General features: G+C 65.2%; 229 protein-coding genes, 1 tRNA gene and 1 pseudogene (2 of these 231 cut by a window edge). 108 read left to right on the top strand and 123 right to left on the bottom strand.

Going from position 1 to position 220,115, the window contains the following annotated elements; translation table 11 throughout:
- Together CB0101_RS04735 and CB0101_RS04730 are read right to left on the bottom strand one after the other, a co-directional pair.
- Positions 1–1,452, bottom strand: the 5' portion of a protein-coding gene (locus CB0101_RS04735; protein ID WP_010306816.1) for a proton-conducting transporter membrane subunit. Its footprint begins 9 nt before the window's first position; 1,452 of the gene's 1,461 nt are visible here — the first part of the coding sequence; it begins with the start codon at positions 1,450–1,452; its stop codon lies beyond the left edge, outside the window.
- On the bottom strand, positions 1,449–1,808 hold the full coding sequence (locus tag CB0101_RS04730) for a cation:proton antiporter subunit C (RefSeq protein ID WP_010306819.1): 360 nt from the start codon (positions 1,806–1,808) through the stop codon (positions 1,449–1,451). The genes CB0101_RS04735 and CB0101_RS04730 overlap by 4 nt, the downstream gene beginning before the upstream one ends.
- Before the next feature lie 141 nt (positions 1,809–1,949).
- Between CB0101_RS04730 and CB0101_RS04725 the strand changes: the two genes are divergently transcribed.
- Genes CB0101_RS04725 through CB0101_RS04710 form a run of 4 tightly spaced genes read left to right on the top strand, consistent with a single transcriptional unit; the run spans position 1,950 to position 6,447 of the window.
- Positions 1,950–3,296, top strand: coding sequence for a cation:proton antiporter (locus tag CB0101_RS04725; protein ID WP_029552869.1), 1,347 nt, complete (start codon positions 1,950–1,952; stop codon positions 3,294–3,296).
- An 18-nt stretch (positions 3,297–3,314) separates the two neighbouring features.
- Entirely contained in the window at positions 3,315–4,163 is an 849-nt protein-coding gene (locus CB0101_RS04720) for a DUF6671 family protein (protein WP_043717297.1), read from the top strand.
- A 48-nt stretch (positions 4,164–4,211) separates the two neighbouring features.
- The gene (locus CB0101_RS04715; RefSeq protein WP_010306829.1) at positions 4,212–5,342 is read left to right on the top strand and encodes a DUF389 domain-containing protein; all 1,131 of its coding nucleotides are present in this window, start codon (positions 4,212–4,214) and stop codon (positions 5,340–5,342) included.
- A 19-nt stretch (positions 5,343–5,361) separates the two neighbouring features.
- Positions 5,362–6,447, top strand: a complete 1,086-nt coding sequence (locus CB0101_RS04710; RefSeq protein ID WP_010306833.1) for a calcium/sodium antiporter — start codon at positions 5,362–5,364, stop codon at positions 6,445–6,447.
- Here the strand turns inward: CB0101_RS04710 and CB0101_RS04705 are convergent.
- On the bottom strand, positions 6,434–6,658 hold the full coding sequence (locus CB0101_RS04705) for a hypothetical protein (RefSeq protein WP_010306835.1): 225 nt from the start codon (positions 6,656–6,658) through the stop codon (positions 6,434–6,436). The two genes, CB0101_RS04710 and CB0101_RS04705, sit on opposite strands and share 14 nt — an antisense overlap.
- An 86-nt stretch (positions 6,659–6,744) precedes the next feature.
- Entirely contained in the window at positions 6,745–6,960 is a 216-nt protein-coding gene (locus tag CB0101_RS04700; RefSeq protein ID WP_010306839.1) for a DUF4278 domain-containing protein, read from the bottom strand.
- A gap of 367 nt (positions 6,961–7,327) precedes the next feature.
- Here CB0101_RS04700 and CB0101_RS04695 point away from each other — a divergent pair, with 367 nt between their 5' ends.
- Both CB0101_RS04695 and CB0101_RS04690 read left to right on the top strand, forming a co-directional pair.
- Positions 7,328–8,791: an ammonium transporter gene (locus CB0101_RS04695; protein ID WP_029552870.1), complete on the top strand. Its 1,464-nt coding sequence runs from the start codon at positions 7,328–7,330 to the stop codon at positions 8,789–8,791.
- A gap of 87 nt (positions 8,792–8,878) precedes the next feature.
- Complete coding sequence (locus tag CB0101_RS04690) at positions 8,879–9,202, top strand: hypothetical protein (protein ID WP_029552871.1); 324 nt, start codon at positions 8,879–8,881, stop codon at positions 9,200–9,202.
- Here the strand turns inward: CB0101_RS04690 and CB0101_RS04685 are convergent.
- Together CB0101_RS04685 and CB0101_RS04680 are read right to left on the bottom strand one after the other, a co-directional pair.
- A complete protein-coding gene (locus CB0101_RS04685; RefSeq protein WP_010306846.1) occupies positions 9,163–11,925 on the bottom strand; it encodes a cation-translocating P-type ATPase in 2,763 nt (920 codons plus the stop codon). The two genes, CB0101_RS04690 and CB0101_RS04685, sit on opposite strands and share 40 nt — an antisense overlap.
- Positions 11,926–12,042: 117 nt before the next feature.
- Complete coding sequence (locus CB0101_RS04680; RefSeq protein WP_010306847.1) at positions 12,043–12,471, bottom strand: Rrf2 family transcriptional regulator; 429 nt, start codon at positions 12,469–12,471, stop codon at positions 12,043–12,045.
- Between the two features lie 187 nt (positions 12,472–12,658).
- On the opposite strand from CB0101_RS04680, the gene CB0101_RS04675 reads away from it, so the two are divergent.
- Together CB0101_RS04675 and CB0101_RS04670 are read left to right on the top strand one after the other, a co-directional pair.
- Positions 12,659–14,464: an SLC13 family permease gene (locus CB0101_RS04675; protein ID WP_029552872.1), complete on the top strand. Its 1,806-nt coding sequence runs from the start codon at positions 12,659–12,661 to the stop codon at positions 14,462–14,464.
- Positions 14,465–14,508: 44 nt separating this feature from the next.
- Entirely contained in the window at positions 14,509–15,024 is a 516-nt protein-coding gene (locus CB0101_RS04670) for a DUF2062 domain-containing protein (RefSeq protein WP_371413617.1), read from the top strand.
- Here CB0101_RS04670 and CB0101_RS04665 read toward each other — a convergent pair.
- Positions 15,015–16,028 carry a CNNM domain-containing protein gene (locus CB0101_RS04665; protein ID WP_010306857.1) on the bottom strand — a complete coding sequence of 338 codons (1,014 nt, stop codon included), beginning with the start codon at positions 16,026–16,028 and terminating at the stop codon, positions 15,015–15,017. The genes CB0101_RS04670 and CB0101_RS04665 overlap by 10 nt on opposite strands.
- A gap of 50 nt (positions 16,029–16,078) precedes the next feature.
- On the opposite strand from CB0101_RS04665, the gene CB0101_RS04660 reads away from it, so the two are divergent.
- From CB0101_RS04660 to bchL, 6 genes are all read left to right on the top strand, one after another.
- Positions 16,079–17,485: a potassium transporter TrkG gene (locus CB0101_RS04660; protein WP_010306861.1), complete on the top strand. Its 1,407-nt coding sequence runs from the start codon at positions 16,079–16,081 to the stop codon at positions 17,483–17,485.
- 25 nt (positions 17,486–17,510) lie between these two features.
- Positions 17,511–18,215 carry a TrkA family potassium uptake protein gene (locus CB0101_RS04655; protein WP_010306866.1) on the top strand — a complete coding sequence of 235 codons (705 nt, stop codon included), beginning with the start codon at positions 17,511–17,513 and terminating at the stop codon, positions 18,213–18,215.
- A 114-nt stretch (positions 18,216–18,329) separates the two neighbouring features.
- Positions 18,330–19,607: a ferredoxin:protochlorophyllide reductase (ATP-dependent) subunit N gene (locus tag CB0101_RS04650; protein WP_010306871.1), complete on the top strand. Its 1,278-nt coding sequence runs from the start codon at positions 18,330–18,332 to the stop codon at positions 19,605–19,607.
- Positions 19,608–19,610: 3 nt separating this feature from the next.
- On the top strand, positions 19,611–21,209 hold the full coding sequence (locus CB0101_RS04645; RefSeq protein WP_010306875.1) for a ferredoxin:protochlorophyllide reductase (ATP-dependent) subunit B: 1,599 nt from the start codon (positions 19,611–19,613) through the stop codon (positions 21,207–21,209).
- A gap of 344 nt (positions 21,210–21,553) precedes the next feature.
- Entirely contained in the window at positions 21,554–23,161 is a 1,608-nt protein-coding gene (locus CB0101_RS04640) for an amidohydrolase (protein WP_168187938.1), read from the top strand.
- Positions 23,162–23,346: 185 nt separating this feature from the next.
- Positions 23,347–24,231: a ferredoxin:protochlorophyllide reductase (ATP-dependent) iron-sulfur ATP-binding protein gene (gene bchL, locus CB0101_RS04635; protein WP_010306883.1), complete on the top strand. Its 885-nt coding sequence runs from the start codon at positions 23,347–23,349 to the stop codon at positions 24,229–24,231.
- Here the strand turns inward: bchL and CB0101_RS04630 are convergent.
- Genes CB0101_RS04630 through psaM form a run of 4 tightly spaced genes read right to left on the bottom strand, consistent with a single transcriptional unit; the run spans position 24,228 to position 26,194 of the window.
- A complete protein-coding gene (locus tag CB0101_RS04630; protein ID WP_246833822.1) occupies positions 24,228–24,491 on the bottom strand; it encodes a hypothetical protein in 264 nt (87 codons plus the stop codon). The genes bchL and CB0101_RS04630 overlap by 4 nt on opposite strands.
- Before the next feature lie 14 nt (positions 24,492–24,505).
- Complete coding sequence (locus CB0101_RS04625) at positions 24,506–25,501, bottom strand: protochlorophyllide reductase (RefSeq protein ID WP_010306890.1); 996 nt, start codon at positions 25,499–25,501, stop codon at positions 24,506–24,508.
- A 27-nt stretch (positions 25,502–25,528) separates the two neighbouring features.
- Complete coding sequence (locus tag CB0101_RS04620) at positions 25,529–26,032, bottom strand: hypothetical protein (RefSeq protein WP_010306892.1); 504 nt, start codon at positions 26,030–26,032, stop codon at positions 25,529–25,531.
- A gap of 60 nt (positions 26,033–26,092) precedes the next feature.
- Complete coding sequence (gene psaM / locus CB0101_RS04615) at positions 26,093–26,194, bottom strand: photosystem I reaction center subunit XII (protein ID WP_043717315.1); 102 nt, start codon at positions 26,192–26,194, stop codon at positions 26,093–26,095.
- Positions 26,195–26,334: 140 nt separating this feature from the next.
- Here psaM and CB0101_RS04610 point away from each other — a divergent pair, with 140 nt between their 5' ends.
- Positions 26,335–26,811: a CRR6 family NdhI maturation factor gene (locus CB0101_RS04610; RefSeq protein WP_246833821.1), complete on the top strand. Its 477-nt coding sequence runs from the start codon at positions 26,335–26,337 to the stop codon at positions 26,809–26,811.
- Here the strand turns inward: CB0101_RS04610 and CB0101_RS04605 are convergent.
- Positions 26,804–27,562, bottom strand: a complete 759-nt coding sequence (locus CB0101_RS04605; protein WP_010306902.1) for a sulfite exporter TauE/SafE family protein — start codon at positions 27,560–27,562, stop codon at positions 26,804–26,806. The genes CB0101_RS04610 and CB0101_RS04605 overlap by 8 nt on opposite strands.
- A gap of 42 nt (positions 27,563–27,604) precedes the next feature.
- Between CB0101_RS04605 and CB0101_RS04600 the strand changes: the two genes are divergently transcribed.
- Positions 27,605–28,327: a lipoate--protein ligase family protein gene (locus tag CB0101_RS04600; RefSeq protein WP_010306906.1), complete on the top strand. Its 723-nt coding sequence runs from the start codon at positions 27,605–27,607 to the stop codon at positions 28,325–28,327.
- A 19-nt stretch (positions 28,328–28,346) separates the two neighbouring features.
- Here CB0101_RS04600 and CB0101_RS04595 read toward each other — a convergent pair whose 3' ends face one another.
- Positions 28,347–29,573 carry a site-2 protease family protein gene (locus CB0101_RS04595; RefSeq protein WP_010306909.1) on the bottom strand — a complete coding sequence of 409 codons (1,227 nt, stop codon included), beginning with the start codon at positions 29,571–29,573 and terminating at the stop codon, positions 28,347–28,349.
- A 56-nt stretch (positions 29,574–29,629) separates the two neighbouring features.
- On the opposite strand from CB0101_RS04595, the gene CB0101_RS04590 reads away from it, so the two are divergent.
- Complete coding sequence (locus CB0101_RS04590; RefSeq protein ID WP_010306912.1) at positions 29,630–30,322, top strand: phosphoribosylanthranilate isomerase; 693 nt, start codon at positions 29,630–29,632, stop codon at positions 30,320–30,322.
- A gap of 9 nt (positions 30,323–30,331) precedes the next feature.
- Positions 30,332–30,853, top strand: a complete 522-nt coding sequence (locus CB0101_RS04585; RefSeq protein ID WP_010306916.1) for a hypothetical protein — start codon at positions 30,332–30,334, stop codon at positions 30,851–30,853.
- Between the two features lie 79 nt (positions 30,854–30,932).
- Here CB0101_RS04585 and folE read toward each other — a convergent pair whose 3' ends face one another.
- The 6 genes from folE to CB0101_RS04555 all read right to left on the bottom strand — a co-directional run bounded on the left by folE (position 30,933) and on the right by CB0101_RS04555 (position 36,291).
- Positions 30,933–31,655: a GTP cyclohydrolase I gene (gene folE / locus CB0101_RS04580; protein WP_029552880.1), complete on the bottom strand. Its 723-nt coding sequence runs from the start codon at positions 31,653–31,655 to the stop codon at positions 30,933–30,935.
- Positions 31,656–31,676: 21 nt separating this feature from the next.
- On the bottom strand, positions 31,677–32,414 hold the full coding sequence (locus tag CB0101_RS04575) for an SDR family oxidoreductase (RefSeq protein ID WP_010306922.1): 738 nt from the start codon (positions 32,412–32,414) through the stop codon (positions 31,677–31,679).
- Positions 32,415–32,459: 45 nt separating this feature from the next.
- Positions 32,460–33,449 carry an acetyl-CoA carboxylase carboxyltransferase subunit alpha gene (locus CB0101_RS04570; RefSeq protein ID WP_010306925.1) on the bottom strand — a complete coding sequence of 330 codons (990 nt, stop codon included), beginning with the start codon at positions 33,447–33,449 and terminating at the stop codon, positions 32,460–32,462.
- A gap of 56 nt (positions 33,450–33,505) precedes the next feature.
- A complete protein-coding gene (locus CB0101_RS04565; protein WP_010306929.1) occupies positions 33,506–34,573 on the bottom strand; it encodes a long-chain acyl-[acyl-carrier-protein] reductase in 1,068 nt (355 codons plus the stop codon).
- A gap of 79 nt (positions 34,574–34,652) precedes the next feature.
- Positions 34,653–35,366 carry an aldehyde oxygenase (deformylating) gene (locus CB0101_RS04560; RefSeq protein WP_010306931.1) on the bottom strand — a complete coding sequence of 238 codons (714 nt, stop codon included), beginning with the start codon at positions 35,364–35,366 and terminating at the stop codon, positions 34,653–34,655.
- Positions 35,367–35,463: 97 nt separating this feature from the next.
- Positions 35,464–36,291 carry a creatininase family protein gene (locus CB0101_RS04555; RefSeq protein WP_010306933.1) on the bottom strand — a complete coding sequence of 276 codons (828 nt, stop codon included), beginning with the start codon at positions 36,289–36,291 and terminating at the stop codon, positions 35,464–35,466.
- 63 nt (positions 36,292–36,354) lie between these two features.
- On the opposite strand from CB0101_RS04555, the gene CB0101_RS04550 reads away from it, so the two are divergent.
- The 3 genes from CB0101_RS04550 to pgeF are packed head-to-tail and all read left to right on the top strand — an operon-like array spanning position 36,355 to position 39,484.
- On the top strand, positions 36,355–37,740 hold the full coding sequence (locus CB0101_RS04550; protein WP_029552883.1) for a S1 RNA-binding domain-containing protein: 1,386 nt from the start codon (positions 36,355–36,357) through the stop codon (positions 37,738–37,740).
- Entirely contained in the window at positions 37,737–38,654 is a 918-nt protein-coding gene (locus CB0101_RS04545) for a Tab2/Atab2 family RNA-binding protein (protein WP_010306939.1), read from the top strand. Before CB0101_RS04550 ends, CB0101_RS04545 begins: the two co-directional genes overlap by 4 nt.
- An 11-nt stretch (positions 38,655–38,665) precedes the next feature.
- Positions 38,666–39,484 carry a peptidoglycan editing factor PgeF gene (gene pgeF, locus CB0101_RS04540; RefSeq protein ID WP_010306945.1) on the top strand — a complete coding sequence of 273 codons (819 nt, stop codon included), beginning with the start codon at positions 38,666–38,668 and terminating at the stop codon, positions 39,482–39,484.
- 134 nt (positions 39,485–39,618) lie between these two features.
- Here pgeF and CB0101_RS04535 read toward each other — a convergent pair whose 3' ends face one another.
- Positions 39,619–41,361 (bottom strand): FAD-binding domain-containing protein, encoded by a 1,743-nt coding sequence (locus CB0101_RS04535; RefSeq protein WP_136643971.1) that lies wholly within the window; start codon positions 41,359–41,361, stop codon positions 39,619–39,621.
- Between the two features lie 110 nt (positions 41,362–41,471).
- On the opposite strand from CB0101_RS04535, the gene CB0101_RS04530 reads away from it, so the two are divergent.
- Positions 41,472–41,837 (top strand): AbrB family transcriptional regulator, encoded by a 366-nt coding sequence (locus CB0101_RS04530; protein ID WP_010306994.1) that lies wholly within the window; start codon positions 41,472–41,474, stop codon positions 41,835–41,837.
- On the opposite strand, the gene CB0101_RS04525 is transcribed toward CB0101_RS04530, so the two are convergent.
- The gene (locus CB0101_RS04525; RefSeq protein WP_010306997.1) at positions 41,776–43,458 is read right to left on the bottom strand and encodes an NAD(P)/FAD-dependent oxidoreductase; all 1,683 of its coding nucleotides are present in this window, start codon (positions 43,456–43,458) and stop codon (positions 41,776–41,778) included. The genes CB0101_RS04530 and CB0101_RS04525 overlap by 62 nt on opposite strands.
- Positions 43,459–43,539: 81 nt before the next feature.
- On the opposite strand from CB0101_RS04525, the gene CB0101_RS04520 reads away from it, so the two are divergent.
- The 3 genes from CB0101_RS04520 to chrA all read left to right on the top strand — a co-directional run bounded on the left by CB0101_RS04520 (position 43,540) and on the right by chrA (position 46,622).
- Positions 43,540–44,274, top strand: a complete 735-nt coding sequence (locus tag CB0101_RS04520) for an MBL fold metallo-hydrolase (RefSeq protein WP_010307000.1) — start codon at positions 43,540–43,542, stop codon at positions 44,272–44,274.
- An 84-nt stretch (positions 44,275–44,358) separates the two neighbouring features.
- Positions 44,359–45,270, top strand: coding sequence for a fatty acid desaturase (locus CB0101_RS04515; RefSeq protein ID WP_071778120.1), 912 nt, complete (start codon positions 44,359–44,361; stop codon positions 45,268–45,270).
- 35 nt (positions 45,271–45,305) lie between these two features.
- Positions 45,306–46,622, top strand: coding sequence for a chromate efflux transporter (gene chrA / locus CB0101_RS04510; RefSeq protein ID WP_010307005.1), 1,317 nt, complete (start codon positions 45,306–45,308; stop codon positions 46,620–46,622).
- Positions 46,623–47,273: 651 nt separating this feature from the next.
- Here chrA and psbA (CB0101_RS04505) read toward each other — a convergent pair.
- A complete protein-coding gene (gene psbA, locus CB0101_RS04505) occupies positions 47,274–48,329 on the bottom strand; it encodes a photosystem II q(b) protein (RefSeq protein WP_010307011.1) in 1,056 nt (351 codons plus the stop codon).
- A 240-nt stretch (positions 48,330–48,569) separates the two neighbouring features.
- On the opposite strand from psbA (CB0101_RS04505), the gene CB0101_RS04500 reads away from it, so the two are divergent.
- A complete protein-coding gene (locus tag CB0101_RS04500; RefSeq protein ID WP_010307022.1) occupies positions 48,570–49,016 on the top strand; it encodes a TspO/MBR family protein in 447 nt (148 codons plus the stop codon).
- A 202-nt stretch (positions 49,017–49,218) separates the two neighbouring features.
- On the opposite strand, the gene CB0101_RS04490 is transcribed toward CB0101_RS04500, so the two are convergent.
- Together CB0101_RS04490 and CB0101_RS04485 are read right to left on the bottom strand one after the other, a co-directional pair.
- Entirely contained in the window at positions 49,219–49,920 is a 702-nt protein-coding gene (locus CB0101_RS04490) for a phosphoribosyltransferase (RefSeq protein WP_010307029.1), read from the bottom strand.
- The gene (locus CB0101_RS04485; protein WP_010307033.1) at positions 49,895–52,585 is read right to left on the bottom strand and encodes a cation-transporting P-type ATPase; all 2,691 of its coding nucleotides are present in this window, start codon (positions 52,583–52,585) and stop codon (positions 49,895–49,897) included. Before CB0101_RS04485 ends, CB0101_RS04490 begins: the two co-directional genes overlap by 26 nt.
- Before the next feature lie 161 nt (positions 52,586–52,746).
- Here CB0101_RS04485 and cfa point away from each other — a divergent pair, with 161 nt between their 5' ends.
- Positions 52,747–53,946, top strand: coding sequence for a cyclopropane fatty acyl phospholipid synthase (gene cfa / locus CB0101_RS04480; RefSeq protein WP_010307037.1), 1,200 nt, complete (start codon positions 52,747–52,749; stop codon positions 53,944–53,946).
- A 52-nt stretch (positions 53,947–53,998) separates the two neighbouring features.
- Positions 53,999–54,838 carry an RNA polymerase sigma factor RpoD/SigA gene (locus CB0101_RS04475; protein ID WP_010307041.1) on the top strand — a complete coding sequence of 280 codons (840 nt, stop codon included), beginning with the start codon at positions 53,999–54,001 and terminating at the stop codon, positions 54,836–54,838.
- A 65-nt stretch (positions 54,839–54,903) separates the two neighbouring features.
- On the opposite strand, the gene CB0101_RS04470 is transcribed toward CB0101_RS04475, so the two are convergent.
- The 3 genes from CB0101_RS04470 to CB0101_RS04460 form a co-directional block, all read right to left on the bottom strand.
- Positions 54,904–55,167 (bottom strand): hypothetical protein, encoded by a 264-nt coding sequence (locus tag CB0101_RS04470; RefSeq protein WP_010307043.1) that lies wholly within the window; start codon positions 55,165–55,167, stop codon positions 54,904–54,906.
- 154 nt (positions 55,168–55,321) lie between these two features.
- Positions 55,322–55,996: a dienelactone hydrolase family protein gene (locus CB0101_RS04465; RefSeq protein ID WP_010307046.1), complete on the bottom strand. Its 675-nt coding sequence runs from the start codon at positions 55,994–55,996 to the stop codon at positions 55,322–55,324.
- Between the two features lie 114 nt (positions 55,997–56,110).
- On the bottom strand, positions 56,111–56,314 hold the full coding sequence (locus tag CB0101_RS04460; protein WP_136643970.1) for a hypothetical protein: 204 nt from the start codon (positions 56,312–56,314) through the stop codon (positions 56,111–56,113).
- Between the two features lie 119 nt (positions 56,315–56,433).
- Here CB0101_RS04460 and CB0101_RS04455 point away from each other — a divergent pair, with 119 nt between their 5' ends.
- On the top strand, positions 56,434–56,826 hold the full coding sequence (locus CB0101_RS04455) for an AbrB family transcriptional regulator (protein WP_010307052.1): 393 nt from the start codon (positions 56,434–56,436) through the stop codon (positions 56,824–56,826).
- Positions 56,810–57,853 (top strand): sensor domain-containing diguanylate cyclase, encoded by a 1,044-nt coding sequence (locus CB0101_RS04450; protein WP_246833820.1) that lies wholly within the window; start codon positions 56,810–56,812, stop codon positions 57,851–57,853. Before CB0101_RS04455 ends, CB0101_RS04450 begins: the two co-directional genes overlap by 17 nt.
- A 66-nt stretch (positions 57,854–57,919) precedes the next feature.
- Here CB0101_RS04450 and CB0101_RS04445 read toward each other — a convergent pair whose 3' ends face one another.
- The 4 genes from CB0101_RS04445 to CB0101_RS04430 all read right to left on the bottom strand — a co-directional run bounded on the left by CB0101_RS04445 (position 57,920) and on the right by CB0101_RS04430 (position 60,728).
- On the bottom strand, positions 57,920–58,354 hold the full coding sequence (locus CB0101_RS04445) for an Hsp20/alpha crystallin family protein (RefSeq protein WP_010307058.1): 435 nt from the start codon (positions 58,352–58,354) through the stop codon (positions 57,920–57,922).
- 81 nt (positions 58,355–58,435) lie between these two features.
- Positions 58,436–58,744, bottom strand: coding sequence for a hypothetical protein (locus CB0101_RS04440; protein ID WP_010307061.1), 309 nt, complete (start codon positions 58,742–58,744; stop codon positions 58,436–58,438).
- 61 nt (positions 58,745–58,805) lie between these two features.
- Positions 58,806–59,531 (bottom strand): STAS/SEC14 domain-containing protein, encoded by a 726-nt coding sequence (locus tag CB0101_RS04435; RefSeq protein WP_010307064.1) that lies wholly within the window; start codon positions 59,529–59,531, stop codon positions 58,806–58,808.
- 27 nt (positions 59,532–59,558) lie between these two features.
- Positions 59,559–60,728: a CapA family protein gene (locus CB0101_RS04430; RefSeq protein WP_010307068.1), complete on the bottom strand. Its 1,170-nt coding sequence runs from the start codon at positions 60,726–60,728 to the stop codon at positions 59,559–59,561.
- 147 nt (positions 60,729–60,875) lie between these two features.
- Between CB0101_RS04430 and CB0101_RS04425 the strand changes: the two genes are divergently transcribed.
- From CB0101_RS04425 to CB0101_RS04395, 7 genes are all read left to right on the top strand, one after another.
- Positions 60,876–61,478: a YbhB/YbcL family Raf kinase inhibitor-like protein gene (locus tag CB0101_RS04425; protein WP_010307075.1), complete on the top strand. Its 603-nt coding sequence runs from the start codon at positions 60,876–60,878 to the stop codon at positions 61,476–61,478.
- A gap of 141 nt (positions 61,479–61,619) precedes the next feature.
- Positions 61,620–61,820, top strand: a complete 201-nt coding sequence (locus CB0101_RS04420) for a hypothetical protein (protein WP_010307078.1) — start codon at positions 61,620–61,622, stop codon at positions 61,818–61,820.
- A 38-nt stretch (positions 61,821–61,858) separates the two neighbouring features.
- Positions 61,859–62,044 (top strand): hypothetical protein, encoded by a 186-nt coding sequence (locus CB0101_RS04415; RefSeq protein ID WP_010307082.1) that lies wholly within the window; start codon positions 61,859–61,861, stop codon positions 62,042–62,044.
- A 62-nt stretch (positions 62,045–62,106) separates the two neighbouring features.
- Positions 62,107–62,259 carry a chlorophyll a/b-binding protein gene (locus tag CB0101_RS04410; protein WP_029552886.1) on the top strand — a complete coding sequence of 51 codons (153 nt, stop codon included), beginning with the start codon at positions 62,107–62,109 and terminating at the stop codon, positions 62,257–62,259.
- Positions 62,260–62,347: 88 nt separating this feature from the next.
- Complete coding sequence (locus tag CB0101_RS04405) at positions 62,348–62,578, top strand: hypothetical protein (protein ID WP_010307087.1); 231 nt, start codon at positions 62,348–62,350, stop codon at positions 62,576–62,578.
- Positions 62,578–62,766, top strand: a complete 189-nt coding sequence (locus CB0101_RS04400) for a hypothetical protein (protein WP_010307090.1) — start codon at positions 62,578–62,580, stop codon at positions 62,764–62,766. Before CB0101_RS04405 ends, CB0101_RS04400 begins: the two co-directional genes overlap by 1 nt.
- A gap of 26 nt (positions 62,767–62,792) precedes the next feature.
- Positions 62,793–65,393, top strand: a complete 2,601-nt coding sequence (locus CB0101_RS04395) for an HAD-IC family P-type ATPase (protein ID WP_010307094.1) — start codon at positions 62,793–62,795, stop codon at positions 65,391–65,393.
- Here the strand turns inward: CB0101_RS04395 and CB0101_RS04390 are convergent.
- A complete protein-coding gene (locus CB0101_RS04390) occupies positions 65,302–65,517 on the bottom strand; it encodes a hypothetical protein (RefSeq protein WP_071778119.1) in 216 nt (71 codons plus the stop codon). The two genes, CB0101_RS04395 and CB0101_RS04390, sit on opposite strands and share 92 nt — an antisense overlap.
- 311 nt (positions 65,518–65,828) lie before the next feature.
- On the opposite strand from CB0101_RS04390, the gene CB0101_RS04385 reads away from it, so the two are divergent.
- Positions 65,829–66,428 carry a LuxR C-terminal-related transcriptional regulator gene (locus CB0101_RS04385; protein ID WP_010307102.1) on the top strand — a complete coding sequence of 200 codons (600 nt, stop codon included), beginning with the start codon at positions 65,829–65,831 and terminating at the stop codon, positions 66,426–66,428.
- Between the two features lie 320 nt (positions 66,429–66,748).
- Positions 66,749–67,525, top strand: a complete 777-nt coding sequence (locus CB0101_RS04380; protein WP_010307106.1) for a LysR substrate-binding domain-containing protein — start codon at positions 66,749–66,751, stop codon at positions 67,523–67,525.
- An 11-nt stretch (positions 67,526–67,536) separates the two neighbouring features.
- On the opposite strand, the gene CB0101_RS04375 is transcribed toward CB0101_RS04380, so the two are convergent.
- Positions 67,537–67,827, bottom strand: coding sequence for a hypothetical protein (locus CB0101_RS04375; RefSeq protein WP_010307110.1), 291 nt, complete (start codon positions 67,825–67,827; stop codon positions 67,537–67,539).
- A gap of 209 nt (positions 67,828–68,036) precedes the next feature.
- Between CB0101_RS04375 and CB0101_RS04370 the strand changes: the two genes are divergently transcribed.
- On the top strand, positions 68,037–68,474 hold the full coding sequence (locus CB0101_RS04370) for a hypothetical protein (protein ID WP_010307113.1): 438 nt from the start codon (positions 68,037–68,039) through the stop codon (positions 68,472–68,474).
- A 35-nt stretch (positions 68,475–68,509) separates the two neighbouring features.
- Positions 68,510–69,223, top strand: coding sequence for a ZIP family metal transporter (locus CB0101_RS04365; RefSeq protein WP_210409964.1), 714 nt, complete (start codon positions 68,510–68,512; stop codon positions 69,221–69,223).
- Between the two features lie 76 nt (positions 69,224–69,299).
- On the opposite strand, the gene CB0101_RS04360 is transcribed toward CB0101_RS04365, so the two are convergent.
- The 23 genes from CB0101_RS04360 to CB0101_RS04250 all read right to left on the bottom strand — a co-directional run bounded on the left by CB0101_RS04360 (position 69,300) and on the right by CB0101_RS04250 (position 95,093).
- Positions 69,300–70,130, bottom strand: a complete 831-nt coding sequence (locus tag CB0101_RS04360; protein ID WP_136643969.1) for a hypothetical protein — start codon at positions 70,128–70,130, stop codon at positions 69,300–69,302.
- Complete coding sequence (locus tag CB0101_RS04355) at positions 70,087–71,172, bottom strand: HlyD family secretion protein (RefSeq protein WP_168187937.1); 1,086 nt, start codon at positions 71,170–71,172, stop codon at positions 70,087–70,089. Before CB0101_RS04355 ends, CB0101_RS04360 begins: the two co-directional genes overlap by 44 nt.
- A gap of 140 nt (positions 71,173–71,312) precedes the next feature.
- Positions 71,313–73,538, bottom strand: a complete 2,226-nt coding sequence (locus CB0101_RS04350; RefSeq protein ID WP_010307121.1) for a peptidase domain-containing ABC transporter — start codon at positions 73,536–73,538, stop codon at positions 71,313–71,315.
- 100 nt (positions 73,539–73,638) lie between these two features.
- Positions 73,639–73,881, bottom strand: a complete 243-nt coding sequence (locus CB0101_RS04345) for a hypothetical protein (RefSeq protein WP_168187936.1) — start codon at positions 73,879–73,881, stop codon at positions 73,639–73,641.
- A 40-nt stretch (positions 73,882–73,921) separates the two neighbouring features.
- Complete coding sequence (locus tag CB0101_RS04340; protein ID WP_168187935.1) at positions 73,922–74,287, bottom strand: hypothetical protein; 366 nt, start codon at positions 74,285–74,287, stop codon at positions 73,922–73,924.
- Between the two features lie 572 nt (positions 74,288–74,859).
- On the bottom strand, positions 74,860–75,090 hold the full coding sequence (locus CB0101_RS04335; protein WP_010307130.1) for a hypothetical protein: 231 nt from the start codon (positions 75,088–75,090) through the stop codon (positions 74,860–74,862).
- A gap of 134 nt (positions 75,091–75,224) precedes the next feature.
- Entirely contained in the window at positions 75,225–75,962 is a 738-nt protein-coding gene (locus CB0101_RS04330; RefSeq protein ID WP_136643967.1) for a hypothetical protein, read from the bottom strand.
- Positions 75,963–76,034: 72 nt separating this feature from the next.
- Positions 76,035–77,054, bottom strand: coding sequence for a hydrogenase expression/formation protein HypE (hypE, locus tag CB0101_RS04325; protein ID WP_010307138.1), 1,020 nt, complete (start codon positions 77,052–77,054; stop codon positions 76,035–76,037).
- A 3-nt stretch (positions 77,055–77,057) separates the two neighbouring features.
- Complete coding sequence (gene hypD / locus CB0101_RS04320; RefSeq protein WP_010307141.1) at positions 77,058–78,128, bottom strand: hydrogenase formation protein HypD; 1,071 nt, start codon at positions 78,126–78,128, stop codon at positions 77,058–77,060.
- Positions 78,125–79,123, bottom strand: a complete 999-nt coding sequence (locus CB0101_RS04315) for a dihydroorotate dehydrogenase-like protein (protein WP_010307144.1) — start codon at positions 79,121–79,123, stop codon at positions 78,125–78,127. The genes hypD and CB0101_RS04315 overlap by 4 nt, the downstream gene beginning before the upstream one ends.
- Entirely contained in the window at positions 79,120–82,662 is a 3,543-nt protein-coding gene (nifJ, locus tag CB0101_RS04310) for a pyruvate:ferredoxin (flavodoxin) oxidoreductase (RefSeq protein ID WP_010307148.1), read from the bottom strand. Before nifJ ends, CB0101_RS04315 begins: the two co-directional genes overlap by 4 nt.
- Entirely contained in the window at positions 82,659–82,850 is a 192-nt protein-coding gene (locus tag CB0101_RS04305; RefSeq protein WP_010307152.1) for a HypC/HybG/HupF family hydrogenase formation chaperone, read from the bottom strand. Before CB0101_RS04305 ends, nifJ begins: the two co-directional genes overlap by 4 nt.
- Positions 82,828–85,182 carry a carbamoyltransferase HypF gene (gene hypF / locus CB0101_RS04300; protein ID WP_010307156.1) on the bottom strand — a complete coding sequence of 785 codons (2,355 nt, stop codon included), beginning with the start codon at positions 85,180–85,182 and terminating at the stop codon, positions 82,828–82,830. The genes CB0101_RS04305 and hypF overlap by 23 nt, the downstream gene beginning before the upstream one ends.
- Positions 85,166–85,861 (bottom strand): hydrogenase nickel incorporation protein HypB, encoded by a 696-nt coding sequence (gene hypB, locus CB0101_RS04295; protein ID WP_010307159.1) that lies wholly within the window; start codon positions 85,859–85,861, stop codon positions 85,166–85,168. Before hypB ends, hypF begins: the two co-directional genes overlap by 17 nt.
- Complete coding sequence (gene hypA, locus CB0101_RS04290; protein ID WP_010307162.1) at positions 85,862–86,203, bottom strand: hydrogenase maturation nickel metallochaperone HypA; 342 nt, start codon at positions 86,201–86,203, stop codon at positions 85,862–85,864.
- Positions 86,196–86,675, bottom strand: coding sequence for a hydrogenase maturation protease (locus tag CB0101_RS04285; protein WP_010307166.1), 480 nt, complete (start codon positions 86,673–86,675; stop codon positions 86,196–86,198). The genes hypA and CB0101_RS04285 overlap by 8 nt, the downstream gene beginning before the upstream one ends.
- Before the next feature lie 2 nt (positions 86,676–86,677).
- Positions 86,678–88,153 carry a Ni/Fe hydrogenase subunit alpha gene (locus CB0101_RS04280; RefSeq protein WP_010307169.1) on the bottom strand — a complete coding sequence of 492 codons (1,476 nt, stop codon included), beginning with the start codon at positions 88,151–88,153 and terminating at the stop codon, positions 86,678–86,680.
- A gap of 19 nt (positions 88,154–88,172) precedes the next feature.
- On the bottom strand, positions 88,173–88,736 hold the full coding sequence (locus CB0101_RS04275) for an oxidoreductase (RefSeq protein WP_029552893.1): 564 nt from the start codon (positions 88,734–88,736) through the stop codon (positions 88,173–88,175).
- Positions 88,733–89,449 carry a bidirectional hydrogenase complex protein HoxU gene (gene hoxU, locus CB0101_RS04270; RefSeq protein WP_010307173.1) on the bottom strand — a complete coding sequence of 239 codons (717 nt, stop codon included), beginning with the start codon at positions 89,447–89,449 and terminating at the stop codon, positions 88,733–88,735. Before hoxU ends, CB0101_RS04275 begins: the two co-directional genes overlap by 4 nt.
- Positions 89,446–91,011, bottom strand: coding sequence for a NuoF family protein (locus CB0101_RS04265; RefSeq protein ID WP_010307175.1), 1,566 nt, complete (start codon positions 91,009–91,011; stop codon positions 89,446–89,448). Before CB0101_RS04265 ends, hoxU begins: the two co-directional genes overlap by 4 nt.
- Positions 91,008–91,478 (bottom strand): NAD(P)H-dependent oxidoreductase subunit E, encoded by a 471-nt coding sequence (locus CB0101_RS04260; RefSeq protein ID WP_043717330.1) that lies wholly within the window; start codon positions 91,476–91,478, stop codon positions 91,008–91,010. The genes CB0101_RS04265 and CB0101_RS04260 overlap by 4 nt, the downstream gene beginning before the upstream one ends.
- Before the next feature lie 26 nt (positions 91,479–91,504).
- Positions 91,505–93,907 (bottom strand): phosphoenolpyruvate synthase, encoded by a 2,403-nt coding sequence (ppsA, locus tag CB0101_RS04255; RefSeq protein WP_010307179.1) that lies wholly within the window; start codon positions 93,905–93,907, stop codon positions 91,505–91,507.
- The gene (locus CB0101_RS04250) at positions 93,900–95,093 is read right to left on the bottom strand and encodes an ABC transporter substrate-binding protein (protein ID WP_010307181.1); all 1,194 of its coding nucleotides are present in this window, start codon (positions 95,091–95,093) and stop codon (positions 93,900–93,902) included. Before CB0101_RS04250 ends, ppsA begins: the two co-directional genes overlap by 8 nt.
- Positions 95,094–95,166: 73 nt before the next feature.
- On the opposite strand from CB0101_RS04250, the gene CB0101_RS04245 reads away from it, so the two are divergent.
- Positions 95,167–95,922, top strand: a complete 756-nt coding sequence (locus CB0101_RS04245; RefSeq protein ID WP_010307183.1) for a Tic22 family protein — start codon at positions 95,167–95,169, stop codon at positions 95,920–95,922.
- An 18-nt stretch (positions 95,923–95,940) separates the two neighbouring features.
- Here the strand turns inward: CB0101_RS04245 and CB0101_RS04240 are convergent, their stop codons facing one another.
- The 5 genes and pseudogenes from CB0101_RS04240 to hemH all read right to left on the bottom strand — a co-directional run bounded on the left by CB0101_RS04240 (position 95,941) and on the right by hemH (position 100,130).
- Positions 95,941–96,156 (bottom strand): GIVxVP protein, encoded by a 216-nt coding sequence (locus CB0101_RS04240; protein ID WP_010307185.1) that lies wholly within the window; start codon positions 96,154–96,156, stop codon positions 95,941–95,943.
- Positions 96,157–96,161: 5 nt separating this feature from the next.
- Positions 96,162–96,497, bottom strand: a complete 336-nt coding sequence (locus CB0101_RS04235; RefSeq protein ID WP_136643966.1) for a nuclease — start codon at positions 96,495–96,497, stop codon at positions 96,162–96,164.
- Positions 96,498–96,508: 11 nt separating this feature from the next.
- Positions 96,509–98,303: pseudogene (gene ilvB, locus CB0101_RS04230) on the bottom strand (biosynthetic-type acetolactate synthase large subunit).
- A gap of 140 nt (positions 98,304–98,443) precedes the next feature.
- Positions 98,444–98,986 (bottom strand): M23 family metallopeptidase, encoded by a 543-nt coding sequence (locus tag CB0101_RS04225; protein ID WP_136643965.1) that lies wholly within the window; start codon positions 98,984–98,986, stop codon positions 98,444–98,446.
- Positions 98,955–100,130 (bottom strand): ferrochelatase, encoded by a 1,176-nt coding sequence (gene hemH, locus CB0101_RS04220; protein WP_010307234.1) that lies wholly within the window; start codon positions 100,128–100,130, stop codon positions 98,955–98,957. Before hemH ends, CB0101_RS04225 begins: the two co-directional genes overlap by 32 nt.
- A gap of 111 nt (positions 100,131–100,241) precedes the next feature.
- Between hemH and CB0101_RS04215 the strand changes: the two genes are divergently transcribed.
- Together CB0101_RS04215 and cobO are read left to right on the top strand one after the other, a co-directional pair.
- Positions 100,242–101,456, top strand: coding sequence for a site-specific integrase (locus tag CB0101_RS04215; RefSeq protein WP_010307236.1), 1,215 nt, complete (start codon positions 100,242–100,244; stop codon positions 101,454–101,456).
- A 110-nt stretch (positions 101,457–101,566) separates the two neighbouring features.
- Complete coding sequence (gene cobO / locus CB0101_RS04210; protein ID WP_050778760.1) at positions 101,567–102,190, top strand: cob(I)yrinic acid a,c-diamide adenosyltransferase; 624 nt, start codon at positions 101,567–101,569, stop codon at positions 102,188–102,190.
- Positions 102,191–102,202: 12 nt separating this feature from the next.
- Here the strand turns inward: cobO and CB0101_RS04205 are convergent, their stop codons facing one another.
- A complete protein-coding gene (locus tag CB0101_RS04205) occupies positions 102,203–102,403 on the bottom strand; it encodes a hypothetical protein (RefSeq protein ID WP_010307246.1) in 201 nt (66 codons plus the stop codon).
- Positions 102,404–102,503: 100 nt separating this feature from the next.
- On the opposite strand from CB0101_RS04205, the gene pyrH reads away from it, so the two are divergent.
- The 3 genes from pyrH to CB0101_RS04190 are packed head-to-tail and all read left to right on the top strand — an operon-like array spanning position 102,504 to position 104,942.
- Positions 102,504–103,217, top strand: coding sequence for a UMP kinase (gene pyrH / locus CB0101_RS04200; RefSeq protein WP_010307251.1), 714 nt, complete (start codon positions 102,504–102,506; stop codon positions 103,215–103,217).
- A 37-nt stretch (positions 103,218–103,254) separates the two neighbouring features.
- Positions 103,255–103,794, top strand: a complete 540-nt coding sequence (frr, locus tag CB0101_RS04195) for a ribosome recycling factor (protein ID WP_010307254.1) — start codon at positions 103,255–103,257, stop codon at positions 103,792–103,794.
- Positions 103,791–104,942, top strand: coding sequence for an NAD(P)/FAD-dependent oxidoreductase (locus tag CB0101_RS04190; protein WP_010307259.1), 1,152 nt, complete (start codon positions 103,791–103,793; stop codon positions 104,940–104,942). The genes frr and CB0101_RS04190 overlap by 4 nt, the downstream gene beginning before the upstream one ends.
- Here CB0101_RS04190 and CB0101_RS04185 read toward each other — a convergent pair.
- From CB0101_RS04185 to CB0101_RS04165, 5 genes are all read right to left on the bottom strand, one after another.
- Positions 104,939–105,319 carry a Crp/Fnr family transcriptional regulator gene (locus CB0101_RS04185; protein WP_029552898.1) on the bottom strand — a complete coding sequence of 127 codons (381 nt, stop codon included), beginning with the start codon at positions 105,317–105,319 and terminating at the stop codon, positions 104,939–104,941. The genes CB0101_RS04190 and CB0101_RS04185 overlap by 4 nt on opposite strands.
- 41 nt (positions 105,320–105,360) lie before the next feature.
- Positions 105,361–106,533 carry a transaldolase gene (locus CB0101_RS04180; protein ID WP_010307265.1) on the bottom strand — a complete coding sequence of 391 codons (1,173 nt, stop codon included), beginning with the start codon at positions 106,531–106,533 and terminating at the stop codon, positions 105,361–105,363.
- 89 nt (positions 106,534–106,622) lie between these two features.
- Positions 106,623–108,425 carry a penicillin-binding protein 2 gene (locus CB0101_RS04175; RefSeq protein ID WP_010307270.1) on the bottom strand — a complete coding sequence of 601 codons (1,803 nt, stop codon included), beginning with the start codon at positions 108,423–108,425 and terminating at the stop codon, positions 106,623–106,625.
- Positions 108,425–108,871, bottom strand: coding sequence for a hypothetical protein (locus CB0101_RS04170; protein WP_043717376.1), 447 nt, complete (start codon positions 108,869–108,871; stop codon positions 108,425–108,427). Before CB0101_RS04170 ends, CB0101_RS04175 begins: the two co-directional genes overlap by 1 nt.
- A gap of 100 nt (positions 108,872–108,971) precedes the next feature.
- Positions 108,972–110,375, bottom strand: coding sequence for a CPBP family intramembrane glutamic endopeptidase (locus CB0101_RS04165; RefSeq protein ID WP_136643964.1), 1,404 nt, complete (start codon positions 110,373–110,375; stop codon positions 108,972–108,974).
- A gap of 100 nt (positions 110,376–110,475) precedes the next feature.
- Between CB0101_RS04165 and CB0101_RS04160 the strand changes: the two genes are divergently transcribed.
- Together CB0101_RS04160 and CB0101_RS04155 are read left to right on the top strand one after the other, a co-directional pair.
- Entirely contained in the window at positions 110,476–111,828 is a 1,353-nt protein-coding gene (locus CB0101_RS04160) for a 2-carboxy-D-arabinitol-1-phosphatase (protein ID WP_010307282.1), read from the top strand.
- Positions 111,825–113,123, top strand: coding sequence for a dihydroorotase (locus tag CB0101_RS04155; protein ID WP_010307286.1), 1,299 nt, complete (start codon positions 111,825–111,827; stop codon positions 113,121–113,123). Before CB0101_RS04160 ends, CB0101_RS04155 begins: the two co-directional genes overlap by 4 nt.
- Here the strand turns inward: CB0101_RS04155 and lepB (CB0101_RS04150) are convergent.
- Positions 113,083–113,832, bottom strand: coding sequence for a signal peptidase I (lepB, locus tag CB0101_RS04150; RefSeq protein WP_010307290.1), 750 nt, complete (start codon positions 113,830–113,832; stop codon positions 113,083–113,085). The two genes, CB0101_RS04155 and lepB (CB0101_RS04150), sit on opposite strands and share 41 nt — an antisense overlap.
- Before the next feature lie 62 nt (positions 113,833–113,894).
- On the opposite strand from lepB (CB0101_RS04150), the gene CB0101_RS04145 reads away from it, so the two are divergent.
- A complete protein-coding gene (locus tag CB0101_RS04145) occupies positions 113,895–115,361 on the top strand; it encodes a hypothetical protein (protein WP_029552899.1) in 1,467 nt (488 codons plus the stop codon).
- On the opposite strand, the gene CB0101_RS04140 is transcribed toward CB0101_RS04145, so the two are convergent.
- The gene (locus CB0101_RS04140; protein ID WP_010307296.1) at positions 115,327–115,698 is read right to left on the bottom strand and encodes a Spx/MgsR family RNA polymerase-binding regulatory protein; all 372 of its coding nucleotides are present in this window, start codon (positions 115,696–115,698) and stop codon (positions 115,327–115,329) included. The genes CB0101_RS04145 and CB0101_RS04140 overlap by 35 nt on opposite strands.
- The gene (locus CB0101_RS04135; RefSeq protein WP_010307298.1) at positions 115,695–116,054 is read right to left on the bottom strand and encodes a 2Fe-2S iron-sulfur cluster-binding protein; all 360 of its coding nucleotides are present in this window, start codon (positions 116,052–116,054) and stop codon (positions 115,695–115,697) included. The genes CB0101_RS04140 and CB0101_RS04135 overlap by 4 nt, the downstream gene beginning before the upstream one ends.
- Before the next feature lie 130 nt (positions 116,055–116,184).
- On the opposite strand from CB0101_RS04135, the gene CB0101_RS04130 reads away from it, so the two are divergent.
- Entirely contained in the window at positions 116,185–116,841 is a 657-nt protein-coding gene (locus tag CB0101_RS04130; RefSeq protein WP_136643963.1) for a class I SAM-dependent methyltransferase, read from the top strand.
- On the opposite strand, the gene CB0101_RS04125 is transcribed toward CB0101_RS04130, so the two are convergent.
- The gene (locus CB0101_RS04125; RefSeq protein WP_010307330.1) at positions 116,834–117,349 is read right to left on the bottom strand and encodes an inorganic diphosphatase; all 516 of its coding nucleotides are present in this window, start codon (positions 117,347–117,349) and stop codon (positions 116,834–116,836) included. The two genes, CB0101_RS04130 and CB0101_RS04125, sit on opposite strands and share 8 nt — an antisense overlap.
- Positions 117,350–117,680: 331 nt before the next feature.
- The gene (locus CB0101_RS04120; protein ID WP_010307333.1) at positions 117,681–118,124 is read right to left on the bottom strand and encodes a hypothetical protein; all 444 of its coding nucleotides are present in this window, start codon (positions 118,122–118,124) and stop codon (positions 117,681–117,683) included.
- A gap of 190 nt (positions 118,125–118,314) precedes the next feature.
- On the opposite strand from CB0101_RS04120, the gene CB0101_RS04115 reads away from it, so the two are divergent.
- The 4 genes from CB0101_RS04115 (at position 118,315) to CB0101_RS04100 (ending at position 123,070) form a co-directional block, all read left to right on the top strand.
- Positions 118,315–120,144 (top strand): proline--tRNA ligase, encoded by a 1,830-nt coding sequence (locus CB0101_RS04115; RefSeq protein WP_010307336.1) that lies wholly within the window; start codon positions 118,315–118,317, stop codon positions 120,142–120,144.
- A 35-nt stretch (positions 120,145–120,179) separates the two neighbouring features.
- Positions 120,180–120,587: a photosystem II protein Psb27 gene (gene psb27 / locus CB0101_RS04110; protein ID WP_010307339.1), complete on the top strand. Its 408-nt coding sequence runs from the start codon at positions 120,180–120,182 to the stop codon at positions 120,585–120,587.
- 147 nt (positions 120,588–120,734) lie between these two features.
- Positions 120,735–122,054, top strand: coding sequence for an adenylosuccinate synthase (locus tag CB0101_RS04105; protein ID WP_210409963.1), 1,320 nt, complete (start codon positions 120,735–120,737; stop codon positions 122,052–122,054).
- 8 nt (positions 122,055–122,062) lie between these two features.
- Entirely contained in the window at positions 122,063–123,070 is a 1,008-nt protein-coding gene (locus tag CB0101_RS04100; RefSeq protein WP_010307344.1) for an adenosine kinase, read from the top strand.
- Here the strand turns inward: CB0101_RS04100 and cutA are convergent.
- Together cutA and CB0101_RS04090 are read right to left on the bottom strand one after the other, a co-directional pair.
- Positions 123,031–123,351 (bottom strand): divalent-cation tolerance protein CutA, encoded by a 321-nt coding sequence (cutA, locus tag CB0101_RS04095; protein WP_010307347.1) that lies wholly within the window; start codon positions 123,349–123,351, stop codon positions 123,031–123,033. The genes CB0101_RS04100 and cutA overlap by 40 nt on opposite strands.
- Positions 123,352–123,358: 7 nt before the next feature.
- Positions 123,359–124,156 carry a precorrin-6A/cobalt-precorrin-6A reductase gene (locus CB0101_RS04090; RefSeq protein ID WP_010307350.1) on the bottom strand — a complete coding sequence of 266 codons (798 nt, stop codon included), beginning with the start codon at positions 124,154–124,156 and terminating at the stop codon, positions 123,359–123,361.
- Positions 124,157–124,188: 32 nt separating this feature from the next.
- Between CB0101_RS04090 and CB0101_RS04085 the strand changes: the two genes are divergently transcribed.
- Positions 124,189–124,686 (top strand): single-stranded DNA-binding protein, encoded by a 498-nt coding sequence (locus tag CB0101_RS04085; RefSeq protein WP_136644231.1) that lies wholly within the window; start codon positions 124,189–124,191, stop codon positions 124,684–124,686.
- Between the two features lie 4 nt (positions 124,687–124,690).
- Here CB0101_RS04085 and CB0101_RS04080 read toward each other — a convergent pair whose 3' ends face one another.
- The gene (locus CB0101_RS04080) at positions 124,691–124,927 is read right to left on the bottom strand and encodes a hypothetical protein (protein WP_010307368.1); all 237 of its coding nucleotides are present in this window, start codon (positions 124,925–124,927) and stop codon (positions 124,691–124,693) included.
- Between CB0101_RS04080 and CB0101_RS04075 the strand changes: the two genes are divergently transcribed.
- From CB0101_RS04075 to CB0101_RS04065, 3 genes are read left to right on the top strand one after another with little or no spacing between them, the layout of a single operon-like run.
- Entirely contained in the window at positions 124,917–125,462 is a 546-nt protein-coding gene (locus tag CB0101_RS04075) for a DUF2854 domain-containing protein (protein WP_010307370.1), read from the top strand. The two genes, CB0101_RS04080 and CB0101_RS04075, sit on opposite strands and share 11 nt — an antisense overlap.
- Positions 125,463–125,471: 9 nt before the next feature.
- Positions 125,472–126,362 (top strand): acetylglutamate kinase, encoded by an 891-nt coding sequence (gene argB / locus CB0101_RS04070; RefSeq protein WP_010307373.1) that lies wholly within the window; start codon positions 125,472–125,474, stop codon positions 126,360–126,362.
- 7 nt (positions 126,363–126,369) lie between these two features.
- On the top strand, positions 126,370–127,497 hold the full coding sequence (locus tag CB0101_RS04065) for a DUF3153 domain-containing protein (RefSeq protein ID WP_010307376.1): 1,128 nt from the start codon (positions 126,370–126,372) through the stop codon (positions 127,495–127,497).
- A gap of 1 nt (position 127,498) precedes the next feature.
- Here CB0101_RS04065 and priA read toward each other — a convergent pair whose 3' ends face one another.
- Positions 127,499–129,757 carry a primosomal protein N' gene (gene priA, locus CB0101_RS04060; protein ID WP_050778764.1) on the bottom strand — a complete coding sequence of 753 codons (2,259 nt, stop codon included), beginning with the start codon at positions 129,755–129,757 and terminating at the stop codon, positions 127,499–127,501.
- Positions 129,758–130,303: 546 nt separating this feature from the next.
- Here priA and rpoD point away from each other — a divergent pair.
- From rpoD to CB0101_RS04025, 7 genes are all read left to right on the top strand, one after another.
- Positions 130,304–131,698: an RNA polymerase sigma factor RpoD gene (gene rpoD, locus CB0101_RS04055; RefSeq protein WP_010307382.1), complete on the top strand. Its 1,395-nt coding sequence runs from the start codon at positions 130,304–130,306 to the stop codon at positions 131,696–131,698.
- A 76-nt stretch (positions 131,699–131,774) separates the two neighbouring features.
- Complete coding sequence (locus tag CB0101_RS04050; RefSeq protein ID WP_010307386.1) at positions 131,775–132,869, top strand: glycosyltransferase family 2 protein; 1,095 nt, start codon at positions 131,775–131,777, stop codon at positions 132,867–132,869.
- A 9-nt stretch (positions 132,870–132,878) separates the two neighbouring features.
- Positions 132,879–134,633, top strand: a complete 1,755-nt coding sequence (locus CB0101_RS04045) for a glycosyltransferase family 39 protein (protein WP_010307389.1) — start codon at positions 132,879–132,881, stop codon at positions 134,631–134,633.
- Positions 134,633–135,319, top strand: coding sequence for a phosphatase PAP2 family protein (locus tag CB0101_RS04040; protein ID WP_010307391.1), 687 nt, complete (start codon positions 134,633–134,635; stop codon positions 135,317–135,319). Before CB0101_RS04045 ends, CB0101_RS04040 begins: the two co-directional genes overlap by 1 nt.
- Entirely contained in the window at positions 135,312–135,719 is a 408-nt protein-coding gene (locus CB0101_RS04035; protein ID WP_010307393.1) for a DUF1824 family protein, read from the top strand. Before CB0101_RS04040 ends, CB0101_RS04035 begins: the two co-directional genes overlap by 8 nt.
- A gap of 108 nt (positions 135,720–135,827) precedes the next feature.
- The gene (hemC, locus tag CB0101_RS04030; RefSeq protein ID WP_010307395.1) at positions 135,828–136,781 is read left to right on the top strand and encodes a hydroxymethylbilane synthase; all 954 of its coding nucleotides are present in this window, start codon (positions 135,828–135,830) and stop codon (positions 136,779–136,781) included.
- A 67-nt stretch (positions 136,782–136,848) separates the two neighbouring features.
- Positions 136,849–138,756, top strand: coding sequence for a chloride channel protein (locus CB0101_RS04025; RefSeq protein WP_010307397.1), 1,908 nt, complete (start codon positions 136,849–136,851; stop codon positions 138,754–138,756).
- On the opposite strand, the gene CB0101_RS04020 is transcribed toward CB0101_RS04025, so the two are convergent.
- Genes CB0101_RS04020 through CB0101_RS04010 form a run of 3 tightly spaced genes read right to left on the bottom strand, consistent with a single transcriptional unit; the run spans position 138,720 to position 141,285 of the window.
- Positions 138,720–139,307: an inorganic diphosphatase gene (locus CB0101_RS04020; RefSeq protein ID WP_010307400.1), complete on the bottom strand. Its 588-nt coding sequence runs from the start codon at positions 139,305–139,307 to the stop codon at positions 138,720–138,722. The two genes, CB0101_RS04025 and CB0101_RS04020, sit on opposite strands and share 37 nt — an antisense overlap.
- Before the next feature lie 44 nt (positions 139,308–139,351).
- The gene (locus CB0101_RS04015; protein ID WP_010307403.1) at positions 139,352–140,884 is read right to left on the bottom strand and encodes a carboxypeptidase M32; all 1,533 of its coding nucleotides are present in this window, start codon (positions 140,882–140,884) and stop codon (positions 139,352–139,354) included.
- Positions 140,884–141,285, bottom strand: a complete 402-nt coding sequence (locus CB0101_RS04010) for an OsmC family protein (RefSeq protein ID WP_010307406.1) — start codon at positions 141,283–141,285, stop codon at positions 140,884–140,886. Before CB0101_RS04010 ends, CB0101_RS04015 begins: the two co-directional genes overlap by 1 nt.
- Before the next feature lie 76 nt (positions 141,286–141,361).
- On the opposite strand from CB0101_RS04010, the gene CB0101_RS04005 reads away from it, so the two are divergent.
- Positions 141,362–141,799: a DUF2721 domain-containing protein gene (locus tag CB0101_RS04005; RefSeq protein WP_010307410.1), complete on the top strand. Its 438-nt coding sequence runs from the start codon at positions 141,362–141,364 to the stop codon at positions 141,797–141,799.
- On the opposite strand, the gene CB0101_RS04000 is transcribed toward CB0101_RS04005, so the two are convergent.
- The 4 genes from CB0101_RS04000 to CB0101_RS03985 all read right to left on the bottom strand — a co-directional run bounded on the left by CB0101_RS04000 (position 141,773) and on the right by CB0101_RS03985 (position 143,406).
- Positions 141,773–142,207, bottom strand: a complete 435-nt coding sequence (locus CB0101_RS04000; protein WP_010307413.1) for a thiol-disulfide oxidoreductase DCC family protein — start codon at positions 142,205–142,207, stop codon at positions 141,773–141,775. The genes CB0101_RS04005 and CB0101_RS04000 overlap by 27 nt on opposite strands.
- Complete coding sequence (locus tag CB0101_RS03995) at positions 142,204–142,455, bottom strand: hypothetical protein (RefSeq protein WP_050778765.1); 252 nt, start codon at positions 142,453–142,455, stop codon at positions 142,204–142,206. The genes CB0101_RS04000 and CB0101_RS03995 overlap by 4 nt, the downstream gene beginning before the upstream one ends.
- Positions 142,456–142,593: 138 nt before the next feature.
- The gene (locus CB0101_RS03990; protein ID WP_010307419.1) at positions 142,594–142,833 is read right to left on the bottom strand and encodes a hypothetical protein; all 240 of its coding nucleotides are present in this window, start codon (positions 142,831–142,833) and stop codon (positions 142,594–142,596) included.
- Positions 142,834–142,863: 30 nt separating this feature from the next.
- Positions 142,864–143,406, bottom strand: coding sequence for a hypothetical protein (locus CB0101_RS03985; RefSeq protein WP_136643961.1), 543 nt, complete (start codon positions 143,404–143,406; stop codon positions 142,864–142,866).
- A gap of 83 nt (positions 143,407–143,489) precedes the next feature.
- Between CB0101_RS03985 and CB0101_RS03980 the strand changes: the two genes are divergently transcribed.
- The 4 genes from CB0101_RS03980 to CB0101_RS03965 are packed head-to-tail and all read left to right on the top strand — an operon-like array spanning position 143,490 to position 145,220.
- Positions 143,490–143,939 carry a secondary thiamine-phosphate synthase enzyme YjbQ gene (locus CB0101_RS03980; protein ID WP_010307426.1) on the top strand — a complete coding sequence of 150 codons (450 nt, stop codon included), beginning with the start codon at positions 143,490–143,492 and terminating at the stop codon, positions 143,937–143,939.
- Positions 143,940–143,947: 8 nt separating this feature from the next.
- Positions 143,948–144,226, top strand: coding sequence for a cupin domain-containing protein (locus tag CB0101_RS03975; protein WP_029552906.1), 279 nt, complete (start codon positions 143,948–143,950; stop codon positions 144,224–144,226).
- Positions 144,227–144,256: 30 nt separating this feature from the next.
- The gene (locus tag CB0101_RS03970; RefSeq protein ID WP_010307431.1) at positions 144,257–144,556 is read left to right on the top strand and encodes a 4a-hydroxytetrahydrobiopterin dehydratase; all 300 of its coding nucleotides are present in this window, start codon (positions 144,257–144,259) and stop codon (positions 144,554–144,556) included.
- A gap of 4 nt (positions 144,557–144,560) precedes the next feature.
- Positions 144,561–145,220, top strand: a complete 660-nt coding sequence (locus CB0101_RS03965) for a GAP family protein (RefSeq protein ID WP_029552907.1) — start codon at positions 144,561–144,563, stop codon at positions 145,218–145,220.
- Here the strand turns inward: CB0101_RS03965 and CB0101_RS03960 are convergent.
- From CB0101_RS03960 to CB0101_RS03950, 3 genes are all read right to left on the bottom strand, one after another.
- The gene (locus CB0101_RS03960) at positions 145,188–146,798 is read right to left on the bottom strand and encodes a mechanosensitive ion channel family protein (protein ID WP_136643960.1); all 1,611 of its coding nucleotides are present in this window, start codon (positions 146,796–146,798) and stop codon (positions 145,188–145,190) included. The two genes, CB0101_RS03965 and CB0101_RS03960, sit on opposite strands and share 33 nt — an antisense overlap.
- A gap of 83 nt (positions 146,799–146,881) precedes the next feature.
- Complete coding sequence (gene clpB / locus CB0101_RS03955; RefSeq protein WP_010307435.1) at positions 146,882–149,500, bottom strand: ATP-dependent chaperone ClpB; 2,619 nt, start codon at positions 149,498–149,500, stop codon at positions 146,882–146,884.
- Positions 149,501–149,635: 135 nt separating this feature from the next.
- Positions 149,636–149,998, bottom strand: coding sequence for a hypothetical protein (locus CB0101_RS03950; protein ID WP_029552908.1), 363 nt, complete (start codon positions 149,996–149,998; stop codon positions 149,636–149,638).
- 181 nt (positions 149,999–150,179) lie between these two features.
- Here CB0101_RS03950 and CB0101_RS03945 point away from each other — a divergent pair, with 181 nt between their 5' ends.
- Positions 150,180–150,992, top strand: coding sequence for a hypothetical protein (locus tag CB0101_RS03945; protein ID WP_136643959.1), 813 nt, complete (start codon positions 150,180–150,182; stop codon positions 150,990–150,992).
- A gap of 121 nt (positions 150,993–151,113) precedes the next feature.
- On the top strand, positions 151,114–151,842 hold the full coding sequence (locus CB0101_RS03940; RefSeq protein WP_136643958.1) for a hypothetical protein: 729 nt from the start codon (positions 151,114–151,116) through the stop codon (positions 151,840–151,842).
- Here CB0101_RS03940 and CB0101_RS03935 read toward each other — a convergent pair.
- Complete coding sequence (locus CB0101_RS03935; RefSeq protein WP_010307446.1) at positions 151,824–152,210, bottom strand: hypothetical protein; 387 nt, start codon at positions 152,208–152,210, stop codon at positions 151,824–151,826. The genes CB0101_RS03940 and CB0101_RS03935 overlap by 19 nt on opposite strands.
- A gap of 32 nt (positions 152,211–152,242) precedes the next feature.
- Between CB0101_RS03935 and CB0101_RS03930 the strand changes: the two genes are divergently transcribed.
- Complete coding sequence (locus tag CB0101_RS03930; protein ID WP_010307447.1) at positions 152,243–152,455, top strand: hypothetical protein; 213 nt, start codon at positions 152,243–152,245, stop codon at positions 152,453–152,455.
- 239 nt (positions 152,456–152,694) lie between these two features.
- On the opposite strand, the gene CB0101_RS03925 is transcribed toward CB0101_RS03930, so the two are convergent.
- The 9 genes from CB0101_RS03925 to CB0101_RS03885 all read right to left on the bottom strand — a co-directional run bounded on the left by CB0101_RS03925 (position 152,695) and on the right by CB0101_RS03885 (position 161,248).
- Complete coding sequence (locus CB0101_RS03925; RefSeq protein ID WP_010307448.1) at positions 152,695–153,036, bottom strand: c-type cytochrome; 342 nt, start codon at positions 153,034–153,036, stop codon at positions 152,695–152,697.
- Between the two features lie 115 nt (positions 153,037–153,151).
- Complete coding sequence (locus CB0101_RS03920) at positions 153,152–154,156, bottom strand: NAD(P)-dependent oxidoreductase (protein WP_010307449.1); 1,005 nt, start codon at positions 154,154–154,156, stop codon at positions 153,152–153,154.
- Positions 154,153–155,211, bottom strand: coding sequence for a uroporphyrinogen decarboxylase (hemE, locus tag CB0101_RS03915; protein ID WP_010307450.1), 1,059 nt, complete (start codon positions 155,209–155,211; stop codon positions 154,153–154,155). The genes CB0101_RS03920 and hemE overlap by 4 nt, the downstream gene beginning before the upstream one ends.
- A 26-nt stretch (positions 155,212–155,237) precedes the next feature.
- Complete coding sequence (gene glgB, locus CB0101_RS03910) at positions 155,238–157,559, bottom strand: 1,4-alpha-glucan branching protein GlgB (RefSeq protein WP_050778766.1); 2,322 nt, start codon at positions 157,557–157,559, stop codon at positions 155,238–155,240.
- A 75-nt stretch (positions 157,560–157,634) separates the two neighbouring features.
- Complete coding sequence (locus CB0101_RS03905) at positions 157,635–158,387, bottom strand: DUF3887 domain-containing protein (RefSeq protein WP_010307462.1); 753 nt, start codon at positions 158,385–158,387, stop codon at positions 157,635–157,637.
- A gap of 21 nt (positions 158,388–158,408) precedes the next feature.
- Entirely contained in the window at positions 158,409–160,025 is a 1,617-nt protein-coding gene (locus CB0101_RS03900; protein ID WP_029552909.1) for a CocE/NonD family hydrolase, read from the bottom strand.
- A 1-nt stretch (position 160,026) separates the two neighbouring features.
- Entirely contained in the window at positions 160,027–160,302 is a 276-nt protein-coding gene (locus CB0101_RS03895; RefSeq protein ID WP_010307467.1) for a hypothetical protein, read from the bottom strand.
- 72 nt (positions 160,303–160,374) lie between these two features.
- Positions 160,375–160,779: a DUF4332 domain-containing protein gene (locus CB0101_RS03890; RefSeq protein WP_043717396.1), complete on the bottom strand. Its 405-nt coding sequence runs from the start codon at positions 160,777–160,779 to the stop codon at positions 160,375–160,377.
- A 7-nt stretch (positions 160,780–160,786) separates the two neighbouring features.
- Positions 160,787–161,248: a DUF2518 family protein gene (locus CB0101_RS03885; RefSeq protein WP_010307472.1), complete on the bottom strand. Its 462-nt coding sequence runs from the start codon at positions 161,246–161,248 to the stop codon at positions 160,787–160,789.
- Between the two features lie 162 nt (positions 161,249–161,410).
- On the opposite strand from CB0101_RS03885, the gene CB0101_RS03880 reads away from it, so the two are divergent.
- The 8 genes from CB0101_RS03880 to CB0101_RS03845 are packed head-to-tail and all read left to right on the top strand — an operon-like array spanning position 161,411 to position 171,409.
- Complete coding sequence (locus tag CB0101_RS03880) at positions 161,411–165,757, top strand: translocation/assembly module TamB (protein WP_168187933.1); 4,347 nt, start codon at positions 161,411–161,413, stop codon at positions 165,755–165,757.
- Between the two features lie 9 nt (positions 165,758–165,766).
- Entirely contained in the window at positions 165,767–166,657 is an 891-nt protein-coding gene (locus tag CB0101_RS03875) for an ROK family protein (protein ID WP_010307475.1), read from the top strand.
- Between the two features lie 24 nt (positions 166,658–166,681).
- Positions 166,682–168,013, top strand: coding sequence for a glutamate-5-semialdehyde dehydrogenase (locus CB0101_RS03870; RefSeq protein WP_010307477.1), 1,332 nt, complete (start codon positions 166,682–166,684; stop codon positions 168,011–168,013).
- Positions 168,010–168,384, top strand: a complete 375-nt coding sequence (gene folB / locus CB0101_RS03865) for a dihydroneopterin aldolase (RefSeq protein WP_010307487.1) — start codon at positions 168,010–168,012, stop codon at positions 168,382–168,384. Before CB0101_RS03870 ends, folB begins: the two co-directional genes overlap by 4 nt.
- Positions 168,381–169,001: a triacylglycerol lipase gene (locus CB0101_RS03860; protein WP_010307490.1), complete on the top strand. Its 621-nt coding sequence runs from the start codon at positions 168,381–168,383 to the stop codon at positions 168,999–169,001. The genes folB and CB0101_RS03860 overlap by 4 nt, the downstream gene beginning before the upstream one ends.
- 53 nt (positions 169,002–169,054) lie before the next feature.
- Complete coding sequence (locus tag CB0101_RS03855; protein ID WP_010307496.1) at positions 169,055–169,753, top strand: DUF6629 family protein; 699 nt, start codon at positions 169,055–169,057, stop codon at positions 169,751–169,753.
- Entirely contained in the window at positions 169,743–170,297 is a 555-nt protein-coding gene (locus CB0101_RS03850) for a hypothetical protein (RefSeq protein ID WP_010307498.1), read from the top strand. The genes CB0101_RS03855 and CB0101_RS03850 overlap by 11 nt, the downstream gene beginning before the upstream one ends.
- Entirely contained in the window at positions 170,294–171,409 is a 1,116-nt protein-coding gene (locus CB0101_RS03845) for a hypothetical protein (RefSeq protein WP_010307500.1), read from the top strand. Before CB0101_RS03850 ends, CB0101_RS03845 begins: the two co-directional genes overlap by 4 nt.
- On the opposite strand, the gene CB0101_RS03840 is transcribed toward CB0101_RS03845, so the two are convergent.
- The 6 genes from CB0101_RS03840 to thrS form a co-directional block, all read right to left on the bottom strand.
- Positions 171,348–172,760, bottom strand: a complete 1,413-nt coding sequence (locus CB0101_RS03840) for a hypothetical protein (protein ID WP_043717400.1) — start codon at positions 172,758–172,760, stop codon at positions 171,348–171,350. The two genes, CB0101_RS03845 and CB0101_RS03840, sit on opposite strands and share 62 nt — an antisense overlap.
- Positions 172,761–172,798: 38 nt before the next feature.
- Complete coding sequence (locus tag CB0101_RS03835; protein ID WP_010307717.1) at positions 172,799–174,913, bottom strand: M3 family metallopeptidase; 2,115 nt, start codon at positions 174,911–174,913, stop codon at positions 172,799–172,801.
- Positions 174,914–174,965: 52 nt separating this feature from the next.
- On the bottom strand, positions 174,966–176,588 hold the full coding sequence (locus CB0101_RS03830; RefSeq protein ID WP_010307720.1) for an NAD(P)H-quinone oxidoreductase subunit 4: 1,623 nt from the start codon (positions 176,586–176,588) through the stop codon (positions 174,966–174,968).
- Positions 176,589–176,714: 126 nt separating this feature from the next.
- The gene (gene thrB / locus CB0101_RS03825) at positions 176,715–177,677 is read right to left on the bottom strand and encodes a homoserine kinase (protein ID WP_010307723.1); all 963 of its coding nucleotides are present in this window, start codon (positions 177,675–177,677) and stop codon (positions 176,715–176,717) included.
- A 31-nt stretch (positions 177,678–177,708) separates the two neighbouring features.
- On the bottom strand, positions 177,709–178,707 hold the full coding sequence (gene glk, locus CB0101_RS03820) for a glucokinase (RefSeq protein ID WP_010307726.1): 999 nt from the start codon (positions 178,705–178,707) through the stop codon (positions 177,709–177,711).
- Positions 178,707–180,419: a threonine--tRNA ligase gene (thrS, locus tag CB0101_RS03815; RefSeq protein ID WP_010307728.1), complete on the bottom strand. Its 1,713-nt coding sequence runs from the start codon at positions 180,417–180,419 to the stop codon at positions 178,707–178,709. The genes glk and thrS overlap by 1 nt, the downstream gene beginning before the upstream one ends.
- A 196-nt stretch (positions 180,420–180,615) precedes the next feature.
- Here thrS and CB0101_RS03810 point away from each other — a divergent pair, with 196 nt between their 5' ends.
- On the top strand, positions 180,616–181,011 hold the full coding sequence (locus CB0101_RS03810; RefSeq protein WP_010307734.1) for a DUF2605 family protein: 396 nt from the start codon (positions 180,616–180,618) through the stop codon (positions 181,009–181,011).
- On the opposite strand, the gene CB0101_RS03805 is transcribed toward CB0101_RS03810, so the two are convergent.
- From CB0101_RS03805 to CB0101_RS03785, 5 genes are all read right to left on the bottom strand, one after another.
- Positions 181,002–181,631 carry a glycoside hydrolase family 104 protein gene (locus CB0101_RS03805; protein ID WP_136644228.1) on the bottom strand — a complete coding sequence of 210 codons (630 nt, stop codon included), beginning with the start codon at positions 181,629–181,631 and terminating at the stop codon, positions 181,002–181,004. The two genes, CB0101_RS03810 and CB0101_RS03805, sit on opposite strands and share 10 nt — an antisense overlap.
- A 232-nt stretch (positions 181,632–181,863) precedes the next feature.
- Positions 181,864–182,892 carry a tryptophan--tRNA ligase gene (gene trpS, locus CB0101_RS03800; protein WP_010307743.1) on the bottom strand — a complete coding sequence of 343 codons (1,029 nt, stop codon included), beginning with the start codon at positions 182,890–182,892 and terminating at the stop codon, positions 181,864–181,866.
- Between the two features lie 66 nt (positions 182,893–182,958).
- Positions 182,959–183,462 carry a hypothetical protein gene (locus CB0101_RS03795; protein WP_010307746.1) on the bottom strand — a complete coding sequence of 168 codons (504 nt, stop codon included), beginning with the start codon at positions 183,460–183,462 and terminating at the stop codon, positions 182,959–182,961.
- A gap of 48 nt (positions 183,463–183,510) precedes the next feature.
- Positions 183,511–183,981: a hypothetical protein gene (locus CB0101_RS03790; protein WP_246833819.1), complete on the bottom strand. Its 471-nt coding sequence runs from the start codon at positions 183,979–183,981 to the stop codon at positions 183,511–183,513.
- 4 nt (positions 183,982–183,985) lie between these two features.
- Positions 183,986–184,936 carry a cation diffusion facilitator family transporter gene (locus CB0101_RS03785; protein ID WP_050778763.1) on the bottom strand — a complete coding sequence of 317 codons (951 nt, stop codon included), beginning with the start codon at positions 184,934–184,936 and terminating at the stop codon, positions 183,986–183,988.
- 101 nt (positions 184,937–185,037) lie between these two features.
- On the opposite strand from CB0101_RS03785, the gene CB0101_RS03780 reads away from it, so the two are divergent.
- The 3 genes from CB0101_RS03780 to CB0101_RS03770 all read left to right on the top strand — a co-directional run bounded on the left by CB0101_RS03780 (position 185,038) and on the right by CB0101_RS03770 (position 188,378).
- On the top strand, positions 185,038–186,417 hold the full coding sequence (locus tag CB0101_RS03780; RefSeq protein WP_246833818.1) for a YcjF family protein: 1,380 nt from the start codon (positions 185,038–185,040) through the stop codon (positions 186,415–186,417).
- 144 nt (positions 186,418–186,561) lie between these two features.
- Entirely contained in the window at positions 186,562–187,638 is a 1,077-nt protein-coding gene (gene psbA / locus CB0101_RS03775) for a photosystem II q(b) protein (protein WP_010307766.1), read from the top strand.
- A gap of 68 nt (positions 187,639–187,706) precedes the next feature.
- Positions 187,707–188,378 carry an alpha/beta family hydrolase gene (locus CB0101_RS03770; protein ID WP_010307769.1) on the top strand — a complete coding sequence of 224 codons (672 nt, stop codon included), beginning with the start codon at positions 187,707–187,709 and terminating at the stop codon, positions 188,376–188,378.
- Between the two features lie 106 nt (positions 188,379–188,484).
- Here the strand turns inward: CB0101_RS03770 and CB0101_RS03765 are convergent, their stop codons facing one another.
- Positions 188,485–189,165 (bottom strand): SDR family oxidoreductase, encoded by a 681-nt coding sequence (locus tag CB0101_RS03765; RefSeq protein WP_010307774.1) that lies wholly within the window; start codon positions 189,163–189,165, stop codon positions 188,485–188,487.
- Between the two features lie 45 nt (positions 189,166–189,210).
- On the opposite strand from CB0101_RS03765, the gene CB0101_RS03760 reads away from it, so the two are divergent.
- Together CB0101_RS03760 and CB0101_RS03755 are read left to right on the top strand one after the other, a co-directional pair.
- Entirely contained in the window at positions 189,211–189,432 is a 222-nt protein-coding gene (locus CB0101_RS03760; protein WP_010307779.1) for a hypothetical protein, read from the top strand.
- On the top strand, positions 189,429–190,646 hold the full coding sequence (locus CB0101_RS03755) for a glycosyltransferase family 2 protein (protein WP_010307782.1): 1,218 nt from the start codon (positions 189,429–189,431) through the stop codon (positions 190,644–190,646). The genes CB0101_RS03760 and CB0101_RS03755 overlap by 4 nt, the downstream gene beginning before the upstream one ends.
- A 4-nt stretch (positions 190,647–190,650) precedes the next feature.
- Here CB0101_RS03755 and CB0101_RS15260 read toward each other — a convergent pair whose 3' ends face one another.
- Positions 190,651–190,827 carry a hypothetical protein gene (locus CB0101_RS15260; RefSeq protein WP_010307786.1) on the bottom strand — a complete coding sequence of 59 codons (177 nt, stop codon included), beginning with the start codon at positions 190,825–190,827 and terminating at the stop codon, positions 190,651–190,653.
- A 179-nt stretch (positions 190,828–191,006) separates the two neighbouring features.
- On the opposite strand from CB0101_RS15260, the gene CB0101_RS15255 reads away from it, so the two are divergent.
- From CB0101_RS15255 to CB0101_RS03725, 6 genes are all read left to right on the top strand, one after another.
- Positions 191,007–191,171 carry a hypothetical protein gene (locus CB0101_RS15255; protein ID WP_010307791.1) on the top strand — a complete coding sequence of 55 codons (165 nt, stop codon included), beginning with the start codon at positions 191,007–191,009 and terminating at the stop codon, positions 191,169–191,171.
- Between the two features lie 447 nt (positions 191,172–191,618).
- Entirely contained in the window at positions 191,619–191,804 is a 186-nt protein-coding gene (locus CB0101_RS03745; protein WP_010307797.1) for a hypothetical protein, read from the top strand.
- A 179-nt stretch (positions 191,805–191,983) separates the two neighbouring features.
- A complete protein-coding gene (locus CB0101_RS03740; protein WP_246833817.1) occupies positions 191,984–192,880 on the top strand; it encodes a metal ABC transporter substrate-binding protein in 897 nt (298 codons plus the stop codon).
- Positions 192,877–193,629: a metal ABC transporter ATP-binding protein gene (locus CB0101_RS03735; RefSeq protein WP_010307805.1), complete on the top strand. Its 753-nt coding sequence runs from the start codon at positions 192,877–192,879 to the stop codon at positions 193,627–193,629. The genes CB0101_RS03740 and CB0101_RS03735 overlap by 4 nt, the downstream gene beginning before the upstream one ends.
- Positions 193,626–194,465, top strand: coding sequence for a metal ABC transporter permease (locus CB0101_RS03730; protein WP_010307808.1), 840 nt, complete (start codon positions 193,626–193,628; stop codon positions 194,463–194,465). The genes CB0101_RS03735 and CB0101_RS03730 overlap by 4 nt, the downstream gene beginning before the upstream one ends.
- Positions 194,466–194,467: 2 nt before the next feature.
- Positions 194,468–195,622, top strand: coding sequence for a DUF4336 domain-containing protein (locus tag CB0101_RS03725; RefSeq protein ID WP_010307812.1), 1,155 nt, complete (start codon positions 194,468–194,470; stop codon positions 195,620–195,622).
- Between the two features lie 19 nt (positions 195,623–195,641).
- Here the strand turns inward: CB0101_RS03725 and CB0101_RS03720 are convergent, their stop codons facing one another.
- Together CB0101_RS03720 and lepB (CB0101_RS03715) are read right to left on the bottom strand one after the other, a co-directional pair.
- Entirely contained in the window at positions 195,642–195,983 is a 342-nt protein-coding gene (locus CB0101_RS03720) for a DUF760 domain-containing protein (protein WP_010307815.1), read from the bottom strand.
- A gap of 29 nt (positions 195,984–196,012) precedes the next feature.
- The gene (lepB, locus tag CB0101_RS03715; protein ID WP_050778767.1) at positions 196,013–196,621 is read right to left on the bottom strand and encodes a signal peptidase I; all 609 of its coding nucleotides are present in this window, start codon (positions 196,619–196,621) and stop codon (positions 196,013–196,015) included.
- Positions 196,622–196,670: 49 nt separating this feature from the next.
- Here lepB (CB0101_RS03715) and menD point away from each other — a divergent pair, with 49 nt between their 5' ends.
- The 6 genes from menD (at position 196,671) to murF (ending at position 203,725) form a co-directional block, all read left to right on the top strand.
- The gene (gene menD / locus CB0101_RS03710) at positions 196,671–198,485 is read left to right on the top strand and encodes a 2-succinyl-5-enolpyruvyl-6-hydroxy-3-cyclohexene-1-carboxylic-acid synthase (protein WP_010307820.1); all 1,815 of its coding nucleotides are present in this window, start codon (positions 196,671–196,673) and stop codon (positions 198,483–198,485) included.
- Positions 198,463–199,323 (top strand): 1,4-dihydroxy-2-naphthoyl-CoA synthase, encoded by an 861-nt coding sequence (menB, locus tag CB0101_RS03705; RefSeq protein ID WP_010307824.1) that lies wholly within the window; start codon positions 198,463–198,465, stop codon positions 199,321–199,323. The genes menD and menB overlap by 23 nt, the downstream gene beginning before the upstream one ends.
- A gap of 70 nt (positions 199,324–199,393) precedes the next feature.
- A complete protein-coding gene (locus CB0101_RS03700; protein ID WP_010307828.1) occupies positions 199,394–199,972 on the top strand; it encodes a L,D-transpeptidase in 579 nt (192 codons plus the stop codon).
- A gap of 41 nt (positions 199,973–200,013) precedes the next feature.
- On the top strand, positions 200,014–201,555 hold the full coding sequence (gene glgA, locus CB0101_RS03695) for a glycogen synthase GlgA (protein WP_010307832.1): 1,542 nt from the start codon (positions 200,014–200,016) through the stop codon (positions 201,553–201,555).
- Between the two features lie 9 nt (positions 201,556–201,564).
- Positions 201,565–202,350, top strand: coding sequence for a hypothetical protein (locus CB0101_RS03690; RefSeq protein WP_010307835.1), 786 nt, complete (start codon positions 201,565–201,567; stop codon positions 202,348–202,350).
- A 4-nt stretch (positions 202,351–202,354) separates the two neighbouring features.
- Positions 202,355–203,725, top strand: coding sequence for a UDP-N-acetylmuramoyl-tripeptide--D-alanyl-D-alanine ligase (gene murF / locus CB0101_RS03685; RefSeq protein WP_010307837.1), 1,371 nt, complete (start codon positions 202,355–202,357; stop codon positions 203,723–203,725).
- On the opposite strand, the gene glmU is transcribed toward murF, so the two are convergent.
- Genes glmU through CB0101_RS03660 form a run of 5 tightly spaced genes read right to left on the bottom strand, consistent with a single transcriptional unit; the run spans position 203,718 to position 209,309 of the window.
- Positions 203,718–205,067 (bottom strand): bifunctional UDP-N-acetylglucosamine diphosphorylase/glucosamine-1-phosphate N-acetyltransferase GlmU, encoded by a 1,350-nt coding sequence (gene glmU / locus CB0101_RS03680; protein WP_010307838.1) that lies wholly within the window; start codon positions 205,065–205,067, stop codon positions 203,718–203,720. The two genes, murF and glmU, sit on opposite strands and share 8 nt — an antisense overlap.
- Positions 205,068–205,095: 28 nt before the next feature.
- Positions 205,096–205,995, bottom strand: a complete 900-nt coding sequence (locus CB0101_RS03675) for a tRNA (5-methylaminomethyl-2-thiouridine)(34)-methyltransferase MnmD (RefSeq protein ID WP_010307840.1) — start codon at positions 205,993–205,995, stop codon at positions 205,096–205,098.
- Entirely contained in the window at positions 205,976–207,283 is a 1,308-nt protein-coding gene (gene aroA, locus CB0101_RS03670) for a 3-phosphoshikimate 1-carboxyvinyltransferase (RefSeq protein WP_010307842.1), read from the bottom strand. The genes CB0101_RS03675 and aroA overlap by 20 nt, the downstream gene beginning before the upstream one ends.
- Before the next feature lie 38 nt (positions 207,284–207,321).
- On the bottom strand, positions 207,322–207,768 hold the full coding sequence (locus CB0101_RS03665) for an Rrf2 family transcriptional regulator (RefSeq protein WP_010307845.1): 447 nt from the start codon (positions 207,766–207,768) through the stop codon (positions 207,322–207,324).
- A complete protein-coding gene (locus tag CB0101_RS03660; protein WP_136643954.1) occupies positions 207,765–209,309 on the bottom strand; it encodes a UbiD family decarboxylase in 1,545 nt (514 codons plus the stop codon). The genes CB0101_RS03665 and CB0101_RS03660 overlap by 4 nt, the downstream gene beginning before the upstream one ends.
- A gap of 61 nt (positions 209,310–209,370) precedes the next feature.
- Between CB0101_RS03660 and CB0101_RS03655 the strand changes: the two genes are divergently transcribed.
- From CB0101_RS03655 to sds, 5 genes are read left to right on the top strand one after another with little or no spacing between them, the layout of a single operon-like run.
- Positions 209,371–210,126 (top strand): 2-phosphosulfolactate phosphatase family protein, encoded by a 756-nt coding sequence (locus tag CB0101_RS03655; protein ID WP_010307872.1) that lies wholly within the window; start codon positions 209,371–209,373, stop codon positions 210,124–210,126.
- A gap of 48 nt (positions 210,127–210,174) precedes the next feature.
- The gene (locus CB0101_RS03650) at positions 210,175–210,993 is read left to right on the top strand and encodes a carbon-nitrogen hydrolase family protein (RefSeq protein ID WP_010307873.1); all 819 of its coding nucleotides are present in this window, start codon (positions 210,175–210,177) and stop codon (positions 210,991–210,993) included.
- A 39-nt stretch (positions 210,994–211,032) separates the two neighbouring features.
- Positions 211,033–212,109, top strand: a complete 1,077-nt coding sequence (locus CB0101_RS03645) for an N-acetylmuramoyl-L-alanine amidase (RefSeq protein WP_010307874.1) — start codon at positions 211,033–211,035, stop codon at positions 212,107–212,109.
- On the top strand, positions 212,106–212,924 hold the full coding sequence (gene murI, locus CB0101_RS03640; protein WP_010307877.1) for a glutamate racemase: 819 nt from the start codon (positions 212,106–212,108) through the stop codon (positions 212,922–212,924). Before CB0101_RS03645 ends, murI begins: the two co-directional genes overlap by 4 nt.
- Before the next feature lie 51 nt (positions 212,925–212,975).
- Positions 212,976–213,947: a solanesyl diphosphate synthase gene (sds, locus tag CB0101_RS03635; RefSeq protein WP_010307880.1), complete on the top strand. Its 972-nt coding sequence runs from the start codon at positions 212,976–212,978 to the stop codon at positions 213,945–213,947.
- Here sds and CB0101_RS03630 read toward each other — a convergent pair.
- Complete coding sequence (locus tag CB0101_RS03630) at positions 213,941–214,615, bottom strand: HAD family phosphatase (protein WP_043717449.1); 675 nt, start codon at positions 214,613–214,615, stop codon at positions 213,941–213,943. The two genes, sds and CB0101_RS03630, sit on opposite strands and share 7 nt — an antisense overlap.
- A 110-nt stretch (positions 214,616–214,725) precedes the next feature.
- Here CB0101_RS03630 and acs point away from each other — a divergent pair, with 110 nt between their 5' ends.
- Positions 214,726–216,720 carry an acetate--CoA ligase gene (acs, locus tag CB0101_RS03625; protein WP_010307889.1) on the top strand — a complete coding sequence of 665 codons (1,995 nt, stop codon included), beginning with the start codon at positions 214,726–214,728 and terminating at the stop codon, positions 216,718–216,720.
- On the opposite strand, the gene CB0101_RS03620 is transcribed toward acs, so the two are convergent.
- The gene (locus CB0101_RS03620; protein WP_010307893.1) at positions 216,721–217,380 is read right to left on the bottom strand and encodes a DUF1350 family protein; all 660 of its coding nucleotides are present in this window, start codon (positions 217,378–217,380) and stop codon (positions 216,721–216,723) included.
- A gap of 63 nt (positions 217,381–217,443) precedes the next feature.
- Entirely contained in the window at positions 217,444–217,908 is a 465-nt protein-coding gene (locus CB0101_RS03615) for a peroxiredoxin (protein ID WP_010307898.1), read from the bottom strand.
- 78 nt (positions 217,909–217,986) lie between these two features.
- Here CB0101_RS03615 and CB0101_RS03610 point away from each other — a divergent pair, with 78 nt between their 5' ends.
- Both CB0101_RS03610 and CB0101_RS03605 read left to right on the top strand, forming a co-directional pair.
- On the top strand, positions 217,987–218,901 hold the full coding sequence (locus CB0101_RS03610) for a 3'-5' exonuclease (RefSeq protein WP_010307903.1): 915 nt from the start codon (positions 217,987–217,989) through the stop codon (positions 218,899–218,901).
- A gap of 104 nt (positions 218,902–219,005) precedes the next feature.
- Complete coding sequence (locus tag CB0101_RS03605) at positions 219,006–219,257, top strand: hypothetical protein (protein ID WP_010307907.1); 252 nt, start codon at positions 219,006–219,008, stop codon at positions 219,255–219,257.
- A gap of 55 nt (positions 219,258–219,312) precedes the next feature.
- Here CB0101_RS03605 and CB0101_RS03600 read toward each other — a convergent pair.
- From CB0101_RS03600 to CB0101_RS03585, 4 genes are all read right to left on the bottom strand, one after another.
- A tRNA-Pro gene (locus CB0101_RS03600) sits at positions 219,313–219,386 on the bottom strand.
- A 15-nt stretch (positions 219,387–219,401) separates the two neighbouring features.
- On the bottom strand, positions 219,402–219,761 hold the full coding sequence (locus CB0101_RS03595; RefSeq protein ID WP_043717431.1) for a Rho termination factor N-terminal domain-containing protein: 360 nt from the start codon (positions 219,759–219,761) through the stop codon (positions 219,402–219,404).
- Between the two features lie 47 nt (positions 219,762–219,808).
- Positions 219,809–220,015 carry a hypothetical protein gene (locus CB0101_RS03590; protein ID WP_010307914.1) on the bottom strand — a complete coding sequence of 69 codons (207 nt, stop codon included), beginning with the start codon at positions 220,013–220,015 and terminating at the stop codon, positions 219,809–219,811.
- Between the two features lie 7 nt (positions 220,016–220,022).
- Positions 220,023–220,115: the final stretch of a hypothetical protein gene (locus CB0101_RS03585; protein ID WP_010307917.1), read on the bottom strand. The gene runs 198 nt beyond the window's last position; the window shows 93 of its 291 coding nt (coding positions 199–291); its start codon lies beyond the right edge, outside the window; the stop codon is at positions 220,023–220,025.

Raw genomic sequence — 220,115 nt, 5'->3', positions numbered from 1 at the left:
CTCCCTTCCGATCGACAGCAGCAGGCCAGCGCCCACCAGGCCCAGACCCCCCACCAGATCAGGCAAGCGATCGAGGGAGGGCAGCGCCCGCGCGGCCGGCTGCCGCAGCGGCTCGAGTAGTTGATCGAGTGCCAGGCCCAATCCCAGCAACAGCAAGCTCACAAGCCAGCCGCTGTTGAGGGAGCGGAGCTGCAGGGCACCGCCCACCAGCAGCGGAAGCAACAGCATCCAGGAGCCCCAGAGCCCGCTGGTGCTTGAACCCTGCGAGAGCAGCGGTGCCCGGCAGAGACGGCAGTACACCGCCACGCTGCCCACGGATAGAACCGTGATCGCGGCCGCAAGCGTTGGCGAGACGGCTCCCTCCAGTTGTTTTTTGGCGGCGTAACCCAAGAGGGGGGCTAGCCCAGCGATGGAGAACGCGCCAGCCCCCAGGGTGAGCAGCAGAGGCCACGGCAGCGGTTGCTGTCGCCAGCTCTGCAGCGAACGTGTGGGCCACTGCCTTGCGGTGAGGAACAGGCTGCTTTTGGCCAGGCCGTGGCTGAAGGCCAGCAAACCACCGGCGGCCGGCGAGAGCAGCACCAGGCCCATCTGGCCCAAGGTGCTCCAGGCCAGGAGGCGTTTGGCATCTCCCACTCCCAGTGCATAGATCAGGCCGAGCGCAGCACTGGCCAGGCCAATGGGCATCAGCAACTCAGCGATGGCGCTGTTGAGCTGCTCGAGCCGTAGCAATGGAAGGGCGCCGCCACCCACCACCACTCCGGAGAGCAGCGCCGACACCTCCGCCGGCGCCTCGGCGTGGGTACGGGGCAGCCATAGGCCATTGAGAAATACCCCGGCTTTGGTGAGCAGGCCCACCAGCACCAACACCAATGGAGCTCCGGGGAGGAGTTTGGCCAGGGCATCGAACGCAAAACTGCCCGATTGGGCGTACACCAGTCCGGCGCCCATCAGGTAAAGGCCCATCGCGGTGTTGCCCACCAGCAGATAGCGCAGGGCGATCCAGCCAGCATTGGCGCTCTTGCCTTGCAAGATCAGCAGAAACGCGGCGATTCCCACCACCTCAAGGCTCACGTAGAGGCTGATCAGATCGGTGGTGAGAAAGCTCGTGTTGAGGGAGCCCAGCAGCACCAGCAGCAACATCCAGCCCGTTCGATCCCATCCCTGCCGCCGCGCTTCGTTCCACACCGCCAGGCACACCAGGCCATTGAGCAGCACAAACCAACCCGCCAGCGGCTCCAGGCTCAGCTGCACGCCGAACTCGCCAATCAGTTGCAGGGGCCTGGCGGATTCCGTGAGCAGGGCTTCGGCTCCCACCAGGGCTGTGGCACTGCAGCACAGCAGCACCAAGCCATGGCTGAGCGAGGGCAGGAGCACCGCCAGAAAGGCAGCCAGGTAGGGGACCAGCAACCAGGTGGTCAGCAGCGCATCAGGGCTGCTCCAGCTCAGCGTCATGGCTGATCGGTGGGTTCAAAGCTGGCGGCATCCAGGCTCGGATCCATCCGAGCCATCTGGGTGATCACCACCAGCAACAGTGCCTGAATCGAGAGCCCGATCACGATGGCCGTGAGGATGACGGCCTGGGGGATGGGATCGGCGTAGTCGCGTGCGAGGAGCTCGCCGGAGCGGGGCAGTATTGGGCTGCGCAGGCCTGATCGAGCCGCCAGCAGCACAAACAGGGCCACAACAGCGCTGCCCATCACATCCATGGCGAGCACCTTGAGAAACAGGTTGCGGCGCAGCAGCAAGCCTGCAAATCCGGCCAGGGCCGCCAGCAGGATCAAGAGCTCCAGCAGTCGGATCGGTGCCATTCAGGCGTTCCAGTGGCGGGAACTTAGGCACCCCACTCCCCAGCCTGGGTGGGTTGGGCCTGAAGCAACGCAGATTCTTCGACACGTCACCCAGAACCCCCTGAAGCACCCCTATAACCAGCTGCCCGTTTCAGGCCGTTCATGCTTCCCCCTTTGGCGCTGATCGCTGAGATCAGCCCCCATCAGCTGGAAGTGGCGGAAACCCTCCTTCAGGTGGGTCGCTTCCTGGTGATCTTTCTTGCGGCCCGTGCCATCGCCGAGGTGATGGTGCGGCTCCAGCTGCCCACGATCCTGGGGGAGTTGGTGGCCGGTGTCTTGATCGGGGTGTCGGGGTTGCATCTGATCGTGCCGCCCGACACGCAGGCGCAGATCAGCGATGCCCTCCTATCGCTGCTGGGCTCCCTGGCTGAGATCCGCCCCGAGGAGGTGGCTGAGATCTACAACGAAACCTTCCCGAGCCTGCAGGCTGTTTCTCAGATCGGTCTGTTCGCCCTGCTCTTCCTCACGGGCCTGGAAAGCGAACTGGATGAACTGGTGGCCGTTGGCGTTCAGGCCACCACCGTGGCGGTGGCGGGAGTGGTGCTGCCCTTCGCTCTCGGCACTGCGGGCCTCTACTACCTCTTCCACGTGCCGTTGATTCCGGCGGTGTTTGCCGGTGCGGCGATGACAGCCACCTCCATCGGCATCACGGCCAGCGTGTTTGGCGAGCTCAAGTGGCTCAAGCGCAAGGAGGGCCAGATCGTGATCGGCGCTGCCGTGCTCGACGACATCCTCGGCATCGTGATCCTGGCTGTGGTGGTGGCGATCGTGGGCGGCGGCAGCTTCAGCATCGGCCCGGTGATCAAGCTGGGCCTGGCTGCCGTGGCGTTTGTGGCGGTGGCGCTGGTGCTGAGCCGCAAGGCAGCTCCGGCATTCGATTGGGTGGTGGATCAGCTCAAGGCCCCTGGCGATGTAGCCGTGGCCAGCTTTGTGGTGCTCACCCTCTGTTGTTTCTCGGCCCAGGCCATCGGATTGGAAGCGGCCCTGGGTGCTTTCGCTGGCGGCTTGATCCTCAGCGCCTCCAAGCACACCCACGACATCGAAGCGGCGGTGAAGCCTCTGGTGGCGCTCTTCGCCACAGTGTTCTTCGTGTTGATCGGCACGGGGATGGATCTCTCGGTGCTCAACCCCCTCGATCCCGCCAACCGCGAAGGCCTGATCGTGGCGGCGTTCCTGTTGGCCGTGGCCATCGCCGGAAAAGTTGCAGCCGGCTGGAGCTATCTCAGCCCTGAACCCACCAATCGTCTGGTGGTAGGGCTGGGCATGATGCCCCGCGGTGAGGTGGGTCTGATCTTCCTGGGTCTGGGCAGCCAGGCCGGCATCCTCACCCCGGCGCTCGAAGCTGCCATTTTGCTGATGGTGATCGGCACCACCTTCCTGGCTCCGATCTTGCTGCGGGTGGTGATTCCCTCAGAACCCGAGCCGCTGGCTCAGCAGATGCCGTCCTGAGGCTCTGCTCTGGTGTTGATGCCCTCTCCGTATGCCACCGCGCGGATCGCTTTGGCGACCCGCCACGGCAAGGAGCGGGCTCTAGCCCTGCCGTTTCGCTGGGGCCTGGGCGCCGAGCTTGCGCTGTGCCCCGCCGATACCGATCAGCTGGGCACCTTCAGTGGTGAGATTCCACGCCTCGCGGATGCGTTCTCCACTTGCAAGGCCAAGGCGCGCTTGGGGATTGAGGCCAGTGGGCTGCAATTGGGCCTGGCCAGTGAGGCGAGCTTCGGCCCCCATCCCGCCATGCCGATGCTTGCGGTGGGCCAGGAGTTGCTGCTGTTTCTCGATCAGGAACGGGATTTGTGTGTGGTGGAGCAGCGCCTCGAGTGGCGCACCAACTACAGCCAAACCGTGCTGGAGCCGGATCAGTCGGTTGAGGCCTGGCTGGCGCAGGTGCGCTTCCCTTCCCATGCGGTGATTGCCCGCCCGGCCATGGCGCAGGCTGGCGAGTTGTTCAAGGGGTTGCACACGGCGGCGGCGCTGACCGAGGCCATCAGCCGTTGCCGAGCGGCAGACCCCGACGGGCGGGTGTGGCTCGAAACCGATATGCGGGCCCATTGCAACCCCACCCGCATGCGTTCGATTCGCCAGTTGGGACTGGCCCTGGTTCGGCGCTTGCGCTGCCCATGTCCGGAGTGCGGAACTCCTGGTTGGGGGCTGCTGGACACGCTGCCGGGTTTGCCCTGCTCCGACTGCGGCACGGCCACGGAACTCAGCTTGGCCGAGATCTGGGGCTGCCAGCAGTGCGGCGCTCGCCGCGAGCAACCCCGGCGGGATGGGCTGCAGCGGGCCGATCCTGGTCAGTGTCCGTGGTGCAACCCCTAGCCCGATGGGGCGGATCCGTCATCCTGGGCTGAGCCGAGCCCATCGCTGATGGCCGAACCCACCAGCCTTGCCTCCCTGGAGGCCGGCTTTGAGCGGGAGGCCCGCCTCGATGAGCCGTTTGTGGTGCTCACCGTGGCGGCGGGCCTGATCGCCACCCTGGGCCTGCTGGCCGACAGCGCTGCCGTGGTGATTGGGGCGATGTTGATTGCCCCCTGGATCCTGCCGCTGCGTAGCGCCTCCTTCGCGATCATCGATGGGCGCCTCAACCTGGCGGGCCGGGCTCTGCTCACCCTGGCGGTGGGGGTCACGATCACCATCGCCCTCTCCGCCGGCTTGGGTTGGCTGGCGCGGTTGCCGGTGCTGGGCGATGAGGTGCTGCGCCGCACCACGCCCAACCTGCTCGATCTCGGGATTGCGTTGGTGGCTGGCTCGATCGCCACCTACGGGCGCCTGCGCCAGGAGGCGGTGTCGTCGATCGCTGGCACCGCCATTGCCGTGGCCCTGGTGCCGCCGGTGTGTGTGCTGGGCCTGCTGCTCTCGCTCCAGCAGTGGGGGCCGGCGCGCGGGGCGGCGCTGCTGTTTGCCGCCAACCTGCTGGGCATCCTCTCCGGGGGCCTACTCACCCTGGTGGTGAGTCAGGCCAGCCTGCGTCAGCAGCTCTGGCGCAGCCGCATCGGTTTGGTGAGCCTGCTGCTCACGGGTCTGCTGCTGATACCACTCACCACCAGCTTCCTCAGCCTGGTGGCTCAGGCGCAGCGCCGCGTCGCCTTGCAGGAGGTGGAGCGCGCCATCACCGAAAGCCTGCGTCAACGCACGATCACCCTCGGCAAGGATTCCGAGCTCACCAGCGTTTCGATTGATTGGAATCAGAACCCGCCGTTGATCAAGGCGGCGGTGAGTGTGAGCCGGCCGAATTTGCCCACACCGAAGCAGGTGGCGGCCGTGCAGGACTTCATTAATAAGCAGCAGAAGTTCAACTACCGCCTGTTGGTGCAGCGGGTGTCGATCGATGTGATCGGTCCGGAGGCCGCCCCCAACCCCGAGCCGGCCAGCAGCGAGGAAACGGTGGGCAAACCCCTGCCGATCCCCGCGTCGCCTCCACCACCGCTGCCGCCACTGCCCCCTTTGCCGGCCGATCAGCCCCCTGCAGACAACAAGCCGCCGCTGCCCGACAATTGATGCATGTGTTGACCGCTACATGCCCTACGCCCTGAGTGCGTTTCAGATCGTCGCCGGCATCCTCTTGCTGTTCGGCGGCGGTGAGCTGTTCGTGGCCGGATCGGTTGCTCTGGCCTTGCTGCTGGGGATTCCCCAGATCGTGATTGGCCTCACGGTGGTGTCGCTGGGGACCAGCGCCCCAGAGCTGTTTGTGAGCTTGCTCTCCACCCTGCAGGGCGGCCCCGGTGGAGATGCGATTGCTGTCACCAATGTGGTGGGCTCCAACATCTTCAACGTGCTGGTGGTGTTGGGAGCCAGCGCGGTGGTGATGCCGCTGCGGGTGAAAAGCCGTTTAGTGCGGCGGGATGTGCCGTTGCTGCTGGGGGTCTCGATGGCCACCTGGGGTATGGCCTCCGGCGGGCGGGTCACCTGGATTGCGGGCTTGGCTTTGCTCACCGCCCTGGTGATCAATCTGGTTTGGGAGACACGCACCGCGTCCGAAGAGCCTGAGTCAGCGAGCGAAGAGCTTGATGACGATGCCCGATCCTCGACTCCAGTGGCGGTGGCCAAGTTGGCAGCTGGCCTGGGCCTGCTCGTGCTCGGCTCACAGGTGTTGGTGAAAGGAGCGATCACAGCGGCCCAGGGCCTTGGTGTGAGCGAAGCCGTGATCGGCCTCACGATCGTGTCGGCGGGTACGTCGATGCCGGAGTTGGTGACCTCCCTGGTGGCGGCTTACCGAGGCAAAGCGGATCTCGCCATCGGCAATGTGGTGGGCAGCAACCTGCTCAACCAGGTGGCGATTCTTGGGGTGTGTGGTCTGGTTTCGGGTTCGGATGGCCTGTTGGTGGATCCTCTGCTGATCTCCCGCGACTTTCCGATCATGGTGGCGAGCACCCTGGCCTGTTTACCGATCTTCTGGAGCGGTGGAGTGATCAGCCGGCAGGAAGGGTGGGTGCTGCTGGGGCTCTACGTGCTCTATCTCACGGAACAGGTGCTTCACAGCACCGCCTCAACAGGATTGGATCAGTTCCGTTTTGTGGTGCTGGCGGCGGTGGTGCCGCTGGTGCTGGTGTTCGTGGCCTGGAACACCTTGGAGTGGCGACAACGCCGACTCAAATCAAACTGAGCCTTGCCACATTGAGGCCCGCTTCGATGGCATCACTGCAAAGGTGATCGCAGCTGTCAGCTTTGAGGCGCACGGCTCCGGTGCAGATCAGATCCCAGCTGCTGGTTTCGAAGTGGGTCTGAAGCCACAGCATGCCCATCACCGAACGAGGCAGAAGCTGGTAGCTGTCGCCCTTGGCCGTAAGGCTGAGGTCGGTGCCGTGGCGATCCATGACCAACAAAAAACCTCCCCCTATTGGAGGGGGAGGTGGAGCGGGCTGTCGTAACAACAGCCACTGAATGGGGCTTTGGCTTGACGTCAGCCCTGATTGACTTGCTGGGAGGCTTCGGCCTGGCGGTGGTGGTAGGTGTGACCGCGGTACTGCAGTTCCACATCGGTGTCCACCGGAGCTGCTTCGTGGCGCAGGGGGGCGTCGTAGTGCTGGCCGCGGTAGGCGTGATCCACGGGTTGAGCGCTGGGCTGTTCGTGGGCGGCGTTGTCGTAGCTGACGCCGCGGTATTGGAGTTTGGTCATGGTCGTGGGCCTCGAAGGGTTAAAGGAGGGTCTGGGAATCAGACGGGTCCGCTTCGTGGGAAGGAGCGTTGCTTCGCCTCGCGGTGGGCTACTTCCGGTGAACCAGGGCCCAGGGGCGGCTCACCCAACGTTTTGTCCTTCTGAAGTGATTATGCCGAATCAAGACTGTTCATGGTGAACAAAACGGCAATTTCTTTACAGAACGATGATTGTGAATGTGCTTGCGTGAGCATTGATTGCGCGCATCCATTGCCGTGCCGAGGGAAGTTATGCGGCGTTTTGTAGCGGCGGTAACAATCTGGGGAGCCGCGATCGCGAATGATCTCTACCAATGGCGGATAACCGCCATCACCAACCAGCGATTCTTATGACTGTTGCCTCGCCCGCTTCTCGGCGCCGGCCGAGAAGTTTGCAGGAAGCGAGTCTGTTGGAGGCTCCCGAGCTGCTGCTGCGCAAAGTTCGTGGCCTCTCCTCCAACCGCACGCTCACCTGGCTGGCCTGTGTACCCATCGCACTGATGGGTCTGGGCTTGTTCAACCTGGCCGCCCATGCTGCTGAGCTTCCTGAGCTCAACGCTGGCTTCCTGGCCAACAACATGTTCCTGTTCGTGTGCGCCGTTCTGGTGATCTTCATGAACGCAGGCTTCGCCATGGTGGAAGCCGGCATGTGTCGCCAGAAGAACGCCGTCAACATCCTTGCCAAGAACCTGATCGTCTTCGCCCTGGCGGTGACGGCTTACTGGTTCATCGGCTACAAGATCATGTACAACGCCGACTGGGTGATCCCCGGTTGGTTCAAGTTCGGCGGTCTGTTCTTTGACCCCACCGTGACCCCTGAAATGGTCACGGATGGTTCGCTGGTTCCCAGCATCGACTTCCTGTTCCAGGCTGCCTTCGCAGGCACCGCCGCCACCATCGTTTCCGGTCTGGTGGCTGAGCGGATCAAGTTCGGCGAGTTCGTGATCTTCTCGCTGGTGCTCGTCGGCATCCTCTACCCGATCTCGGGTTCCTGGCAGTGGAACTTCCCCGATGACGCTGGTCTGGGCGGTGGTTGGCTGTCCACCCTCGGTTTCATTGACTTCGCCGGCTCCACCGTGGTGCACTCCTTCGGTGCCTGGGCTGGTTTGGTGGGCGCCATGCTGCTTGGCCCTCGCATCGGCAAGTTCGTGGATGGCAAAACCCAGGCCATGCCTGGTCACAACCTGGCTATTGCCACCCTGGGTTGCCTGATCCTCTGGATCGGCTGGTACGGCTTCAACCCCGGCTCCTGGCTGGCCATGGGTCCTGAAGTGCCCTACATCGCTGTCACCACCACCCTCGGCGCTGCCGGCGGCGGTATCGCTGCCACCCTGCTGAGCCAGTTCACTGGTGGCAAGCCCGACCTCACCATGACCATCAACGGCATCCTTGCCGGCCTGGTGGGCGTGACTGCAGGTTGCGACGGCTTCTCCATGCCCGCTGCCTGGGTGGTTGGCTTCATCTCCGGCATCCTCGTGGTGTTCTCGGTGGCCTGGATTGACGGCCTCAAGATCGACGATCCTGTGGGCGCCTTCTCCGTCCACGGCACCTGCGGCATCTGGGCCACCCTGGCCGTGGGTCTGTTCAACGTCGACAAGGGTCTGTTCACCGGCCACGGCTTCAGCCAGCTCGGCATTCAGATCGTGGGTGTGCTGGCTTACGCGATCTTCGCGGTGGTGAGCAGCTTCATCGTCTGGTCGATCATTGGTGCCATCTTTGGTGGCATCCGCGTCTCCGAGAAGGAAGAGGTCGAAGGCCTCGACATCGGTGAGCACGGCATGGAGGCCTACCCCGACTTCGCTTCCGCCAAGTGATTGTCGGCTCCTGCTGATTCCCCCAGCCCGCCGTAAGGCGGGCTTTTTGCTGGTCTGGCATCCTGAGGCCGTGTTGCCGGCTTCAGCGTGGCCTGCCCCAGCTGTGGTGCTCGCCTGGCGGCCGTGTCAACGGAACCGCCGATTCGTTTGATCTGCGCTGGCTGCGGACGTCCACTGCCGGTGAAGCCCGGCTTGCCGGCGTACCGCTGGCTTCAGCTCAATCTGCGCCGCTGGATCCTGCTGTTGATCCTGGTGGTGTTGCCGCTCTTGATCATCACCGTTTCACCCTGGAGTGAAACCTCCACGAGCCGCGAGGGACGGCCCCGCCTTGGTCGCGTGACCACGGGGCGGGTGCTGCAGAAGCGCTCAGCTCAGCAATCGGCTCCGGAACGACGGCGCCAAAGGCCATAGAGCTTGTCGAGTTCGAGATACAAGAACAGCAGCAGGCTGAAGCCCACGCAGATCAGCAAATCGTGGGCACTCAGGGCTGTGGTGCCGAAGAAGCGTGCCAATGGCGGCACGTAGAGCAGCAACAACTGCAAGCCACTGGTGCAGCTCACCGCCACCAAGAGCCAGGGATTGCTGAAGGCGGGCACCTGGAGCAGTGGTTTGTCGCTGCGGGCGGAGAGGGCGTGCCCCATCTGCGCCAGGCAGAGGGTGGTGAACACCATCGTGGGCCAGGGGGCACCCGCCCGGTTGGCCAGCAGCATCATCAGAATCACCAGGGAGGCAAACACCACGCCGATGCGCAGGATGTAAGCCCCCAGGCCGCGCGCAAAGATCGATTCCCCCGGTTGTGCCGGCGCGCGTTGCATCAATGAATCGTCGCCAGGCTCCAAGGCCAGGGCCAATGCCGGCAAGCCGTCGGTGACCAGATTCATCCAAAGAATCTGCAGGGGGGTGAGCGGCACTCCCACCAGGCCCAATAGAGGTGCTGATCCGATGGTGATCAGTTCGCCCACATTGCTGCCCAAGATGTATTTCACGAAGCGGCGGATGTTGGTGTAGACCAACCGCCCTTCTGCAACGGCCTTCACGATCGTGGCGAAGTTGTCGTCGAGCAACACCACATCGGCGGCTTCCTTGCTCACATCCGTGCCCGTGATGCCCATGGCCACGCCGATGTGGGCCTGCTTGAGCGCGGGGGCGTCATTGACGCCATCGCCGGTCATCGCCACCACCTCCCCATTGGCCTGCAGCGCTTTCACGATGCGCAACTTCTGCTCCGGGGCCACCCGGGCAAACAGGTTGCAGCGGCTCACCACCTGCTGCAGCTGAGCTGCATCGAGCGCTTCGAGCTCGCGGCCAATGAGCACCTCGCTGTCGGCATCGGCCATCCCGATCGCCATCCCGATGGCCCGAGCGGTGAGGGGGTGGTCTCCAGTGATCATCAGCGGCCGGATGCCGGCTTGCCGGCAGGTGGCCACGGCGGCGGCCACTTCAGGTCGCGCCGGGTCGAGCTGGGCCATCAGGCCCAGCAGCATCTGTCCTTGGAGACCTTGGCCTGGGCTTGGGTGATGGGGAGCGCAAGCAAAGGCCAACACCCGGAGCCCGGCGGCGGCCAGCTCCAGAGCCTGCTCCAGCCACCACTGCCGCTGCTCAGGGCTCATCGCCACCACGCCAGCGCCATCCACCCAGTGATCGCACAGGCTCAGGATCACTTCCGGAGCCCCTTTGCTGATCAGCAAGCGCGTTGAGCCGGCGGCGCTGCTGCCCAGAGGTGCCTGGAGTGTGCCGCGGGGATCGTCGATCCAAACCGCCATCAACTGCTCTTCAGCGCTGAAGGGGATCTCGGCGCTGCGGCGGTAATGGCTGCGCAGCTCGAAATCATCAATCCCGGCCTTCAGGGCCACCACCGAGAGCGCTCCCTCCGTGGGATCCCCCAGCACCTCCCAGCCGCCATCGGCCTGCTGGCGATGTTCCGCATCGCTGCAGAGCACCCCGGCTTGCAGCAGCAGGGTTTGCACAGCTGCCGAGCAACCCGGTTGCGCTCCGGGCGGCGGCGGCAGCGCATGGGAGCGGAACTGGCCCTCGGGCTCATAACCCTGGCCTGAGACCTCCACCCCATGGGTGCCCACCCGCAGCTGCTGCACCACCTGGCGGTTCTGGGTGAGCGTGCCGGTTTTGTCGGAACAGATCACCGTGACCGAACCGAGACCCTCCACCGCCGGCAGCCGCCGGATCAGGGCAGCGCGGCGCACCATGCGCTGGGTGCCGATGGCGAGGGTTACCGTGATCACCGCCGGTAGGCCCTCCGGCACGATCGCCACTGCCATGGAGAGCGACACCTCCAGCAGGTTGAGCAGGGGCTGACCCAGGAGCCAGCCCAGCAACACCACCACGGCCACGAGCCCCAGGGCTCCGCCCACAAGGGCCTTGGCCAAGCCATCGAGCCGCTCCTGCAGGGGTGTGCTTTCCCCGCCGGCCGTGTTGAGCATGGCGGCGATCTGGCCCAGCTCGGTGTGCATGCCGGTGGCGCTCACCACGGCTACGCCTCGGCCGCGCACCACTTCCGTGCCCTGAAACACGCAATTGAGCCGCTCCAACACTGGTGTGCCGGGCTCCAGCGCCAGTTCGGCCTGCTTGAACACCGCTGCCGCTTCTCCGGTGAGCGCCGATTCCTGCACGCCGAGATCGGCCACCTCCAGGAGGCGAGCATCGGCAGCGATCCGGTCACCGGCTTCGATGCGGATGAGATCACCCGGCACAAGCTGCTCGCTGGCCAGCCGCTGCCAGAGCCCATCCCGGCGCACCTGCACCAGGGGCTGCGCCAGGTTGCGCAGCGCCAGCAGGGCCTGTTGCGCCTTGCTTTCCTGCAAATAACCCAGCAGGGCGTTGAGCAACACGATCACCAGGATTGCGATCGCATCCTTTGGAAAGGCCTGCTGATGCAGAGCTGTGGCGCCTGAAACCGCGGCCACGGCCAGCAGCATCAGCAACATCACGTTGCTGAACTGATCGACCAGGATCATCCAGCTACTGCGACCCGCCGAGAGCTGCAACCGATTGGGCCCATGGCGCCCCTGCCGCTCTCGGGCCTCATCGGCTGTCAGTCCAGCCTGGTTGCTGTCGAGGGCCGTGAGCGCTGCCTCAGTGGCGAGGCTGTGGCAGCACGTCGGCTCAGCTGCTGCCATGGCTGGATCAGGTCGCGGTGGATCGCATGATCTCGTGAATGCGCCTCAGGCAGCCGTGTTTCAACGCTAGGGAGGCTGTTGCCAAACGGCTCAACGCCGCCTGCCGCGATGACGCCTTCAGATGAAATACATGGCCTGGGCCTGCAACCTTGCATCGCGGTCGTGTTGGAGGTCGGCCAGGGTGGTGGCGGCAAGGCGGGTGGTGCGCTGGCGGCGCAGCTCATCGGCCAGGGCGTTGATCACCTGTCGTTCGGGGCTGCCGCTGCTCGGATCGACGGTATTGGGTTCGCCTTCGAGGCAGAGGATCACCTCGGAGAGCAGGATCTGATCCGCCGCTTTGGCCAGTTGATAACCGCCTCGGGCCCCGCGGATGCTGCGCAGGATGCCGCTGCGGCGCAGGCTCGTCATCATCTGCTCGAGGTAGCGCTCGGGGATGGCTTGGCGGGCCGCGATCTCGCTCACTTGCAGCCGTTCGCCGCTGCCAGCCACATCCGCCAGCTCCATCAGGGCCAGCAAGCCATATGTGGTTTTGGCGCTGAATCCCAAGCGGGCTCTGCCGTGCTGCGTTCAGTTTGGCATTCAAACCACGGTAAGCGGGTCGGAAATAGGTGTTGGCCGGTCGGATGGCGCTGGACGCCTCTGCGGTCGCTCCTGGGCCAGGGCTTGCTCCTGGTCTAAACCCGTAAATCCGACCTGAACACCGTTGTATGTTGGTGGTCTGCGTGCTCCTGCCGTGGCTGATCTCCTCAACGCGGTGCTCCAGCCAGGAGCTCTGATCACCCTGCTGGTGTTGCTGGGGTCGATCGTGCTCTTTGTGGGCGGCTGGTTGGCGCCCGAGCTCACGGGGTTGCTCGCCGCGGCGTTGTTGATCGTCACCGGCGTACTCAAGCCCTCGGAGGCGATGGAGGGTTTCGGCAGCCCGGCCCTGATCACCTTGATGGGCCTGTTTGCCCTCTCCTCAGGTCTGTTCCGCAGTGGCGGCCTCGATCGCCTGCGGGCCCTGATCGGCTCCGATGCCGTGCGCAGCCCCAAGCGGATGATTGCGGTGATGGTGGCGGCGGTGGGGCCGGTGTCGGCCTTTGTGCCCAATACCCCGATCGTCGCCAGCCTGCTGCCGGTGATTGAAGGCTGGTGCCAGCGGCGCGGGATTTCCCCCTCGAAGGTGTTGCTGCCGCTGTCGTTTGCCACAGTGCTGGGCGGCACCCTCACCCTGTTGGGCAGCTCGGTGAACCTGCTCGCCAGTGAAGTGAGCAGCAAGCTGGGCTATGGCTCCTTCGGCCTATTCAGCTTCACCCCCATTGGCATCGGCATCTGGCTGGTGGGCGGGGTGGTGATGGTGCTGCTGGCGGATCGCTTCCTGCCGGATCGCGGCATCGATGACGACGACCTGATCGCGTCGCTGGCCAGCGGCGGTTACCTCACGGAGGTGGAAATCCCAGCGGGCTCGGAGTTGATCGGTCAGTCGTTGCATGCCAGCCGGTTGCAGCGCCGTTTCGATGTGGATGTGTTGGAGCTGCATCGCGGCCCGGAACGCTTCCTGCCGCCCCTGGCGGATCGCACGCTGGTGTTGGGGGATCGCCTGCTGCTGCGCTGCAGCCGTGAGGATTTGCTGCGTCTGCAGCAGGATCACACCGTGGTGCTGGCCCCCACAGCTGAGGAGCCCAGCCGCCCTGATCAACAAAACAACCAGCGGATGCTGGAGGTGCTGCTGCCCGCCGGCTCCACCCTGGCGGGGGATTGCCTGCGGGATCTGCGCTTCCGCCAGCGATACAACGTGACGGTGCTGGCCCTGCGCCGCGGCAACGCCGTGCTGCGGGAGCGCCTGGGCCAGGTGCAGCTGCGTGAGGGGGATGTGCTGCTGCTGCAGGGGCCACAAGATGCCATCCGCGGCCTCCAGGCCAGCAACGATCTGGTGGTGCTCGAGCAGCTGGAGAAGGATTTACCAACGGTGAGCCGCAAGCGCATCGCCCTGCTGATCGGTGCGCTGGTGATCCTGCTGCCGGCGTTGGAGCTGATGCCGCTGGTGGCTTCGGTGCTGCTGGGCACGGTGGCCATGGTGGCCACCGGCTGCCTGCGGGCCGGTGAGCTGCAGCGGGCGATTCGCCTCGATGTGATCCTGCTGCTGGGATCCCTGGCCAGCTTCAGCGTGGCCCTGGAGAAAACCGGCCTGGCGGAGGCCCTGGCCCAAGCCCTGCTGCTCGGCCTGAGCCACTGGCCCGTGTATGCGGCGCTGCTGGTGGTGTTTCTGTTCACCACCCTGCTCACCGAGGTGATGAGCAATGCCGCCACGGTGGCGATGTTGATTCCGATTGCGGGCCAGCTGGCTCAGGGGTTGGGTCAGCCGCCCATGGCCTTCATTTATGCGGTGCTGTTCGGTGCCAGCCAGAGCTTTCTCAGCCCCGTGGGGTACCAAACCAACCTGATGGTGTTTGGTCCTGGTCGCTATCGCTTTCTCGATGTACCCCGCTACGGCTTCCCGCTCACCATCACCATGACCATCACGGTGCCGTTCCTGATTTGCCGCTGGTTCGGTCTCTGAGCCCCTCAAGCCGCGCTGTGATCGATCAGGATGGTGCCCTCTCGTTGACAGTTGAGCCCGTGCGGCCCAGCGCCAGTTCTTCGGATCGCCGCCCCTCACGTCATAAGAGCCTGTTGCGTTTGCTGCGGCAACGGCTGCTCTGGCTCTGGCACCACGAGGGCAGCCATGGCCAAAGGGCACGGGGCTTGGCGGTGGGCATTTTCATGGGCTGCTTCCCGTTTTTCGGGTTGCAGATCGTGCTGAGCGTGGCCCTCGCCAGCGTGGTGCGTGGCAACCACATCCTGGCGGCCGCCGGCACCTGGATCAGCAATCCGCTCACCTATCTGCCTCTCTATTGGTTCAACTACCAGTTGGGCTGCCTGGTGTTGGGCCCAGGGCCGGCTTTTCCCTCGCTGCAGGAGCTGCAGCAGGCGCCGCTCTGGGATCTGGGCTTGGCGATGAGTGGCCGGCTTCTGCTGGGTTCCCTCTTGGTGGGATTCATCGGTGCCGTACTGCTGGGGGGCGGCTATTGGCTGCTGCTGGAACACAAGCAGCGTCGCCGCGTCAACGTTCAGTCCTGAGCGGCAGTGGCGTTGTCAGGCAGGCGCTTCCAGCCCGCCAGCACGCCGAGGATGTCGGCGGCGCTCACCAGGCCCACGAAGGCCCCGAATTCATCCACCACCACCCGCACCGAGCTGCGATCTCCGCGGCGGAAGGTGGTGAGCAGCCGGTCGGCTCGGATCATCTCGGGAACGTATTGAGGTGGGTCGCACAGCTCGCAAACCAACCGCTGGCCGCCGCCCTGCAGGAGTTCACCCAGGGCTTCTTCGCGGCTCTGCACCCCCAACACCTCATCCACCTCTTCACCCAGCACCACCCACCAGGCGTCTTCCGGTGCCTGGAGGATCTCTTGGCGCACGGATTCAAGGCTGGCGGTACCCGGAAGCGAGGGCGTTGCCACCCGCGACACCATCAGATCGCGGGCGGTGAGGTCGTTGAGAGCGAACACCTTGCCGATCATTGCCGCCTCATCTGCTTCGATCTGCCCCTGTTGGGAGCCCAGCCGCGCCATCAGATGGATCTCCCGTTCATTGGTGGTGAGATCGGCCTCGGCGGTGATGGCCGGCATCAGCTTCTCCAGCAGCAACAGCAGCGGCAGGGTGAGGCGCTCCAGCAGCAGCAGCACCCGCGACGCCGCCAGGGAGATCGGCATGGCGAAGCTGTTGCCGATCGCCTTGGGCAGGATCTCCGCCAGCAGGATCACCGCCACGGTGAAGCCCACGTTGAAGAGCACCAGGGCGGCCGCTCCCCCAGCCTCATGTTTGAAGGTGTGATCGGCCTGGCTGCCCAGCAGCATCGAGCCGGAAATATTGAAGAGGTTGTTGATCACCACCAGCAGCGCCAGGGCTCGCCCCGGGCGCGCTTTGATCCGTTCGAGAGCCCGTGATCCCGGCACCCGTTGCTGCACCAGGGTGTGCACCTGGATCGGATTCACCGTGAGCATTGCCGCCTCGGTGCTGGAGGCCAGCGCCGAGCCCACCAGGATCAGCGCTGCCATGGCCAGCAGCACAACGATCGGATTCATCGCGGGGGTGGGGATGCGAGTTGGACCGGACCTTACCTACGGTTTGCGGGATGAACTCGTCTCCGAGCAATCCGGTTCAGGCGCTGCAGCGCTGGCGCCATCAGCTCACCGTGCCCCAGTTCACGGTGGTGACGGGTCTGCTGGTGATTGTGGTGGGCACCTTTTTGCTCGCCTCACCCCTGTGCTCCACCAGTGCGGTGGGCCTGTGGCAGGCGCTGTTCACCGTGACCTCCGCCATCACCGTGACGGGGCTTTCGGTGATTTCGGTGGGCAGTGATCTCACCACGGTGGGCCAGGTGGTGCTGGCCGGGTTGATCCTCACGGGCGGTTTGGGCCTGATGGCGATCACCACCTTCCTGCAGGGGTTTGTGCAGGGGCGCTCGGGTCTGCGCCATCGTCTGGATAAGGGTCGTGCCCTTGATGAATTCGGGGTGGGCGGCATCGGCCCCACCTTCAACAGCATCCTGATCACGGCCGTCTGCGTGATGGGCCTCGGTGCCGTTGTGCTCTACGCCTTTGGCTTCACGAACATCGAGCAGCCAAGCCAACGGCTCTGGGCCTCGGTGTTTCACGTAATCAGCGCCTACAACAACGCCGGCTTTGGCCTGTGGGACAACAGCCTGGTCGACTACCGCGACAACGCCGTGGTGAACGGTGTGATCGCTTCGATGATCGTGATCGGCGGCATCGGTTGGCGGGTGATCAACGACCTCTGGGCCAATCGTCTGCGCCTGCGGCGTCTTCGCCGCCTCAACTTGCATACGCGCCTGGTGGTGCGCAGCACGGTGCTGTTGATCGTGGTTGGGGCGATCGGCCTGCTGATCACCGAGCATTTCGGCTACCGGGCCAGTGCCATGGGTGATCTGGGCCTGTGGCAGAAGCTGCAGATCACCCTGTTTCAATCGATCACCACCCGCACGGCGGGCTTCAACACGATTCCGCTGTCGGCTGCATCCATCACCGACGCCGGCTTGTTGTTGATGATCCTGTTGATGTTCATCGGCGCCAGCCCCGGCGGCACCGGCGGCGGCATCAAAACCACAACCTTCGCGATCCTGATGGGGGCGACCCGCTCCACCCTCGAGGGGCGCAGCGATGTGCTGATGCATCGCCGTCAAATCCCCGACGGCACTGTGCTGCGGGCCGTGGGGGTGACCCTCGCCTCGGTGCTGTTTGTGGTGTTGATGGCACTGTTGCTGGGGATCGGCCCCTCAGCCGCCGGGGCGAGCGGTCATCAAACCTTCAGCTTTCTCGAGAAGCTGTTCACCTGTGTGTCGGCCTTCGCCACCGTGGGCCTCGATCTGGGGGTGACGGCCAACCTCAACCGCTGGGGGCAGCTGGTGCTGATGGTGGGCATGTTTGTGGGCCGGATCGGCATTCTGCTGTTGCTCTCCGCTCTCTACGGCAACCGCCCCCAGCTACGGGTGGGGTACCCCAGGGAAGACCTCTACGTCTAGAAAAGGTGGGCTTGCAGGTGCAGCTGTGAATCAGTGGTGGCAGTGGGGCGCTGATGGTGAGGGCGGTCGCGGCGGCTTCGCGGTGATCGGTGTCGGTCGTTTTGGCTCCTCGGTGTGCGCCGAGCTGGTGCGTGCTGGAGCGGATGTATTGGCGATTGATTCCAGCCAACGCGCGATTGATGAACTGCGCCAGCTGGATCCATCGATCGAGTGCCGCGTGGTGGATTGCACCGATGAAGAGGCCTTGCGCGCCGCCGGTGTGCTGGATCTGGAAACCGTGGTGGTGGCGATGAGCGATCCGATCGAGGCCAGCATCACCGCCACCTTGATCTGCAAAGACGCCAAAGGCACCCGGGTGAAAACGGTGATCGCTCGTGCCACGAGCGATCTGCACATGAAGATGTTGCAGCGCGTTGGCGCTGATCGGGTGGTGTTCCCCTCAAAAATGATGGGGCAGCGCCTCGGTCTTGAACTGGTGCGCCCCAATCTCCTGGAGCAGTTGCGCCTCGATGACCGCAGCTGCATCGAGGAGATCAAGGTGCCGGGCTCGTTTGTGGGCCATTCGCTCCGGGATCTCAACCTGCGCAAGCACTACAACGTGAACGTGCTCGCCGCTGGTCCGGTGGGCCATCTCGATGTGAACCCGCCCGCCTCGCATGTGCTCGCCCAGGGGGAATTGCTGGTGGTGATGGGCTCAGAGGAGGCCCTGCGCTCGTTGCCGGGTAGCTGAGAACCCAGGCGGCCTGTGGTTGTTTCCACACCGCTGGTTTAAGGGTTGTGCACAGAGGGTTTGCTGCAAGCTCCGGCTGGCGCTAGCGAGGGTGGGCACGGCAGGAGGCCGGCCATGGCATCGAGCATCGCCACACGCGCATCGGCGGAGACGGATCTGCCCCCACCTCTCAAGGAAAGCGGCCAGCGGGAGGTGTTCTGCGGGCTGACCTCGATCGTGTGGCTGCACCGGCGGATGCCGGATGCCTTCTTCCTGGTGGTGGGCTCGCGCACCTGCGCCCACCTGATCCAGAGCGCCGCCGGCGTGATGATCTTTGCCGAGCCGCGCTTCGGCACCGCGATCCTCGGCGAACGGGATCTGGCTGGTCTGGCCGATGCCAACGAAGAGCTCGATCGATTGGTGGCGCAGCTGCTGGAGCGCCGCCCTGAGATCCGCACCCTGTTCCTGGTGGGCAGCTGCCCCAGCGAGGTGATCAAGCTCGATCTGGCGAAAGCGGCCGAGCGGCTCAACCAGCAGCATGCTGGCCGCGTGATGGTACTCAACTACAGCGGCAGTGGCATCGAAACCACCTTCACCCAGGGGGAAGACGGCGCCCTGCAAGCGCTGATTCCGCTGATGCCCAGCAGCGATCAGGTGCAGCTCTTGATCGCCGGCACCCTGGCCGATGCGGTGGAAGACCGCCTGATCGGCCTGTTCCACAAGCTCGGGATCGAGCGGGTGGCGAGCCTGCCGCCGCGCCGCTCCACGGAGCTCCCCGCGGTGGGCCCGGGCACCAAGTTGCTGCTGGCGCAACCCTTCCTGAGCGGCACCGCCCGGGCCCTGATCGACCGCGGTGCAGAACTCATTCGCGCTCCCTATCCCTTTGGCGTGGAGGGGAGCCGGGATTGGATGGCCGCGGCGGCCAGCGCCTTTGGCGTGGCGCCGGCCCGGGTAGCCGAGGTGTTGGATCCCCTGGTGGAGCGTGGGCAGCGGGCTTTGGCTCCGATGCGGGAGACATTGGCGGGGAAACGGCTCTTCCTGCTGCCTGATTCCCAGCTGGAAATCCCGCTGGCACGCTTCCTCAGCCGCGAGTGCGGGATGGAGCTTGTGGAGGTGGGCACGCCCTACCTCGATCGCCAGCTGATGGCGGAGGAGCTCGCCTTGCTGCCCTCCGGCACCCAGCTGAGTGAAGGGCAGCACGTGGAGAACCAGCTGCAGCGGGTGCGGCAGCAACGCCCGGATCTGGTGGTGTGCGGCCTGGGGCTGGCGAACCCGCTCGAGGCGGAAGGCATGGCCACCAAGTGGTCGATCGAGCTGGTGTTCAGTCCCATCCATGGCATCGATCAGGCCGCTGATCTGGCCGAACTCTTCGCCCGCCCTTTGCGCCGTCGCCACGCCCTCTCGTTTGCCTGACCGATGGAACTCACCCTCTGGACTTACGAAGGCCCCCCCCATGTGGGCGCCATGCGCATCGCCGCTTCGATGGAGGGGGTGCACTACGTGCTGCATGCCCCCCAGGGCGACACCTACGCCGATCTGCTGTTCACGATGATCGAGCGGCGGGATCGGCGCCCGCCCGTCACCTACACCACCTTCCAGGCCCGTGATCTCGGCGGCGACACCGCCGAGCTGGTGAAGCGCTCGATCGCCGATGCCGTGGAGCGCTTCCAGCCTGAGGCGCTGCTGGTGGGCGAGAGCTGCACCGCTGAGTTGATTCAGGACCAACCCGGTGCCCTGGCGGCGGGCATGGGCTTCGGTGATCTGCCGATCGTGAATCTGGAGCTGCCCGCCTACTCCAAAAAGGAGAACTGGGGCGCGGCGGAAACCTTCTACCAACTGGTGCGCAACCTGCTGAAGCCGCAACTGCCGGCGCCGGGTTCACCCAAGCCCGATCCAGCCCGCTGGCGCTCCGAAGGCCGCCGGCCGCGGGTGAATCTGCTGGGGCCGTCGCTGCTGGGCTTCCGCTGCCGCGACGACGTGCGCGAGATCACGCAACTGCTGGCGAGCTACGGCATGGATGTGGCGGTGGTGGCTCCTCTGGGAGCGCGGCCTTCCGACCTGATGCGGATCCCCACGGCTGACGCCAATGTCTGCCTCTATCCAGAGGTGGCGGGCACGCTCTGCAGTTGGCTGGAGCGTCAGTTCGGGATGGTCTGCGCCCGCACGGTGCCGATCGGGATCGGGGCGACGGTGGCGTTCTTGCGGGAACTCCACGGGCTCCTCGAACTGGAGCTGCCGGCGGAGCTGCAGCCGGGCGCTGATGGGGTGTGTGAGGCCGAGCGCCGCTCCCGTTTGCCCTGGTATTCCCGCTCGGTGGATTCCACGTATCTCACCGGGAAGCGTGTGTTTGTGTTCGGTGACGCCACCCATGCCATCGCCGCCGCCCGCATTGCCAGCCGCGAGCTGGGCTTTGAGGTGGTGGGCTTGGGCACCTACAGCCGCGAGTTGGCCCGGGAGGTGCGCGCTGCAGCCCAGGAGCTGGGGCTGGAGGCCCTGATCAGCGACGACTACCTCACCGTTGAGGCAGCGATCGCCGAGGCGGCACCAGAGTTGGTGCTGGGCACCCAGATGGAGCGCCATAGCGCCAAGCGCTTGGGGATTCCCTGCGCCGTGATCAGCACGCCCCTGCATGTGCAGGATGTGCCGGCCCGCTACGCCCCGCAGATGGGCTGGGAGGGGGCCAATGTGATCTTTGACTCCTGGGTCCACCCGCTGATGATGGGCCTGGAAGAACACCTGATCGGGATGTTCCGCCACGACTTCGAATTCGTGGATGGCCACCGCAGTCACCTGGGCGATGGAGCACCGGCTGCTCCAGCTCCAGCAATTTCCGCGGACACGCCCGTGGCGCTCGGGTTGCAGTGGAGTGCTGAGGGCGAAGCAGAACTGGCCAAGATCCCCTTCTTTGTGCGCGGCAAGGTGCGCAAGAACACGGAGGCTTTCGCTCGTGAGCGCGGCCTGGCGGTGATTGATAGCGAGGCGTTGTACGAGGCCAAGGCGCATTTCAGTCGCTGAGCTCAGCGGCATGCCTGGCCCTGCCAGATCACAAACGCCAACAACGGAAACCAGCCCGCGGATTCGGCTGCACCCTGTAACCAGATGGTGTGGCCCGGATGTGCATCGGATGTGAGCTCAGCCAACAGCTGAGCAGCTGCTTTAGCCAGGCCGTTCTCGCCCGGGCAGGCACCACCAGTCGCCGCCGGGTGCTGCAGGCCGGTGCGCTGATGGCCGCCTCCGCCGTCGCCCCCAGCCTTCTCAAGGGTGATGCTCAGGCCGCACCAGCGAACGGCAAGGCCGACTGGCTGTTTGAAGGCGGAACGATTCTCACCATGGAATCCGATCGGCCCCGGGCAGAAGCGGTGGCCGTGCGCGGGCGCGAGATTGTGTATGTGGGTGACCGCCGGGGCGCTCAGGCCTGGGTGGGGCCTGCCACCCAGCGCGTGGATCTCAAGGGCGGCATGTTGTTGCCAGGGCTGATTGACAGCCATGTGCACCCGATGGTGGGCGCCCTGTTGCGCAGTGGCGTTGGGCTCAAGATTGAGTGGCAGGAACGTGAAGTGCTCGATGCGATCGCCACCTATGTGAAAGCCAATCCCGGCACAGGTGTGTTTTTTGGTCAGGGCTGGAATTCAAATCTGTTTCGTGCTCAGGGAGGCCCGCATCGGCGTGATCTAGATGCCATCAGTGCTGATCGCCCCATCTTTTTCTTCTCCTCCGATGGCCATTCGGGCTGGGCGAATAGCAAAGCGCTAGAGCTTGCCGGGATCACGGCCAAGACCCCTGATCCTCCTGTTGGTGGTTATGTGCGAGATCAGGATGGTCAGCCGACCGGTTACATCCGCGAAGTGCCGGCGATGCTGCCGGTGATCAATGCACTCAATCTTCTGGATCCAGGCACCTATGGGCCAACGCTGCTGAAGCTTCTGCGTCAGTTCTCGGCGATGGGGTTTACCAGTGTGTTTGATGCTGCTATGCCCTTTGGCCAGATCCCTGTTTTTACGGCTGTTCAGCAGTTGGATCAGAAGGGTGATCTGCCCGTGCGCTTGCACACCACGCAAGTGGTGACGAGTGAAGACGACGTTCAGAACGCAGTTCAATCCCTCACAGAGCTTCGAAGCAAGTTCGGCTCAGAGCACTTTCAGATTTCCACGGTCAAGGTTGTCGGCGATGGAGTGATCGAGAATCGTCAGGCTGCCTTGCTTGAACCCTATCTCGAGCCTGCCGGAACCTATGGGCGCCTTGCGATTTCTACCGATTCGCTGGTCAAGTTGCTCCGCCAATGTCATCAGGCCGGCTTTGACCTGCACTATCACACCATTGGAGATGCGTCCCTCAGGCAGGCCCTCGATGCCTTGGCGACCTGCCGTCAAGCGGGTCAGGATCCGAAGCTCACCTTGGCCCATGTGCAGATCGTTGACGATGCGGATCAGGCTCGTCTCGCCAGGTTGAAGCCCCTGATTAGTAGTACGGGTATTTGGTGCATTCGCTTCCAGGAGGTAGAGAAGGCGATCGGCACAGAGCGTTACAGCAAAATGTTCCGTTTCGGGCGTCTGCAGCGTGATCACGGGTTGAACGTGGCGCTGGGCAGCGACTGGCCGGCGACCTATGCGAGCGGCACCCTTGGGATTGAGCCGATGTTGAATGTTCAGGCGGCCATCCTGAGGCAACCACCGCCGCCGCTGTTAGAGGCGATGAAGGGTTCGCTTGGGCCCAATGCCAGTGAACCCCTGCCGCCGATGCAGGATGCTTTCACCCTCAATGGCGCCTTGGAGGCTTACACCATTGCTGGTGCCAGGCAGTTGGGCATTGATAGCATCACCGGATCGATCAAGGTTGGGAAGCGTGCTGATTTGTGCGTGTTGGATCAGGATCTGACACGGCTTCCTACTGAACAGATCTACAGCACGCGCTGCATGCTGACGTTGATGGATGGAGTGTCGCGGCATGATGCACGCCAGGCGAGTTGAGCGGCTTGTATGAGAGCAGCCCGCGCTGACAGATTGTTCCCTTTGCCTTGAGTATTTATGCCTATCTTTAGGTCTATGTGTGTGCAGATGCGCACCCTTCGGGGATTGATGTTTCGCTTTGCCCTGAATGCTGTTGCGTGGTCGCCATGCGGGGGTTGGATGAAGATACAGAAGCCCTGGCTTGTATGACCACCACGCTCACCCGGCCCGATGGCGAAGGCAGCGTTCAGGTGCACCAGGAGGCTGGCCTCCAGATCGAAGAGGGCGCGCTGGTGATTGCCGTTTACGGCAAAGGCGGCATCGGCAAGAGCACCACCAGCTCCAACCTCTCAGCAGCCTTCTCCAAGCTGGGCAAACGGGTGCTGCAGATCGGGTGTGATCCCAAGCACGACAGCACCTTCACGCTCACCAAGCAGATGGTGCCCACGGTGATCGACATCCTCGAAACCGTGGACTTCCACACTGAAGAGCTCCGCCCGGAAGACTTCGTGTTTGAAGGTTTCAACGGCGTGCAGTGCGTGGAATCCGGTGGTCCGCCGGCGGGCACGGGCTGCGGCGGTTACGTGACCGGGCAAACCGTGAAGTTGCTCAAGGAGCACCATCTGCTCGAAGACACCGATGTGGTGATCTTTGATGTGCTCGGCGATGTGGTGTGTGGCGGCTTTGCGGCGCCGCTGCAGCATGCCGACTACTGCCTGATCGTGACCGCCAACGATTTCGATTCGATCTTTGCGATGAACCGGATCATTGCGGCGATCCAGGCCAAGGCCAAGAACTACAAGGTGCGCCTCGGTGGCGTGGTGGCCAACCGCTCCAAGGACACCGACCAGATCGATCGCTTCAACGATCGCGTGGGCATGAAGACGATGGCCCACTTCCCCGACCTCGACGCGATCCGCCGCTCGCGCTTGAAGAAGTGCACGATCTTCGAGATGGAAGCCACTCCCGAAGTGGAGGCGGTGCAGAACGAATATCTGCGGCTGGCCCAATCGATGCTCGACAGCGTGCAGCCCCTCGAGGCCGAATCGCTCAAAGATCGCGAGATCTTCGATTTGTTGGGCTTCGACTAGATCCTCAGGCGTGTCACCTCTGCCTGGATGGCGCCGCGGCGGGTACTCACGGCGATGGATTCACGCGTAAAAATTTCAACGCGAATTCCTGCCCGGCTGATCAACGCCAAGGTGCCCAACAGCCCGGCACCACTCACCAGCACGACAGATGGCCAAATCAAGTGCACGGGCATGGCTCCCATCAGGAGGGGGGTGAGCACACCCGCGCCGAAGCCCATCAGGACGAGTGGGCTTCGGCGAAGCAGGTCAGCTGGGCCCATGCACTTGCCTCAGATCACGCCAGCCCCACAAGTTTCATCGATTCCTCCCACACACCCTGGGCGGTTTCGGGATTGCTGGCTTTGTCGGAGAGCTCCTGGCTGAACTGCTTGCCTTCCTTCTTCTGGCGGTTGCCCCAGCTCCAGTGCACGCCGGAGGCGGCAAAGGCCGGATCAGCCACCACCTGGGCAACGCGCTCGCCCGCCAGGGCTTGGCTCACATAGCCGCCGGTGATGTTCTTCTGGAACCAGGGGAAGATCGTTTGGAACGCCTTCGGGGTGTTGCGGAACAGCGGTGTGTCGGCCACGCAACCTGGGTAGAGCGAGCTGAACACGATGCCGGTGGAGGAATGCAGGCGGCGGTGCAGCTCCTGGGTGGTGATCATGTTGCAGAGCTTGCTGTCCTTGTAGGCCTTGCCGGGCTTGAAGGGCTTGCCGTTGGCCATGGCAATGGGTGTCTTGAAGCCGGCCTTGAAGCCGCTCAGATCGCCCAGGTCGGCAGGGGCGGGGATGGGGATCTTGCCGCCGAGTTCCTTTGAGTTGGCGGTCACCGTGCCCAGGATCACCACCCGGCGGGAGGGGTGCTGCGAGGCCTGCAGCTCAGGCAGCAGAAGCTGGATCAGAAGGAAGTGGCCCAGGTGGTTGGTGGCCATCGAGAGCTCATAGCCCTGGGGAGAGCGCTCGGGCTCCTTCAGGCGCGGCTTGTACACCGCCGCATTGATCACCAGCGCATCGAGACCGAAGCCCAGAGAACTCACGAGGGTTTCCACACCCACGCGCACGCTCTCGAGATCGCCCAGGTCGATGCGCAGGTGATGCAGGCGTTCGCTGGGGATGCCGAGGGCATCGGCGGCCGCTGCCGCCCGCACGGGATCGCGGTTGGCGGTCACCACGGTCCAGCCGCGCTCCACCATCGCTTTGGTGGCATTGAGGCCCACCCCGGAGGTGGTGCCTGTGATCAAAACAGCGCCGGGGCTGCTGCTGGAGCTGGATGCGCTGCTGCTGGCCACCATGAAGCCCGGGATACGGCGGGCCTCAAGTTATCGACTGGCCTGCGGCTTCTCGGTGCTTGGCTGCTGCTGCTCAACAGTTGGAAATGGGGCGGCTGCAGGGGAGGGGCTGCCTTGACCCGGGGTGGTCCACACCACGCGCATCCGGTTTGGGGCGATCCACTGGTCTTGCTCCTGGATCAGGCGCTGCTCACCACCGGTGGTGAACAGGTCGTCGAAGCGTTGCTGGGCCTTGTTCAGCTTCGCCTGCTGAATGTTGAGCACGGCGGTGATCTCGCCGTAGCGATCGAGCCGTTCGCGGTAGGCACCGCCTAGGCGCACCAGGCTCACCACGGCCACCAAGCCCAGTCCCACCTTCAGGGTGAGGCCGATGCCACTGCAAAGCAGCTCCTGGGCCGGCGTGGAGGGCCGCAGAGAGGCGGGCGGGGTTGGCGGTGCCTGTGGCGCGGATCGGGGCGCGCGACCCTTGGCGCTGTGCTGACACCGTGGCGCGGATCGCCGCTGCGATGGCTGGGCGGTGCGGGGCAGGCTCAAAGCTTGCGATGGAGCAGTTGTGGCCCGCTTTTAGCAGGCCACAACCGCGCTGCCAAGGGATCAGGCGCGGTAGAGGCTGGCGGCCAGACGCACGGCAAGCACACCCGCGTGGGCAGCCACCACCAGGGCAATCAGCACTTCGGCCTGGGTGAGGGACGTCATGGCCTGATTCAAAGCAGAAATCCAGCCCATTCTCCCGCAGCTGCGCGGGCTTGCCAGGCCTGTGGCGCTGGCCTGTCACAGCTCGACACCCCCTCGTTCCAGCTGCTGGCTACGGTCGGCTTCCATTGCCGGCCGCTGCCTTGTCCCCTGCAGGACCCGTGTTGATCGCCCAGCAACAGGTGCTGGAGCGCAGCCTGGCCCCGCTGGAGCCCTGGTTCTCCCTGGAGCCGGAGGCGTTGCTGCAGCAGAGCGGCAGCCTCGAGCTGAATTTCGAGTGGCCTCGCGCCAGCGACGATCCCCGCGAGCTCTCTGAAATTCCGGAGCTGCGGGTGTGGAGCCTGAGGGCCGATGCCCTCTGCCCCTGGCTGCCGCTGTTGTTGGAGCGCAGCAGCGGTCAGCTCACCCGCCATGTGGCGATGCTGTTGCCCCACAGCTTCAGCCGCAGCGAGGGCATCCGCTTTGCCCCCGACAGCCTTGAGCTGTGGATGACCCACCGGCTTTTCCTGCTCGATCACTGGTCGCGGGGCCAAGGTCTCAATTGCCGCGGCAACCTTGAACAGATGGCAGCGGTGCTCGGCTTTGAGCTTGATGGCAGCTTCTGGCAGGGGCTCAGCTGAGCGCCAGCTGGACAGCCCGGCGGCTGGCATCAAGGGCCAGCAACACACACAGCAGCCGCAGCAGCCACACCAACTTCGCCTCGCTCACCGATTGCAGCCGCGACGCTGACCACTGGGCAGCAATCGCGGCGGCGCCCCCGAGCAGCAGACCCATGCCGAGGTTGCCTCGGCCATCGCTGGTGAAGGTCACCGCAGCGGTTGCCGCTGAGGCGCAGACCGCGATCGTGCTCAGGCGGATCGCCTGATACACGCGAATCCCCAGGCCCTGCACCATCAGCGGCACCATCACCAGGCCGCCGCCCACCCCCAGCAACCCGCTCGACCATCCCGCCACCAGACCCACCCCGCTCAGGCCCGCCAAGGGCAGGTGGTCGGGGGCCTCGGCTTGGTCGCTGCGGCGCGGGGCGATCACAAGGGCCAACACGCCGTACATCAGCGCCTGCAGCCCCAACAGGTGCCAGTCTTCAAGGTCGTCACCCGCCTGGCTGAACACCAGCGCCCCCGCGATGGCACCGCCGGCAATGGCCAGCACGGCCCGCGCCGGAACCTGGCCGCTGCGCAGGTGCGCCCAGCTGCCCGCCAGGGTGGTGGGCAGGATCGCCAGGGTGCTGGTGGCCAGCGCCTGATGGGGCGTCAGCCCAACGGCAAGCAGCAGCGGCGAAAAGATCAGCCCGCCGCCGATGCCCAGCAGGCCCGAGAGCAGGCCCGCCAGCAGTCCCAGGGGCAGGAGCGGCAGCAGGTCCCAGGGCATGGCTCGGCCGCGGCAAGGTGGGTCCAGCATCCCTGAAGGCGGTTGAGCGAGGCTGGGCCCTGGCACTGGATTCCGCCGATCACGGCAGGGGCGGCCACGCAGATGGCGATCGATCGCTGGATGCTGCAGCAGCTGCTGGCGGGAGGGCCGCCGCTCCTGCGGCTCTATCGCTGGAGCGCACCTTCTCTCTCCCTTGGTCGCCATCAGCAGCGCTGGCCAGCGCACTGGCGCGGGGCCGCTGTGGAGCTGGTGCGGCGCCCCAGTGGTGGCCGGGCGGTGCTCCACGCTGGCGAACTCACCTATGCGCTGGTGCTTCGGCCCGAGCAACGTGACCGCGCAGCGGTGTACCGCCATTGCTGCCACTGGTTGCAGGAGGCGCTGGCCCTGGCCGGGGAGCCGCTCCAGTTCGGGGAGGCCAGCCCTGCAGCAGCGGCCCAGCGCAGCAGCTGTTTTGCCACCGCCACCGCCGCGGATCTGGTGAGTGCCAGCGGCACCAAGCGCATCGGCAGCGCCCAGCTCTGGCATCGCGGCGCCCTGCTCCAACACGGCAGCCTGTTGCTGGATCCGCCGGTGCCCCTCTGGCAGGAGCTCTTTGAAGCGGATCCGCCGCCGCTGGCACCCCTGGCCTGGAGTGCCGACCAGCTGGAGCAGCAGTTGCGCCAGGCCGCGGAGCAGCACCTCTGCGGCGGCGCCTTGATCGCTCAGCCTCTCAGCCCGGCGGAGTGGGAGGCCGTGCGGGCTCTCGAACCCCTGGGGCAGGTGTAATCCGGAGAGCTGGTGGGCTTCAGCCTTCGCCGCTGGCTTCGATGCTGCGGGCTACGGGTGCCAGACCCATGCCGAGCGGGTACACACCCTGGCGGCGGGCTGCATCCAGGATTGGCTGGGGCAGGCGCACACCCAGCTTCTCCAGCACCCGCTCCGCCAGCTCGGGGCGCTCCAGGGTGCCGCTGGGGAGCCCGGCGGGGCCCAGCACCAACAGGCGCGGCGTATCGGGTTGATCGAGGCGCAGCACTGCTTGCCACAGCGGCGCCTCGGCGCTGATCTGCGGCAGCTGATCGAGAGGTTGCAGGTGATCGCCCACCTGCTCCTGCTCCCAGCGCTGCACCGGCAATTGCTGCAGAGGGGCATCGCTGATGAAGCCCTGCCAGCGGCCTTGGCGGGTTACCAGCAGCCAATCGGCCAGCCCAGGGCCGTCGCCCTGGCGCAGGCGGCTGAGCTGTTTCAGGGTGCTGTCGGCTTCGAGCACGCGGAAGCGGCGTTGGGCCGCATCTTTCACCTTCAGCTGCCGCAGCACCCCTTGCAGGGCCAGCAGCTGGCTCTGGTTGCGGGCGGCACCGAGGCCGAACCAGCCCAGCAACATCAGCCAGAGGCCACCCACGCTGGCGCCCCGCAGCAGCAACACCACGCCCAGGCCGATCGCCAGCAGCGAGAGGAAGCGGCCCGTGGCGGTGGCCGCCTGGGTGCCTTTGCGCTGGCTACCGCTGAACTGCCACACCAGCGCCTTGAGGATCAGGCCGCCATCGAGGGGCAGGCCTGGCAGCAGATTGAACAGGGCGAGCACCAGGTTGAGGCCGCCCAGTTCGTTCACCATTGCCCCCAGCAGCGGTGAAGCATGGGCAACGCTGTGGCCGCTGGCCAGCAGCACCGCCGCCAGCACCAGGCTCACCAGCGGTCCGGCGGCGGCCACCAGCAGGGAGCCGATCGCGGTGGGGCATTCCCGCTCCACGCTGGCCACGCCCCCGAGCAAAAACAGGGTGATGCTGCGCACCTGCACGCCCTGCTGCAGCGCCACCAACGAATGGCCCAGCTCGTGCAGTAGCACCGACACAAACAGCAGCACGGCCGTGAGGAGCCCCAGCCCCCAGAGCGCGAGGCTGCTGCCGCTTCCGCTCAGCTGCTGGCTGTATTGCTGTTGGAAGGCCACAGTGGCCAACCCCAGGATCACAAACCAGCTGGGATGGATGCGCAGGGGAATGCCGCGGATCTTCAGCAGCTGCCAGCCCTCGCCCACACGGTGCTTCCCAATGGCTCGATCCTAGAAAGGCCAGGCTGCTGCGGCCGTTTGTGATGTTGACCCCCTCTGCCGCGCAGCCCTGGCTGAAGGTGTGCGGTCTGCGCAGCCCGGAGCAGGCCGCAGCGGTGGCCGCCCTTGGTGCCGATGCCATCGGTGTGATCGCGGTGTCCCAATCGCCGCGCTGGCTGGCGCCGGAGCAGCGCCCCGCCCTCTTTCACGCCGTGAGTGCGGCCCGGCCCGGTTGCCTGGGGGTGCTGGTGGTGGCGGATCCTGTTGAGACGGATCTGCCTCACCTGGGGCCTGATGCGGGTCATCAGGTGCTGCAGCTGCATGGCGGCGAATCACCCGAGCGCTGCGCCGAGTTGCGGCAGCGTTTGGGGCCGGAGCTCATGGTCTGGAAAGCGTTGCGGATTCGCAGCCAGCAGGATCTGGAGCGGGCGGAGGCCTATGCCCCTGTCGTGGATGCCCTGTTGCTCGATGCCTGGGTGCCCGATCAGCTCGGCGGCACCGGCCACCGCATTCCGATCGAATGGCTGGCGGGGTTCCAGCCCTCGCTGCCCTGGTGGTTGGCGGGTGGGATCACCCCCGAAACCCTCCCCAGCGCTCTGCAGGCGCTGGGGACCCATCCGCCGGTGGGGGTGGATGCCTCCAGCGGTGTGGAGCGTGCGCCCGGCGACAAAAATCTGGATCGGGTGGCCCAGCTTGTGACGGCCGTGGCCGCCTTCCGCCAGGATCGCCGCAGCTGAATCCGCCCCATGGCCCTGATGCGCTCCACGGCCCGCCGCCTGCTGCCGCTGGCCCTACCGGTGGCTGCACTGGCAGCCGCGCTGGCGTCGCCGCTGCAGGCCCAGGATCTGGTGGGCTGCCGCCTGGTGGGCGCCACGCTGCAGTGCGTGCCCGGCGTGGATGAAAGCCCCCAGCTGCAGATCCAGCAGATGCAGCAGCAGATCTCCACCGACATCCAGCTCGAGGGGGTGGTGCAACAGCGCATCAATGGCCTGAAGCAGCTGGTGCTGCAGGGCGATGCTGCTGTGGGGGCGGTTCTGACCGCCACCGCCGTGGCGGATGCTCAAGCAGCGCTACCCACCGCCAACTACCACTGGTATCGCATCAAGCCTGGGCAGCGCAGCTGGGTGTTGATTGAAGGGGCCAATGGCACCACCTATGTGCCTGCCCCGGTGGACATCGGCCAAAACGTGATGGTGGTGGCTGTTGTGAATGAGAACGGCACCGTGAAGCGGGTTGCCTCCCAACCTCTGGGGCCCATTCAGCCCTGAGGGCTTCGCAGCAAAAAGGGTTGTCTCGGTGGTGATGTGCACCACCAAGGCAACCCCTCTAGATCAACGTGCGTGCGACTCAGTGCAGCAGCAGCGATTCCTGTTGCTTCACCAACTCAAAGAACTCAGCCTTGAGGCTCGGATCGTGGCGGAAGTCACCGCGCACCACCGAGTTCACCATGCTGGTTTGGGGCTCTTTCACGCCACGCCACTTCATGCAGTAGTGCTGCGCTTTCACCAGAATCGCTAGACCCTGGGGTTCACATAGGCGCTCAATTTCATCCGCCAGGATCATCACCGCTTCTTCCTGGATGTGGGGACGGGAGAACACCCAGTCCGCCACGCGGGAAAACTTGGAGAGGCCGATCACGCGATCGCCAGGCTTGATGCCGATCCAGCAGTTGCCCAAAATGGGCACCAGGTGATGGGAGCAGGCTGAACGCACCGTGATTGGCCCCACGGTGTAAATCTCATCCAGCTTCTTCACATTGGGGAAGCTGGCGATCTTGGGTTGCTGGTGATAGCGACCCTTGAACACTTCGTGGAGGTACATGCGAGCCACGCGCTCGGCAGTTTCCTCGGTGTTGTGATCGTTATCGATATCGATCACCAAGCTGCGCAGCAGCTCGCGAACCTTTCCGGCTACTTCGATCTCGAGCTGGTTGAGTTCACCCTCTTGAAGATGCTCAGCAATGTTGTCGTTGGCGAGATACGGCACGCCAGCGGCTTCAAGACGATCGCGAATGCGGCGGCTCACGGGAGCCAGCTGGCCGGAAACGCTTGAAGGAAGAGTAGAAGTCATGGATAGGTCCCGCGCAGCGAATCAGAGAACGCCAGCGGCGGGCATGAGGGTGATGTCCTCCGCGACTTGGGAGGAAGGTTGCTGGGCCAGAGACAACAGCGCCTCGGCCACGCGTTCTGGGGCAAGCATGGCACGGCGGTCAAAGGAACTGTGGACCGTTTCGCTGTCCCAAAGGGGCGTATTAACCGCACCGAGCGTGAGCGTGGAAACGCGGATGCCGTGCTGGCGCTCCTCTTCGGCCAGGCAGCGGCTGAACGACGCCAACGCCGCTTTGCTGGTGCAATACGCCCCCCATTCGGGAAAGGCGTTGCGGGCTGCGTGGCTGCTCACATTGATGATCAGACCCTGCTGCTGACGCAGGGCCGGCACGACCGCCTGGCACACCTGAAACACGCTGGTCACATTGAGCTGCAGCAGCCATTGCCAGCGCTCGAGCGTCATCTCCGTCAGGTTGCCCGTGTAGGCCGCGCCGGCGTTGTTGATCAGCACGTTGGGTGTCAGACCGCGGCTGAGCAGTTCTGCGAGGCCGGGGGCAATGGCCTGGGCATCGGCCAGATCGAGGGCCAGGGTTTCCACCTGCTGGCCATGGCTGCGCAGCTCGCGGGCCAGCGCTTCGAGGGCATCACTGGAGCGTGCCACCAGCAGCAGCTGATAGCCCGCCTGGGCAAAGGCCCGCGCCGCCGCTGCACCGATGCCGCGGGAGGCACCAGTGATCAAGGCGGTGGGGGGTGACGTTGTGGCGGCGGTGGTGGCGGTCACACGGGCTGGACCACCGAGCGGCCGTCCACGAAACGAAAGGAAACCTTAAGAGCTCAGGCTGGCGTCTTGCTGCCCGGCCTCAAGGAAGCGCCCCATGGCCCGGAACTTGGCGTAGCGCTGGTTGGTGAGCTCGGTTTCGCTCAGGGTCTGGAGCTCGCCCAGGTGACGCAGCAGCGCAGCCTTGAGGGTTTCCGCGGCCTGGCGCGGTGCCCAGTGGTTGCCACCGGATGGCTCGGCAATGATGTCGTCGATCAGCCCCAGCTTGAGCAGATCCGGCGCCGTGATCTTCAGGGCCTCGGCGGCCACGGGGGCCTTGCCGGCGTCGCGCCAGAGGATCGAAGCACAGGCCTCGGGGCTGGCCACTGTGTAAACGCTGTGCTGGAACATCAGCAGGCGATCAGCCACGCCGATGCCCAGGGCGCCGCCGGAGCCGCCCTCGCCGATCACGGTGGCCACGATCGGCACCCGCAGTCGGAACATCTCGCGCAGGTTCACGGCAATGGCTTCGCCCTGGCCCTGCTCTTCAGCGGTGAGTCCGGCGTAGGCGCCGGGGGTGTCGATGAAGGAGAAGATCGGCAGGCGGAACCGATCGGCGTGCTCCATCAGGCGCATCGCCTTGCGGTAGCCGCCGGGGGAGGCCATGCCGAAGTTGCGCGCCACGTTCTCCTTGGTGTCGCGTCCCTTCTGGTGGCCCAGCAGCACCACGCCTTGATCGCCGATGCGGCCCACACCGCCCACCAGGGCCTGGTCATCGTTGCCGCGGCGGTCGCCGTGCAGCTCGATGAATTCATCGGTGACCACCTGGATGTAGTCGAGGGTGCTGGGGCGCTGGGGGTGGCGCGCCACCTGGATCTTCTGGGCCGGGCTGAGGTTGGTGAAGATCTCCTCGCGCCGGCGGGCGGCCAGGGTTTCCAGCTGCAGCAGCTGCTGGCTCACATCCACCTCGGAATCCTTGGCCAGCTGGCGGATCTGCTCGATCTGCTCCTCCAGCTCCACCAGAGGTTTCTCGAAATCAAGCAGCGGACGGCGGGCCATGGCAGCAGGAGAAGGGCTGGGCTGGGCTGGACGTGTGGGGAGGCGGATCGGGTGGCTCAGGCAGCCGCCAGCTCCACTCCGCCCTGGGCTGCCCGGCTCAGTTGGGCAGCGTTGAGTCCGATGGCCTGGAATCCATGACGCAGCGAGGCATCGCCGATCAATTCCATGTTGGCCAGCGAGATGTTGTTGCGCCCCCAGCTGAAGTTGGTGTGGATTCCCTCAAATTCCAGCAGCATTGCCTCGGCAAAGCAAGCGAACAGCTGGCGCTTCGGGTTGTCCATTTCGGCCACCTCCATCATCTGCCAGCCGATGTCCTGCCAGAACTCCACAATGCCGCCCTTCAGCACGTGCACCCCATCGCCGGCCACCTTGGCGTCGAGATTCTTCGGGTAGCCGCCGTCGATCATCAAGCAGGGCTTGCGCAGGCTGGCGTGATCGATCGTGAGGGTCTGGGGCAGGCTGGCCACCCAAACCACCACATCAGCTTGGGGTAGGGCTTCCTCGAGGCTGAGGATCGTGCCGCCGCCGAGCGAGGTTTGAAGGTCTTGCAGGCGCTGCTGCTGGCGCGCCACGAGCAGCAACTCACCCACACCCGTTTTCTGGCTGAGCCAGCGGCACACGGCGCTGCCGATGTCGCCGGTGGCGCCCACCACAGCCACCTTGGCCTTGCTCAGATCAATGCCCAGCAGCGGTGCATTGCGTTCCACCTGTTGGCAGATCACCCAGGCGGTGTGGGTATTGCCGGTGGTGAAGCGCTGCCACTCGAGGGTGGTGTTGCGGATCTGCTGGAACTTCGAGAGGTCGTAGTTCTCAAAAATGATCGAGGTGAAGCCGCCGAGGGCCGTCACGTTGATGCCCTGCTTCTGGGCCATCTCCATGGCGTTCTGCACCTTGCGGGTGGCCGTTTTGAAACGGCTCAGCATCTCTGGCACAAAGCAGGAGTCGATGTAGGTGCCTTCGATCGTTTTGCCGGTGCGGCTGGTCACCTCAAAGGTTTCCAGCAGCTGAGGCGGGGCGGAGCACCAGGCGAGCATGTCGGCTTCGGCCATCTCCTCGAGTCCCAGTTCGCGGGCCTTTTCCTGGGCCTGGGCGAAGCTGCTGGAGTGACCGATCAGACCAAACATGCGTGCAGATGCTCCTGGTGACACACCGGCCTTGAAGTGACCCGATTAAAGGGCAACGCCGGTTGGGGGCTGGTTGAGCTCAGCCCACCAGGGCGGCGGCGGCCATGCGAGCGATCTCGCGGGTGCTGAAGCCGATCTCGGTGAGGGCTTCCTGGTAAGCGATCAAAAAGTCTTCGATCAGGTCTTCTTTATCCATGTGCAGCACGGCGGCATCGGCGGCCACTTGATCGAGCATGCGGCGGATCAGGGGCAGGTTGTCGCGGTTAGCCTGCTCCAGCTCTTCGCGGCAGCTCTCGAGATTGGCCTTCAGCCACTCTTGGCCGTAGTTGAGGTGGGTGTACTCATCCTTCACCACGCCCTCGGTGATCTTGCGGGCGAAGGGGTCGGCGACAGGGATATAGATGTGATACGCCGAGATGGCGAAGGCCTCAATCAGCAGCGCCTGGATCAGCAGGCAAGTGGGCACCTTGCCTGCCTCGAGGGCGGTGGTGAAGTTGTTGTGCAGCGGCGCAAAGAACTCCTTGGCAAAGGCCATGTCGGCGGTCACACCAAGGTTGTTGGCACATGCGGTGAAGCCCTTCATGTGCTTGAGCTCCATGCGCGCCAGCTTGGTGAGCTCTTCGGCCTGATCAGGCAGCAGCGTGCCGATGGCGATGTAGTTGTCGTGGGCTTCCTGCTCGCCCTCGATCACGATCGCGTTGATGCGGCTGTAAGCGTCCTTGTAGGTCTCGGTGGTGAAGTCGGGCAGGTTGCAGGTTTCGGTGCCGAGTTCCGGGGCTTCAAGGGTCGCCATGGCTACCTGATCCACATCGCAATGGAGTCGACTGTAACCATCTCCTGCGGGTGTAGTTGGGCTTATGAAAGCTTTTGAGCACCGGGGATCCGCCCCATCAAGGCTGCGTTCCAGCCCCGTGGGCTGATCCCGGGGGCCAGGAGCTGCCCAGCAGGGCCTCCAGCAGCCCTCGCCAGCCGGCCACCAGTCGCTCCTCCAGGGCCGCCCCTAGCTCGGCTGAGGCGCCGCGGCTGTCGCCCACCACGCCGGTGCGGGAGAGATCCGTGGTGAGCCAGGCCTCAGGCACCGCTCCCTCCAAGCTCCAGCCCGGCGGCGGCGCTTCGCTCAGCAACCCATCCACAGGGCGTTCAGGTCCCACTAGCTCCGGCGCGAGCTGCAGCATCAGGCTGGTTTCGGCCAGGCCGGCGTGCAGCCCCTGGCTGCGTTCCGGCTCCTCCAGCAGCTCGCCGATGCCATCGGGACCACTCCAGAGAAAGCAGGGCAGCACAGCCAGCTCCGGCCGCTGGGCCCGCAGCTGGCGGGCTCCCACCTGCAGTAGGGCGATCTGGCCGCCGTGGCCGTTGAACAGCACCAGTCGCTGGAACCCGGCATCGGCCAGCTGCGCCCCAATCACCTCGATCTGACGGATCAACAACTCCGCCGGCAAGCTCAGGGTGCCCTGGAACCCCAGGTGTTCTGGGGAGAAGCCGAGGTTTTGCACCGGTAGCCGCCAGATCGGCAGGGCTTCGGGCAGCCCCTCGAGCACCCGATCCAGCAGCCGATCCGCAAACAGGGCATCGGTGCCCAGAGGCAGCTGGGGGCCGTGTTGCTCGAAGGCGCCGAAGGGCCACACCACGGTGCTGCCGGGCTGGGATGCCGCCTGCACGAGTTGCGGCCAGGCCAGTTGCTCCAGCCGTCGGGTGCCGGATCGGCAGGTGCGCTCCATGGGCTGGCAATTGGGCTGAAGGGGCCTCACTACAGTGTGGCGCTGTGCATCTGTGCTTGTTTCATGGCCGGTCCTGGCAACCAGCAGCCCTCCCAGCCTTCGGCCAAGCAAGTTCAGTCGCCGCGACCCGTGCCTCCTGCCTCCCCGCGACCCCCGGCGGGTGGGGCAGCCCCGGTGCGCAAGCCGCCTCAAGTGCTGCAAATCAATAAAAAGGAAGAGCAGCTGAAGCTCGAGCGCGAGGCCGCTGAAGCCCGTGCCGCCGCTGAAGCTGCTGCCCAGCGCGCCGCCGAACTGGAAAACGCCGTGCGCGCCTCCCGCGGTGAAGCTCCCGTAGCCCCGCAGCGCCCCAGCGCACCCGCCGCCCCGAGCCGCAGCTCCGATGGCGACGACGAGTTGTTCGACATGAGTGGCTTCGAGGGCCTCACCATGGCGGATCTGCTCGGCCCCGACGACAAGCGTGCCGGCCGTGGCGGTCGTGGTGGCTCCGGTGGTTCCGGCAGCGCCCGCATGGCCCCGCCTCAGCCCGAACGCGCCGCTGCGGTGCCGGCCCGCACTGTGGACGATTTCGATTTCGATGCGGATGCCTTCCTGGCGGCCCTCGATGAGCAGGAGTTCGTGGGCACCACCGGTGAAGTGGCGGTGGGCACCGTGGTGGGCCTCGAGAGCGATGGCGTGTATGTGGATATCGGTGGCAAGGCCCCCGGTTTCATGCCCAAGAAGGAATGTGGCCTCGGGGTGATCACCAACCTCAAGGAGCGTTTCCCCCGTGGTACTGAGGTGGAAGTGCTGGTCACCCGCGAGCAGAACGCCGACGGCATGGTGACCGTGAGCGCCCGCGCCCTGGCCCTGCGCCAAAGCTGGGAGAAGGTGCGCGCCCTGGAGAAGGAGGGCAAGGTGCTGCAGGTGAAGGTGAATGGCTTCAACCGCGGCGGTGTGACCGCCGATGTGGAAGGGCTGCGGGGCTTCATTCCCCGCTCCCAGCTGCAGGAGGGTGAGAACCATGAAGCCCTGGTGGGCAAAACCCTCGGTGTGGCCTTCCTGGAGGTCAACCCCGAGACCCGCAAGCTGGTGCTCTCCGAGAAGAAAGCGGCCACCGCCGCCATCTTCCAGAACCTGGAGGTGGGCCAGCTGGTGGAAGGCCAGGTGGTGTCGGTGAAGCCCTATGGCTTGTTTGTGGATCTGGGCGGCATCAGCGGCCTGCTGCACCAATCCGTGATCACCGGCGGTCAGATGCGCGATCTGCGCGAGGTGTTCGGCCAGGGTGATCGGGTGAAGGCGTTGATCACTGAGCTCGATCCCGGCCGTGGTCGCATCGCCCTCAACACCGCCCTGCTCGAGGGCCAGCCCGGTGAATTGCTCATCGATCGCGACAAGGTGATGGCCGAAGCCGCCGATCGGGCCAACCGTGCTCGTAGCGTGCTGCGCCAACAGGAACAGAGCGCCGGATGAGTCAGGCCACCGATCAGGTTGCTGATCCCACCCGTCGCACTGCAGCCCCGCTGCAGCTCGATTGGGAGCTCGACTACTACTCCCGGCCGATCCTCGAGCCCGACGGCAAGAAACGCTGGGAGCTCCTGATCTGCAGCACCCCGGCCCCCGGTGCGTCGGGCCCCGGATTCCGCTTTGTGCAGAACTGCTCCGCCTCCAGCGTGAATTCGCAGTGGCTGAAGCAGGCCCTCGAGCAGGCTATGGAGCAGGCGGCTGCGGAGGGCTATGCCGCCCCCCGCAAGCTGCGTTGCTGGCGGGCTTCGATGCGCACGATGGTGTCGCGCGCGGCGGAGCAACTCAGCCTGGAGCTGATCCCCAGCCGCCGCTGCTACGCCCTGGTGGAGTGGCTGCAGGAGCGCCAAGCCACGGTGTATCCCGCGGAGGAGGGCTACATGGCCGGGCCTCTGGCGCCAGCGCCCCTGCCGATTCAGCCGGTGGCGGTGCCCTTGCCGGAGGCCGCCCGCGGCGATAGCTGGAGCTGGGCCTCGCTTCCCCTCGGCGCCCTGCGGGAAGCCGCCGAGTGGGATGTGAGCTTTGCAGGCCTGGTGCCCCTCGATGGCACCGGCGACGACGACGTGATGGTGAGTGGTCTGCGCCTGTTCAGCGCCACCCGCTCGCTGGCCATTGCCGGTTGGATTGCGGGGCTTGAGCCGGTGCGCCTGGAGGTGAGCGGCAATCAACTGGTGCTCGAGGCCGGCCTGGAGGATCGCTGGTTGCTGGGGAACCTTGAGGCCGAAGAAGCGGAAGCGGCGGCCCAGGCCTTCCGCGCCGCACGCCAGCAGGCCGGCGGCGTGCAATTCCTGGCGGTGCAAAGCAGCGACGCCCAGAACGGCTTCGATGGCTTCTGGGTGCTGCGCGATCTCCCCGATGCCTGAGGAGGCGGACCATGGCGGAAGCCGTTGATCCCCCGTTTGATCGCCCCGATGCCCGCTTCAATCTGCTGGAGGGGTGGACCTGGATCGGCTGCTACGGCGGCTATTACCTCCAGGCTGATTTGCTCTCAGGCTTTGAGCACGGCTTCTTCACCCGCCAGTGGGCAGGCCGCGGGCCCGAGGTGTTGGCGGGCTATGTGAGCGGCGGCGTGACGGTGCACCGCCCCAAGCAGGTGCACAGCGCCTTGGTGCTTCCCGCCAGTGCCGCCAGCACCGAGCCTTGGCCAGAGGCCGATGGCTTGGTGAGTGATGCGGGCGGTCAGAGCCTGTGGGTGTGCGGCGCCGATTGCACGCCGGTGCTGCTGGCTGATCCTCGCAGCGGCCGTGTGGCTGCCTGCCATGCCGGCTGGCGCGGTGTGGCCGGCGGCATCCTGCTGGAGGCCATCGCTCAGCTGGAGCAGGCCGGCTGCCGCCGCGGCGATCTGCTGGTGGCCCTCGGCCCGGCGGTGAGTGGTGCGCGCTACCAGGTGGAGCTGGCTGTGGCTGAGCAGGTGGCGGCATCGTTGCCGTCTGAGGCTGGTGGGGCCTTCGATGCCATGGCTGAGCTGGAGCGCTGCGGTGCGCTTCAGGGCGACCCTGAACCCGGCCGCGCTCGCCTCGATATCCGCGCGGCCACCCGCCGTCAGCTGGAGTTGGCCGGTGTGCCGGCCCAGCAGATCAGCGTGTGCCCGCTTTGCACCGTGGGCGAGGCGTTGTTGTTCCATTCCTGGCGCCGCGATCAGGTGAAGGCGGTGCAGTGGAGCGGCATCGTGTCGCAGCAATTGCCCGACTGACGCCTGACTGATGGAGGCGGGTGTTGTGCCGAGCGACTGTCCAGGCTCGGATATCCATGGATATCCGGACCAGGAGACTGTCTGGATAGGGATGGCTTGGCCCCATGCGCGCGGTACCGCCGGGCCCGAGCGCCTTAGGGCTCGAGGGAAATTCCGAGATCGAGGCTGAGTTGCCCCGGGCTGGTTTGGGCGCGGCGGCTGCGGCTTCCGCTCCGGCCCGAGCTGCGGCTGCCGCTGGTGTTGCTGCGGCTTCGACTGGTGCCATTGGTGCGGCTGCTGCCGCTGAACCAGCTCATCAGGGCTCTCCAGCCGGCTGGCTCGAGCCGATCGAGATCCACGGCGCTGGGTTGCAGGGCTGATGGGGGCTGGGCTGCCCACAGATCTGCCCAGCCCACTTCGCAGCCGGCGATGCGCTGGTAGCCGAAGGGATGGAGATGGCTCGGAAGGCGAGCCATTGCGGATTGAACGGCTCCAATTTGGAGACGTTGCTGCTCCAACGCCTCCAGCCGCAGTCTGCGGGATGTTTCGTAATCGAGCACCGGAGCGGGGTAGTCGGCCATGGCGGGCGGGGTACCCAGTTGGTCGTTGGTGAGGCCCCGCAGTTCCGGCAGCCAGCGCCGGATGAACAGCCCATGGGGATCGCAGCGATCCACCGCCACCTGGCCCGGGTGGTAGATGCGGGTCCAGGCTTTGGTGCCGTGGTACGTCACCCCCGCCTGCATCGCCCATTGGTAGTGATCGATGGGGCAATCGCCATCAATCAGATGACGCATGTAATGCAAGGCCCCGAAGCGCCAATCGATGCCACAGAGGTTGGAGAGAAAGCTGGCGTAGATCGCCCGGCTGCGGAAGTTGAGTTCGAGCCAGCCCCCTTCGGCCTGCAGGCAGCGGGCGGCGGCATCCACGATCGGAAAGCCCGTGCGGCCCTCGCGCCAGGCGGCGTAGAGCTCCTCCTGTTGGGCGCTGAGCTCGCAGTGGGTGTCGAGGGGGCTCCACAACGCGATCAATTCCAGCTGGGGCAGGTAGCGAAAGCGTTGGTGGATGGCGCAGCCCCAGCGCAGGCGGCTGGCGAGTTGCACGGCGCTGCGGCTGCGGGGATCGCGGCGGCCGCCCTCGCCGCCGCGGGGCAGGAGCCAGGCCAAACGCTGCAGGCACTGGCGCGGTGAAATCACCCCGAATTTCAGGTAGGGGCTCAGCCCGGTGGTGACCTTCGCCGAGGGGTAGCTGAGCTCCCAGTAGTAGCTGCGTGACGCCGAGCCTTCGCAAAACTGCTCGAGCCGCTTGAGGGCTGCGGCAGTGCCGCCCGGGGGGATGGGCTTGGCATCCGGCCTCAGGCCCAACGCTTCCAGGCTGGGCACCGGTGTGTCCGGCAGGGCGCTGGAGGGGGGCGGCACCACCACACGCTCCGGTGCTGGCAGGGCCGGGCTGGCCATGGCCTGGTGCCACTGGCGGCTCCAGCCGCTGTAGGCCATCAGCTCGCCGCAGGCGCCGGCCGGTTCCACCCAGCGCAGTGGAATGCGGTGGGCGGCCAGGGTGCGGCTGACGCGGGCATCGCGCACGCGGCCCACCAAGCGTTCGCTGTCGGTGTGGGCGATCACGCCATCGGCGCCGCTGAGCTGCACCACCTGCAGCAGTTGTTCAGCCGGATCGCCACAACGGATCAGCAGGCGACCGCCCCGCTGCCGCAGATCTGCATCAAGTGCCTGCAGATTGTTGAGCATGAAGGCCACGCGGGCCACGGCTGTTTCCGGGTGAAACAACAGATCGCGATCCAGCACGAAAACCGGCAGGACCGCTCCCTGGTTGCAAGCTTCACTGAGGGCTGCGTGGTCGCTGAGGCGCAGGTCACGCCGAAACCACACCACCGTGCACGCCATGGCGTTTCACTGGGCGGGCGAGGAAGGATTGCAGTCTGGTTGCGGGGCTTCTTTGTTGCGAGGCTTCCACCGCGATGCGATAATGCAAATGTTGCATAACTAACAAACAGATGCTCACAGGAGCAGATCTTCTCGCCAAGGTCAAAGAGCTTGGCGATGTGAGCAAGTCCGACATCGTGCGGGCTTGCGGCTACGTGTCCACGAAGAAGGACGGCTCCGAGCGTCTCAACTTCACCGCCTTCTACGAAGCGCTGCTCAACGCCAAGGGCGTGGATTTTGGTGGTGGCTCCGCCAAGGTGGGCAAAGGCGGCCGCAAGCTCAGCTTCACCACCAAGGTGCAGTTCAACGGCAACCTGATGGTGGGCAAGGCCTATACCGCCCTGCTCGATCTCAAGCCCGGCGACGAATTTGAGATCAAGCTCGGCCGCAAACAGATTCGCCTGGCACCCCTGGGTGCTCCTGACGAAGAAGAGTGAGGCCAACGGCTTCCGCCACGCGGATGCCATCGATCGCGGCTGAGAGGATTCCGCCGGCGAAGCCGGCCCCCTCTCCCGCCGGGTACAGCCCCGGGGTGTTGATGCTCTGCATCCGCTCATCCCGCGGCACCCGAATCGGTGAGGAGGTTCGGGTCTCCACGCCCGTGAGCATGGCGTCGTCCATGGCGTAGCCCTCGATCTTGCTGTTGAACGCCGGTAGGGCTTCCCGCAGCGCTTCGATCGCATAGTCCGGCAGGGCACTGCTCAAATCGGTGAGCGTCACGCCCGGTGCATAGGAGGGCTGCACGCTGCCGGTGCTGTTGCTGCTGCGGCCTGACAGAAAATCGCCCAGGCGTTGGCCCGGTGCCGCGAAGGTTTCGCCCCCCAGGGCATAGGCCCGCGATTCCCAGTGCCGTTGGAAGGCCACCCCCGCGAGTGGGTCGTTTGGGCCGCTGCCGTAGGGCTCCACATCGGCGGGCTCAATGTTCACCACGATGCCGCTGTTGGCATTGCGCTCGTTGCGCGAGTGCTGGCTCATGCCGTTGGTTACTACCCGCCCTGCTTCAGAGGTAGCGCCCACCACCAACCCGCCGGGGCACATGCAGAAGCTGTACACGCAGCGGCCGTTGCTGGCGTGGTGCACGAGCTTGTATTCGGCTGCGCCCAACTGAGGGTGGCCGGCACAGCTGCCCCAGCGGGCTGCATCGATCAGGGGCTGGGGATGCTCGATGCGGAAGCCCACCGAGAAGGGTTTGCGTTCCATCGTCACGCCCTGGGCGTGGAGCATGGCGAAGCTGTCGCGGGCGCTGTGCCCCACCGCCATCACCACCTGCCGGGCGGGGATGAAGCTGCCATCGGCGAGGGTGACGCCCCGCACGGCGTGATCGTTCGGGTTGAGCTCGAGCCGATCCACCCGGCTTTCGAAGCGGATCTCACCGCCCAATGCTCGGATCTGGGCCCTGAGGCCCCGCACCACCGTGGCCAGCTTGAAGGTGCCGATGTGGGGGCGGTGCAGCACCAGGATTTCCGGGTTGGCGCCGGCGGCCACCAGCTCCTCGAGCACCTTGCGGCCCAGATGGCGCGGGTCGCGCACCTGGCTGTAGAGCTTGCCGTCGGAGAAGGTGCCGGCTCCCCCTTCCCCGAACTGGGCATTGGATTCGGGGTTGAAGGGGCGTTTGCCCTGCCAGAAACCGAAGGTGTCGGCGCTGCGTTCCTTCACCGGTTTGCCCCGTTCCAGCAGCAGCGGCTTTAAGCCCATCTGGGCCAGCAGCAGGGCGCAGAAATAACCGCAGGGGCCTGCCCCCACCACCACCGGCCGCGGCAGATCCGCATCTGCCGGCGCCTGGGCCACCAGCTGATAGGTGGTGTCGGGAGCGGGCTGCAGGTGCGGGTCGCGCGAGAAGCGCTTGAGCAGCCGCTGCTCCAGGGCGGGATCCAGCTCAAACTCAAGGCTGTAGGCCAGCTGGATCTGGCTTTTCCGGCGGGCATCCACGCTGCGTTTCACCACCACGGGTTCGCTGCGGAGCGCTTCGGGTGTGAGCTTCAGCCGGCGGCAGAGGGCGGCGCCGATCGCCTCGGGCTCGTGGTCGAGCGGCAGCTTCAGTTCGTTGAGCCGCAGCATCGGCAGTGATCAACCCCTTTCCTGCATTCCAGCACCCGCGCTGCGGTGCTGTTTAGGGTCGCGATTCCTGCGGCAGCCTTCATGTACGCCACCTATTTCGGTGCCAACGGTTGGTTGCTGGAGCTGGGTGGCCTGCGGGTGCTGGTGGATCCCTGGCTGACCGGCGCGCTGCGCTTTCCGCCCGGGGCCTGGTTTTTTGAAGGGCAGCTGCCTGAGAGCCAGCCGGTGCCGGCGGAGCTGGACCTGCTGCTGCTCACCCAGGGGCTCGACGACCACGCCCATCCCGACACCCTGCAGCTCCTGCCGCGCTCCCTGCCGGTGGTGGGCTCAGTGTCGGCGGCGGCGAAGGTGCGCGGTCTCGGCTTTGAAACGGTCACAGCCTTGCGCCCTGGTGAACAGTGTCGCCATGGCGAGCTGCAGATCACAGCCACGGCCGGCGCGCCGGTGCCTCAGGTGGAGAACGGCTACCTGCTGGAGCATCCCCGGGGATCGCTTTATCTCGAGCCCCACGGCTACCTCCCCGCCGATCTGCCGGCCCGGCCTCTCGATGCGGTGATCACCCCGGTGGTGGACCTAGGGCTGCCGGTGGCGGGGGCCTTTGTGCGCGGCCAGGCGGTGCTGCCTGAGCTGCTGGAGCGGTTCCAGCCCCGCACGGTGCTGGCCAGCACGGCAGGCGGCGATGTGGCCTTCAGCGGTTTGCTCACCCGGCTGTTGTGGATGAAGGGCAGCCCGGCTGAGGCCGCGGCGGCGATGCCGGCTGGCAGCCAGTTGATCGATCCGCAGGTGGGTGAGCGCTACGCGCTGGCAGCGGCCTGATCGTCGCCTTTGCTGCAGCGTTGCCGCACTGGGCCCGCCGGCTGGGCTGACCTCCATACGGTGGCCGCATCGCCACTGCCGTTGATGCCTGATCCGGTTGCGTTGCGCCCGCTGATCCGCGATCTGCATGCTGCCGTTGCCGACCTGCAGGCTCCGGCGTTGCAGCCGGCCTGGGGGCGACTGCTGCTGCTGCTGGCCCTTCTCGCCGCCGGCGGCGTGGCCTACTGGCAGCTGCAGGCCTGGCCCCAGCGCCTCGCCGCGGCGCTGCTGGTGGCTCTGGCGGAAACGTTGCTGTTGATCGCCACCCATGAGGCCTGCCATGGCACCTTGCTGGGCCAGCGCCGGCTCGAGTTGGTGCTGGCGGCGCTGATTAGCTGGCCTATGGCCTGGCCGCTCTGCACCTATCGGCTGTTGCATCGCCTGCATCACCGCTGGAACAATCGCGACCCGCGCGATCCCGAGCGGATCCACCAGCAGGAGCCCGGTCGTTGGCGCTGGCTGGTGCTGGCCGGTGGAGCCGGCCTGATCCTGCGCACCCTGCAGGAGGCGCTGCGGCTGCAGGCGCAGCAGCCGGCGTTGCGCCGGGCTCTCCTGCTCGATGGGCTCGGCATCGTGCTGGTGCAGGCCTTGATCCTGGTGGTGGTGATCCAGCACCGGCAACTGCTGGCCTACGGCGTGGGTTGGCTGGTGGTGGAGCGGGTGGCGGGTGCGCTGCTGCAGTTGCGCGGTGCGATCGAGCACTGGCAGCTCTGGCAACCGCAACCCCATCCGTTGCTGAGCCAGCTCTATGGCTCCCGCACGGTTGTCGTTCCCGCTTGGCTCAACGGCTGGCTCGGGGGCTTGCCCCACCACAGCACCCACCACGCCTTCCCGGCGATCCCGACCCGCCGCTTGCCGCAGGCCACGGCGCGCCTGCAACAGGTGTTGAGCACCCATGGCTACCCGCCCTTGCCGTGTTGCCAGGGCTACAGGGAGGCCCTCAGGCAGTTGGGCTGAACCCGCCAAACTGAGCGGGCCTCTGGCGCCCAGGTGTGAATCGCAGCGTGAGCTTGCTGGAGGCAAGCCGCTTCTGGTGGCGCCTTGGCTGGGTGAGTTTTGGCGGCCCGGCAGGCCAAATCGCCCTGCTGCATCGGGAGCTGGTGGAGCAGCGGCGCTGGCTGAGCGAGCAGCGCTATCTGCACGCCCTCAATTTCTGCATGCTGCTGCCTGGTCCTGAGGCCACGCAGCTCGCCACCTATCTGGGCTGGTTGATGCACGGCTGGACCGGCGGCCTGATCGCGGGTGTGCTGTTTCTCTTGCCCTCCGCCCTGCTGCTCAGTGGGCTGGGCTGGTTGTATGTGGTGTGGGGAACGCTGCCGCTGGTGATGGCGGTGTTTGCGGCGCTGAAGCCGGTGGTGCTGGCCATCGTTGTTGTTGCGGCCTGGCGTCTGGCGCGGCGCACCCTGCGCACACCACTCCATGGCCTGTTGGCGGCCCTGGCCCTGCTGCTGCTCACCAGTTCGGCTCTGCCCTATCCGGCCCTGGTGCTCGGGGCCGCGCTGGTGGGTTGGCTGGCGGGCCGTTGGCGGCCGCGCTGGATCCTGCCGGTCCGTGAGGAGTTGGCGGTGCGAGCAGCTGCGGCTGATCCAGGGCCTGGTCTCGAGGCGATCCATGGCGACACCACCCCCACCCCGGACCATGCCCGCTTCAGTGGGCGAGGTCTGTTGATCACGCTTTTGGCCTGGGGTGTGGCGCTGCTGTTGCCCTTGATGGCTGTGGTGCGCTTGGGGGGCTGGGATGGACCGCTGGCCGCGATGGCGCGCTTTTTCAGCCAGGTGGCCCTGGTGAGCTTCGGGGGCGCCTATGCCGTGTTGCCCTATGTGGCCCAGGGGGCGGTGGAGCAGCACGGCTGGTTGAGCGCCACGCAGATGCTGGACGGCCTGGCCCTGGGGGAAACCACGCCGGGGCCGCTGATCATGGTGCTGGCCTTTGTTGGCTTCCTGGGGGGCTGGAGCAGCGGCGTTGGCGGCTGGGCGGCGGCGGCGGTCACCGTGTGGTTCACCTTTCTGCCCTCGTTTGGTTTCATCCTGGCGGGGGCACCGCTGGTGGAGGCGAGCCGAGGCGATCAGCGCTTCACCGCGCCGCTCACGGCGATCACGGCCGCCTTGGTGGGGGTGATCGCCAGCTTGGCGGTGTTCTTTGCCGTGCCGGTGCTGCTGCCGGGAGGGCGTCTCGATCCCGTGGCGGCGGGGCTGACGCTGGTGGCGCTGCTCCTACTGCTGCGCCAGCGCTGGGGGGTGTTGCCTCTGATCGGCTCAGCGGCTCTGCTGGGTGTGTTGCGCTACGGCTTGGCTGAGCTTGTCCAGTAGTGGAGCCATCCAGGGTTGCCAGATCCCCCGGGCCAGCGTGTGCTGGCAGGGCTCGTAGATCTGGCGGGCTCGGATGGTATTGCGCAACAGATTGAGCTCCTGAACTGTGAGCTCAAGCGTGATCGTGGCTGCCAACAGCTTGCCTCAGATCGGGTCCTCCAGCTGTAGGTGCAGAGGGCTGATTCAGGCCGCTGATGCAGCAGCAAAGCGGCGGAAGGTGTGCAGCCTGCGGCGGTACGGGAAGACGATCATTGCCAACCGTTCGGCAGCACGTGGAACTCTTATTTTGAGGTTGAGGGGAGGAGCGGGAGCCAGCCCGACCTCCACCTCCAAGAGAGTCCGGCCAGGGATCACCCGAGCCGGTGTGCACAGAGGAGGTGCGATTGAAAACAACTGTGCGAGGTCCAGTTCAGTTGTCCTCGATGGCGCTGCGCGTGTGTCATCCCGTAGAGATCAGCCAGATGCCACGGATTGTTCCTTGAAACCCTCAACCTGGGCTGCATAACCCAGCTGGAGTGAACAGCTCGATCCCTTGAACCACAGACACCCGACCGGAGGTCATCCCATCTGCCAAGGTGACCTTCCGCAACCGGTGATAAGGCGCCCGACACGGGGCGCCTTTGTTTGGCTCAGCCTTCGTTCAGCCTGGGTTCAGCCGTTTGTTGCAACAGGCCGAGCCGCCAGATCAAGGGGAAACTGATGGGCGTTGCGCTCGTGCATGGCTTCAATACCGAGATTGCCGCGGTTGAGAACATCGGCCCAGGTTGGGATCACGCGGCCCTGATGATCAAGAACTGAGTGGTTGAAGTTGAAGCCGTTGAGGTTGAAGGCAAAGCTGGCCACCGCCAGGGCCGAACACCAGATGCCGATCACGGGCCAGGCGGCGAGCAACAGATGCACGCTGCGGCTGTTATCGCTGGTGGCATAGGGCATGATTAGCCGGCCCAGATAGGCGTGAGCGGCCACGATGTTGTAGGTGGGTTCCTTCTGGCCAAATAAGTAGCCGCGATTAATCGATTCCTGTTCGGTGGTTTCGCGAATCAAGCTGCTGCTCACCAGCGATCCATGCAATGCCGCCAAGAAGGCTCCGCCGAAGCTGCCGGCGACGGCGAGCATGTGCAGCGGGTGCATCAACACGTTGTGTTCCGCCTGCAGCACCAGCATGAAATTGAAGGTTCCGGAGATGCCGAGGGGCATCCCATCGGCGAAGGATCCTTGCCCCAGCGGATACACCAGCAGCACAGCCATGGCGCCGGCCCAGGGGGCCGAGAAGGCCACGGCAATCCAGGGGCGCATGCCCAGCCGGTAGCTCAGTTCCCATTGGCGGCCCATCCAAGCGGTGATGCCGATCAGGAAGTGGAACACGATCAGCTGATAAGGCCCGCCGTTGTAGAGCCATTCCTCCACGCTGGACGCCTCCCAGAGGGGATAGAAGTGCAGCCCGATCGCATTGGAGCTGGGCACCACGGCTGCGCTGATCAGGTTGTTGCCGCCCAGCAGTGAACCGCTGAGCGGTTCGCGGATGCCATCCACATCCACTGGAGGAGCGGCCACAAAGGCCATGGCGAACACGATCGTGGCGGTGAGCAGGCAGGGAATCATCAGCACGCCAAACCAACCGATGTAGATCCGGTTGTTGGTGTTGGTGATCCATGCCCGGAAGGGCCGCCAGCCAGAACGCCCGGCGGCGGAAGAAAGGGTGGTCATGGTGAAGTCCTTGAGGGCCCGCCCTGGCGAAGGCTCAGTTCGCTCTCGGGGCGGGGGTGAGTGGAGTGCGGCAGAACGAGGCGCTAACCCATGGCTCGTTCGGCCCCGCTCAGGCTGGCGCGCTAACGCTGCCGCTGGACGCGCGGCTGCAGCAATGCGGCGAGAGTGCGGCCGATCCGTTGGGCTGACTGCGGCAGTACGGCCTGGTTGTGATCAGGCTGGAGCAGATGCTTCGCCTCGATGACCGCCGCGATCGTGATCCTGCTGGTGATCGGCACCCTGGTGGTGGTGATCATGCCCAGCCAGGAGGAGTTCGCCTGGTTTCTGCGCCTGCGCCGGCCGAGTTGGCTCAGCTTTGAGGGCTTGATCCCGCTGATCTGGGTGCTCATCTACGGCTGCTTCTATGCATCGGCTCTCCTGGCCTGGAATCGCACCGCCAGTTGGGGGTTGATGGCTGGCTATCTGCTGCTGATGGTGTTGGTGCAGAGCTACACCTGGCTCATCTGCCGCACGCGTCGCCTGGCCAACGGCACGGTGGTGGGTCTGGCCGGCTGGCTCTGGGGCGTGGCGCTCACGGTGGTGGTGGCGGCCCCATCACAACCTGCGGCGTTGTTGTTGATTCCCTACCTGCTCTGGAGCCCGGTGGGCACGCTCGTCACCTGGCAGATGCAGCGCTTGAACCGTTGATGCCGTGAATCTGCGCCGGCCGATCCTGCAGTGCCTGAATAAACCGGATGCAGCAAGACCGCTGGCTCGATGTTTCTGAAAACCCGGCAGGACGGCTCCTTGATGGAGGTCTTGACCTTGTCGCCGTTGTTTGATCCCTTCTCCACGCACCTGCAGGGCCGTCTGCATGCCGGTGAAGAGTTGCAGGAGCCTGAGCTCTTTCTCAAATCGGATCTGATCTTTCCTTCCGGGGAGCCGTTGCCGCGCTGCTGGCTCGATCCCCATTACCCGCAGCCATGAGCCGTAACACCTCCCGGTCGCTCACGGGCTCAAAGCGCTGATACCAGGCCCCCACGGCCCAGAGGTCATCCACCTCCGCCAAGGCCACCAACCCATCGAGCTGTGGCCTGATGGCCGCGGCGACGCGCCGATCGATCACCGGCACCGCCAACACCAGGGCATTCGGCTCCGCCTGGCGTAGGGATTGCAGGGCGGCGCGCACTGTGAGCCCGGTGGCCACCCCGTCGTCGACGACCAGCAAGGGGCGATGGCGCAGGGCGGCGAGCGGTGGATCGCCATAGAGCTGCTGCCGGCGCTCCAGCTCTTGCCGTTGCTCCAGCTCAAGGCGCTGGCGCTGTGGGCTATCGAGGCCGTAAGAGCGGGCGTTGTCCTCATCCCAGATCAGCACCCCTCCTGGCGCCATGGCCCCTAGGGCCAATTCCGGAGCGTGGGGATGGGCGAGTTTGCGCACCGCCCAGCTGGCCAGAGGCAGCCGCAGTTGGCGTGCCACCTCGGCAGCCACCACGATGCCGCCGCGGGGTAGGCCCACCACCAGGGCTTGGGGGCGGCCGCACCAGTTGCTGAGTTGTTGGGCCAGGGCCCGGCCGGCGTGGCGGCGGTCAGGCCAGAGCGCGGTTTGAACCATGGGGATCAGCCCTCCAGAGGCTGCGGAGTTGAACCGCCAGCAGTGGCGCCGGGATGCACAGCAACAGCCACCACCACAACTGTGATGGGATCGGCGCCATCTGGAAGGTGCGGGCCAGGGGCGGCCAGCCCTGCAGCACCACAAAGGCGATCACCTCCGTGGCAATGCCCAGCCACAGCAGCCTGTTGGCCCGGAAACGCCGCCCACCCCGGCAGACGAGCACCGTGCCGACCTGGGCGAACACGATCGACCCCAGGGCTACCGCGGAGGCCTCGTGCTGAATCAGCAGCAGCTCAGCGCTGCCCTGGTGATGCAACAGGGTTGGTGCCAGGCGGCGCAATGGCCAGAGCCCAACGCCATGGCTCCACCAGGTGAGGCCATAGCCCAGCATCGCTAAGCTTCCCTCCAGCAGTCCGAGAAACAGGTAGGCCTGGCGCAGCAAGGGGCGATCCAGGAGGGGTTGATCGCGATGGCGCGGCGGCTGCTGCATCACATCGGCCTGGGGGAGGTCGGCGCCAAGGCCCAGGGCGGGCAGCAGATCCGTGCCCAGGTCCACCGCCAGGATCTGCAGCACCGTGAGGGCGGCAGGGATGCGCAGCAGCAGCATCGTGAGAAACGGTGCTACCTCCGCCACATTCGAAGCGAGGATGTAGAGGATGAAGCGGCGAATGTTGTCGTACACGCCTCGGCCGTGACGCACCGCCGAGACGATGGTGGCGAAGTTGTCGTCCACCAGCACGATGTCGGCGGCTTCTCGGGCGACATCGGTGCCGCTGCGGCCCATGGCGATGCCCACATCAGCGGCCCGCAGGGCTGGGGCGTCGTTGACGCCATCGCCGGTGACCGCCACCACGTCTCCAAGTGCTCGGTAGGCCTGCACCAGGCGCAACTTCTGCTCCGGCGCCATGCGGGCAAACACCAGCCGCGACCGGAACTTCAGCAGCTGCCGTAGCTGCGCATCGCTGAGGCGATGGAGATCGCTGCCATTCACCACCCGTATCGGATCGGGGCCGGCATGGGCGGGCGCATCCAGCAACCCGATCTGGCGGGCGATGGCTTCGGCGGTGAGGCCGTAGTCGCCGGTCACCATCGTCACCTTGATGCCGGCGTGGTGGCAGGCGGCGATGGCCTGACTCACGCCAGGCCGCGGCGGGTCGTAAAGGCCCACCAACCCCACCAGCACCAGCTCCTCTTCCTCGAGGTGCGGCTGATCGCAGGGCTTGCAGGCGATGGCGAGCACCCGATGGCCCTGGCGGGCCATCACGTCGTTGGCCGATCGTACAACCTGCCGTTCGGCCGGGCCGAGGGCCGTGATCGTGCCGCCCCGGAGCCAATGGCTGCAGTGCTGCAGCAGCTCAAGGGGGGCGCCTTTGCTGCACACCATCCAGCTGCTGGGTTCGGGCCAGCGCGGATCGGCCTGCCAATGCACCAGCACGCTCATCATTCGCCGTTCGGAATCGAAGGGCAGCTCCCGCTGGCGCGGCAGTCGCTGTTGCTCGTCTGCCAGATCGAGGCCCGCCTGCTGCGCGCCCTGCAACAGCGCCGTTTCCGTGGGATCACCAACCGCTTCGGAGGCGTTGCAACACAATCCCGAGAGCAGCAGCAGCAAGGGCTCATCGCTGCTCCAGGTGTTTTGTAACGCCATGGCGTTAGCGGTGAGGGTGCCGGTTTTGTCGGTGCAGATCACGCTCACGCAGCCGAGTGTTTCCACCGCGGATAGGCGCCGCACCAGGGCCCGCTCCCGTGCCATGCGCTGCGTCGCCAGGGCTAGGGCCAGGGTCACGGTGGGCAGCAACCCCTCCGGCACGTTGGCCACGATGATCCCGATGGCGAACACCAGGCTCTCCAGCGGACCCACGCCCACCAGCACCACACCGGCGATGAAGGCCAGGGCGCCCATGCCCACGGCGATGCTGGTGACGGTGCGCACAATCCGGCCCACCTGAATCTCCAGCGTGCTTGGGGCGCGTTCGGTGCCGGCACTCAGATGCGCCACCTGGCCGAATTCCGTGTCGGCGCCGGTGGCGTACACCACAGCTTGTGCCCGGCCTGCGGCCACGGTGGTGCCTGCCGGTAGCAGGTTGGTGGCTTCTGAGGTGCGCAGCCGCTGGTTCTGCGCTTGCGCGGTGCGGGCCACCGGCAGGGATTCACCCGTGAGCACCGCTGCATTGAGATACAGCGCTGCTGCTTCGATCACCCGGCAGTCGGCCGGCACCTGATCGCCGGCTTCGAGTTCGATCAGATCGCCCGGCACGAGGTCGTCGGCAGGCAGCACCTGCAGGTCACCATCGCGCCATAGCCGCACCTGGTGGGGCAGCACCTGGGTGAGCGCCGCCAGGGTTCGCTCGGCTTGAAAGTCTTGCCAGAAGCTGAAGAGAGCATTGATCAGCACCACGCTCCAGATCGCCCAGCCCAGCTCCGGCGTGCGTGCCAGAAAGGCCATGCCCCCTGCTGCCCACAGCAACAGGGCCATGAAGTGGGTGAACTGATCCGTCAGGCGCAGAATCAGCGGCCGTTGCCTCTGCGGCGGTAGGCGATTGGGGCCGCAGCGCTGCAGGCGCTGGAAGGCTTCGGAGCTGCTCAGGCCTTGGGCGCTGCTCTGCAAAGCCGCCAGGGCCTTTTCGGCGCTGAGGCTGCTGATCGGTTCAGCTGCGCTGAGCTGCATCTCGGCTCAACGGCCATGGCGTCAGCCTGATCGGCGATCCGAGGGGGTAGCCCGCCTGCGGCAGGACTACCGCAGGGCAGCGGTGATGGCACCGCAGATCTACCTCCAGCGGCGATGGCTCGCGCGGGTGCGGATTGGGTGGAGGGCGTTCTGCTGATGCCATGCCTGTTCCCGCCAGTCTTGCGGCCGTTGTGGAGGGTGCCGATGTGCGTTTCAACGGCGATCGGCCCTGGGATCTGCAGGTGCACAATCCGCAGCTCTATGGAGCGTTGCTGCGGCATGGCTCCCTGGCGCTGGGGAATGGTTATGTGCGGGGCGACTGGGATTGTGAGCAGCTCGATGAGCTGATCTGCCGTTTGCTGCGCGCGAATGCCAATCGGCCCCTAACGCTGCGCTCCCAGGTGGTGGAGCTGGCCCGGATCCTGCGGGATCAGCTCAGCAATCCCCAGGCCTTGCGCCGCTCCTATGTGGTGGGCCGCCGCCATTACGACATTGATCCGCGGGTCTACGCGGCGATGCTGGATCCGCAGAGGGTGTACAGCTGCGGCTACTGGCGGCACGCAGAGACGCTGGCTGAGGCGCAGGATCACAAGCTGCGGCTGATCTGCGAAAAGCTGGAGCTGCGGCCGGGGATGCGGCTGCTGGATGTGGGATGCGGCTGGGGATCGCTGGCGGCCTACGCCTGCCGCCATTACGGCGTGGAGGTGGTTGGGATCACGGTGTCAGCCCAGCAGGCCAGCTGGATCGGTGAGCACCTGGCGGATTTACCAATTCGCGTGGAGCTGTGTGATTACCGCCAGCTGCCGGCGCGGGATCCAGGCCTGTTTGATCGCATTGCCTCAGTGGGCATGTTTGAGCATGTTGGCCGTCGCAACGATCACACCTTCTTCCGCACAATGCAGCGGTTGCTGCATCCCAATGGCCTGGCTTTGCTGCACACCATCGGCTCGGCCCGCAGCACACGCCGCACGGATCCGTGGATCGACCGCTACATCTTTCCCGGTGGGCGATTGCCATCGGCGCGTCAGCTCGCTGATGGGCTGGAGGGGCATTTCCTGATCGAAGACTGGGAAAGCTTCGGCCACGACTATGACCACACCCTGCTGGCCTGGTGGCAGAACTTCGAGCAAGCCTGGCCGCGCTTGGCCTGCGACAGCACCCCTGAATTCTTTCGGTTCTGGCGCTATTACCTGCTCAGTTGTGCTGGCTTTTTCCGTTCGCGCCAGGGTCAGCTGTGGCAGGTGGTGTTGAGCCGGCCTGAGCGTGCTGCTGCCTATCAATCCTGGCGGCCTGCGCGTCAGGAGGCGCCCACAAGGATGCTGCAGGACGCCTCGATCCATGGGCAAGCCTGCTCAACCTGATGGTGCAACTGTGGATTCGCCAGAGGATTGAGCGCCATCAAGTTCCGCGTCCATGAGTGATGCTTTTGGCGACTATCTGCGCACCATTGGTCGGATTCCTTTGCTCACCGCCCAGGAGGAAGTGCACCTGGGCACGATCGTGAAAGACTGGATGGAGAGCAACGATCCCTCGCCGGCGTTGCAACGGCGGGGGCGCCGCGCCCTTCAACGCATCGTGACCGCCAATTTGCGCCTGGTGGTGACCGTGGCCCTGCGCTACATCCGCCGGCTCAAGCACCTGGCCCACGATCCGATGGATCTGGTGCAGGCCGGCAATCTGGGGCTGTTGCGGGCGGCGGAGAAATATGACCCCACCCGCGGCTACAAATTTTCCACCTACGGCTACTGGTGGATTCGTCAATCGATCAACCGCTATCTGCAGGAGCACAGCGGCAGCATCCGGATCCCTGTGAACCTGGTGAGCCTGGCCAATCGAGCTGATTCCCTGCAGAGCCTGCGCAGCCATCCCATGAGTGTGGAGCAGCTGGCGGAGGCGTTGCAGGAATCACCGCAGCGGTTGTTGTATGCCATGGCGATTCAACACCGCAGCAACACGGTGTCGCTCGATCAGCAACTCAGCGGCAGCGATGGCGACATGACTCTGCTGGATACGGTGACGGATGACCACCAACCGCTGATCACAGACGACTATCGCTGGATGCACAGCCAACTGCAGCATCTCTCCACGCCAGAGCTCACCGTGATTCAGTTGCGCTATGGCGAGGACAAGCAGCGCTCTTTTGCGGAAGTGGCTCGCTTGATCGGCCGCAGCAAAGACCAAGTGCAGCGGCTGGAGCGACATGCTCTCACAAAATTGCGGCGCCATCTCACACCGGCCCTCTTCCCTCAATGAGGCGGGCGGATGGCATGGGGCGACCGGATTTGGTGGCCCCGTTTCATCCGCCGTGCACCACCGCATCAGAACGGGCGTGTTTTCAAGCGCCCCGCTGTTTGGGGTGTGGGTTGCAGGCCATTGGCCTGGAGATGGGTGTTGGCCGCTGTTGGCGAGGGGAGGCTGCGTTGCGGGTCGCGCAGCGCATCTTCCAGCAGGAATGCACACAGATTGGAAACGGATCGGCCCTCTTCTTCTGATCGAGTGAGCAGCGCCTCATGCACGTGGTAGCTGAGGGTGATCGAGATCCGCTTCGGTTGACGTTGCAGGACGCGAATGCGCTCGTTCATGGGTGAATACCGCAGGTGAGGGTGGAACAGATGCCAAGAGACTTCAGCTCCGCTGCATCTCTCAGCAGCTTGAGAATACGAGCGTTAAATGGTGGCGAAGTGCCGTTGCTTGCTGGCAACTCACCGTGGTTCTGCGGCAGGTTGCAGGCCTTCTCTACAGATCATCTGCAGGGCTGAATCGGCTCGCCTTGAATTGCTCCAGCAGCCAGCTGGTGGTGTGCTCAGCCACGGCCTCCAGGCATCCCGGCTCGCTAAACAAATGGCCCGCCTGGGGGATCACCACCAGTTCATTGCGCACCTGCAGCTGGCCGGCGGCCCAGGCATTGAGTTCGAGCACATCCACGTCGTGCTCACCCACCAGCAACAGCACGGGGCAGCGCACGTCGCTCAGTCGCTGGAACACGAGATCGGGGCGGCCGCCGCGTGACACCACGGCCTTCACCTGCTGCGGTCGCTCGGCTGCTGCCACCAGCGCCAGAGCCGCGCCGGTGCTGCCGCCAAACAGCCCAAGGGGCAGGTTGCTCAAATCGCCTTGTTGGGCTGTCCAATCGAGCAGCTGCAGCAGGCGCCGCTGCAAGGGCGGCAGGGATGTCAGGGTTCTGCCGTGGCTGGGGGCGTCGCTGCGTTCGAGGTCGCAGAGCAGGGTGGCGAGGCCACTGCGCTGCAGCCGTTCGGCCACGGCTTGGTTGCGGGGGCTGAAGCGATTGCTGCCGGAACCATGGCAAAACACCACCAGGCCGGTGGCCTGGGCTGGCAGGGTGAGATCCGCCGAGAGGCTGCCTCCTTCGGCGGGGATGGTGAGGCTGCTGATGCTGGCGGTGCGGGCCATGGTGGCTCAAGAGGGCTCAGCTCACATCAGAAAAAGGGCCTGGCAGTGCTTTTGATCCGCGCGGCAGCTTTGCCCCAGATCTGTGTCTGGGATCGCTGGATTGTGTTGCTCTGTTCAACATCCGCTTCCATGCGGTTCCTCAATGGTGGGTTGGCGGGTGTTGTTGTGGCCTCCCTCCACCATGGAGAGAGCGCGGCCACGGTGGTTGTGCGTTGATGGGCGCTTCAGGCTCGATCCGGCGCGGGCCTGGTTGGTGCTGGATGCCGCTGTGGCGACGGAGCGGCTCCAGCGTTGGTTGATCGGCAAACGGCGACCCATCACTTATCTACAACGGATGCAATTGGTGCACGGCTGCAGCATTTCAGAGGCAGAACAAGCTGTGCCTGACCACAAGCCTGTTGGGTTGCTTTAGATCATGGCCGCTGCCTGCTGCCGCCATGCTTCAAGGTGATCGATTGCTCGCCAGACTGCATCAATTGCAAGGGCTTAGCCGCTCTGAACTGGTGCGGGCCTGTGGCTATGCCACCCAATCCGATGACGGCCGAGAACATCTCCACTTCACCGATTTCTATGAAGCGGTGCTGGAGGCCAAAGGGGTTCACCTGCCCGGCCAGGGCGGCCGCTGGCGTGCCAGCCGCAGTGCCCAGGGCCGGCATCTGAGCTTCAACACCCACGTGCATTTCAACGGCAACCTGATGGTGGGCCGCGCCTACACCGAGAAGCTGCAGCTCAAGCCCGGCGATCAGTTCCGCATTCACCTGCACGACGGTGAGATCCGCTTGACGCCGCTCGAACCCGCTGATGCAGGCGGTGATGGTGCGACGCCGTGAGGGCTGTTGCGTTGTTGTTGTTGGTGTTGCGATGACCCCCTATCCCGACTATCCGATCCCTGCCAATGAGGAGCAGCGGCTGCGGGCCTTGCGGCGCTTTGCGGTGCTCGACACCCCGGAAGATCCCCACTTCGCGCGGATCGTGGAGCTGGCTTCGGCGGTGTTGGGGGTGCCGATCGCGTTGGTGTCGCTGGTGGATCGCGATCGCCAGTGGTTTCTGGCGCGCCATGGCCTGCAGGCACAGCAAACACCGCGCGCCATGGCCTTCTGTGCCCATGCCATTGCCGAGCAGGCGCTGATGGAGGTGCCGGATGCCCTCGACGATGCCCGCTTCAACACCAACCCCCTGGTGCTGGATGAGCCGAAGATCCGCTTCTACGCCGGCGTGCCGCTGCGCACCGAAGACGGCTACAACCTCGGCACCCTCTGCGCGATTGATCGCAAGCCGCGGGTGCTGGATCCACATCAGCGGGCGATGTTGCAGTTGATGGCGGATCTGGTGATGCGGGAGCTGGAGCTGCGCCAGCGCAGCATGCAGTGCCCGGTCACCGGTCTTTACAACCGCAGCGTGTTTTTTCGCTTTGGTGAGCAGGAGTTTGAGCAGGCCCGCGATGAATGCACGCCGCTGGCGCTGTTCAATTTCGACATCGACGACTTTCGCCAGATCAACATGCGCTGGGGGCATCAGGCTGGTGATCAGGTGCTGCTCGATCTCTGCGCAGTGGTGCAGAAGCAGCTGGGGCATGAGGATTTGTTCGGGCGCATCGGTGATGAGGAATTCTCAGTGTTGCTGGTGAACGCATCGATGACCCGAGCGATGGCCCTTGCTGAATCGATCCGCCAGGCGATTGCTGCCATGCGGGGCGTCTTCGACCAGTCTGATTACCACCCCAATATCAGTGGAGGCATCACGGCCCTGGCCGACACCGACCAGAGCTTTGCGGATCTCTTTTATCGGGCTGATCAGGCTCTCTATCTGGCCAAGGGAAATGGCCGCAACCAGGTGGCCTCGCTGCTGGTGGACTAGGACCACGCCAAAAAGCCGCCTGGAGCTGGCAGGCGGCTATCCGGTTCAAGCCTGGTGACTCCAGGCTCAATCCACGGGAATGCTCACTGGCTTGGCCTCTTCGGCACCCGCTTTTTTGGCAATGCTCACGGTGAGTTCGCCGTTCTCGCAATGGGCGTGCACGGTGTTCAGATCGGCATCCTCCGGTAGAGAGAAGCTGCGGCTGAAGCTGCCATAGGAGCGCTCCATCCGATGAAAGTGGGGGCGTGTTTCCTCGCTTTCGCGCTTGCGTTCCCCTTGAAGCGTGAGCATGTCTTCGGCAACGGATACCGATACATCTTCTTTATTCATGCCGGGAATATCGGCTTTGAACAGATAGGTGCCGTCGCTTTCACAAATATCCACCCGTGGCCCCCATTCGCTCAACGGCATGGAGGCGCCAAGCCGGAAACTGGGCCAGTTGAAGGCCCGATCCATCATGGCTTCGATGTCAGTTAGGGGTTCCCACTTGATCAGACTCATTGGATTGCCTCTTGGGAGATCGATGGCTCTTTGAGGCTATGAATTGTGGGGATTGAGATTCTGCCGTGCTCGCGATTCGCTTCAAATCAGCGGCGTGGCACGCAGGCGGCAGCGACGGACGTTTTCTTCGAGATCACAGGGTTTGTAATCACCGCAGATCTGATTGCGGCTCGTGTAGGGCCAGAGCGCCATCGGCACTTGCATGTCGCTGTGGCCATCACCGGCGGAGTAGCCGCAGAAGTGTTGCGCCGCTTCGCTGATTTCCACGCTCTCCAGGGTGAACAGGTTGGGGGCGTGTCGGGTGCAGGGAGCGATCGCGCCCAGGGAGGTCATCTCCAGCCCGTGGGCTTGGTCCCAGTAGGAGCAGGTTTGGCAGTGCTGGTGGTTCATGGCACAGAGCGCAGACCTCCTCAGCCAAAGAGTGGGCGCCGCAGGCGGCGTGCTCTGCCGCTCAGTCGCAGCAGATCCAGTCCTGGGCGGCCAGGAGATCCGTACTGCTGAAGGTTTGGGTATCGGCATGGCTGAAGGCGCCGAGCACCCGTTGGGCGATCCGCTGCAAGGGGCCATGGCTCACCACGGCGAGCTTCTGGGGGCGGTGGCGATAGTCGCGGATCAGGGCCAGGTGTTGGCGCAGGGCTCCCAGGGCCAGCCAGCCATCGAATTGGCGCAGATCCAGCAACACCCGTGGCCTGTCCACCTGGCTGAACAGGTTGGCCAGGTCGTCGTCGATGCGGGCATACACCTCTGGATCCAGCAATCCAATCAGGGTGATGGTGATTACCTCGCCTTGGCGCTCCAGGTGCACGGTGCCGAGCGCTTCGCTCAGCCAGCGCCGCGCTCCCTCCACGTCGTGAAGGCCGAAGTGCTGCACCGGATAGGGCAGCAGCAGCGCGAGGGCCCGGCTGGCCTGGCGCACCCAGGCCAGGTCGGTCACCACCGCCAGGCGCTCGAATCCATCCCAGTGGCGCAGGCCGAGGTTGGTGTCATCCCAGGCGGCTTCGAGGCTGAGGCCTTCGAAATCGGGTTGCAGCACCACCAGCGCCTTGATGCGCTCGTGCTCCAGCAGCGCCGTCTCCACCTGTGGAATCACCAGCCGCTGCATCTCCTCGCCGCTGATCTGTCCGCTGCAGCTGAAGCCCAGGGTGCCGGCGGGGAGGTTGTCGATCAGCTGGATCATGGCGGCGTTGACACGGATCGGCGCAACCTATGGATGCTCTGCTCCCCTGGCGTGCGACTGGCTCGCCACTGCCGCAGCGGCGCTGCGTTGGCGTTCCAGGCGCCAGCTGGGCCCGGCTTGCCGGTAACGCCAACCTGTTGGCGCGGCTTCCAGGCCCAGTTGGTGCGCCAGCAGTTGGCGATCGCTGGTGGATGCCTCCTGGAGCTTGAAGCCCCGCAGCTGAAAGGGGCGCAGCTCGAGGCTGGCGAGGGCGCCGCTGCGGCGCTCCAGCTCGACCCCGTAGAGGCACACCAGATCAGCGCGCCAAGGGCCGTGGGCTGGTAGGCCCTCGTAGTCGTTGATCACATCGCCGCAGCCGTAGAGGATCAGCCGGCCCTGATGCACCTCCAGCGGAAGCGGGTGGTGGGAGGAATGGCCAACCACCACATCCACGCCGGCCAGCTCGATGAGCTGCCTGGCCAACCAGCGGTGTTGTTCGGGCACCACTGGCACCCAGTTCGCCCCCCAGTGCAGCGACACCACCACCCGATCGCCGGGGCGGCGCTGGCGATTGATGCAGCGGCAGAGCCATTTCACGCTGCCGCTGTTGATGCCGCTCAAGAGCGCCACGCCGGGATGCGTGGGTTGCACGCCCCAGGCCGGCGGCACCCCGCTGCTGGTGAAGGCCCAGGCAAACAGCAGCAGCTGGCGGCCATCACCCAATTGCCAGCGCGCCGGTCGCTGGGCCTGATGGGGGCTGAGGCCCGCTCCGGCGGTTTGGATCCCGGCCTGTCTCAGGCTGCGGAGAGTGTCGGCCAGGCCGTTGAACCCCCAGTCGAGGCTGTGGTTGTTGGCCAGGCTGCAGCCATCGAGGCGTGCCGCCTGCAGGGCGGTGATGTTGGCCGGGTGCATGCGGAAGTGCACGCCTTTGCCTGGCCAGGCCCGATCGCTCTGGGTGATGGCTGTTTCCAGATTCACCAGGCGCAGCTCTGGCTGTAATTGCTCCATCCAGGCCAGGCTGGCGCCCCAGGGGGTGGCCGGCTCGAAGGGGGTTGTGAGGAGCCCATGGCGCTCCTCGGCCAGCTGCGCGTAGTAGCGGGCATCCCGCACCACCGCTTCGTGCAGGGCTGGATCGCAGTGCTGGGGCATCTGCTGATCGATGCCGCGCCCGAGCATCAGATCGCCCCCCAGCAGCAGCTTCAGGGTTGGCGCTTCCACAGTTGCTGCAGCGAGGCGATGGCGAACACCAGCAGGCCGGCGGCCACAAGGGCCACGCTCAGCTGCACGGCCAGCGAGACCGGAATCAGGGGCATCACGGGATCGCCTGCGTCACTAGCGCTGCTCTACGCCGCCTGAGCTGAGCCAGTGGCGGCGGCCGCGGAGCCGCCGCAGTGGCGCTGGGATCATGCAGCTGCGCTGCCCAGGGGCTTGGAGGCAACGCACCCTGGCCGCAGTGCCTGGCCGGATCCGCGCATGGTGAGCAGCAATGGTTCGTTTCACCTCGAATCGCCAGCGTTCCGCGATGGCGAGCTGATTCCGTTGATTCACACCGCTGAGGGGCTCAACCTGTCGCCGCCACTGCGCTGGAGCGGTCCGCCGGAGCACACCCGCAGCTATGCGCTCCTGCTCGAAGACTGGGATTCCCCAGCGGGTAGCTGGGTGCATTGGCTGCTGTTCAACATCCCGGCCTCGCTGCGCGCCCTGCCGGCCGGGTTGGAGCGGAGCCCTGAACTCGCCAACGGTGCCCGCCACGGCAGTTGCTGGGGGGTGGGGCGTTTTGAGCGCATCGGCTACCAGGGCCCCTTGCCCCCCGCGGGGCTGGCCCATCGCTATGTGTTTGAACTGGTGGCGCTGGATGCGTCGCTGGATCTCCCGCCGGGTTGCACGGTGTTTGACCTGCGGGCTGCCATCGCTGATCACGAGCTGGGGCGAGCCACGCTGACGGGTCTCTACGCCAGAGGGTTGTGAGCCCCGATAGTTCGAAGACTTACAAAGCGCGGGCTACTGCGGCACTCTGCTGCATAGATTGGGCACCCCCTCTTATTTGCTCTCCCTGGAGTTTCATTCCGATCGTTTCTTTCTCTCTTGACGAGTCGTAAGCAGTTATCGATGGTGCTTCCGGTCGAGTTGATCGAGGCCATCAAACGGCGCGCCTCCGAGCAAGGGCAGAGCATCACCGGCTATGTGAGCGAGCTGGTGCGTCGCGACCTCGGCCTGTCGCAGTCGCCCCATCCGCGCGAGCTGGCCCAGCAGCTCGACCAGCTGCAGACGCGCGTTGATCAATTGGAACAGCGAGACGAAGGCTTGTAGACCTGTTGTAGAACTGGTGGTGGTTGCCCTCGTCTCCGTTGAGCGAACTGAACAGCCGCAGGTCGACCGATGTCGGTGCGCGTAGTAGTCGGATCACGATCAACCTCTCCCCTGCGCTGCATGCGGAGTTGCGCAGCTTGGCTGGGGATGAGGGGCGCAGCGTGAGCAACCTGTGCTTGCAGTTGATTCAAGCGTCGATGACGCAGCGCCAGAGCCCCAATTGAGCGGCGCAGCACCCCTGGCCCGGGGTGGGATGGCTTGGCTTGGCCCAGCTGTTTTGCCGGCCATGTCATTGCTTCAGCACTGGGGGTTCACGGATCAGGCCGAGCGCTGGAATGGGCGCCTGGCGATGCTGGGTTTTGTGATCGCCCTGGCCACCGAATTGCTCACTGGCCAGGGAGTGTTGGCTCAGCTGCGTTCCCTCTGGCCCGGGCCCTGAGCACAACTGCAGCAGCACAGCCTCAGGCGGGTCTGTTGCCTTGGTTCTGCCCTCAGGCTGGAGGCGTGCACTCGGATGGAGCCGTGTGATGGACAACCCCAACTGGGAAATCGGTGTGTCGGCCGACAGCCTTGATCAGCTGTTGAGCGGCGAGCAGGCTGGCTCAACCCTCTGGTTTCTGGCGGGATACGCGAAGGGCATCAGCGACAGCCAGGCACTGCATCGCGGCGAACGCCACATGGTGCTCGAACCCGATGGCGATCAAGGCTGGCGGTTACGCAGTGCGGCTGTGGAGGCACGCATGGAGGGGCAGCCCTGATGAGCACGCTGCCCACCACCACCGCTTGCTACCAGCATCGGATCGCTGAGCTGCAGGCTCAGATTCAGGATCTGCTCCTAACGCTGAGCGATCCGCCCTGCAGCCCGGCTGAGGTGAGGCACCTCGATCGTCAGATGCAGCCGCTTTACGCCGCCATCTGGGCGATGCACGCTGAAACCAACGCCTGAGCCAGCTGGGTGGCTCCTCGAGCTTGATGCCTGCTGCACCCACCCCTTGGCATGCCCTGCCGCCTGCCGGCAATGCCGCCGGGCTCAGCTGTGTAGAGGCCGAACGCCGCTTGGCCGCCAACGGCCCCAATCGGTTGCCCCAGGCTCCGGCCCCGGCTCTGGCGGCGGTGTTGGTGCGCCAGTTCGCCAGCCCACTCATCGCCGTGCTGCTGCTGGCGGCCTTGCTCTCGTTGGCGGTGGGCGACCGCAAAGATGCCCTTTTTATCGCGGCGGTGCTGCTGCTCAATGCCGCCGTGGGCGGGCTGCAGGAATGGAAGGCGGAGCGCCGTAGCCATGCGCTGCGCCAATTGCTGAAGGTGCAGGCCCTGGTGTTGCGCGATGGCGAGGCCGTGCTGCGGGATGCCGAATCCCTGGTGGTCGGCGATGCCGTGTTGCTGGAGAGCGGCCAGGTGGTGGCAGCGGATCTGCGCTTGCTGCGCAGCCACAACCTCGAGCTCGATGAAGCGCTGCTCACGGGCGAATCGCTGCCGGTGCACAAACACGCCCTGGCGCAGCTGCCGCTGGACACGCCCCTGGCCGAGCGCTGCACCATGGCCCATGCCGGCAGCACCGTGGCCCGCGGCCGCGGGCTGGGGTTGGTGGTGGCCACCGGCTCGGCCACGGAGGTGGGCCGCTTGGCGAGCGATCTGCAAACGATCACGCCCGGCCGGCCGCCCCTGCTGCAGCGCATGGATCGCTTCAGCCGCAGCATCGGATTGCTGGTGAGCCTGGCGGCCCTGGTGGTGGCCTGGTTGGCGATGGCCCGCGGCGGCCTCACCCTGCTGGAGGCGCTGCTGTTCGCCGTGGCGCTGGCGGTGTCAGCCATTCCTGAGGGCCTGCCGGTGGCGCTCACGGTGGCCCTGGCGGTGGCCAGCCATCGCATGGCTCAGCGCCAGGTGATTGTGCGGCGCTTACCGGCGGTGGAGGGGTTGGGGAGCTGCACCCTGATCGCGAGCGATAAAACCGGCACGCTCACCTGCAATCAGCTGTCGGTGGAGCAGGTGCGGCCGGCGGAGGGCATTGGCCTGGAACGGCTGGCCCGGGCAGCGGTGCTGTGCAACGAAGCGGATCTGCATCGTCGCGATGGGGTGTGGGAAGGGCGCGGCGATCCCACCGATGTGGCCTTGCTCCAGTTCGCCCGCCAGCAGGGGTGGAGCCGAGACACGGCCCTGTTGGCGGAACCGCAGCTGAATGCGATTCCGTTTGAGCCCGAACACCGCTTTGCTGCCAGCTTTCACGCCTGCGGCACGGCGGGCACTGCCGTGCTGGTGAAGGGCGCGCCGGAGCGGGTGTTGCCGATGTGTGCCTTGAGCCCAGCTCAGCAGCGGGATGGGCTGGAGCAGGCCGCTGCGCTGGCGGGCCAGGGGCTGCGGGTGTTGGCGTTGGCGGAGGGCACGGGCCTTGAGCCGGTGGCGGAGCAGGCCACCCCGCCTGAGCCCAAGGGGCTGCGCTGGCTTGGGCTTCTGGGCTTGATGGATCCGCTGCGCCCGGGGGTGGTCGACGCGGTGCGGCGCTGCCATCAGGCCGGGATCCGCGTGTGGATGATCACCGGCGATCACCCCACCACGGCAGCCGCGATCGCCCGGCAGCTGGGGTTACTGCAGGGGGATGATGCCGTGGTGGAAGGGCGTGATCTGGAGCAGGCGAGTTCTCGGCAGCTGCAGCGGCTCGTTGCCAGCCGCTGTGTGTTTGCCCGCATGGCGCCCCATCAGAAGCTGCAGCTGGTGCAGGCGGCCCAGCGGGCCGGCCATTTTGTGGCTGTTACCGGCGATGGGGTGAACGATGCTCCGGCGCTGCGGGCGGCTCCGATCGGGATTGCGATGGGCCGCAGCGGCACGGATGTGGCTAGGGAGGCCGCTGATCTGGTGCTGGCCGACGACGGCTTTGCCTCCATCGTGGCCGGCATCGAAGAAGGCCGAATCGCCTACGCCAATGTGCGCAAGGTGATCGCCTTGTTGGTCTCGTCGGGCGCGGCGGAGATCGTGTTGATCACCCTGGCGGTGGCCAGTGGATTGCCTTTGCCCCTGCTGCCGGTGCAACTGCTCTGGCTGAACCTGGCCACCAATGGCGTTCAAGACGTGGCCCTGGCTTTCGAGCCGGCCGAGGGGAATGTGCTGCTCCAGCGGCCCCGGTCGCCGCAGGAGCCGGTGTTTGATCGGCTGATGCGGCAGCGCACACTGCTGGCGGCCCTGGTGATGGGGCTGGTGGGCTTTGGTTTGTATGCCGCATTGCTGAAGCAGGGGTGGCCGCTGGAGCAAGCCCGCAATGCCTTGTTGCTGCAGATGGTGCTGTTTGAAAACGTTCAGATCGGCAATTGCCGCCTGGAGCACCATTCCGTGTTCAGCTCTTCACCGCTGCGATCCCCCCTGTTGCTGGCGGGCATCGCGGCGGCCTTTGGGCTGCATGTGGTGGTGATGCATGTGCCCTTGGGTCAGCAGCTGCTCGGCACCGGACCGCTGCCGTTGCAGCAATGGCTGGTGGAGTTGGCGTTAAGCCTCAGCGTGCTCTTGGCTGTGGAGCTGCAGAAGGCGCTTCAACGCCGCGCCGATCGAGGGAGCTCTCCAGTAGGTAGGCCGCCAGGTTGCTGAGGGAGCGGCCCTCGCGGCTGCTGCGTTCCACCAGGGCGTCGAGGGTGGAGTAAGCCACGGTGATGGTGAGCCGTTGGCTGGAGCGGAATTGGCTGGCAGCGGAGCGCGGGTTGAGGGAAACCATCGGCAATGCCGTAAGGATTCCTTAAGGATTCGGGCTGTTGGGTTCTTCTCGCTAGTCCCTTGTTGTGGGCTTCCGGATTTCGGGGGGGGGATTGAGGCGTTGAGCCCCTCTTCTGCAGCAAATAGGCTTGAAATGTGAATAAGCATGCTTGTAATCGCTGTATGCATTATTTGTATAAGCCTTGATGGGTGAAGGAGTTTGCTTCTTGCTATCCCATCGGAGGTCAGTCTTGAGGGTCGCTGCTGTTGTAGTTATCTTGTAGGTCCAGCGGCGAGTGGTGCTTGGGTGTTGTTGTTCTTGATCGTCACCGCATGGTCGGCCAGGCCATTGCCGGTGTTCTCTCGGAAGTGGCCGGGCTTGATGTGATGGGGGTTTGTGCTTCCGTGCAGGAGGCAAAGCTGTTGATTCGTCGCCATCCGCCGCGGTTGTTGGTGCTGGATGTGGAGTTGGGGGATGGGAGCTACTGCGAGGCTGCGGATTTGCTGCTGCAGCTGCGGCCGGATGCTGAGCTGCTGGTCGTGACTGCCATGGCTGAGGCCTTCTCTCCTCCGGCTGATCTGGCCCGGTGTGTGATTGCTGTGGTGGATAAAGCGTTGGCTTGGGATCAGCTGATGGCTGTGGTGCTGGCCTGGAAGGACCGCTGCCAGAACCAGGTGAGGACCCACCTGCCCAGTTGTCAGGACCTACTCAGTGCCATCGAGCGGCTCAGCCCAAGGGAGCAGCGCGTGGTGCGAGCGCTGGGGTGCGGGCTGCTCAACAAGGAGATTGCGAGTCGCTTGAACTTGAGCAATGCCACTGTGGAGACCTATCGCAAGCATGTGGCAGCCAGGCTCGGAGTGAGCGGTGCGGAGCTGGTGCGACTGGCCTCCCTGTATCGCATGCTCAGTTGGGATGCGAGTCGATCCAGTTAGCGCCTTGTCGCCGGCGCTTTTTCTTGTGTCGGGGTGGATGGCGGGTGCCCCGTGGCTGGAGCGTCTGGTTGGGAGCTGGTGTGAGGTCGGGGCGGGCGATGGAAGGGACCCCTCAGCGTTGGCTTGTAGATGGTTTGTAGGTTCTTTGTGTCGATGTCGGCGAGCTGGATCCTTCGCTGGAGGTTTTCGGCCAAAGATCCCCTGCAATCGCTCTCCGGCAGGTGGTTCTTCCGCTTGAACATCTTGCGGTTCTGGATCTCTACCTATGGCTGGAGTAGGAGCTCGCCATCAGTGCCCTCACCAAGGTTCACCAGAGCACGGTGTCGCGCCAGATTCGCGCTGCGCTGAAGTTGTTTGAGCTCCGCCTCAGCCGGGCCAGCTCGCATCTGGAGCTGCTGGGTGATCCTGCGTTGCTGCTGGCGGAGCGTGCGGTGCATCAACAGGCCCGCTTGCGTGGTCGGGCTCCGCTTCGGGCCGATGCCACCTATGCCTCGGGGCCTTGGCTGTTGTCGACCCCGCCGGAGGGATGGCTGGTGGGTCGCTTTGATTTACCGGGTCTGCACCGTCCGCTGCAGTTGCTGCGGGATCGGGTGATCGACGCCTGGGTGGGCAGCTATCAACCGGATCTGCCCGACGCTGATGATCCCGAGTGGTGGGTGCTCGATCTGTTGCGGGAGCCAGTGCAGTTGCTGGCAGCGCCGGATCATCCCCTGGCTCAGGTGCGCGACCTGCGCGTGGGTGACTTTGAGCCTTTCCCCAGCCTGGCGTTGCCATCAGGCTGGTTTCCGCGCACTGAAGCCGTGTTGCGGGAGCAGGGGCTGTGGAGCGATCCGGTGCGCATCCAGCGCTACGACCCAAGCTGTTGGGAAGGGCGCTGCGCCGATGGCGTCACCCTCAGTTATGGCCAGAGCCTCACCGAGGCCCTTCAGCCCACCACCGTGCGCCTCGACTGGGATCTTGGCCTGATCACCGGAGAAGCGCTGGTGGTGCGGCGCGATCTGATGGATGAACCAGCCATTCAGCAGCTGGTGGAGCATCTGCAGCAGCAGGCGCGTTTGGTGGCTGGTCGATTCGGGGATGTGGAGCTGATGCTCTGAGCCAGCGCCCATCACCAGATCGGGCAGCCCCAGCCACCCATCCCAGGCCCGCTCATGCCGGGGCCGTGATGCCAGCCCGTGCTGGTGGTGCGTTGGCACTGATCCAGATCAGACCAGGTTTTGGCTTGGTTCACGCAGCGCAGTCGCTGCTCCAGACGGGCCTGAAGCTGTTGGGTCACCTGGCGCATCAGCTGGCGCCGCTCCTCGAAGCTGTTGGGCTGAGCCTGGGCCTGGGCCGGCCAGGTCAGAAGCGGTAAGGCCAGCCAGACCCATCGGGAGGCATTGGTGTGTCGATGGCTCATCAGGGGAGACGATCGGCGCTGATTGACGTCTTTCCTTCGGCATACGGGCCCTCATTACGCCTGGCAGGCCCTGCCGGGCATCTGCTGCATCAGCGCTGTTGCGTCTTCTCCGTTTGGCCGGTTTGAAGCTTGCGCAAGGCATGCAGCTCTGCTGCCGATGTGCTCACGGTTGAAGCCATTCAGTGGTGTTGATCGCTTGAAACTGGAGGGTGTGCAACAAGATCGTGGATTCCGCTGCGTTGCGTGTAGCCGGCCTTTGGGGTGCATGGCTGTTGTTGATGCTCTTCCATGTGGAATTGGGGCTGATGCCGCTCTTCCATGGCGTGTCGGTGGAGATCAAGAGCCAGGTTGCTGCATCACGGCTGCCCAGAATCTTTCTGGCGATGCTGCTGTATTTCCTGATTCCTGTGATCGCCATGTTGTTGGCGCTCCATGCCGTATCTGAACCGGCAGGTTGGAGTAACACAATCCCCTGGAGGCAGGCTCAGTTTCTGCTCAGCGTGCTCTACAGCCTGACCAATCTGGCTCACCTGGTGGCCGATATCCGGATCCCTGATTCCCGCAGTGATCAGGTGGTTCTGATGCTCGTGCTCACGCTGGTGGGCGTGTTTCTGAATCTCGAGACCTGGCTGTGGTGGCAGGGATGAGCCATGGAGTCACGATTCTGCTGGGTAGCTTGCTGATGTCGCTCGTGGCGTTAGTGGGTGCCTTCACGCTGGTGTTGCCGGCACGGCGACTGCAGCAGGTTTTGGCACCACTGGTGTCGCTGGCAGCAGGCTCGCTCTTGGGTGGTGCACTGTTTCATATGTTGCCGGAGGGATTCTCGGCCCTCAATCCGTTGCGGTCCGGCGAATGGATTGCAGCTGGTTTTACGGCATTCCTGGCGCTCGAGCAGTTTTTGCATTGGCATCATTCCCATCGCCAGAACGGGCGGCTTTTTGCTGCTACCGGTTCGCGGGAGCCCATGGGCTTGTTGATCTTGATGGGGGATGGGCTGCACAACTTCATTGGTGGTCTGGGTATCGCCAGCACCTTTCTGATCAATCCACCGGCCGGTGTGGCTGCCTGGATGGCTGCCGTGGCTCATGAAATCCCCCAAGAGCTTGGTGATTTTGGTGTCTTGGTGCACAGCGGCTGGAAGCCCCGCAGGGCGCTGTTCTGGAATTTGATCTCCGCTCTCACCTTCCCGCTGGGTGCATTGATGGCTTGGTGGCTCAGAGATTTGATTCCACTGGCGCCATTGGTGCTCTTTGCAGCTGGCAATTTCATCTATATCGCTGCCTCTGATCTTGTGCCTGAAATCAAGCATCATTCGGAGCCTGGCGTCGCGCTTCAAGGCTTTGCTTGCTTCAGTGGCGGTCTGTTGGTGATGCTTGTGATCGCGCAGGTGGCCTGAAGAAAAAAGCTTCCGGCGGCAGAGCTGAGTCTGCTGCCGGAAGCCCTGGTTGCGTTGTTCCTAGCTCCTGGTGCCCTTAGACGATGATGAAATCGCTGCTGCCGATCACTGGGGCTCCCTCAAAAATCGCGAACAGACCTCCTTTCTTGCCAAAGCCCTTCTCCTCGCTGTTGGCGTTGAAATAGAGCCGGCCAGAGAACTGCTCGTAGATGATGTCGCTGTCGGTTTTGGCAGCCCGATTGCGGCCTCGCTTGCTGCCAACAGCCACGAAGTCAAGGTCACCCATTCCTTTGAAGATGCGTTTTGAGAGTTCCAACGTGTCGCCTGCATCACCGCTGAAGTTGGTGATTCGGTCGACTCGGGAGCGGCGACGACTACCCCGGAAGTATTGGAGCGAATCAAATCGGTAACGCCGGCTCAGGCTGCCGCTGGCCTCGCTGGTGCCGCACAAGAAGCCATCCCCGAGTTGCGACTCGCTGTTGGCCTGCCCCATTCCGTTGTACAGCGTCTCCTGGTTTTGGTTGGAGCTGTAGCTGTACACGGTGAGGTTGTGCACCGAATAGTCGAAGTTCGAGTTCACGGCCACTTGGTTGCCGTTGGAGGTATTTGATGAACTTCCGGAGCCACTCTCCGTTCCAGTGATGGGATCTAGAGGTGCTTCCACCACAGGATCTATGGTTTCGGTGGCTGCTGGTTCGAGAACCTCGGGTTCAATCACCATCGGGTCAATGACTGCCGGATCGAGCACCTGAGTGTCAGTATCCATCCTGAAAAGGGGTGAGATGATGCCCCAGAAGCGTATGGATCTTCGGCTTGATTGATGGGTGTTACTGCGCTCCGATTCTGCTGTAATCTGCTTGTCTTCAGGTCCCAGTTGTGAGTCGTAACTTGGTGAGAATGAAGCCAAGAATCGTGGTTTGCCGCGTTACAACATCGGCCTGTACATCCATGCCATGACGCAGTAAACAGGTGCGGCTTCCATTGGTGAGTGGTTTTGCTGACGGCAGCAGAGAGACCTGGAAACCGGGGTTGCCAGTGCCATTACGACCTGTGCCCTGGCTAATCGTGTCGGCAGAAATGTTCAGCACCCGCGCCTTCAGCACGCCGAATTCTGGGTAAGGACAACCGGCGATGCGGAGGTGGGCCGGTTGATTCGCCTTGATCGTGCCGACATCGGAGCTTGGCACGCTCAGTTTCACTTGTAGCTCGCCCTGGCTGGGTGCGATCTGCGCCAGCACCTCGCCGCTGCGGATCACCTGCTGCGGATGCCTGAGGTTGCTCACAATCACTGACCCGGCTTTGGGCGCCTTGATCACGCTGTTGAGCAAGGCGCGTTTGACCTCCTCGAGACGGGCACGCGTTTGATCCACCTGTTTGGCGAGTTCTCGGCTGTCACGCGTGGCCTGGTTGGAGCCCTGGCCAAGCCGAGCCAGTTCGGCGGCGCCGCGTGCTTCTTGTTCCCGCAGTGCTTGCCGGGCCTTGGCCAACTCGTTGCGTGCCAATACCGCTTGGGCCTGTTTTTCCTCGATCACTGTTTCGGCAACGGCACCGCTGGAGAGCAAGCTGCGGTAGCGCTTGAGTTCAACCTCCCGGTACTGCAGGGTTGAGGCCGCGCTGTCGAGATCGCGCTGTGCTGAGTTGAGTTGGGCTCTGTTCAAAGAGCGTGTGGCGTTGGTCTGTTGCTGCGCATCCAGACGCGAGGCCTGGCTATCGCGCTGTTGGGCCAACGACTGGGTCAGCTCCGCTTCCAATTTCCGTCGCTCGTTGTCCAGGCTGCGGCGATCGAGTTCCGCCAAGCGTTCGCCCTTCTGGACCACTTGGTTCTCCTTGACCCAGACCCTCGCCAGCACACCATCGAGTTGGCTCTGAACGATGGTGTTTTCTCCGGCCGGTCGGATCACGCCTGCAGCGCGCACGGTCTCCTGCCAGGGCCAGATGGCAAGGGCCAACACACTGGCGGCACCAACCACCAGTGTCCGCTGCCCCAGCGTTTTGCTCCACTGACCGAGCTCCGGTAGGAAGTCATCGGCCTGCAGGGGGGTGAGCTGGGCAGGAATGATGTCGCTGCGGCGTTGAAGGTTGCTCATCGTCAGGCTGCAGAGAGATAGGGGGAGACCATGGCGCTGTCGGCCAGAACGGCAGGGCTGTCCTGCTGTTTCACCTGGCCTCGCTCGATGTAGACAATCCAATCGGCGCGCAGAATCACCGACGGGCGATGGCTCACCAAGATCGTGGTGCGGCCTTTGCGGTACGCCAACAGGCGATCCATCAGCCGTTGCTCCAGCACCGGATCGAGGGCTGAGGTGGATTCATCCATGATCAGCACCGGTGGATCGTTGATCAGAGCGCGCGCAATCGCCAGCCGCTGTTTCTGACCTCCCGAAAGGTTGGCGCCGAATTCACCCAGCACCGTTCCGTAGCCGTCGGGCAGATCGTGAATGAAGTCGTCTGCCATGGCCAACTTGCAGGCCTCCACCACCTGGGCAAAGTCCACCCCTGGATGGGTAAAGGCGAAGTTGTCGAAGATGCTGCGGTTGAAGAAGTGCGATTCCTGCGGCACTAGCACCACCTGCCGCCGAAGGCTATCGAGGTTCAGATCGCGTGAACTGAAGCTGCCGTAGTGGATACTGCCGTGCTCTAGCGGATAGATGCCGGCGATCAGCTTGGTGATGCTGCTTTTCCCACATCCGGATTCACCGATCAGGGCCGTCGTGCGTCCACCAGGAATCTCCAGGGTGAAGTGATCGAGTAAGGCTCGGCGGCCTGGATAGTGCCAGCTGATGTCGTTGCAGCGAATCGGTGCTTGGGAGCTGATGCCGGCATGGTGTTTTTGACCATCACGGGCATTTTCTGGATCCCGTTCCAACACTTCTGAGAGGCGGCGCAGCACAACACCGGACGTGATCAATTCCTGCGACAGGCCGCTCAGCCCCGCCAAAAAGCCGAGCACATTCGCCCCCATGCCATTGAAAGCGAGCAGCTGGCCGATGCTGAGCTGGCTGTTGATCACAAAGCTGCTGCCGTACCAAAGCAAAGCAATCGACGTGAGGCCACCCAGCAGGCTTGTGGCCGTGCTCTCATTGAGGCGCAGACGTGTGGTGTCCCAGCTCAATCGTGCTAGCCGACCGAAGTTGCGTTGGTATTCCTGCCAGGCCTGGGGTGTCGCCTCTGTTGTTTTGAGAACCGTGGCGGCGCGGAACACCTCCACCAGATAGCCCTGATTTTCCGACGATCCCACCAGCAGTTTCTTGATCTTGGTCTGCACTGCGGGCAGGAAGCTCAGGTTGCAGATCACCACTGCCGCGTAACAGGCCACGGCCGCCAGGGTGAGCGGGGCGCTGTAGGTGAGCATCCAGATCAGAGAGATTGCTGCAATACACAGCTGGCTCGGTAGACCAGTGACCACTCCCGTGAGCAGCCCATTGATGTGTTCGATGTCGCCAATACGACTCACTACCTCACCACTGCGATGGCTTTCGAAGTAGTTGATCGGCAGATGGAACAACCGCTGGCCGTAGTGCATGATCATCTGCAACTGCAGCTTCTGGCCAAAGTGGCCCACCATGTGGCCTTGCACCCAGCCGAGGCCATTGCGCAAGGCGGTGAGGAGCATGATGCCGATGCTCAGGCTGGTGAGCATGTGCACATCACCACGCACCAGAACGTCGTCGGTGAGGATCTGCATCAACACAGGCATGCTCAGAGCCAGAGTGCCGATCACGATGTTGAGCATCAGCACCTGCATCAGCAGGCCTTTGAAGGGCTTCACGAATTCGGTAAGCACCCATAGGCCTTTACTGGCTGGCTCCTTCTCTGCCGTGTTGAATCGGGCCGGGTCTGGCTCCAGCAGCAGAACCACTCCGTTTTGCCAGTGCTGCAGAAAAGCTTCCTTGGGTATCTCCCGGATCCCTACGGCAGGGTCAGCGATCACCAGCTCATCACCTTTTCTCCCGTGTAACACCACCCAATGGTTGCCATTCCAATGGCAGACCATTGGCAGAGGTAGTTCGTCTAGGTGCTCAACAAGGCTGGCATCTGCTTTGGCTGCCCGAGCTTGTAAGCCCAGTTGTTCGGCACCGCGCTTCAGCCCCAGCAGCGTTGTTCCTGTTGCCATCGTGCCCACGCATTCGCGAACCCGTCCGATGGTGAGCTTGCGGCCGTGATGCTCACAGATCGTGGCAATGCAAGCGGCACCACAGTCTTCTTCATTGAACTGGCGCACGCAGGTGTAATGCCGATCCTGACCGCTGAAGGCTGCTGTGAGCTGCTGTTTCCATGCATGCAGCGAGGTGGTGTTGAGATGGGGAAGCTTCATGGGCTGGGCACTGCCGCACGATGTGACTGATGAAAACGGCCCTGGACCAGCCAGAGCCGTGGGACACGGAGTGACGCTGTGCGATCACTTTCTCTGGGCTTCAAAAATTAAAGAGTCCTGCAATCAAGGCATTCCAGAGTGATGAGCCGTTGTTTTGATCCAGGCTGGAATTCCCGCCTAGAACGGCAATGGCTGAGCCGGCATTGATCTGAGGGACCGTATTGATGATGATGTTCGGACTGACCTGAATAGCTGGTAATGCAAAGGTGAATCCGCCGCCAATCTCCTCGGCCTCAAAATCACTAAGCGTGTGCATGGCAGTTTTCGTTTGTAAGGGCAGCAAAAAGGGCCACATCGCTGCGGCCCCTGATTTTCTCTATGGCTCAGATGGTGAAGCTGAAGCCGAAGTTGCTAATCGAGTTGTAGTTCTTCTGGATGTTCTTGGCGTCTGCCGTGCTTGCACCACCGGAAGGCATCTTGTGGAACCAGGGATGCCAGCCGCCACCACCGCCTGTGGCAGTAGCGCTGGATGCCCATGCGGAACCCACGTTGGACTGGCTGACCAGATTGTTGATCTCCATAGTGGAGGTCTTGCTGGTCAGGCTAGGGAATGCCCAGCCGTTGCCACCAGTCAGCCCCTGGATTTCAGCGTCATGCAGAAGTTCGAGTTTGATCATTTGCCTTTGATGAAAATGAGGGCAATGCCCATCCTGGTTTAAGTTCCTTTTTTCTGTTTGACGGGTTTTCATCGTTTCTGCAGCATTAGCTGTCTTTGCGCTATGCCTGGCTTCTCGCTTTCTGTTTGGCTGTGAGTTGTGTTTTTCGCATCCTGCAGTCGTTTCAGGGATCTCGCTAAGCATCTTGAGCTCTTGCGGTATCTGTCGCTGGTATTTGCTGGGTCTTAGTCTCCACTCTCTTGCGCAAAAAAAAGGGGCTTTCGTGGCCCCCGTTTGGTCTCTGGTGTTTGTTAGCCAATATTGATGATGCTCGTGCCTTGTCCGTATGTGTTGAATGCGTTGTTGTTGCCTAAGAGGTTGAAGGAGTAGTTCGAGGACCTTAAGAATGGAGCTGTAATAATTACTGGGCTTACGGATGGGCTGACATTGATTGTTGGGCTTCCGATGCCAAATGTTGCTGTTTCAATCTTTTCTGCAGCTTGCTGCCACCTGAAGAATTTCGATCCTCCGTTGATTGTTTCGCTTCTTTCTGCTGATAGTTCGTTGATCATGACTTTCGTGGGGGGCTTTTGATTTGAACTGGAAAGCCCGCTCGCGTAGCGCGAGCGGGCATAAGCGCGCTATATGAATGTTAGGGTGTTGCGTCAGGCAGGGGTGACGTAGGTGGTGGTGGGGCCAACGTTAAAGCTTCCAAGTGCGTTTTTGCCGCGGACATTGAAGCTGCGGTTGTTCTGGCTTCCGTTGTTGGAGTAGGTTGCAGAACCGCCATAAATGACGCGACGGGGTTTGGTCAGGTTAAGGGTGAGTTCGAGTTCCTCTCGTCCGCCACCGCAGAGTGCTTCGCAGTGGTTTTCTTGAAGGGTTTGGATGATCATGGATTTTGGTAAAAACTGCTTTGATCTGTGGGCATGTGCCCATCTTGAGTGTGATTGCTTTTCCTGCTCTTGGTCTTTGTTGTGCGTTTCTGCCGCGGCACCGCTGCTCGACGAGGTCGCCTGATTGCGCTTGGTCAGTCCAGTTCTTTTCCTGGTATCGCAGGGTGATGTCGATGTGCTTGATTGCCAAAGTGTTTGTGTGCAGCGGCCAGGAGTTCTTTGTCGCTCCAAGCTGTATCGTCTGCTTCGCATACCTCAAGGCGAGTTGCGTCGGAGGGGTAGTGCTTTTCTAGAAATTTGTAGAGCGTCTTCCGCATATCGCTTTCACCATGTCCATGGCCAACAACTAGAACCCGATCTGCTTGGGTCATTGCTCCTCTCAGCGCTTGTAGAAACTCATGATCTAGTGGTGCGCGTTGTCCTGCGATGTCACGATCATGGCGATGACTGAGGCGTTGATGGCTGCTCCACAGCCCATGTGGTTGGAGGGTGCTCGTTTCCACAGCATCACCTTCCAGCCACCAAAGACGTGCGCCACGATGATCAAGGTGAATGACCAGCCGTTTGGCCTGCTCTCCCCTGGGATGTGGCTGTGGTGTATCTGGGTGCTCGGGTGTGACGCCTGCCTCCTCCAGAAATCGGCGTAGCCGCAACACTCCATCTGCATCAAGTAAGGGATGGTGCTGCCCTGCTGCTGCATGCAACACCATGGTTTCACCACTGGCCAGTTGCAGCTTCAGTCGGTGATCCGACAAGTGTTCAACGTGAGCCTCTAGATCCACCAGCATCGTTTCGACATCACTCATGCGCAGGTCATGCCGCAGCGGATGGTGAAATACAGCTTCCAGTGTGTGCGCGTGCTGCTTTTTCATCACGGCGTCTGATCGGGAGATCCTCAAACGCTATGGATGGTTCGCCCGCTCGGCGTTGCGCTGCAGCTGTGTTCAACAAATGCGCGGCAACTGTTCACCGCGACCGAGTTCCAGCGGGCGCAACACTCCGAACCGATTGCGTAGGTGTACCGGATGCCGTGAGTGTGCCTCCCGTGATTCCTGCACCGTGCCGATCTGGCAGGCGTTGGGGTGATCACAGCGCATGTGCCGCAGGGCCAGTTCCGCAGAGGCCGCCGGGCAGATCACCACCATTCGCCCTTCATTGGCCATGGCGAGGGGATCGAGCCCCAGCAGTTCACAGGCACTGTCTACCGCCGGATCGAATGGGATCGCTTCTTCGTTCACCTCGATCGTGCAGCTAGCACCGCGTGCAATTTCATCGAGTCCACTTGCCAGGCCACCGCGGGTGAGGTCTCGCAGGCAGTGAAGCTCCACTCCCGCTGCGATGAGCTCCAGCACGCAGCTGTGCAAGGGAGCTAGGTCGCTCTCCAGCGTGCTGCGGAAGCCCAGCTCCTCGCGCGCGATCAGGATGGCCGTGCCATGGCGGCCGAGGTCACCGCTCACCAGCACGGCGTCGCCTGGTTGTACGGAGCTGGGGTGGATGGTGAGCCCGTGTTCCACAACGCCGATGGCGCTGGTGTTCACGAACACGCCATCGCCTTTGCCTCGCTCCACCACTTTGGTGTCGCCGGTGAGCACTGCCACCCCGCATTGCTCAGCTGCCTCGCGGATGGAGTCCACCACCCGCTTCAAGGTGCCCATCGGTAGGCCCTCCTCGAGGATCAGTCCCAAGCTGAGGGCGACTGGCCTCGCTCCGGCCATCGCTAGATCATTCACGCTGCCGATGACGGCCATCCGGCCAATGTCTCCGCCGGGAAAAAACAGCGGCCGCACCACATAGGAGTCGGTGGTGAAGGCGAGGGTTTGGCCCGGGCTTGGCAGCAGCGCTGCATCGTGCAGCACGCCATCGGCTGGTCCGAAGGCCGGCAACAGCACGTCGTGGATCAGCTGTTGGCTGAGCCGGCCGCCGCCGCCATGGGCCAATTGGATGGTGGCATCAGCGTGTTGCATGCCTCAGCGGTGGTAGCGGTAGTAAGCCGCGCAGGCTCCCTCGCTCGACACCATCGGTGCACCCAGGGGGGCATCGGGTGTGCAGGCTGTTCCGAAGCTGGGGCATTGATGGGGCCGCAGCAACCCCTGCAACACCAGCCCACTGGGGCAGTTCGCTTCGTTGTTGCTCACAGTGCAGCTGCCGATTGCTGTGTTCTGGCGGCATGTCGGTGGGCCGAGCACATCAAACGGCGCCCGCAGCCTGTAGCCCCCCGCTGGGATCGTTCCCAGCCCTCGCCAGGTGGTGTCCACCGGTTCAAACACCTCTTCCAGCAGTGCCTGGGCGCCGCGGTTGCCGCCGCTGGCGACTGCCTTGGCATAGGCGTTTTCGAGCCGATGCACACCTTCCTCCAGTTGTTGCACGCAGCGCCAGATCCCCAGCAGCAACTCTTCGGCGCTGAAGCCCGTGATCACGATGGGTCGTTGATGGCGCGCCACCAGCGACTGGAGCTCCGCTTCACCCATCACCGTGCACACATGCCCTGCCGCCAGCACCCCCTGCACCGCGCAGCCCGGATCGCTGAGCAGTTGATCGAGCACGGGCGCTACCCGCACGTGGGCCACCAGGAGCTGCAGGTTGGAGATGCCCTCCGCCAGCGCTTGCTGAGCGAGCAGGGCTGTGGCGGGTGCGGTGGTTTCAAAGCCCACCGCAAAGAACACCACCGGCCGTTCGGGGTGATCGCGGGCCAGCTTCAGCACATCCAGCGGTGCGTAGATCACGCGCACATCGGCGCCCTTTGCCCGCAGGCTGAGCAGATCCCGTCCGTCGCTGCCCGGCACTCGCAGCATGTCGCCATAGGAGCAAAGGATCACCCCGGGTTTTTTGGCCAGGGCCATGGCCTGATCGATCCGGGTTGTGGCGGTCACGCACACCGGGCACCCCGGCCCATGAATCAGTTGGATCTCTGGTGGCAACAGCTGGTCGATGCCATGGCGTAGTAACGAGTGGGTCTGGCCGCCGCACACCTCCATCAGCGTCCAGGGCCGGCTGATGCCGCCGCGAATCTGCTCCAGCAGTGCTTGGGCTTCGCTCATGGATAGCTGCTGAGAGCTCTCAGATATTGGGCTCGTTCGAAGGCTTCAGGGTTGGGGCAGCGCTGCTGGTTCAAGCTGCCGCGCAGGCTGTTGAGGTCGGTGATCTCGATCTCTTCAAGCCACTGGATCAGCTCGCTGCGCATCCGGGCCAGCTGACCTGGGCCATGGCGCAGTAAGGCGCCCACCACTTGGGTGATCTGAGCACCCACCATCAGCATCCGCACCACGTCGTGGCCGCTGGCGATGCCGGTGCTGGCCGCCAGCTCCAGGTCAACCCGTCCCGACAGCAACCCGATCCAGCGCAGCGGTAGGCGTTGCTCATCCGTATGGCTCAGCTGCATGTGCACATCGGTGCAGAGGCTGTCGATGTCCACCTGGGGTTGCAGGAAGCGGTTGAACAGCACCAGGCCACTGGCGCCAGCCTCCTGGAAGCCCGCCGCCATTGCCGCCAGCGATGTGTAGAAGGGGCTGAGCTTCACAGCGACTGGCACCGTCACAGCGCTGCACACCTCGCGCACGATGGCCAGCTGCTCCGCTTCCAGCTCAGCACCACTGCGGTTGATGTCGCACGGCACGGAATACAGGTTCAGCTCGATCGCCTGGGCTCCGGCCTGCTCAATGGCTCGAGCCGCCTCGCTCCAGTCCCCGCCGTGGCTGCCGTTGAGACTGGCGATCACAGGGATCTGCAGCACCTCTCGGCTGCGGCGGATCTCCTCCAGGTAGCCCTCCAGGCCCAGATGCAGCGGATCACTGGCCGGTCGGTAGTTGAGTGCCTCGGGATGGCTCTCGCTGTTGTGCTCCTGGTGGTGAATCCACTCCTGCCAGTCGCGTTCGATCTGCTCGAGGAAGAGCGAATGCAGCACCACGGCCCCTGCTCCCTCCTGTTCCAGTTGCTGCAGGCGCTGCAGATCCGTGCTCAGCGGTGCCGCGGCACCCACCACCAGCGGGGAGGGCAGCTCCAGCCCGAGATACGTGGTGGCTAGTGAGATCGTCATGGGGCTGGCTCGCTGGGTTGGGCCAGGCGCTGATAGCGCTGCCAGCGCTCCTTGAGCTCATGTTGGGCTTCCTGGGTGAGGGCGCGGGCCTGTTCCGGATGGCTGTAACGCAGCATGCGAAAGCGGTTCTCGCTCGCCATCGCTTCGTCCAGCGGCAGGTGGGGGCTGCGGCAATCGAGCTGTAGTGGGGGCAGCCCTTGCTCCAGGCGACGCGGGTCGTGGCGGTAGAGCAGCCAGCGCCCTGCATCTACCGCCTGCTGTTGCTGCGCCATGCCCTTGGCCATGTCGATGCCGTGGGCGATGCAGTGGGAATAGGCCACGATCAAGGAAGGCCCCGGATAGGCCTCGGCTTCTAAAAAGCAGCGCAGCGTGTGTTCATCGCGCGCTCCCATCGCCACGCTGGCCACATACACGTGGCCGTAGGTCATCGCCATCAGGCCCAGATCCTTCTTGGCTGATGGTTTGCCGCCGCTGGCGAACTTGGCCACCGCTCCTTTGGGCGTGGCTTTCGACATCTGCCCGCCGGTGTTGGAGTACACCTCCGTGTCGAGCACCAGCACGTTCACGTCGTGGTGGCTGGCCAGCAGGTGATCCAGGCCGCCGTAGCCGATGTCGTAGGCCCAACCGTCTCCGCCCACGATCCAGACACTGCGTTTCACCAGGTCGTCGGCCAGATCGAGCAGTTCCGCCGCGGTCGTGCGCTGCTTCAGCTCGGCCACCCGCTGGCGCTGCTCATGGATGCCGGCCTCATCGCCTTGGTCGGCATGCAGCAGGCCATCCACCAGCGCCTCGGGCAGTTCCGCCGCCTGCTGACGCAGCAGCTGTTCGGCGCGGCGGCGGCGTTGATCGAAGGCCACGCGGAAGCCGAGGCCGAATTCGGCGTTGTCTTCAAACAGCGAATTGCTCCAGGCCGGTCCGCGCCCTTCAGCGTTGGTGGCCCAGGGGGTGGTGGGCAGATTGCCGCCGTAGATCGATGAGCAACCCGTGGCGTTGGCCACCACCATCCGATCGCCGAACAGCTGGCTGGCGAGTTTGAGGTAGGGCGTTTCGCCGCAGCCGGCGCAGGCGCCCGAGAACTCGAACAGGGGCCGCTGCAGCTGCTGCTGGTTGATGTGGTGCAGGTTGAGCGCGGTGCGGTTGGCCTCCGGCAGCTCCAGGAAGAAGGGCCAGTGTTGGCGGTTCTGCTCGCGCAGGGGGCGCTGCGGCGCCATGTTCAAAGCCTTGCGGCGCGGTTCGCGGCGATCACGGGCTGGGCACACCTCCACACAGAGGTTGCAGCCGGTGCAGTCTTCAGCAGACACCTGAATCGTGAAGCGTTGGCCGCTCCAATGGGCATCGCGGGCTGGGGCGCTCCGGAAGCCTTCCGGGGCGGCGGCCAATGCCTCGGGCTCCGCCACCTTGGCGCGAATCACGGCATGGGGGCACACCATCACGCACTTGCCGCACTGCACGCATAGATCCGGCTCCCACACCGGCACCTGTTCGGCGATGTTGCGTTTCTCCCATTGGCTGGTGGCGGTGGCGAAGCTGCCGTCGCAGGGCAGGGCGCTCACGGGCAGCTGATCACCGCGGCGCTGCAGTTGCGGCAGTAACAGCTCGCGCAGGGCGGCCGGTGCTTCCGCTAAGGCCGCTGGGATGGGCAGCTCCGCCAGCGCTGTTGGCTCCTTGGCCGCAGGCACCACCAGCTCCTGCAGCTGGGTGCGGGCCGCTTCGATCGCCGCCAGGTTGGCTGCCACCACCTGCGCCCCTTTGCGGCCATAGCTCTTCTGGATCGCCGTGCGCATGGCGTTCAGCGCCTGCTCCAGTGGCATCAGGTTGGCTACGGCGAAGAAAGCCACCTGCATCACGGTGTTGATGCGTCCGCCCAGGCCATGTTCGCGGGCAATGGCGGCAGCATTCAGCACAAACACCCGCAGCCGTTTGCGCTGGATCAGCTGTTGCACGCGCTCCGGCAGTTGAGCCCAGCACTGCTCGGCCGGCCAGGGGGCATTGAGCAGCAATGTGCCGCCTGGTGCGGCCAGCTCCAGCAGATCAAAGCGCTCGAGGAAATCCCAGTGGTGGCAGGCCAGCAGCTGGGCCTGCTCAATCAGATGGCTGGCATGGATCGGCTGCGGGCTGAAGCGCAGGTGCGACACCGTGATCGAGCCCGCCTTCTTCGAGTCGTAAACGAAATACCCCTGGCCGTGCAGACCGGTGGCATCGCCCACGATCTTGAGGGTGTTTTTGTTGGCGCCCACGGTGCCGTCGGAGCCCAGGCCCACGAACACAGCCCGGAGGCTGTCGGCGGCTTCGATGCTGAAGTTCGGCTCCAGCGGCAGGGAGAGGTGGGTGACGTCGTCGACGATGCCCACCGTGAAGTGGCGGCGTGACTGCTCGCACGCCAGGTTGGTGAACACCGCCTTCACCATCGCCGGTGTGAATTCCTTGGAGGCGATGCCGTAGCGGCCCCCCACCACCTGCGGTTTCTGGGTTCCTGGCCAGTGCTCATCCAGTGCTGCCAGCACCTCGAGGTAGAGCGGTTCGCCCTGGCTTCCGGGGTCTTTGCAGCGATCCAGCACCGCCACCCGGCGGGTGCTGGCCGGTAGAGCCGCCACCAACGCCTCAGCGGCCAGGGGCCGGAATAGGCGCACCTTCAGCACCCCCACCCGCTCCCCGGCGGCGATCAAGGCATCGGCGGTGGCGCAGGCGGTTTCGCAGCCGCTGCCCATCAGCGCGATCACCCGATCGGCCTCGGGATGGCCGTGGTAGTCGAACAGGCGGTAATGGCGACCGGTGAGTGCGCCAAAGCGATCCATCGCCGCCTGCACATGGCTTGGCAGGGCGTTCTGGAACGGGTTCACCGCCTCATGGGCCTGGAAGCACAGATCGGGGTTCTGGCTGCTGCCCCGCAGCGCCGGATGGTCGGGGGAGAGGCCGCGGGCCCTGTGGGCCGCCACCACTGCCTCGGGCACCAGCTCGCGCAGCACCGCATCGCTGATCAGCTCCACCCGCTGAATCTCATGGGAGGTGCGGAAGCCATCGAAGCCATGCAGCAACGGCACGCGGCCGGCCAGGCTGGCGGCGGTGGCGATGGCCGCGAAGTCGCCGCACTCCTGCACCGATGCCGCCATCAGCAGCCCCCAGCCCGTGCCGCGGGTGGCCATCAGATCGCTGTGGTCGCCAAAGATCGACAACGCCGAGGTGGCCAGCGTGCGCGCAGCCACATGGATCACCGCTGCTGTGAGCTCGCCGGCAATTTTGTAGAGGTTGGGCAGCATCAACAGCAGACCCTGCGATGCCGTGAAGGTGGTGGTGAGGGCGCCGGCCTGAAGGGCGCCGTGCACCATGCCGGCGGCACCGCCCTCGCTCTGCATCTCCACCACCTGCGGCACCTGCCCCCAGAGGTTGGGTCGCCCTTCCGCCGCCCAGGCATCAGCCCACTCGCCCATCGGTGAGGCCGGGGTGATCGGGTAGATCGCCATCACCTCGTTGAGGCGATAGGCCACTCTTGCCGCCGCCTCGTTGCCATCCAGCCAGGCGCTGGTTGCCTCCGTGCTCATCGCTCGGGCTCCAGCACCGTGAGCGCCACGCCCACATGCACCAGCAGCTGATCGCCCACCCGGGCCTCGGGCACGCAGGCCAGACTCACCTGGCGCAGCACACCCCCGAAGCTCACCTCGCCCATGCGCCACAGCGGATCGCTGTGCTCACTGATCTCGATCAGTTCACCGGCAACGGCCAGGCACATCGTTCGCGGCCCCAGGGGCTACCCGGTTTATAGGCATGGTTTCGGCCGCCAGCAGCTGTCCGATTGGCAGGGCGGCGTCGTTGCAGGGGAGTTGCTGCGGCCAGAGCGGTTGGCATCCCTGCGTGCGGAGGGCGCGGGTGGTGAGCTCGAGCAGCAGCGCGTTCTGAAAGCAGCCTCCCGCCAGCAGGAGTTGCTCGCAGTGCTCCGCCCGGGCCAGGGCGGCGATCGCTTCGGCCAGGGCTTGATGAAAGGCCAGGGCGAGCCCAGGCGCTGGGGTGTTCTGTTGGAGGGCCTCCAGCAGCTGCTCCAGCAGCGGTTGCCAGTTCCATTGCCAGGGTTCCTGTGCACTGAGTCGTTGTAAGGGCAAGTGCAACCGCCATTGGCGCGCGCTGGCCTCTGCCTCCATGGCCAGCGCTTCCAGGGCAAGGGCGGCTTGGGCTTCGTAACTGCACTGCTGCGCCAGCCCCAACAGAGCTGCCACCGCATCAAAGAGTCGGCCGATGCTGGAGCTCCGTGGTGCGTTGATCCCCCGCTGCACGCTCTGCTCCAACACCTGCAGCTCCTCCTCGCTGAAGGCCAGGTGTGGGCGGGGTTGGAGGCGATCCCGCCATCCAGGGCCGTAGGCCTCGAGCAGCATCCCCAACAGCGCCCGGCGCGGTTCCCGCTGGGCGCGCTCACCTCCCGGTAACGGCCAGGGCCGTAGATGGGCGATCCGCGTGTAGCGATCTCCGTGGATCGCTAACGCTTCGCCGCCCCAGAGGCTGCCGTCGCCCCCCTGGCCGGAGCCATCCCAGGCCACGCCCAGCGCAGGGCCGGTGATGCGGTGTTCGGCCATCACGGCGAGCAGATGGGCGTGGTGGTGTTGCACCTGCAGCAGTGGCACTGCATCACGCTGGGCCCATGCCTTGGCCCAGGCGCTGCTGCTGTAGCCGGGGTGCTGATCGCAAACCAGGCGGCTCACGGCCAGGCCATGGCGCCTCAGCCACTCCCGGCAGCTCTGTTGGTGATGGGCGTTGCCCGCGAGGCTGCTCAGATCCCCCAGGTCGGGGCTGAGCAGGCGGTGGCTGGCGGTCTGCAGTGCAAAGGCGCCTTTGATCTGTGCCCCCAGGGCCAGGTGGCCGCCGGTTGGCAACTCTGGATGCGGCAACGCCACAGGGGCAAGGCCGCGCCCGAGGCGCAACACCAGCGGGCCTCCTGCAGCGCAGCGGGTCACGCTGTCGTCGATGCGGTTCAGCAGCGGCAGGGTGTGGCTGAGCACGTGATCGGCGAGGCACCGCAGCACGTCGGCATCCGCAACACCATCGGCGCAGAGGGGTTCACCGGAGCGGTTGGCACTGGTGGCCACCAGCACACCGCCGCAGGCTTCCAGCAGCAGGTGCTGAAGGCCGGAGCACGGGCGCATCACCCCCAGCCAGGGGGTGATGCCGGCGACACCGGCAGCGAAGGCTGGCGGCTGATCGGCGTTACGGCGCAGCAGCACAATCGGCGCCGCTGGACCGAGCCAGAGCTCCCGTTCGCCGGCGTTGCAGTGGCAATGGCGCTCCATCCAGGCGCTGTTGGCGAGTAGAGCCAGGGGTTTCTCGGGGCGGCCCTTGCGCTGGCGCAGTTGCTGCACCGCTGCGGCATGGGTTGGATCCACCAGTAGCTGAAAGCCGCCCACCCCCTGCAGCGCCACGACCGCTCCTGCGGCTAAGGCCTCGGCTGCCGCTTGGATCGCCTCCGTGCTGCCGATCGGTTGGCCATCCCAGTGCAGTTGGGGTCCGCAGCTGGGGCAGCTGATCGTTTGGGCATGGAAGCGTCGATCGCTTGGATCGCCGAACTCGCGACGGCACTGGGGGCAGAGCGGGAAATGGCGGAAGCTGGTGTGTTCCCGCTCGAACGGCAGCTGCTCCACCACGCTGTAGCGGGGGCCGCAGTCGGTGCAGCTGATGAACGGATAGCCGTAACGGCGGTTGCTGGGATCGCTCAGTTCAGCCAGGCAGCTGGGGCAGATCGCCAGATCTGGACTCACCAGTGCCGTAGCGCCCCCTGTGCTCTGCGGCGCCAGGATTGCCACGCCGTCTGAAGCCCCCAGGGCTGGCCCCCAACGGCTGGCGCTGTGATCGATGCGTGCACGCTCGGGCGGTCGCGCCAGCAGGCAAGCGCGAAAGGCCTCAAGCGACTGGCGCGGACCCTCCAGCTCCAGCTGCACGCCCTGGGCACTGTTGTGCACCGTGCCGCGCAGGCCATGGCGCTGGGCCAAGCGCACCACGTGCGGGCGCAACCCCACCCCCTGCACCAGCCCCTGCAGCTGAAGGCTGAGGTGTTGCTCAGCCTCAGGCGGGGTGTGCATCCAACCAGCGGATCAGCGCATCGAGGCCCTCTCCCGTGCGGGCTGAGAGCTCAAACAGCTCCGCCTGGGGCGCGATGGCCTGCAGATTGTCCATAGCGCTGCGCCGATCAAAGCCCGTGGCTACAGCCAGGTCGCACTTGTTGATCACCACGGCGTCGGCGCTCTTGAACAAAGCCGGGTACTTGAGCGCTTTGTCTTCTCCTTCCGTTACCGACAGCACGGCCACACGCCGTTGCTCCCCCAGGTCGAAGGCGGCGGGGCAGACCAGGTTGCCCACGTTTTCGATCACCAGCAGATCCATGCCGCGGCAATTCAGCTGCGCGAAGGCCTGATCCACCAACGCTGCATCCAGGTGGCAGAGATCGCCGGTGCGGATCTGTACCGCCCGTGCCCCGGCTGCCTGTAGGCGTTGGGCGTCGTTGTCGGTGGCCAGATCCCCCACGATCACGCCAATCGGCGGGCGTGGCCACTGCCGGGCCAGCTGCTCAAGCAGTGCCGTTTTGCCCGATCCGGGCGCCGACAGCAGATTGAGGGTGCGCAGGCCGTGGCGCTGGAAGTGTTCGCGGTTGTGGGCCGCTTGGCGATCGTTGCGGCTGAGCAGGCCCTGATGCAGCTCCAGCCGTTGACGCGGCGCGGCGGCCACCGCCGCTGGTGCATCGCAGCCGCATTGCCCGCACATCTACGACACCTCCAGGGCCACCAGCTCCAGCTCCCGGCCTTCCAGAACCTGCCGGCTGATCGAACCGCATGTGGGGCAGGCGTGGATCACATCCAGCGGGCTGAAGGCCTGTTCACAGTGTGGGCAGAAACAGCGGGTTGGCACCACCTCCAGCTGCAGCTCCGTCTCCTGCCAGGGAGCCGTGGCGGCCACCACGGCGAAGGCCTGCCGTAGGGCGTCGGGGTCGACCCCGCCCAGTTCCCCCACCCGCAGCTCGATCCGATGAATCCGCTTGGCCCCTTGCTCGGTGGCCGCGGCGGTGGCCAGGGCACAGAGCTCCTGCAGCAGGGCCAGCTCATGCATGGCGTGCACCCCAGGCCAGCACCAGCGGCAAGGCCTCACGGCAGGCGGCCGTGGTTTGCGCGGAGAGCTGCTCGCCCACCTTCCACTGCTCCCCGGGGATCAACAGTTGCCAGGCGGGGGGACACGACCCATACAGCGCTCTGCTCAGGGCCAGCAACTGCGCGGGTGTGAGGGCATGGCCGCTGGGGTCGCCGCTGGCAGAGGCTTCAAGGGGGTGCAGCTGCGGTGGGAGCAGGGCAGGGCTGCTGGCTTGGTCTTCGGATTTCCCTGATGCGGCGAACCAGGCATCCATAAAAAGCACCGCGCTGGCCCGGCTGATGGGCTCCGCCAGGTCGGGTGTGAGCTGATGGCAGATCAACACCTCGAGCCCCGAGCCTTGCGCTTCAATCGCCTCCGCCAGCCGAACGCCGGCGCCATCGTCGCTGCGCAGGCGGTTACCCAGGCCGATCAGCAGCGGGAGGCCATATTGCATCGCTAATCGCGCCGAACCGACTCCAGCAGCGCACCATCGGCGCTGAACAATTGCACCTGCATCGGCATCTGCCCCGCGGCATGGGTGCTGCAGGAGAGGCAGGGATCAAAGCAGCGGATGCCCGCCTCCACCCGGTTGAGTAGGCCCTCGCTCAGGTGCTGGCCATCGATGTAGTGGCGGGCGATCTGGGTGACCGTGCGGTTCATGGCGCCGTTGTTCTGGCCCGTGGCGATGATCAGATTCACCCGTTCAATCAGGCCGTTGGTATCCACCCGGTAGTGATGCAGCAAGGTGCCGCGCGGTGCCTCGCTCACCCCCACCGCCTCGTGGCAGTTCACGCCGGCGCGGGCGCGCACATGGGTTGCCGTGATCTCTGGATCGTCGAGCAGCTGCTCCATCTGCTCGAGGCAGGCCACGATCTCGATCAGGCGCGCCAGGTGATACAGGAACGATGCCGTCACCACCCGGCCGCCGCGCTGGCGTAGCTCCAGTAATTCTTGGTCGGCCCGTTCCGTGCCGATGCGCTCGCACAGGTTGAGCCTGGCCAACGGGCCCACCCGGTAGCTGCCGGCTTCAGGGCCCAGCGCTTTGAAGTAGGGGAACTTGAGATAGCTCCACGGCTCCACCGCTTCCGCCAGGAATGTGGCGTAGTCGTCTTCCTTTAGACCATCCGCCACCACGCGCCCGTCGCTGGCCATCACGCGGATTCCGGCGCAATGGCGGCCGCTGGAATGCTCCCAGTGGCCATCGCGGTTGACCAGGCCCAGGAACAGCGACGGGAACTGGCCAAACAGGTCGAGCTCTTCACGCAGTTGGCCATCGAGCAACTGCTTGAACAGCGCCAGCCCCTGCTCGGCAATCGCGAACGCTTCCGGTAGCCCTTGGCGGATCTGATCGCGCGTTTCGATGCTCATGGGGCTGCGCACCCCTCCAGGCACGGCCCAGGCGGCGTGGATCTTGCGGCCCCCAAGGGCTTCGATCACTCCCTGGCCGAACTGGCGCAGACGAATACCGCCGCGGGCCAGCTCGGGGTTGGCGGCGATCAGCCCGAAGATGTTGCGCTGCTCGGGATCACTGTCCCAGCCCAGCAGGAAATCGGGGCTGCTCAGGTGAAAAAACGAAAGGGCGTGCGACTGGGTGAGCTGTGCCAGGTTCATCAGCCGCCTGAGCTTCTCGGCGGCTGATGGGATCTGCACCGCCAGGATCTTGTCGCCGGTGGCGGCCGCTGCCAGCAGATGGCTCACCGGGCAGATGCCGCAGATCCGTGCCGTGATGCCCGCCATCTCGGTGAAGGGCCGGCCCTCGCAGAACTTCTCGAAGCCCCGGTATTCGGTTACATGGAAGCGGGCGGTTTCTACGGCGCCGCTGGCATCCAGGTGGATCGAGATCTTGGCGTGCCCTTCAATCCGGGTTACCGGATCGATCGTGATCGTGCGCCGGGGGGGCTGGTTGGCGTCGGTGGCGGGATGACTCGGCATGGCTGGGTCTCCTTGTGTTTCAGCCGAAGCGGATCTGATCGGCACCGCTGAGGTGCGGAAGCTCTCCGCGTAGCAAGGGCTCCAGCGCAGCGCGGATGCGATCAGCAGGTGGCGGGCAACCCGGCAGGTACACCTCCACGGGCACCAGCTCATGCACGGGCAACACCCGCTCTAGTAGCTCCGGCACGATCCCCGGGGCGTGGGGGAGCTGGCCGCTGCCATCGGCGAGCTCCAGGTAGGCCCGCCGCAGCACGGGATCGCTGCCGCGCAGCAGATTGCGCATTCCCGGGATGTTGGCCGTGATGGCGCAGTCGCCAAAGCTCACCAGCGTGCGGGTGTTGGCCCGCACCTGATGCAGCAGCTCCAGGTTGTCGGTGTTGGCCACCCCGCCCTCCACCAGGGCGATGTCCACATCCTTGGGGTAGGTCTTGATGTCGGATCCCACCGGGCTGTAGACGATCTCTGCTCGATCGGCGAGCTCCAGGAGCCATTCATCGAGATCCAGAAACGACATGTGGCAGCCTGAGCAGCCCGCCAGCCACACCGTGGCCAGCCGCGGTTTGCGGGGGGTGGCTTGGCTCATGGGTTCCATTGCTGGTGGGTGCGGGCGTGCATCAGGGCCTGGAGCCGCTCGGGGTGCCCCTGTTTCTCTTCGCTGGTGTCGGTTTTGTGGAACAACGCGCCGGTGGGGCACACCTCTACGCATTTGCCGCAGTGGGTGCAGGCGTTCACATCGCCCCAGGGTTCACCCAGGCCGCTGATGATCTGGCAGTGCTCGCCGCGCCAGCCCACATCCCACACGTGGGCTCCTTCCACCTCATCACACACCCGCACGCAGCGGGTGCAAAGGATGCAGCGGTTGTGATCCAGGCCGTATTGGGCGTGGGAGAGGTCAACGCCGCGCTGGGGGAAGCGGTAGGGCAGGCGGCTGTGGTCCATGCCCACCTCCACCGCCAGGTTCTGCAGTTCGCAGTGGCCATTGGCCACGCACACGGCACACACATGGTTGCCTTCGGTGAACAGCAGCTCGATCACGGTGCGGCGGATCTCCCGCAGCCGTGGCGTGTCGGTGTGCACGCGCATCCCTTCGGCGGCAGCTGTCACGCAGGCGGCCATCAGTCGATCGCTCCCCTCCAGCTCCACCAAGCAGAGCCGGCAGGCTGCCACCGCTGAGAGTCCTTCCAGGAAGCAGAGGGTGGGGATGTGAATGCCTGCCTGGCGGGCCGCCTGCAGCAGTGTTGTGCCAAGCGGCACGGCCAGGTCGTGGTCGTTGATGCGCAGGGTGCAGACGCTCATCGCTGCACCTCCGCCGCTGGCAGCAGCGCCAGGTAGTCGCCGCGGAAATGGCGCAGGGTGCTGAGCACCGGTTTGGGGGCGCTCTGGCCTAAGCCGCAGAGGCTGGCGTCGGCCACGGTGTGGCAGAGGGCTTCCAGCTGCTCGAGATCGGCCACCTGGCCGCGGCGTTCGAGCAGCTTGCGCAGCAACATCTCCAACTGCACGGTGCCTGAGCGGCAGGGGATGCACTTGCCGCAGGATTCCTCGCGGCTGAAGGCGATGAAGAAGGCGGCGATGTCCACCATGTTGGTGGTGTCATCCAGCACCACCATCCCGCCTGAGCCCATGATCGTGCCGAGGGCTTTGAGGGAGTCGTAGTCGACGGGGCTGTCGAGGGCGCTGGCGGGCACACAGCCGCCGGAGGGGCCACCGGTTTGCACGGCTTTGATCTGGCGCCCCTGCGGGGCACCGCCGCCCATCGTCTCCACGATCGTGCGCAGCGACGTGCCCATCGGCACCTCCAGCACACCGCTGCGCTGCACGTGGCCCGTGAGTGAAAACACCTTGGTGCCCGTGCCGTAGGCCTCCACCCCCAGCTCCAGCAGCGCTGGGATATTGCCGAAGGTCTCCACGTTGTTGATCAGGGTGGGCAGGCCAAACACCCCGTGTTCAGCCGGATAGGGAGGCCTGGGCCGCGGCACACCGCGCCGCCCCTCGATCGAGTGGATCAGCGCCGTTTCTTCGCCGCACACATAGGCACCGGCACCCACCCGCAGCTCGATCTCGAAGCTGAACCCGCTTCCGCCGATTCCCCTGCCCAGCCAGCCCTGCTGCTCGGCGGCGCTGATGGCTGTGCGCAGCCGTTCGATCGCCAGCGGATACTCCGCCCGCACGTAGATGAACCCCTGCTGCGCGCCCACGGCAAAGGCGGCGATCGCCATGCCCTCCAGCAGGGTGTGGGGATCGCCCTCCATCAAGGTGCGGTCCATGAAGGCGCCCGGGTCGCCCTCATCGGCGTTGCACACCACCACCTTTTGGCTGCCAGGCATCGCGGCCACCGTGGCCCACTTCAGCCCTGTGGGATAGCCGGCTCCCCCGCGGCCCCGCAGGCCACTGCGGCGCACGATCTCGATCACGGCTGGCGGATCGTTCTGCTCCAGCACCCGCGGCAATTGCTGCCAGGCTCCAGCCGCCAAGGCGTCAGCCAGGCTTTCGGGATCCACCACGCCGCAACGCCCCAGCACCAGGCGGCGCTGCAGGTTCAAAAAGGGCTCATCAGGGCTGAGCTCACGGCTGCCGGAGGGTTGCCACTGCTTCAGGCCCGTTGCGTCATTGCCCCGTTGCAGGGCTTCGGCGAGGGATGTCTCCAGATCGGAGCCGTTCACCTCCTGCAGGGAGAGCAGCCGGTCGGTAGGGTCGATCGCCAGCAAAGGGCCATCGCTGCAGGGGCCCAGGCAGCCCACCTCCTTCACCCGCAGTTGAGCCTGATCGCTTGCCAGGGCCTTGCGGCAGTGCTCGAGCAGCTCGGTGGCTCCCCGACTGCGGCAGCTGGCGGCCGTGCACAGGCGCAGGCAGGCGCTCATGGTTCGAGCTCCCGCAGCCGTTTGAGCACCGCAGCACTGCTGAGGTGGTTCCACACCTCGCCATCCACCACCACGAGCGGGGCGCCGCTGCAGGTGCCGATGCAGCGCACGGAACCCAGCTCCACGCCCAGCTCCTCCATCGCAGCGTTTCTGAGATCGGCGAGCAGCTGCGCCGCCCCCAGCACATGGCAGGCGGTGCCGGTGCACACCAGGCAGCTGTGCCGGGCCGGCGCCTTGAAGCGAAACAGGTGATAAAAACTCGCCGTGCCCTGCACCCGGCTGAAGGGCAGCTGCAGTTGCCGGGCGATATGGCGCAGCAGCGGTTCGCTCAGGTGGCCGTAGAGCTGCTGCGCATGGTTCAGCACCTCAATCAGGCCATGGGCCTGGTGGCCATGGCGCTGCAGCACAGAGTTCAGGCCTTCGTAGAGCTCCGCTCCGCTCTGGGGCTGGTCCAACGGCAGCGGCATCAGGCCCTTCGCCGGCTATCTCGAAGCTAGGCAGGCTGCTCGCTGTTGGCAGCTGCCAGCTGCGCTTCGATGGCGGCTACCCGCAGGCGAGTGCTCAGCACGGCGTCGGGGTTGAGGCTGATCGAATCGATGCCTTCGCGCACCAGGAGTTCGGCGAATTCGGGGTGATCGCTTGGGGCTTGGCCGCAGATGCCGATCTTGCGGCCGCAGCGCTTGGCGGTGCGGATCGCCATGCGGATCAGCTCCACCACTGCCGCGTTGCGTTCATCAAAAAGATCCGCCACCAGGGCTGAATCGCGGTCGAGCCCCAGGCTCAGCTGGGTGAGGTCGTTGGAGCCGATCGAGAAGCCATCGAAGCGTTCGGCAAAGGCCTCGGCGGCGATCACATTGCTCGGTAGTTCGCACATCACGTACACCTCCAGTCCGTTCTCGCCGCGCACCAGGCCGGCCTTGGCCATCTCCGCCAGCACGCGATCAGCCTCTTCGGGGGTGCGGCAGAACGGCACCATCGGGATCACGTTGCTGAGGCCCATCTGCTCGCGCACCCGCTTGAGCGCGCGGCATTCCAGGGCGAACGCCTCCCTAAAGCCTGCGGCGTAGTAGCGCGAGGCACCGCGCCAGCCGATCATCGGGTTCTCTTCACTGGGTTCAAAGCTGCTGCCCCCCAGCAACTTGGCGTATTCGTTGCTCTTGAAATCGGAGAAGCGCAGGATCACCGGCCGGGGATAAAACGCCGCCGCCAGCCGTGCCATTCCCTGGGCCAGCAGATCCACGTAGTAGTCGGCGGGCTGGGTGTATCCGGCGGTGAGCTGGGCGATCGCCTGGCGTTCGGCCGGATCCGTGAGCCGCTCGGGCTGCAGCAGCGCCATCGGATGCACCCGGATGTGATTGGCGATCACAAACTCCAGCCGGGCCAGGCCCACCCCGTCGCAGGGAATCGCGGCCTGGCTGAAGGCCTCCTCCGGGTTGCCCACATTCATCAGGATGCGTGTGCGGGTGGGAGGCAGCTCGCCAATGTCGCTTTCATCCACGCGGAAGGGCAGCGCGCCCCGATACACCCGCCCCTGATCGCCTTCACAGCAGCTGGCGGTGATCGTGTCGCCATCGGCGATGCGCTCGGTGGCATCCCCCGCTCCCACGATGGCGGTGATGCCCATCTCGCGGGCAATGATCGCGGCATGGCAAGTGCGGCCGCCCTGGTTGGTGATCACCCCGCTGGCCCGCTTCAGGATGGGTTCCCAGTCGGGATCGGTGCGCTCGGTCACCAGCAGATCGCCGGGCTCGAAGCGCTGGATCTCGGAGGGATGCCGCAGGATGCGAGCCCGGCCGCTGTTCACCGAGGCGCCGATGGCACGCCCGCTGCACAGCAGCTCCGCTAGGTGGGGTTCCAGGTGCCAGCTGCGCAGCAGGGTGGCGCTGCGGCGGGATTCCACGGTCTCCGGCCGGGCTTGGAGGATGAACAGCTCACCACTGATGCCGTCTTTGCCCCATTCGATGTCCATGGGGGTGGGCTGACCGCGGCGCTCGCTGTAATGCCGCTCGATCAGGCATGCCCAGCGCGCCAGCTGCAACACGTCGGCCTGGCTGAGGGCAAAGCGGTTGCGCTCCTCCAGCGGCACATCCACGTTGCACGTGGAGCCGTGTTCGCCGTAGATCATCCGGATCGCTTTGCTGCCGAGCCGTTGGCTCACGATCGGTGCAAAGCCCTGTTCGAGCGTGGGTTTGAAGATCAGGTACTCATCGGGGTTCACGGCCCCCTGCACCACGTTTTCGCCGAGCCCATAGGCCGCCGTGAGCAGCACGGCGTTGCGGAAGCCGGTTTCGGTGTCGATGCTGAACATCACCCCGGAGCAGGCCTGATCGGCGCGCACCATGCGCTGCACGCCGATGGAGAGGGCCACCTCAAAGTGATCGAAGCCGTTGATCTGCCGGTAGGAGATGGCTCGATCGGTGAACAGGGAGGCGAAGCAGCGCCGGCACGCCGCCAGCAGCGCCTGCTCACCTTCCACATTGAGATAGGTCTCCTGCTGCCCGGCGAAGGAGGCATCGGGCAGGTCTTCAGCGGTGGCGCTCGAGCGCACGGCTACGGCAGGTGCCCCCAGCTGGCGGTAGGCGTTGAGGATCGCCTGCTCCAGATCTGCGGGTAAGTCGGCCGCCAGCAGCAGGGCTCGGGCAGCGGCCCCTGCCGCCTGCAGCTGGGCGATGTTGTGGCTGTCGAGAAGATCGAGGATGGCGTGCAGTTGCTGCTGCAACCCCCCGGCCGCGATGAAGTGGCGGTAGGCCGCGGCGGTGGTGGCGAAACCACCGGGAACCCTCACGCCCTGCGCCGAGAGCTGGCGGATCATCTCCCCGAGGGAGGCGTTTTTGCCGCCAACCTCGGCGATCGCCTCAAGGCCTACCGCCTCGAGCGGCAGGACCAGCTCAGCCACGGCTCAGTTGCAACTGCGCTGATGGGGGCACACCCGGGCTCAGATCGAATTGGCTGCTGGCTGCTTGGGGGCGCACCTTGGCCCCCTCCGCCCTCAGCTTCAGGGCGGTGCACAACGGCTGCGGCTTGGCATTGGCGCTGAACCACTGAAGATCCCAGCCCCGCCGGCCGCCGGCCTGCACGGACGCCAAGGCGCTCATCAGGCCGCTGTCGTAGCCGGCACTTTCCACCACGCCGGGCTTGTAGCCCCAACGCTGCTCAAAGCGCTGGGCGAAGGCCTTCCATCCAGGACCGCGGCTGAGGGGGTTCACGCCGATCTGCTCCACTGCCATGGGTTGCTCGACGGGAGCACTCCAGGCCAACAGCAGTGTTTCGGGCCAGTTCGCCCCACGCACTGCTTTGGCTAATTCACTGCCCGGCTGGGTGATCACCACCAGGGCCGGCGGGCGATACCAATCCACATCCCCCTCCAGCTGCTGCATTGCGGATGGGTCATCGCCCGCCACGCTGATCGGCGCGGCCGTAGGCCCGATCACCTCGCCCTTGCCATTAGCGAAGCTCGCCACAAAGCGATCGGTGAGGGCTTTGCTCTCGGCGCTGCGATCGCGCACCACCATCACGCGCTTGATCTTGTCGCCCAGCAGGGCCTCGGCCAGCCGATCGGCCTCCAGGCTGCGGCCTGGCATCAACGGCCAGAGCCGATCGGAGCCGCGCAGCTGCGGCAACCCCTCCAAAGACACGCCCCGCTGCAAGGGCAGCAGCACCGTGAGGCGCTGTTGGTCGGCTAGCTGGCCATAGGCCTGTAGGGGCGCAGCGGGAGGTGCCACCAGCAGCTGGCTGCGGGGGGCGGCCCCCACGGGTTGCTGGGGGTTGGCGCCCGGTGGCAGCCAGCCAACCTGCAGGCTTGGGGGTTCGACCCCGCAGCTGCGGCTTTCCTCCATGGCCACGCTGTAGCCCCGCCGCAGCCCATCACCGAGTCCTGCCAGAAGTCCTTCGCTGGGCAGAAGGAGCCGCACATCACTGCGCATGGGCGTGCTTGCGGCCAGGGTTTGGCTGCCGAGCAGTGCTGCGCTGATCCCGGCCAGCCAGCCCAGCGAGCGCCGCCAGTGGTTGGTCAGCCCCGCCTGCTTGAGCACCGCCAGCGGTGTGGCCGCCGCAACCGATCGAGGCTGTTCTGCAGTGGTCATGGCCGGCACCGTCCAGCCGCCGAAAGCTAGGTGGATTTCTCTGACTAGGCTCAACCTTTCAACAGTTGATCGCATGCAGTCACGCCGCAATGCCATGCGCCACCGTCTGGGCCGCAAGCTCGGCTCTGTCGCGCTGAGCGCTGGTCTGGCATGGGCTGGTGCGATCTCCCTGCTGCCCGCTCCGGCTCAGGCCATTCCTGAGGCGGACGCGATCAAGAAACTGCAGGTGGTGCCGGTGTTTGTGATCACCGACTCCAACGGTGTGCCGCTGCCGATTCCCCGGGAGAAGGAATTGGTGCTGCCCCTTTACCTCGAGAGCGCCAAGGCCAACGAGCAGTTGGCGGCCCTCAACAAGAACAACCCTGGCATCAAGGCCGGTGTCGTGGCGCTGCCCCTCAACGTGATGAACGAGAAGGTGGTGGAGCTCAACAAACAGCTCAAAGACAAGAGCAAGCCCCTGGTGGCGCCGATCATCGGCAACGACGGCGATCGCACCCAGGCGGTGAAGATCCTCAAGGAGCAGGGCCTCACCGAGAAGCAGATCCAAGAAGGTCTGAATGTGCCGGTGTTTTTCACCAAGCCCTTCCTCACGATCACAACCCCTGAAGGCCCCCGGGGTGTGTTCTTCTTCAGCTACGAAAATCTGGAAAACGCCCTGGCCAAGCTGCCGGTGGCTGAGCGCCAGAAGCTGAAGCCCCAGGTGGCGGATCTCACCGCCGTGCTGCGCGAGATCATCAACGCCCCCAGCGACAGCTTCACCATCTTCCCCACCCCCGAATACTTCCGGCTGGTGAAGGAAAACCAGGCCAAGGGCAAACAGGGCAACTGAGGCCCAGCAGGCCTCGGCTCAGTCTTTCGGAGCGGCCGGATCCCGCTCCGGCGGTGCTTCTGGGATCAACTGGGCCAGCAGGCCTCCACCCATCAGCGCGCTCCCCAGGATGAGGGCTAGCCGCTGATTGGCGGCGGCGGCTTGATCACCCCATACGGCCGCAGCCAGAAAGGCAGCGCCGAGCAGCAGGCAGGGCACCAGCACGATGCCTTTGGCGGTGCGGTTGATACTCATCGCGTTCAGCAGCCCGGCTTGGCGCTGGCCAGCCCCGCAGCTACCAGGCCGGAGCCCAGATCGCTGGCGCCCAGCCGCTGCACCCGGGCCACCAGGGTGCCGTCGTCGTTGCCCACCGGCCGCAGGTTCACCTTCGTGCGCCGCGGCAGTGCCTGGCGCAACCAGGCTGCAGCGGCCTCATCACCGCCAGCGGGCACAGCCACGCAGGCCAGTTCAACCGTGTAGGTGCGGTTGTGATCACCCACCTGCAACAGGGTGCCGCTGCGCACCTGCAGCACCTCGGCTGCCTGCGCACCGGCAGCGCCGAGCAACAGCACCATGGCCATTGCGGCTGCCAACAACCACCTGGGCATCAGAGCTTGGTGCCGCAGTTGGGGCAGTAGAGGCTGGAGCTCGCGGTGGTGTGGTGGCAGCTGTGGCACTCGCGGGTGGTGTCGATCGCCAGCTCGGGATGGGAGGGCAGGCCCACCATCTGGGCATTGCTGGCACCGGGGGGCACCATCGGGTAGCAGTTCTCGTTGCGGCGCACCTGCACTTCGATGAAGGCGGGGCCGGGANTGGGCCAGTGCTTCCGCCAGCTGAGCGCGCAGGTTGGCGCGTTCGCTGATGCGCACCCCCTTCACGCCGAAGCCTTCGGCCACCTGGGGGAAGTTCGGCATGCCGCCGGTCATCTCCGAGGCGGAATAGCGCTCGCCGTAGAAGCTCTCCTGCCACTGGCGCACCATGCCCTGCCAGCCGTTGTTGAGCACCACCACCTTCACCGGCAGGTTGTACTGGCTGAGGGTGCCCAGCTCCTGGATGTTCATCAGGATGCTGGCGTCGCCGGCCACGCAGATCACCTGCTCCTGGGGGAAGGCGGTTTGCACGCCCATGGCAGCAGGCATGCCGAAGCCCATCGTGCCGAGGCCGGCGGAACTGATCCAGCGGCGCGGGCCCGTGTGCAGGAACTGGGCGGCCCACATCTGGTGTTGGCCCACATCGGTGGTGATGTACGCCTTGGGGGCCAGCTCCTGCAGCATCGCCACCACTTCCTGGGGGGCGATATCGCCTTCGGGGGCCGGCACCACCAGCGGGTAGTGCTGCTTCCAGCTGTTGATGCGCTCCAGCCAGGCTTCGGTGCGGCCGGCGGAGTCCTCACCAGTTGAGGCCACCAGCAGGGCCTCGAGCGCGTCTTTCACATCGGCCACCACCGGCACATCCGGGGTGCGGGTCTTGCCGAGCTCAGCGGCGTCGATGTCGATATGGATCACCTGGGCCCGCGGCGCAAAGCCATCGAGGCGGCCGGTGACGCGATCGTCAAAGCGGGCGCCGGCGGCGATGAGCAGATCGCACTCCGTGACGGCGAAGTTGGCGTAGGCGGTGCCGTGCATGCCGAGCATGCCGACGGCCAGGGGGTGCTGCTCATCGAAGGCACCCTTGCCCATCAAGGTGGTGGTCACCGGCAGGCGGAAGCGCTCGGCCAGCTGCTGCACCTGCTGATGGGCGCCGCAGCTGATCGCACCGCCGCCCACGTAGAGCAGCGGGCGCCGGGCCTGGCGGATCAGCTCCAGAGCAGCACCGATGGCGGCGGGCTCAGGGGCAGGGGTGAGCTGGAAACCGGCGGGTACAGCCGTGCCGGGCTCAACCGGGATGTAATCAAACTCTTCAACGCCCACATCCTTGGGCACATCGATCAGCACCGGGCCAGGGCGGCCGCTGGCGGCGATCAGGAAGGCTTCGGCCACGATCCGGCCGATGTCGCGCGGGTCGCGCACCACCCAGGAGTGCTTCACGATCGGCAGGGTGATGCCGAAGATGTCGGTCTCCTGGAAGGCGTCGGTGCCGATGGCGGCGCGAGGCACCTGGCCCGTGATCACCACCATCGGCACCGAGTCCATGTGGGCGGTGGCGATGCCGGTTACCAGGTTGGTGGCGCCGGGGCCGGAGGTGCCGAAGCACACGCCCACCTTGCCGGTGGCCCGGGCGTAGGCATCGGCCGCATGGGTGCCGCCCTGCTCGTGGCGCACCAGGATGTGCTTCAGCCAGCCGCGGCTCTCGGCTTTGTGCAGCTCGTCGTAGATCGGCAGGATGGCCCCGCCTGGATAGCCGAAAATGTGCTCCACGCCGTGACGGCGCAGGGAGTCCATCAGGGCGTAACCGCCGTTCACCCGCTGGGGAAAGTTCTGGTCGGGGGAATCACCGGCGGCGGCGGCCGTTGGCGAGACAGACGTAACGGTCACGACGGCAGCGGGCAGCACTCGATCTTGACCCAACCCTAAGGTCTGGCCCGGGGATTGGGCGTGTGCGTCTAGCGCCCCTGACGGCGGGACGCCGCCATCGCCCGCAGGATCGCCGCGGGATTGAGCCAGCGCCCTCCGTAGCGCACGCCCCAGTGCAGATGCGGTCCCGTGCTGCGTCCAGTCACGCCCACGTGGCCGATCAGCGCGCCGCTGGCCACCCGGCTGCCGCTGCGCAGGGCCACGGCGCCGCTGCGGTACGTGCCGTTTTGCACGCTGCCGCTCAGGTGGCAATACAGGTGTTCATAGGGGCCCGATTGGATCAGCAGCCCCAGCCCGCAGCGCCCGTCATCGATCACCTCTTTCACCACGCCGCCCCACCAATTGCGGATCGGAGAGCCCATGGGCGCTGCGATATCCAGCCCGTAGTGCGGCTCCCAGCTGCCGGAGGGGCCCAGCCGTTGCCCGTAATGGCTGGTGTAGCCGGAGAAGACAGCCACGGGAAACACCCCCTGCCGCCAGCGGCCATCGGCCAGGGCCGGGCTGGCCACTACAAGCGCTCCGGCCAGGCAGGCGGCGGCCCTAGAGCAATCCCAGAGAGTGAAGCGGGCCACGGCCGCTGAGCAGTTCCAGCAGGAAAGCGGAGAAGCCCAGCATTGCCAAGCGGCCGTTCCACACCTCTGAGCTGTTGTTCCAGCCCCAGGCCCACTTGTCCTGCGGGTAGAGCTTCACCTTGGTGGGCAAGGCTGCCGCCTGATCGAGGTTGACCTCAGGGCCTTCGAGGGCGTGTTGCACCAGGTTGGCCAGCCCCTCAATGAAGGAGGGCGTGGTGTCGAGCGCGGGCACACGGCGGAAGTTGGTGATCCCGGATTCGGTGGCGATCTCCCGGTATTCGATGTCGATTTCTTCGAGCGTTTCGATGTGCTCGCTCACGAAGCTGATCGGCACCACCACCAGGTCTTTCACCCCCTGCTCGCCAAGTTCATGCAGGGCGTCGTCGGTGTAGGGCTTGAGCCACTCCACCGGACCCACCCGGCTCTGGTAGGCCAGCGTGAACGGGTTGCGGTGGCCCAGCTGCTGCTCGAGGCGATCCATGATCAGGCCGGCGCAGGCCTCGATCTCCTGTTGGTAGGGATCGCCCGCTTCTTCCACGTAGCTCTTGGGCACGCCGTGGGCGCTGAAGAACACGTGGGCGGTGCTCGGATCCGGGCAGGCCTGGATCTCCTTGGCGATCAGCTCCGCCATGGCGCCGATATAGCCGGGATCGTTGTAGTAGCTGCGGATGCAGCGGATCGGCAGCCGTGCAAAGCCCGGATCAGCCTGGCGCAGGCGCTGCAGCTCGCGGAAGCTCGATCCGCTGGTGCTGATTGAGAAGTGGGGGTAGAGCGGCAGCACCACCACCTCATCCACCCCATCGGCCTTGATGTCGGCCACGGCGGATTCGGTGAAGGGATGCCAGTAGCGCATCGCCACGTAACTGGTGGCTTCGATGCCGCGCTGACGCAGGTTGCTTTGCAGCTCGCGGGCCTGTTGCTCGGTGATGCGGCGCAGGGGTGAGCCGCCGCCGATCGAGCGATAAGCAGCCTGGGATTTGCCGGCCCGCAGGGTGCTGATCAACCAGGCCAGCGGTTTCTGCAGGGCCGGGTTCGGCAGCCGGATGATCTCCGGATCGGCGAACAGGTTGTAGAGAAACGGCCCCACGTCCTGAATGCGCTCAGGACCGCCGAGGTTCAGCAACAGCACGCCGACCTTGGCCATGCCCAGCGGTGTTCAGGTGAATGTGGGGCGAGCGTAACGCTGCTGGCCTGCTGCTGGTTCACGGTTGGGCACCACTGGCCGTATCGGAATGAACTCGATAGGGTCCGCGCCATGACGGCTGCCGCCTCCCCGCCCCACCCCCTGGATGGGCCGATCCGCGAGCACAACGCGCAGTTGGCCGCCAGTGGTGTGAGCCTGCGGCTCGAGCGGCGCGGGGAGCGGTTGGGCCTGCGCGGACCCCTGCCGTGCCGGCAAGGGGGATCCGCCCTGCGAGTGCAGCGCATCAGCCTGGGGTTGACGGCAGATCCGGAGGGCCTCGAGCAGGCCCGCCAGGCCCTGCGGCGGGTGATGCAGCAACTGCAGCAGCAGACCTTTGCCTGGAGCCAGTGGGGTGGCTCCGTGTCGGCGTCAGCTGGTGCAGCCTCCCCTTCAAGCCCTCGGCGCGCAGCGGGCGCGGATGCAGCCGCTGCAGTGGAGCGCTACGAACACCAGTTCTTCACGGATCCTCGCCGCCGCCGCAACCCCGCCGGTTGCCGCACCACCTGGACCAGCGCCTATTTGCCCTACCTACGCCGGCTGCGCCAACAGGCCGCCAGCCAGGCACGTCCTCTCAATACGCAGCTGCTGGAGGCGGTGCTCGAGAGCTATCCCCTGGCCAGCCGCGGCCGCCAGCAGTGCGGCACGGCCCTGGCGGCCCTGGCCCGCGCCGAGCAGATCGAGCTTCCTGCCGATTGGGCCGACCGCGCCGGGGGCTATGGCCTGCACGCCGCTCAGTTCCGCCAGCTGCCCAGCGATCCCCAGATCCTCGATTGGATCGAGCGCATCCCCAACCCCGGCTGGCGCTTGGCCTACGGCCTGATGGCCACCTACGGCCTGCGCAACCATGAGGTGTTCTTCACCGACCTCTCTGCCCTCGCGCCGGGCGGCGATCGCGTGATCCGGGTGCTGCCTACCAGCAAAACCGGTGAGCATCAGGTGTGGCCGTTTCAACCCGAATGGGTGGAGCGTTTTGAGCTGTTCCGCCTGGGGGAAGCCCGCAGCCTGCTGCCGCCGGTCTGCACCGACCTGCGCCGCACCACGCTCCAGCAGGTGGGCCGCCGGGTGGCTGAGCAGTTCCGCCGTTACGACCTGCCCCTCACCCCCTACGACCTGCGCCATGCCTGGGCGGTGCGCACCATCCATATCGGTCTTCCCGACACCGTGGCGGCCCGGATGATGGGGCACTCCGTGGCGATCCACACCCGCACCTATCACCACTGGATCACCCGCCGCGATCAGCAGCAAGCGGTGGATACAGCCCTGGCCCGGGCCCGCTCCGCCGCTTGAGCGCAGCAGCCTGAGCGCAGCATTGCCAAAGTGAGCACACCTGAAGGCTCGCCGTGGCATCTGATCAGCTCGATCCCGTGCAGTTGGATCAGGCGGCGGCGGAGCTCGGCATGGGCGGGAAGCTGGCGCCTGAGGCCAGTGCCGATGCCTACCGCCGCCGGATGGAACGCCGCAAGGAGGTGCAGCAGCAGCGGGTGGGTGAACGCAACCTGGAAAAGGGGCTGGTGCTGGTGTTCACCGGCGATGGCAAGGGGAAAACCACAGCGGCCCTGGGCCTGGTGCTGCGCACCCTGGGCCATGGCGAACAGGTGGCTGTGGTGCAGTTCATCAAGGGGGGCTGGCAGCCGGGTGAGGCGAAAGCCCTTGAGCTCTTTGGTGATGCTCTGCACTGGCATGCCCTCGGGGAGGGGTTCACCTGGGAAACCCAAGACCGTGACCGCGACCGCGAGCTGGTGCAGCAGGCCTGGCAGCGCTCCCTCCTCTATCTGGCTGATGGCGAGCGCAAGTTGGTGGTGCTCGATGAGGTGAATGTGGCTCTCAAGCTGGGCTACCTCGAGCTCGATCAGGTGCTGGAGGGTCTGGCACTGCGGCCGGAGCTCACCCACGTGGCTCTCACCGGCCGTGGTGCTCCGGCGGGTCTGCTGGAGCGTGCCGACTTGGTGACCGAGATGAAACTGCTGCGCCACCCCTTCCGCGAGCAGGGGGTGAAAGCGCAGGCCGGTATCGAGTTCTGAGGCGCGGCAGCCTCAGTTGGTTTGGTGCTCCTGCAGCAGCGCCAGGCTGCTGAGAAGAACTGAGAGGCCGCTCACCAGCAGGGCCCGATGCACCATCGGCTCACGCCAGCCACCGGGTTCGGCCACCAGCTGCTCCACCGCAGAGAGGGTGAGCCGTGCCATCACCCCGGAGCTGCGTGGCTGCTGGGGATGGATGGGTGAAGCGCCTGCCATGGGCGGGAAGCCGTTGCCCTATCGAAGCGCCAGTGGCCTGGCTCGGCAAGGGATCTCACGCTTGCTACTGTTCGGCCAACTGACGTGCAAGCGCGAACGGATGGCCTATCAGCGCGTGTTGCTCAAGCTCAGTGGTGAAGCCCTGATGGGCGAACAGGGCTACGGCATCGATCCGGCCATCGTGAATGCCATCGCCAAAGACGTGGCGGCGGTGATGGCCGATGGCACCCAACTGGCCATCGTGGTGGGCGGCGGCAATATCTTCCGCGGCCTCAAGGGTTCGGCTGCTGGCATGGATCGCGCCACGGCCGACTACGTGGGCATGCTCGCCACGGTGATGAATGCCATCACTCTCCAAGACGGCCTTGAGCGCGCCGGCATCCCCACCCGCGTGCAAAGCGCTATCTCGATGCAGGAGGTGGCGGAGCCCTACATCCGCCGCCGTGCCATTCGCCACATGGAGAAAGGGCGGGTGGTGATCTTCGCCGCCGGCACTGGTAATCCCTTCTTCACCACCGACACCACCGCAGCCCTGCGTGCCGCCGAAATCGGGGCTGATGTGGTGTTCAAAGCCACCAAGGTGGATGGTGTCTACGACAAAGACCCCAACAAGCACGCCGACGCTGTCCGCTACGAGAGCCTGTCCTTCCTCGATGTGCTCAGCGGCGAGCTGGAGGTGATGGACAGCACCGCCATCGCCCTCTGCAAGGACAACGCCATCCCCATCGTGGTGTTTGATCTGTTTGGCGCCGGCAACATCGGCCGGGCGGTGCGTGGCGAGCCGATCGGCACCAGCATCCTTCCTTCGGCCTGAGCCTTTTTCTCTCCGTCAGCTCCCACCTTCAGCTCCCATGGAACTCGAAGCCAGCATGCGCAAGTCGGTGGATTCCACCCAGCGCACCTTCAACACCATCCGCACCGGCCGGGCCAATGCCTCCCTGCTCGACAAGATCCAGGTGGAGTACTACGGCGCCGATACGCCCCTGAAATCGCTGGCCACCATCAGCACGCCCGATTCCTCAACGATTCAGCTGCAGCCCTTTGATGCCAGCTCGCTGTCGTTGATTGAGAAAGCGATTTCGATGAGCGATCTGGGCCTCACCTGCAACAACGACGGCAAGGTGATCCGCATCAACATTCCCCCCCTCACCGAGGATCGCCGGAAGGATCTCTGCAAGCTCGCCGCCAAGTACGCCGAAGAGGGCAAGGTGGCGCTGCGCAACATTCGCCGCGATGCCATCGACAAGGTGAAGAAGCAGGAGAAAGAAGGCGAGTTCTCGGAAGATCAGAGCCGCGACGAACAGGACAAGGTGCAGAAGCTCACCGATAAGTTCATCGCTGAGATCGAGAAGCTGCTGGCTGAGAAGGAAGCCGACATCCTCAAGGTGTGAGCGCAGCTCAGCTGTTTGATGTGATCGTGGTCGGTGCTGGTGCCGCAGGCGCCGCATCGGCCTATCACCTGGCGGCCCGTGGCCATCGGGTGCTGATCCTGGAGGCCCAATCCATGCCCCGCCGCAAACCCTGTGGTGGCGGGATGGCGGCGTCGGTGCAGCGCTGGTTCCCCTTTGATCTCAGCCCGGCGGTGGATCAGGTGATTGAGCAGGTGCGCTTCACCTGGTGCCTCGAGGATCCGGTGACGGCCGTGCTGCCCGGCGATGCACCGTTCTGGATTGTGCAGCGCTCTCGCCTTGATCAATTCATCACGCAACAGGCCGTTGCCGCCGGCGCTGAACTGCTCGATGGCGCTCCCGCAGAGACGATCAGTCGGGACGGCGACCATTGGTGTGTGGATGTCGCTGGTGACCGCTACCGCAGCCGTGCGGTGGTGGTGGCCGATGGCTCTAGCTCGCGTTTTGCAGGCCAGCTCAGCTTGGCTAATCCCCGCCCCCGCTTCGCCAGTGCCGTGGCGGTGGAGGTGGATACCCCGGTGGTTGAACCGAACACGGCTCGCTTTGAATTCGGCCTGGTGAAGCACGGCTTCTGCTGGGCCTTCCCTCGCCAGGGTGGTTACAGCATCGGCGTGGGCAGCTTCATCGGCAACAGCGCTGTGGATGCCGATGGCGTGCTGGCCCAGCTGCTGCCCAGCCTCGGGCTGAGCCCAGATGCCGGCACACGGGTTGCCTCACCACTGCGGGTGTGGGATGGCCACTACCCCCTGCATGCCACCGGCGGCGTGGTGGCGGTGGGTGATGCTGCTTCGCTCTGTGATCCCTTTCTGGCCGAAGGCTTGCGCCCAGCTCTGCTCAGTGGTGTGCGCAGCGCTGAAGCCCTCGATCGCTATCTGGCGGCAGACGATTCCCGCCAAGCGGATCAGGCGCTGCAGGGGTATAGCCAGACCATGCGCCAGCAATGGGGCGAATCGATGGCCTGGGGCCGTCGCATTGCCCAGGTGTTTTACCGGGTGCCGAAGGTGGGCTATCAGCTCGGCATCAAGCGACCCACCGCTCCCCAGCGCATTGCCCAGATCCTCTCCGGCGAGATGGGCTACGGCGATATCGCCCAGCGGGTGATTAAGCGCCTGCTGTTCCAGCGCGGCTAACTGAAGCGGGTGCAGTCCTTGAGTTGCCGCAGGCGCTTGTCAATCGAACCGAGCAGTTCGATGGCAAACATCGGTGATTCCTGAACGGCGAACAGGAATTTTTCGCGGTTCATCACCAGCAGCTTGCAGGGGCTGAGGGCCTTGGCATTGCCGTAACGCCGGTGCTCCGGTGTCACCAAGGCGCCCGCTCCGAACACATCACCCGCCTGGATGATTTCCTGGCTGCTCTCATCGTTCCAGCTCAGTTCCACACTGCCTTCAAGCACACCGAACATGCAGTCGCCGGTTTCACCGGAACTGAAGATCGGTTCACCGGCGGCAACATCCAGCACCTCGCCCTGGCTCGCCAGGGCACGCATGGTGTCGAGAGCGTTCAACGCAGGCACACAAACAGTGCCACCAGTGTGGAGCAGGAAGGTTAAGAACCGCTGATGGCCAGGGCGGCTCCGAGGCCGCCGCGTACATCGGCGGGCATCAGCCGACCGTCATGGTCGGTGTCGAGGGCGTCGAACACCGCATCGCTGCCGAGCCACTCTTCACGGGTGATGCAGCCGTCGCCGTCGAGATCATTCAGCAGGAAGATCTCCTGGGCGGCGTGCTGGAAAGCGCTGGCTCCCTCGAGTTCACCGAGGCGATGGGCCAGCTGGGCCTCGAGCGTTTCGATGGCGCGAGAGAAGCCGGTGATGCCCTCCTGCAGTTTTTCGGTCGCCATCGGATCCTTGTGCATCATCGCCTCGAAACCCTGGCGATCAAGGTGCAGTTGCTCCTCGGTGGGGCCGGGATTGAAGGCGTTGAGCTTGCGGGTGAGTTCCCCTTCGCTATGTCGGAGCTGATCCAGCAGTTTGGGGGAGATGGTGAGCAGATCGCAGCCCGCCAGCTCGATGATTTCATCGACGTTGCGGAAGCTCGCACCCATCACCTCGGTTTTGTAGCCGTAGGTTTTGAAGTAGTTGAAGATCTGCGTCACCGAAACCACGCCGGGATCTTCCGGTCCGGGGTAGCTGTCGCGGCCGGTGCTCTTCTTGTACCAATCCAGGATGCGGCCCACGAAGGGAGAGATCAGCGTGACGCCCGCTTCGGCAGCAGCCACAGCCTGGGCGAAGCTGAACAGCAGGGTGAGGTTGCAGTGAATGCCCTCCTTCTCCAGCACTTCAGCCGCTTTGATTCCCTCCCAGGTGGAGGCGATCTTGATCAATACGCGATCGCGGCCGATGCCGACCTGGCGGTAAAGGCCGATCAGCTTGCGGGCTTTGGTGATTGTGGCTTCGGTATCGAAGCTGAGACGTGCATCCACTTCGGTGGACACCCGCCCGGGCACGATCTTCAGGATCTCGGTGCCGAAGGTGACGCAGATCTCATCGAGGGCCTCACGCACGACCTCTTCAGCCGGTGCTGCAGCACCGCACACTTCGCGGGATTGCTGCAGGGAGCGATCGATCAGGTTCTGATAGGTGGGGATTTGTGCCGCCGCCAGGATCAACGAGGGGTTGGTGGTGGCGTCCCGCGGTGTGAACTGACGGATGGCGTCGATGTCACCGGTGTCGGCGACCACCACGGTCATGGCGGCCAGTTGATCAAGCAGGTTGGCCATGCAGGGGCCCGTGAGATGGGCTCAAGCTAGCCACGCGATCTGAGGAACAACCGCCTCTGTCATCAAGCGGTTACCCGTCTGTTCAGTCTTCAGCCGGCCACCGGCTTGCTGGGTGGGATCTTCTCAATCACCAGCAGCGATTCAATGATCTGGCGCGCCACGGGCACAGCCACCGTGGATCCGTAAGCATTGGCTCCTTTGGGTTCATCCACCACCACCAGCACCACATAGCGCGGGTCATTGATCGGGAGGTGGGCCACAAAGCTGGTGATCCGCGCCCCGGCGATGTACACCCCGTTTTCGGCTTTCTGGGCGGTGCCGGTTTTGCCGCCGATGCGGTGGCCTGGGATGTAGGTGCCTTTGCCGCTGCCCTTCTCCACCACGGTTTCCATCCAGTTCAACACCGTTTGGGCGATTTCCGGGCGGATCAATTGCAGGCCGTTGGCTGCCGGAGCCGGTGCCAGATCGTCGCCGGAGCGCAGGCCACGGGTGATGTGGGGGCTCACCAGCTTGCCGCCGTTGGAGAGCATGGCGTGCAGCTGCAGCAGCTTCAACGGCGTGAGGTTGAAGCCCTGGCCGAAGGCCGCTGTTGCCGGTTCGATCGGCTGGGTTCGGAACGTCTCCAGGCTCTTCAGCTGGCCGGCCACGGCTCCTGGGAGGTCGGTATCGGGCTTGGTGTCAATGCCCAGGGCGTGCAACCAGTTCCAGAACTTGGCGGGCTTCACACGCTGCATCGCCTTCACCATCGCCACGTTGCTCGACACCTGCAGCACCGTGGGGAAATCGATCACGCCGTTGCCTTTGCGGTCGTGGTTGAAGATCGGCCAGCCGCCGATGGTGAGTTGACCGTTGTCATTCACCTTGCCGGCTGGGTCGATGGCGTTTTCCTGCAGGGCGATGGCCAGGTTGATCGGTTTGAACGTCGACCCCGGTTCGTAGAGGTCTTGCACCGACCATTCGCGGAACAGGCCTGGCTTGAACTTCCAGAACTGATTTGGGTCGTAAGTGGGGGTGGAGGCCAGCGCCAGCAGTTCGCCATTGCGCACATCCATCACCAACGCCACACCGCGTTTGGCCTTCCATTGCTTCACCTGTTTGCTGAGCGCCATCTGGGCCACCTGCTGCAGCCGCGCATCGAGGGTGAGCTGTAGGCGCAGATCGTCGCCGTAGAGCACACCAGCCTTGAGTCCATCGGGTAAGGGCGTGCCATCGGCTCCGCGGCGGAGCTGACGGGTGGCTTCATGGCGACGCAGGTCGCTGTTGCGGCTCTGCTCGAGGCCGGCCTGGGGCACCCGCTCCAGGTTGAGGAAGCCCACCACGTTGGCGAAGAGGTTGCCCTGCGGGTACACCCGCTGGGGGTAGGGCTCGAGATCGATGCCGCTGATGCCGAGCTCACGTACCCGCTGCGCCGTTTCCGGATCCAGATCGGTGCTGAGCTTCACGCCCGATTTGCGGCCTTCCATGGTGCGCACCAGATCGGCCATGGGCAGGGCGAGCACGCTGGAGAGCTTGCGGGCCACATCCAGGGGGCTGCGCAGCTTGCCGATGTCGTCGCCGGGGAAGGCGAAGTAGCGGGGGTGCGCCCAGAGGGTGAAGCGCTCCTCATCGAGGGCCACGAGGCTGCCCTGGCGATCCACGATCGTGCGGCGCCGGCCCAGGGGGGTGATGGTTTGGGTTTGCACCGCCCGGGCGCGATCCAGCAGCTCGGGCCCCTGCACCACCTGCACCCAGGCCAGTCGCAGCGCCAGGCCACACAGGCCCGCGGCCATCAGCAGGTACACGGCCCAGAGGCGGCCTGCGGGCACAGGGCTCAGGGTTAAGACCCGCCGCTGGCGTCCACTGCTGCTGGTGCGGGGGGCGGGCCGGCGGTTGTCGAGGCGGTGAACCGCCATCAGTAGCCCGGAAGGATCTGACGGGTATTCACCTGGGCCAGCAGCGTGCGCAGGCGGGGCTGAGGGTTGGCCGCGGGCGGCTCGAGGTACACGAGTTTCTGGCTGGAGGTGGGTTCGAGCAGGGCCGGTTTGCGTGTCATGCCCAGGTGATGCTGCTCCAGCACGGCAGCCGATTCCTGCAGGCGGTGCTCAAGACGCTGCGCTGCTTCCAGCTTCTGGAAATTCTGGGTCCACTGCCCTTGCCAGTGCAGCGTGAGGCCACTCAGGCCCAGCACCGCCACCCCCAGGCCGATCAGGCTGCCATCGGCAATGCGATGCAGGTTGCCAAGCAGCGGCGATTGGCGATCAGCCTTCCGCGACGACAGCGACCCTTGGATCAGTTCCAGGGGCCGCGCGGTGGATCGCCGTTGACCCTCCTGGGTCTGTTGAAGCGGGGCGGCGACCACGGGTGCGCGGCAGAACTGCGCAAGTGAACCATGGGGCAGGCCCTCCAGCAAGGGGGCGATGACGCACTGAGACTCACCGCTGGGCCAGCTGCGGCCCCAGTTACCACCCCAGCACCACCAGGTTGGCGAAGGTGAGGCCGTTCCAGAGGGCGTGCATCAGCACGCAGCTGCCCAGGCGCCCGCTGCTCCAGCGCACCCAGCCGAGCCCGATCCCGAGCACCAGCAGGGGCAGCAGCTCACCAAGGCTGAGGTGCGCCACGGCAAACACCGCTCCACTGAGCAGGATGCCGCCAGCGGCCCCCAGCTTGCGCCCGGCCACCGGCAGCAGAGCGCCGCGGAAGATTGTTTCTTCAAACAAAGGCGCCAGCACAACTGCCGTGAAGCCGAAGCAAGCCAGGGCCGGCACGTTATGGCTATTGAGCACCAGCTCCAGCAGTGGATTGCTGCCGCCCGGATCGCCCCAGAGCTGGCCTTGCAGCCATCCCACCAGGCTCACCAGCGGCAGCACCATCAACAACCCCTTCAGCGCCTGGCGGACGTTCAAGCCCAGGGGGCTCCAGCGGAACTGCAGCCAGCCCGCTTCCCCTTTGCCCCGCAGCATCAGCGCCAGGATCAGCAAGGGGCCAGTCATCAGAGCCAGATAGAGGCTCACCACGCTGATCCCTTCCCGCAGCGGGCTGGTGACCTCCAGCTGTTGCAGCAGGCCGGCGATCAGGGGGCCCACGAGCAGCGGCGTGAGCAGCTCGCCGACCACCACGAAGCCGCCGGCGATCAACAGCACCGCATCCAGGCCGCTGAGCGAAGGGCCTTGCAGGGGTGGCACGTCAGCCGTCTTGCCGCGCCAGCGCTGCCAGAGCTCCCGCAGCAGGGTGCCACTGCCAACCACGAGCAACGCCACCGGCAGCACGCTGACGGCGATCAGCTGAAGAGCGGCTTGGCGGCTTGCCCCTGCAGCGCCGCAATCGGGTCCGGGGGCTAGGGCCTCACAGCTCCAGGTGCGCAGCAATCCTCCCGGGGGCAGGGCGCCGATCAAGGCGGCGTTTGGCACACCACCAGCCACTGGCTCCGGCTCAAGCAGAGCCCTGGCTACGTCGGCTTGGGGGCCGCTGCCGCTGGCCAGCTCCGCCAGCAGGGCATCAGAGGCCTGGCGTTGCCCCTGGCGGCGCAACAGCAGGGCCTGTTCCAGGAGCAGATCGGGATCGGGGGTGCGGCCCGCCTCGCGCGCCTCCTGGAGCTCATCGGCGATGGCTTGGCGCAGGGTTTCCGTGGGGTTCCGGCCGGCCAGCACGTTGCGCAGGGGGCCGCTCAGCTCGGGTTCGGCCAGCACCGCCAGTTCCAGCTGGCGGCGGTTGAGGTCGTTCCCCACCGAAGGCCTGCTGAGGCTGTCGATCAGGCCGTTGAGCCAGAGCAGCAGGCTGAGGGCCAGGCTCACCAGGGCCAAGGCCACCTTCCAGCCCGGAGCTGCCCCTTCCGGTCGGCCGCTGGGCCTGTTGGCTCCTGTCACCCTGCGCCTGCTCCCTGGTGCTGATCAGCGCAGCATCTCATCGTTTGGCGTTGGGCCGAAAGCCCACCAAATACGATGCCTTTTGCTCAATCCTGCGCCTGTGTCTCTCCGGATCCTGCTGGTTCGCCATGGGTTGAGCAGCTTCAACCTCGAGCACCGCATTCAGGGCCGCGACGATTTGTCGAGCCTCACCGAGGAGGGCGTGAAGCAGGCCCTGGCCACCGGTGAAGCCCTGAGGGATGTGCCGATCACGGCGGCCTACAGCTCCCCGCTGCGCCGTGCCCATGACACCGCCACGGCACTGCTCGCCGCCCATGGTGGTGGCCTGGAGCCCCAGCTCGACGACGATCTGATGGAGGTGGACCTCGCCCCCTGGAGCGGCTTGCTCAGCACGGATGTGCAGGAGCGTTTCCCCGAGGCTTACCACACCTGGAAGCAGCACCCCGAACAGTTGCAGCTCCAGCGCGGTGATGGCAGCAGCTATGCCCCGATCCCTGAGTTGATGGATCAGGCGCGGCGCTTTGTCGATCGCCTGCTCGCCCAGCACAGCCCCGCCAGCTCTTCAGCCCAGACCGTGCTGGTGGTGGGGCACAACGCGATCCTGCGTTGCCTGCTGCTCAGCCTGTTGGGCCTCGATGCCACTTGCTTCCGCCGCCTGCGCGTTGATAACGCCTCCCTCTCGGTACTCAACCTCAGCGCCGAGCCTGATGGCGGTGTGTCGGTGCAGATCGAGTCGCTCAACGGCACCACCCACCTCCACGGCGAGGTGTGCGGCGGACGCCTCCCCGCTAAAGGGGCCGGTCCGCGGCTGCTGCTGGTGCGCCATGGCGAAACCGACTGGAACCGCCAGGGCCGCTTCCAGGGCCAGATCGATATTCCCCTCAACGAGAACGGCCGCGCCCAGGCCGCTGCGGCCGGCGACTTCCTGCGCAAGGTGGCGTTCCAGAGGGCTTACACCAGCTCGATGTCGCGCCCGCGCCAAACGGCTGAAGGCATCCTCCGCCACCATCCCGGCGTTCCGCTCACCAGCGTGCGCGATCTGGTGGAAATCGGCCACGGTGAATGGGAAGGCTGCCTGGAATCAGAGATCTCGCAGGGCTGGGGTGAGCTGCTGGCTGCCTGGAAGAGCGCCCCGGAAACCGTGCAGATGCCCGATGGCGAAACCATCCACGACGTGTGGGACCGCTCGCTGCGGGGCTGGAACACCATCGCTGCCAGCTTGCACAGCGATGAAACGGCTCTGGTGGTGGCCCACGACGCCGTGAACAAAACGATCCTCTGTGCCTTGCTGGGCCTCAGCCCGGGCGACATCTGGGCCGTTAAACAGGGCAATGGTGGCGTCACCGTGATCGACTACCCCCACGGGCCCGATCAGCCGCCGGTGGTGGTGTGTCTGAACCAGACGGCCCATCTTGGGGGTGTTCTGGATCGCACTGCCGCCGGCGCTCTATGACCTCCAAGCCCGAGCAGCCGTTGCTGCTGCACCAGGTTCAGCTGCTCGAGGCGGAGGGGGCTGAGCTGCGCCGCTGTGATGTGCTCATCCAGGCGGGGCGGATCGCCGCCATCGGTGCGGAAGCGGCCCAGCAGGCAGCGGCCTGTGAGGCGAGGGTGCTCGAGGCCCAGGAGTGGTTGCTGGCACCGCCTTTGGTGGATCCCCATTCCGAGCTGGAGGATCCAGCCACGGGATCCGCCGAAACCCTGGCTTCCCTGGAGCGTTCTGCCCTGGCCGCCGGTTACGGCACCGTGGCACTGCTGCCGCGGGCCTACAGCTGGCGTGATCGCCCTGAACGCTTGCAGGGGCTGGTGCCCCTCGGGCGGCTCCAACTGCTGCTCTGGGGCAGCTTCAGCCATCGCGCCGGGGGTACGGAGCTTGCGGCCCATGCCGATCAGCTGGCTGCCGGAGCGATCGGCCTGGCCGAAGCCGATCAGATCCCCCCTTTGGCGCTGCTGGAGCGTGGCTTCACCCTGGCGGAATGCGGCCGTGCGCCGCTGCTGCTGGCTCCCCGAGATCCCAGCCTCAGCCAGGGGGGCTTCGTGCGCGAAGGGGTTGAAGCGCTGCGCGCCGGCTGGCCCACCGATCCCTGCATCAGCGAAACCCTGCCGCTGCAGAGCCTGCTGGCCATGGCCCAGCGCCATCCAGCACGGCGCCTGCAGCTGATGAATCTCTCCACGGCAGAGGGCGTGGCTCTGTTGCGGGAGCTGCCGGAGCACCAGCGGCCCGAAGCCACGGTGTGCTGGTGGCACCTGCTGGCGGACAGCGGCAGCCTCGATCCGATCGCGGAGGGCTGGCGCGTGGTGCCGCCCCTCGGCACTCCCAACGACCGCCGGGCGTTGCAGCAGGCCCTGGCCGATGGCGTGATCACGGCCGTGGCCGTGCACCACCAGGCGCTCGATGCCGAGGAGCAGCTGCTGCCGCTGGATCAGCGCAAGCCAGGGGTGGCGGGCCATCGCAGCGTGTTGCCTGGCCTCTGGCAGGAGCTCGTGGTGCAGCGTGGCTGGACTGCTGCCCAGCTCTGGAGGGTGCTGTGTTTTGCTCCGGCTCGATTGCTGGGGCTTGAGCCCCCCAGCCTCAGCCTGGGCAGCGACCAATGGGTGCTGTTCGATCCAAACCGCCAGTGGATCCCCACGGACGACCCCTGGGGACCACTGGCCGCCAATCAACCGGGAGCGGCCGGCCCCCTCACGGGGCAGGTGCTGGCCAGTGGGCTCATCCCTGAGCTGGAGCGCTGGAAGGCTTCTGCGGTTTAAGCGGGTCGTTGCTCTTCAAATCGCCGGCGGTGCCCAGCGGCCAGAAGCGCCAGAAGGCCCGGCCGATGATCTCCGTTTCCGGTAGGAAGGCCCCCCCGGGCCAGTAGCGGCCATCCCAGCTGTTGGCGCGGTTATCGCCCAGCACCAGCACGTGGCCCGGGGGCACCGTGGCATTGAGGGTGCGGCAGAGGCTCATGCCCTGCTCGTCCACCGCGCAGTAGTTGCTCACATAGGGCTCCTTGAGCCGCTGGCCGTTCACCGTTACTTCACCGCGCGGGTTGATCACCACCCGGTCGCCGGCCACGGCCACCACGCGTTTGATGTAGGCGTCGCAGGCTGGCTCCTGCAGGCCCGGCACCAGGTTCACCAGCGGCAAATTCACCAGCAGGCAGCGCAGCGGGCCCGCCTGGTGGTTGGCCTTGAGTACCGGGTCGAAATGGTGTGGCGCGTGAAACACCACGATCTCGCCCCGCTGGGGAGCACGGCTGCGGTAGCTCAGCTTTTCCACCAGCAGCCGATCCTGCAGCTGCAGCCCCGGCAGCATCGAACCCGATGGGATGTAGCGCGCCTCAATCACGGTCTGACGGACGCCGAGCGCCACGCCCAGGGTGATCAGCACACCACGCCAGAACACCCAGGGACTTTCCTGTGGCGTGCTGGGTTCCTGGCCTGCCTGCGATTCGGGCGCGTCTTGATCGGTGCTGGACAAGGGCTGGTGCTGCCGGATGCAGGTGCAAGTGAGGCAGATTAGGGCCGTTGCCTGGCCTTGAGATGGTTCGTCCGCGTTGGTTGTCGGCCCAGAGGGTCACGGCCTCGCGGCTCTGGCGCCACTGGGATCGGGCCGTGGCCTTATGGGCCGGGGCGAATCTGCTGCTGGTGCTGTTCGACATCACCTACATCCCCCTGCGCACCTTCTGGCTGCAGCGCAACCTCACGCCCCTGCCCCAGGTGCCCCTGGTGGTGCCGTTGCGCGTGCTGCCCGATCTCACCCCCCTCTACGACCCCGTGAAGGGGATCGAGCCCCACCGGGAAACGCAGGCCTATCTCGAGGCCTTCGCGCGGCTGGATCAGGCCCTGATCGCTGCTCCCGCCCCGGCACAAACCGCTGCTCAGCGCCAGCGCTTCGTGGCGCTCACCGAGGCGATGATCAACGAGAACCCGTTTGCAGCCTCGGGCAACAGCGGCACCCTCGAGAAGATCAAGAACCGCCTGCGTCAGCGTGCGGCCGATGACAGCGCCAAGCAGGCCGCCGCCCGGCTGCTGAGCGATGGCTGGCTGAGCCAGCGCAGTTGGGCCCAGGAGCGGCGCTTCTGGCAGCAGCAGGTTCTGCCGCTGGTGGCCACCAGCTACTGGCGCTCCATCGATGAGAACGGTCGTCCCACCGACCATTTCTGGCGCATTGATCTGCTGCTCTTCCAGAGCGTCTTCGCCCTCGACATCCTGCTGCGCATGCTGCGCATGCGGCGCCGCTTCCCCGGTTTGAGCTGGCGCGATGCACTGCTGCGCCGCTGGATTGATCTACCGCTGCTGCTGCCCTTCTGGCGTTGGATGCGGGTGGTGCCGGTGGTGGAGCGCCTCAGCCAGGCCCAGCTGATCAATGTGGAGCCCCTGCGGGCCGCCGTGAGCCGAGCTGTGGTGTCGCTGCTGGCGCTGGAGCTGTTTGAGGTGCTGGCGTTGCAGCTGGTGGATGGCACCCAGTCGTTGGTGCGCTCCTCCCAGTGGCCCCGCTGGATTCGCAGCCTGCGCAGCCATCAGAGCGTCAGCGGTGCCGATGAGCAGCAGCTCGTGGATCTGGTGCGCCTGTGGGGGCCGATGGTGCTGGGGCAGGTCACGCCCCGGTTGGCTCCGGAGCTGCAGTCGCTGCTTGGCCATACCCTCCAACAACAGCTGCGCGACGTGCCCGGAGGGGGGATGGTGCCCGCTGGTGTGAGCCGCCAGCTGGCGGCTGGGGTAGTGGAGAGCCTGCTCGATCTCTCCCGTGGCACCGCCCAGCGCATTGCCCGCAGCGACGATCGTCAGAGTGAGCTGCTGCAGCAGGCGATTGATCGCTTCTGGGAGGAGCTGGCCGCGGCCCTGGAGCAGGCGGGCACGCTGGAGCGCAGCCAGGAGCTGCTCTGCGGGCTGTTGCAGCAGCTCAAGCTCAACTATGTGGCGCAGGTGAATCGCGCTGGCATTGATGCCCTGATGGATGAGCTCGATGAGCTCACATCAGAGCCGACTGCCACTCCTCCGGCTTGAACCCCACCAGGGCGGTGCCAGCGGCGGTGATGGCGAAGGGGCGCTTGATCAGCTTTCCGTCAGCCGCCAGGGCCGCTAAGGCTGCGGTGTCATCCATGGCGGCCACGGTGGCGCTGCCCAGGGCCCGATAGCTCTGGCCACTGGTGTTGAACAGCCGCTTACGCCCGAGTTGCGCAAAGGCGGTGCTGAGCTCCTCAAGGCTGGGGGGCTGCTCGGTGATGTTCACCAGTTCCAGGTTGCCCTCAGACACAGAAAAGCCCTGCTGGGCAAGCCATTGCAGGGCTTTGCGGCATGTGCCGCACTGGGGGTAGCTGTAGATCCGGAGCCGTTGGCTCACTTGCCGATCAGGCTCTTGAGGGCGCCCACCAGACTGTTGGAGCCTGCACCGGTGCCGGCTTGAGGGCGGGTGCGCACGGTGACATCCCCATTCACGCTCGTGCGGCAGCTGAGGCGGTAATTGGCGGGACGATCAGCCAGATACACCTGCTCCACGTCGCTGCGGGGGGAGAGGTTCTGCATGCCTTCCACCACTTCCACCACGCAGGTGCCGCACTGGCCCACACCACCGCAATTGTTGAGGTTGTTCAGGCCCTTGTAAGGATTGATGCCGGCATCGATGGCGGCCTTACGGAGGTTCGCTCCTTCGATGCATCCGACCTGCTGGCCTTCCTGTTCGAAACGGATGGTGGGCACGGTCGGACGGGGATCTTCGGCGCCGACAAACTTACCTGGCCGCAGCCGCTTTCTGCGTCACTTGTTGAGGGCTGACACCAAATGCCCTGTCGGCTTGGCTGCCTAGCATCGGGGTCCTGGCTGATATGCGGTGCAGTCCTCCGGCTACGAACGGCTTCAGAGCCAGGTGATCCCCGGGTACGGCAGCTTGGCGCGGCTCTCGGTGGCCCTGTTGGCCGCCTCGCCCGTGGCGGCAGAGCCGGGAGTTGATGTGTTGGTGGCTGGCTGCGGCACGGGTTCGGAGTTGCTGGAGGCGGTCGCCCAGCGGCCTGATTGGTGCCTCACCGCCCTGGATCCCAGCGCCGAGATGCTCCAGGAAGCGCGCCAACGGCTTGGCGATCAGGCGGCCATTCAGTGGCAGCAGTCCACCGTTGAAGCACTGGTTGATGCTCCCGGCATGGCGGGGCGTTTTGCCGGTGCGCTGTCGGTGCTGGTGTTGCAATCACTCCCCGATGACGGCAGCAAACTCGCCTTCCTCACGGCCCTGGCCCGCTGCCTGAAGCCGGGAGCCCAGTTGGTGCTGGTCGACCTGATGCAAACCAGCCTCCCCTCGCTGGAAGGGCAGCTGGATCAGGCCTGGCGTGGTTTTCAGCGGGCCAGCGGTCTGGAGTGCTCCCTTCAGGATGGGCTCCATCCGATCGGCCTGGCTCGGCTCACCAGCCTGGTGAATGCTGCTGGCTTCGGGGATCCGGCCCGCATCTTCCAGGCCTTGGGCTTTGAAGGTTTCCTGCTTCAGCGTCTCAGCTAACCCTGGCTGCGGCAATGCAGCGCTCCAGCAAGGCGGGCACGGCATCAGCATCGAGCCAGCCGGTGATTTCGATCACGCGGCCCTCCAGGTTTTTGTAGGTGCGGAAGAACTCCGCCACCTCTTCCAATTGGTTGGCCGCGATCTGACGAATGCTGCGGATCTCTCGCTGACGCGGGTCGGCTGCGGGTACACAGAGCAACTTCCCATCATGGGCGCCGCAGTCCACCATGTCGAGAATGCCGATCGGCCTGGCGGTGATCAGGCAGCCCGCAAAGGTTGGCTCATCCATGATCACCATGGCGTCGAGGGGGGCACCATCCTCGGCGAGGGTGTTGGGTACGAAGCCGTAATCAAACGGGTAACGCACCGAGGAATGCAACACCCGATCCAGCACCATCAGGCCGGCTTCGGTGTTGAACTCGTATTTATTGCGGCTGCCGGCTGGGATCTCCACCATCAGGTTCACCAGCCCGGGCGCCGGAGAGGCCTGCAGACTGCGCAAATCCATGGGCAGTGGCGGGGGAGGTGGCTGTGGGGGCCGGTCGGCGATCGCTGATCACAGTCGCCAGGGGCACCACAAGGGTAAAGAGGGCGACGACAACGCCGAACAGGGGCGCAGCCGTATGGAACAGGCTGCCGGAACTGTAGGGCGGACTGAAGGGCTCGTCGCTCGACTCAGAGGGCTGGTCGGAGGCTCGGGGAGGGGGTTCTGAAGCCATGCAGGCAGTTGGGGATGGCTGGCTAGCCGGTGTTGGCAGCGAGCCATGGACCCAACGGGTCGATTGCTAAGTCTTCTCAGCTTGACATTTCCACCCCTGCTGACAAGGGGGGAAAGCCGTTCAAGCAGCTGGCCGGGCTTGTTCGTGCTGATCGCGGCGGCTCTCTAGGGAGGTGGGGCGGCCCTCCGCTTCGCTCAGCAGGTTGCGGATGCTGCGCAGCTCGTCCAGGATCGAACTCAACAGTTGTTGCGTTGCCGTGGATGGCGAATTGAGAACCTCCACGGTGACTTCCTTGATCCGCAGCACGTCGCGGGCGAAGCGGGCCACCTCGTTGGGGTGAAACAGCAGCGCTTCTTTTTGGTCGCTGCGGTATTCGGGGTTGAGCTTGCGGGGGTTAAAGGGGGGATTGAGATTGCGCGGGTCGGTGTTGGTGTAGCGATACACCGAGGCGCGTGAGCGATTGAGGCAGCGCTGAACCTCGTCGATCCCAATCAGGTTCTCGTTCACCTTGCCAGCCGAACCAGCGGCCTCGGCGGTCGTGGTGAACTGTGCGCCTCCGCCCATTGCCGTCGAGACCGAATGGGCTTGCATGAGACGTGGATGCGACAGGTTGGACTTGCTGCGGAAGTTAGCAGAGTTTTCGCTGCCGAATTGGAATTCTTTCAGCTTTTGCCGGGCGCTTGTGTCGCTTCGGCAGCCGGTTATCGCCTGAGCTCGGTGGTAGCTTCCGGCCTCCTTCTCTGCTGAGCATCCCATGCGCGTCTCCCGCCTGATGCTGGTGACGCTGCGGGATGACCCCGCCGAAGCCGAGATCCCTTCCCACAAGCTGCTGTTGCGGGCCGGCTACATCCGCCGGGTGGGCAGCGGCATCTATGCCTACCTGCCCCTGCTCTGGAGGGTGCTCCAGAAAATCTCCGCCATCGTGCGTGAGGAGCTCAACGCCGCGGGCGCCCTCGAAACCCTGCTGCCCCAGCTGCAGCCTGCTGAGCTGTGGCAGCGCAGCGGTCGCTGGGCTGGCTACACCGCCGGCGAAGGAATCATGTTCCACCTGGAGGATCGTCAGGGCCGCGAGCTGGGCCTCGGCCCCACCCATGAAGAGGTGATCACGGCCCTGGCCGGCGATCTGCTGCGCTCCTACCGGCAGCTGCCGGTGAACCTCTACCAAATTCAGACCAAATTCCGCGATGAGATTCGGCCGCGCTTTGGTCTGATGCGGGGGCGCGAATTCATCATGAAGGATGCCTATTCCTTCCACGCCGATGAGGCCTGCCTGAAGCAGACCTACGCGGCGATGGATCAGGCCTACCGCCGCATCTTCAGCCGCTGCGGCCTGCGAGCCGTGGCGGTGGAGGCCGATAGCGGTGCGATCGGCGGCTCCGCCAGCCAGGAGTTCATGGTCACCGCCGATGCCGGCGAAGACCTGATCCTCGCCAGTGGCGATGGCCGTTATGCCGCCAACCAGGAGCGTGCGGTGTCGCTTCCGGCGGAGGCGGTGCCCCTGCCCGGTGGTGCGCGCGCCGCTGGCGCGGGTGAAGACCTCACCACCCCGGGCCAAACCGCGATCGACGATCTCTGCAGCGCCCATGGGTTTGATCCCACTCAAACGGTCAAGGTGCTGCTGCTGCTGGCACGGTTTGAAGACGGCTGCCTGCAGCCCCTGCTGGTGAGCCTGCGGGGCGATCAGCAGCTCAATGAGGTGAAGCTGGCGAATGCCGTAACGGCTCGCTGCAGCGCTGAACACGGCACCCTGCTCGACATCACACCCCTCACCGCAGAGGCGGTTGGCAAGGAGGGCCTGGCCCGGATTCCCTTTGGCTTCATGGGGCCTCACTTGGAGGATGCCGTGCTCCAGGGCGCCCGCAGTTGGCAGCCCCACTTCCTGCGCCTGGCGGATGCCACCGCGACGGCCCTCGAGAGCTTCGTGTGCGGCGCCAACAGCATCGATACCCACTGGGTGGGTGCCAGCTGGGGCGGTCTCTGCCCTGCACCCGAAAGCCTGGATCTGCGTGCCGCTCAACCGGGCGATCGCTGCCTGCACGATGCCAGCCAGCAGCTCGAAGCCAGCCGCGGCATCGAGGTGGGTCACATCTTTCAGTTAGGCCGTAAATACTCCGCCGCCCTTGAGGCCACCTTCACCAATGAAGCCGGCCAGGAAGAGCCCCTCTGGATGGGCTGCTACGGCATTGGTGTGTCGCGCTTGGCGCAAGCGGCCGTGGAGCAGCACCACGATGCCAATGGCATCTGCTGGCCCACCGCCATCGCGCCCTTTGAGGTGATCGTGGTGATTGCCAACGTGGCGGATGCTGCCCAGCGGGAGCTCGGTGAGCAGCTCTACGCCGAGTTCCAGGTCGCTGGCATGGATGTGCTGCTCGATGACCGCACCGAGCGCGCCGGTGTGAAATTCAAAGATGCCGATCTGCTGGGCATCCCCTGGCGTGTGGTTGTGGGGCGCGGTGCCGCTGATGGGAAGGTGGAACTCGTGCAGCGGGCCGGTGGTGAGCGCAGCGACCTGGCCGCTGCCGATGTGCTCGCTCAGCTGCAGGGGCAACTGGAGCGTGAACGAGGCGGGCTGGCCTTGGCCTGACGCCATAGGATCCGCCCAACCCTTGCAGGAACACCATGGCGGCTGGTTGGCGTCAACTCAAAGCAGCCGTCCTGGCGGTGTGTCTGTGCCTTTCGCTGATGCTCACCGCCTGCTCCGGCGGCGGGCCCCTCACGGGCAATTACGTGGAAGACACGGTGGCCGTGGCCGACACCTTGATCGCCACCATTGCCCTGCCCGCCGATGATCCCGGCCGCAGCGAGGCTGAAACCTCAGCCCGCGCCCTGATCAACGACTACATGGCCCGTTACCGGCCCCAGCCGAAGGTGAATGGACTCGCCTCGTTCACCACGATGCAGACCGCTCTGAATTCCCTGGCTGGTCACTACGCCAACTACCCCAACCGGCCGGTGCCCGATGCCCTGCGCGATCGCGTGTCCAAGGAGCTAAAAAAAGCGGAAACCGGGGTGGTTCGCGGCGCCTGAGCCTCGTCCATGGCAATCCGATCAGCGAGCGGCCGTCATGGCCGCTTTTTTTGTGTCAAGCAGCTGCATCTGCGCCTGAAACTTTGACGAAGGGCCGCTCGATCTGAGATCCTCTTTCTTTGTGCTTAGAAGCGGCTACGGGCCGCTGTGTCCTTGGCCAACGTCGTCGTCATCGGTGCGCAGTGGGGTGACGAGGGGAAGGGCAAGATCACCGATCTCCTCAGCCGCTCCGCCGATGTGGTGGTGCGTTATCAGGGCGGCGTGAACGCCGGCCACACCATCGTTGTGGACGACAAGGTGCTCAAGCTGCACCTGATCCCGTCTGGCATCCTTTACCCCGACACGGTTTGCCTGATTGGTTCAGGCACCGTGGTCGACCCCAAGGTGATGATCGGCGAGCTCGACATGCTCGCTGACAACGGCATTGCCGTGGATGGCCTGCGCCTGGCATCAACAGCCCACGTGACCATGCCCTACCACCGCCTGCTCGATCAGGCGATGGAGCAGCAGCGCGGCGATCGCCGCATTGGCACCACAGGTCGGGGGATTGGCCCCACCTATGCGGATAAATCGCAGCGCAACGGCATTCGCATCATCGACATCCTCGATGAGGAACGCCTGCGCGATCGTCTCGCCGGTCCGCTCGCCGAAAAGAACGAAACGCTTCAGAAGCTGTACGGCCTAGAGCCTCTCGATTTCGAGGCTGTGGTGGCTGAATACGTGGCCTACGGCCAGCGGTTGGCCCCCCACGTGGTGGATTGCACCCGGGCGATTCACGAGGCCGCCCGCGCTCGCCAAAACATCCTGTTCGAGGGCGCCCAGGGCACGCTGCTCGACCTCGACCACGGCACCTATCCCTACGTCACCTCCTCCAACCCCGTGAGCGGCGGCGCCTGCATCGGCGCTGGGGTGGGCCCCACCCTGATCGATCGGGTGATCGGCGTGGCCAAGGCCTACACCACTCGCGTGGGCGAAGGTCCCTTCCCCACCGAGCTGGAGGGCAGCCTCAACGACCACCTCTGCGATCGCGGTGGCGAATACGGCACCACCACCGGCCGCCGCCGCCGTTGCGGTTGGTTCGATGGTGTGATCGGCCGCTATGCGGTGGAAGTGAATGGTCTGGATTGCTTGGCCATCACCAAGCTCGACGTGCTCGACGAGCTGGATGAAATCCAGGTGTGCGTGGCCTACGAGCTCGATGGCCGCCGCATTGAGCACTTCCCCAGCTCCGCCGAGGATTTCGCCCGCTGTCAGCCCATCTTCGAAACCCTGCCCGGCTGGCAGACCTCCACGGCCGATTGCCGCACCCTTGAGGATCTGCCTCCCACGGCCATGAGCTACTTGCGCTTCCTGGCGGAGCTGATGGAAGTGCCGATTGCGATCGTGTCGCTCGGTGCTGATCGCGATCAAACGATCGTGGTGGAAGATCCGATCCACGGGCCCAAGCGGGCTCTGCTCAGCCGCTGATCACTGCCATGGCCCCCCATCACACCCTCGACGTTGTCGGCATCGGCAACGCCATCGTTGACGTGCTTGTGCATGCCGACGACGACCAGCTCGACAACCTCGAGCTCACCAAGGGCACGATGGCCCTGGTGGACGAGCAGCAGGCCGAGCGCCTCTACGCCAGCGTTGGTCCTGGCCTGGAAACCTCTGGCGGCTCCGCGGCCAACACCCTCGCTGGCATTGCCCAGCTCGGCGGCCGCGCCGGCTTCATCGGCCGGGTGCGTAACGATCAGTTGGGCAGCATTTTTGCCCACGACATCCGCTCGGTCGGGGCCCGCTTCGACACCCCCGCAGCAACCGATGGACCCTCCACGGCCCGCTGCCTGATCCTGGTCACCCCGGATGCCCAGCGCACGATGTGCACCTATCTGGGGGCATCCGTGGGGCTCGACCCCGGCGATCTCGATCTCGAGATGGTGGCTCAGGCCAAGGTGCTGTACCTCGAGGGCTATCTCTGGGACAGCGATGAGGCCAAGCGCGCGTTCATCGCTGCCGCTGAAGTGGCCCGTGCCCATGGCGCCGAAGTGGCCCTCAGCCTCTCGGATGCCTTCTGCGTGGAGCGTCACCGCGAGAGCTTCCAGGAGCTGGTGGATGGCCACGTCGACATCCTGTTTGCCAACGAGATGGAGATCACATCCCTCTACAAGGCCAACAGCTTCGAGGCGGCGGCTGAAGAGGTGCGCGGGCGTTGCCGCATCGCGGCTCTGACCCGCAGTGAACAGGGCTCGCTGATCCTCAACGGCAGCGGCACCCATGTGATCGAGCCCGTGAAGCTCGGCCCCCTGGTGGATACCACCGGTGCCGGTGATCTCTATGCCGCCGGCTTCCTGCATGGCCACACCCAGGGCCTGGATGTGGAAACCTGCGGCCGGCTCGGATCCCTCTGCGCTGGGCAGGTGGTGACCCAGCTCGGTCCACGGCCTCAGGTGGATTTGCGTCAGCTGATGGCGCAGCACTCGCTCATCCAGGCGGCGTAAGCCTCACCGGCCTGCGCCGACCACACCAGCCACTGGGGTGTGCTGTAGCTGTGCAGGCTGTGCACCGCTTCCTCCAGGGCCGCGCCGCAGGCCGGATGGCTTTTGATCAGGATCTGCACCTCGTCGCTCCGCTCGATCCGGCCCTGCCAGCGGTAGAGCGAGTGCACCGGCTTCAGCGCCACACAGGCTGCGAGCTCACGTTCCAACAGTGCTGTGGCCAGCTGTTCCGCCAGGGCCTGGTTGGCTTCGGTGGTGAGCGCCAGGATCGCGTTGTCGGCCATGGGGAACTCAAGGGTGTCCCAGCTTCTCCAGCAGCAAGGCCAGGGGCAACCCAGTGGCCGCCTGGGGGCGGCAGAGCAGCAGCAGTGGGAGCTGCAGCCGTTGGCAAACCTGCCGCCAGAGCCTTTCGCTGCGCCCTCCCCCCTGGCGGCAGAGCACGCGGGTGATGCCCCAGCGGCGGCAGAGCGCCTCTTCCAGATGGCCCTCTGCGCTGGCGCTCGGGCGCAGGCAGGCGATGTGATCGTCGGGTAGTCCGCAAGCCAGCGCTGCTTGCAGGCTCCCCGGTTGATCGAGCACCCGGGCGAAGTGCGTGCACTGGGGGGTGGCCGCCAGGGCCTGGGGCAGCTGGCGTGCCCCGATCGCCAGCAGCAGGCGTTCATCGCTGAGGGCCAGCATCTTCAGGTCTGCCAGGTGCTGCAACGGCTGCACCTGTGGATCGAACTGGGCCGAGCTCGAGTCGCGTCGATCCAATTGCAGCCAGGGCTGCTCACGTTGCGTACAGACCCTCTCCAGCCGTGCGCTGATCTGCAGCGCAAAAGGATGGGTGGCATCTACCAGCCAGAGGGGGCGAAGGTCCTGCAGCTGCTGCTCCAGTGCTGCGTCGCTCCCGATGGCACCCACCTGCAGATCCAGGTTGGGGTGCTGGCGGTAGGCCCGGGCGGCCGCTGCGGTGACCACGCTCACCCGCACACGCCAGCCGCGGTTCAGCAAGGTTGCTGCCAGGGGCGGCCCCTCCCCTGTGCCGGCAAAGAGCCAGATCCAGCCCCCAGCCGCCGCTGCCCCCTGGTGCAAACGCAGCTCGTGCATCAGGATGTGGCCCCTTGCCCGTGAACGCTGCCGTGAACCATTGCTTGCTGGAGGTGGAGGTGCTGGAGGCGCCCCAGGTGCGCTACACCCAGGACAACCAAACTCCGGTGGCGGAGATGGCGGTGCAGTTCGATGGGCTTCGCCCCGATGATCCGCCGGGCCAGCTGAAGGTGGTGGGCTGGGGCAGCCTCGCGCAGGACCTGCAGAACCGGGTGCAGGTGGGTCAGCGCCTGATGGTGGAGGGGCGCCTACGGATGAACACCGTGACCCGGCAAGACGGGGTGAAGGAAAAGCGCGCTGAATTCACCCTCTCGCGCCTGCATCCACTCGCGGGCGGCGGTGGTGGCTCGGCCATGGCCGCTGGTGCTCCCTCTGCCCCGATGGCCAGTCGCAGCTCCAGCCCGGCACCGGCTCGCGCCGCAGCGGCCCCGGCCCCAGCCGCGGCTCCGTCTGCGCCCCAGCCCCCGGCCTGGAATGCCTCTCCACTGGTGCCTGATCTGCCCGAAGGGGAAGACGAGATTCCGTTCTGAGGCTTCAGCCGTTGGCCGGCAGGTTCAGCTTCTCCTGGGCCTGCTCCAGCACCTGACCGAGTTCCCGCTCGAGTGCTGCTAGATCGAGCCGCAGCTCCGGCCAGCGACCGCCATCGATCTGTTGCAAAAGCCAGAGGCGATCAGCCCGCAGCTGCTCCACCAGCTCCGCAGCGGATGGTTCATAGCTGGACGGTTCGCCGGTGCTGCCCCCGCTGACCGAAGATGACGCCATGCTTTCCATCGCTTCCCCCGGCAGCCTAGTAACGATCGCCGGGGCCTCTCTCTCGGTGATCGGCTGGATCGGCTACGCCACCAGCAATCCCAACCTGAGCCTGCCCACGATCTTTTACGGGATCCCCATCCTGTTGGGGGGTCTGGCGCTCAAATCCTCTGAGCTCCCCCCGGCGCAGCTGATCGCGCCTTCCCCTGAGGCCATGGCCCTGCGCGATGCGCCAGCCAGCCAGACCCTGCGCAAGCTGGTGAAGGACGTCACCCGCTGGCGCTACGGCCAGAAGGCCCATCTGGAGAGCTCCCTGGAAGCACTCAAGCTCTGGGACGAGGAGGCCCCGCCCCAGCTGGAGAGCGTTACCGAACTGGCGGTGGATGGTCGCTACGGCCTCGCCATGCGCTTTCGCCTGGAAGGGGTTCCGTACGAGCGTTGGCAGCAGAAACAGGATCGCCTCGGCCGTTTCTTCGACAAAGGCCTCGAGGCACGCCTGAGCCAGCCCGCCAGCGGGGAGTTACTGCTGGAACTGCTGCCTGTACAGCCCGCCTGATCGCCGTCCATGACCGCTGACCTCCAGCACGACCGCAGTGACGCCCTGAGGGTGTCGGTTCTGAGCGAAGCCCTTCCTTATATCCAGCGTTTCGCCGGCCGCCGCGTGGTGGTGAAGTACGGCGGTGCTGCGATGGTGCGCGCCGACCTGCGCGATGCGGTGTACCGCGACCTGGTGCTGCTCGCCTCGGTGGGGGTCAAGCCGGTGGTGGTGCATGGCGGTGGCCCGGAAATCAACGACTGGCTCGGACGGCTGCAGATTCAGCCCGAGTTCCGCAATGGCCTGCGGGTCACCACGCCCGAAACCATGGATGTGGTGGAGATGGTGCTGGTGGGGCGGGTCAACAAGCAGATCGTGAATGGCCTCAATCGCCTCGGCGCCCGTGCTGTGGGGTTGTGCGGCAGCGATGGCGGCCTCGTTCGCGCCCGCACCTACGGCGACGGCAGCAATGGCCTCGTTGGTGATGTGGCCGCGGTGGATCCGGCGGTGCTGTTTCCGTTGTTGGAAGCGGGCTACATCCCCGTGATTTCATCGGTGGCCGCCGATGCCGATGGCCAGGCCCACAACATCAACGCCGACACCGTTGCCGGTGAGCTGGCGGCGGCCCTGCAGGCCGAGAAGTTGATCCTGCTCACCGACACCCCAGGCATTCTTCAGAACCGCGACGATCCGGATTCGTTGATCCGCTCGGTGACGCTCTCCGAAGCCCGCGGTTTGATCGCCAGCGGCGTGGTGGCCGGTGGCATGACGCCCAAAACCGAGTGCTGCATCCGCGCTCTGGCCCAGGGGGTTTCGGCGGCGCACATCGTCGATGGCCGCACGCCCCACGCCCTGCTGCTGGAGGTGTTCACCGACGCCGGCATTGGCACCATGGTGGTGGGAAGCACCCAGCCCCGTTAGCCGGTCCGTGCAGCAGAGCGAGTTCGAATCCCTAGAGGCGCTGAGCGAGCCCGCCCGGCAGGCGCTGGAGCGTGGCGATTACGGCCGTTGCCAGCAGTTGCTGGCTCCCCTGCTCGAGCAACATCACGTCAGCACACCCTTTGGCGGGCAACTGCGGCTGCTGCTGGCCACTGCCCAGATGGGTCAGGGCAATAGTGCGGGAGCAGCGGCCACCTGCCGCAGCCTGCGCGCCTGCCGCGATGCCAGCCTGCGCAGCCAGGCCAAAGATCTGCAGGAGGTGCTGGAGGCGCCTGCGCTCGAGCGTCCGCGCGAGTGGTCGATGACCCTGCCTCCGCTCGGGGAGGTGCAACCTCTCGAAGGGCAGGTGCAAGCCCTGGCCAAACGGCGGCGCCGGAAGTTGCCGCCCCCACCGCCGGCCCCACCCACCGGCCCCACCAGTGCACCGCTTGGCTTTGCCGTGGTGGTGATCGTGCTGCTGTTGATCACCGCCCTGCTCGGGGGCTGCGTCGATGTCGACACCACCCTGCGCTTCCCGGCGCCCGGCCGGCTGCAGATCAGCCAGATCAGCAGCTCGAGCACCGGCAGCCCCCTGCCCTGGCAGCGCCAGCTCACGGCGGCCCTGCAGTCAACCCCCTGGAGAGCGCGCCAGGATCATGGCCAGCTCAGCCTGCGGGCCCCGGCGCTGCCGGCTCAACAGGCCTTGGATTTGCTGGCCACCACCCTGGAGCAGAGCGCCAGCCTGGCTGCGGTGCCATTGCCGGCACCGCAGCTGAGCCTTGTTGAGCGCAATTGGCTCTTGGGGGTCAGGCAACAGTTCAGCTGCAGCTTGGATCTGCGCGGTGTGCAAGCGCTGCCAGGGCTTGAGTTGAGCCTTTCGCTCGAACCGCTGCCGCAGCGGGCTGTTCGCCGGGCTGAACCGATCGCGGCCGAGAGCCTGAAGCCCCGCCGCGGACTGCCCGCCCGAGTGATCTGGCGGCTGCAGCCCGGTGCCCTCAACCAGCTGGAGGTGTCGTGTTGGCGTTGGAGCCGGCTTGGGGTGGGTTCTGTGCTGATTGGTCTGTTGCTTGCGCTGGTGGCTCTGTTGCAGCGGCTCAAGTTAGCGGCGGGCTTCGGGCTGCCCCAATTGCCGGCTTGAGCTAGAGCTCCAGGGGGTCGGGGTCGATTGCCAACGACACATCCCGCGGCAGCAGCGCCCGCAGCTCTCGTTCCATCGGCACCGGCAGGGCGCCGCTGGCGGGTCCATGCAACAGCAGCTGCCAGCGGCTGTTGCCCGCCACCCGGGCCACCGGCGCTGGGGCGGGCCCGATGATCAGCCAGCCGAGGGCGTCGCTGCGGGGCCGGATGTGTTCCGCCAACAGTGAAGCGGCGGTGGCGGTGCGGCTCGCCGATGGCCCCGCCAGCCGCAGCAGACAGGCTTGGCTGAAGGGCACCAGCGCCGCAGCTCGGCGTTCGGCCAGTTCCTCCTTCAGGAAGGCTTCGTAGCGCCCATCCACCAGGTGGCGGATCACCCGGTGTTCGGGGCTGTAGGTCTGCACCAGCACCTCACCGGGGCGCTCGCCTCGCCCGGCCCGCCCCGCCAGCTGCAACAACAGTTGCAGGCATTCCTCCGCGGCCCGCAGATCCGGGCGATGCAGCAGGCCATCGGCCGCCAGCACCGCCGCGAGGGTCACCTGGGGCAGGTCCATCCCCTTGGCGAGCATTTGCGTGCCCACCAGCACATCCGCTTCTCCTGCGGCGAAGCGCTCCAGCAGCCGGCGATGCCCATCGCGGCCGCGGGTGGTATCGCGATCGAAGCGCAACAACCGCAGCCCCTCCAGCTCCTGCGCCAGATGTTCCATCACCTGCTGGGTGCCAGCGCCGAAGGGTTTGAACGCCGTGGATCCGCAGGCCCCGCAACGGTCACTGATCTCCGCGCGGTGGTCGCACCAGTGGCAACGCAGCCAGGAGCGCTCCCGCTGCCGATGCACCGTCAGGGCCACATCGCAGTGGGGGCACTGCACCACTTCGCCGCAGCTGCGGCAGCTCAGGAAGCTGCTGTAGCCCCGCCGCGGCACCAGCACCACCGCCTGGCCGCCGCTGCCGGGCAGAGCTTCAAGCCGCTCCATCAGCGGCCGGCTCACCAGGCGCCGATGGCCCTCGGCGAGCTCCTGGCGCATGTCCACCACATGCACGGGGGGGAGGGGGCGTCCACCGATGCGCTGGGGCAGCTGCACCAACCGGCAGCTGGGTGAGCTTCCCTGACAGGCCAGCCAGGTTTCGAGGCTGGGCGTGGCCGAGCCCAGCAAAAGCCGAGCGCCGCTCGATGCCGCCCGCAACACCGCCACATCACGGGCGTGGTAGCAGGGCATTGGGCTGTCTTGTTTGTAGGAGCGGTCGTGCTCCTCATCCAGCACGATCAGGCCTAGCCCCACCAGCGGCAAAAAGATCGCCGAGCGGGTGCCCACCACCACCAGTGGCTCTTCGCCACTCAGGCAGCGCCGCCAGGTGTCGATCCGTTGGCCGTCACTGCAGCTTGAGTGGTACTCCAGCACCTGGTCCCCGAAGCGTCTCCTGCAGCGGTCCAGCAACTGAGGAATCAGCCCGATTTCAGGGGTTAACAGCAGCACTGAGCGCCCCTGCTGCAATTGCTGGGCTGCTGCTTGCAAGTACACCTCTGTCTTGCCGGCGCCCGTCACGCCCCAAAGCAACAGCTGCTCTCCGGCTGCGGCCTCCACCAGCGCGGTGAGCGCCGCCTGTTGGTCCGCCGTGAGCTGCTGCGGTTGCTCGAGATCCTGGGTCGCTAAGGCCGCCCCAGCGCCGTGGCGGTTGAACGGGCGCGACGTTCGTGTCACCAGCTGCCTTTTCAGCAGGCCATCGGCCACGCTGCGGCCCACGTTGGCTTGCTCGAGCAGCTGTTTCTGCCAGCCGCATCCGTTCTGTTGGCGCAACAGTTCGAGCAGCCGTGCCTGGCCCGGGCTGAACGATTCGAGGGGTTCGCAGCGCCCGGATTCGCTGAGTTCAAGCCAGAGCTGCCGGCGGCTTCCCAGGGTTCTGCCCGCTTTGCGTTGCCCGAGCCAGCCCGGGGGGAGTGCCGTTTTCAGCGTGCGAAACACGCTGGTGCGGCATTGCTCGGCCACGGCCTCGATCAACTGTTGCCACTGGGGATCCACGGCGGCCCGATGGTGCAGCGCTTCGATCGCTTGGAGTTGGCGGCCGGCGAGGTCGGGTGGCGCTGCATCAAGCAGCTCCACCACCAGGCCGATGTGGCGTTGGCCCCGCAGCCGCACCTGCACCAGGTCGCCGCAGCCCAGTTCCAGCGCTGCGGGGTTGCTGTAGGTGAAGACCTGCCCTTCCCGGCCGGCCTCCAACCAAACCTGCAACCAACCCTGTTGGCTGCGGCCCAGACCAGGCTCCAAGGCGTGCTGAGTTTGCGGCTCGCTCAGGGGGGGCAATCAGGGCGGAGATGGATGGAGGGTCGCTCAGGCTTGCAGAGCTGGCAGCCGTTTCTTAAGATGACATTGTTGAACAGTCCATTGGGCTGTCGTCGGAACCCGGCAAAGTTCCGTCCAGCGGGAAGATCCGAGGAAATCCAGGCCTGAGTCTGTGCTCCCGATCTGCGACCACCCCTGACAGCGTTGCCTGGGCTCCTGCCCGTCGTTTCAGCTTCCGTCAGTCCGCTTTCACGCCACCCGTTTGATTCGTCCGGGGCTCCGCTCCTCCTGCTTGCTTCAACCCTGCACCTGAGCACCGATCCGTCTGCGCGCTTGTCGTGGATCGACCGGTCAAAACCGTTGAGAGCACCAGGCTGAGCGATCTCGTCCCGTATCGCCCATCTCTGTCACCCCGCCTCACCCTTGTCGGTGCAGGAGCATCTCTGGTTCATCCCTCGCTGGGGTGGGCCGGGATGTGGTTCTGGATTTGGGTCCGTCCTGTTGATCGCCTCGCCCGTCTCACTAAACCCGATGAGCCCTGCCGCTGCATCCAAAACCACCACCAGCAAAGCCACCTCGGCCAAGGCCTCGGCCTCCAAGGCGGCGAAGCCAGAAATCCTGATGGTGGCCAACGCCTCCGGTGAAACGATCACGGTGGCGAAGGCCAAGCCCAAAGCCAGCCGTAGCAAAGCCAAGGCAGAGGACGACACCACGGCGACTGAGGCTGCGAACAAGGTGACCCCCACCAAGGCCAAGGCAGCCGCCAAAACGAAGGCAGCTCCTAAGGCCAAGGCTGCTGCGAAGACGAAGGCCGCGCCCAAGACCAAGGCCGCCGCCAAGACCGCAGCCCCGGCCAATCTCGACGTCGCCGCTGATCAGCTCCTCGCGGCCGCCGCAAACAAGGCGGCTGATGCCAAGCCGGCCGAAAAGGATGCCAAGGCCAAGGCTCTGGCCAGCATCAAGGTGGGTCCCAAGGGCGTCTACACCGAAGACTCGATCCGCGTTTACCTGCAGGAGATCGGTCGGATTCGCTTGCTGCGGCCCGACGAAGAGATCGAGCTGGCCCGCAAGATCGCCGATCTACTCCAGCTCGAGGAGCTGGCAGCTCAGTTCGAGACCGACCACGGCCACTACCCCGACACCAAGGAGTGGGCAGCCCTGGTGGACATGCCCCTGATCAAGTTCCGCCGCCGCCTGATGCTCGGCCGCCGGGCCAAGGAAAAGATGGTGCAGTCGAACCTGCGCCTGGTGGTGTCGATTGCCAAGAAGTACATGAACCGGGGCCTGAGCTTCCAGGACCTGATTCAGGAAGGCTCTCTCGGCCTGATCCGTGCCGCTGAGAAGTTCGACCACGAGAAGGGCTACAAGTTCTCCACCTACGCCACCTGGTGGATTCGTCAGGCCATCACTCGCGCCATCGCCGACCAGTCGCGCACCATCCGCCTGCCGGTGCACCTCTACGAGACCATCTCGCGCATCAAGAAAACCACCAAAACCCTCTCCCAGGAATTTGGCCGCAAGCCCACCGAGGAGGAGATCGCTGAATCGATGGAGATGACCATCGAGAAGCTGCGCTTTATCGCCAAGAGCGCCCAGCTGCCCATCTCCTTGGAAACTCCGATCGGTAAGGAAGAAGATTCCCGCCTCGGCGACTTCATCGAAGCCGACATCGAGAACCCCGAGCAGGACGTGGCCAAGAACCTGCTGCGTGAAGATCTCGAAGGCGTGCTGGCCACCCTCAGCCCCCGCGAGCGCGATGTGCTGCGCCTGCGCTACGGCCTCGATGACGGCCGCATGAAGACCCTCGAGGAGATTGGTCAGATCTTCGATGTGACCCGCGAGCGCATCCGCCAGATCGAAGCCAAGGCCCTGCGCAAGCTGCGCCACCCCAACCGCAACGGCGTGCTCAAGGAGTACATCAAGTAAAGCTCGGGCCCTCAGGGGCTCGTCCTACGGTTTCTCTGCCGGCGGCTGGCCCGCCGGCTTTCTTTTGCACGGCGCCATGGCTCTGAGGGTTTCGATCGTGCTGCCCACCTACAACGAGCGGGGCAACATCGAGCCGTTGTTGGCGCAGCTCTTGCCGCTGCAGCAGCACTACAACCTCGAAATTCTGGTGGTGGATGATGATTCCGCCGATGGCACCGCCGAGCTGGTGCGTCAGCTCGCCCACCGAGAACCACGCCTGCGCTTGATCCGGCGCGTGGGTCGATCAGGTCTAGCCAGTGCCATCAAAGAAGGGCTGCTGGATGCCACCGGTGACGTGGCCCTGGTGATGGATAGCGACGGCCAGCATGAGCCGGCTTCCGTGAGCCGCGCGATCGACACCTTGGTGCAGAGCGAGCTGGATCTGGTGATCGGCAGCCGTTTCCATCCCGAGGCCGAAATCCTGGGCCTCAGTGGCCGGCGCGAGCGCGGCTCTAGTTGGGCCAATTCCAGTGCTCGCTTCAGCCTGCCCGGCCGCTACGCCCACCTCAGCGATTACATGAGCGGCTTTTTTGCCCTGCGGCTCGAGCCGTTGCTGCCGTTGATCCGGGCCGTTGATGTGAACGGCTTCAAGTTTTTGTATGAACTCCTGGCGGTGAGTCGCGGGGCTCTGGCGACTGCCGAGGTGCCGCTCAGTTTTCAGCCGCGCAGCTACGGCAGCTCCAAGCTTGATCTGGCGATTTTCTGGGATTTTCTGATTTCGATCCTCCATAGCCTCAGCTTGCGGTTGCTGCCGCGCCGAGCCATCAGCTTTGGTTTGGTGGGGGTGAGCGGTGTGGCTGTGCAACTGCTCGCCACCCAGGTGTTCATGGCGGCAGGCCTGGGGTTTAAGCAAGCCTTGCCCTTTGCGGTGGTGGTAGCTGCCAGCTCCAACTACCTGATCAACAACGCCCTCACCTTCCGTTTCCAGCGGCTGAAGGGTTTGGCATTGCTGCGCGGGCTGCTGAAGTTTCTGCTGGTGGCCTCGCTGCCGGTGTTGGCCAACGTGGGCTTGGCCTCGGCCTTCTACAGCCTGGTGGCCCGCGACACCCTCTGGGCGCAGCTGGCGGGAATCCTGGTGGTGTTCGTGTGGAACTACGCCGCCAGTAGCCGTTTCGTGTGGAACACGCCCTAATTTTTCGGCATGCAACGCTTCAACGCCTGGCTTGACCAGGACGCTCGTCGCAGCCTGCTGCTGGCTGTGCTCGCTCTCTTGGCCCTAAGCGCTGGCCTGTATGGGCAGCAGCTCGGTGGGCTTGGCCTGATGGACAAGACCGAGGGATTGTTTGTCGAAATCCCTCGCCAGATGCTGGTGAGCGGGGATTGGATCACCCCCCGTTGGAACGGTGAGCTGTTCTTCGACTACCCCGTGTGGGGCTACTGGATGGTGGGGCTCAGCTTCCGCCTGTTTGGCGTGAGCGAATGGGCAGCCCGCCTGCCGGCTGCGCTGGCGGCGAGCGCCACCGTGTTGGCCGTGTTTGCGGTGTTGTTGCTGGTTGCTCCGGCCGCCGAGGCCCTCCACCGGCGCTTGGGCCGTGCCCTGCTGGGCGGCACCGTGTTGGCCCTCTGCCCGGGATGGATCGGCTGGGGGCGTTCGTCGGTGACCGACATGTTTCTGGCCAGCGGGATCAGCCTCGCCCTGCTCGGCTTCGTGCTGGCGCATACCGCTCCAGCTCAACGGCCTTGGCAGCGCCCGCTGGGTTTTGTGGCCCTGGCTGTGTTCTGCGGCATTGCGGTGTTGGCCAAAGGCCCTGTGGGCCTGCTGTTGCCAGGGCTGGTGATGCTGGCGTTCTGGGCTCTGAAGGGCACGCTGCTCCAGGAGCTCCGCCGCACACCTTGGCTCGCTCTGGTGGCTCTCTTTCTTGGCGTAGCCGCCCCCTGGTACGGCCTGGCTACGGCTGCCAATGGCAGTGAATTTCTCGGGCGCTTTCTGGGTTTCAGCAACCTGGAACGCTTCACCTCGGTGATTTACGACCACCCAGGCCCGCCTTGGTTCTACCTGCCCTGGGTGGTGCTGCTCTTGCTCCCCTGGTCGTTGTATCTGCCGGTGGCAGCAGCGCGATTGCGGTTTTGGCGGTTGCAGGTTTGGCGCCGCACACCGGAAGGTGAAGACCTCCCCCTGTTGGCTCTGCTTTGGCTGGTGTTGATGGTGGCCTTTTTCTCAGCTGCTGCCACCAAGCTGCCGGGTTACATCCTGCCCGCATTGCCCGGTGGGAGCCTGCTGGTCACCCTGCTGTTTGTGCCATTGCAGCCGTCCTCCCCAGCGTTGGGGGCTGGTCTTCGGATCACTGGTTGGGGCAATGCAAGCCTGCTCGCCTTGATGGGTGTGGCAGCGGTGCTCGCTCCTCGCTGGCTGGAAACGGATCCCTCCTATCCAGCTTTTGCTGATGCCCTGCGGGCTTCCGGTTTGCCTTGGTTGTTGGGGATTCCTTTGCTGCTGGCAGCTGGCGCCATGGCGCTGCTGCTCTGCCGGGCCAGACAGGAATGGGTGTGGTTGCCCAATGCGGCCGGGTTGGCGGCGGCGCTGGCTCTGGTGATCCCCGTTCTGGTGCCCCTGATCGACCGTGAACGGCAACTCCCGATTCGCACGCTTGCCCGCTTGGCGGCGGAGCAGGGGCAGCCGGGCGAGCCGCTGATGGTGGTGGGCTACAAGCGCTACAGCGTGGTGTTTTACAGCGGCCGGCCCGTGCTGTTTGTGAACTCTCCCCGGAAGGCAGCCCGCAGCCTCGGCCAAGCGGCACGCTCCACTCCACCGACCAGCGTGCTGTTGCTGGGGAGCGATGCGGAATTGCTGGAGTTCGGCATTGGCCCTGGTGATGGCACACCCTTGGGCCGCCAGGATGCCCATCGGCTGATGCGCCTGCCGGTGGAGCGGCTGCAGCAACTGGAGCCCAGCTGATGAGGGCCTGGCTTCGTCTCTTGCGCGACTGGCTTGCAGCCCTTGGGCCCTGGCGGCTGGGTTTTGCCGTCGTGACGGCCCTGGTGCTCGGGTGGGTCGGCCCTCAGTTGGGGGCGCTTCGCCATCCTCACCTCGATGAGCAGCTGCTGGATGGGGTGCATCGGTTGATCCCTGAGCCGATCGGGGAACTGCTGCTGCGGGTGTATCAGATGAGCGGTGTGCACCTCACCGCCGTGCTGGTGCTCGCGGTGCTGATCTTTCTGGCGCTGAAACGCTTCTGGGCCGAGCTGATCTGTTTGGTGGTGGGCACCAGCGGCATTTTGCTGATCGTGGATCGCTGGCTCAAGCCGCTGTTTGATCGGCGCCGGCCCAGTGGACGTTTGTTGGAGGACATCAGCGGCCGCAGCTTTCCCAGCGGCCATGCCGCGGGATCGGTGGTGTTCTATTTCCTCACCTGCTGCCTGCTCTCAGCCCATTACCCCCGGTTGCGCCGTCCTTTGTTTCTGTTCTCCAGCGGCTGGGTGGCCTTGGTGTGGCTCAGCACGCTGTATTGCCGTGCCCATTGGCTGAGCGATATCGCTGCTGGCGCCGCTGTGGGGTATGTGTGGCTCAGCTTCTGCCTGGCCGGCTTCACCGTCTGGGAGCAGCGTTGCCGCCCTGCCTCGCCCCAACCTCCCCATGGCTGACGCCTCGGTTTCCCTCGACAGCCTGCGTGGTTTGCGCACGGCCCCCCAGTTGGATACGGCTGCGGCACTAGGCCTGCGCGCGGCCTTGCTGCCGCGGCTGCAGCGCTGTGAGTGGTTCACCGTGGGCGTGATGGCACCGTCGGCCGACGCAGCTGTTCAAGCACTTCGTGCTCTGGAGGCGGCCCTGGGCTGGTCGGCTCATGAGCTTGATCCGGCTGGTGAAGCCCTGGCCAGCATCGAGGGCCCGGTGTTCCTCAAAGCCAATCAGAACAATGGCCGTTTTCTGGTGCGCCGCGAAACCGGACTGGGACAAGGCGTGCTGATCACGGGGCACAGCCCTGTGGATCCCGAGGCGGAAGACACCTGGGGCCCCCTGCCGTTGGATCTCTTCGCCGCCTGAACGCGACGACTGATCACGACTTGGCCGTTCTCAACCAGCCCAGGCACACCGATCTTTAGGCTTGCCGGCTGTACGTCGGCGGCCTAGCGCTGCCTCCTTCTGCTTCCGATGGCCGCTTCCCAACTGCGCATTGCCTCCCGCCGCAGCCAGCTGGCCATGGTGCAGACCCACTGGGTGCGCGATGAACTGGCCAAGGCCCACGAGGGCCTGGAGATCACCATCGAGGCGATGGCCACCCAGGGCGACAAGATCCTGGATGTGGCCCTCGCCAAGATCGGTGACAAGGGCCTGTTCACCAAGGAGCTCGAGGCTCAGATGCTGGTGGACCGCGCCGATATCGCCGTCCACAGCCTCAAGGATCTGCCCACCAACCTGCCGGAGGGTCTGATGCTCGGCTGCATCACCGAGCGGGAAGACCCCGCCGATGCCCTGGTGGTGCACGAGAAGCACAAGGACAAGACCCTGGCGACCCTGCCGGAAGGCTCGGTGGTGGGCACCAGCTCCCTGCGCCGTTTGGCCCAGCTGCGCCACCACTTCCCGCACCTCACCTTCAAGGACGTGCGCGGCAACGTGATCACCCGCCTCGAGAAGCTGGATTCCGGGGAGTTCGATTGCTTGATCCTGGCCGCTGCTGGTCTGGGTCGTCTCGGTCTGGGCGACCGCATCCATGAGCTGATCGATCCCTCCATCTCCCTGCATGCCGTTGGTCAGGGTGCCCTTGGCATCGAGTGCCGCGAGGGTGATACGGCGGTGCTGGAGCAGATCAAAGTGCTTGAGCACCTGCCCACGGCCCGCCGTTGCCTGGCGGAGCGTGCCTTCCTGCGGGAGCTCGAGGGAGGCTGCCAGGTGCCCATCGGTGTGAACACCCGCTTCGAGGGCGACGAGCTGGTGCTCACCGGCATGGTGGCCAGCCTCGATGGTCAGCGCCTGATCCGTGATGAGGCCCGCGGTGATCAAAAGGATCCCGAAGCCATCGGCATCGCTCTGGCGCACGCCTTGCGGGCCCAGGGCGCCGGCGAGATCCTGGAGGAGATCTTTGCCACGGTCCGGCCTGAGGCCTGATACACGCCCCACCGATTCGGTCGCGAGTGGCTCGGTTGAAGCCCGCTCGCTTCCCTTTCAGTGGAGTTTGCTGGCCTGGGCTGCTCTGGTTGGCGGGCTGACCGGTTTGGCGGTGGTGGGCTTCCACTTCCTGCTGGGCTTCATCAACAACTTTCTCTATGGCCCGGTGGTGGAGGGGCTGATCGGCCTGTTCCGAGCCGCGCCCCCCGAACCGCCCCCGTTGCCGGAGCCGACGGCCGCTCCCGGCACCCCTTTGGGGGCGTTGTTGCAGATCGGTTTGGGCGGTCTGGCCTTCTTGCCGCCGCCTCCGCCGCCACCCGATCCCATTCCCCTGCCAGGCGATCCCCTGCCCCTGTGGCTGTCCGCCTGGCCGGTGGTGTTGGTGCCGCTGCTCGGTGGCGTGGCCGTTGGAGCGTTGCGCCAATGGACCCGTGATCTAGGCCCCAGCCTGCCGAGTCTGATGGCCATGGCCGATGGGAGTGTGCAGGCGGCGCCAAAGCCGCCGTTTGTGCGATTGCTGGCCGCCTCCCTCAGCCTGGGCAGTGGTGCCTCCCTGGGCCCGGAAGGTCCAAGTGTGGAGAGCGGCGGCAACATTGGCCTGTGGGTGGCTGGCAAGGGCGGCCTGTCGCCGGACTCGCAGAAAGCTCTGGTGGCAGCCGGTGTCGCTGCAGGTTTGGCGGCGGGCTTCAAGGCGCCGATCGCCGGCTTGTTTTTTGCCTTTGAAGGGAGCTACAGCACCATCCCCGGTCGCCCCAGCGTGCGGGCGGTGTTGGTGGCTGCTGTGGCGTCGTCGCTGGTCACCCAGCTCTCGCTGGGGGATGAGCCGATCTTCCGGCTCCCGGCCTATGAGGTGCGCTCACCGCTCGAGCTGCCCCTGTATCTCGGCTTGGGGCTGCTCGCCAGCGGCATGTCGCTGGCGCTGCTCAATTTGCTCTCGGCTGGCCGCAGCGAGCGGGTGCAACGCCAGCTGCAGCGGCTGCCGGCCTGGGTGGTCACCGGTCTGGGAGGGCTGGCCGTCGGTCTGCTGGCCCTTGGCTTTCCCCAGGTTCTGGGGGTGGGCTACGACACGATCGGGGCCCTTCTGGGCCGCGATGGTGGCATCGCTTTGCTGAGCCTGCTCGGCTTGCTGGTGGTGAAGTTGCTCGCCACAGGCCTCAGCAGTGCCTCGGGTTTTGTGGGCGGCGGCTTTGCGCCCTCGCTGTTTCTCGGTGCGGTGCTCGGCAATGTCTATGGCCAGCTGCTCGGCGAGGGCGGGTTGCAGCTGGCGGTGGCCGAACCACCTGCCTACGCCATGGTGGGCATGGCTGCGGTGTTGGCGGGCAGCGCTCGCGCCCCGCTCACAGCCCTGTTGCTGCTGTTTGAGCTCACCCACGACATCCGCATCGTGCTGCCGTTGATGGCAGCCGCTGGTTTGAGTGCGCTGCTGGTGGAGCGCTGGAAGGGCATGGCCGATCCAGGCTTGCTCGGCCCCGATCTACCGGAGGAGCAGCGGCGAGCCCGCCTGGCCTCCATCGCTGTGGTGGACGCTCTTGAGCCTGAGTCGCCGCTGGTGCTGGATGGATCCACCTCAGCGGCGGCGGCCTTGGAGCAGCTGCTCGATGCCCACGGCCACTGCCTGGTGGTGGAAGAGGGCGGCTGGGTGATGGCGCTCGTCACCCTCGAGGATCTGCAGCGGCCGATCTCAGCGGGGCTCAGCCATCAACCGCTGCGCGATTGCCGCCGTTCCGATTTGTTGTGGCTGTGTGCGGAGGCCAATCTCTGCCAGCTGGAGGATCAACTCCAGCCCAATGGCCTGCGGCAGGTGCCGGTGTTTGCACTCGATGATCAGGCCCTGCCGAAGTTACCGGTTGGTATTCCAAGCACGGGCCTGCCGTTATCAGCGCTCCAGGGGCTGGCCAGCCGTGATGGCATGGCCCGCGCCCTGGCGCGCTCCAGCGCTCAGTTGACCAGCTTGGGGGCGATGACTTCCATGTAGCGGGCCTCGCACTCCTTGATGATCTTCACGGCTTCGGCGGAATCGAAGAAGCCGTTCACGCGGCAGGTGCCAGGCTTCTTCAGATCCTTGTAGTGCTCCCAGTAGTACTGGGTTTCCTTCAGCCAATGGTCACCCAGCTGGGTGTAGCTGGTGATGTGATCCATGCGCTTGTCATCGGCGATCACGGCGATCACCTTGTCGTCGACTTCGCCGCCGTCGTCGAATTTCATGATGCCGATGATGCGGGCTTCCACCAGGGAGCCGGGCACCAGGGGCTCGGTCACACCCACGATCTCGATGTCGAGGGGGTCGCCGTCTTCGTCCCAGGTGCGGGGAATGCAGCCGTAGGCAAACGGGTAGGCCAGCGAGGAGTAGCCCACGCGATCGAGCTTGAGGTGACCGGTTTCGGTGATCAGCTCGTACTTATTGATCGTGTTGCTGTTGAGCTCCACGATCGTGTTGAGGCGCAGCTCGGCTTCATCGGCGAAGGCCGGCAGCACGTGCAGCAGGTTGAGCATCGTGCGGCTCGGGGCGTGGTCGATGTTCGCCATCAGGGCAGCGGCAAGGGATGTGGGCGGCATCCTACGGATGGCGCTCAGCGCGCCAGCCGCTCCAGCTTCTGGCGCAGGTAGCGCTCAAAGGGCTCAGGGCTCAAAGGGTGACCGCTCACCTGTTCCACCAGCTCAGCGGCGTTCACGCTTCGGCCCAGCGGGTAGACCCGCTGCTGCAGCCATTGGCCAAGATCGCCATCACGGCCGGCCTCCAGGAGCGCTTCGATCGGCCCCAGTTCCTGCTCCAGGGTCTCGCTGAGCTGGGCGCTGATCAGATGGCCCAGGGCATAGGAGGGGAAGTAGCCGAACAGGCCCTCGCTCCAGTGCACGTCTTGGAGACAGCCTTCGGCGTCGTTGGCGGGCGTGACCCCGAGAAGGTCCTGCATACCTCGGTTCCAGGCCTGCGGGAGCTCAGCCACGGGCATGCCGCCCTCCACCAGGGCCAGCTCGAGCTCGTAGCGCAGCAGCACGTGCAAGCCATAGCTCACCTCATCAGCCTCCACCCGCGTCAGCCCGGCCCGGATTGGATTGAGGTCCCGCCAGAAGGCCTGTGGGCTACCCCACACATCGCGGCCCAGCGCTGCCTTGAAGCGCGGGTGCCAGCGCCGCGCCAGGGCCTGGCTGCGGCCGAGTCGGTTTTCGTAGAAGAGGCTCTGGCTTTCATGCACGGCCATGGAGGTGGCTTCCCCGAGGGGCCAGGGGAACCAGTGCTCGCCGCTGCGGGGTAGGCCCTGTTCATACAGGCTGTGGCCCCACTCATGGGCCGTCGCCAGAAAAGCGGAAAACGGTTGCCCCTCCACCACGCGGGTGGTGATGCGGAAGTCGTCGGGGCCGAGGGTGCAGGAAAACGGATGCGGGGAGCGGGCCCGGTGGCAGCGCTCCGCGTTGTAGCCCCAGCCCTGGAGCAACTCGGCGCAGAGGCTGTCTTGTTCGGCTTCGCTCAGATCCCAGGCTTCGTTGCTGGCTGATGGCAAGCTGCGGGCCCGCTCCAGCAACGGCGGCAGCAGATCTCGCAGGGGCACCAGCAAGGCCGCCAATTGCTCTTTGCTGATGTCGGGCTCGAAGGGTTGGGCCAGGATTTCCCAGGCACTGCGCGGCGTTCCATCGGCCTGCGCTTCCACGGGGGCCAGCTGCTCGGCTTGCTCCAGTCGCAGCGCGATCAACTGCTGCAGCGCCGGGGCAAACAACGCGAAATCGTTGCTGCGCTTGGCTTCCTGCCAACGGCTGTATCCCTCCGCCTGGGCCTGGGCGATCGCACCGACCAGTGCAGGGTCGAGCCGGCTTTGGCGTGCAAGCTCCCGTTGCAGCAAGCGCAGGTTGTGGCGTTGTTCGGCGGGCGCTTCAGGCGTCAGCTCCTGCTCGGCGCTGGCCAGCAAGTCTTGGTAGGCCGCGCTGGTCTGCCGTTCATGCAGCTGTTGCGCCAGCAGGGCCAGCTGTTCACCGCGCCAGCCCGCGGCAGCTGCTGGCATCACCGTGTTCTGATCGAAGTAGAGGCTGCTGTGGATGCCGCCGATCAGCTGCGTGGTGTGCAGATGGGCGCGCAGCCGCTCCCAGGTGGTGGAGGTGTTGCGGCTCATCAGTTCCAATGCAGCTCCATCGGCACAGCTCCCTCGAGGCTGCGTTTCACTGGGCATTGCTCACCGGCCCGCATCAGCACGGCGCGCTGTTGCTCATCCAGGTGGGCCGGCAGCTGGATCCACACGCTGAGTTGGGCGATGCGCCGCGGGGCTTCGCTGGTCATCGTTTTCTCCACCTTGGCGTCGGTGCCGGTGAGATCCCAGCCATGGCGTTCCGCCACGATCCCCATGATCGTGAGGATGCAGGTGCTTAAGGCGGTGGCCACCAAGTCGGTGGGGGAAAAACGCTCGCCTTTGCCCTGGTTGTCGGTGGGGGCATCGGTTTCGAGTTCTGTGCCCGATGGCCCGTGTTGGGCCAGGCAGCGGAGCTGTCCCTGATACCGGCTCTCGATCAACGTCATCGCCCGGGCGGTCGCTGCGGGCAGCTTGGCAGTTCTGCCTCGCTTCGCTTGAGTGTTGGTCTGCGAAAGATCTGTTGTGCCCGTGTTCGCCCTGATTGCAGCGCCCCACCCCGGAGCGCCGGTGATGGGTCTGGCGAAGGCGATTCAGCTGTCGGTGGCGCCGGTGTTTTTGCTCACGGCCATTGCCGGTGTGCTGGGCGTGATCAGCAATCGTTTGGCAAGGGTGTTGGATCGATCGAGGGATCCAAGGGGTCCGAGTGCAGATAGCCAGGAATTACTCCTGCTGCGCAAGCGCATGGGGCTGCTGTCGCGAGCGATCGAGTGCGTCAGTGTGACCGGCGTGCTTGTGTCGAGCGTGGTGGCGATCACTTTCATCAGCGCCATTACGGTGCTCGATCTGGCCGCAATTGTGGTGCCGCTGTTCGTATTGGCGATGCTCACATTGATCGCCGGTCTGTTGCTGTTGCTGATGGATACCCGCATGGCATCACGAATGATGCGGCGGCGCTTCTGATCGACAGCTGCAGAGCTGATCCAGATTCGGGCGGCGCGTTAGCGGCAGGCGCCAGCGCGCCCACAGGCCGTAGAGCCCATCGGCGATCCCGCGCAGCACAGGCCAGCCGCTGGGTGCGTAGAGCCAACCCAGCTGGATCAACCGGTAGGCCGCGCGAAACACCTCCACATCTCGCAGCACCGTGCCGTCGGCTTCGATGGCGTGAATCCGCCCCATCGCTTCGCGGTAGGTGATGCCCCCGTGATGGTTCGGGTCGTAGTCCGCAGCGTCGATATCGACAAACGCCAAACGCGGGCTACTGGGGTGCAGGCGCTGGTCGCGCTGCTTCAGGAAGGTCACTTCCCGCACGCAGAGCGGACAGCCGCCGTCGTACAGCAACGTGAGGGCTGGTTGTTGGGGGGCGCTCATTTTTCGCGGCAGTAGCCACCGCCCACATTCATCCAGCCCGATGGGCAGGCCTGGCCGTTGGTGGGCTGCAACGTGTAACTCATCAAGCCGAGCGTGGAGCACTTGCCGTTGAAGGTGTCCACGTAACCCAGCGGGCAAATGTTGCCGATCTTGGGCACCACCCGCTGAGCCAGGGCGGGTGCGCTGATTCCAAGTGAGAGCCCCAGACATGCACAGGCAGCCACCCACCGAACCGTGGGCTGCTTCATGCCTGTGACCAAGCTTTTGATCTCGGGAAATTGGTTCACAGCAACGGATGCGCCTGTGGGCCAGCCTACCCAGGCTGCTGCAGCAAAAGCCCCGCCATGGCGGGGCTTGGGGTGAGCACTGTTGTTTTGAAGGCAGACTTACAGGCCACCGAAGCCAGAATCACCCAGGAGATTGGGAGGGTTGATCACATCGCGGTTGAACAGATTCACCAGTTCGCCGCTGTCGAAGCCGGATCCTAGTGCCGTGAAGACATCCACCAATGAGCCGATCGGGTTCTGTTGTTCTGCGATGGCCTCCAGGGCGCCAGGGCTCAGCTCGGCGTTCTCGAAGAGCGACACACGCCCCGGATTGAGCAACAGATCCTCACGGTTGAACACCCCATCGCCGTTGGCATCCAGCAGGCTGATTCAGTCACGGAAGGCTGTGTCGCCCGTGCCAGCGGTGCCGTCTTCACCGCCGCCAGTCACCGGGTCGGTGCCGCCGCCTGTGAGATCGCCGTTGCCGGTAGGGGTCCGCTCGTTGTCCAAGGAGAGGTCGTGGTCTATCACTTGAAAACGGCCTTTTTTGGTGAGTTTGATCTTCACGCGGTCTCCCGGTGTGAACTCATAGTCTTTTCCCTGGTAGGTGAAGCTTGCGTCGATCCCGTCGCCCTGGATGTCTTCGACATTCAGCCAGCCTTTCACTTTCTTGCCGCGAGCTTGAAAGTTGGATTCGAAGCTGCCATCAGCATCAACGCTGCCGTTCATGTTGATTTCTTTCTTGGCCCCTTTGCCTTTAGAGAAACCTTCAAATGACCAGCCAATGCCGGTGAGAGTGTCAACGTTGCCGAGATCGCCAGAGAAACCGAAGCCTGCCATTGTTTTGAGTGGGTGTGTGGTTGAGGAGGTTGTTTTGCCTCCGATGCACATACCTTCGCCCGGTTCTTCGTCGCAGCTGTTGATCACAGACAAGCTCCGCTGTGATCTTGGTCACAGGTGTGCTGGAGGGGAGAAGCGCCCTAGGTTGCAGGCCTCGCCCATCACGCGTTCCGTTCATGCGTCAGCACCTCAGCCGCCTTGCTGTGCAAACCAGCGGTGAGGGCTTCACGGATCTCACGGCGGCACTGAATCGTGAGATTGCGTCGAGCGGCCTGCAGCAGGGCATTGCCCAGCTGGTGGCGTTGCACACCAGCTGCTCACTCACGGTCAACGAAAACGCTGATCCCCGTGTACTGCGTGATCTCACCACCTATTTGCGGGCTCTGGTGCCCCAGGAGGGAGTGCGCTCTCTCAGTGGTGAGGGCAGCTTGCAGCGCTATGCCCACGATGATGAAGGCCCTGATGACATGCCGGCTCACATCCGGACAGCCTTAACCACCACCAGCCTCGGCCTGTCATTTGAGCGGGGCCGCCTGCTGCTGGGAACCTGGCAGGCCGTGTATCTCTGGGAGCACCGGGCTCGCGCCCATCAGCGTCAGCTCAGCTTGCATCTCATCGGAGAGTGACCTCAGCCATGTCAGCCCCCATTGCTGTCACCACCAGCCCTTCCCCTGATCAGCTTCAGTCGCTGGGTGTCACCGACTGGCCCATCTGGACCTGTGGTGTGAGCAGCTTTCCCTGGACCTACGACGAGCAGGAAATCTGCCTGCTCCTCGATGGTGATGTGACCGTGACGCCCGATGGGGGAGAGCCGGTGCGTTTTGGAGCTGGCGATCTGGTGGTGTTTGCCGCTGGATTGAGCTGCGTCTGGACGGTGCATGCCCCGGTGCGCAAGCACTACCGCTTCGGCTGAGCCAGGCTGACGGAGCTGGTTTCATCCGCCATGGCCGCCATTCCCCTGAGTTCTGAGCAACTTGAAGCTCTCCCCCAGCACCTACCTGCCTGGAGTCTGGTCAACGGCAAATTGCGTCGTGAGTTGCGCTTTGCCGACTTTGTGGCGGCGTTCGGCTTCATGACGCAGGTGGCCTTGGCGGCTGAGGCGATGGGGCATCACCCGGAGTGGAGCAACGTCTGGAACCGGGTGGTGGTTGAGCTCACCACCCATGACACCGGTGGTCTGTCCGATCTCGATTTGCGCTTAGCGCAGCGGATTGATCAGATTGCCGCTCACTCTGGTTGTTGAGTGGATGTCTGAGCAGGCTGCTTGGTCGCTGCTGGGTCGTCTCCTCCCCCTTGCCATCGGGGCTGCAGTCAGCCCCATGGTGTTCGTGTTTCAGTTGCTCAATCTCGCCGCGCCGCGCCGGGCGTTGACCCGCAGCTTGGCCTTTGCCTTGGGCTGTGCGTTGGTGGTGTTCGCTTGGCTGCTTTGCGCAGGCTGGATCGCCTCATTGCTGCCACCGCCCGGCTCAGACCCTGACCCCACAGCGGCTGCGTTGAATGCTGTCTTTGCCTTGATGTTGCTGGGTTTAGCGCTCCGCATTGCTCAGCAACCGCTGCCTGCGGCTCCGAAGCCAGCCGCGCCTGGGATTTGGACACCCGCTCTCAGTGGGCTGCTCTTGATGGGATGCAATCTCACCTCGCTCGTGCTGTTTTTGCCCGCGGTGCAGGACATCACGCGATCCGGTGCCGCTGGACTGCTTTGGTGGGTGTGGGCCCTGGCCCTGGTTGCCGTCACCTTGATGCCGGCCTGGTTGCCGCCGGGGATGGTTTGGCTGTTGGGCCATCAGGGCCGATTGCTCTTGCAGCAGGTGTCGGCACTTGTGGTGCCCCATCAGCGGGGCATCAATGTGGGGATCTGCCTGTTACTCGGGCTGCTATTGGGGTCTCGCGCTGTTCTGATGGTTTGATGCTGCTGGTGGTAACACGGCGCGATTGCCATCTCGGTTGGCTTCATAGGCCGGAGAGAGAATCTCTACACCGGCTTCAGCAAACTGATCTTGAATAGAGGCCAGGAGAGCGGACAATGCCTGGCGATAGTGGTTCGCGTCAGCGATCGAGGCGTTGAGCTCATAGCTCACGTGAACATCATTCAGACTTGTTTGCACGACAACCGGCTTGGGATCGTCGCAAATCCCCTGCACATCCGCCGCTGCTGCCAGTAACAAGGCATGAACTTGCCTCCATGGAACGTCGTAACCGATCGTGACGCTGGCAGCCAAAGCGACCGGTTGGTTGATTTCACGGTTGGCCAGGCTGTAGTTGATCACTGGTGAGGCGATCACCATGGCATTCGGGATGCTCACTAGTTCGTTCAGGGGGGTGAGAATCCGCGTGACGAGTAGCGCACGTTCCTGCACAATGCCCACAATCCCTTGGATCGACACGCGATCACCCTCGCGAAATCCACGGGTATAGATCAACATCAGACCACTGAGGATGTTGGTGGCAATAGCGCTGGATCCCAACGCCGCCAAAATGCCAAGGAATATGCCAGCTCCTTGGAAGGCTCTGCTTGTTGATCCGGGGATGTAGGGCAGTGCTAATGCCAGTGCTGCTGTTGTGATCAAGATTGTGGTGATCCTGGATGTGGGACGAGCCCATTCCGGATAGAACCAATCAAAGTGAATCCGGCCCGACTGCAGCGCCCGAAACACGTGCTGATTTGTTCTCAGGGCCAGCGTGGTTGCAGCTGCGATCAACAGCAATGCCAGCAGGTTGGGAATTCCACTCACGGTGCCGCTCCAGGCCTGGGCAATGGCGCTGAGCATCTGGCTGCGTAATCCCGCAGCGATCGCCATGGTGGGCGGGAAGAAGCTCAGAAGCAGCGGCACCATCAGATAACTGATCAGCGCCAAGCTCCCCCAATGCACGGCAGCGCGGCTGATCTGGAGAGCGCTGTGAATCGTTTCCCGTGACACCAGCCGGTTGTTCCCGAGTTTGATTTCAGGCAGGGTGCGGTTGGCCTGATCGTTCAGCCAGCGGCGTGCGCGCCGATTGAGTCGTCGTTCGGCGACCAGCAGCACCACATACCCGAGGAGAACCAAGGTGGCGATCGCCGTGCCGCGGAGCCATGCAGCTGGGGAGCGTTCGATGCGGTAGCGCTTCAGGCCGGCTTGGATGGCGCGGGCGTCACGATCCGCCAGTTCTTGCTGGCTTGTTTTGGCTAATGAGGCTGCTCGCGCATCGACGGCGAACAGCGGGCGAAAGCTGGCGTTGCTGTCTCGAATTCCCACCATCACATAAGGCGGCTCTGCCTTCGTGGTGATCGTGGCTGGATCAAAGCTGTAGTCCTGGGCGAGCAGCAATAACTCATTGGACAGATGCTTGGCCAGGCCCTCGGGCCGTTGCGCTCCTGCTGCCGACTGGAGCACTAAGACCGGCTGCCCATCCAATTGAACGGTGCCACTGCTGGATGGTTGCGGTGTGGCGTGACCGCGAGTCGATAGCAGTAGAACGAGTGCGATCCCAACAAGCCAACGCCCCATGGCGTCTCCGGTGGCAGCAGATGTCACCACCTTGGACAACCCTGGGGCGTTTGGCTGACGAACGTTGCCGTTCGTGGTGCGATTCAGACCAGCACTGGCAACTGGCTGGGGTCGATCTGCTGGAAGCGCAGTTGATCGCTGGCTACATCCACGGCCACGGTGTGGCCACCCGTGAATTGGCCGCCGAGGATCCCCTTGGCGATCGGCGTTTCCAGCTCTCGCTGGATGGCGCGCTTGAGTGGCCGGGCGCCATACACCGGGTCGTAGCCGACGCCGGCCAGCCAATCGAGGGCATCGGCATTGAGCTGGAGGCCCAGTTTCTTGTCCTCCAGGCGCTTGGCCAGGCGCTGCACCTGCAGTTCCACGATCTGCCGTAGCTCGTCCTGTTTGAGGCTGTGGAAAATGATCGTTTCGTCGAGGCGGTTGAGGAATTCCGGGCGGAAGTGGCCGCGCAGGGCTTCGTTCACCCGGGCTTCCATCTCGCTATGGCGCTCGGGATCTCCAGCTAGATCAAGGATCGACTGGCTGCCGATGTTGCTGGTGAGGATCAGCACCGTGTTGGTGAAATCCACCGTGCGGCCCTGGCCATCGGTGACGCGGCCGTCATCGAGGATCTGCAGCATCACGTTGAACACATCGGGGTGAGCCTTCTCCACCTCGTCGAACAGGATCACCGCATAGGGCCGGCGCCGCACGGCTTCGGTGAGCTGGCCGCCTTCCTCGTAGCCCACGTAGCCGGGAGGCGCTCCGATCAAGCGGCTCACGGCGTGCTTCTCCATGTACTCCGACATGTCGATGCGCACCATCGCTTCATCGCTGTCGAACAGCTGGGAGGCGAGGGCCTTGCACAGTTCGGTTTTGCCGACGCCCGTGGGGCCAAGGAACAGGAAACTGGCGATCGGGCGATTCGGATCGCTGAGTCCGGCGCGGGAGCGTTGGATCGCATCGGCCACCGCTGTCACAGCTTGGGCCTGACCGATGACGCGGGTGTGCAGCTCGTCTTCTAAGTGCAGCAGTTTCTGCATCTCGCTCTGCACGAGTTTGGCCACCGGGATGCCGGTCCACTTAGCGATCACCTCGGCGATGTCGTCTTCGGTGACCTCTTCGCGCAGCAGCGACTTATCGCCGCCACCGGCGCTCAGCTCCTCTTCCTTAGCTGCAAGCTTTTGATGCAGCCCCGCCAGGGTGCCGTATTCCAGCTCGGCTGCTTTGTTGAGGTCGTAGCTGCGCTTGGCCTGCTCGATCTGCAGCTGCACCTGCTCGATTTCCTCCTTGATGGCACCGAGCTCATCGATCGAGCCTTTTTCCTTCTGCCACTGGGCATTGAGGGTGCTCTGCTGCTCGCTCAGATCGGCCAGTTCCTTCTCCAGGCGCTCGAGCCGGTCTTTGCTGGCGGCATCGGATTCGCGGCCCAGCGACAGCTTCTCCATCTCCAGCTGCAGGATGCGGCGATCGAGCTCATCGATCTGCTCCGGCTTGGAGGTGATTTCCATCTTCAGGCGCGCGGCCGATTCATCCACCAGATCGATTGCCTTATCGGGCAGGAAGCGATCGGCGATGTAGCGGCTGCTGAGCACCGCTGCCGCCACGAGGGCGTTGTCGGCGATGCGCACGCCGTGGTGCACTTCGTAGCGCTCCTTCAGGCCCCGCAGGATCGAGATCGTGTCTTCCACCGTGGGCTGATCCACAAACACCTGCTGGAAGCGGCGCTCCAGAGCTGGATCCTTTTCGATGTGCTGGCGGTGCTCATCAAGCGTGGTGGCGCCGATGCAGCGCAGCTCGCCGCGGGCCAACATCGGCTTGAGCAGGTTGCTGGCATCCATGGCGCCGCCGGTGGCACCGGCACCCACCACGGTGTGGATCTCGTCGATGAACAGCACGATCTGGCCTTCGGAGGCGGTCACCTCCTTCAGCACGGCCTTGAGCCGCTCCTCGAATTCACCGCGGTATTTCGCGCCAGCAATCAGGGCTCCCATGTCGAGGGCGATGAGCTGACGGTTTTGCAACGCCTGCGGCACGTCGCCGTTCACGATCCGCTGGGCGAGCCCTTCCACGATGGCGGTTTTGCCGACGCCGGGCTCACCGATCAGCACTGGATTGTTCTTGGTGCGGCGGCTGAGGATCTGGATGGTGCGGCGGATTTCTTCGTCGCGGCCGATCACCGGATCGAGCTTGCCGTCTTTGGCGGCCTGGGTCAGGTCACGCCCGTATTTCTCAAGCGACTCGTAGGTGCCTTCGGGGTTCTGGTCAGTCACGGTCTGGGATCCACGGATCGCCTGCACGGCGTCCTTGAGCTTGGTGGCATCGGTGCCGGCTTGGGAGAGCAGCTGTTTGCCGCAGCGATCATCAATGGCCAGGGCCAGCAGCAGATGCTCAATGGCGATGTAGCTGTCGCCGTAGGTGTCTTTGAGGGCGTTGGCCTGATCGAGAACGCTGTTGAGGCCCTTGCCCAGATACACGTTGTCGGGGGCAGCGCTGAGCGAAGGCTGCGCGGCAATGAAGGCATCCACCCGTTGGCTCAGGGTGCCCAGATCCACCCCCGCTTTTTCCAGGATTCGGCCTGCCAGCCCTTGCTGAGCCAATAGGGCGGCGAACAGGTGCTCGCTTTCCATCTGTTGCTGGCGACGCTGTTGCGCCAGCTGTTGGGCGGCTACGACGGCGCCCCAGGCTTTTTCGGTGAACAGCTCGGCGGTTGGGTGCATGAAGACCTCCCTCTCTGGGTGGGTTGTCAAAACCGTATGGCCGTTGTTGGAAGCCGGAGGAGAGGAGAACCGAATCGCTTCAGACGGTCCTCCTCCCTGCGGTCGTGCAGACCGGCAGGGTCTGCCGGTTAGCCGTCAGCGAGGGGCGCCGTTGTAACCCACGTTGGTGATCGTGCGGCCATCAGGCGACACGCTCACTTGTGTTTCGGTGGTGGGGGCAAGGCCTTCCTGTTGCCAGCCGGGTGCACCGCCGAGGAAGCGGAAGGTAAAGCCCTGGCTGTTGTTTTGAATCAAGCAGGAGCCGCCGCCGTCACTGGTGTTGAACATGCAGGAGGCAGGGCGATACACGGATAGACCGCCGTTGTTATTCACCGCCCAGTTCCTGGCCAGGTTGACCGCCCGCACGTTGGAATCAGTCACCTGGGCCAGTGCCGCACCGGCAGAGAGAGCAGCTGTCGCAGCCGCCATCAGGGAGAAACGCAGAGTTTTGATGGCCATCACGGCACAAATCACGCCTTTCCAGTGTGGCGATCTGCTGCAGCTTCTGCAGCCGCCATGACGCACCCCGTTACGTCCCTGCTACCACTGCTGTAGTGATCAACTTGCATCCGTGATCGGATCAGCCTTCCTGCGCAGGCGTTGTGTTCGCGCTCTCGCGCCCGCCCTTCTCCTCGCCGTTTTGGTTCCAGCCGCTGGCTTGGCGCGTGATGGCGGTGGCGGCCACGGTGGCGGTGGTCACGCCGCTGGCGGTGGATATCACCATGCCTACGGCGGTGGGGCCCGCACGCCTGCTCTCCGCCACAACATCAGCCGCGACGATTACAACCGCGCCACGAATGGCGGCCGCGATCGCTTTGATGCCAATCGCCTTGGTTGGGGCAACCGCAACTGGAATCAGGGCGATTGGCGGGGCGATAACTGGCGGGGCGACAACTGGGGCAACCGCTGGAACGGTGGATGGAACAACAACTGGCGTAACGGCGGTTTCTGGGGTGATCGCCAGTGGAGCTACGGCTGGTACAACTGGTCGCCCGACACCTGGGGTTGGTGGGGGAATAACTCAGCCGCTTGGGGTTTGGCAGGGCTGGCGACCGGTGCTGTGATCACCGATTTGGTGAATGACGCCAGCGATCAGCAATCGCCCATGATTGAGGTGCCCGATAGCAATTACCAGCTCAACTACGGCACGGTGGATGCCGTTGGTAACAGTGGCGCCAACTTCAGCTATTCCGTGGCCAGCAGCCCGCCGGTGCAGGGTGGTGCCAACTGCCAGGAGGGTCTGTTGGATGGCCAGGTTCCCTCGTCGGCTGCCCAAGCACAGCTGCTGAATGCCGCCTGCCAGGTTGCCTACGGCCCTGATCCCAAAGGCAGCCCTCTGCCAAGTCTCTGGTCGCCTTCTCCGGCAGTGCGGGAGTGGTTGATCCTGCTGCTGGGTGGTGGCATCGGCTTTGGCGGCTATGCGCTGTACAAACACAACCGCAAAACCAGCTGAACCTGTCCCCATTCGGAGCGATTGGCTGTTGTGTGACAGTCCGCTGCAGCAACCTCCCCGTTGTGGATCCCAGCTGACCACGATTGGGGAGTTGTTGTGCTGGTTGATCCAGCTCGATCTGATGCGTCGATCTTCACGCCTCTCCGCAGCGGTTCTGTCGGCCCTGTTGCTCGGAACCCTGGCATCCCCGCTCGTTGCCCAGGCCCGTGGCGGCGGCGGTGGCCGTGGTGGTGGCGGTTTTCATGGCGGCGGCGGTGGCCGTGACTGGGGTGGTGCCGGTCGTGATGGCCGCAGCTGGGGTGGTGGCAACTACCACTTCCAGAACAATGATTGGCAGCGGGGGTATCAAGGCGACCACCCGATGTATGGAGCTGGTACGCGCGACAGCTTCAACAACGACAAGGTCAACGTCAACAACAACTTCTACCGCCGTGATTACAACGGCTGGAACGACAACTGGCGCAATGGCGGTTATTGGAACAACCGCCCCTGGAACCATGGTTGGTACAACAACGGCTGGGGCGGCTGGGGCTGGTGGGGCGCCAACGCTGCAGCCTGGGGTGTCGCTGGCTTGGCCACCGGAGCAGCCATCACCGGTCTGGTGGATGCCGCTTCCGACAACAGCTCACCGGTGATCGTGGTGCCCAACACCAGCTACGAGCTCAACTACGGCTCCGTGGAAGGGGTGGGTAGCTATGGCGTCAGCTTCAACTACAACGTGGATGGCAGCAGCCTGATGGGCGCAGCCAATTGTCAGCAGGGCCTGCTCAACGGCCAGGTTCCTGGCACGGCTGATCAGGCGCAGCTGCTGAATGCGGTGTGCCAGGTCGCCTACGGCTCCGGCAGCTGAGGCCGTTGGCTCAGGCCGTCCCCTGCGGGTAAGGGGACGGCCCCTTTGGTTTGTCCACACAAGCGGGTTGGGCAGCCGTCGGCTCCGTAGATCGCATCATTGGGCGACAGGCAGCCCAGCTTGTTCTTGGCGGCGACCTCCGCAGGCGGTAGGCGCATGGGCTGAATCTCGCCAGCTGCCACATTCACGATCGCCGGGCAGCTATTGGCCGACAGGACCGGATGACCTGGTTGGAACACCCCTGGGGTTCCGCCCCCGCGGATCAGCTTGAGGGCGGGGTCTTCGGTTTGCGGCTGTGCCATCGCGCTGCTGCTGAACAACAGCAAGGGGATGGCCAGCTGGCTCAGCTGGCGGAAGGCGCTCGCCATGATGGCGCTGCAATGGCGCTTCAGTGTGGCGGATGGATCAGGAATCACGGTCTGAGTTGCTGAAGCGACTGGCGGATGAGTCGTTTGCGTTTGATGGCACCGCCAGCGATCCAGAGCGCAATTGCTGGCTGGTGGTGCATCGGCACATCCATGGTGTGCTTCCCAGTGAATACGACATCCGGGAAATTGATGAAGCGCTCTACCTCGAGGTGCTTGAGGAGCGGAGGGCTCTTTCGGCCGGTTGAGGCCCCGGGCCGTTGATCAGCGGGGCAATGGCCGGCAGGGCGGATTCCCGCAGAAAGCGTGCTGCAGCGGCAGCCTGTTGCGCAGGATCGCGAGGGATTGTCAGCCGCTGAACTGAGCCCGGCATTGTGAACAGGGCGGTGGACTTCACCTTGGCGCCGGATCGTTGCTGCCGCAACTGCTGCCGCGCACAAAAAAGCCGCCCACTCGGGGCGGCTCGGCACAACAGGCGAGGGCTGAATCAGGCCCAGCCCTTCTGGCTCATCGACTCCACATAGGCAGCCACATCAGCGATGTCATCGGCGCTGAGCTTGCCGCCGAAGGCGGGCATGGCGTTCTTGCCGTTGGTCACCTGGTACTGGATGGCCTCTTCATGGCCAGCGCTGTAGTTGGCCAGGTAGGCCTCGAGGGCATCTTTCTTGAGGGTGCGCTCAGCGTTCACCACGTTGCCGCCGCCCATGTGGCAAGCAGCGCAGTTAGCGGAGAACACCTGAGCACCGTGGTCGGCGTCAGCGGCGAAGCTGGGGGCAGCACCCAGCACCAGCGCCAGGCAAAGGGCAATGACAGAGAGAAGACGGCGCATTGGAGCTCGTGCAACCTGGCCAAATTAGAAGGCCACTGTTCCCTGTGTGCGGGATGCTGCAGAGGTTCGCAACATTTGAAACGTCTGCCGCCGTCAGGGTTGCTAGCCCTTGGGGTTAACCCCGATGGGGAAGCCCGGCGTCTTCAAACACCGCTTCAAGCGTGGGGGCGTGGCTCACCAGGCCAAAGCGCTCCGGCGGGCTGATCGGGTCGTGCACAAAGTGGCGCTGGCGGATCGAGAACCGATCCCAGGCATTCACCTCTATGCGCAGGAGTTTGATCAGCCCTTCGATCAGCCAGCCCTGCAAGTCCACCCCCACCGGTGGCAGCCAGCTGCGGCGCCAGCGGCAGAGCCGTTTCACCGTGTCATTCACGGTGACGGCGGGTTGGCCGAGCACCAAACGCCGCACCGCACCTTGACCCAATTCGGGATTGGCTTGGTGGGGGTTGGTGGCTAAGTGCACGCACACCCGCGCGATGTCAGCGGCATGAATGAAGTGGAACGAGGCATCGGCCCGCAACCATTTGGCCAGCCACAGCCAACGGGCGCCTTCTTTGAGGCCTTCGGTGAGATAGCTGGTGGGGAAGGGGCCGCCGCGATCCACCCGACCTCCGAACACCAGGGTGGGGAACACCGCCACAATCCGCTCGGCCAGCGGGTGCTGCTCAAGTTCTCCCAGGCACTGGGCCTTGGTTTGGATGTATTCGGTGCCGTAGGCCATCGCCTCCGGCAACAGCTCCAGATCTCGGTTGAGGATGCTGGCTGTGGAGAAGTACACCACCTGCTCCAGCACGGCCGGATTGGTGGCGGCCAGCATCTGCTTCACCGCCACCACATTCACCTGCTGGGCCCGTTCGGGATCGCCCCAGGCCGTGGCTGTGTGAATGATGCGCGTGGCTGAGGCGATGGCGGCGCGATGGGGGTCGGGATCGCGCAGGTCGCCTACCAGCAAGGTGATGCGCGGATGCTCAGCCGGAACCGCTGTGAGCTTGGCGGGATCCCGCAGCCAGAGCAGCAGTTGGGCGTCGGTTTCCCGCAGCAGTTGCTCAGCGATGTGCTGACCAACGCAGCCGGAGGCGCCGGTGATCAGGATCCGGGCTGGCGACGCCTGCGGGCTCAAGCGGCAGCTCCGAGGCGCTCCATCACGCTCTTACCGGCTTCAAAGAAGAACTGACCGTTCTCTTCCGGTGTGCCGGGCAGGATGCCGTGGCCCAGGTTGAGGATGTGCTTACGGCCGCGGGCTTTGCGCACGGTGTCATCGATGCGGGCCTGGATCGCTTCTTTGCTGCCGAACAGCAGGCCGGGGTCCACATTGCCCTGCACGCCCACGTGCTCCGGCAGGCGTGCCAGGCCCTCGGCCATGTCCACGGTCCAGTCGAGCGACACGATGTCGACGCCGGTGCGGGCCATCCGCTCAATCACACCAGCGCTGCCGGAGATGTAGAGGATGAAGGGGGTGTCGGGGTGGGTTTGCTTCACCAGATCCACCACCTTCTTCTGATACGGAGCCGCAAAGGTGTCGTAATCAGCGGGGCTGAGCTGGCCGGCCCAGGAATCGAACATCTGCACCACCTGGGCGCCGGAATCGATCTGGTAGCGCAGGTAAGCGGCGATTGATTCGGCGAAGTGATCGAGCAGCTTGTGCAGCAGTTCGGGCTCACGGAAGGCCATGGCCTTGATCACCGCGTAGTTCTTGCTGCTCTTGCCTTCCACCACGTAGGCAGCCAGGGTCCAGGGGGCTCCCACAAAACCGAGCACCGCGGCCTGGTTGCCGACGGCGCTGCGCAGACGGGTGAGCACCTCACCCACAAACGGCATGCTCTCGGCGGGGTTCAGGGGGCGCAGGGCCTCCACCTGGGCCATCGAGCGGATCGGGTCGTGAATCAGCGGGCCCTTGCTCTCGACGATGTCGAAATTGATGCCCATGCCCGGCAGGGGCGTGAGGATGTCTGAGAAGAGGATCACGCCATCGGGCTTGAACGCCTCGAAGGGCTGCATCGAGATCTCAAAGGAGAGATCCGGATTCTCGGAGCGTTCGCGGAAGCCGGGATGACGGTCGCGCAGGTCGCGGTAGACCTTCATGTAGCGACCGGCCTGGCGCATCATCCAGACCGGGGGCCGCTCCACCTGCTCACCTCGGGCGGCGCGCAGCAGCAGGGGGGCGGTTTCGGTCATGAACGATGGGGACGCGAAGCGCGAACCTACCCGAGCGAACCCCCGATCGAGGCCTTCCAGCCGCTGGGTTCTGCCGCTTCGTCACGAACTTCAGCGTCGCGTTCCTGGCTGCGCTGTTCGTCCCGATGGAACACCAGCACCGAGAGGGGGGGCAGGCAGAGGTCGAGGGAGTGCTCATAGCCGTGAATGCCCCATTCATCGGTGAACTTGCCCCCGAGGTTGCCCAGGTTGCTACCGCCGTAGCGCTCGGAATCGGTGTTGAACACTTCGGTGTAGAAGCCGCTCATCGGCACGCCGATCCGGTAGTGGGAGTGGCTTTGGGGGGTGAAGTTGGCCACCACCACCACCCAGCGGCCCGTGGTGCTTTCGCGGCGCATGAAGCTGATCACGGAGTGGCGGTTGTCGTTGCAATCGATCCACTGGAAGCCGTAATCGCTGAAATCGTCGCCCCAGAGGGCCCGCTCCGACTTGTAGAACACGTTCAGGTCGTCGACCAGGCGTTGCAGGCCCTGGTGCGGTTCGTACTGGAGCAGCTCCCACTCCAGATCGCCCCACACGTTCCATTCGCCGCGCTGGCCGAATTCCATCCCCATAAAGATGGTCTTCTTGCCCGGGTGGGTCCACATGTAGGCCAGCAGAGCCCGCACATTGGCGAACTTCTGCCAGTCATCACCCGGCATTTTGTGCAGCAGGTTGCTCTTGCCGTGCACCACCTCGTCGTGGCTGAGGGCGAGCATGAAGTTCTCGGTGTAGGCGTACCAGATCGAGAACGTCACATTGTTCTGGTGGAACTGGCGGAACCACGGATCCAGCTCGAAGTAATCGAGCATGTCGTGCATCCAACCCATGTTCCATTTGAGATTGAAACCCAGGCCGCCCATGTCGGTGGGCTTGGTCACCATCGGCCAGGTGGTGGATTCCTCGGCAATTGAGAGGGCACCGGGGAAGTGCTGGAACAGCACGTGGTTGGCCTGCTGCAGGAAGCGCACGGCCTCCGTGTTTTCGCGGCCGCCGTGCTCATTGGGGATCCACTCGCCGTCGGGGCGTAGGTAGTCGCGGTAGAGCATCGAGGCCACCGCATCGACGCGGATGCCATCGATGTGGAATTGCTCGAACCAATACACCAGGTTCGCCACGAGGAAGTTGCGAACCTCGTTGCGGCTGTAGTTGAAGATCAGCGTGCCCCATTCCTTGTGCTCGCCGATGCGCGGATCGGCGTGCTCATAGAGATGGGCGCCATCAAAGAAGGCCAGGCCGTGGGCGTCCTTGGGGAAGTGGCCCGGCACCCAATCAAGAATCACGCCGATGCCTTCGGCGTGGCAACGGTCCACGAAGGCGCGGAATTCATCGGGGCTGCCGAAACGGCTGGTGGGGGCGTACCAGCCGGTGACTTGATAACCCCAGGATCCATCAAACGGATGCTCCGACAGGGGCATCAGCTCGATGTGGGTAAAGCCCCGAGCCTTCACGTAGGGGATGACCCGATCCGCCAGTTCCGGATAAGTGAGCAGTCGGGCGCCGGGCTTGAGATCGGCGGCGGGCACAGGCGGGCGCGCCGTGCCATCAGGCTCGATGTAGGGCTGATCCGCACTGGCATGCATCCAGCTGCCCAGATGCATCTCGTACACCGAGATGGGCTGATCGAGCGGATTGCTGCTGTCGCGTTCCTGCATCCAACCCTGGTCACCCCATTGGTAGCCGGCCAGGGCCTCAACAATCGAACCGTTGTTGGGGCGCACCTCATGGCGGAAGCCGTAGGGGTCAGCCTTCTGGTAGCAGTGCCCCTCCTGGGTGCGGATTTCGTACTTGTAGATCTCACCGGCCTTCAGGCCGGGGATGAACAGTTCCCAGCAGCCGCCGAGGCGGGCCTGCATGGGGTGGTGACGCCCATCCCAGCTGTTGAAGTTCCCCAGGAGCGACACGCTGCGGGCATTGGGTGCCCACAGGCAGAACATCACGCCGGCGACGCCGTTGCGGGTCACCACATGGGCGCCCATGCGTTCCCAGATGTGGTGATGGTTCCCTTCGGCGAACAGATGGCGATCCATCTCGCCCATCCATTCCTCGCGGAAGGCCCACGGGTCGTGGCTGACATGCTCGATGCCGCCGCGCAGCACATGCACCTGATAACCGCTGCCGGGATCGTGGGGCAGTTCAGCCTCAAAGATCCAGGGGTGATGGGGTGTGGTCATCGGCATCGCCGTGCCACCCGTCATCAACTCAACCCGTTCGGCCTCAGGCATCCACACCCGCACGGCCCAATGCCCGTTGTCGAGGGGTTGGGGACCCAGCACCGCAAACGGGTGGTCATGCCGGCATTCCGCCAGGCGCTGGGCATCGTCCACCATCCAGTCGAGCTGAGCCAGCACAGGCTTGAGTGCAAAAGCGTGGCTGGGAGCTTAAGGCCGTTTTTCCTTCGCCGATCAGCTCGGTGAGGCGGGGTTCTCAGGGAAGTCCACGCCGGTGATCTGGTTCTCGCTGTTGAGGATCACGTAGATGTTGTCGGTGAGCCGGTTGAAGTGCACGTTCACGAGCACGAGGCGGGTGTCAGGCGTGGTTTCCGCCTCCACGGCCCGGCCCACCTTCACGAAGGTGCCGGTTTCACGCTGCAGCTCCAGCCATTTGCTTTGCAGCACCGCTGGGGTGAGCTCCTCCTGCACGCCTGGGCTGAGGAAACTCTGGGCCGTAATGAAGTTGCCCGTGCTCACGGCCTGCACGAATTGCAGGGCCACCGTGCTGCTGGCGTCGTCGGCGCGGTCGATGTAATAACGCTCGATCTTGCCGGTGCTGTTCAACACCATGAACACCACGCGCTTGCCGGCTTTAGTGGTGAGCTCCGCCTCCACCGTGCTGCCGCTCATGCCGCTGCGCACGCTCAGCAGCTCATAGCTGAGCACCTTGGGCTGGGTGCGCATCGTGGCCGCGATCATCGACGGGCTGGTGACCGCCTGCATCTCGGGAGAGAACTGGGCAAAGCGGGCCTGAGCGTTGCCGCTCTTCACGGCGTTGAGGATGCGGATCGCGGCGGCCCGGGCCTGCTCCACGGAGAGGGCGCTGCCGCTGGAGGCTGTGCTGCTCGCCTTGGGTTGAGCGTGTGCCAGGGGCGGTAGCGCAGCAGCTCCGAGCAGGCTGGTGGCCAGCAGAGCCGGCAGGGCGGGGCGCAGCAGGCGCAGCATTACAGCGTTTGAGAGTGGGCCTCAGTTTGCCCCAACCATCGGCTTGATGCTGAGGTTCCCCGCGCGCAGCTGCAGCGTCACGCTGATCACCCGATGCTGCGGGCCGGCGGGACCCCGGGGTAGCGAACCATCCCCCGGATTCACGGCGATCTGGGGCCAGGCCGCCAGGCCAATCGAGAGACGCAGCTTGTCGCCCGGTTTCAGTGTGAGCAGGAGGGGCTGCAGCTCCACGCTGCGAGGAGCCATGGATCGGCACATGTCGCCAAGCCAGCGGGCCACGCCAGTGCTGCATTGGCGCACCTGGCCATCGGCCTGCACCACCGACACAGCCGCACACAGATCGAAGCCTGGCTGATCAGCCATTGCCTCCAGCACGAGCCTCGGCTGCCCCTGCAGTTGCAGCGGCTGCTCCAGCGCGTCGCTGGTGAAGCAGGCCACGTCGGTGCGTTGGTCGAGGTCGGTGCGCAGCACAATCCCGGCATCGAGTCCGAGATGGCCGCCGCGGCCTGGCAGTGGGCGCCAGGGATCGTGCACCAGGCTCAGCTCACCGCTGCCCATGGGCTGGCCTGATGGGCACAGCATCAGCTCTCCTTCTTCACCATCCACCGCCGCCAATCCCGTGCTGCGGAGCCACCAGCGCTGTGTGCTGCATGCCGCCGGCTCGGCCGCCAGCCACTCACCCGTGCCGCTGTCTTGCAGCGCGGTGTGGATGCTGAGCCTCTGCTGCAGGGGCTGCTCCGATGGCTCCTCGCTGGATTCCTCATCCATCAGATGCCGGCGGAAGAAGGCGAGTTGCAACCTGTCGAGGCCGCCATTCCAGTGGAGATGGCTCCAGGCGCCGATCCGCAGCCATGGCTGGCTACCGGCAGCACATGCCCGCTCCCAGAGGTCCAGCACGCCCAGGAGGTGGGGATCGTGCCAGCCGCCGATCAACAGCATCGGCTTGCGCCACAGCGCGGCCGGTGGTTTATGCACCCGCCAGCCTTCGCTTCGGGCGGGGTCGAGCTGGAACCAGCTCGCGGCCATGCCGTCGGGATCGAGTCGTTGCAGCAAGGCCAGCCCTTCGCCCAGAAACTGGCCGCTCTCGAGGCTGCGCCGGATCTCGCGCCAGCCCTCGCTGTCGCCGCGCCGTTGGCAGGCCTGGGCCGCCAACTGCAGCCCCCACCCCAACCCCAGGGCCCACCAGTGACATCCGCCTTCGCTGGCCCAATGGCGTCGTTCATCCAGGCCGGCCATGGCGGGCGCCAGGGCATCCGGCAGGTGATGGTCTTCAGCCAGAAGCAGCTGGGTGAGCCCTTGATAGGAGAAGCCGTAACTGCCAACGCGACCGTTGCACCAGGTCTGGGCGCGAATCCAGGCCAGGGTGCAATGTCCATCGGGCGCTTCCTGGCGGAAGCCCTGAAACTGGCCTTCGGAGTCGCCTCGGCCCCTCACGTCTTGCACCACCACGGCGAAGCCGTGCTGTGCGTACCACTGGGGATGGGCGTAGGTGACTGTGGAGGCAATGGCGCGCCCGTAGGGCTGCCGCATCAACAACACCGGCCATGGGCCGGAGCCGTCAGGTGTCCAGATCCGGCAGCGCAACCGCAGCCCATCTGATGTCACGACCCATTGGTCGTTCGCCCGGGGGGCGCTCACGTCAGCGCACGTCGGGGCAATAGAGACCCACCACGTAGGTGGACAGGATTTCAGCGTCGGTGTTGCTGAGCCCCTGGCGCGCAGCGATCTGTGCCACGGCCTGGGGCGAGGTGTAGGAGAGCCCCTTGGCGTTCAAGGCCTTGAGTTCCGAGCAGAGAGCTTTCGCTCGCTGGGGGTTGTTCTTCACCGATTCCAACAGCGGTGAATTCGCTAGAGCCGGCATGGCCAGGCCGAGGGCGAGGGCCAGCCCTGCGCCGCTGAGGCGGATTGGGGTCATGGCAGGAGGCGTTGGCGCCAGTGTTCTCTCTCCATTTCAAGGAGATGCCTGCGGCGTGCAGGTCCCTTGGGGTCACTTCCCCGAGCGACTGGTGTGCTGTTGGGCCCGCTGAATCCAGCGGCGCACTGTGCTGGCGTCGATTCGGGCCAGTGCCATGCCGGTGAGTGAACGCTCCAGCCGCCCCAGTTGGGTGAGCAGCTGTTGTGGTGAGGCCTCCGCCAAGCCTCGGCTGGAGGCGATGCCGGCATAGAGCAACAGCGCCGCTTCATGGGGTTCCAGCGCCAGCTCCACCACCAGCTGGGCCTGGCCGCGCAATTTCCGCAGCTGGCGCTCCAGAGCGCCGCCCTGGCTGGAGAGCACCCGCAGATGGGCATCGCTCAAGGCCGCCAGCTCCTCCCAGCTGGTCACCCCGTTCTGCCGCAGCACCTTCTCTTCTTTCTGAAAGTGCTTGGGCAATGGGCCCACAGAGCGGCTCAAGCTTCTGTCATCCCTGCAGGATCACGCTGCCATCCTCCAAGTTGCGGATGGCGGTGGCCAGCACCTTGGGGGTATCGGTGCCCGGAGCGGTGGCCTCCACGCGGCGCAGGCGCACCTCCACCTGCTGGGTGCCCCGGCCGCTGCCCCGCAGGTTGAGGGCCACCTGCTGCACGGATGGTCCGAAGGCTTCCGGCGCGAGATCGGCGGGAGCGGCGGCCACCACCAGATCGGAGCCGTTGTCGAACACCACCGGCACGCTCACCGCCCCATCCACCAACTGGCGCGGGGCATAGCTCACGGCGAATGCCAGGCACGAGAGCGAGAGCAGCACCGTGAAGCTGGTCACGCCCACCAGGCGGAAGCGAATCCCCCAGCGCACCACGAAGGCCACCACCGTGAGCAGCAGCAGCGCAGCGGATGCGATCCCCAGCCACTCGCCGGCGGTGAGCAGCAGGGGATCAGCGCGCATGGGGGCTCGGCGGTTCGAAAGATCACCTTTATATTGCGGCCTGCTCAGCCGCTGAGACCCACGGGCCGCCGGATCCGCCGATCCTTTCGCCGATCAGGCCGCCCTGTTGGCGCAACACCGCTGGCCGCAACCAGGCCGGTGCTGATTGGCGCTGGCTGTGGCTTGATCGGCCTCGCGAGCGTGGGGTGGTTCGCGGCCGATCGGCTCGTTGGGCGTCTGTACAGCGAGCGACGCCCCTGGTTGGAGCAGCTCGTGAGCGGCGTGATGGGCCAGCCCCTGGAGCTGGGCCCCTACCGCGGCTTGCGTCCCTTGGGATTGGCGGCCGGGCGCAGCCGTTTTGTGCCCGTGCCCCAGAACCCATCCAGCGTGGATGCTGAGGCGGTTGAGCTGGCCGTGGATCCCTTGGGGAGCCTGCTCCAGCGCGCCCTTGTGCTGCAGATCAAGGTGTTGCGCCCCAGCGTGCAGCTGCGCCGCAATGCTCGAGGCGCCTTCTGGGAGTTGCCCAGCCAGAGGCCGGGCCGTGAACCACCGCGGGTGGCCCTGCGCATTCAGGTGCCTCAACCCGGTGAAGCTGTACTGCACAGTGCTGCCCACCAGGCCACGGCGGCGATCCCGTTCACGGTGCGCGGTGAGGCGGACTTACCGCTCTGGCGACGCCAGGTGGATGTGCGCGGCACGGTTGTTCCCAGGGCTGGCGGATCGCTGCCGTTTGCGCTCGATGCCAACTGGCAGGCGCGCCATTGGCGGCTGCAACTCAAACCCCAGCAGCTGCCGCTTCAGCCCCTGATGCCTCTGCTGCCGGTTGGCGTGCAGGGCCAACTGGTCGGTCGCTTGGATGGCCGTGTGGAGGGTGAGCTGCAACTGCAGCGGAGCTCTGGTGTGGGCAGCTGCTCCGGCGGTTTACGCGCCACTGCGGTGCGCTGGCGTCCCCAGGGCGTGGCCGATGTGCTCACCGCGGAGAGCTTGCCGTTCCAATGCCACAGCGGCGGGCTGCGATTGGCTGCATCGCCTGTGGCTTGGGGGCTGTGGCGTGGACGCCTTCAGGGTCAGTTGGCCTTGCCCAAGGGCGTGCTGGAGCTGCAGCTGAAGGCTCGCAATGCGAGAGCTGGTCATCAGTTGCAGGCCCAGTTGCGTGGTCCCTGGCAGCGGCCCGACCTGAACCTTTCAGCTGCTTGGCAGGGGCTGCGATGGGGCCAGCGTGCAGCCGAGCCGCTACGGCTCGAATCGTTGATCACGATTCGTTCCCAGCCCTCCCTGAAGGTGGCGGTGCCGCGCCTGGTTCTTCGCTACGGCGACACCAGCCTCCGGGCGGTCGGAGCGCTCTGGCCGAAGCTGCAGCTCCGCACAGGGGCTGTGCAGATCGGTCGTGATCTCAAGCCCGTGCTGGCTCCGCTGCTCGGAGCGGCCCCCCAGCTCAGTGCCTCCCTGCAGCAAGAGGGTGGTTGGAATCGCCCTCAGCTGCAGCTGGATCTGCGCCAACAGGCCAATCCGTTGCTCGGCGACTGGCTGGCAACGCTGCGGTTGCAACCGCGCCTGCTGGATCTGCAGCGCTTCCAATCGCCCTTTTTGGATGCATCTGGGCGGCTGCCTCTCAGCTCGCAGGCCGGCGCAGGCTGGCGTGCCGGTTCGCTCCAGCTCGAGCTTGATCTGAAGCGCTATCCCCTGGAGCGGCTCAGCGCCCTGCTCGGAACACGCTTGCGCGGCCATCTGGATGCCTGGGGAACGGTGCAAGGCCCCTTGCAGGCCCTGAAACCCAACCTTGATGTGCTGGTGCGTGATCCAGGAGTGGGCCCTCTGCAGCTCCTCGAGAGCTGGCGGGGGGTGCTTCAGGGCGGCCACGCCGGTGGCGGCAGCCTGGCTCTGGAGGCTTTGGCTCCCGCCGAGCCCGGTCAGCTGGAGGCTCAGTTGGATCGCCGTTGGTTGCCCTCAGCGGTGAGCCTGCGCCGTTCCGGCGGCGCGCTGCGCTTTTCAGGAGATCCCCGCCGCTACACCTGGAGTGCGGAAGCCTTTCCCTTGGGCGGGCTGCAATTCGCCCTGGGGCCCAGTGGCCGCTTTCAACCGCTGGGTGGCGCGTTGAGCGGCACCGGACAGTTGGATCTCCAGCCGCTGTGGATCAGCGCTGCCATCCGCTTGGAGCGCCCGCAGCTGCTGGGGGTCTATGGCCGCAGCTTCAGCGCCACTGGCACTTACCGGCAGGGCCGCTACAGCGCTCAAGGCAGCTGGCAAGGTGAGCAAGACGACAGCGTCGCCCTGCGCTTGCGCGGTGAGCAGGGCGGACGGCTCTGGGCCCGTTTTGAAGCCCGTCGTTTCGGTGCCCAAACCCTGCAAGAGCTCCGGCGCTCTGCATCGCTCTGGCGCCTGGGCCCGCCCCGTTGGAGCGGCTCCGCTGCGGATCTCCAGGGCTTGGCCATCAACACCTTGGGCCTCAGCCTCAACGATCAGTTGCAGGCGTTGGATCTGGCGCAGCAGCAGCTCACCGCTGCGCTGCAGAGCCAGCGCAGCGCTGCTGACCGCCTGGATCCCCGCCAGTTGCAAGCCCTGGTGGATGCGGATCTCACCTTGATGGGCCCCTCCATCAACCAGCTCTCGCTCGACCTGCAGGCCAGTGGCCATGTCTGGCTGCGCGGTAGCGATCGCGATCAGGCTCTCACCACAGCTCCTCTTGCGCTCAGCCTGCAGGGCCCCCTCGGCGGTCCCACCAGCTTCTCGGTGGAGCATCTCCCCCTGGCGTTGCTGGCCTTGTTCACCACCGTGCCCGACGGCCTCACCGGTGGTCTGGCGGCAAAGGGTCGGTATGCGCTCGGGGATGGACGGCGCCGGCCCGAACTGCAGGTGGCTCTGGCGCTGCAGGATGCCTCCCTGGCTGGTCAACCCCTGCGGCTGGAGCGCGGTGATCTGGCGCTGGAGAACGGCAATCTCAACCTCGATTGGTCGCTGCGCAGCGATGGAGCGGCCAACAGCATTGATCTTAAAGGCACGGTGCCGCTGCAGCCGTCCGGCGATGAGCTGGAGCTGCGGGTGGCCAGCCGCGGCGATGGCTTGCAGTTCCTCTCGGTGCTGGGGGGACCAGGGTTGCAATGGCAGGCGGGCAGCGCCGACCTGCAGTTGCTCGTGCGGGGTTCTCTCCAGGCTCCCGTGGCCAACGGATTCTTGCGTTTCCGCAATGGGGTGCTCCAGGTGGCAGGGCAGACGATGCGCGAGCTGGAGGCCACGGTTCTCTTCGATTTCAGTGAGCTCGAGCTTCAGCAGCTCACCGCCCGTGTCGGGGAGAAGGGGCAGATCAGCGGCAGCGGTCAACTCGGCTTGATCAATCCGGTGCTGCAGCCCCAGCGCGTTCTCACCCTGCAGTTCCAACAAGCGCCCTTCAAGCTGCCCCGGATGCAGGCGGTGGCCACCGGCGCCGTGCTGGTCGATGGTTCGTTGCTCCAACCGGAACTTGGGGGAGAGCTGCAGATCAGCAGCGGCAGCCTCAATGTGCAACCGGGCCAGCTCGCCACGGAAGCCGAGCCCACCAAGCCCGTCAGCGTGCGCGAACTCGTGGAAGAGCGCTGGGACTTCCAAGAACCCCTGCTGGTGATGGGGCAGCAGCTGGAGAGCTCCGCCAGCCGTGATCTGCGCGAGGCGGTGCCCAACCTGCCCTTCCTGCGCTTCAACGCCCTGCGGCTGCGCCTCGGCCCTGACCTGAAGGTGGGTGTGCCCAACGTGCTGAATTTCAACACCGGTGGATTGCTCACCCTGCGCGGGGCCTTGGATCCCTCCCTGCAGGTGAGCGGTGTGGTGCGTCTGCTCAATGGCCGGCTCAGCCTGTTCACCACCAACTTCAGCCTCGATCCCGATGCCCCCAACGTGGCGGTGTTCACCCCGAGCCTCGGGTTGATTCCCTACGTCGATATCGCCCTGCGGACCCGCGTGTCCGACACGCTGGTGGCCAACGAAGCCAACCGTTCCAATCTCTACGACTGGAATGTGAATGCCCCGGCCAATTCCATCGATCAGTTGCGGCTGGTGAAGGTGCGGGTGGAGGCCTCTGGCCCCGCTGATCGCCTGGCGGACAACATCCGCCTCACCAGTTCTCCCCCCTTGCCCCAGGAGCGCTTGGTGGCCTTGATCGGCGGCAACTCCCTGGTGGGCCTGGCGGGGGGCAATGCCGGTGCGGCCCTGGCCACCGTGCTGGGTCAGTCGCTGCTCTCGCCGGTGGTGGGAGGGCTCAGTGATGCCTTTGGTCAGCGGCTCACCTTTGCCCTCTACCCCACCTACTTCGCGCCGGAAGAGGTGGTGCCTTCTGAAAATCGATCCCGCCGTCTTCCCTCGCAGTTGGTGTTGGGCTCCGAGATCGGCCTCGATGTCACCGAGCGCTTCAATTTCTCCGTGTTGGCAGCCCCCAACCGCAGCGATATCCCGCCGCAGGTCACGCTGCGCTATCAGGCCAGTGATCGGGTGGGTGTGCAGACCTCGATCGACACCCAGGGCCGCTGGCAGAGCCAGTTGCAGCTGCTCTTCCGCTTCTAAGTTGCTGCGATGGCCCAGTTGATCGGCGTGGATCTGGGCGGCACCGCGATCAAGCTGGGCCGCTTCAGCCTGGATGGAGAGCTGCTGGCGGAGTTGGAGGTGCCAACGCCGCAGCCGACCATGCCTGGTGCCGTGGTGATCGCCATTGTGGAGGCGGTGCAGCAGCTCGATCCCGAGCGGCTGGCTTCCTGTGTGGGGCTGGGGTTGCCGGGGCCGATGGATGCGGCGGGTCGTGTGGCGCGGGTGTGCATCAACTTGCCGGGCTGGGAGCAGGTCCCGCTGGCGGAATGGCTGGAGCCGCAGCTTCAGCGGCGCGTCACTCTGGCCAACGATGGCAATTGCGCCGTGGTGGGCGAAGCCTGGCAGGGCGCCGCCAGGGGCTACCAAGACGTGCTGTTGCTCACGCTCGGTACGGGCGTGGGTGGAGGTGTGTTGCTGGGTGGCCGCCTGTTCACGGGTAATGGCGGTGCGGCGGCAGAGCCAGGCCTGATCTGCATTGATCCGGAAGGCCCGCCCTGCAACAGCGGTAACCGTGGATCCCTGGAGCAGTTCTGCAGCATCGGCGCCTTGGCCCGCCAGTCGTCCTTGACGCCCCACGAGCTTTGCCAGCGGGCGGATGCGGGTGATCCAGAAGCCCTGGCGATCTGGCAGTGCTATGGGCGCCACCTGGGGGTGGGGCTCAGTTCATTGATCTATGTGCTCACACCCGAGTTGGTGTTGATCGGGGGCGGCCTGAGTGCGGCGAGCCACCATTTCCTGCCGAGTGCTCTGGAGGAGGTGGAGCATCGGGTGCAGCGTGAGAGCCGCCAGGGGCTCGAGATCCGCCGTTGCGCCCTGGGCAACGGGGCCGGTCGCCTCGGTGCCGCCCGCTTGGCCCTCGATCGGCTGCTCCACGTTTAACCAGCCACTCAACACCTGGCTGGGATGATGCGCCCAGTGCCCGCTGCGCCTGTGAGCGTTCCTGATCCCACCCCTGATCTGCTGCAACGGGCCGCCGCCGTGCGGCAGGCCGCCATGGCCCTGGGTCGCCTCAGCGATCAGCAACGCCGCCAGGCGGTGGAGGCGATGGCCGCGGCGTTGGAAGCTGCGGCGGATCAGATCGTGGCGGCCAATCAAGCCGACCTCGATGCGGCCGCGGCTGATGGCCTGGCTCCAGCGCTGGTGGGACGCCTGAAGCTCGATGCCGGCAAGCTGGCCGGCGCGATCGAAGGGGTGCGCCAGGTGGCGCAACTTCCCGACCCCCTGGGTGTGCGCCAGCTGCACCGCGAACTCGATCAAGGCTTGGTGCTCGAGCGCATCAGCGTGCCTCTGGGGGTGCTCGGGGTGATCTTCGAGGCCCGCCCTGATGCGGTGATGCAGATCGCATCGCTGGCAATCCGCTCCGGTAACGGCGCCATGCTCAAGGGCGGCCGGGAAGCGAGCCGCAGCTGCGCAGCCATCCTCGAGGCCCTGCGCGCCGGCCTGGCCACCAGTGCCGTTGATCCGCAGGCCTTGGAGCTGCTTACCTCCCGCGAGGAGAGTCTTGGCCTGCTCAAGCTCGATGGGCTGGTGGATCTGATCATTCCCCGCGGCTCCAATGAGCTGGTGCGCTTCATTCAGGACAACACCCGCATTCCGGTGCTGGGCCATGCCGATGGCATCTGCCATCTGTATGTCGACCGCGAGGTGGAGATCGATCAGGCGGTGCGCATCGCCATTGATGCGAAAACCCAATACCCCGCTGCCTGCAACGCGATCGAAACCCTGCTGCTGCATGAGCAGAGCGCAGCGGCGTTTCTGGCGGCAGCGCTGCCGGCCTTTGCCGCCGCTGGCGTGGAGCTGCGCGGCGATGCCGCCTGCCTGGCTTTGGGTGTCAGCCATGGGGCCAATGACGACGACTGGCGCCGTGAATACTCCGACCTCGTTCTCGCCGTGAGGGTGGTGGAATCCCTGGATCAGGCGCTCGAGCACATCCGGAGGTACGGATCGCGCCATACCGAAGCGATCTGCACCACCAATGCCAACACCGCGGAGACGTTCCTGCGCAGCGTTGACAGTGCCGGCGTGTATGCCAACTGCTCCACGCGCTTTGCTGATGGCTTCCGCTACGGCTTTGGCGCCGAGGTGGGCATTTCCACCCAAACCTTGCCGCCGCGCGGGCCCGTGGGGTTGGAGGGGTTGGTCACCTATCGCTACCTGATGCGCGGTGACGGCCACATCGCTGCCGACTATGCCTCTGGTGAGCGCAGCTTCACCCACCGCGATCGACCCCTGTGAGTGCGTCTGCCGATCGGGTGGTTGTGCGTGGTCTCCGGCTCTGGGCCCATGTGGGGGTGTTGGAACACGAGCGCCAAATGGGCCAGTGGTTTGAGCTGGATTTCAGTCTGGGCTGGGACTTAACAGCCGCCGCGGTTGCCGACGATCTGAGCCAGACCCTCGACTACAGCCGGGCGATTCAGGCGCTGCAGCTTCAGGCCCGCGGCCTGCGCTGCCTCACCCTTGAACACTGGAGTGATCGGATTCTTCAGGTGTTGGAAGACCTTTACGGACCGGTGCCGATCTGGCTGGAATTGCGTAAATGTCAGGCCCCAGTGCCTGGATTCTCCGGCATCGTGGCGGTGCAACGCTCTCGGCGCTGGTTGCCATGACCCGTCCGCTTGTGCTGTTGCATGGGCTCTGGGATACGCCACGGTTGTTTCGCGGTCTTGAAGCGGAGTTGTTGCGCCGCAGCCCTTCGCTGGAGCTGTATGCCCCCCACCTGCCCCATCGGCTCGGGATGGTGCCGATCCGTGAGTTGGCTTCCCAGCTGGCCTCGTTGCTCGAAGCACGCTTTGGACCCGAGCAGGAGCTGGATCTGTTTGGGTTTTCGATGGGCGGTGTGATTGGACGTACCTGGTTACAGGAGCACGGTGGTTGGCGGCGCACACGTCGGTTTGTCTGCCTAGGAAGCCCTCAAAACGGCACCCTCGCCGCCCAGCTCGTGCCCAGGCGTTGGTTTGCAGGCATCGCCGACATGAAGATCGGCAGTGCCCTGTTGCGTGATCTACGCAGTCAAGCGTTGCTGCTCGATGGCCTGGAGTGCCACAGCCTCTTCACGGCCACCGATCTCACGGTGGTGCCCGGCTGGCGGGCGGTGTTGCCGCTGGGGTCACGCCAGCAGCTGCCGGTGTGGACCCACCGGCAGCTGATCGTGCATCCCCGGGCCATTGGTGCGGTTTCGGATCTGCTGTTGGCTCCCGATGCCGCCCAACAGGCCGGCGCTTGATTGCCAGAGCCGATCGTTCCGGCTAACAGAAGTGCAGATCTCCTGTTCCAGCCATGTGCTTTTCGGCATCCGCGAGCTTTACGGCCTCAGCGGTGTTGATGCCTCTCGGCCTCTACAGCACCCATCTCGCTCGCAGCAACCAGCAACCGAACTACGTTCCTCTGGCGCTGGTGCCCTTCTTCTTCGGCGTGCAGCAGTTTGTGGAGGGGTTGGAGTGGACCGCCCTGGATCAGGGGCGCATCGAGCCGCTCACCACTCTGGCTGGGTTGGGTTTCCTCTTCTTTGCCTATTGCTTCTGGATGGTGTGGATCCCGTGGAGCGCCTGGTCGATCAGTCGCAGCACCGATTCCCACGGCTTGCAACACCGGTTGCGCTGGGTGGCGATTGTGAGCACGGTTCTGGGCGTGGCGTTCTATCTCCCGGTGTTGTTTGATCCGCCGGCCGTCCAACCAGCGGTGCATAGCACCGGTCGCTTGCTGTACGACGTCTCTAATCTGCACAGCATTGTCCATAATTTTATTAATACCCAGCCCGTTGGTGAGTTGCTGTATTGGGGGTTCATCGTGTTGCCGCTCCTCGCTGTGGCGGATAAGGCTGTGAAGTTGTTTGGTGTGCTGATTTTCGTCTCCATCTTTCTCACTTGGCTCACCTATAGCGCCACGTTTAATTCGGTGTGGTGCTTCTATTGCGCCGTGCTCTCGATTGTGGTGATTTGGATCGTGAATCGTCCTGAGCTTCGCCATGCTCGGTGAGTGGCTCCACTGGATCGAACGCGGCCTTGATGCCTTGGGTGGCTGGTTGATTCAGGCCGATTTCGGATTGGGTTTGCTGTTGGTGGTGGGGGTTTCGATGTCGCTATCCCACGTGTTTGCCCTGCTGGCGAATCGCCTCACCACCCGCCAGATCCTTTGGCGCTTGGGCCTTGATGCCCTGATGCTCGCCGTGGCTTTTCTGCTCACCAGCTCCATTGATATGGTGCTTCTGAGGCTCTATGGCTCGAATCCTGTGCATCCCAGCGCCTTTGTGGATGGGATCGCTACCTGCCTTCTGCCGGCCTGTTTTTATCTCGCCGTCGCTGCTCCGTATATCGGCGAAACGATCGGGCTGGTGATTTGGGTGATGGTGCATCTCAACGTCATCACCTTTGTGCATGTGCGCTTTGATTTGCCCTGGGATCAGAGTGTGATTCTGTGTACGCCGGGGTATGTTTTGGCTGCGGTGTTGGTGGCGCTGTTGTTTCGCCAGAGTTGGCAGCGCAGTTATGCGATGCTGGCCTCTGAGCTGGGTGTGCCATGAGCCCTGCCAGCCGCGTTCTTCCCTGGGTCCAACGCTTCAATCTGAAGCTGTTGATTCTGGTGTTGGCCGTCGGGCTGGGTGTCAACCTGATCGGCGTTGGCCATCTGCTGTTGGCCCTGCGCAGCTTGCTCTCGCCGGCTGATCTGCGTGTGTTGCTCCAGGTCAGTGGCCTGTTGTTGTTGGTGCTGATCCCGGCTGCAGGCATCTATTCACTGGTGAGTGAATTCGCCTTTTGGGAGGGTTGGTTGGATGGTCTGCCGGCCCCAGCCAGTTTGTTTCCTTCCGCAGGAACCGAGCCCTCGTCAGCCCAGCGGACTGGTGATCGCTGTTACCTGGTGTATCTCGATGGCATTCATCAGTTGGAGCGGGATCACCCGCCCAGGGTGTCTGCCTTTCTGGAAGTGCTGGAACAGCACCTTCCCGCCCATGCCCTGTTGGTGCGCGGCTTGGAAACCTACACCGTGATGCCGGTGGCTTTGGCAGAAGATGCCGGGAGCGCCTGGTTCTGGAGGCGGTTGTTTGCCCTCCAGGAGCAGCATCCCAATGGTTGGATCCAGCTCTTGGCTGCTGTATTGGTGCAGGCCAACAATGTGATCAAGGTGGGCATTTCGTCGGACCGGCGTTATGGCCCGATCCTCAACTACGAATTGGCTCTCAAGATCAGTCTGCGTTTGGCCGAAGCTGGTTTTCAGCCGAATGAACGGTGCTCGATCGTGCTGTTGGGCTACAGCGGAGGTGCCGAGATGGCGATGGGGGTGGGCGATTACCTGCGCCGGATCACCCGCTCCGCCGTGAGCATCGTGAGCTTTTGTGGTGTGTTCAGCGGTAACCAGCAGCTGCATCAACTGGCGGGCATCACCCAGATCGTGGGCAGCCATGACCCCGTGGCTGCCTTTGGGCGCTTGGCCTATCCAGGCCGCTTACCCCTGCTACCGCTCTCCAATTGGAACAAAGCCTGGGCCCAGGGTCAGATCCAGCGTTGGGAGATTGCCGGCCTGAACCACAACGGCAGCCTTGGTCCCTTCGCTGATCGCTTTCGCCTGCCGGTGGTTAAGGCGATTGTGGCGGCGCTGCCTGAGTCAGTTCCTGCACCAGTGCAAACGGACTGCTGATTGGCTGGCAGTGGCGCAGCCGCTGCAACGCCTCATCTGCAGCACTGCCGTGCACACTGCCGTCATGGGGAAGGTCGAGGAGGGCCTGGCGGTAGGCCTGCAGCCATGGCCCGGCCTGCGGCTCCAGTTGGCTGGAGCGGCGCCGCAACCGTTCGCGCCAGATGCCGCCCATCAGCACAGGGAACAGCTGACAGCGCCCCTCCATCACCTGCTGAATCAGCGCTGAGCTGTCGATGCAGAAGCCCAGCGATCCATAGCCCCCTTTCACCAGCTGCTGCTCACTGGCTTCCAGGTTGTGCACCAGGGCGATCAGCTCACAGAGTTCCAACAGCTGCAGGAGCCGTTCTCCCGTATACGTCTCCCCGAAATAGCGAACGGTGCCGTTGTGGCGATCGTTTTGCCAGGGGCGATGCAGGTCATTGAGCCCCTCCCAACCGCAGAGCCCCTCGGTGCCTTGGTAGTACTGCAGCCGGATCAACAGGTCGCCCTGGCGCAGGTTCAGCTCCAGGCAGCTGTGGGGTAGCAGGGCGCGCCGTTCCTGGCCGTCGTCTCCCAGGAGGCCAGTGCGGATCGGCAGGGCCAGGGGCACCTGGCTCCAGCCGCCCTGCTCCAACGGCAGGCTGGCACCAAGCCCGAAGCTGGCCACGCTGCAGCGCAGGCGAGCCTCGGCCTTCCACCCATGCTGCTGCAAGTGCTGAAGCCAGGCGCAGCTACTGCTGCACCCATCGATGCTCCACGGTGATGCAGCTGCATTGCGTTGCAATCGATTCGCCCCCAGCCGGTTCAACACCCGGGCCGTGCGGGCATTGCGCTGGCGTTCCCCGGCGGTTTGCTCGTAGGTCAGACCCACGTTCTGCCAGAGCAGCCCGCCACTGAGTGGGTGGCCTCTGGGTGGCCGTTCGCCAGTGGCCTCGCCAGCCGCTTGATCGCTGCCAGTGGCGAGCAACGCCTCCAGCTGCTGCGGAAGTGCGGGCTGGCCTTGGCTGCTCCACAGGGCCAGCGGATCGGCTTGGCCGCTTTGAGCCGGCGGCAGCAGGTGGGGGAGGTCGTCGGCAAGGGCGGCCAACAGGGCTGGAGTGAGGAGGCCACGCTCCAGCAGCCCCGCCAGGGCCTGGAGCCGTTCCGGGAGCTGGGCGGGCGCCAGTTTCCAGCGGCTCGGCAGCAGCCAGAGCAGCGGCAACAGTTGGGGTTTATGGCAATCCTCAGCCAGTCGTTTCAGCCAATCGGCGCGGCTGAGCCCTGAGCGAAACACGCTGCGCTCGAGAGCATCCTCAAATCCTGTGAGCGGCACATCACAGGGCCACGGCTCCACCAGGGCCAAGGGATCGCCATCACGCAGCAGGGGCGCCATCGAGGTTCGATCAACGCCCCATCCTGTGCCGACTCGCCTCAGACGGCTACCAACCCTGAATGGCGGATGAGAGCATCGCTGCTGGGCTGGCGGCCACGGAACGCCTCAAACACCGCTTTGGGATCGAGGCTGCCGCCGAGGCTGAGCACCGTTTCGCGGAAACGCCGACCCGTTTCGCGGATCTGCGCTTCGTTCTCCAGCCCAACGTCTTCAAAGGCGCTAAAGGCGTCAGCGCTCAGCACTTCGGCCCACTTGTAGGAGTAGTAACCCGCCGCGTAGCCACCGGCAAAGATGTGGCCAAAGGAGCAGAGGAAGGCGTCATCGTCGATCGGCGCGAGCACCGTGGTGCTTTCAGCGATCTCGCGGCGCAGTTCCTCGGGGCTCTTGCCGCATCCGGCATGCCACTGGCTGTGCAGCCGTAGGTCCACCAGGGCGAAGTGCACCTGCCGCAGCGTGGCGGCCCCGCCCATGAACGTGCGCGCTGCCAGCAGCTTGCGGTAGTCCTCTTCCGGCAGAGGTGAACCGCTTTGCCAGTGGCGGGCCATTCCCATCAAGGTGGCACGGTCGTAGCACCAGTTCTCCATGAACTGGCTCGGAAGCTCCACCGCGTCCCATTCCACGCCATTGATGCCCGCGGCTTGGGGGCGCTCCACGGTGGTGAGCATGTGCTGGAGGCCGTGGCCGAATTCATGGAAGAGGGTTTCCACCTCTTCAAAGGTCATCAGGCTGGGGGTGTCGCCCACCGGGGGGCTCTGGTTGCAGATCAGGTAAGCCACCGGCAGCACCGGTGTTCCATCGGCTTTGCGGGAGCGCACGAGGCACTCATCCATCCAGGCGCCACCGCGTTTGCTGCCGGGCCGGCTGTAGGGATCGAGGTAGAAGGCCGCCAGCGGTTGCCCGCCGTCAAGGATGCGGAAGTAGCGCACATCGTGATGCCACACCGGCGCTTCGCCGTCGGCCGCTTCGATACTGATGCCGAACAGGCGTTGGCACAGGTCAAACAGCCCCTCCAGCACCTGCGGCAGCGGGAAGTATGGCCGCAGGGCTTCGCTATCGAGCTCGAAGCTCTCTTGCCGCAGCTTTTCGGCCCAGAAGCTCACATCCCACGGCTGTAGATCAGCGGCTTCTGCGGCTCCCTGGCGGCGGGCACAGTCCGCCAAAGCTTGCAACTCCTGCTTGGCGACAGGCTGGGCGGCATCGCGCAGCTCCTCAAGCAACGCTTCCACGGCGGCCTCGGAGTCGGCCATTTTGGCGGCGAGGCTCACCTCCGCCCAATTGGCGTAGCCGAGGCGACGCGCTTGCTCACCCCGCAGGGTGAGGATCCGCTCGATCAGGGGCCAGTTATTGAGGGCGTCGCCGTTTTTGCCGGAGGCGCGGCTCACGTGGGCCCGATACACCTGCTCGCGCAGGTCGCGGCGGCGGCTGTATTTGAGAAAGGGGGCATAGCGGGGCATGTCGAGGCCCAGCAGCCAGGGGCCCTTTTCGGCACTGGCATCGGTGTCGCCAGCCTGGCGAGCGGCCTGGGCCAGCTGATCCAGCAGGCTGGCGGGAAGGCCATCCACCTGAGCAGGGTCGCTGAGTTTCAGGGTCCAGCCGTTGGTGGCATCGAGCACCTGGTTGCCGAAGCGGGTGGAGAGCTCAGCGAGCTCCTGGCTGGCGGCATTGAAGGCGTCTTGTTCCGCACCACTGAGGCCTACACCCCGCAGCTGCATGTCGCGCAATTCGGCGGCCAGGATGCGCTGCTGCGTGGCATCGAGCGTCTGCCTGTGCTGCTCGAGATGTTCGAGGGCCCGGTAGATCACCTGGCTTTGGCCAGCGCGGTTGCCGAATTGCACCACCGCCGCCTGCTGGGCCGCGTGGGCTTCCCGCAGCTCCGGGCTGTTGCACACGCCATTGAGGTGGCTCACTACTCCCCAGCTCCAACGCAGCCTCTCCCCCAGGCGCTGCAAGGGATCCATCACGGCACCCCAGCTGAGCGGCGTGCCTTTGCTCAGGGCGCGCTCAAGATCTTGCTCCAACACCGTGAGCTCCTCTGAGAGCTCCGCCATCAGCTTGGGGATCTCGCTGCTCACCGCCTCTGGGGTGATCTCCTCAAAGCGGGGCAGCCCCTCACCGCGCAGGATCTCGGGGCGTGATGCGGTGGCGGTGCTCATGGGCCTCGGTGGATCAGCTCCATTTCAGCCTGAGGATCAACAGCTTGGCGGTTCAGCCGAGGGCGGGTAGCCGAAGTGCCACCACGGCTGTTTGAGCCAGGGTGTCGGAGAGGGCTGTGGTGGAGGCCTCGTACACGTCGATCGCCACCCGCGGCCAGAAGCCGATCACCAGGGTGGGCACCAGCAAGGTGAGACCGATCACCAGCTCGCGGGGCTTCATATCGCCCAGCACGGCCAGAGCAGGGATCCGGGGGCCGAAGAACACGCGGCGGCACAGGCTGAGCAGATACACCGGGGTGAGCACCACACCAATGGCCGCGAGCACCACCGCGATCACCCGGAAGCCCACCGTGAAATCGGCGTTGCTGGTGAGACCAAGGAACACGGTGATTTCGCTCACAAAGCCGCTCATGCCAGGCAGGGCCAGGGAGGCGAGGGAGCTGGCGAGGAAGAAGGCGAAGGTGATCGGCAGCACCTTGGCCAGTCCGCCCATGTTGGGGATCGAGAGGGTTTTGGTGCGTTCGTAGAACACACCGGTCACGAAGAACATCGCGGCAGCGATCAGACCGTGGCTGATCATCTGCAGCATGGCCCCGCTCATGCCGAGGCTATCGATGGCGCCGATGCCCAGCAGCACGAAGCCCATGTGACTCACCGAGCTGCAGGCGATCCTCCGCTTCACGTTGTCCTGGGCGAAGGCGTTCAGCGCTCCGTACACGATGTTGACGATGCCCAGCACCACCAGGGCCGGAGCCAGCACCAGGTGCGCTTCGGGCAGCATCTGCACGTTGAAGCGCAGCAGGGCGTAGCCGCCCATCTTCAGCAGCACGCCCGCCAGCAGCATCGACACGGGTGCATTCGCCTCACCATGGGCATCGGGTAGCCAGGTGTGCAGCGGGAACATCGGCAGCTTCACGCCGAATCCCACGAGGAAGCCCAGGTAACAGAGCAATCCGAAGGTGCCGCCGGGGGAGCGGGCGATCAGCTCACTGAGGTTGAGGGTGAAGGGGCCATTGAGGGCCAGGGCCAGGCCGCTCACCAGGATCAACAGGGAGGCGGTGGCGGTGTAGAGGATGAACTTGGTGGCGGCGTATTGGCGCTGCTGACCGCCCCAGATGGCGATGAGCAGATACACGGGCACCAGTTCCAGTTCCCAGGCCAGGAAAAACAGCAGGAAGTCCTGAGACAAGAACACCATCGCCTGGGCTGAAGCTTGAACCAGCAGCAGGGCGAAGTAGAGGCGCGTCTTTTTCTGAATGTTCCAGCTGGCCGCCACCGACAGCAGCGTCACCAGTCCGGAAAGCACCACCAGCGGTGCGGAGAGTCCATCGGTGGCCAGAGACCATTCCAGACCGATGGCTGGCACCCACGCAAAGCGTTCCACCAGCTGCAGCCCAGCAATCGAGCCGTCGTAGTGCTGGCTGAAAACAAACAGCATCAGCCCCAGATCCACCAGCAGGGTGATCAGGGCGATGGTGCGGGGCAGCTTGGGATCGGTGCCATCCCCAGGGAGCACCATCAACAGCGGTGCGACCGCAACGGGCAGCAGGGTGATCAGGCTCAGCCAGGGAAAGCTGGTAGGCGCTGCCAGCAGACCTTCTGCCACGGCTGCATCACCGAAAGCCGAGCTGGCAAGCCCGGAGGACGCGGCGAAGAGGGGCAAAAGGGCGTCCATGAAGACCTCATCGCATTGATGGCTGCTCCCATCCCAGGATCAGGCCATGAGAGGGGTGAATCTAACAGCTGGGTATTTCTACTTAGGCTTTTCCTGGCCTGGCTTCTGGGCCGTTGGCCAGGGTCGTTAAGGGGTGTTGGTCTCGCGGTCGGGGATGGTGTTCCAGCGGCTGCCGATCTGTTGCAGCTGGAGCACTTCAGCCCGGGAGGCCACGCCTTCGCTTTCCCAGGCCCGCACCATCGCCCGTCGCACGGCGCCGGCCTGATCACGGTTGGCCAGCGCGAGGATGCTCGGCCCGGCTCCGCTGATCACACAGCCCCAAGCCCCAGCGTTCAGCGCGGCTTCACGCACCTGGCGTCCGCCTTGGATCAGGCCCCATCGATAGGGCTCATGGATGCGGTCGTGCATGCCATCGGCGATCAGGTCGCCGTTGCCCGTGCGCAGCCCCTGCAGCAGCAGGGTCAGTGAGCCCAGGTTGGTCACCGCATCGGCGATCGAGATCGCCTTGGGCATCACCCGCCGCGCCTCACTCGTGGATAGCCGGATCGAGGGAATGGCCACCACCGCCAGCACCTCCGGCGACCATTCGCAGCGCACCACCCGCCAGCGGTGCGATGCCGCCTTGGCGGTCATGCAGAGACCGCCCAGCAACGAGGGCACCACGTTGTCTGGGTGGCCTTCGATATCGATGGCGAGCTCGAGCAGTTTTTCGCGGCTGAGCGGTTCGCCGATCAGGGCATTGGCCCCCATCAGTCCGGCCACGATCGCGGTGGCGCTGCTGCCCAGACCGCGCGCCGGGGGAACCGCCAGTCGCACCCGCGCTTCGATGGCGATCGGCTGCTCACCGGCTTCCTTCCACACCCGCTGGGCGGCTCGGTACACCAAGTTGTCGGGACCGCCCCGCAGGTGAGAGCCTTCGCTCCCTTCAATCACCAGTTCAAAGCGCTCACCGTCGCCCTCGATGCAGCGCATCTCAAAGCGGTTGTTGAGATCCAGGGCGGCCCCCAGACAGTCAAAGCCGGGGCCCAGGTTGGCTGTCGTGGCGGGGACATCCACCACAACCCCCTGGCCGATGCGGGGGCGGACCATACGGTCGGTTCTGCTGGGGCCAGTGTCCCACTCAGCCCATCAGCATCCGGGCGCGGCAGGCCGCACTGAAGAGCCCGGCCTCCGGATCGGTGAGGGCGAGCACGGGAACCTGTTCGAGCACCGGGCTGAGCCGACCCTTCTGCAGCAGCGGGCCCAGAAAGGCCTCGGATCGCAGTTCCTCCAGCAGTTTTCCCGCCGTACCCCCTCCCACCCACAGGCCACCGCTGCAGAGGGTCTGCAGGGCCAGGTCACCGGCGGTGCTGCCGTAGGCGCCGAGCCAGAGATCCATGGCGCGGCGGGCCAGGGGATCACCATCAGCCGCCGCACTGGCGGTGGCCGCGGGGCGGTCATTGCTATCGATGCTCGCCAGGGGATGGCCTGCGGCGTCTGGATCGGTGGCCAGCAGCCAGCGCATCACTTCCCCCAGGCCCGTGCCGCTCACCACCCGCTCGATGGAGACCCGCTCGATCTGCAGATCCTGTTTGAGCCAGCATTTCAGCTGCCATTCGGCCTCGTTGCGGGGTGCGAATTCCGCGTGGGAGGCCTCACTGGCCATGGCCTGCAGCCCCTGAGCGGTGGGCACACCGATCGCCACGCCCAGTCCCGTGCCGGCACCGAGGATCGCCACAGGAGCCTGGGGATCAGCGCCTCCCGCTGCAGGCTTCAGCGGGGTGTGTTGATCGGCTTGCACATGGGGCAGTCCGTAGATCAGCACGGCGAAATCATTCACCAGATCCACCTGCTCCAACCCGCAGCTGCTGGCCAGGGCTGTCTGCTCCAGCTGCCAGGGGAGGTTGGTGAGCTTCACCCGGCCTTGCCGCACGGGCCCGGCCACGGCGAAGCAGGCGTGGCTCGGGCGGCTCGGTGCGGGTTCAGCGGCCAGGAAATGATTCACCAGCTCGGCGAAATCGGCCCAGTCCGCCGACACGAAGCGTTCAGTGCGCTGCTGGCGGAGTTGGCCGCCATCGAGCGTGTAGATCGCCAGAAGCGTTTTGGTGCCGCCGATGTCGCCGGCTAGGAGGGTGGTCATCAGCCCAGGGGCAGACCTGCACTCCGATCCTGATTGGCGCGGCCCGCAGCCGCCACTAGATCAGCCACGGCCACGCTGCCGAGATCGCCATCACGCCGGCTGCGCAGGCTGATTTGGCCGCTCTCGGCCTCTTTGGCACCGATCACACCCAGCACTGGGATCTTCATCTGTTCGCCATTGCGAATCAGCTTGCCGAGGCGATCACCGGAATGGTCAATGCTGGCTCGCACGCCGGCGGCCTGGAGCTCGGCTGCCACCCCCGCCGCGTAATCGCGCACTTCATCGGTGACCGGCAACAACCGGATCTGCTCGGGGGCGAGCCAGAAGGGGAAATCGCCGGCGTAGTTCTCGGTCATGATCCCGAAGAACCGCTCCAACGAGCCGAAGATGGCGCGGTGGATCATGATCGGCCGCTGCCTGGAGCCATCGGCGGCCACGTATTCGAGATCAAACCGCTCCGGCAGGTTGAAATCGAGCTGGATGGTGGAGCACTGCCACATCCGCCCGATGGCGTCTTCGATCTTGAGGTCGATCTTGGGGCCGTAGAAGGCACCACCGCCTTCATCGATCTTGTAGGCCCAGCCCTTGCGATCCAGAGCTTCGATCAGGCCTTGGGTGGCCAGCTCCCAGACGGCGTCTTCACCGATCGATTTCTCAGGCCGCGTCGAGAGGTTGATCTCGTAATGGCGGAAATCGAAGGTGGAGAGGATCTGCTCGGTGAGGTTGAGGATCGCCAGGATTTCGTCGCTGATCTGATCCGGCAGGCAGAACACGTGGGCGTCGTCCTGGGTGAAGCCGCGCACGCGCATCAGGCCGTGCATCACCCCGGGACGCTCGTAGCGATACACGGTGCCCAGCTCGGCCCAGCGGATCGGCAGCTCCCGGTAGCTGCGCAGGGTGCTGGCGTAGGTGAGCACGTGGAACGGGCAGTTCATCGGCTTGAGCTGGTATTCCCGCTCATCCACCTGCATCGGCCCAAACATGCTCTCGCTGTAGAAGTCGAGGTGGCCTGAGGTTTTCCAGAGGCTGATGTCGGCCACGTGGGGCGTGTAGAGCAGCTCGTATCCGGCGGCAAAGTGCAGCTCGCGCCAGAGGTTCTCGATCAGCAGGCGCATGCGGGCGCCGCGGGGGTGCCAGAACACCAAGCCAGCGCCGGCTTCGTCTTCGATGGAGAACAGATCGAGATCGGTGCCGATGCGGCGGTGATCGCGGCGCTTGGCCTCTTCTTGACGGCGCTTGTATTCGGCGAGTTGCTCTGGGGTTTCCCAGGCGGTGCCGTAGATGCGCTGCAGCTGGGCGTTGTTCTCATCACCGCGCCAGTAGGCCCCGGCCACGCTTTCCAGCTCAAAGGCCTTGGCGTTCAGCTCAGCAGTGCTGGCCACGTGGGGGCCGGCACAGAGGTCCCACCATTCCTCCCCCAGGGTGTAGAGGGTGATGGGTTCGTTGATGCCCGCGAGGATTTCGAGCTTGTAGGGCTCGTTTTGGGCCTTGATCTTGGTCTCGGCTTCCGCGCGGCTCACCTCAAGGCGCTCGAGAGGAAGCTTCTTGTTGATGATCTTGATCATCTCCTTCTTGATGGCCTTGAGATCGGCCTCGGTGAAGGGATCGGGGCTGTCGAAGTCGTAATAGAAGCCGTTTTCAGTCCAAGGACCGATCGTCACCTGCGCCTTGGGAAACAGCCGCTGCACTGCCATGGCCATCACATGGCTCATGGAGTGGCGGATGCGCAGCAGCTGCTCGCTCTCGCTGGTTTTCGGCAGATGGATGGGTGCCGCTTCGGTCGTTGCCGTGGTGGTTGCGACGCTGCCGGAGGAGCTTGATGCGGCAGGGCGGGTCGCGGTCACGGCTGTGGGGTAGCAACCCCGATCCTACGCAGGGGATTTGGGCCGATTCCTACGCTGATTGGCGATGGACCTTTCCTCCCCGCCACCCTCCGCCCAGCCGCCTGCCCCGGATCCCGATTCCGAGCCGGCACAGCTGTTGGATCAGTTGTTGCAGTCGCTCTTCGACGACTTTTGCTTCTGGTTTCAGCGGGGCCTGGTGCTGTTGGAGCTCACGCCCGATCACCTGTTGCCCGCCGCTGAGCAGCAGTCGCTCCGCCTGAAGCTGGAGGAAGCCCTTCAAGCCATCGCCGCAACCCGCGCGCTGCGTGCGGCTTGTGCCACGCCCATGGCCGTGGATATGGACGCGATGGCCCCCTGGCACCGCTTGATGATGCGTGTGTGGAACCTCTCCTCGATGCTGCGCATCGCCGGGGTGGCACTGCCCCCGGATGGACGCGGAGACGCAGAGCCTCAGGCCTGATCAGCCAGGGCCTTGAGGTTGTTGCTGTAAAAGCTCTGGAGCTCATCAGCCCGTTTGACGGGCTGCCCGTAGGCACTGCGGCCGGCCAGGTTGGGGAAGGACGCCCATTCCCGCGCCAGCACAGCCATGGCTTCCCGGGTGAGTCCCTGCTGGTCGATGTGCTCCAACATCCCGCGACGGTCCACGAGATAGAGAGCGGCCTGGTCCTGGCTCTCGGGATCAAAGCTGGCCAGCTGGAGCTTGCTGGCGGCTTCACTCCAGGTGGTGGGCAGGAATTGATAAGCCCCGGCAGCAGCACTGGTGTAGCGCTTCACCACCACGATCTCCGGATGACGCTCCAGACTCTGGAAACGTCCGCCTCCATAGAGGGTGCGGTATCCGGCCTGGCCCTGTTTCCAGGTGCCTTCCGCATAGCGAATCGTGTTGAGCAGGGCCCGCCGTTGCGGCGTGATGGCGTAAGCGGCCGTGCTGCGGGCTGCGGCGCTGCTGACCTCTTCGGCTGCCTCGTGCCCTTGGGAGGGGGCCACGAGCGATCCTGCGGCCAGGAGCAGGAGGCCAAGGGCTGTGGCGGCTCCGGAGGCAGGTGTAGGCCGGGACGTGGAGGGCAGATGACGACGCAGACGCAAGGGCAGGACGACAAGGTCTGACGAGCCTGCAGCTGCGCGAGGGGGCGGCACGAGAGGCCCCTGACCGGCCTGGACAAATGAGACGCAGATGTGCTTGGTCGGATCTTGACGGCCTGAGACGCTGCTGCGACTGCCGAGATGGGTATGTGCCGGTTGCGGCGCCGTCAGCGGGAACGATCAGGCGCCTTTATCTTTTCTTTGGGATTGATCACCCTGGGCCCGGGCTTCAGGGGCGTGGCAGGAAGCCGAGCGCTTGGCGGGTGCGCTCCAGGGTGGATTCGGCCACGGCGTTGGCGCGTTCACTGCCCTGCTCCAGCACCCGATCCAGTTCAGCCGGATCGTTGCTGAGGGCGCTATAGCGCTCCTGGATCGGCCGCAGCGCCTCCACCAGTGTTTCGGCGAGCAGAGGCTTGAAGCTGCCCCAGCCCATGGAGGCGCACTCCGCGGCGGCGGCATCGCGCCCTTTGCCGCTGAGCAGCGCATAGAGCCCCAGCAGGTTGTCGGTTTCGGGTCGCTCCGGATTGCCGAATTCCAGGCCCATGATTGGGTCGGTTTTGGCCCGCTTCACCTTCTTGGTGATCAGCTCCGGCGGGTCAAGCAGGTTGATGCGGGAGCCCTCATTGGGATCGCTCTTGCTCATCTTGCTGCGCCCATCGGTGAGGCTCATCACCCGCGCCCCCTCCTTGAGGATCAGCGGTTCGGGCACCTTCAGCACGGGGATCGGTTCGCCGTCGGCATCCTTCGGGCCGAAACGCGCGTTGATGCGCTGCTGAGCGATATCGCGAGCCAGCTCCAGGTGTTGCTTCTGGTCTTCGCCCACCGGCACCAGGTCGGCGTCATACAAAAGGATGTCGGCGGCCATCAGCACCGGGTAATCGAGCAGGCCTACCGACACCTGGTCGCCCTGCTTCACAGCCTTCTCCTTGAACTGAATCATCCGCTCCAGCCAGTTGAGCGGAGTCACGCAGTTCAGAAGCCAGCACAGCTCGCTGTGGGCCGGCACATGGCTCTGCACGAACACAGTGGCCTTGGCGGGATCGATGCCACAGGCCAGATACAAGGCCGCCGTGCTGCGGGTGTCGGCCGCCAGTTGCTCCGGGTTGTGGGGAACCGTGATCGCATGCAGGTCCACCACACAGAAAAAGGTGTCGTGGCTGTCCTGAAGGTCCACCCAGTTGCGGATGGCGCCGAGCCAGTTGCCCAGGTGAAGCGATCCGGTGGGTTGAACCCCTGAGAGAACCCGGGCCCTTGGCATCTGTGGTCGCTGGCGAGTCGCCGGATTCTGCCTGGAGGCGTCACCGGCGAGCCCGCCCTGCCTCGATCAGGCTTCCGCTGCGGCGGCTTCGTTGCTGGCTTCGGTTGCTGCGTCGCTGACCTCGGTGCTCACGACTTCGGCCGCGCTTTCGGCTTCGGTTTCCACCTCGCTCACCACCTCAGGGGCCGCGCTCACCGGCTTGGCCGGGCGTGCGAAGGGGTTGGGGCGGCTGGAGGCCGGGCGCTCACCGCGCTCCGGACGCGGGCCGCGACGATCGCCGCCGGGGCGCCCACCACCGCTGGCACGGTGCTGGGCCACAACCTCATCGAGCTTGCCCTCCTCCAGCAGCTGAGCCACCGTGCGGATGGAGAGTCCCAGAGCTGCCACGGTGGAGCGCAGGCCGAAGGCCTCCTGCACGGCACGGGCGGCACGCATTTCGTTGTCGCTCAGGCGGATGCGGAAGCCACCGGCCTCGCGACCGCCGCCATCACGGGATCCACCACCTTGACGGGGACCACGGTCGCCGCGGAAGCGGTCGTTCGAGCTGGGTTGGAAATCGCCGTCGGCCATGGCCGCACACCTGCATGATCAGGCGCAAGTGTGCCCTATGGCTGGTGGTCAGGGCCAGCACCACTGCAGCTGGTGGTGTTCCAGGCTGCTGCTCCGCGCCAGCACCAGCAGGGGAATCGGACTGGGGCCATCGGCTTCGATCAAGTGGCGATAGCGCTCCAGCAGATGCAAGTAGGCGCTGAAGGTCCAGCCGTGGTGTCCTCGCTCTTGGGCTTCCCAGAAGCGCCGGAGGGCCAGGCTGCAGCTCTCACGCCCGAATTCCTCCCAACAGCGCTCCTGGGCATCGAGATGGTCCACGCCCCGCTGACGGAGCTCACGGAAGCGCACGAGTTCCGGCGCCTCGCCGCTGCTGTCCGGTGGCAAGACCCGGGCCAGGTCTTCCACCCCCACCCGCTGGAGCTGCAGCCAACAGCGATCGAGCAGCAGCACCGGCAGGGCGCCATGCCAGCGGTTCTGCTGTTGCTGCACGCCGAGCAGCTCGCTGAGCTGGCGCTGCAGCCGCGGCGTCAGGGTGCTCACCAGCTCAGCCATGGGCACCGCGGAACGTGATGTCGGCGATGGCGTACTCGCGTGGCTCGAGATGAATCGTGCAGCGCACCGGACCGAAGCGTGCCTCGAGATGGTCCTCCACCAGCTCGGTGATGCGATGGGCGGTCGGCAGATCGTTGGCATCCACCACCATGTGCAGCTCGATGAACACGCGTTGGCCCAGCACGCCGCGGCTGGCGATGTCGTGCACGTTGAGCACGCCAGGTACTGCCATCGCGACCTCATGGATGGCTTCCGGGGCGATGGCGATCTGGTCCACCAGCCAGGGCAGATTGCTGCGCAGCACTTGCCAGCAGGCCCGCAGCAGCAGCACACAGAGCGGCACCGCCATGGCCACATCCAGCCAGTTGATGCCGAGCGTGAGCACGCCAGCCAAGCCGAGCAGCACCACCACCGTGGTCCAGATGTCGCTGGTGGTGTGTTTGGCGTCGGCCAGCAGCAGTTGGCTTCCCAGCCGCCGGCCTTCGCTGCGCTCATAGCCCGCCAGAAGCAGGTTGCAGCCCAGCACGATCAGCAGCAGCACTAAATCCTGTGCATCCAGCCGCAGTGGAGGCAGGCCCGCGGCGATGCGCTCCACCGAAGTTTTGAGAATCTCGAAGGCGGTGAACAAGATGAAGCCGGCGATCGCCACCGCCCCCAGTCCTTCATATTTGTCGTGGCCGTAGGGATGGTCTCGATCCGGCTTGGGATCGGAGAGCCCATTGGTGATGAGGCCCAGCAGGCTGCTGAGGCCGTCGGTGGCGCTGTGCATGGCATCAGCCAGCACCGCCAGGGAGCCGCTGAGCAGGCCGATCACCAGCTTCAGCAGGGTCATCGACACATTCACCGCTAGGGCGATGAGCAGCACCCGCTGCACCGCCCGGCGGTTGTCATCACGTTGCGGCGCAGCGGCTGATGGCGCTCCGCCCGTGCTGGCGACTCCCATAGCCCGGCAGGCTGGCAACAGTGCCCCCAAGGTATTGGGTCTGGGCAGTGCACACCAGCTGAGCTAAAGAGAACCGGCGCATCCGCTGGACCCTGCAGCCGTTGATCTCGCCACCGGCCTCTTCTGTTCCGTCGTCGTTGCTCCAAGCGGCGTTGATCAAGCCGCTGCGTCGCTTCTGGCCACTGGCTGCCGGCTTAGGTGGAGGCGTGATCCTGTTGGAGAGCAGCCAGGGCACCCTCTCGTCGTTGATCAGCCTCAGTGCAGCGGCTGCTGGTCTCTGGCTGCTCAGCGGCCGCTTGCGGCCCTCGGGCAAGGCCCTACCCACGAGCGTGGAGGGCTGGCTCGAGCGTTGCCAAGCCGTGTTGGACAGCTTTGAGCGGCTCGAGGCTGACAGCGATCCGCTGGCGCAGCAGCAGCGCCGCGATCAGCTGGAGCAGCTGCGCCAACGCCAGGACGACAACCATCTGCAACTGGCGCTGGTGGGCAGTGGGGGCTGGAGTGAGGTCCTGCAAGCGCAGCTGCTTCAGCACTGCCCTTCGCCCTTGCCCCTAAGGGTGCTGCGCAGCCAGCCCCTGCCTCCAGCCAGTGCCGAGTGGCAGTGGCCGGAAGCGTTTCGCCGCTGCGATCTGGTCGTGTATCGCCTGGCCTTGCCGCTGTCAGCGGCGGATCTTCGCTGGCTTGAGGCCTTGCCGGAGGACCAACCCGTGGTGCTGTTGGTGGATCGCCCGCCGGGCGATTGGGCTTTGGCGTTGCATCAGCTCCAGCGCCAGCTGCCCAGTCATCTCAGCGAGCAGTGCTGGCCCTGGTCACCTGAGGCCAGCGACACCTGCGCCCGTGATTTGCAACCCTTTGCCACCGCACTCGCTGCGATGGGCCCTGAGCGATTGCGGCTTACCCAGCAGCGTTGCCTGGAGGAGCTGCACAGCAGCTGGCAGGTGGCCCTCGAATCGTTGCGCCGCCGCCATTGGCAGCAGCTGGTGCAACGCACCCAGTGGACCGTGGCCGCTGGGGTGGTGGTGGCCCCTGTGCCCAGCCTTGATCTGCTGGTGTTGGCGGCCGCCAATGGCCTGATGCTCCAGGAGATGGCTCGTTTGTGGGATTGCCCCTGGTCGCTGGAGCAATTGCAGGCGGCTGCGCTGCATCTCGCCAAGGCTTGCTTGGCCTTGGGGGTGGTGGAGTGGAGCAGCCAGGCTCTGGCTGCTGTGGTGAAGCTGCACGGAGCTACCTGGCTGGTGGGTGGTGCGCTTCAGGCGCTCAGCGCTGCCTATCTCACCCGTGTGGTGGGGCGTGCCATGGCCGACTACATGGCCCTCGCTGCCGGGGTACCCGAGGCTGAGTTGGAGCGGCTGTTGCAGCAGCAAGCGCCTCTGCTGGTGGCTCGAGCGGCCGAGGAAGAGAAGCTCGATTGGCCTGGTTTCCTTCAACAGGCGCAGCAGTGGTTGCAACAGAGCTGCAACACACCAACGCTCAAGGCTTCATGAATCCTTCATGAAGTGCTTCATGAAGTTGTGTAATTCATCGCGAACTTAATTTTTGCTTCCAGGAATCTTTGGCTGAGCTCCGTAGCGTGGCCGTGCCACATCTGTGGCACACGCTCTCTTCGGCTCGCAAGAGTCAGCTGATTCATGACCACTGCCCTTCGCAGCGGCCGCTCCAGCTCCTGGTCACAATTCTGTGAGTGGGTCACCAGCACCGATAACCGCATTTATGTGGGTTGGTTCGGTGTGCTGATGATTCCCTGCCTGCTGTCGGCCACCATCTGTTTCATCGTTGCCTTCATCGCCGCTCCGCCGGTGGATATCGATGGCATCCGTGAGCCCGTTGCCGGCTCGTTCATCTACGGCAACAACATCATTTCCGGCGCTGTGATCCCCAGCAGCAACGCCATCGGTCTGCACTTCTATCCCATCTGGGAAGCGGCTTCTCTCGATGAGTGGCTGTACAACGGCGGTCCTTACCAGCTGGTGGTGTTCCACTTCCTGCTGGGCATCTCCTGCTACATGGGCCGTCAGTGGGAGCTCTCCTACCGCCTGGGCATGCGCCCCTGGATCTGCGTGGCCTACAGCGCTCCGCTGTCGGCTGCCTTTGCCGTGTTCCTGATCTATCCCTTCGGTCAGGGTTCCTTCTCCGATGGCATGCCCCTCGGCATCAGCGGCACCTTCAACTTCATGTTGGTGTTCCAGGCTGAGCACAACATCCTGATGCACCCCTTCCACATGCTTGGTGTGGCTGGTGTGTTCGGCGGCAGCCTGTTCTCCGCCATGCACGGCTCGCTGGTCACCAGCTCCCTGGTGCGTGAAACCACGGAAACCGAAAGCCAGAACTACGGCTACAAGTTCGGCCAAGAGGAAGAGACCTACAACATCGTGGCTGCCCACGGTTACTTCGGTCGCCTGATCTTCCAATACGCCAGCTTCAACAACAGCCGCAGCCTGCACTTCTTCCTGGGTGCTTGGCCTGTGGTGGGGATCTGGTTCACCTCCATGGGCGTGAGCACCATGGCGTTCAACCTGAACGGCTTCAACTTCAACCAGTCGGTCCTGGATTCCCAGGGCAAGGTGGTGAACACCTGGGCTGACGTGCTCAACCGCGCCAACCTGGGTATGGAAGTGATGCACGAGCGCAACGCTCACAACTTCCCGCTCGATTTGGCTGCGACCCAGTCGATCCCTGTGGCGCTGACCGCTCCGGCGATTGGCTGATCCCCCCGGTTCCGGCCGAAGGCCTAACCGCTCATCCCCCGCTGCGGCGGGGGTTTTTTAATGCTTCGATGCCAGACCCTTCTCCGCTCGACGCTCCCTGCCTGCTGGATGGGCCTGATGCAGCTCCCGCCACGCTGCTGCTGGCCCATGGCGCCGGAGCGCCAATGGATAGCCCTTTCATGAACACCATCGCCACCGGCCTGGCCGAGCGGGGCTGGCGGGTGTTGCGTTTTGAGTTTCCCTATATGGCCCAGGCGCGCCGATCAGGCCAGCGACGCGCTCCGGATCGGCAACCCGTTCTGCTGCAGAGCTGGCGCGATCAGGTCGCTCAAGCCTCCGCTGAGGGGCCGCTGTTCATGGGTGGTAAATCCATGGGAGGACGCATGGCCAGCCTCTTGCTCGACGAGCTGGCCGCGACGGATTCAGTGCTGGGTTGCCTCTGCTTGGGGTATCCCTTTCATCCCCCAGGCAAGCCAGAGGCCCTGAGGATCGAGCACCTGCAGACCCTGAGGCATCCCTGCCTCGTGTTGCAAGGGGAGCGCGACACCTTTGGGCGTCGCACGGAAGTGGAGGCTTACACCCTGAGTGCGGCAGTGCAGGTGCAGTGGATTCCCGACGGGGACCACAGCTTCAAACCCACCAAGCGATCTGGTCTGAACGAGAGCGACAACCTGCAGCAGGCCATCGCTGCCGCCGATCAGTTCATGGCTTGGTGTTGTCGAGATCGCTCGGGCGGCTGAGCACAAACAGCACGCCACCGGTGAGGGCCAGGCCAATCAGCACCATGGCCGTGATTGCAGTGCTGTAATCCGTCTGCATGGCGGCGTAACGAAGTGTTAAAGCACCCTAAGCGACTTGCGGGAACGCCTCCAGCGCCTTGGCGAGGCTGATTGGAGCCAGCTCTGCCGAACTGGTCACTTCAATGATCTGGCCGATGGAGGCTGGCGTGGCCAGAGCCTCCACACAGCAGCGCGCCACCAGGCGCCGCGGAATCGAAGCGCTGTCCTGTTGATCGGCGGTGCTGTAGCGAATGCCTTCGTGCTCCAGATCCGTTTCCCGTTCGGAGAGCCCGCCGGGGCGGATCACGGTCCAATCCAGCCCGCTGCGTTCCAGGCTCCGCTCCCCCACCCGCTTCCACACCAGGATCAAGCCGAACAGGTTCAGGGGATGGCGCCAGCGCCCGGCGCACAGGGAGCTCACCAGTACGACTCGCCGGATGCCCAGACGCCGGCAGCTCTCCACTTGATGCTGCACACCCCAGGCATCCACGCGCATCGGGCCTGTGAGATCCACCGAAGGCCGTGCCCCTGTGGCGATCACCAAGCCGTCGCAGCCCTCGAGGGCTGCATCGAGGGCGTTTGGGTCGCTCAACTGCAAGCGATGCAGCTGACACGCCCGCAGTGGCTCGGGCACCACAGAGTGTTCCTGCAGCAGCAGCCTCGGTTGATCCCCAGCTCGCAGCAGCTCCTCGGCGATCCGCCATCCGGTTTTGCCCGAGGCGCCGCTCACGGCAATCGTGCGAGACATGGCGGTGGGATGACGTGCAATAGGGAGGCAGTATCGCGGCTCTGAATGAACCGTTGGCATCCCCCTGAGCCCGATGACGGCGACTGGCCCGTGGATCGTGGCCGGCCCTGGGGGCTTCGCCTCTTGGCGTTGCTGGGTGCCTTCTCCTTCGTGATGCTGGGCCTGAGCAGCCTGGCGCCGTTGCTGCATCCGCAAGAGCGGCGTCCACCCGATCTGCCAGATCGGCCATCCAGCGGTCTGGTGAGCCTGCTCGGGAGGCTGGTGTGACGCTGTTACTGAACTTTCCTTGGCTGCCGGTTGTGCTGGTCGGCTTGGCCGGTGCCGCCTGCCTCGGGCTGCTGATCCTGTTGGCGGGTCTTCAGCGCGTCTTCGCTGTGGCGCCGCGTTTGCTGGAGCTGCCAGCGGATCAGCAACCGGTTGAGCAGTCGCTCACGGTTGTGGTTCCGGCCTACAACGAGGCCACCAATATCGAAGCCTGCGTCAGCCATGTGCTGGCCAGTGAAATGCCGTGCAGCTCCTGGCAGTTGCTGGTTGTTGACGACGATTCCAGCGATGCCACAGGCGCCCTGGCGGCAGCGGCGGCAGCTGCCAGTGGCTGCCCGCCGGAGCGATTTCGTTTGCTGCAGGCGGGCCCCAGACCAGGCGATCAACGTTGGGTGGGCAAGAACTGGGCTTGTACTCAAGCCGCCGAGCAGACCCAGAGCGATTGGTTGCTGTTCATCGACGCCGATGTGCGCCTGCAGCCGGATGCCTTGCGGCGCGCCCTGCTGCAGGCCCTGCACGATCAGGCCGATCTGCTCAGCCTGGCGCCGCGCCTGGGATGCACATGCCTGGCGGAATGGATGGTGCAGCCGATCATGGCCAGTTTGCTGGGCCTGGGTTTTCCGATTCAGGCAGCCAATGATCCTTCGAGCCCTGTGGCCTTTGCCGCCGGGCCTTTCATGCTGTTTCGCCGCCCTGTGTACGAGCAGATCGGCGGCCATCGCGCCTTGGCCGCTGAAGTGGTGGAGGATCTTGCCCTGGCTCGCCGGATCAAAACTCAGGGGTATCGGCTGCGCTACTTGCTGGGGCTTGATGTGGCGGAGCTCAACATGTATGCCAACTTCGCCGCGCTTTGGGAGGGCTGGAGCAAGAACTGGTTCCTGGGCCTGGATTCCAGCGTTCCCAAAGCCTTATCTGCCGCTGGGGTGGTGGTGTTGATGTTCAGCGGACCGTGGTTGTTGCTGGGTGCCGGCTTGTTGCTGAGTTGGTGGATGCCATGGCAACGCAGCTGGTGGCTGGTGCTGTTGCTACTGGCGGGATGTGGCGTGTTGCTGCAATTGGCTCTGCGTGTCTGGAGCCGGCGCCAATTCCAGGTGCCGCTGCACCTCTGGTGGTTGATGGGGGCCGGAGGCCTCCTGGTGGGTGCCATTGGCCCAACATCGGTGTGGCGCACCCTCACAGGTCGCGGATGGACCTGGAAGGGACGCCAGCTCTCTTGACCCTTCAGGAATAGAACTGTTGCTGAATGGCCTGCTGCGTGTTGGCCTGCTCGCTAAACCAGGCTTTGAGCAAATCTTTTGCCAGATGGCGGAGCTGCTCGGCGTCGCTCTGGGCATCAATTTCGCGCTTGAGACGTTCCACCTCAAAGGATTGATTGAGGCTGAGTTCGATCGGGGCCATCGGCTCATCACGATGGGACGCCCCGAAACCTATGGCTGCTGCTGATGGCGGACGTAGCGGTGGTTACGCAGCGGATCGGTGCGTCAGCAATTGCCAACCGTGACTGTTTGTGAAATCGACGTCGCTCAACAGCGCCCTGCCGGGAGAGTCGTTCTCACCACAAAGCCGCTTCCCCATCCATGCGTCTGAGCTGGAGTCAACACCTGAACGCTGCTCGCACCCTCGAGCTGGCGGGCTCTGATCAGGCCGGCATCGCCCTGGCCTTGATGGGCATGGCCCTGTTGATGCTGGTGCAAGACCTCAGCCTGGAGACTGATCACCAGGGCGATCACCCGGGTGCGTAACAAAGGCGACACCTTCAGAAAATCTTCCCCTCGATCTTTGTGAGGAAGCCGCTGCAACGAGCTCCGTGCTCCTTAGCGTTGATCGAACGCAGCAGCTTATCCGTGTCGGATCAACCGTGTTCCGAAGTTGATCGTTCCATCCAGCCCGCCAGCTTGAAGTGGCAATCGGATGGTGAGTTATCCCAACAGGATGTGTTCAATCTGGTCTGCAAGCTTCGCGCTGTCGAGCCTGGACACACCTGCAATGAGCTCTGGCGGCTTGGTCAGAAATACCCCAAATCGCCGTCGCGATCCACGTGATCCCCATGTCTTGCGCGTGGCTGATCTGCTGAACCTTTTGCTCGAGCCTCAGCCTTGATTTCCTGATCAAGTCACCGCCTGGTTGCGGTTGTTACGGGATCTTCGGCCTCTTTCATTACCTTGGCATCGCTCCTTGATGGTGCACAGATGCATTCCGATCGATCTCCAGCGGTGGAGCTTTCCATCACCCAGCAGTTTGAAATCGAACGGTTCAATCGGGCAATTGATGCAACCGCTGATCCCGATCAGCTGCGCAACCTGGCGAAGCAATTGCTTCAGGCTTGGCACACTCAGAAAGCTGCAACGGCATGGGTTGCAAGCCAGCGCGCTTGACCTGCGGCTGATGGAGCTGTCTCCTGAAGTCTCATTCGGTTGGATCTGCGACCTAAAATCTCCTTAGCAATCCGGTCCTTTTGGCTTCAGTGTCTGCAGCTGTCGCCGTTCAGCGGGTCGGCCTTGGTGGCGCACGCGGTGTCGCACGAGGTGTCGCAGCACTATTCACCGCTGTTTTGGTGGGTTGTTCCAGCTCGGCTCCGCCTTCCACCAACGCCTCTGCGGATGCCACCCGCAAGCCTGTGGTGCTCACCACCTTCACGGTGCTGGCTGACATGGCCCGCCAGGTGGCCGGTGATCGTTTGGAGGTGCGCTCGATCACCAAGCCTGGTGCTGAGATCCATGGCTATGAGCCCACCCCCAGCGATCTCGAGGCTGCGCAGGGCGCCAATTTGATTGTGGAGAACGGTTTGGGCCTGGAGCGTTGGGCCAACCGCTTCGTGGCTGCCTCCGGACAGGCGTCAACCCTCACCCTCAGCAATGGGATGGAGCCGTTGTTGATCGAGGGGGATGTCTATGCGGGCAAACCCAACCCCCACGCCTGGATGTCGCCCAAGCGGGCTGAGCATTACGTGGATCGGCTGGTGGAGGGGTTCAGTCAGTTGGATCCAGCCGGTGCCCCAGACTTTCGAGCCCGTGGGCTGGCTTACAAGCAGCAGCTCAGAGCCCTCGATGCCGAGCTGCGATCGGCCTTGGCGGATGTGCCGCCCAGCCAGCGGCTGCTGGTCACCTGTGAAGGTGCCTTCAGCTACCTCGCCCGCGACTACGGCCTCGATGAGGCTTACCTCTGGCCGGTCAATGCCGAAACCCAGGTCACACCACGGCGATTGGCCCGCTTGATCAACACGGTGAAGCAGCGGCAGGTGCCGGCTGTGTTTTGCGAAAGCACCGTGAGCGATGAGGCGCAGCGGGAAGTGGCCCGGGCTACGGGAGCCAAATTCGGGGGTACCTTCTATGTGGATTCCCTCTCGGGAAGCGGCGGCCCAGCCCCCAGCCTCCTGGCCCTGCAACGCCACAACGTGAACCTGATCATGCAAGGTCTGAGCCGCCCGCTCACCCCGAAGCCAGCGCCATGAGCGTGCGATACGCCCCCATGGCCGCTCCGCGGATTGAGGTGGAGCAGCTGTGCGTGGATTACAACGGCACTGTGGCGCTCTACGACGCCGATCTCAGCCTTCCCGCCGGCTGCATCTGCGGGTTGGTGGGGATGAATGGAGCGGGCAAATCCACTCTGTTCAAGGCGCTGACGGGGTTTGTGCGCCCCTCCCATGGGCGCATTCGCATCAATGGCCAGCCCGTGCTGGCGGCCCAGCGCGATCAGGCGGTGGCCTACGTGCCGCAGAGCGAAGGGATCGATTGCAACTTCCCGATCTCCGTCTGGGATGTGGTGATGATGGGCCGCTATGGCTCGATGAACGTGCTGCGCTGGCCGCGTCAGTCGGATCGGGTGGCTGTACGCGATGCGCTGCAGCGGGTGGATCTGCTCGATCTGGCGCAGCGGCCGATCGGCGCCCTCTCTGGTGGCCAGCGCAAGCGAGCGTTTCTGGCCCGGGCCATTGCTCAACGCGCCTCGGTGTTGTTGCTGGATGAACCCTTCAATGGCGTGGATGTGCGTACGGAGCAACTCATGGCTCAGCTGTTCCTGCAGTTCCGCCAGGAAGGTCGCACGATCTTGATCTCCACCCATGACCTGGGCCACATCCGCGATTTCTGCGATCTGGTGGTGCTGATCAACCGCACCGTGCTGGCCTACGGCGAAACCAGCGCGGTGTTCACCCCTGAGAACCTGGCGCGTACCTTCGGTGGGATGGTGCCCAAGCCATGACCTGGCTGCTCGAACCCCTCAGCCATGCCTTCATGGTGAAAGCGCTGTTGGTGAGCGCTTTGGTGGGCGGCGTGTGTGGCTTGCTCTCCTGCTACATGACCCTCAAAGGCTGGGCACTGATGGGCGATGCCGTGTCCCACGCGGTGATGCCCGGTGTGGTGGTGGCCTATGCCCTCGGCCTGCCGTTTTCCCTCGGGGCTTTTGTGTTTGGTGTGGGCTCGGTGGCAGCGATTGGTTTTGTCAAACAGAAGTCGCGCATCAAGGAAGACACGGTGATTGGCCTGGTGTTCACCGGCTTCTTTGCCCTGGGCCTGGTGTTGGTGTCGAAGGTGCGCAGCAACATTGATCTCACCCACATTCTGTTTGGCAACGTGCTGGGTATTTCCAGCTCAGATATTCAGCAGACCCTCCTGATCTCAGCGCTGGTGGTGGGTTTGCTGCTGGTGTTTCGCCGCGATCTGTTGCTGTTTTGCTTCGACCCCACCCACGCCCGTTCCATTGGCATCAACACGGGGGTGCTGCATTACATGCTGCTCTCGGTGCTTTCGCTTACGGCCGTGGCGGGCTTGCAAACCGTGGGGGTGATTCTGGTGGTGGCGATGCTGGTTACCCCCGGAGCCACGGCCTATCTGCTCACCGATCGCTTTGATCGGATGACCCTCTTGGCGATCGCAAGCAGCGTGCTCTCTAGCTTGATCGGTGTCTACGTGAGCTACTGGAGCGATAGCTCCACGGCCGGTTGCATTGTCTTGGTGCAGACCGCTCTCTTCCTGTTGGCTTTCTTGTTGGCACCGCGTTACGGCATCCTGAGCTCCCAGCGTTCCCAGACCCTCTAGGCGTGTCGGATCAGTCCTGGCCTTGGTGGCCGCTGCTGCCCCTGTATCCCTATGGGCGCCGGCGCACCTTGGTGCGTGAGCTGATTCCAGAACAGATCTGGAGTTTTGAGCAGCTCCAGGGCGTGTTTTATGTGGCGGTGCCGATCCGGATGACCGTGGCTCGGGTGCCGGGCGGCCTGATGCTGTATGCCCCGGTGGCTCCCACGGCCGAGGTGCGCCAGGCGCTTGCAGATCTTGAGCAGCGCTACGGCCCGGTGCTGAGCATCGTGCTGCCCACCGCGTCTGGCCTTGAGCACAAGCTGCCTGTTCCAGCGATGGCCCGGGCGTTCCCCCAGGCCGAGCTGTGGGTGACCCCCGGGCAATGGAGTTTCCCGCTGCCGCTCCCCCTGCCCTGGCTTGGTTTTCCGCGCCGCCGCACCCGGGTGCTGGGCGACGACGGTTACCCCCATGGAGAGGCCCTGCGCTGGGAGTCGCTTGGGCCGATTGATTTAGGCCTGGGGCGGTTTCAGGAATTGGCCTGCCTGCATCAAGCCAGCGGGGCTCTGCTGCTCACCGATGCCCTGGTGGCGATCAATGCGGTACCGCCTGAGCTCTTCGATCTCGATCCCACGCCGCTGCTGTTTCACGCCCGCGACCGCGGGGATCAGCCCCTGGTTGATGCGCCGGAGCTGCGTCTGAAGGGTTGGCAACGCCTGGCGTTGTTTGCGTCGTATCTACGCCCGGAAGCACTGGCTGTTCCCAGCGTTGCTGAACTGCTGGGCCAGGCTTGGAAGCCGGGCTGCCGTAATGCCCGCAGCTATTTCGGTCTCTATCCCTTCCACTGGGCCCGCAATTCAGCCGAGGTGTTTCTCGAGCTGCAACCCCAGCCCGGCCAGCTGCGGGTAGCGCCGGTGCTCGAGCGGCTGGTGTTTCCGCGCACCCAAGCTTTGATCGTGGCCTGGGTGCGGCGCCTGGCCCGCCTGGATGGCCTGCGCTGGGTTGTTCCAGCGCACTATGACGCGCCCGTTGCCTGTAGCTCAGTCCAGTTGCTGGAGCTGGCCGAACAGTTGGAGCAGCGCCAATGGGCTCCAAACGAGGGCAATTGGGCCTATCTGGCCGGAATCGATCGCACCCTCTTGAAGCTGAAGGTGGTGCCGGAGCAGCCCCAGGTGGGCTGACTCACCGGCTCGTTGTGGCTCAGAGCTTCAGCTCACCGGGGTCGGCGTCAGCCTCGGGGAAGAGGGTGGCTTCCAGTTCCATGCGCTGCTCCATCTGGCGCAGGAAGTAGCCAGTCATCATCGCGGAGGCCAGCAGGCCAGCCAGGTGATCACGGTTGGCCGTGATTTTCACGTCGAAGTGCTCGCCCGGCAGAACGCCCAACAGGCCCTGCACGTTGTGGCGAATGATGTCTTGGATGTCGCTGCTGGCGGAGCGAGCCACGCGCTGCAGCACATCCGGGGACTGTTCCTGCAGGTACTGAATCAACGAATTGGCGCTGATTGCTTCGCTGTCGCTCGTCAGGAACTCCGGGTTAAACATTCCGGTGTGCTCCGCGTCACGGCTGCACCCTACCCCAGCTCTTCGTCTCGTTCGAGACCGTTGAGGTCGGAGAACCGAATCAGACCAAGACGATTCAGCGGCCAGTAGCGAAACACAGCCGTGCCGATCACCTCCTGGCGTGGCAGCGGGCCCCAGATGTGGGAGTCGAGGCTGGCATTGCGGTTGTCGCCCATCACCAGCAGGTCACCCTCGGGCACGGTCAGCGGCCCGAAGCTGTAGTCGATCGGTTGCTGACGCCAGGGCTCGTCCACAGCGCTGCCATTGCGGAGCAGGGCGCCATCCCGCACTTCCACCACATCCCCTGGTTGCCCCACCACCCGCTTGATCAGAGCCGCTTGGGGGTCGTAGCCCGCCTCCACCAGCACCGGAGGGGCATGGAACACCACGATCGTGCCGTTGGGCAGGGGCTGATGCAGCCGCGGCCTGAGCTTTTCCACCAACACCCTGTCCTGCAACTGCAGGGTGGGCAGCATCGAGCCGGAAGGAATCCAGCGCGGTTCGATCACCAGCCAGCGCAGCAGCACGGCCACGGCTAACCACAGCAGCACCGAGCGCCAGCCCTTCAGCGCTGAACCCGCCCCAGGGGATGGATCGCTGGAGGAGGAACTGCTCTTCATCGCCGCTTCGGTGAGCATGATCGCCACATCCTGAACAACAGCACCGCCGGTGCCCGCTCCTTCAGCCCACCGTTGCAGCGCCGGCGACAACCTCCGGGCCGCCCTGGCTCTGCTGGAGGCGCTGCAGCGTCTTGGCTTGCGCCGGTTGGTGCTCTGCCCGGGTAGCCGCTCGGCCCCTCTGGCGGTGGCCGCCGGGCTTCTCGAGACGAGCGGTTTGGCACTGATCCCTGCGGTGGATGAGCGCTCTGCGGCGTTTTTGGCCTTGGGGCTCGGGCGGGCCGATGGGGTGCCGGCTGCGGTGGTCACCACCTCCGGCAGTGCGGTGGCCAACCTCCTGCCCGCTGTGGTGGAGGCCGATCACGGCGCGGTGCCGCTGTTGCTGCTCACAGCGGATCGCCCCGCCCGCTTGAAGGGCTGTGGTGCCAATCAAACGGTGAATCAGGAGGCGTTCCTGGCTCCGTGCTGCCGCTGGATAGGAGCTGGTGATCCCCGGGGGTTGGCGGCGATGCCGGCGGAGGGCCTCAGTGCGTTGGCCGAGCGGGCCTGGGGTGCTGCCCTGGCTGCACCGGTGGGACCTGTGCATCTCAACCTTCCGTTTGAAGAGCCGCTGCACGCCTCGGCAGAGCAGATCGAGGCGGAGTGGGCACGCCGCACCAGCAGCAGCCCAGCCCTTGCTGTGAACGCACAGCCCGCGGCTCGGCCGCTGAACCCAGTGGATTCAGCTGCTGATCTGTTGGATCCCGATCAGCCTGGAGCGGTGGTGGTGGGGCCCTGGCGGGCGCCCGCGGCTCAGCTCGAGCCCTTTGCCGAGGCGCTCGTGCGTTGGCAGCGCCGCAGTGGTTGGCCGGTGTTGGCTGATGGACTGTCGGGCCTGCGCGGCTGGCCCGGGCTGCAGCTGGTGCACGGCTACGACCTGCTCCTGGGCGAAGGCCATGCCTTGCCGGCGGCTCCGCAACTGCTGCGGCTCGGGTCGATGCCCGCCAGCCGCCGCCTGCAGCAGTGGATCGCCGCCAGTGACGGCCCCCAACTGCTGATCACGGAGGGCGATCCGCGCAACCTCGATGCCAGCGGCACGGCCCGCCAGCAGCTGGCCTGTGGCTTGGCCGCCTGGCTCGCTGCTGGCATGCCCGATGGTCAGCCGAGCGAAGCCAGCCAGGTGTGGGCGGCGGCGTTGATGGCGGCGGATCAGCAGTTGCAACAGCAGCTAGATCAGCGCTGGCTCTCTGCTGATCCGCAGGCCCTGAGCCGTGAACCCGCCTTGGCCCGTGCCCTCAGCCGCCTGCTGCCGGCTGGTGAACCGCTGATGCTGGCCAGCAGCAGCCCCGTGCGCGATTGGGAGAGCTTTGCAGCGGCCGATGCACCCCAGCGGCCGGTGTTCGGGTTCCGCGGCGCCTCCGGGATTGATGGCACCCTCTCGATGGCGGCCGGTCTGGCGATGAGCCATGGCCGCACCACCTTGCTCAGTGGTGATTTGGCGTTGCTCCACGACGCCAACGGCTGGCTGTGGCGTGAGGCGATGGCTGCTGCCAAGGCTCGGCTCACCGTCGTGTTGGTCGATAACGCCGGGGGGGGCATCTTTGAGCAGTTGCCGATCCGCACCGGCCCGCAGCTGGATTTCGAGCGGCTGTTCGCGATGCCGCAGCAGCTCGATCACACCGCCCTGGCCGCCGGTTATGGCATTCCCGCCCGCGCCGTCGTCAGCCTTGATCAGTTGGCGGATGGCCTGAGCTGGGCAGCCCAGCACCCCATGGCTCTGCTTCATGTGCGCACCGACCGGCAGGCCGATGCAGCGCTGCGCCGGCAGTGCCGCCGCACAATGGCTTCCATCCACAAGGGGCCTGATGGCGGCAACACCCTCAGCTGAGCTGGCAATCGCTTGGCAGCCGCAAGGCTCCTACAGCGACATCCTGTTCGACCTCAGCGCCGAGGGCATCGCCCGCATCACGATCAACCGCCCCCACAAGCGCAACGCCTTCCGTCCGCAGACGGTGACGGAGTTGTTTGATGCGTTTTCGCGGGTGCGCGACAACCCCCGCATCGGTGTGGTGCTGTTCACCGGCGCCGGTCCCGCCGCCGATGGCGGCTATGCCTTCTGCGCTGGCGGCGACCAGAGCGTGCGGGGTGATGGCGGCTATGTGGGCGACGACGGGCTGCCCCGCCTGAACGTGCTCGACCTGCAGCGTTTGATCCGCAGCCTGCCCAAGGTGGTGATCGCCTTGGTGGCGGGCTACGCCATCGGTGGCGGCCAGGTGCTGCATCTGCTTTGTGATCTGAGCCTGGCGGCCGAGAACGCCGTCTTCGGCCAGACCGGTCCGAAGGTGGGCAGCTTTGACGGCGGTTTTGGGGCCGGCTACCTCGCCCGGCTGGTGGGGCAGCGCAAAGCCCGTGAGATCTGGTTTCTCTGCCGTCAGTACGGCGCTGCAGAAGCGCTGGAGATGGGTCTGGTGAATGCCGTGGTGCCGCTGGAGCAGCTGGAAGCCGAAGGCGTGCGCTGGGGCCGGGAGGTGTTGCAGCACAGTCCCACAGCAATCCGCTGCCTCAAGGCCGCCTTCAATGCCGAAACCGATGGCATGGCCGGCATCCAGGAGCTGGCGGGCCAGGCCACCCATCTCTTCTATCGAACAGAGGAGGGGCAAGAGGGCCGCAACGCGTTCCTCGAGAAGCGGGCACCGGATTTTTCCGAGTCCCCATGGCTGCCTTAGCGCCAGCCGTTGGCTAGCAGTTGGTGAGAGTGCTCGTATCGCTGTGACAGCTCGTCGTTTGTCTCGTTGGATGCTGGCCTGGGCCGCCTGCCTGGCTCCCCTGGGGGCTCCAGCCCTGGCGCGTCAGCCGGATCCGATCCCACCGCCGGCGCCGGCGATCAGTGACGCCGTGGCCCTCAGCCGCATTCCCTCCGATCTGATCGACGATGAGGGCCTGCATCTGGTGCTCGATCGCCGCACCCGGCAATTGATGGTGCTCAAGGATGGCCGTCTGCTGCGCCGCTACCCAGCTGCCGTGGGCACCGAGGGGTGGGAAACGCCTGCGGGCCGCCATCAGGTGCTGGAGATGGTGCCGTATCCGATCTGGGAACACCCCAGCAATGGCAAGCAGGTGGGGCCTGGCCCCAACAACCCATTGGGATCCCGCTGGATCGGCTTCTATCGCGACTGCACCCCCCGCCAGAACGCTTGGGATGGTGAGCGTTATCTGAGCGTGGACGGCTGCACCGTGGCTGGTTTCCACGGAACGCCCCATCGCTGGACGGTGGGACGAGCGGTGTCCCATGGCTGTGTGCGCTTGTTTGAGGAAAACGTGCAGGAGGTGTTTGAGCTGGTGGAGGTGGGCACACCGGTGACGGTGTTGCCCTGAAACCACCCGTAGAGTTGCGCGCACTTTCAGCCGGACTTCCCATGCGGGTGCTGTTTGCCGCAGCCGAATGCGCCCCAATGGTGAAGGTGGGGGGCATGGGTGATGTGGTGGGTTCCCTGCCCCCGGCCCTGGCCCCTCTCGGCCACGACGTGCGGCTGATCATGCCCGGCTACGGGCGGCTCTGGAGTCAGCTCGATATTCCTGGCGAGCCCATCTGGCGCGGCCACACCATGGGCACCGATTTTGCGGTGTACGAAACGCGGCACCCCAGCAATGGGCTCCCCCTCTATCTCGTGGGGCACCCGGTTTTCGATCCCGAGCGCATCTACGGCGGTGAAGACGAGGATTGGCGCTTCACCTTCTTTGCCAGTGCCACCGCTGAGTTCGCGTGGAATCACTGGAAGCCCGACATCCTCCATTGCCATGACTGGCACACCGGGATGATTCCGGTGTGGATGCACCAGGACCCCGACATCAGCACGGTGTTCACCATCCACAACCTCAAATACCAGGGGCCCTGGCGCTGGAAGCTCGATCGGATGACCTGGTGCCCCTGGTATATGCAGGGCGATCACACCATGGCGGCGGCCTTGCTGTATGCCGATCGCGTCAATGCGGTGTCACCCACCTACGCCCAGGAGATCCGCACGTCTGAATACGGCGAACAGCTCGAGGGGTTGCTCAACTACATCAGCGGCAAGCTGCGCGGCATCCTCAACGGCATTGATCAGGCCGCCTGGAATCCCGCTACCGATTCCACCCTGCCCGCCAACTACAGCGTTGATGACCTCGCCGGCAAGGCCGAGTGCAAGCGGGTGTTGCAGGAGCGCATGGGCCTGGCGGTGAATCCCGACACCTATCTGATGGGTTTGGTGAGCCGTCTGGTGGACCAGAAGGGCGTGGATCTGCTGCTGCAGGTAGCCGATCGGGTGCTGGCCTATTCCGACACGCAGTTTGTGGTGCTCGGCACCGGTGATCGCCATATCGAATCCGGCCTCTGGCAGATGGCGGCTCGCCACCCGGGCCGCTTCGCCGTGTTCCTCACCTACGACGACGCCCTCTCCCGGCTGATCTACGCCGGCAGCGATGCCTTCTTGATGCCCAGCCGGTTTGAGCCCTGCGGCATCAGCCAGCTGCTGGCGATGCGCTACGGCTCGATCCCTGTGGTGCGCCGCGTGGGGGGTCTGGTGGACACCGTGCCGCCCCATGTGCCCAATGCCCACACCGGCACCGGCTTCTGCTTCGATCGCTACGACCCGCTCGACTTCTACACCTCGATCGTGCGCTCCTGGGAGGCGTACCGCCATGGCGACAGCTGGCGCGAGCTGCAACGGCGTGCGATGACCGCCGATTACAGCTGGGATCGCTCCGCCCTCGAGTACGACCAGATGTACAAGGAGGTGAAGGGTGTGAAGGAGCCCACCCCCGATGCCGAGGCGGTGGAGCAGTTCTCCCGCGGCCAGGACGCTGACCCCAGCCTCCAGGGTGGAGGTCAGCCCCCCCGCGAGCCCCTTGAGGCGTCTTCGGCGGGCAACAGCTTGCTCAATCCGCTCTCCCTGCTGCGCCGCCGCGGCGGTCGTTGATGCGCTGGGATGGCCCTGTCACCGCCTGAGGGCCCGTCCCAGCAGTCAGCGCAGCAGCGCGATCTGCCGGCCACGTATCGCAACCCCTGGTCCACCCTGGGCGACAACCTCTGGGCGGTTGTTGCCGATACCCGGCTGCGCGTTCAGGAGGTTGTCCGGCGCAACGGCCAGGGGAGCCTGTGGCGCCCGAGCTGGTGGCCGGCGGATCTGGCACCCCTCTTCTGGCCGTTGCTGCTCGCGCTTGGGCTCACGCTGGTGGTGCTGCTGGGCCTGCAAGGCGCCTCAGCCCTGCGGCGCCTCACTCCCCCTGTGAGCCCGCCGATCCGTTCCGCTGCAATCGAGGCAGGACCAGCGGAGGCTCCCGAGGCGGACGAGCCGCCGCCCGCGCCCCTCGCCTTCGAGCCGCCGTTGATGCCGGAGGCACCGCCGGCTCCCTCGCCCGATGGGGTCGGTGAGCTTGCTGAGGAACCACCGGATCTGCCTCTTGCTGAGGTCCCTGCTGAGCCCCAACCGCCAGACCCGCTCGATGCACTCGTGCAGCGCTCCGATGCCGACGGATTGCTGCTTCAAGCGGTGGCGTCGGCTGATCAGCGCACCCTCGTGCTGCAGGTGGCTCCTGCGTTTGCGGCGCTGAGCGTGCCGGCTCAGCAGCGTTACGCCGAGCAGTGGCAGCTCTGGGCGGCGGATCTCGGCTACGACCACCTGGAGCTGCGCGATTCTCGCTCTGGCCTGCTGGCCCGAGATGCGCTGGTGGGCGCCGGCATGATCGTGCTCAACGAGTCATCCAGCCCCTGATCCAATGCAGCTTGGCGCTTTGATCGCGTGCTGGGGACAACCCCGCGGAGCTCAGGCCGCTGGTGTGGATCCGGCTGCCCCAGTGGGCCCCATCTGCACCGATAGCCGCCAGCTGCAGGGCGGAGAGCTGTTTGTTCCCCTGGTGGGGGAGCGCTTCGATGGGCACGGGTTTCTCGGGCAGGCAGCAGCCCTTGGCGTCCAGGCGGCTGTGGTGCAACGCGGCCGCGCCGGAGACGTTCCCCCGGGATTGCTCCACTGGCTCGTGGATGACACCCTCGATGCCTACCAACAGTTGGCGTTGCTGCATCGACGTCAACTCGTTGCACCGGTGGTGGCCGTAACGGGCTCGGCCGGCAAAACCACCACCCGCGAACTGATTCGCGCCGCCCTGGGGCCCTTAGGGCCGGTGATGGCCAGCAGCGGCAACGAAAACAACGACATCGGCGTGCCCCTCACGCTCCTGAAGGCTGGCACCGAACACCGGGCGGTGGTGGTGGAGATGGGCATGCGTGGCCTGGGTGAGATCGATCGCCTCAGCCGCACCGCTCAGCCGGATGTGGCTGTGATCACCAACATCGGCACGGCCCACATCGGCCGCTTGGGCAGCCGTGAGGCGATTGCCACCGCCAAGTGCGAGATCACCAGCCAGCTCAAGCCCGATGGCCTCTTGGTGATCCCTGCAGGCGATCCCCTGCTGGAGCAGGCGATCCAAGCGGTATGGAGCGGCCGCGTGCAGCGGGTGGCACTGGCGGGCGATCCGGGCGTTGACCAGGCGGATCTGCTCGGCGAGCTCGATGAAACCAACGACTTGCTCAGCGTGCGCGGTGAACGCATTCGCCTGCCCCTGGCGGGCCGGCACAACGCCCGCAACCTGCTGCTGGCCGTGGCGGTGGCCCAGGAGCTGGGAGTTGGCCTGCCGGCCTTGGCTGATCTGGATGTGGAGGTGCCCGGCGGCCGCAATCGCCGGCTCCAGCTCGGCGGCCTCAGGGTGTTGGATGAGACCTACAACGCCTCTCCGGAAGCCGTGTTGGCGGCCCTGGAGCTGTTGGCCCGGCAGCCGGGGCGCCGCTTTGCCGTGCTGGGCTCGATGCTCGAGCTGGGAGAGCAGAGCGTGGCCCTGCATCGTCAGGTGGCGGAGCGGGCGGCGGCCCTGGGCCTCGATGGATTGGTGGTGGTCGCCGGCGGCGCTGAGGCCCAGGCCATGGCGGCGGCCGCCCAGGCGTTGCCGAACCTTGCTGTGGTGGCGGAGCCGGCGGAGGCCGCCGAGCCGCTCAAGCAATGGTTGGCCAGCGGCGATGTGCTGTTGCTCAAGGCCAGCCGGGGTGTGGCCCTGGAGCGGCTGATTCCCCTGTTGCCGGAGCTGCCGCTCAGCTAGGGGCCTGCCAGTTCTCCTTCACCAGCTGTTTGGCGCGGCCCAGGGCGAGCGCTCCAGCGGGCACGTTTTTGGTGAGGGTGGAGCCGGCTCCCACGGTCACGCCTTCGCCGAGCACGATCGGCGCCACCAGCACGCTGTTGGCACCGGTTTTGCTGCCAGCGCCGATCATGGTGCGGTGTTTGTTCACCCCGTCGTAGTTGGCGGTGATGGTGCCGGCTCCCACATTCACGCCTGAGCCCAGCTCGGCATCGCCGATGTAGCTGAGGTGGTTCACCTTGCAGCCCTCGGCCAGGCTGCTTTTTTTGATCTCCACAAAGTTGCCGACGCGGCAGCCTTCAGCGAGATCAGCGCCCGGGCGCAGCTGGGCGAAGGGGCCGATGGCGCAGTCGCTGGCTACGGCTGCATCGCGCACCACGGAGTAGATGATCTCCACGCGATCGCCGATGCGGCTGTTGTCGATCAGGCTGCCCGGGCCGATGCGGCAACCCTCGCCGATCACGGCGTCGCCGCGGAAATGGCATTGGGGCTCCACCACCACATCGCGGCCGAAGCGGGTGCCATCGCTGAGGGTGCAGCTGGCGGGATCCACGAAGGTCACCCCTTCAGCCATCCAATGGCGGCGCATGCGCTCCTGAATCACCGCCTCGCATTGGGAGAGCTGCAGGCGATCGTTGATGCCGTTGATCTCATCGGCATCGGCCACCTCCAGGTGCATGGCGGGGTTGAGCATCGCCACGGTGTCGGTGAGATAGAGCTCTCCCTGGTCGTTGTCGGTGCTGAGCTGCGGCAGAACCTCCGCCAGCTTGCGCCAGTTGAAGCAGTAGATGCCGGCGTTGATCAGGTTGTTGCAGCGCTGGGCCTCGCTGCAGTCGCGGTGCTCCACGATCGCCGACACCTGAGCGGCGTCATCGGCAAACACACGGCCGTAGCCCGTGGGGTCGGCCAGCCGGGCGGTGAGCAGGGTGACCGCCGCACCACTGCTGCGGTGCCGTTCGAGCAGGTTGGCGATGGTCTCAGCCCGCAGCAACGGCACGTCGCCGTTGAGCACCAATAGATCCCCTTCGAAACCGCTGAGGGGTTCGAGCAATTGCTGCACCGCATGCCCCGTGCCGTTCTGGGGCTGCTGCAGCACAAACTCCAGACCAGGTTGATGGGCCAGGGATTGCTCCACCCGATCAGCCTGATGGCCCACGATCAGGATCTGCCGCTGTGGCGCCAGACCCTTGCAGCTGGCCAACACGCGCTCCACCAGGGTGGCCCCCGCCAGGGGCTGCAGCACCTTGGGCAGATCGCTCTTCATGCGGGTGCCCTTTCCAGCGGCCAACACGGCAACGGCGAGCATCAGCGGCGGAGCACAACTGGCCGGGAATCTACTGGTGGTTGCTGGAGCTCAATCCCCAGCGCCGCCGCCAGGCACCGGTGGCTTCCACGCCACCGGCGGCCATGGCCGCTGCCTGAGCCTGCTGCCGCTCGCGCAGGATCGTGGCCCGATCGCTGTGGCCACTGGGATCGCGGTAGGGCTCGGCGGCATTGGTGTGGAGGTGCTCCTCTTCCATGGGGCTCAGGGGCCTGAGCTGGCTGGCTCCCTCGAGGGAGCTGGGGCTGGCGGCGGTGCCGCCGCTCCAGTCCTTGGCCTGTTTCAGTAGGCCTGAAGGGGCGGAGATGCTGGCGATCTCCAGTCCAGCTAGCCGCAGCGATCGCCGGATCGCGGCGGCACTGCAATAGGTGAGCAAACGGCCGCTGGGCTGCAGCAGGACCCCCAGCCCACTCAGAAACTCCAGGGTCCAGAGCTGCGGGCAGCGGCTGGGGGAGAACGCATCCATCAGGATCAGATCAAAGCGGCCTCGCTGACTGGTCAGCAGCTGCGGCAGCTGACTGCGGGCATCTCCCCAGAGCATCTGCGGGCCTCGACTCAGCTCTGCAAGTTGATGCAGGGTCTCGGGTGCCCACTGGCTGCAGAACCCTCGATCGGCCAGGGCCAGCGCGACGGGTTCGCGGTCGAGTTCCAGGCCCCACCAGTTGAGCTTCAGGCCACGGGCGTTGCAGGCTTCGAGCAGGGCGGCGCTGTTGCAGCCCGTGCCCACACACACATCGAGCACCTGCAGCGTGCTGCCTGGGCTCCAGCGCTCCAGTTGGGCTGGGGCGACGAACTTGGCCCGCGCCTCACTCAGCGCACCGAGCCCACTGTGGAAGCCTTCGCCCACCTCGCGGCTGAACAGGCTGAAGCTGCCATCAGCCGTGTGCCGTGGCTCAAGCCTGGAGCCGCTCAAGGTCGCTCCAGAACTCGGGATACGACACCGCCGCCGCCTCCGGCCTGTGCAGCTGGGTTGCTCCCGTGGCGATCTGTGCCGCCACCGCCAGGCTCATCGCCACGCGGTGATCCGTTTCGCTATCCACCTCGGCGCCATGCAGTTGCACGCCGCCCTGGATGGCCATGCCATCGGCGAACTCTTCAATGCGGGCCCCCATCGCGCCCAGTTGGCGGGCCATCACCGCCAGGCGATCGGTTTCCTTCACCCGCAGTTCCTCGGCGCCGCTGACGCGGCTCACGCCTTCGGCGCAGCAGGCCGCCACCGCCAGCACGGGGATTTCATCCACCAGGCGCGGAATCAGATCAGCCCCGATCTCAAAGGCCTTCAGCGGGCCGTGGGTGACCCGCAGATCCCCCACTGGTTCGCCGGCCACATCCCGCTGGTTGAGCACCTCGATGCGGGCCCCCATCTGCTCGAGCACGTCGAGGATGCCGGTGCGGCTGGGGTTGAGGCCCACGTTTTCCACGGTGAGATCAGCCCCAGGGGTGATCGCGCCGGCCACCAGCCAGAAGGCAGCCGAGCTGATGTCGCCGGGAACCACCACGGCTTGGCCGCGCAGGCGCTGGCCGGGCTTCACGGTCACCTCGGTGTTGCCGGGGCCGCCAACGCTCAGTTCCGCGCCAAAGGCCCGCAGCATGCGCTCGCTGTGGTCACGGCTTTGCACCGGTTCGATCACGGTGGTGGGGCCTTCCGCGGTGAGTGCGGCCAGCAGGATGGCGCTCTTCACCTGGGCCGAGGCCACAGGGGTGCGGATGGTGGCGCCGTGCAGGGTCTGGCCCTGAATCGCCAGTGGTGCCAGGTTGCCGCCGCTGCGGCCGGCGATCGTGGCGCCCATCTCAGCCAGTGGACCGCCCACCCGCTTCATCGGCCGGCGGCGCAGGGAATCGTCGCCGGTGAGCACGAAATGGCGCCCGGCACGACCCGCCAGCAACCCCAGCATCAGGCGCATGGTGGTGCCGGAGTTGCCGCAATCGAGCACGCTCTCTGGCTCCCGGAAGCCATCGAGCCCCACGCCCTGCACCGTGACGGTCTGTCCGGCCTCGATCGGTGAGACGTCCACACCCATGGCCCGCAGGCAGGCCGCCGTGCTGAGGGGATCTTCTGCAGGGAGCAGACCCTCGATGGTGGTGGTGCCGTCGGCAATGGCGCCGAACAGCAGTGAGCGGTGGGAGATCGATTTGTCGCCCGGTACGCGCACCGTGCCCCTGAGGCTGCGACCTGCGGTGGTTCCCAGGGCGAGGGGCATGGCTGACGCGTGGAGTGCAGCGAGCGTAGGCATCGGCCTCAGCCGAGCATCAAGCCGCCGTCGCCGCTGAGGGTTTCCCGGCAGCTGCGCAAATCAAACAGCAATTCCTCGAGGTTGAACTGCATGAGCTCCCGCTCCATGGCCCGCTGCAGGCGCCGGGCCATGGAGCGCAGCACCTGCTCTTCTGCCTGGTTGCTGTCAGGGGCGTCAGGTTCGACGAGCTGAATGTCAGCTCCCACCGCTGCCAGCACCTCCGCCACCGGGATGGCAGCGGGCTGCCGCTGCAGCCGGTACCCCCCCAATCGCCCGCGGCGTGCCTCCACCAGGCCGGCACGGCGTAGTTGCAGCAGTAGCTGCTCAAGCATTGGCGCTGGCAAGGCTTGCGCGGCGGCGATGTCATTCACCGAGCGCCATTGCTGCGGGGCCTCAGCCAGCTCCAGCAGTGCCTGGAGCGCCTGCTGTCCGCTGCGGCGCAGCAGGCTCATCCCGCCTTGGCCAGCCGCTCGAGCACCTGTTCCAGCGCGTAGCCGAACAGGGCTGGGTCGGGATCGCTCTGGCCCACATCCGCCAGCCCCAGCTCGGCCCAGCGGGCATCGAGGCGAGCCTCCACCGCTGCAGGCCGGCTCAGGGGCTCGCCCCAGGGGTGGTTGCGTTCCGGTCCGAGCTTGGTGGTGGCGTCGATGGCCAGGCGGCCGCCGAGACCGAGTTGCTCACTGGCGAAATCCAGCGTGTCGAAGGGGGTGTCCTCCACCACGATCAGATCGCGCTGGGGATCCACCAGGGCGCTGATCGCCCAGATCACCTGCCGCGGATCACGGATGTTGATCGCCTTGTCCACTACCACCACGAATTTGGTGTAAGTGAATTGAGGCAGGGCGGTCCAGAAGGCCATGGCGGCCCGCTTGGCCTGGCCGGGATAGGCCTTGTCGATGGCGATCACGGCCAGCTTGTAGCTCAGCCCTTCCATCGGCAGGAAGAAATCCACGATCTCCGGGATCTGCTGCCGCAGGATCGGGGTGTAGATGCGGTTGAGGGCGATGGCGAGCATCGCGTCTTCCTTGGGAGGTCGGCCGCTGAAGGTGGTGAAGTAGATCGGCTCGCGCCGCTGGGTTACGCATTGGATGCGCACCAGCGGTGATGGCTCCACGCCGCCGTAGAAGCCCATGTGGTCGCCGAAGGGCCCGTCGGCCAGCTCCTCGCCCGGGGTGATCGTGCCCTCGAGCACCACTTCGCTGTGGCTGGGCACTTCCAGGTTCACGGTTTTGCATTTGGCGAGCCGCACGCCCTCACCGGCATAGAGCCCGGCGAATAGCCATTCGCTCAGCTGCACGGGGATCGGCGTGGCGGCCGCCATCACCAGCAGTGGATGCACGCCGATGGCGATGGCGATCTCCAGCTTTTTGCCCATGGCCGCCGCCTTGCGCAGGTGACGGGCGCCGCCGCGCACGCTCAGCCAGTGCACGGTCATGGTGTTGATCGACTGCTGCTGCAGCCTGTACACACCCACGTTGGGGGTTCCGGTTTCGGGGTCCTTGGTGATCACCAGGCCCAGGGTGAGGATGCGGCCGCCATCGCCCGGCCAGGGGCGCAGCAGCGGCAGGGCATCGAGGTTCACAGCCTCGCCCTTGAACACCTGCTGGCGGCAGGGGGGTGTGAGATCCAGATCGGGCCGGGCCTTGAGCACATCGAGCAGCACGGAGCCGAAGCGCACCGCCTCCCGAGCTCCTTTGGGCGGGCGGGGCTGCTGCAGCAGTGCCAGGCGCTCGCCCAGGGCTTCGAGCTCCTCAGGCCGCTCCATCCCCATGCTCCAGAGCACCCGCTCCTGGGTGCCCATCAGGTTGATCGCGACCGGCATCTCACTGCCGATCACGTTTTCGAAGAGCAGGGCCGGTCCGCCGCAGCTGAGCACCCGATCGGCGATCGCTGCCAGCTCCAGATCGGGATCCACCGGTGCCGTGATGCGGCGCAACTGTCCGCGTTCCTCTAGCAGCTTCAGAAACCCGCGCAGGTCACGCTGCGAACCCATTTCTTTGCTGCCTGCTGTGCTGTGGTGACTACTGTGACGCACCCCTTCCGCCACTGCGGCCGTGCAGATCTCCTACTTCCACACCTCCGAGTGCGTGCCGGCCGTGAAGCCTGTGGCCGAGGGCGGCCCCGATGCAGCGGTGGTGATCGACGTGCTGCGGGCCACAACGACGATTGCCTGGTCGCTGCAGAACGGCGCTGAGGCCATCCAGGCGTTTGCCGATCTGGCTGCACTGGATGCCACGGCGGCCGCCTGGCCGGCGGAGCGCCGGCTGCGGGCTGGTGAGCGCGGCGGCAAGCGGGTGGATGGCTACGACCTGGGCAATTCCCCCCTGGCGGTGACGCCAGAGCTGGTGGGGGGCAAACGCATTTTCATGAGCACCACCAACGGCACCCGCTCGCTCGAGGCGGTGAAGGCGGTGCCGCTGCTGGTGACGGCCTGCCTGCCCAACCGCACCGCCGTTGCGCGGCGGCTGATTGAGCGCGATTGCCGCCATGTGTGGATCGTTGGCAGCGGCTGGGAGGGTGACTACTCCCTGGAAGACAGCCTGGCGGCGGGTGCGGTGGTGTCGGAGGCGCTGGAGCTGGCTGTGTCGCCCCACGTGGGCGTGCGCTGCGCCAACGATGAGGCACTGGCGGCCCTGGCGCTCTGGCAGCAGTGGCACACCGACACCGAAACCTGTCTGCGGGCCGCCAGCCACGGTCAGCGGCTGATCGGCATCGGCAACCACGACGCCGACTTCGCCTGCTGTGCCGCCGTGGACAACCTCACCATCGTGCCCACCCAGACCAGCCCCGGCGTGTTGCAGGCGGCCTGAGGCCCTTGCCGGCACCCTTACAGTGCCCGGGTCGGTAAAACGCAAGCGGTGACAAGCTTTCTGGCAGCAGCGATCCAGCTCACCAGCACCGCTGATCCCGACGCGAACTTCGCGGCGGCGGAGGAGCAAATCGATCTGGCCGCGCGCCGCGGTGCTGATCTGGTGGGTCTGCCCGAGAACTTCGCGTTCATGGGTGATGACGAACATCGTCTCGACATCGCTCCTGCCCTGGCGGAGCGGGCGCAGCAGTTTTTGATCACCATGGCCCGGCGCTACCAGGTGACCCTCCTGGGCGGCGGCTATCCGGTGCCGGCAGGAGAGCGCCTCACCAGCAATCGCGCGGAGCTGGTGGGTAAGGAGGGTGAAATCCTGGCTCGTTACGACAAGATCCATCTCTTCGACGTGGATTTGCCGGACGGCAACACCTATCGGGAGTCGGCCACGGTGCAACCGGGCGACCAGCTGCCGCCTGTGGTGGAGGTGCCTGGTTTGTGTCGGGTGGGCCTCTCCATTTGTTACGACGTGCGCTTCCCTGAGCTGTACCGGCACCTGGCGGCAGCAGGTGCCGACGTGCTGTTCATTCCGGCGGCCTTCACCGCTTTCACCGGCAAAGACCACTGGCAGGTGCTGCTGCAGGCCCGTGCCATCGAGAACACGGCTTACGTGCTGGCCCCAGCCCAGACCGGCAACCACGGCGGCCGGCGCCAGACCCATGGCCATGCCCTGGTGATTGATCCCTGGGGCACGGTGCTGGCGGATGCTGGCAGTGGACCGGGTCAGGCCGTTGCTCCGGTGGACGTGCAACACCGCCAGCGCATCCAGGCCCAGATGCCGAGCCTCAAGCACCGCCGGCCGGCCCTGTTCTGAGCGGTGAGCGCGACGTTCTCTTCCCGTCTGCGGGCGCGTTTGTCGGGGCTGGCCCTGGTCGCCGCCCTGCCCATCGTGGCGCTGGGTTCAGCCTTGCCCGCCTGGGCTGGAAGCGCCCTGGCCGCCTGGCGGATCAGCCGCTCGGGTGCCTTGGAGTTGCGCACGCCGCCTGGCACCAGCATCGAGGCGTTTTTTGAGGAGGGTCGCGGCCTGGTGGGCCCCAAGCTTTGGCTGGATCTCCCCGGTGCTCCCTCCCGCAGCCGCAGCGTGCGCGGCAATGGCGCCATCCGTGAAGTGAGGGTTGGCCGGCCCAGCGACAACACCACACGCCTGGTGGTGGAGTTCCGCCCCGGCACCAAGCTCGATCCCACGGAGCTGCGCTTGGTGGGTACCAGTGCCGACCGTTGGCAGATGCAGCTGGGTGAGGTGGTGAGCGGGATTAACCCCTTCGGCGAGGGTGATCTCGACGCTCCATCCACGCCGAGCTGGAGGGCGCGTCCTCCAGCCGCCGGGGTTCCTTCCGGGCCGATGCCCTCGGTGGAGGGCCTGCCCACCGTGCCGAGGAATCGCTACAAGGTGGTGATTGATCCAGGCCATGGCGGCCCCGACCCCGGGGCTGTGGGGATCAATGGATTGCGGGAAACCGATGTGGTGCTCGATGTGAGCCTGCAGGTGGCCCAGATCCTTCAGGCCAAAGGCGTGCAGGTGTTGCTGACGCGCACCTCGGAAGTGGATGTCGACCTGCCGCCGCGGGTGGCCCTCGCCAACAACAACCGCGCTGATTTGTTTTTGAGCATTCATGCCAATGCGCTGAGCATGTCGCGCCCGGATGTGAATGGCATCGAAACCTTCTATTTCCAGGACGGGCCCTCCAGGCGACTGGCCGAAGCGGTGCAGGTGCAGATGCTGCGGGTGTCTCCAGGGAGCCCCGATCGCGGTGCACGCCCGGGTCGCTTCTTTGTGATCCGCCGCACCGTGATGCCGGCGGCCCTGGCCGAGATGGGCTTTGTCACGGGTCAGCTGGATTCGCCGCGATTGGCGGATCCCGCCTTCCGCCGGCGGATGGCGGTGGCGATTGCCACTGGGTTGCTCAACTACCTGGTGGCCAATCCATGAGCGGAGCTCCCATCGGCATCTTTGATTCCGGATTGGGGGGCTTGAGTGTCTGGCGGCAGGTGGTGCATCACCTGCCGGATGAATCGGTGATCTACCTGGCAGATCAGGCCCATGTGCCCTACGGCCAGCGATCGGCCCAGGAGATCCAGGCCTATTGCAGTGAGATTGCAGGCCAGCTGATCGCCATGGGTTGCAAAGCAATCGTGGTGGCCTGCAACACCGCATCGGCCGTGGCGCTGGAGCCGTTGCGTCAGGCCTTTCCGCAGCTGCCGATCCTTGGGCTTGAACCGGCCGTGAAGCCGGCTGTAGAGCTCACCAACAGCGGAGTGGTGGGGGTGATGGCCACCCCCGCCACCTTCCAGGGGGAGCTCTACCGGGCCACGGTGGGGCGCTGGGCCGGTGATGTGCAGGTGGTGGAGCAGGTCTGCATCGGCTTGGCTGACCTGGTGGAAATCGGGGAGCTGGAAGGGGAGCGTTGTGATGCTCTGCTGCGCAGCTTCCTCAACCCGATGCTTGAGGCGGGTGCCGACACCATCGTGCTCGGCTGCACCCACTACCCCTTCGTGATTGAGGCGATTCGCCGGCTGGTGGGCCCTGGTCTGGCTGTGCTCGACCCTGCCCCGGCCGTTGCGCGCCACCTCGGGGAGGTGCTTACGGCTCAGGGCTTGTTGAACGGCAGCTCCGCCGGCCGTGAGCTGCGGTTTTTCACGAGTGCGCAACCCGACCGCTTCGATCGCTCGGTGGGCCGACTGGTGGGTGCCCGTTGCAGGAGTCAGCCCCTCGTCTGGCATCAGGGCCATTTGCATCACGGATGAGCCAGCGCCAGCCAGGGTGCGCCTCCTAGGATTCGGCCACAGCAGGGGGTCATGGCCACGGTTGCAGAGCTGCTTCAGCCCGTCGAGGCCGACCTCGAGGCCCTGCTGAGCGATCTGCGCAGCCTGATTGGAGCGGGGCACCCGATTCTTCAGGCTGCTGCAGAGCATCTGTTCAGCGCCGGAGGCAAGCGTCTGCGCCCCGGCATCGTGTTGCTGGTGTCTCGCGCCCTCGCCGCGGATGGTGAGCTCACCGCTCGGCATCGGCGCCTGGCGGAGATCACGGAGATGATCCACACCGCCTCGCTCGTGCACGACGACGTGGTGGATGAGGCCAGCACCCGCCGTGGTGTTGACACCGTGCACAGCCGTTTCAACCACCGTGTGGCGGTGCTGGCCGGCGATTTCTTGTTTGCCCAGGCCAGCTGGCATCTCGCCAACCTCGATGACCTCGAGGTGGTGAAGCTGCTCTCCCGCGTGATCATGGATCTCGCCGATGGCGAGGTGAAGCAGGGCCTGTTCCGTTACGACACCGGCCAGAGCTTCGAGACCTACCTCGAAAAGAGCTACTGCAAAACCGCCTCCCTGATCGCCAACAGCGCCCGAGCCGCAGGCGTTCTCAGCGGCCTGCCGGCCCATCAGCTTGATGAGCTCTATCGCTTTGGCCGCCAGCTCGGATTGGCCTTCCAGGTGGTCGACGACATTCTTGATTTCACCGGCAGCGATCAACAGCTGGGTAAACCGGCCGCCAGCGATCTGGCGACGGGTTATCTCACCGCTCCGGCCCTCTATGCCCTCGAGGAGCATCCAGCCCTGGCGGGACTGATTGAACGCGAGTTCAGCGAAGACGGTGATCTCGATCAAGCCCTCGAGCTGGTGCGCAACAGCCAGGCGATTCAGCGCTCCCGCGCCCTGGCGGAAGGGTTTGCCAATGAGGCCCGAGAAGCCATCAGTTGGTTGCCGGCTTCCGATTGCCGCAGTGCGCTGCTGGCGCTGCCCGAGTTCGTGCTCAGCCGGCTCTACTGAAGCTCCTCGAGCACCTCGATCAGGCTGGCCAGGAAGCACTCAATCCCTGGATAGAGCTCGCGGCGCTGTTCAACGCTCAGGTGGCTGGGGGGCAGCACATGCACCCGGCAACCCGCGGCCCTGGCGGCGCGCACTCCGGCTGGTGAATCCTCAAACGCCCAGCAGCGCTGAGCGTCCACCCCGAGCCGCTCAGCTGCCAGCAGAAACACATCCGGCGCTGGTTTGCCTTGCCCCAGATGGGGGTCATCGCCATGCACCCGCACCCTGATGGCGGCCAACCAGGGGTGGGGCGAAGCCTTTAAGTCCACAGCGGCTTTGGAGCTGCTCGTTGCCAGCGCCATGGGAATCCCCAGGGCAGCGCAGTGCTCCACCAGATCTGGCGCACCCGGCATCGGCGCTGCACGCACGAGTAGCGCCTCGGCGATGGGCTGGCGCACGGCCAGGAGATCGTCTCGGCTGGGGGTTGTGGCTGCACCGCTCGCACCAATCCACTGCAGCACCTGATCCGCGCAATCGTGGCGGCGGCGGCCCCGCAAGGCCAATAGCTCATGGGACGCCAGGGGCCTGCCGAAATGGCTAGCAGCGTGCTGCCAGGCCTCCGCATGCAGCGGTTCTGTGTCGAGCAGCAGCCCGTCGAGATCGAACAGGCAGGCGGCGGGGCGGACCATGGCCCCATCCTGAATCAGCACCGATCCCGCTGCGCCCATTACAGGCCTGCTGCTGGGGCGGTCAGCCCGCTTGTTGGCTCGCTTGAATGGGCGCGCCTGCCCTTGCCAGCATGTCTGAGGCCCAGACCAGCCCCGCCACCGGCACCACGATCGAATCGGTGCTGCAGGAGCAGCGGGTGTTTGAGCCGCCGGCAGCCTTGGCGGCCGGCGCGGCCATCGGTTCGCTGGAGGCCTACAGCCAGTTGGCGGCCCAGGCCCAGCAGGATCCTGATCAGTTCTGGGGTGAGGCAGCCCGTCGTGAGCTGCACTGGTTCGAGCCCTTCCACACGGTGCTGGATTGGAGCCATCCACCCTTCGCCCGCTGGTTTGAAGGGGGCACCACCAACCTCAGCTTCAACTGCCTCGATCGTCACCTCGAGGGTGCACGTGCCGACAAGACCGCGCTGATCTGGGAGGGGGAGCCCGGCGATAAGCGCACCTTCACCTACCGGCAACTGCACGCAGAGGTGTGCAAAGCCGCCAATGCCCTCAAAGCGCTTGGGATCGGCAAGGGCGATCTGGTGGCGCTCTATATGCCGATGGTGCCGGAGGCTGCCATCGCCATGCTGGCCTGCGCCCGCATCGGCGCTCCCCATTCGGTGGTGTTTGGCGGGTTTTCGGCCGATGCCCTGCGCGATCGCCTGATCGACGGCGAGGCCAAGGCGGTGATCACCGCAGACGGCGGCTTCCGCAAAGACAAACCGGTGCCGCTCAAGCCAGCGGTGGATGAGGCCCTTTCCGGCAATGGCGGAGCCCCGAGCGTGGAGCACGTGCTGGTGGTGCGCCGCATTGAGGGCGACTGCGCCATGCAGAGCGGCCGCGACCACTGGTGGCACGAGCTGGTGGATGCCCAGAGCGCCGAGTGCCCGGCCGAGCCGATGGCCAGTGAAGACCGCCTGTTTGTGCTGTACACCTCAGGCTCCACCGGTAAGCCGAAGGGGGTGGTGCACACCACCGCCGGTTACAACCTCTGGGCCCATCTCACCTTCCAGTGGATCTTCGATCTCAAGGAGAACGACATCCACTGGTGCACCGCCGATGTGGGTTGGATCACCGGCCACAGCTACATCGTCTACGGGCCGTTGTCGAACGGCGCCACCACCGTGATGTACGAGGGTGCGCCGCGGCCCAGTAAGCCCGGCGCCTTCTGGGAGGTGATCCAGAAGCACCAGTGCACGATCTTCTACACAGCCCCCACCGCGATCCGCGCCTTCATGAAGAGCGGCCGCGAGGTGCCGGATCAATACGACATGAGCTCGTTGCGGATCCTCGGCACCGTGGGTGAGCCGATCAACCCCGAGGCCTGGATCTGGTATCGCGATGTGATCGGCGGCAACCGCTGCCCGATCGTGGACACCTGGTGGCAGACCGAAACTGGTGGCGTGATGATCAGCCCGCTGCCCGGCGCAACACCCACCAAGCCAGGCTCCGCCACCCTGCCGCTGCCCGGCATCCAGGCCGACATCGTTGACCACGACGGCAACTCTCAGCCCGCCGATCAAGGCGGCTACCTCGCGATCCGCCGGCCTTGGCCCGGAATGATGCGCACGGTGCACGGCGATCCCGATCGCTTCCGTAAGAGCTATTGGGAGGAGATTCGACCCGCCGACGGCTCCTGGCTCTACTTCGCCGGCGATGGTGCCCGCCGCGACAGCGATGGCTACTTCTGGGTGATGGGCCGCGTCGATGACGTGATCAACGTCAGTGGTCACCGCCTCGGCACGATGGAAATTGAGAGCGCGCTGGTGAGCCATCCGGCGGTGGCGGAGGCCGCCGTGGTGGGCCGCCCCGATGATCTGAAGGGCGAAGGGATTGTGGCCTTTGTGACCCTGGAGGCAGGCCGTAGCGGTGATGAGGCCCTGATCGCTGAGTTGCGCGGCCATGTGGGCAAGGAGATCGGTCCGATCGCCCGCCCCGATGTGATCAAGTTCAGCGATGCCCTGCCCAAGACCCGCAGCGGCAAGATCATGCGCCGCATCCTGCGTGCGTTGGCTGCCGGCCAGGAGGTGAGCGGCGACACCTCCACACTCGAGGATCGCTCCGTGCTCGACGCGCTGCGCGTTTGATCAGCGCTGCAACAGCGCCGGTTGCCACCAACGGCAGATCGTCTCTGCGAGGGAGTCGATCTGCCGTTGCCGCGCAGGATCATCAGCCCAGCTGCCCAGCAGGTTCTGGCGCAGGCCAGCACTGGCGGGGGTGAGGTGATCGCCGGGCTTCTCCAGCAGTTCGGAGTGATCGCCGGGTCGTTGCTGCAGCACCGCCAGCAGCCGCGGCGACTGATCGATGCCATCGCGGTTGAAGCGCACCAGCAGGTTGTTGGCCTGGCGGTAGTTCGCACCCACCAGGCGCAGGGTTTCGCTGGGGGAGGGGCTGAATTCGCTCTGGATCCCCAGGCGCGGTCCCAGCTCCGCCAGCAGCGGCACGCTGCGCTCGGCCGAGAAGTTGTTGAAGCTCAAAGCGGCCAAGCCGCTGCAGCCCCGGCCGTTGTCAGGTGCCAGCAGGTGCAATTTGCAGCCCAGGCTGTGGCCCAGGCGCAGGGCGGGCAGGTTTTCGGGGCGGGCGGAGCGGAACAGTTTCCAGGCTTCATTGGCCTGGGCCTGATGATCAAAACCCGGCACATAACTCCAGGCCTGGATCGCCAAGCCACGACGGCTCAGGGCCTCCAGCAGGCGCCGGTAGCTGAGTTGAGGTGTAGCGGCGAGGTAGCTCCCGCCGATGAACTGCACCAGCCCGAGGGGAGATCCCCCCTTCGGGTTCCAGGCACCAGAGGCTGCCCCGCTGGCGCCAGCTCATGGCTGTCGCAGTGCCTTGAGAGCCTCGATCGCTTCGCGGCGATGGGCCGGACCATCGAGCAAGTTGTTGAACACATGGCGAATCACTCCCTCGCCATCGATCACATAGGTGACGCGGCCCGGCAGCAGTCCCAACACGCTCGGCACACCGAAGGCCTTGCGCAGTTGATTGCCTTTGTCCACCAGTAGGGGGTAGGGGAGGTTGTGGCGCTGGGCAAAGCGCTGATGGCTGGCGGCGTTATCGCCGCTCACGCCCCACACCTCGGCGCCCATGGCCTGCAGATCGCTGTAGCTATCGCGAAAGGCGCAGGCCTCCATCGTGCAGCCAGGGGTGTCGTCTTTGGGATAGAAGAAGAGCACCAGGGCTTTGCCGCCAAGTTGATCGCTGCGTTGTTCGGTGCCGTGCTGATCGGCGAGGGCAATCAGGGGTGCGCGATCGCCGCTGCTCAGGGCTGCTGCCAAGACGAAAGGAAGAGGTTGCCGAAACCCTAGGCAGGGCCTGGCGCGGCCTGGGATCATGAAGCCGACGCGCAGCGCTCCATGGCCCCGGCTGAACCTCTGCAACCCTGGGAGCAGGTGGACCTGTTGAGCCTGATGCAGGCTCCGGTTGCGGCATCGCCTCAGGCTCCTCCTGAGCCGGATCGGCCGGAGCCGGTTGCTGAGCTCCAGCCCGAGTCCGAGCCGGAATCCAAGTCAGCGCCTGAACCCCAGTCAGCGCCTGAGCCTCTGCCTGAAATCCCTGCACCTCTGGTGCCCCAGCGGCTGTTGATCCTCGACACCGAAACCACCGGCCTCGACCCTCAGCGTGATCGCTGCATCGAGCTGGGGGCCGTGCTCTTTGATGTGCCCCGCCGTTCCGTGCTGAGCCAGGTGTCGTTGCTGCTCCCCTGCGAGCAAAACCCAGCCCAGGCGGTGAACGGGATTGATCCACGGCTCACGCAGCAGCCTCAGCCCTGGCAACAGGGCTTGCAGTGGTTTGAGGCACTGCTGGCCGCTTCAGATGTGGTGGTGGCCCACAACGCGGCTTTTGATCGCCAATGGTTCGGCATCGCTCCGTTGCCCGCGATCGACAAGCCTTGGCTGTGCTCCATGGAGGACATCCGCTGGCCGGCGGATCGCCACCTGCGCTCGAATCCATCGGTGCGGGATCTGGCGCTTGCTTACAGCGTGCCGGTGTGGGCCGCCCACCGCGCCCTCACCGACTGCATATATCTGGCTCAGGTGTTTGAGCGCTGCAGCGATCTCGAGCCGCTGCTGCAACAGGGCCTGGAGCCGCGGCGGCTCTACCGCGCACGCTTGTCGTATGAGGAGCGCCATAAGGCCCGTGAAGCCGGCTTCCGCTGGAACGAGCCCGTGAGTGGGGCTTGGAGCCGTCGCTTGTCGGAGCGGGAGGCGGCGTTGTTGACCTTCCCGGTGGTGCCTGTGGAGGGTGATCAGCAGCGCCGTTCGGCCTAGCGGCTCCGCTGGTTTTCCTTCATCTATAGGAAGGTGAAACGCTGCTTTCAACGGCCCAGGGCATTTGCGGCCATGGTGTGGATGAAGCTTCGAGGCTGCGTGCGATGGCTGTTTCCGCCCGCGGACACCCCCGCCATCCACCCCCTGTGCATCAGCGCGTCCAACGCTGGCAGGACACCCGCACCTGGGCTCGGCTCATCCGTGAGGCCGAGGCGCTCTGGCATGTGGACGTGCGTGACCTGCGCCGTCTTGGTGCGCTCGAGTTGTCGCAGTTGCTGGAGGAAGTGCCTCCCAGCCTTCGCCCTCGGGTGAACCGTTGGCTGGCTTGTTATCGGGTGCATACCCGGCTGCAGTGAATGCTGCCGGGCATAAAAAAAACCACCCGGAGGGGTGGTTGAAAGCCGGTTGAAATCGGAGCGGCGGGATTTGAACCCACGACCCCCACTACCCCAAAGTGGTGCGCTACCAAGCTGCGCTACGCCCCGGCGAGAAAGAAATTATCACAGCGCCTTCCCGCGTCTGGCCTGGATTTTGCGCAGAAGCGAGGCGGTGAGTTCCTCCCGGTTGAGGCTGCTGTAACCCCACAGGCGCAGAGCCTTGGCGAGCTCCCGCAGCTCCCTCAGATTCATCGCTGCCAGCCGCAGTTCCGGGATGCGCTGCCAGGCGGAGCTGGTCATGGGCAGGTCACTGCCGCTCTGCCCTCCCCGCAGACCCGCCAGAGCTCCATCGGCCATCCATTCGGGCACCAGCACGAACAGCACCGCCAGCAGGCCGTAGAGCTCCACCAGACCCCGGGGCAGCGGATGGAGCTGTCGCTGGGGTTTTGGAGCCACGCTGATGTTCAGGGATGGGCGCGGCATCCACGCCGCCGGGGCATTGTCACCCACAAGCCTGGGATCTGGTTGGCTCAGATCAGCTCGGCATTGCGCTGACCCGGCAGCAATGGCTGTTGCGGCGCTGGGGCTGTCTTGGGTGAAAGGGGTGCTGCATCGCGCCATTGCAGGGCTGGTTCTGGCGATGGAGCCAGCCGCACAAACCAGAACACCACGGCAAAGACCAATCCGAGGGTGATCAACATCCCGAGGATCACGGTGCGGTCGGGTAAAGGATTCATCCGGGGCTCAGGCTTGATCGGTGCGGGTGCATTGCAGCTTGCGGCGGCCCTGCTCCAGGGTGAGGCTGTCGCCCCAGAGGATCAGCTCCATCGCCTCGCT

The sequence above is a fragment of the Synechococcus sp. CB0101 genome, from assembly GCF_000179235.2.
Taxonomy (GTDB): domain Bacteria; phylum Cyanobacteriota; class Cyanobacteriia; order PCC-6307; family Cyanobiaceae; genus Vulcanococcus.
The sequence above is the reverse complement of the archived record's forward strand: the minus strand, read 5'-3'. Positions and strand labels throughout refer to the sequence as shown.

Excerpts from the sequence above, each read along its gene's own strand:
- murF (WP_010307837.1), top strand. The coding sequence starts at position 202,355 with ATGCAGCTTGGCGCTTTGATCGCGTGCTGGGGACAACCCCGCGGAGCT.
- CB0101_RS03730 (WP_010307808.1), top strand. The coding sequence starts at position 193,626 with ATGACCTGGCTGCTCGAACCCCTCAGCCATGCCTTCATGGTGAAAGCG.
- CB0101_RS03595 (WP_043717431.1), bottom strand. The coding sequence starts at position 219,761 with ATGCCGCGCCCATCCCTGAACATCAGCGTGGCTCCAAAACCCCAGCGA.
- CB0101_RS04285 (WP_010307166.1), bottom strand. The coding sequence starts at position 86,675 with ATGCAATATGGCCTCCCGCTGCTGATCGGCCTGGGTAACCGCCTGCGC.
- CB0101_RS04485 (WP_010307033.1), bottom strand. The coding sequence starts at position 52,585 with ATGCAGCTCAGCGCAGCTGAACCGATCAGCAGCCTCAGCGCCGAAAAG.
- lepB (WP_050778767.1), bottom strand. The coding sequence starts at position 196,621 with ATGAAGAGCAGTTCCTCCTCCAGCGATCCATCCCCTGGGGCGGGTTCA.
- CB0101_RS03905 (WP_010307462.1), bottom strand. The coding sequence starts at position 158,387 with ATGCTGCGCCTGCTGCGCCCCGCCCTGCCGGCTCTGCTGGCCACCAGC.
- CB0101_RS03745 (WP_010307797.1), top strand. The coding sequence starts at position 191,619 with ATGCATTCCGATCGATCTCCAGCGGTGGAGCTTTCCATCACCCAGCAG.
- cutA (WP_010307347.1), bottom strand. The coding sequence starts at position 123,351 with ATGGCCGACAACGCGATCCTGGCGCTCACCACCGAAGCCAACCAGGCC.
- CB0101_RS04155 (WP_010307286.1), top strand. The coding sequence starts at position 111,825 with ATGACCTCCAAGCCCGAGCAGCCGTTGCTGCTGCACCAGGTTCAGCTG.
- CB0101_RS04720 (WP_043717297.1), top strand. The coding sequence starts at position 3,315 with ATGCCCTCTCCGTATGCCACCGCGCGGATCGCTTTGGCGACCCGCCAC.
- aroA (WP_010307842.1), bottom strand. The coding sequence starts at position 207,283 with ATGCCCCTCGCCCTGGGAACCACCGCAGGTCGCAGCCTCAGGGGCACG.
- CB0101_RS04115 (WP_010307336.1), top strand. The coding sequence starts at position 118,315 with ATGCGCGTCTCCCGCCTGATGCTGGTGACGCTGCGGGATGACCCCGCC.
- CB0101_RS04385 (WP_010307102.1), top strand. The coding sequence starts at position 65,829 with ATGGTCGGCCAGGCCATTGCCGGTGTTCTCTCGGAAGTGGCCGGGCTT.
- folE (WP_029552880.1), bottom strand. The coding sequence starts at position 31,655 with ATGACTTCTACTCTTCCTTCAAGCGTTTCCGGCCAGCTGGCTCCCGTG.
- CB0101_RS04665 (WP_010306857.1), bottom strand. The coding sequence starts at position 16,028 with ATGAATCCGATCGTTGTGCTGCTGGCCATGGCAGCGCTGATCCTGGTG.
- CB0101_RS03930 (WP_010307447.1), top strand. The coding sequence starts at position 152,243 with ATGGATCAGGAATCACGGTCTGAGTTGCTGAAGCGACTGGCGGATGAG.
- CB0101_RS03785 (WP_050778763.1), bottom strand. The coding sequence starts at position 184,936 with ATGGGAGTCGCCAGCACGGGCGGAGCGCCATCAGCCGCTGCGCCGCAA.
- CB0101_RS04435 (WP_010307064.1), bottom strand. The coding sequence starts at position 59,531 with ATGATCCAGCTGATCGACAACCTCCCCGCCGGCACCCTGGGCTTCAGC.
- pgeF (WP_010306945.1), top strand. The coding sequence starts at position 38,666 with ATGGCGGAAGCCGTTGATCCCCCGTTTGATCGCCCCGATGCCCGCTTC.
- CB0101_RS04535 (WP_136643971.1), bottom strand. The coding sequence starts at position 41,361 with ATGGCGTGCACGGTGGTGTGGTTTCGGCGTGACCTGCGCCTCAGCGAC.
- CB0101_RS04630 (WP_246833822.1), bottom strand. The coding sequence starts at position 24,491 with ATGGGCCCAGCTGACCTGCTTCGCCGAAGCCCACTCGTCCTGATGGGC.
- CB0101_RS04365 (WP_210409964.1), top strand. The coding sequence starts at position 68,510 with ATGTCGCTCGTGGCGTTAGTGGGTGCCTTCACGCTGGTGTTGCCGGCA.
- CB0101_RS04410 (WP_029552886.1), top strand. The coding sequence starts at position 62,107 with ATGTCATTGCTTCAGCACTGGGGGTTCACGGATCAGGCCGAGCGCTGG.
- CB0101_RS03760 (WP_010307779.1), top strand. The coding sequence starts at position 189,211 with ATGAACCGTTGGCATCCCCCTGAGCCCGATGACGGCGACTGGCCCGTG.
- CB0101_RS03660 (WP_136643954.1), bottom strand. The coding sequence starts at position 209,309 with ATGGGTTCGCAGCGTGACCTGCGCGGGTTTCTGAAGCTGCTAGAGGAA.
- argB (WP_010307373.1), top strand. The coding sequence starts at position 125,472 with ATGACCGCTGACCTCCAGCACGACCGCAGTGACGCCCTGAGGGTGTCG.
- CB0101_RS04240 (WP_010307185.1), bottom strand. The coding sequence starts at position 96,156 with ATGAGTATCAACCGCACCGCCAAAGGCATCGTGCTGGTGCCCTGCCTG.
- thrS (WP_010307728.1), bottom strand. The coding sequence starts at position 180,419 with ATGAGCCATGTGATGGCCATGGCAGTGCAGCGGCTGTTTCCCAAGGCG.
- CB0101_RS04585 (WP_010306916.1), top strand. The coding sequence starts at position 30,332 with ATGGCCCTGATGCGCTCCACGGCCCGCCGCCTGCTGCCGCTGGCCCTA.
- CB0101_RS04730 (WP_010306819.1), bottom strand. The coding sequence starts at position 1,808 with ATGGCACCGATCCGACTGCTGGAGCTCTTGATCCTGCTGGCGGCCCTG.
- CB0101_RS04280 (WP_010307169.1), bottom strand. The coding sequence starts at position 88,153 with ATGCCGAGTCATCCCGCCACCGACGCCAACCAGCCCCCCCGGCGCACG.
- CB0101_RS03835 (WP_010307717.1), bottom strand. The coding sequence starts at position 174,913 with ATGAGCACCGCCACCGCATCACGCCCCGAGATCCTGCGCGGTGAGGGG.
- CB0101_RS04395 (WP_010307094.1), top strand. The coding sequence starts at position 62,793 with ATGCCTGCTGCACCCACCCCTTGGCATGCCCTGCCGCCTGCCGGCAAT.
- CB0101_RS04625 (WP_010306890.1), bottom strand. The coding sequence starts at position 25,501 with ATGGTGGCCAGCAGCAGCGCATCCAGCTCCAGCAGCAGCCCCGGCGCT.
- CB0101_RS03960 (WP_136643960.1), bottom strand. The coding sequence starts at position 146,798 with ATGGGGCGTTGGCTTGTTGGGATCGCACTCGTTCTACTGCTATCGACT.
- hypD (WP_010307141.1), bottom strand. The coding sequence starts at position 78,128 with ATGAGCGAAGCCCAAGCACTGCTGGAGCAGATTCGCGGCGGCATCAGC.
- CB0101_RS04265 (WP_010307175.1), bottom strand. The coding sequence starts at position 91,011 with ATGAGCGCCTGCCTGCGCCTGTGCACGGCCGCCAGCTGCCGCAGTCGG.
- CB0101_RS04020 (WP_010307400.1), bottom strand. The coding sequence starts at position 139,307 with ATGGCGAACATCGACCACGCCCCGAGCCGCACGATGCTCAACCTGCTG.
- CB0101_RS04455 (WP_010307052.1), top strand. The coding sequence starts at position 56,434 with ATGCTTCAAGGTGATCGATTGCTCGCCAGACTGCATCAATTGCAAGGG.
- CB0101_RS04710 (WP_010306833.1), top strand. The coding sequence starts at position 5,362 with ATGCCCTACGCCCTGAGTGCGTTTCAGATCGTCGCCGGCATCCTCTTG.
- CB0101_RS04695 (WP_029552870.1), top strand. The coding sequence starts at position 7,328 with ATGACTGTTGCCTCGCCCGCTTCTCGGCGCCGGCCGAGAAGTTTGCAG.
- CB0101_RS04120 (WP_010307333.1), bottom strand. The coding sequence starts at position 118,124 with ATGGGCGGAGGCGCACAGTTCACCACGACCGCCGAGGCCGCTGGTTCG.
- CB0101_RS04440 (WP_010307061.1), bottom strand. The coding sequence starts at position 58,744 with ATGAACCACCAGCACTGCCAAACCTGCTCCTACTGGGACCAAGCCCAC.
- CB0101_RS04700 (WP_010306839.1), bottom strand. The coding sequence starts at position 6,960 with ATGACCAAACTCCAATACCGCGGCGTCAGCTACGACAACGCCGCCCAC.
- CB0101_RS04650 (WP_010306871.1), top strand. The coding sequence starts at position 18,330 with ATGGCATCGAGCATCGCCACACGCGCATCGGCGGAGACGGATCTGCCC.
- hypA (WP_010307162.1), bottom strand. The coding sequence starts at position 86,203 with ATGCATGAGCTGGCCCTGCTGCAGGAGCTCTGTGCCCTGGCCACCGCC.
- CB0101_RS04470 (WP_010307043.1), bottom strand. The coding sequence starts at position 55,167 with ATGAACGAGCGCATTCGCGTCCTGCAACGTCAACCGAAGCGGATCTCG.
- CB0101_RS04715 (WP_010306829.1), top strand. The coding sequence starts at position 4,212 with ATGGCCGAACCCACCAGCCTTGCCTCCCTGGAGGCCGGCTTTGAGCGG.
- CB0101_RS04725 (WP_029552869.1), top strand. The coding sequence starts at position 1,950 with ATGCTTCCCCCTTTGGCGCTGATCGCTGAGATCAGCCCCCATCAGCTG.
- nifJ (WP_010307148.1), bottom strand. The coding sequence starts at position 82,662 with ATGAGCACGGAGGCAACCAGCGCCTGGCTGGATGGCAACGAGGCGGCG.
- CB0101_RS04490 (WP_010307029.1), bottom strand. The coding sequence starts at position 49,920 with ATGGTTCAAACCGCGCTCTGGCCTGACCGCCGCCACGCCGGCCGGGCC.
- CB0101_RS04515 (WP_071778120.1), top strand. The coding sequence starts at position 44,359 with ATGCCTGATCCGGTTGCGTTGCGCCCGCTGATCCGCGATCTGCATGCT.
- CB0101_RS04570 (WP_010306925.1), bottom strand. The coding sequence starts at position 33,449 with ATGGCCCGCCGTCCGCTGCTTGATTTCGAGAAACCTCTGGTGGAGCTG.
- glmU (WP_010307838.1), bottom strand. The coding sequence starts at position 205,067 with ATGCTCGCCGTTGCCGTGTTGGCCGCTGGAAAGGGCACCCGCATGAAG.
- CB0101_RS04560 (WP_010306931.1), bottom strand. The coding sequence starts at position 35,366 with ATGGCGACCCTTGAAGCCCCGGAACTCGGCACCGAAACCTGCAACCTG.
- CB0101_RS04090 (WP_010307350.1), bottom strand. The coding sequence starts at position 124,156 with ATGCACGAGCTGCGTTTGCACCAGGGGGCAGCGGCGGCTGGGGGCTGG.
- CB0101_RS03970 (WP_010307431.1), top strand. The coding sequence starts at position 144,257 with ATGGCCGCCATTCCCCTGAGTTCTGAGCAACTTGAAGCTCTCCCCCAG.
- CB0101_RS04590 (WP_010306912.1), top strand. The coding sequence starts at position 29,630 with ATGTTGACCCCCTCTGCCGCGCAGCCCTGGCTGAAGGTGTGCGGTCTG.
- rpoD (WP_010307382.1), top strand. The coding sequence starts at position 130,304 with ATGAGCCCTGCCGCTGCATCCAAAACCACCACCAGCAAAGCCACCTCG.
- CB0101_RS04245 (WP_010307183.1), top strand. The coding sequence starts at position 95,167 with ATGCAGTCACGCCGCAATGCCATGCGCCACCGTCTGGGCCGCAAGCTC.
- CB0101_RS04500 (WP_010307022.1), top strand. The coding sequence starts at position 48,570 with ATGACCGCCGCGATCGTGATCCTGCTGGTGATCGGCACCCTGGTGGTG.
- CB0101_RS03895 (WP_010307467.1), bottom strand. The coding sequence starts at position 160,302 with ATGACCCCAATCCGCCTCAGCGGCGCAGGGCTGGCCCTCGCCCTCGGC.
- CB0101_RS04645 (WP_010306875.1), top strand. The coding sequence starts at position 19,611 with ATGGAACTCACCCTCTGGACTTACGAAGGCCCCCCCCATGTGGGCGCC.
- CB0101_RS04445 (WP_010307058.1), bottom strand. The coding sequence starts at position 58,354 with ATGAGTCTGATCAAGTGGGAACCCCTAACTGACATCGAAGCCATGATG.
- CB0101_RS03735 (WP_010307805.1), top strand. The coding sequence starts at position 192,877 with ATGAGCGTGCGATACGCCCCCATGGCCGCTCCGCGGATTGAGGTGGAG.
- CB0101_RS03950 (WP_029552908.1), bottom strand. The coding sequence starts at position 149,998 with ATGGCCATCAAAACTCTGCGTTTCTCCCTGATGGCGGCTGCGACAGCT.
- CB0101_RS04015 (WP_010307403.1), bottom strand. The coding sequence starts at position 140,884 with ATGAGCCGCAACACCTCCACCACCTGGGAGCGGCTGCGCGCCCATCTG.
- CB0101_RS04350 (WP_010307121.1), bottom strand. The coding sequence starts at position 73,538 with ATGAAGCTTCCCCATCTCAACACCACCTCGCTGCATGCATGGAAACAG.
- CB0101_RS04375 (WP_010307110.1), bottom strand. The coding sequence starts at position 67,827 with ATGAGCCATCGACACACCAATGCCTCCCGATGGGTCTGGCTGGCCTTA.
- CB0101_RS04000 (WP_010307413.1), bottom strand. The coding sequence starts at position 142,207 with ATGAGCGCCCCCCAACAACCAGCCCTCACGTTGCTGTACGACGGCGGC.
- CB0101_RS03855 (WP_010307496.1), top strand. The coding sequence starts at position 169,055 with ATGTGCTTTTCGGCATCCGCGAGCTTTACGGCCTCAGCGGTGTTGATG.
- CB0101_RS04040 (WP_010307391.1), top strand. The coding sequence starts at position 134,633 with ATGAGGGCCTGGCTTCGTCTCTTGCGCGACTGGCTTGCAGCCCTTGGG.
- sds (WP_010307880.1), top strand. The coding sequence starts at position 212,976 with ATGGCCACGGTTGCAGAGCTGCTTCAGCCCGTCGAGGCCGACCTCGAG.
- CB0101_RS03720 (WP_010307815.1), bottom strand. The coding sequence starts at position 195,983 with ATGTTTAACCCGGAGTTCCTGACGAGCGACAGCGAAGCAATCAGCGCC.
- CB0101_RS03690 (WP_010307835.1), top strand. The coding sequence starts at position 201,565 with ATGGCCCTGTCACCGCCTGAGGGCCCGTCCCAGCAGTCAGCGCAGCAG.
- CB0101_RS03810 (WP_010307734.1), top strand. The coding sequence starts at position 180,616 with ATGGACCTTTCCTCCCCGCCACCCTCCGCCCAGCCGCCTGCCCCGGAT.
- CB0101_RS03940 (WP_136643958.1), top strand. The coding sequence starts at position 151,114 with ATGCGTCGATCTTCACGCCTCTCCGCAGCGGTTCTGTCGGCCCTGTTG.
- CB0101_RS04250 (WP_010307181.1), bottom strand. The coding sequence starts at position 95,093 with ATGACCACTGCAGAACAGCCTCGATCGGTTGCGGCGGCCACACCGCTG.
- CB0101_RS04405 (WP_010307087.1), top strand. The coding sequence starts at position 62,348 with ATGGACAACCCCAACTGGGAAATCGGTGTGTCGGCCGACAGCCTTGAT.
- hoxU (WP_010307173.1), bottom strand. The coding sequence starts at position 89,449 with ATGAGCGTCTGCACCCTGCGCATCAACGACCACGACCTGGCCGTGCCG.
- bchL (WP_010306883.1), top strand. The coding sequence starts at position 23,347 with ATGACCACCACGCTCACCCGGCCCGATGGCGAAGGCAGCGTTCAGGTG.
- CB0101_RS03875 (WP_010307475.1), top strand. The coding sequence starts at position 165,767 with ATGGCCCAGTTGATCGGCGTGGATCTGGGCGGCACCGCGATCAAGCTG.
- CB0101_RS03665 (WP_010307845.1), bottom strand. The coding sequence starts at position 207,768 with ATGAGCCTGCTGCGCCGCAGCGGACAGCAGGCGCTCCAGGCACTGCTG.
- CB0101_RS03605 (WP_010307907.1), top strand. The coding sequence starts at position 219,006 with ATGGCTGTTTCCGCCCGCGGACACCCCCGCCATCCACCCCCTGTGCAT.
- CB0101_RS04420 (WP_010307078.1), top strand. The coding sequence starts at position 61,620 with ATGGTGCTTCCGGTCGAGTTGATCGAGGCCATCAAACGGCGCGCCTCC.
- CB0101_RS15255 (WP_010307791.1), top strand. The coding sequence starts at position 191,007 with ATGCGTCTGAGCTGGAGTCAACACCTGAACGCTGCTCGCACCCTCGAG.
- CB0101_RS03845 (WP_010307500.1), top strand. The coding sequence starts at position 170,294 with ATGAGCCCTGCCAGCCGCGTTCTTCCCTGGGTCCAACGCTTCAATCTG.
- CB0101_RS04460 (WP_136643970.1), bottom strand. The coding sequence starts at position 56,314 with ATGGGTCGCCGTTTGCCGATCAACCAACGCTGGAGCCGCTCCGTCGCC.
- CB0101_RS03630 (WP_043717449.1), bottom strand. The coding sequence starts at position 214,615 with ATGGTCCGCCCCGCCGCCTGCCTGTTCGATCTCGACGGGCTGCTGCTC.
- CB0101_RS03870 (WP_010307477.1), top strand. The coding sequence starts at position 166,682 with ATGATGCGCCCAGTGCCCGCTGCGCCTGTGAGCGTTCCTGATCCCACC.
- psaM (WP_043717315.1), bottom strand. The coding sequence starts at position 26,194 with ATGACGTCCCTCACCCAGGCCGAAGTGCTGATTGCCCTGGTGGTGGCT.
- CB0101_RS04010 (WP_010307406.1), bottom strand. The coding sequence starts at position 141,285 with ATGACGTTGATCGAGAGCCGGTATCAGGGACAGCTCCGCTGCCTGGCC.
- CB0101_RS03935 (WP_010307446.1), bottom strand. The coding sequence starts at position 152,210 with ATGGCGAGCGCCTTCCGCCAGCTGAGCCAGCTGGCCATCCCCTTGCTG.
- CB0101_RS03840 (WP_043717400.1), bottom strand. The coding sequence starts at position 172,760 with ATGGCGCCCCTGCTGCGTGATGGCGATCCCTTGGCCCTGGTGGAGCCG.
- CB0101_RS04335 (WP_010307130.1), bottom strand. The coding sequence starts at position 75,090 with ATGATCATCCAAACCCTTCAAGAAAACCACTGCGAAGCACTCTGCGGT.
- CB0101_RS04330 (WP_136643967.1), bottom strand. The coding sequence starts at position 75,962 with ATGAAAAAGCAGCACGCGCACACACTGGAAGCTGTATTTCACCATCCG.
- CB0101_RS04450 (WP_246833820.1), top strand. The coding sequence starts at position 56,810 with ATGGTGCGACGCCGTGAGGGCTGTTGCGTTGTTGTTGTTGGTGTTGCG.
- CB0101_RS04205 (WP_010307246.1), bottom strand. The coding sequence starts at position 102,403 with ATGGCAGGCGCTTCACCCATCCATCCCCAGCAGCCACGCAGCTCCGGG.
- CB0101_RS04080 (WP_010307368.1), bottom strand. The coding sequence starts at position 124,927 with ATGGAAAGCATGGCGTCATCTTCGGTCAGCGGGGGCAGCACCGGCGAA.
- CB0101_RS04555 (WP_010306933.1), bottom strand. The coding sequence starts at position 36,291 with ATGGAGCGCACCTGCCGATCCGGCACCCGACGGCTGGAGCAACTGGCC.
- CB0101_RS04520 (WP_010307000.1), top strand. The coding sequence starts at position 43,540 with ATGTACGCCACCTATTTCGGTGCCAACGGTTGGTTGCTGGAGCTGGGT.
- menB (WP_010307824.1), top strand. The coding sequence starts at position 198,463 with ATGGCGGCAACACCCTCAGCTGAGCTGGCAATCGCTTGGCAGCCGCAA.
- CB0101_RS04465 (WP_010307046.1), bottom strand. The coding sequence starts at position 55,996 with ATGGCCCGCACCGCCAGCATCAGCAGCCTCACCATCCCCGCCGAAGGA.
- murI (WP_010307877.1), top strand. The coding sequence starts at position 212,106 with ATGAGCGGAGCTCCCATCGGCATCTTTGATTCCGGATTGGGGGGCTTG.
- CB0101_RS04045 (WP_010307389.1), top strand. The coding sequence starts at position 132,879 with ATGCAACGCTTCAACGCCTGGCTTGACCAGGACGCTCGTCGCAGCCTG.
- CB0101_RS03610 (WP_010307903.1), top strand. The coding sequence starts at position 217,987 with ATGGCCCCGGCTGAACCTCTGCAACCCTGGGAGCAGGTGGACCTGTTG.
- CB0101_RS03975 (WP_029552906.1), top strand. The coding sequence starts at position 143,948 with ATGTCAGCCCCCATTGCTGTCACCACCAGCCCTTCCCCTGATCAGCTT.
- CB0101_RS04175 (WP_010307270.1), bottom strand. The coding sequence starts at position 108,425 with ATGGCGGTTCACCGCCTCGACAACCGCCGGCCCGCCCCCCGCACCAGC.
- CB0101_RS04050 (WP_010307386.1), top strand. The coding sequence starts at position 131,775 with ATGGCTCTGAGGGTTTCGATCGTGCTGCCCACCTACAACGAGCGGGGC.
- CB0101_RS04530 (WP_010306994.1), top strand. The coding sequence starts at position 41,472 with ATGCTCACAGGAGCAGATCTTCTCGCCAAGGTCAAAGAGCTTGGCGAT.
- CB0101_RS03700 (WP_010307828.1), top strand. The coding sequence starts at position 199,394 with ATGCTGGCCTGGGCCGCCTGCCTGGCTCCCCTGGGGGCTCCAGCCCTG.
- CB0101_RS03590 (WP_010307914.1), bottom strand. The coding sequence starts at position 220,015 with ATGAATCCTTTACCCGACCGCACCGTGATCCTCGGGATGTTGATCACC.
- thrB (WP_010307723.1), bottom strand. The coding sequence starts at position 177,677 with ATGGTCCGCCCCCGCATCGGCCAGGGGGTTGTGGTGGATGTCCCCGCC.
- pyrH (WP_010307251.1), top strand. The coding sequence starts at position 102,504 with ATGGCCTATCAGCGCGTGTTGCTCAAGCTCAGTGGTGAAGCCCTGATG.
- hypE (WP_010307138.1), bottom strand. The coding sequence starts at position 77,054 with ATGCAACACGCTGATGCCACCATCCAATTGGCCCATGGCGGCGGCGGC.
- hemH (WP_010307234.1), bottom strand. The coding sequence starts at position 100,130 with ATGGCCAAGGTCGGCGTGCTGTTGCTGAACCTCGGCGGTCCTGAGCGC.
- psbA (WP_010307766.1), top strand. The coding sequence starts at position 186,562 with ATGACCACTGCCCTTCGCAGCGGCCGCTCCAGCTCCTGGTCACAATTC.
- CB0101_RS04180 (WP_010307265.1), bottom strand. The coding sequence starts at position 106,533 with ATGGCCAACCTGCTTGATCAACTGGCCGCCATGACCGTGGTGGTCGCC.
- cfa (WP_010307037.1), top strand. The coding sequence starts at position 52,747 with ATGCCTGTTCCCGCCAGTCTTGCGGCCGTTGTGGAGGGTGCCGATGTG.
- CB0101_RS15260 (WP_010307786.1), bottom strand. The coding sequence starts at position 190,827 with ATGGCCCCGATCGAACTCAGCCTCAATCAATCCTTTGAGGTGGAACGT.
- hemE (WP_010307450.1), bottom strand. The coding sequence starts at position 155,211 with ATGACCGAAACCGCCCCCCTGCTGCTGCGCGCCGCCCGAGGTGAGCAG.
- cobO (WP_050778760.1), top strand. The coding sequence starts at position 101,567 with ATGGGCGGGAAGCTGGCGCCTGAGGCCAGTGCCGATGCCTACCGCCGC.
- CB0101_RS04305 (WP_010307152.1), bottom strand. The coding sequence starts at position 82,850 with ATGTGCCTGGCCGTTGCCGGTGAACTGATCGAGATCAGTGAGCACAGC.
- CB0101_RS03980 (WP_010307426.1), top strand. The coding sequence starts at position 143,490 with ATGCGTCAGCACCTCAGCCGCCTTGCTGTGCAAACCAGCGGTGAGGGC.
- CB0101_RS04275 (WP_029552893.1), bottom strand. The coding sequence starts at position 88,736 with ATGAGCCAAGCCACCCCCCGCAAACCGCGGCTGGCCACGGTGTGGCTG.
- CB0101_RS04705 (WP_010306835.1), bottom strand. The coding sequence starts at position 6,658 with ATGGATCGCCACGGCACCGACCTCAGCCTTACGGCCAAGGGCGACAGC.
- acs (WP_010307889.1), top strand. The coding sequence starts at position 214,726 with ATGTCTGAGGCCCAGACCAGCCCCGCCACCGGCACCACGATCGAATCG.
- CB0101_RS04100 (WP_010307344.1), top strand. The coding sequence starts at position 122,063 with ATGGCCCCCCATCACACCCTCGACGTTGTCGGCATCGGCAACGCCATC.
- CB0101_RS04565 (WP_010306929.1), bottom strand. The coding sequence starts at position 34,573 with ATGTTTGGTCTGATCGGTCACTCCAGCAGCTTCGCCCAGGCCCAGGAA.
- clpB (WP_010307435.1), bottom strand. The coding sequence starts at position 149,500 with ATGCACCCAACCGCCGAGCTGTTCACCGAAAAAGCCTGGGGCGCCGTC.
- glgB (WP_050778766.1), bottom strand. The coding sequence starts at position 157,559 with ATGGTGGACGATGCCCAGCGCCTGGCGGAATGCCGGCATGACCACCCG.
- CB0101_RS03995 (WP_050778765.1), bottom strand. The coding sequence starts at position 142,455 with ATGAAGCAGCCCACGGTTCGGTGGGTGGCTGCCTGTGCATGTCTGGGG.
- glgA (WP_010307832.1), top strand. The coding sequence starts at position 200,014 with ATGCGGGTGCTGTTTGCCGCAGCCGAATGCGCCCCAATGGTGAAGGTG.
- frr (WP_010307254.1), top strand. The coding sequence starts at position 103,255 with ATGGAACTCGAAGCCAGCATGCGCAAGTCGGTGGATTCCACCCAGCGC.
- hemC (WP_010307395.1), top strand. The coding sequence starts at position 135,828 with ATGGCCGCTTCCCAACTGCGCATTGCCTCCCGCCGCAGCCAGCTGGCC.
- CB0101_RS03770 (WP_010307769.1), top strand. The coding sequence starts at position 187,707 with ATGCCAGACCCTTCTCCGCTCGACGCTCCCTGCCTGCTGGATGGGCCT.
- CB0101_RS03860 (WP_010307490.1), top strand. The coding sequence starts at position 168,381 with ATGACCCGTCCGCTTGTGCTGTTGCATGGGCTCTGGGATACGCCACGG.
- CB0101_RS03765 (WP_010307774.1), bottom strand. The coding sequence starts at position 189,165 with ATGTCTCGCACGATTGCCGTGAGCGGCGCCTCGGGCAAAACCGGATGG.
- CB0101_RS04525 (WP_010306997.1), bottom strand. The coding sequence starts at position 43,458 with ATGCTGCGGCTCAACGAACTGAAGCTGCCGCTCGACCACGAGCCCGAG.
- CB0101_RS04145 (WP_029552899.1), top strand. The coding sequence starts at position 113,895 with ATGGTTCGTCCGCGTTGGTTGTCGGCCCAGAGGGTCACGGCCTCGCGG.
- CB0101_RS04685 (WP_010306846.1), bottom strand. The coding sequence starts at position 11,925 with ATGGCAGCAGCTGAGCCGACGTGCTGCCACAGCCTCGCCACTGAGGCA.
- CB0101_RS04215 (WP_010307236.1), top strand. The coding sequence starts at position 100,242 with ATGACGGCTGCCGCCTCCCCGCCCCACCCCCTGGATGGGCCGATCCGC.
- CB0101_RS04340 (WP_168187935.1), bottom strand. The coding sequence starts at position 74,287 with ATGAAAACCCGTCAAACAGAAAAAAGGAACTTAAACCAGGATGGGCAT.
- CB0101_RS03795 (WP_010307746.1), bottom strand. The coding sequence starts at position 183,462 with ATGGCCGACGGCGATTTCCAACCCAGCTCGAACGACCGCTTCCGCGGC.
- hypF (WP_010307156.1), bottom strand. The coding sequence starts at position 85,182 with ATGCACACCCCGCCTGAGGCTGAGCAACACCTCAGCCTTCAGCTGCAG.
- CB0101_RS04545 (WP_010306939.1), top strand. The coding sequence starts at position 37,737 with ATGAGTCAGGCCACCGATCAGGTTGCTGATCCCACCCGTCGCACTGCA.
- CB0101_RS04125 (WP_010307330.1), bottom strand. The coding sequence starts at position 117,349 with ATGGATTTGCGCAGTCTGCAGGCCTCTCCGGCGCCCGGGCTGGTGAAC.
- CB0101_RS03965 (WP_029552907.1), top strand. The coding sequence starts at position 144,561 with ATGTCTGAGCAGGCTGCTTGGTCGCTGCTGGGTCGTCTCCTCCCCCTT.
- CB0101_RS04315 (WP_010307144.1), bottom strand. The coding sequence starts at position 79,123 with ATGACGATCTCACTAGCCACCACGTATCTCGGGCTGGAGCTGCCCTCC.
- CB0101_RS04075 (WP_010307370.1), top strand. The coding sequence starts at position 124,917 with ATGCTTTCCATCGCTTCCCCCGGCAGCCTAGTAACGATCGCCGGGGCC.
- CB0101_RS04260 (WP_043717330.1), bottom strand. The coding sequence starts at position 91,478 with ATGCCGCTGCCGTTGGACCAGCCCCAGAGCGGAGCGGAGCTCTACGAA.
- glk (WP_010307726.1), bottom strand. The coding sequence starts at position 178,707 with ATGACCACCCTCCTAGCCGGCGACATCGGCGGCACCAAAACGCTTCTG.
- CB0101_RS03850 (WP_010307498.1), top strand. The coding sequence starts at position 169,743 with ATGCTCGGTGAGTGGCTCCACTGGATCGAACGCGGCCTTGATGCCTTG.
- CB0101_RS04035 (WP_010307393.1), top strand. The coding sequence starts at position 135,312 with ATGGCTGACGCCTCGGTTTCCCTCGACAGCCTGCGTGGTTTGCGCACG.
- CB0101_RS04400 (WP_010307090.1), top strand. The coding sequence starts at position 62,578 with ATGAGCACGCTGCCCACCACCACCGCTTGCTACCAGCATCGGATCGCT.
- psbA (WP_010307011.1), bottom strand. The coding sequence starts at position 48,329 with ATGACCACCCTTTCTTCCGCCGCCGGGCGTTCTGGCTGGCGGCCCTTC.
- CB0101_RS03925 (WP_010307448.1), bottom strand. The coding sequence starts at position 153,036 with ATGCGCCGTCTTCTCTCTGTCATTGCCCTTTGCCTGGCGCTGGTGCTG.
- CB0101_RS04390 (WP_071778119.1), bottom strand. The coding sequence starts at position 65,517 with ATGGTTTCCCTCAACCCGCGCTCCGCTGCCAGCCAATTCCGCTCCAGC.
- CB0101_RS04605 (WP_010306902.1), bottom strand. The coding sequence starts at position 27,562 with ATGCCCTGGGACCTGCTGCCGCTCCTGCCCCTGGGACTGCTGGCGGGC.
- CB0101_RS03830 (WP_010307720.1), bottom strand. The coding sequence starts at position 176,588 with ATGGACGCCCTTTTGCCCCTCTTCGCCGCGTCCTCCGGGCTTGCCAGC.
- trpS (WP_010307743.1), bottom strand. The coding sequence starts at position 182,892 with ATGCCAAGGGCCCGGGTTCTCTCAGGGGTTCAACCCACCGGATCGCTT.
- CB0101_RS04475 (WP_010307041.1), top strand. The coding sequence starts at position 53,999 with ATGAGTGATGCTTTTGGCGACTATCTGCGCACCATTGGTCGGATTCCT.
- hypB (WP_010307159.1), bottom strand. The coding sequence starts at position 85,861 with ATGTGCGGGCAATGCGGCTGCGATGCACCAGCGGCGGTGGCCGCCGCG.
- psb27 (WP_010307339.1), top strand. The coding sequence starts at position 120,180 with ATGGCGGCTGGTTGGCGTCAACTCAAAGCAGCCGTCCTGGCGGTGTGT.
- CB0101_RS04660 (WP_010306861.1), top strand. The coding sequence starts at position 16,079 with ATGAACTCGTCTCCGAGCAATCCGGTTCAGGCGCTGCAGCGCTGGCGC.
- CB0101_RS04550 (WP_029552883.1), top strand. The coding sequence starts at position 36,355 with ATGGCCGGTCCTGGCAACCAGCAGCCCTCCCAGCCTTCGGCCAAGCAA.
- CB0101_RS03885 (WP_010307472.1), bottom strand. The coding sequence starts at position 161,248 with ATGCGCGCTGATCCCCTGCTGCTCACCGCCGGCGAGTGGCTGGGGATC.